Source organism: Wolbachia endosymbiont (group B) of Erebia ligea (assembly GCF_947179575.1).
In the GTDB taxonomy this organism is placed as follows: domain Bacteria; phylum Pseudomonadota; class Alphaproteobacteria; order Rickettsiales; family Anaplasmataceae; genus Wolbachia; species Wolbachia pipientis_C.
In genome coordinates this window covers 1-230,686 of sequence record NZ_CAMXBW010000002.1, presented here as the reverse complement: position 1 = coordinate 230,686, position 230,686 = coordinate 1, and the positions used below count along the sequence as shown (strand labels likewise).

196 protein-coding genes, 4 tRNA genes, 2 rRNA genes, 22 pseudogenes and 1 riboswitch (1 of these 225 cut by a window edge) are annotated in these 230,686 nt (G+C 34.1%); of the genes and pseudogenes, 146 read left to right on the top strand and 78 right to left on the bottom strand.

Annotation, left to right across the window (positions count from 1 at the left end; translation table 11 throughout):
- The 3 genes and pseudogenes from OM962_RS01580 to OM962_RS01570 all read left to right on the top strand — a co-directional run.
- Window positions 1–2,266 (top strand): 23S ribosomal RNA (locus tag OM962_RS01580); it begins 499 nt to the left of the window's first position.
- 67 nt (window positions 2,267–2,333) lie between these two features.
- Window positions 2,334–2,440, top strand: a 5S ribosomal RNA gene (rrf, locus tag OM962_RS01575).
- 192 nt (window positions 2,441–2,632) lie between these two features.
- Window positions 2,633–3,363, top strand: a pseudogene (locus tag OM962_RS01570) (IS66 family transposase); the annotation flags it as partial.
- Window positions 3,364–3,480: 117 nt separating this feature from the next.
- Here the strand turns inward: OM962_RS01570 and OM962_RS01565 are convergent.
- The 3 genes from OM962_RS01565 to rpmH all read right to left on the bottom strand — a co-directional run bounded on the left by OM962_RS01565 (window position 3,481) and on the right by rpmH (window position 4,259).
- Complete coding sequence (locus tag OM962_RS01565) at window positions 3,481–3,690, bottom strand: hypothetical protein (protein WP_006012150.1); 210 nt, start codon at window positions 3,688–3,690, stop codon at window positions 3,481–3,483.
- 73 nt (window positions 3,691–3,763) lie between these two features.
- Window positions 3,764–4,141, bottom strand: coding sequence for a ribonuclease P protein component (gene rnpA / locus OM962_RS01560; RefSeq protein ID WP_080589533.1), 378 nt, complete (start codon window positions 4,139–4,141; stop codon window positions 3,764–3,766).
- Window positions 4,125–4,259 carry a 50S ribosomal protein L34 gene (gene rpmH / locus OM962_RS01555; protein ID WP_015588337.1) on the bottom strand — a complete coding sequence of 45 codons (135 nt, stop codon included), beginning with the start codon at window positions 4,257–4,259 and terminating at the stop codon, window positions 4,125–4,127. Before rpmH ends, rnpA begins: the two co-directional genes overlap by 17 nt.
- Before the next feature lie 107 nt (window positions 4,260–4,366).
- Here rpmH and pstC point away from each other — a divergent pair, with 107 nt between their 5' ends.
- From pstC to OM962_RS01525, 6 genes and pseudogenes are all read left to right on the top strand, one after another.
- Window positions 4,367–5,455, top strand: coding sequence for a phosphate ABC transporter permease subunit PstC (gene pstC / locus OM962_RS01550; RefSeq protein WP_264330586.1), 1,089 nt, complete (start codon window positions 4,367–4,369; stop codon window positions 5,453–5,455).
- A gap of 96 nt (window positions 5,456–5,551) precedes the next feature.
- On the top strand, window positions 5,552–6,988 hold the full coding sequence (atpD, locus tag OM962_RS01545) for a F0F1 ATP synthase subunit beta (RefSeq protein ID WP_264330585.1): 1,437 nt from the start codon (window positions 5,552–5,554) through the stop codon (window positions 6,986–6,988).
- A 5-nt stretch (window positions 6,989–6,993) separates the two neighbouring features.
- A complete protein-coding gene (locus OM962_RS01540; RefSeq protein WP_264330584.1) occupies window positions 6,994–7,335 on the top strand; it encodes a F0F1 ATP synthase subunit epsilon in 342 nt (113 codons plus the stop codon).
- Window positions 7,336–7,620: 285 nt separating this feature from the next.
- Window positions 7,621–7,968 (top strand): annotated as a pseudogene (locus OM962_RS01535) (IS630 transposase-related protein).
- Window positions 7,969–7,978: 10 nt separating this feature from the next.
- Complete coding sequence (locus tag OM962_RS01530) at window positions 7,979–8,479, top strand: IS630 family transposase (RefSeq protein WP_319606738.1); 501 nt, start codon at window positions 7,979–7,981, stop codon at window positions 8,477–8,479.
- 186 nt (window positions 8,480–8,665) lie between these two features.
- Window positions 8,666–9,898, top strand: coding sequence for an IS256 family transposase (locus OM962_RS01525; RefSeq protein WP_264330447.1), 1,233 nt, complete (start codon window positions 8,666–8,668; stop codon window positions 9,896–9,898).
- A gap of 35 nt (window positions 9,899–9,933) precedes the next feature.
- On the opposite strand, the pseudogene OM962_RS01520 reads toward OM962_RS01525, so the two are convergent.
- Together OM962_RS01520 and OM962_RS01515 are read right to left on the bottom strand one after the other, a co-directional pair.
- A pseudogene (locus tag OM962_RS01520) lies at window positions 9,934–10,731 on the bottom strand (IS66 family transposase); the annotation flags it as partial.
- A gap of 49 nt (window positions 10,732–10,780) precedes the next feature.
- The gene (locus OM962_RS01515) at window positions 10,781–13,390 is read right to left on the bottom strand and encodes a hypothetical protein (protein WP_264330583.1); all 2,610 of its coding nucleotides are present in this window, start codon (window positions 13,388–13,390) and stop codon (window positions 10,781–10,783) included.
- 426 nt (window positions 13,391–13,816) lie between these two features.
- On the opposite strand from OM962_RS01515, the gene fsa reads away from it, so the two are divergent.
- Together fsa and tnpC (OM962_RS01505) are read left to right on the top strand one after the other, a co-directional pair.
- A complete protein-coding gene (fsa, locus tag OM962_RS01510) occupies window positions 13,817–14,458 on the top strand; it encodes a fructose-6-phosphate aldolase (protein WP_264330582.1) in 642 nt (213 codons plus the stop codon).
- A gap of 157 nt (window positions 14,459–14,615) precedes the next feature.
- Window positions 14,616–15,968: an IS66 family transposase gene (gene tnpC, locus OM962_RS01505; protein WP_264330459.1), complete on the top strand. Its 1,353-nt coding sequence runs from the start codon at window positions 14,616–14,618 to the stop codon at window positions 15,966–15,968.
- A 507-nt stretch (window positions 15,969–16,475) separates the two neighbouring features.
- Here the strand turns inward: tnpC (OM962_RS01505) and OM962_RS01500 are convergent.
- Complete coding sequence (locus tag OM962_RS01500) at window positions 16,476–16,943, bottom strand: hypothetical protein (protein WP_264330581.1); 468 nt, start codon at window positions 16,941–16,943, stop codon at window positions 16,476–16,478.
- Between the two features lie 149 nt (window positions 16,944–17,092).
- Here OM962_RS01500 and carA point away from each other — a divergent pair, with 149 nt between their 5' ends.
- The 37 genes from carA to tnpC (OM962_RS01315) all read left to right on the top strand — a co-directional run bounded on the left by carA (window position 17,093) and on the right by tnpC (OM962_RS01315) (window position 39,306).
- Entirely contained in the window at window positions 17,093–18,181 is a 1,089-nt protein-coding gene (gene carA / locus OM962_RS01495) for a glutamine-hydrolyzing carbamoyl-phosphate synthase small subunit (protein WP_264330580.1), read from the top strand.
- A gap of 109 nt (window positions 18,182–18,290) precedes the next feature.
- Window positions 18,291–18,372 (top strand) — tRNA-Tyr (locus tag OM962_RS01490).
- 4 nt (window positions 18,373–18,376) lie between these two features.
- A tRNA-Gly gene (locus OM962_RS01485) sits at window positions 18,377–18,447 on the top strand.
- A gap of 78 nt (window positions 18,448–18,525) precedes the next feature.
- A complete protein-coding gene (gene tuf / locus OM962_RS01480) occupies window positions 18,526–19,698 on the top strand; it encodes an elongation factor Tu (RefSeq protein ID WP_007301992.1) in 1,173 nt (390 codons plus the stop codon).
- Between the two features lie 14 nt (window positions 19,699–19,712).
- Complete coding sequence (gene rpsJ / locus OM962_RS01475) at window positions 19,713–20,033, top strand: 30S ribosomal protein S10 (RefSeq protein WP_012482004.1); 321 nt, start codon at window positions 19,713–19,715, stop codon at window positions 20,031–20,033.
- Between the two features lie 9 nt (window positions 20,034–20,042).
- On the top strand, window positions 20,043–20,765 hold the full coding sequence (rplC, locus tag OM962_RS01470) for a 50S ribosomal protein L3 (RefSeq protein WP_012482005.1): 723 nt from the start codon (window positions 20,043–20,045) through the stop codon (window positions 20,763–20,765).
- Between the two features lie 2 nt (window positions 20,766–20,767).
- Window positions 20,768–21,382, top strand: coding sequence for a 50S ribosomal protein L4 (gene rplD, locus OM962_RS01465; RefSeq protein ID WP_006012216.1), 615 nt, complete (start codon window positions 20,768–20,770; stop codon window positions 21,380–21,382).
- On the top strand, window positions 21,379–21,666 hold the full coding sequence (locus OM962_RS01460) for a 50S ribosomal protein L23 (RefSeq protein WP_264330579.1): 288 nt from the start codon (window positions 21,379–21,381) through the stop codon (window positions 21,664–21,666). Before rplD ends, OM962_RS01460 begins: the two co-directional genes overlap by 4 nt.
- Window position 21,667: 1 nt before the next feature.
- Window positions 21,668–22,492 carry a 50S ribosomal protein L2 gene (gene rplB / locus OM962_RS01455; RefSeq protein ID WP_264330578.1) on the top strand — a complete coding sequence of 275 codons (825 nt, stop codon included), beginning with the start codon at window positions 21,668–21,670 and terminating at the stop codon, window positions 22,490–22,492.
- Between the two features lie 3 nt (window positions 22,493–22,495).
- The gene (rpsS, locus tag OM962_RS01450) at window positions 22,496–22,780 is read left to right on the top strand and encodes a 30S ribosomal protein S19 (protein ID WP_017532489.1); all 285 of its coding nucleotides are present in this window, start codon (window positions 22,496–22,498) and stop codon (window positions 22,778–22,780) included.
- Between the two features lie 9 nt (window positions 22,781–22,789).
- Entirely contained in the window at window positions 22,790–23,140 is a 351-nt protein-coding gene (rplV, locus tag OM962_RS01445) for a 50S ribosomal protein L22 (RefSeq protein WP_006012227.1), read from the top strand.
- Between the two features lie 39 nt (window positions 23,141–23,179).
- On the top strand, window positions 23,180–23,800 hold the full coding sequence (gene rpsC / locus OM962_RS01440) for a 30S ribosomal protein S3 (RefSeq protein WP_264330577.1): 621 nt from the start codon (window positions 23,180–23,182) through the stop codon (window positions 23,798–23,800).
- 11 nt (window positions 23,801–23,811) lie between these two features.
- Window positions 23,812–24,225, top strand: a complete 414-nt coding sequence (rplP, locus tag OM962_RS01435; protein WP_006012233.1) for a 50S ribosomal protein L16 — start codon at window positions 23,812–23,814, stop codon at window positions 24,223–24,225.
- Between the two features lie 11 nt (window positions 24,226–24,236).
- The gene (gene rpmC, locus OM962_RS01430; protein WP_007302540.1) at window positions 24,237–24,440 is read left to right on the top strand and encodes a 50S ribosomal protein L29; all 204 of its coding nucleotides are present in this window, start codon (window positions 24,237–24,239) and stop codon (window positions 24,438–24,440) included.
- On the top strand, window positions 24,433–24,663 hold the full coding sequence (gene rpsQ, locus OM962_RS01425; RefSeq protein ID WP_010404696.1) for a 30S ribosomal protein S17: 231 nt from the start codon (window positions 24,433–24,435) through the stop codon (window positions 24,661–24,663). The genes rpmC and rpsQ overlap by 8 nt, the downstream gene beginning before the upstream one ends.
- 18 nt (window positions 24,664–24,681) lie before the next feature.
- A complete protein-coding gene (rplN, locus tag OM962_RS01420; protein ID WP_006012242.1) occupies window positions 24,682–25,041 on the top strand; it encodes a 50S ribosomal protein L14 in 360 nt (119 codons plus the stop codon).
- On the top strand, window positions 25,041–25,358 hold the full coding sequence (gene rplX, locus OM962_RS01415) for a 50S ribosomal protein L24 (protein ID WP_010404700.1): 318 nt from the start codon (window positions 25,041–25,043) through the stop codon (window positions 25,356–25,358). Before rplN ends, rplX begins: the two co-directional genes overlap by 1 nt.
- 6 nt (window positions 25,359–25,364) lie before the next feature.
- Window positions 25,365–25,901 carry a 50S ribosomal protein L5 gene (rplE, locus tag OM962_RS01410; RefSeq protein WP_264330576.1) on the top strand — a complete coding sequence of 179 codons (537 nt, stop codon included), beginning with the start codon at window positions 25,365–25,367 and terminating at the stop codon, window positions 25,899–25,901.
- Window positions 25,902–25,913: 12 nt separating this feature from the next.
- Window positions 25,914–26,222: a 30S ribosomal protein S14 gene (rpsN, locus tag OM962_RS01405; protein ID WP_264330575.1), complete on the top strand. Its 309-nt coding sequence runs from the start codon at window positions 25,914–25,916 to the stop codon at window positions 26,220–26,222.
- A gap of 22 nt (window positions 26,223–26,244) precedes the next feature.
- The gene (gene rpsH / locus OM962_RS01400; protein ID WP_006012252.1) at window positions 26,245–26,640 is read left to right on the top strand and encodes a 30S ribosomal protein S8; all 396 of its coding nucleotides are present in this window, start codon (window positions 26,245–26,247) and stop codon (window positions 26,638–26,640) included.
- Window positions 26,641–26,656: 16 nt separating this feature from the next.
- Entirely contained in the window at window positions 26,657–27,202 is a 546-nt protein-coding gene (rplF, locus tag OM962_RS01395) for a 50S ribosomal protein L6 (protein ID WP_010404706.1), read from the top strand.
- A 5-nt stretch (window positions 27,203–27,207) separates the two neighbouring features.
- The gene (rplR, locus tag OM962_RS01390) at window positions 27,208–27,579 is read left to right on the top strand and encodes a 50S ribosomal protein L18 (protein ID WP_264330574.1); all 372 of its coding nucleotides are present in this window, start codon (window positions 27,208–27,210) and stop codon (window positions 27,577–27,579) included.
- 12 nt (window positions 27,580–27,591) lie between these two features.
- The gene (gene rpsE / locus OM962_RS01385; RefSeq protein ID WP_010404712.1) at window positions 27,592–28,104 is read left to right on the top strand and encodes a 30S ribosomal protein S5; all 513 of its coding nucleotides are present in this window, start codon (window positions 27,592–27,594) and stop codon (window positions 28,102–28,104) included.
- 3 nt (window positions 28,105–28,107) lie between these two features.
- Window positions 28,108–28,578 (top strand): 50S ribosomal protein L15, encoded by a 471-nt coding sequence (rplO, locus tag OM962_RS01380; RefSeq protein WP_006012263.1) that lies wholly within the window; start codon window positions 28,108–28,110, stop codon window positions 28,576–28,578.
- 3 nt (window positions 28,579–28,581) lie between these two features.
- Window positions 28,582–29,910: a preprotein translocase subunit SecY gene (gene secY, locus OM962_RS01375; RefSeq protein WP_264330573.1), complete on the top strand. Its 1,329-nt coding sequence runs from the start codon at window positions 28,582–28,584 to the stop codon at window positions 29,908–29,910.
- Window positions 29,907–30,548, top strand: a complete 642-nt coding sequence (locus tag OM962_RS01370) for an adenylate kinase family protein (RefSeq protein ID WP_264330572.1) — start codon at window positions 29,907–29,909, stop codon at window positions 30,546–30,548. The genes secY and OM962_RS01370 overlap by 4 nt, the downstream gene beginning before the upstream one ends.
- 59 nt (window positions 30,549–30,607) lie before the next feature.
- Window positions 30,608–30,976, top strand: coding sequence for a 30S ribosomal protein S13 (gene rpsM / locus OM962_RS01365; RefSeq protein WP_264330571.1), 369 nt, complete (start codon window positions 30,608–30,610; stop codon window positions 30,974–30,976).
- Between the two features lie 24 nt (window positions 30,977–31,000).
- Entirely contained in the window at window positions 31,001–31,387 is a 387-nt protein-coding gene (gene rpsK / locus OM962_RS01360; RefSeq protein ID WP_006012273.1) for a 30S ribosomal protein S11, read from the top strand.
- A gap of 20 nt (window positions 31,388–31,407) precedes the next feature.
- Complete coding sequence (locus tag OM962_RS01355; RefSeq protein ID WP_264330570.1) at window positions 31,408–32,475, top strand: DNA-directed RNA polymerase subunit alpha; 1,068 nt, start codon at window positions 31,408–31,410, stop codon at window positions 32,473–32,475.
- Between the two features lie 7 nt (window positions 32,476–32,482).
- Window positions 32,483–32,911, top strand: coding sequence for a 50S ribosomal protein L17 (rplQ, locus tag OM962_RS01350; protein ID WP_010404731.1), 429 nt, complete (start codon window positions 32,483–32,485; stop codon window positions 32,909–32,911).
- Between the two features lie 11 nt (window positions 32,912–32,922).
- Window positions 32,923–33,276 carry a YraN family protein gene (locus OM962_RS01345; protein ID WP_264330569.1) on the top strand — a complete coding sequence of 118 codons (354 nt, stop codon included), beginning with the start codon at window positions 32,923–32,925 and terminating at the stop codon, window positions 33,274–33,276.
- A 38-nt stretch (window positions 33,277–33,314) separates the two neighbouring features.
- On the top strand, window positions 33,315–33,866 hold the full coding sequence (atpH, locus tag OM962_RS01340) for an ATP synthase F1 subunit delta (RefSeq protein WP_006012287.1): 552 nt from the start codon (window positions 33,315–33,317) through the stop codon (window positions 33,864–33,866).
- On the top strand, window positions 33,863–35,404 hold the full coding sequence (gene atpA / locus OM962_RS01335) for a F0F1 ATP synthase subunit alpha (protein ID WP_007302558.1): 1,542 nt from the start codon (window positions 33,863–33,865) through the stop codon (window positions 35,402–35,404). The genes atpH and atpA overlap by 4 nt, the downstream gene beginning before the upstream one ends.
- A gap of 9 nt (window positions 35,405–35,413) precedes the next feature.
- Entirely contained in the window at window positions 35,414–35,908 is a 495-nt protein-coding gene (gene greA, locus OM962_RS01330) for a transcription elongation factor GreA (protein WP_006012293.1), read from the top strand.
- 3 nt (window positions 35,909–35,911) lie between these two features.
- On the top strand, window positions 35,912–36,565 hold the full coding sequence (gene ribB, locus OM962_RS01325; RefSeq protein ID WP_264330568.1) for a 3,4-dihydroxy-2-butanone-4-phosphate synthase: 654 nt from the start codon (window positions 35,912–35,914) through the stop codon (window positions 36,563–36,565).
- Window positions 36,566–36,636: 71 nt separating this feature from the next.
- Window positions 36,637–37,887, top strand: coding sequence for a M48 family metalloprotease (locus tag OM962_RS01320; RefSeq protein WP_264330567.1), 1,251 nt, complete (start codon window positions 36,637–36,639; stop codon window positions 37,885–37,887).
- Window positions 37,888–37,953: 66 nt separating this feature from the next.
- The gene (gene tnpC / locus OM962_RS01315) at window positions 37,954–39,306 is read left to right on the top strand and encodes an IS66 family transposase (protein ID WP_264330459.1); all 1,353 of its coding nucleotides are present in this window, start codon (window positions 37,954–37,956) and stop codon (window positions 39,304–39,306) included.
- Window positions 39,307–39,415: 109 nt separating this feature from the next.
- On the opposite strand, the gene OM962_RS01310 is transcribed toward tnpC (OM962_RS01315), so the two are convergent.
- Window positions 39,416–39,754 carry a TrbC/VirB2 family protein gene (locus OM962_RS01310; RefSeq protein ID WP_264330566.1) on the bottom strand — a complete coding sequence of 113 codons (339 nt, stop codon included), beginning with the start codon at window positions 39,752–39,754 and terminating at the stop codon, window positions 39,416–39,418.
- Window positions 39,755–39,849: 95 nt separating this feature from the next.
- Window positions 39,850–40,584: a 3-oxoacyl-[acyl-carrier-protein] reductase gene (gene fabG / locus OM962_RS01305; RefSeq protein WP_264330565.1), complete on the bottom strand. Its 735-nt coding sequence runs from the start codon at window positions 40,582–40,584 to the stop codon at window positions 39,850–39,852.
- A gap of 677 nt (window positions 40,585–41,261) precedes the next feature.
- On the opposite strand from fabG, the gene ppdK reads away from it, so the two are divergent.
- Window positions 41,262–43,931 (top strand): pyruvate, phosphate dikinase, encoded by a 2,670-nt coding sequence (gene ppdK, locus OM962_RS01300; RefSeq protein ID WP_264330564.1) that lies wholly within the window; start codon window positions 41,262–41,264, stop codon window positions 43,929–43,931.
- A gap of 157 nt (window positions 43,932–44,088) precedes the next feature.
- Window positions 44,089–45,357, top strand: a complete 1,269-nt coding sequence (locus tag OM962_RS01295) for a hypothetical protein (protein ID WP_264330563.1) — start codon at window positions 44,089–44,091, stop codon at window positions 45,355–45,357.
- A gap of 334 nt (window positions 45,358–45,691) precedes the next feature.
- On the opposite strand, the gene OM962_RS01290 is transcribed toward OM962_RS01295, so the two are convergent.
- The 3 genes and pseudogenes from OM962_RS01290 to OM962_RS01280 all read right to left on the bottom strand — a co-directional run bounded on the left by OM962_RS01290 (window position 45,692) and on the right by OM962_RS01280 (window position 46,848).
- On the bottom strand, window positions 45,692–45,955 hold the full coding sequence (locus tag OM962_RS01290; protein WP_264330562.1) for a hypothetical protein: 264 nt from the start codon (window positions 45,953–45,955) through the stop codon (window positions 45,692–45,694).
- Window positions 45,956–45,989: 34 nt separating this feature from the next.
- Complete coding sequence (locus tag OM962_RS01285) at window positions 45,990–46,472, bottom strand: IS630 family transposase (RefSeq protein ID WP_264330460.1); 483 nt, start codon at window positions 46,470–46,472, stop codon at window positions 45,990–45,992.
- A 28-nt stretch (window positions 46,473–46,500) separates the two neighbouring features.
- Window positions 46,501–46,848 (bottom strand): annotated as a pseudogene (locus tag OM962_RS01280) (IS630 transposase-related protein).
- 292 nt (window positions 46,849–47,140) lie between these two features.
- On the opposite strand from OM962_RS01280, the gene OM962_RS01275 reads away from it, so the two are divergent.
- Both OM962_RS01275 and OM962_RS01270 read left to right on the top strand, forming a co-directional pair.
- A complete protein-coding gene (locus OM962_RS01275) occupies window positions 47,141–48,175 on the top strand; it encodes an efflux RND transporter periplasmic adaptor subunit (protein ID WP_264330561.1) in 1,035 nt (344 codons plus the stop codon).
- A gap of 148 nt (window positions 48,176–48,323) precedes the next feature.
- A complete protein-coding gene (locus OM962_RS01270) occupies window positions 48,324–49,235 on the top strand; it encodes a hypothetical protein (RefSeq protein WP_264330560.1) in 912 nt (303 codons plus the stop codon).
- Window positions 49,236–49,292: 57 nt separating this feature from the next.
- On the opposite strand, the gene grxD is transcribed toward OM962_RS01270, so the two are convergent.
- The 3 genes from grxD to OM962_RS01255 are packed head-to-tail and all read right to left on the bottom strand — an operon-like array spanning window position 49,293 to window position 51,203.
- On the bottom strand, window positions 49,293–49,610 hold the full coding sequence (gene grxD, locus OM962_RS01265) for a Grx4 family monothiol glutaredoxin (protein ID WP_264330559.1): 318 nt from the start codon (window positions 49,608–49,610) through the stop codon (window positions 49,293–49,295).
- 16 nt (window positions 49,611–49,626) lie between these two features.
- Window positions 49,627–49,845 (bottom strand): BolA/IbaG family iron-sulfur metabolism protein, encoded by a 219-nt coding sequence (locus OM962_RS01260; RefSeq protein WP_006012412.1) that lies wholly within the window; start codon window positions 49,843–49,845, stop codon window positions 49,627–49,629.
- 38 nt (window positions 49,846–49,883) lie between these two features.
- Window positions 49,884–51,203 (bottom strand): malic enzyme-like NAD(P)-binding protein, encoded by a 1,320-nt coding sequence (locus OM962_RS01255; protein ID WP_264330558.1) that lies wholly within the window; start codon window positions 51,201–51,203, stop codon window positions 49,884–49,886.
- A 119-nt stretch (window positions 51,204–51,322) separates the two neighbouring features.
- Between OM962_RS01255 and pgsA the strand changes: the two genes are divergently transcribed.
- The 8 genes from pgsA (at window position 51,323) to OM962_RS01215 (ending at window position 57,433) form a co-directional block, all read left to right on the top strand.
- Complete coding sequence (pgsA, locus tag OM962_RS01250) at window positions 51,323–51,865, top strand: CDP-diacylglycerol--glycerol-3-phosphate 3-phosphatidyltransferase (RefSeq protein WP_264330557.1); 543 nt, start codon at window positions 51,323–51,325, stop codon at window positions 51,863–51,865.
- 100 nt (window positions 51,866–51,965) lie between these two features.
- The gene (locus OM962_RS01245) at window positions 51,966–52,946 is read left to right on the top strand and encodes a hypothetical protein (protein ID WP_264330556.1); all 981 of its coding nucleotides are present in this window, start codon (window positions 51,966–51,968) and stop codon (window positions 52,944–52,946) included.
- Between the two features lie 67 nt (window positions 52,947–53,013).
- A complete protein-coding gene (bamD, locus tag OM962_RS01240) occupies window positions 53,014–53,691 on the top strand; it encodes an outer membrane protein assembly factor BamD (protein WP_264330555.1) in 678 nt (225 codons plus the stop codon).
- A 7-nt stretch (window positions 53,692–53,698) separates the two neighbouring features.
- A complete protein-coding gene (locus OM962_RS01235) occupies window positions 53,699–54,439 on the top strand; it encodes a YebC/PmpR family DNA-binding transcriptional regulator (RefSeq protein ID WP_211907905.1) in 741 nt (246 codons plus the stop codon).
- Window positions 54,436–55,476: a M23 family metallopeptidase gene (locus tag OM962_RS01230; protein ID WP_264330554.1), complete on the top strand. Its 1,041-nt coding sequence runs from the start codon at window positions 54,436–54,438 to the stop codon at window positions 55,474–55,476. The genes OM962_RS01235 and OM962_RS01230 overlap by 4 nt, the downstream gene beginning before the upstream one ends.
- Window positions 55,460–56,329: an SPFH domain-containing protein gene (locus OM962_RS01225; protein ID WP_264330553.1), complete on the top strand. Its 870-nt coding sequence runs from the start codon at window positions 55,460–55,462 to the stop codon at window positions 56,327–56,329. The genes OM962_RS01230 and OM962_RS01225 overlap by 17 nt, the downstream gene beginning before the upstream one ends.
- 76 nt (window positions 56,330–56,405) lie before the next feature.
- Window positions 56,406–56,508: riboswitch (TPP riboswitch) on the top strand.
- Window positions 56,497–56,781, top strand: coding sequence for a SemiSWEET family sugar transporter (locus tag OM962_RS01220; protein ID WP_017532519.1), 285 nt, complete (start codon window positions 56,497–56,499; stop codon window positions 56,779–56,781). It overlaps the preceding riboswitch by 12 nt.
- On the top strand, window positions 56,753–57,433 hold the full coding sequence (locus OM962_RS01215; protein ID WP_319606746.1) for a thiamine diphosphokinase: 681 nt from the start codon (window positions 56,753–56,755) through the stop codon (window positions 57,431–57,433). The genes OM962_RS01220 and OM962_RS01215 overlap by 29 nt, the downstream gene beginning before the upstream one ends.
- Before the next feature lie 724 nt (window positions 57,434–58,157).
- Here the strand turns inward: OM962_RS01215 and OM962_RS01210 are convergent.
- Both OM962_RS01210 and OM962_RS01205 read right to left on the bottom strand, forming a co-directional pair.
- A complete protein-coding gene (locus OM962_RS01210) occupies window positions 58,158–59,603 on the bottom strand; it encodes an ankyrin repeat domain-containing protein (RefSeq protein WP_264330551.1) in 1,446 nt (481 codons plus the stop codon).
- 138 nt (window positions 59,604–59,741) lie between these two features.
- Complete coding sequence (locus OM962_RS01205) at window positions 59,742–60,866, bottom strand: Bcr/CflA family efflux MFS transporter (RefSeq protein WP_458694673.1); 1,125 nt, start codon at window positions 60,864–60,866, stop codon at window positions 59,742–59,744.
- A 176-nt stretch (window positions 60,867–61,042) separates the two neighbouring features.
- Between OM962_RS01205 and ubiE the strand changes: the two genes are divergently transcribed.
- From ubiE to argS, 5 genes are all read left to right on the top strand, one after another.
- Window positions 61,043–61,741, top strand: a complete 699-nt coding sequence (ubiE, locus tag OM962_RS01200) for a bifunctional demethylmenaquinone methyltransferase/2-methoxy-6-polyprenyl-1,4-benzoquinol methylase UbiE (RefSeq protein ID WP_264330550.1) — start codon at window positions 61,043–61,045, stop codon at window positions 61,739–61,741.
- A gap of 167 nt (window positions 61,742–61,908) precedes the next feature.
- Window positions 61,909–63,606: an ABC transporter ATP-binding protein gene (locus OM962_RS01195; RefSeq protein ID WP_264330549.1), complete on the top strand. Its 1,698-nt coding sequence runs from the start codon at window positions 61,909–61,911 to the stop codon at window positions 63,604–63,606.
- Between the two features lie 244 nt (window positions 63,607–63,850).
- Window positions 63,851–64,297 carry a hypothetical protein gene (locus OM962_RS01190; RefSeq protein WP_264330548.1) on the top strand — a complete coding sequence of 149 codons (447 nt, stop codon included), beginning with the start codon at window positions 63,851–63,853 and terminating at the stop codon, window positions 64,295–64,297.
- A 132-nt stretch (window positions 64,298–64,429) separates the two neighbouring features.
- Complete coding sequence (locus tag OM962_RS01185) at window positions 64,430–65,785, top strand: ELKS/Rab6-interacting/CAST family protein (RefSeq protein ID WP_264330547.1); 1,356 nt, start codon at window positions 64,430–64,432, stop codon at window positions 65,783–65,785.
- Between the two features lie 133 nt (window positions 65,786–65,918).
- A complete protein-coding gene (gene argS / locus OM962_RS01180; RefSeq protein WP_264330999.1) occupies window positions 65,919–67,619 on the top strand; it encodes an arginine--tRNA ligase in 1,701 nt (566 codons plus the stop codon).
- 15 nt (window positions 67,620–67,634) lie between these two features.
- Here argS and ccmA read toward each other — a convergent pair whose 3' ends face one another.
- The 3 genes and pseudogenes from ccmA to OM962_RS01165 form a co-directional block, all read right to left on the bottom strand.
- Window positions 67,635–68,258: a heme ABC exporter ATP-binding protein CcmA gene (ccmA, locus tag OM962_RS01175; protein WP_264330546.1), complete on the bottom strand. Its 624-nt coding sequence runs from the start codon at window positions 68,256–68,258 to the stop codon at window positions 67,635–67,637.
- A 347-nt stretch (window positions 68,259–68,605) separates the two neighbouring features.
- On the bottom strand, window positions 68,606–69,037 hold the full coding sequence (locus tag OM962_RS01170; protein ID WP_264330545.1) for a hypothetical protein: 432 nt from the start codon (window positions 69,035–69,037) through the stop codon (window positions 68,606–68,608).
- A 1,266-nt stretch (window positions 69,038–70,303) separates the two neighbouring features.
- Window positions 70,304–70,876: pseudogene (locus tag OM962_RS01165) on the bottom strand (IS66 family transposase); the annotation flags it as partial.
- 72 nt (window positions 70,877–70,948) lie between these two features.
- On the opposite strand from OM962_RS01165, the pseudogene OM962_RS01160 reads away from it, so the two are divergent.
- Window positions 70,949–71,962 (top strand): annotated as a pseudogene (locus tag OM962_RS01160) (IS256 family transposase); the annotation flags it as partial.
- 35 nt (window positions 71,963–71,997) lie between these two features.
- Here the strand turns inward: OM962_RS01160 and OM962_RS01155 are convergent.
- Window positions 71,998–73,230, bottom strand: coding sequence for an IS256 family transposase (locus tag OM962_RS01155; RefSeq protein ID WP_264330447.1), 1,233 nt, complete (start codon window positions 73,228–73,230; stop codon window positions 71,998–72,000).
- A 72-nt stretch (window positions 73,231–73,302) separates the two neighbouring features.
- Here OM962_RS01155 and OM962_RS01150 point away from each other — a divergent pair.
- A pseudogene (locus OM962_RS01150) lies at window positions 73,303–73,527 on the top strand (transposase); the annotation flags it as partial.
- Between the two features lie 35 nt (window positions 73,528–73,562).
- On the opposite strand, the pseudogene OM962_RS01145 reads toward OM962_RS01150, so the two are convergent.
- Window positions 73,563–74,360: pseudogene (locus OM962_RS01145) on the bottom strand (IS66 family transposase); the annotation flags it as partial.
- Window positions 74,361–74,476: 116 nt separating this feature from the next.
- Here OM962_RS01145 and OM962_RS01140 point away from each other — a divergent pair.
- Together OM962_RS01140 and OM962_RS01135 are read left to right on the top strand one after the other, a co-directional pair.
- Window positions 74,477–75,073: a hypothetical protein gene (locus OM962_RS01140; RefSeq protein WP_264330544.1), complete on the top strand. Its 597-nt coding sequence runs from the start codon at window positions 74,477–74,479 to the stop codon at window positions 75,071–75,073.
- 174 nt (window positions 75,074–75,247) lie between these two features.
- A pseudogene (locus OM962_RS01135) lies at window positions 75,248–76,045 on the top strand (IS66 family transposase); the annotation flags it as partial.
- A gap of 35 nt (window positions 76,046–76,080) precedes the next feature.
- On the opposite strand, the gene OM962_RS01130 reads toward OM962_RS01135, so the two are convergent.
- The 6 genes and pseudogenes from OM962_RS01130 to secG all read right to left on the bottom strand — a co-directional run bounded on the left by OM962_RS01130 (window position 76,081) and on the right by secG (window position 80,442).
- Entirely contained in the window at window positions 76,081–77,313 is a 1,233-nt protein-coding gene (locus tag OM962_RS01130; RefSeq protein ID WP_264330447.1) for an IS256 family transposase, read from the bottom strand.
- Between the two features lie 228 nt (window positions 77,314–77,541).
- Window positions 77,542–77,683 (bottom strand): annotated as a pseudogene (locus OM962_RS07820) (IS3 family transposase); the annotation flags it as partial.
- A gap of 73 nt (window positions 77,684–77,756) precedes the next feature.
- Complete coding sequence (locus OM962_RS01125; protein WP_264330543.1) at window positions 77,757–78,164, bottom strand: nucleoside deaminase; 408 nt, start codon at window positions 78,162–78,164, stop codon at window positions 77,757–77,759.
- Between the two features lie 17 nt (window positions 78,165–78,181).
- Complete coding sequence (locus tag OM962_RS01120) at window positions 78,182–78,475, bottom strand: hypothetical protein (RefSeq protein WP_007302591.1); 294 nt, start codon at window positions 78,473–78,475, stop codon at window positions 78,182–78,184.
- A 39-nt stretch (window positions 78,476–78,514) separates the two neighbouring features.
- Window positions 78,515–80,122 (bottom strand): CTP synthase, encoded by a 1,608-nt coding sequence (locus tag OM962_RS01115; RefSeq protein ID WP_264330542.1) that lies wholly within the window; start codon window positions 80,120–80,122, stop codon window positions 78,515–78,517.
- On the bottom strand, window positions 80,122–80,442 hold the full coding sequence (secG, locus tag OM962_RS01110) for a preprotein translocase subunit SecG (RefSeq protein ID WP_007302593.1): 321 nt from the start codon (window positions 80,440–80,442) through the stop codon (window positions 80,122–80,124). The genes OM962_RS01115 and secG overlap by 1 nt, the downstream gene beginning before the upstream one ends.
- A gap of 116 nt (window positions 80,443–80,558) precedes the next feature.
- On the opposite strand from secG, the gene OM962_RS01105 reads away from it, so the two are divergent.
- Window positions 80,559–81,083: a gamma carbonic anhydrase family protein gene (locus OM962_RS01105; RefSeq protein WP_264330541.1), complete on the top strand. Its 525-nt coding sequence runs from the start codon at window positions 80,559–80,561 to the stop codon at window positions 81,081–81,083.
- Here OM962_RS01105 and OM962_RS01100 read toward each other — a convergent pair.
- Together OM962_RS01100 and OM962_RS01095 are read right to left on the bottom strand one after the other, a co-directional pair.
- A complete protein-coding gene (locus OM962_RS01100) occupies window positions 81,073–82,122 on the bottom strand; it encodes a hypothetical protein (protein ID WP_264330540.1) in 1,050 nt (349 codons plus the stop codon). The genes OM962_RS01105 and OM962_RS01100 overlap by 11 nt on opposite strands.
- Window positions 82,123–82,349: 227 nt before the next feature.
- Window positions 82,350–83,096 (bottom strand): hypothetical protein, encoded by a 747-nt coding sequence (locus OM962_RS01095; protein WP_264330539.1) that lies wholly within the window; start codon window positions 83,094–83,096, stop codon window positions 82,350–82,352.
- Between the two features lie 213 nt (window positions 83,097–83,309).
- Here OM962_RS01095 and OM962_RS01090 point away from each other — a divergent pair.
- Window positions 83,310–83,463, top strand: a pseudogene (locus tag OM962_RS01090) (IS481 family transposase); the annotation flags it as partial.
- A 257-nt stretch (window positions 83,464–83,720) separates the two neighbouring features.
- On the opposite strand, the gene glmS reads toward OM962_RS01090, so the two are convergent.
- From glmS to OM962_RS01075, 3 genes are all read right to left on the bottom strand, one after another.
- On the bottom strand, window positions 83,721–85,532 hold the full coding sequence (glmS, locus tag OM962_RS01085; protein WP_264330538.1) for a glutamine--fructose-6-phosphate transaminase (isomerizing): 1,812 nt from the start codon (window positions 85,530–85,532) through the stop codon (window positions 83,721–83,723).
- An 8-nt stretch (window positions 85,533–85,540) separates the two neighbouring features.
- Window positions 85,541–85,954, bottom strand: a complete 414-nt coding sequence (gene yajC, locus OM962_RS01080; RefSeq protein WP_264330537.1) for a preprotein translocase subunit YajC — start codon at window positions 85,952–85,954, stop codon at window positions 85,541–85,543.
- A 130-nt stretch (window positions 85,955–86,084) separates the two neighbouring features.
- Window positions 86,085–86,161: transfer RNA gene (locus OM962_RS01075), tRNA-Asp, on the bottom strand.
- A gap of 181 nt (window positions 86,162–86,342) precedes the next feature.
- Between OM962_RS01075 and rpsB the strand changes: the two genes are divergently transcribed.
- From rpsB to OM962_RS01050, 5 genes are all read left to right on the top strand, one after another.
- On the top strand, window positions 86,343–87,158 hold the full coding sequence (gene rpsB, locus OM962_RS01070; protein WP_264330536.1) for a 30S ribosomal protein S2: 816 nt from the start codon (window positions 86,343–86,345) through the stop codon (window positions 87,156–87,158).
- Window positions 87,155–88,000, top strand: a complete 846-nt coding sequence (gene tsf, locus OM962_RS01065) for a translation elongation factor Ts (protein ID WP_264330535.1) — start codon at window positions 87,155–87,157, stop codon at window positions 87,998–88,000. Before rpsB ends, tsf begins: the two co-directional genes overlap by 4 nt.
- Window positions 87,984–88,727, top strand: coding sequence for a UMP kinase (pyrH, locus tag OM962_RS01060; RefSeq protein WP_264330534.1), 744 nt, complete (start codon window positions 87,984–87,986; stop codon window positions 88,725–88,727). Before tsf ends, pyrH begins: the two co-directional genes overlap by 17 nt.
- Before the next feature lie 7 nt (window positions 88,728–88,734).
- A complete protein-coding gene (gene frr, locus OM962_RS01055) occupies window positions 88,735–89,292 on the top strand; it encodes a ribosome recycling factor (RefSeq protein WP_015588404.1) in 558 nt (185 codons plus the stop codon).
- A 193-nt stretch (window positions 89,293–89,485) separates the two neighbouring features.
- Window positions 89,486–90,502 (top strand): substrate-binding domain-containing protein, encoded by a 1,017-nt coding sequence (locus OM962_RS01050; RefSeq protein ID WP_264330533.1) that lies wholly within the window; start codon window positions 89,486–89,488, stop codon window positions 90,500–90,502.
- A gap of 102 nt (window positions 90,503–90,604) precedes the next feature.
- On the opposite strand, the gene OM962_RS01045 is transcribed toward OM962_RS01050, so the two are convergent.
- On the bottom strand, window positions 90,605–91,573 hold the full coding sequence (locus tag OM962_RS01045; protein WP_264330532.1) for a hypothetical protein: 969 nt from the start codon (window positions 91,571–91,573) through the stop codon (window positions 90,605–90,607).
- Between the two features lie 124 nt (window positions 91,574–91,697).
- On the opposite strand from OM962_RS01045, the gene OM962_RS01040 reads away from it, so the two are divergent.
- Entirely contained in the window at window positions 91,698–93,155 is a 1,458-nt protein-coding gene (locus tag OM962_RS01040; RefSeq protein ID WP_264330531.1) for a TrkH family potassium uptake protein, read from the top strand.
- Window positions 93,156–93,226: 71 nt separating this feature from the next.
- Window positions 93,227–93,784 (top strand): dCTP deaminase, encoded by a 558-nt coding sequence (gene dcd, locus OM962_RS01035; protein ID WP_006012513.1) that lies wholly within the window; start codon window positions 93,227–93,229, stop codon window positions 93,782–93,784.
- Window positions 93,785–93,789: 5 nt separating this feature from the next.
- Here the strand turns inward: dcd and OM962_RS01030 are convergent, their stop codons facing one another.
- The 3 genes and pseudogenes from OM962_RS01030 to OM962_RS01020 form a co-directional block, all read right to left on the bottom strand.
- Entirely contained in the window at window positions 93,790–94,803 is a 1,014-nt protein-coding gene (locus OM962_RS01030; protein ID WP_264330530.1) for a hypothetical protein, read from the bottom strand.
- Between the two features lie 253 nt (window positions 94,804–95,056).
- Window positions 95,057–95,396: pseudogene (locus OM962_RS01025) on the bottom strand (transposase); the annotation flags it as partial.
- Between the two features lie 15 nt (window positions 95,397–95,411).
- Complete coding sequence (locus OM962_RS01020; RefSeq protein WP_264330529.1) at window positions 95,412–96,647, bottom strand: metallophosphoesterase family protein; 1,236 nt, start codon at window positions 96,645–96,647, stop codon at window positions 95,412–95,414.
- A 190-nt stretch (window positions 96,648–96,837) separates the two neighbouring features.
- On the opposite strand from OM962_RS01020, the gene OM962_RS01015 reads away from it, so the two are divergent.
- The 8 genes from OM962_RS01015 to OM962_RS00980 all read left to right on the top strand — a co-directional run bounded on the left by OM962_RS01015 (window position 96,838) and on the right by OM962_RS00980 (window position 105,140).
- A tRNA-Leu gene (locus tag OM962_RS01015) sits at window positions 96,838–96,925 on the top strand.
- Window positions 96,926–96,946: 21 nt separating this feature from the next.
- Window positions 96,947–98,032: a GTP cyclohydrolase II gene (locus OM962_RS01010; RefSeq protein WP_264330528.1), complete on the top strand. Its 1,086-nt coding sequence runs from the start codon at window positions 96,947–96,949 to the stop codon at window positions 98,030–98,032.
- A 72-nt stretch (window positions 98,033–98,104) separates the two neighbouring features.
- On the top strand, window positions 98,105–98,785 hold the full coding sequence (locus OM962_RS01005; RefSeq protein WP_006012531.1) for a VirB8 family type IV secretion system protein: 681 nt from the start codon (window positions 98,105–98,107) through the stop codon (window positions 98,783–98,785).
- On the top strand, window positions 98,772–99,563 hold the full coding sequence (gene virB9, locus OM962_RS01000; RefSeq protein ID WP_019236950.1) for a P-type conjugative transfer protein VirB9: 792 nt from the start codon (window positions 98,772–98,774) through the stop codon (window positions 99,561–99,563). Before OM962_RS01005 ends, virB9 begins: the two co-directional genes overlap by 14 nt.
- 16 nt (window positions 99,564–99,579) lie before the next feature.
- Window positions 99,580–101,088, top strand: coding sequence for a TrbI/VirB10 family protein (locus OM962_RS00995; protein WP_264330527.1), 1,509 nt, complete (start codon window positions 99,580–99,582; stop codon window positions 101,086–101,088).
- A 1-nt stretch (window position 101,089) separates the two neighbouring features.
- Window positions 101,090–102,082 (top strand): P-type DNA transfer ATPase VirB11, encoded by a 993-nt coding sequence (gene virB11, locus OM962_RS00990; RefSeq protein ID WP_264330526.1) that lies wholly within the window; start codon window positions 101,090–101,092, stop codon window positions 102,080–102,082.
- A gap of 30 nt (window positions 102,083–102,112) precedes the next feature.
- Window positions 102,113–104,128: a type IV secretory system conjugative DNA transfer family protein gene (locus tag OM962_RS00985; protein WP_264330525.1), complete on the top strand. Its 2,016-nt coding sequence runs from the start codon at window positions 102,113–102,115 to the stop codon at window positions 104,126–104,128.
- A gap of 100 nt (window positions 104,129–104,228) precedes the next feature.
- On the top strand, window positions 104,229–105,140 hold the full coding sequence (locus OM962_RS00980) for a P44/Msp2 family outer membrane protein (RefSeq protein WP_264330524.1): 912 nt from the start codon (window positions 104,229–104,231) through the stop codon (window positions 105,138–105,140).
- Here the strand turns inward: OM962_RS00980 and OM962_RS00975 are convergent.
- Window positions 105,137–106,369, bottom strand: coding sequence for an IS256 family transposase (locus OM962_RS00975; protein WP_264330447.1), 1,233 nt, complete (start codon window positions 106,367–106,369; stop codon window positions 105,137–105,139). The genes OM962_RS00980 and OM962_RS00975 overlap by 4 nt on opposite strands.
- A gap of 273 nt (window positions 106,370–106,642) precedes the next feature.
- The gene (topA, locus tag OM962_RS00970; RefSeq protein ID WP_264330523.1) at window positions 106,643–109,093 is read right to left on the bottom strand and encodes a type I DNA topoisomerase; all 2,451 of its coding nucleotides are present in this window, start codon (window positions 109,091–109,093) and stop codon (window positions 106,643–106,645) included.
- 997 nt (window positions 109,094–110,090) lie between these two features.
- On the opposite strand from topA, the gene OM962_RS00965 reads away from it, so the two are divergent.
- Both OM962_RS00965 and radA read left to right on the top strand, forming a co-directional pair.
- Entirely contained in the window at window positions 110,091–111,362 is a 1,272-nt protein-coding gene (locus OM962_RS00965) for an MFS transporter (protein WP_264330522.1), read from the top strand.
- Window positions 111,363–111,428: 66 nt separating this feature from the next.
- The gene (radA, locus tag OM962_RS00960) at window positions 111,429–112,772 is read left to right on the top strand and encodes a DNA repair protein RadA (RefSeq protein ID WP_264330521.1); all 1,344 of its coding nucleotides are present in this window, start codon (window positions 111,429–111,431) and stop codon (window positions 112,770–112,772) included.
- Between the two features lie 316 nt (window positions 112,773–113,088).
- On the opposite strand, the gene OM962_RS00955 is transcribed toward radA, so the two are convergent.
- The 5 genes from OM962_RS00955 to ftsY all read right to left on the bottom strand — a co-directional run bounded on the left by OM962_RS00955 (window position 113,089) and on the right by ftsY (window position 115,845).
- Window positions 113,089–113,571 carry an IS630 family transposase gene (locus OM962_RS00955; protein WP_264330460.1) on the bottom strand — a complete coding sequence of 161 codons (483 nt, stop codon included), beginning with the start codon at window positions 113,569–113,571 and terminating at the stop codon, window positions 113,089–113,091.
- Window positions 113,572–113,599: 28 nt separating this feature from the next.
- Window positions 113,600–113,719: a hypothetical protein gene (locus tag OM962_RS00950; protein WP_264330464.1), complete on the bottom strand. Its 120-nt coding sequence runs from the start codon at window positions 113,717–113,719 to the stop codon at window positions 113,600–113,602.
- A gap of 47 nt (window positions 113,720–113,766) precedes the next feature.
- Window positions 113,767–113,946: a transposase gene (locus OM962_RS00945; RefSeq protein ID WP_264330453.1), complete on the bottom strand. Its 180-nt coding sequence runs from the start codon at window positions 113,944–113,946 to the stop codon at window positions 113,767–113,769.
- Between the two features lie 161 nt (window positions 113,947–114,107).
- A complete protein-coding gene (locus OM962_RS00940) occupies window positions 114,108–114,371 on the bottom strand; it encodes a hypothetical protein (RefSeq protein WP_264330520.1) in 264 nt (87 codons plus the stop codon).
- A gap of 562 nt (window positions 114,372–114,933) precedes the next feature.
- The gene (gene ftsY, locus OM962_RS00935; RefSeq protein ID WP_264330519.1) at window positions 114,934–115,845 is read right to left on the bottom strand and encodes a signal recognition particle-docking protein FtsY; all 912 of its coding nucleotides are present in this window, start codon (window positions 115,843–115,845) and stop codon (window positions 114,934–114,936) included.
- 176 nt (window positions 115,846–116,021) lie between these two features.
- Between ftsY and iscU the strand changes: the two genes are divergently transcribed.
- The 5 genes from iscU (at window position 116,022) to tnpC (OM962_RS00910) (ending at window position 120,546) form a co-directional block, all read left to right on the top strand.
- Complete coding sequence (gene iscU, locus OM962_RS00930; RefSeq protein WP_007302620.1) at window positions 116,022–116,405, top strand: Fe-S cluster assembly scaffold IscU; 384 nt, start codon at window positions 116,022–116,024, stop codon at window positions 116,403–116,405.
- Window positions 116,406–116,410: 5 nt separating this feature from the next.
- Complete coding sequence (locus OM962_RS00925) at window positions 116,411–116,797, top strand: HesB/IscA family protein (protein ID WP_006012614.1); 387 nt, start codon at window positions 116,411–116,413, stop codon at window positions 116,795–116,797.
- Window positions 116,790–117,248, top strand: coding sequence for an iron-sulfur cluster co-chaperone HscB C-terminal domain-containing protein (locus tag OM962_RS00920; RefSeq protein ID WP_264330518.1), 459 nt, complete (start codon window positions 116,790–116,792; stop codon window positions 117,246–117,248). The genes OM962_RS00925 and OM962_RS00920 overlap by 8 nt, the downstream gene beginning before the upstream one ends.
- Window positions 117,226–119,127 (top strand): Hsp70 family protein, encoded by a 1,902-nt coding sequence (locus tag OM962_RS00915; protein WP_264330517.1) that lies wholly within the window; start codon window positions 117,226–117,228, stop codon window positions 119,125–119,127. The genes OM962_RS00920 and OM962_RS00915 overlap by 23 nt, the downstream gene beginning before the upstream one ends.
- A 66-nt stretch (window positions 119,128–119,193) precedes the next feature.
- On the top strand, window positions 119,194–120,546 hold the full coding sequence (gene tnpC, locus OM962_RS00910) for an IS66 family transposase (RefSeq protein ID WP_264330459.1): 1,353 nt from the start codon (window positions 119,194–119,196) through the stop codon (window positions 120,544–120,546).
- Window positions 120,547–120,568: 22 nt separating this feature from the next.
- Here the strand turns inward: tnpC (OM962_RS00910) and lepB are convergent.
- Window positions 120,569–121,348 (bottom strand): annotated as a pseudogene (gene lepB / locus OM962_RS00905) (signal peptidase I); the annotation flags it as partial.
- A 199-nt stretch (window positions 121,349–121,547) separates the two neighbouring features.
- Between lepB and OM962_RS00900 the strand changes: the two are divergent.
- Window positions 121,548–121,903 (top strand): annotated as a pseudogene (locus OM962_RS00900) (TrbC/VirB2 family protein).
- 2 nt (window positions 121,904–121,905) lie between these two features.
- Here OM962_RS00900 and OM962_RS00895 read toward each other — a convergent pair.
- Window positions 121,906–122,904 (bottom strand): pyruvate dehydrogenase complex E1 component subunit beta, encoded by a 999-nt coding sequence (locus tag OM962_RS00895; protein WP_264330516.1) that lies wholly within the window; start codon window positions 122,902–122,904, stop codon window positions 121,906–121,908.
- Window positions 122,905–122,964: 60 nt separating this feature from the next.
- Window positions 122,965–124,296, bottom strand: a complete 1,332-nt coding sequence (locus OM962_RS00890) for an ankyrin repeat domain-containing protein (RefSeq protein WP_264330515.1) — start codon at window positions 124,294–124,296, stop codon at window positions 122,965–122,967.
- A 325-nt stretch (window positions 124,297–124,621) separates the two neighbouring features.
- On the opposite strand from OM962_RS00890, the gene uvrA reads away from it, so the two are divergent.
- From uvrA to OM962_RS00865, 5 genes are read left to right on the top strand one after another with little or no spacing between them, the layout of a single operon-like run.
- Window positions 124,622–127,435 (top strand): excinuclease ABC subunit UvrA, encoded by a 2,814-nt coding sequence (gene uvrA / locus OM962_RS00885; RefSeq protein ID WP_264330514.1) that lies wholly within the window; start codon window positions 124,622–124,624, stop codon window positions 127,433–127,435.
- Window positions 127,436–127,486: 51 nt separating this feature from the next.
- Window positions 127,487–128,248 carry a ComF family protein gene (locus OM962_RS00880; RefSeq protein WP_264330513.1) on the top strand — a complete coding sequence of 254 codons (762 nt, stop codon included), beginning with the start codon at window positions 127,487–127,489 and terminating at the stop codon, window positions 128,246–128,248.
- Window positions 128,238–128,417: a transposase gene (locus OM962_RS00875; protein WP_264330453.1), complete on the top strand. Its 180-nt coding sequence runs from the start codon at window positions 128,238–128,240 to the stop codon at window positions 128,415–128,417. The genes OM962_RS00880 and OM962_RS00875 overlap by 11 nt, the downstream gene beginning before the upstream one ends.
- The gene (locus tag OM962_RS00870) at window positions 128,405–128,584 is read left to right on the top strand and encodes an IS630 transposase-related protein (RefSeq protein ID WP_319606739.1); all 180 of its coding nucleotides are present in this window, start codon (window positions 128,405–128,407) and stop codon (window positions 128,582–128,584) included. Before OM962_RS00875 ends, OM962_RS00870 begins: the two co-directional genes overlap by 13 nt.
- Before the next feature lie 10 nt (window positions 128,585–128,594).
- The gene (locus OM962_RS00865; RefSeq protein WP_319606738.1) at window positions 128,595–129,095 is read left to right on the top strand and encodes an IS630 family transposase; all 501 of its coding nucleotides are present in this window, start codon (window positions 128,595–128,597) and stop codon (window positions 129,093–129,095) included.
- A gap of 208 nt (window positions 129,096–129,303) precedes the next feature.
- Here OM962_RS00865 and tnpC (OM962_RS00860) read toward each other — a convergent pair whose 3' ends face one another.
- Window positions 129,304–130,656, bottom strand: coding sequence for an IS66 family transposase (gene tnpC, locus OM962_RS00860; RefSeq protein WP_264330459.1), 1,353 nt, complete (start codon window positions 130,654–130,656; stop codon window positions 129,304–129,306).
- A 106-nt stretch (window positions 130,657–130,762) separates the two neighbouring features.
- On the opposite strand from tnpC (OM962_RS00860), the pseudogene OM962_RS00855 reads away from it, so the two are divergent.
- The 3 genes and pseudogenes from OM962_RS00855 to OM962_RS00845 all read left to right on the top strand — a co-directional run.
- Window positions 130,763–131,329: pseudogene (locus tag OM962_RS00855) on the top strand (DNA-processing protein DprA); the annotation flags it as partial.
- Window positions 131,330–131,594: 265 nt separating this feature from the next.
- Window positions 131,595–131,747, top strand: coding sequence for a DUF4423 domain-containing protein (locus OM962_RS00850; RefSeq protein ID WP_264330511.1), 153 nt, complete (start codon window positions 131,595–131,597; stop codon window positions 131,745–131,747).
- A gap of 594 nt (window positions 131,748–132,341) precedes the next feature.
- Window positions 132,342–132,650: a transposase gene (locus OM962_RS00845; RefSeq protein WP_264330510.1), complete on the top strand. Its 309-nt coding sequence runs from the start codon at window positions 132,342–132,344 to the stop codon at window positions 132,648–132,650.
- A 129-nt stretch (window positions 132,651–132,779) separates the two neighbouring features.
- Here the strand turns inward: OM962_RS00845 and secA are convergent, their stop codons facing one another.
- On the bottom strand, window positions 132,780–135,431 hold the full coding sequence (gene secA / locus OM962_RS00840; RefSeq protein WP_264330509.1) for a preprotein translocase subunit SecA: 2,652 nt from the start codon (window positions 135,429–135,431) through the stop codon (window positions 132,780–132,782).
- 225 nt (window positions 135,432–135,656) lie between these two features.
- Between secA and OM962_RS00835 the strand changes: the two genes are divergently transcribed.
- From OM962_RS00835 to OM962_RS00820, 4 genes are all read left to right on the top strand, one after another.
- Window positions 135,657–136,679: a hypothetical protein gene (locus OM962_RS00835; protein WP_264330508.1), complete on the top strand. Its 1,023-nt coding sequence runs from the start codon at window positions 135,657–135,659 to the stop codon at window positions 136,677–136,679.
- A 172-nt stretch (window positions 136,680–136,851) separates the two neighbouring features.
- Window positions 136,852–137,655, top strand: a complete 804-nt coding sequence (locus OM962_RS00830) for a hypothetical protein (RefSeq protein ID WP_264330507.1) — start codon at window positions 136,852–136,854, stop codon at window positions 137,653–137,655.
- Between the two features lie 100 nt (window positions 137,656–137,755).
- Entirely contained in the window at window positions 137,756–138,916 is a 1,161-nt protein-coding gene (locus OM962_RS00825) for a porin (protein ID WP_264330506.1), read from the top strand.
- Between the two features lie 256 nt (window positions 138,917–139,172).
- Window positions 139,173–140,513, top strand: coding sequence for a DNA recombination protein RmuC (locus OM962_RS00820; RefSeq protein ID WP_264330505.1), 1,341 nt, complete (start codon window positions 139,173–139,175; stop codon window positions 140,511–140,513).
- 32 nt (window positions 140,514–140,545) lie between these two features.
- Here OM962_RS00820 and OM962_RS00815 read toward each other — a convergent pair whose 3' ends face one another.
- Window positions 140,546–141,652 (bottom strand): D-alanyl-D-alanine carboxypeptidase family protein, encoded by a 1,107-nt coding sequence (locus OM962_RS00815; RefSeq protein WP_264330504.1) that lies wholly within the window; start codon window positions 141,650–141,652, stop codon window positions 140,546–140,548.
- An 863-nt stretch (window positions 141,653–142,515) separates the two neighbouring features.
- Between OM962_RS00815 and radC the strand changes: the two genes are divergently transcribed.
- Together radC and OM962_RS00805 are read left to right on the top strand one after the other, a co-directional pair.
- The gene (gene radC, locus OM962_RS00810) at window positions 142,516–143,196 is read left to right on the top strand and encodes a RadC family protein (protein ID WP_264330503.1); all 681 of its coding nucleotides are present in this window, start codon (window positions 142,516–142,518) and stop codon (window positions 143,194–143,196) included.
- Between the two features lie 262 nt (window positions 143,197–143,458).
- The gene (locus tag OM962_RS00805; protein ID WP_264330502.1) at window positions 143,459–144,331 is read left to right on the top strand and encodes an IS982 family transposase; all 873 of its coding nucleotides are present in this window, start codon (window positions 143,459–143,461) and stop codon (window positions 144,329–144,331) included.
- A gap of 55 nt (window positions 144,332–144,386) precedes the next feature.
- Here OM962_RS00805 and OM962_RS00800 read toward each other — a convergent pair whose 3' ends face one another.
- Window positions 144,387–145,628, bottom strand: a complete 1,242-nt coding sequence (locus OM962_RS00800; protein WP_264330501.1) for a hypothetical protein — start codon at window positions 145,626–145,628, stop codon at window positions 144,387–144,389.
- 155 nt (window positions 145,629–145,783) lie between these two features.
- On the opposite strand from OM962_RS00800, the gene OM962_RS00795 reads away from it, so the two are divergent.
- Entirely contained in the window at window positions 145,784–147,865 is a 2,082-nt protein-coding gene (locus OM962_RS00795; protein WP_458694674.1) for a heme lyase CcmF/NrfE family subunit, read from the top strand.
- 50 nt (window positions 147,866–147,915) lie between these two features.
- Here OM962_RS00795 and OM962_RS00790 read toward each other — a convergent pair whose 3' ends face one another.
- Together OM962_RS00790 and OM962_RS00785 are read right to left on the bottom strand one after the other, a co-directional pair.
- Complete coding sequence (locus OM962_RS00790; RefSeq protein ID WP_264330499.1) at window positions 147,916–148,173, bottom strand: hypothetical protein; 258 nt, start codon at window positions 148,171–148,173, stop codon at window positions 147,916–147,918.
- Window positions 148,174–148,188: 15 nt separating this feature from the next.
- Window positions 148,189–150,243: an ankyrin repeat domain-containing protein gene (locus OM962_RS00785; protein WP_264330498.1), complete on the bottom strand. Its 2,055-nt coding sequence runs from the start codon at window positions 150,241–150,243 to the stop codon at window positions 148,189–148,191.
- Between the two features lie 113 nt (window positions 150,244–150,356).
- On the opposite strand from OM962_RS00785, the gene mutS reads away from it, so the two are divergent.
- Window positions 150,357–152,867 (top strand): DNA mismatch repair protein MutS, encoded by a 2,511-nt coding sequence (mutS, locus tag OM962_RS00780; protein ID WP_264330497.1) that lies wholly within the window; start codon window positions 150,357–150,359, stop codon window positions 152,865–152,867.
- A 61-nt stretch (window positions 152,868–152,928) separates the two neighbouring features.
- On the opposite strand, the gene OM962_RS00775 is transcribed toward mutS, so the two are convergent.
- The gene (locus tag OM962_RS00775) at window positions 152,929–154,311 is read right to left on the bottom strand and encodes an ankyrin repeat domain-containing protein (RefSeq protein ID WP_264330496.1); all 1,383 of its coding nucleotides are present in this window, start codon (window positions 154,309–154,311) and stop codon (window positions 152,929–152,931) included.
- Between the two features lie 131 nt (window positions 154,312–154,442).
- Here OM962_RS00775 and aspS point away from each other — a divergent pair, with 131 nt between their 5' ends.
- Window positions 154,443–156,245 carry an aspartate--tRNA ligase gene (gene aspS / locus OM962_RS00770; protein ID WP_264330495.1) on the top strand — a complete coding sequence of 601 codons (1,803 nt, stop codon included), beginning with the start codon at window positions 154,443–154,445 and terminating at the stop codon, window positions 156,243–156,245.
- A 35-nt stretch (window positions 156,246–156,280) separates the two neighbouring features.
- Window positions 156,281–157,543, top strand: a complete 1,263-nt coding sequence (locus tag OM962_RS00765) for an MFS transporter (RefSeq protein WP_264330494.1) — start codon at window positions 156,281–156,283, stop codon at window positions 157,541–157,543.
- Window positions 157,544–157,550: 7 nt separating this feature from the next.
- Here the strand turns inward: OM962_RS00765 and OM962_RS00760 are convergent, their stop codons facing one another.
- The 3 genes from OM962_RS00760 to OM962_RS00750 form a co-directional block, all read right to left on the bottom strand.
- Window positions 157,551–158,474: an RluA family pseudouridine synthase gene (locus OM962_RS00760; RefSeq protein WP_264330998.1), complete on the bottom strand. Its 924-nt coding sequence runs from the start codon at window positions 158,472–158,474 to the stop codon at window positions 157,551–157,553.
- Window positions 158,475–158,582: 108 nt separating this feature from the next.
- Entirely contained in the window at window positions 158,583–160,619 is a 2,037-nt protein-coding gene (locus OM962_RS00755; protein ID WP_264330493.1) for an ankyrin repeat domain-containing protein, read from the bottom strand.
- Window positions 160,620–160,760: 141 nt separating this feature from the next.
- On the bottom strand, window positions 160,761–160,931 hold the full coding sequence (locus OM962_RS00750) for a hypothetical protein (protein ID WP_264330492.1): 171 nt from the start codon (window positions 160,929–160,931) through the stop codon (window positions 160,761–160,763).
- 179 nt (window positions 160,932–161,110) lie between these two features.
- Here OM962_RS00750 and OM962_RS00745 point away from each other — a divergent pair, with 179 nt between their 5' ends.
- A complete protein-coding gene (locus OM962_RS00745) occupies window positions 161,111–162,397 on the top strand; it encodes a Na+/H+ antiporter NhaC family protein (RefSeq protein WP_211908158.1) in 1,287 nt (428 codons plus the stop codon).
- 174 nt (window positions 162,398–162,571) lie between these two features.
- On the opposite strand, the gene prfB is transcribed toward OM962_RS00745, so the two are convergent.
- Window positions 162,572–163,673 (bottom strand): peptide chain release factor 2 gene (gene prfB, locus OM962_RS00740; protein ID WP_264330491.1). Its coding sequence is split into 2 segments (ribosomal slippage): window positions 162,572–163,606 and window positions 163,608–163,673, totalling 1,101 coding nucleotides; the frame shifts between segments, so codons are not numbered across the junction.
- Window positions 163,674–163,828: 155 nt separating this feature from the next.
- Between prfB and mgtE the strand changes: the two genes are divergently transcribed.
- The 3 genes from mgtE (at window position 163,829) to OM962_RS00725 (ending at window position 170,362) form a co-directional block, all read left to right on the top strand.
- A complete protein-coding gene (gene mgtE, locus OM962_RS00735) occupies window positions 163,829–165,199 on the top strand; it encodes a magnesium transporter (RefSeq protein ID WP_264330490.1) in 1,371 nt (456 codons plus the stop codon).
- 485 nt (window positions 165,200–165,684) lie between these two features.
- Window positions 165,685–165,918: an OTU domain-containing protein gene (locus tag OM962_RS00730; protein ID WP_264330489.1), complete on the top strand. Its 234-nt coding sequence runs from the start codon at window positions 165,685–165,687 to the stop codon at window positions 165,916–165,918.
- A 25-nt stretch (window positions 165,919–165,943) separates the two neighbouring features.
- On the top strand, window positions 165,944–170,362 hold the full coding sequence (locus OM962_RS00725) for a hypothetical protein (protein WP_264330488.1): 4,419 nt from the start codon (window positions 165,944–165,946) through the stop codon (window positions 170,360–170,362).
- Here the strand turns inward: OM962_RS00725 and OM962_RS00720 are convergent.
- A pseudogene (locus OM962_RS00720) lies at window positions 170,337–170,486 on the bottom strand (Rpn family recombination-promoting nuclease/putative transposase); the annotation flags it as partial. The gene OM962_RS00725 and the pseudogene OM962_RS00720 sit on opposite strands and share 26 nt — an antisense overlap.
- 106 nt (window positions 170,487–170,592) lie before the next feature.
- On the opposite strand from OM962_RS00720, the gene tnpC (OM962_RS00715) reads away from it, so the two are divergent.
- Window positions 170,593–171,945, top strand: coding sequence for an IS66 family transposase (gene tnpC, locus OM962_RS00715; RefSeq protein ID WP_264330459.1), 1,353 nt, complete (start codon window positions 170,593–170,595; stop codon window positions 171,943–171,945).
- Between the two features lie 200 nt (window positions 171,946–172,145).
- Here the strand turns inward: tnpC (OM962_RS00715) and OM962_RS00710 are convergent, their stop codons facing one another.
- The 4 genes from OM962_RS00710 to OM962_RS00695 form a co-directional block, all read right to left on the bottom strand.
- A complete protein-coding gene (locus tag OM962_RS00710; RefSeq protein ID WP_264330460.1) occupies window positions 172,146–172,628 on the bottom strand; it encodes an IS630 family transposase in 483 nt (160 codons plus the stop codon).
- Window positions 172,629–172,656: 28 nt separating this feature from the next.
- Window positions 172,657–172,776 (bottom strand): hypothetical protein, encoded by a 120-nt coding sequence (locus OM962_RS00705; RefSeq protein WP_264330464.1) that lies wholly within the window; start codon window positions 172,774–172,776, stop codon window positions 172,657–172,659.
- A gap of 47 nt (window positions 172,777–172,823) precedes the next feature.
- Complete coding sequence (locus tag OM962_RS00700) at window positions 172,824–173,003, bottom strand: transposase (protein ID WP_264330453.1); 180 nt, start codon at window positions 173,001–173,003, stop codon at window positions 172,824–172,826.
- A gap of 535 nt (window positions 173,004–173,538) precedes the next feature.
- Entirely contained in the window at window positions 173,539–174,069 is a 531-nt protein-coding gene (locus OM962_RS00695; RefSeq protein ID WP_264330487.1) for a hypothetical protein, read from the bottom strand.
- Window positions 174,070–174,204: 135 nt separating this feature from the next.
- Here OM962_RS00695 and OM962_RS00690 point away from each other — a divergent pair, with 135 nt between their 5' ends.
- Complete coding sequence (locus OM962_RS00690; protein ID WP_264330486.1) at window positions 174,205–174,813, top strand: superoxide dismutase; 609 nt, start codon at window positions 174,205–174,207, stop codon at window positions 174,811–174,813.
- A 1-nt stretch (window position 174,814) separates the two neighbouring features.
- Window positions 174,815–176,089 (top strand): M16 family metallopeptidase, encoded by a 1,275-nt coding sequence (locus OM962_RS00685; RefSeq protein ID WP_264330485.1) that lies wholly within the window; start codon window positions 174,815–174,817, stop codon window positions 176,087–176,089.
- Here the strand turns inward: OM962_RS00685 and OM962_RS00680 are convergent.
- The 3 genes from OM962_RS00680 to nuoE form a co-directional block, all read right to left on the bottom strand.
- Entirely contained in the window at window positions 176,086–176,403 is a 318-nt protein-coding gene (locus OM962_RS00680) for a WD_0736 family protein (RefSeq protein ID WP_264330484.1), read from the bottom strand. The two genes, OM962_RS00685 and OM962_RS00680, sit on opposite strands and share 4 nt — an antisense overlap.
- 103 nt (window positions 176,404–176,506) lie before the next feature.
- Complete coding sequence (tgt, locus tag OM962_RS00675) at window positions 176,507–177,718, bottom strand: tRNA guanosine(34) transglycosylase Tgt (RefSeq protein ID WP_264330483.1); 1,212 nt, start codon at window positions 177,716–177,718, stop codon at window positions 176,507–176,509.
- Window positions 177,719–178,219 (bottom strand): NADH-quinone oxidoreductase subunit NuoE, encoded by a 501-nt coding sequence (gene nuoE, locus OM962_RS00670; RefSeq protein ID WP_264330482.1) that lies wholly within the window; start codon window positions 178,217–178,219, stop codon window positions 177,719–177,721.
- Between the two features lie 257 nt (window positions 178,220–178,476).
- On the opposite strand from nuoE, the gene OM962_RS00665 reads away from it, so the two are divergent.
- The 3 genes from OM962_RS00665 to OM962_RS00655 all read left to right on the top strand — a co-directional run bounded on the left by OM962_RS00665 (window position 178,477) and on the right by OM962_RS00655 (window position 182,185).
- On the top strand, window positions 178,477–179,478 hold the full coding sequence (locus OM962_RS00665) for a hypothetical protein (protein ID WP_264330481.1): 1,002 nt from the start codon (window positions 178,477–178,479) through the stop codon (window positions 179,476–179,478).
- Between the two features lie 77 nt (window positions 179,479–179,555).
- Window positions 179,556–180,923, top strand: coding sequence for an IS66 family transposase (tnpC, locus tag OM962_RS00660; RefSeq protein ID WP_264330997.1), 1,368 nt, complete (start codon window positions 179,556–179,558; stop codon window positions 180,921–180,923).
- Window positions 180,924–180,952: 29 nt separating this feature from the next.
- Window positions 180,953–182,185: an IS256 family transposase gene (locus OM962_RS00655; RefSeq protein WP_264330447.1), complete on the top strand. Its 1,233-nt coding sequence runs from the start codon at window positions 180,953–180,955 to the stop codon at window positions 182,183–182,185.
- Here the strand turns inward: OM962_RS00655 and OM962_RS00650 are convergent.
- From OM962_RS00650 to OM962_RS00640, 3 genes are read right to left on the bottom strand one after another with little or no spacing between them, the layout of a single operon-like run.
- Window positions 182,165–182,473 (bottom strand): transposase, encoded by a 309-nt coding sequence (locus OM962_RS00650; protein WP_264330996.1) that lies wholly within the window; start codon window positions 182,471–182,473, stop codon window positions 182,165–182,167. The genes OM962_RS00655 and OM962_RS00650 overlap by 21 nt on opposite strands.
- Before the next feature lie 52 nt (window positions 182,474–182,525).
- Window positions 182,526–182,645, bottom strand: a complete 120-nt coding sequence (locus tag OM962_RS00645) for a hypothetical protein (protein WP_264330464.1) — start codon at window positions 182,643–182,645, stop codon at window positions 182,526–182,528.
- 47 nt (window positions 182,646–182,692) lie between these two features.
- Window positions 182,693–182,872, bottom strand: a complete 180-nt coding sequence (locus OM962_RS00640; protein WP_264330453.1) for a transposase — start codon at window positions 182,870–182,872, stop codon at window positions 182,693–182,695.
- A 50-nt stretch (window positions 182,873–182,922) separates the two neighbouring features.
- On the opposite strand from OM962_RS00640, the pseudogene OM962_RS00635 reads away from it, so the two are divergent.
- The 5 genes and pseudogenes from OM962_RS00635 to OM962_RS00615 form a co-directional block, all read left to right on the top strand.
- Window positions 182,923–183,708, top strand: a pseudogene (locus tag OM962_RS00635) (phage tail protein); the annotation flags it as partial.
- 159 nt (window positions 183,709–183,867) lie between these two features.
- Window positions 183,868–184,566 (top strand): ankyrin repeat domain-containing protein, encoded by a 699-nt coding sequence (locus OM962_RS00630; RefSeq protein ID WP_264330480.1) that lies wholly within the window; start codon window positions 183,868–183,870, stop codon window positions 184,564–184,566.
- Window positions 184,567–185,136: an ankyrin repeat domain-containing protein gene (locus tag OM962_RS00625; RefSeq protein ID WP_264330479.1), complete on the top strand. Its 570-nt coding sequence runs from the start codon at window positions 184,567–184,569 to the stop codon at window positions 185,134–185,136.
- A gap of 17 nt (window positions 185,137–185,153) precedes the next feature.
- The gene (locus OM962_RS00620; RefSeq protein WP_264330478.1) at window positions 185,154–185,576 is read left to right on the top strand and encodes a DUF2924 domain-containing protein; all 423 of its coding nucleotides are present in this window, start codon (window positions 185,154–185,156) and stop codon (window positions 185,574–185,576) included.
- A gap of 10 nt (window positions 185,577–185,586) precedes the next feature.
- Entirely contained in the window at window positions 185,587–187,071 is a 1,485-nt protein-coding gene (locus OM962_RS00615) for a recombinase family protein (RefSeq protein WP_264330995.1), read from the top strand.
- A gap of 487 nt (window positions 187,072–187,558) precedes the next feature.
- On the opposite strand, the gene OM962_RS00610 is transcribed toward OM962_RS00615, so the two are convergent.
- From OM962_RS00610 to OM962_RS00600, 3 genes are all read right to left on the bottom strand, one after another.
- Window positions 187,559–188,866, bottom strand: a complete 1,308-nt coding sequence (locus tag OM962_RS00610) for a hypothetical protein (RefSeq protein WP_264330477.1) — start codon at window positions 188,864–188,866, stop codon at window positions 187,559–187,561.
- A 161-nt stretch (window positions 188,867–189,027) separates the two neighbouring features.
- Window positions 189,028–191,253, bottom strand: a complete 2,226-nt coding sequence (locus tag OM962_RS00605) for a hypothetical protein (protein ID WP_264330476.1) — start codon at window positions 191,251–191,253, stop codon at window positions 189,028–189,030.
- Window positions 191,254–191,262: 9 nt separating this feature from the next.
- Window positions 191,263–192,630, bottom strand: a complete 1,368-nt coding sequence (locus tag OM962_RS00600; protein WP_264330475.1) for a hypothetical protein — start codon at window positions 192,628–192,630, stop codon at window positions 191,263–191,265.
- Between the two features lie 590 nt (window positions 192,631–193,220).
- Here OM962_RS00600 and OM962_RS00595 point away from each other — a divergent pair.
- Window positions 193,221–194,046, top strand: a pseudogene (locus OM962_RS00595) (transposase).
- A 234-nt stretch (window positions 194,047–194,280) separates the two neighbouring features.
- A pseudogene (locus OM962_RS07720) lies at window positions 194,281–194,535 on the top strand (ankyrin repeat domain-containing protein); the annotation flags it as partial.
- Here OM962_RS07720 and OM962_RS00590 read toward each other — a convergent pair.
- Window positions 194,501–195,124, bottom strand: coding sequence for an IS5 family transposase (locus OM962_RS00590; RefSeq protein ID WP_264330994.1), 624 nt, complete (start codon window positions 195,122–195,124; stop codon window positions 194,501–194,503). The pseudogene OM962_RS07720 and the gene OM962_RS00590 overlap by 35 nt on opposite strands.
- A 443-nt stretch (window positions 195,125–195,567) precedes the next feature.
- Complete coding sequence (locus OM962_RS00585; protein ID WP_264330474.1) at window positions 195,568–196,803, bottom strand: hypothetical protein; 1,236 nt, start codon at window positions 196,801–196,803, stop codon at window positions 195,568–195,570.
- Window positions 196,804–197,169: 366 nt separating this feature from the next.
- Here OM962_RS00585 and OM962_RS07715 point away from each other — a divergent pair.
- From OM962_RS07715 to OM962_RS00565, 5 genes and pseudogenes are all read left to right on the top strand, one after another.
- Window positions 197,170–197,271 (top strand): annotated as a pseudogene (locus OM962_RS07715) (hypothetical protein); the annotation flags it as partial.
- Between the two features lie 155 nt (window positions 197,272–197,426).
- Window positions 197,427–197,974, top strand: a pseudogene (locus OM962_RS00580) (IS630 family transposase); the annotation flags it as partial.
- Between the two features lie 229 nt (window positions 197,975–198,203).
- Window positions 198,204–199,709, top strand: coding sequence for a hypothetical protein (locus OM962_RS00575; RefSeq protein ID WP_264330473.1), 1,506 nt, complete (start codon window positions 198,204–198,206; stop codon window positions 199,707–199,709).
- Between the two features lie 8 nt (window positions 199,710–199,717).
- The gene (locus OM962_RS00570) at window positions 199,718–206,560 is read left to right on the top strand and encodes a latrotoxin-related protein (protein WP_264330472.1); all 6,843 of its coding nucleotides are present in this window, start codon (window positions 199,718–199,720) and stop codon (window positions 206,558–206,560) included.
- A 22-nt stretch (window positions 206,561–206,582) separates the two neighbouring features.
- A complete protein-coding gene (locus OM962_RS00565; protein ID WP_167495309.1) occupies window positions 206,583–206,738 on the top strand; it encodes a hypothetical protein in 156 nt (51 codons plus the stop codon).
- Between the two features lie 181 nt (window positions 206,739–206,919).
- Here OM962_RS00565 and OM962_RS00560 read toward each other — a convergent pair whose 3' ends face one another.
- A complete protein-coding gene (locus OM962_RS00560; RefSeq protein ID WP_264330471.1) occupies window positions 206,920–207,789 on the bottom strand; it encodes an Rpn family recombination-promoting nuclease/putative transposase in 870 nt (289 codons plus the stop codon).
- A gap of 205 nt (window positions 207,790–207,994) precedes the next feature.
- On the opposite strand from OM962_RS00560, the gene mutL reads away from it, so the two are divergent.
- The 7 genes and pseudogenes from mutL (at window position 207,995) to tnpC (OM962_RS00525) (ending at window position 215,859) form a co-directional block, all read left to right on the top strand.
- Window positions 207,995–209,782, top strand: coding sequence for a DNA mismatch repair endonuclease MutL (gene mutL, locus OM962_RS00555; RefSeq protein ID WP_264330470.1), 1,788 nt, complete (start codon window positions 207,995–207,997; stop codon window positions 209,780–209,782).
- A gap of 68 nt (window positions 209,783–209,850) precedes the next feature.
- Window positions 209,851–210,789 carry a WO male-killing family protein Wmk gene (wmk, locus tag OM962_RS00550; protein ID WP_264330469.1) on the top strand — a complete coding sequence of 313 codons (939 nt, stop codon included), beginning with the start codon at window positions 209,851–209,853 and terminating at the stop codon, window positions 210,787–210,789.
- A 171-nt stretch (window positions 210,790–210,960) separates the two neighbouring features.
- Entirely contained in the window at window positions 210,961–211,626 is a 666-nt protein-coding gene (locus tag OM962_RS00545; RefSeq protein ID WP_264330468.1) for a JAB domain-containing protein, read from the top strand.
- 170 nt (window positions 211,627–211,796) lie between these two features.
- Window positions 211,797–212,985, top strand: a pseudogene (locus OM962_RS00540) (hypothetical protein).
- Window positions 212,986–213,071: 86 nt separating this feature from the next.
- Window positions 213,072–213,980, top strand: a complete 909-nt coding sequence (gene wmk, locus OM962_RS00535; RefSeq protein ID WP_264330467.1) for a WO male-killing family protein Wmk — start codon at window positions 213,072–213,074, stop codon at window positions 213,978–213,980.
- An 89-nt stretch (window positions 213,981–214,069) separates the two neighbouring features.
- On the top strand, window positions 214,070–214,429 hold the full coding sequence (locus OM962_RS00530) for a helix-turn-helix domain-containing protein (RefSeq protein ID WP_264330466.1): 360 nt from the start codon (window positions 214,070–214,072) through the stop codon (window positions 214,427–214,429).
- A gap of 77 nt (window positions 214,430–214,506) precedes the next feature.
- Window positions 214,507–215,859 carry an IS66 family transposase gene (tnpC, locus tag OM962_RS00525; protein WP_264330459.1) on the top strand — a complete coding sequence of 451 codons (1,353 nt, stop codon included), beginning with the start codon at window positions 214,507–214,509 and terminating at the stop codon, window positions 215,857–215,859.
- 66 nt (window positions 215,860–215,925) lie between these two features.
- Here the strand turns inward: tnpC (OM962_RS00525) and OM962_RS00520 are convergent, their stop codons facing one another.
- The 4 genes from OM962_RS00520 to OM962_RS00505 form a co-directional block, all read right to left on the bottom strand.
- The gene (locus OM962_RS00520) at window positions 215,926–218,844 is read right to left on the bottom strand and encodes an ankyrin repeat domain-containing protein (protein ID WP_264330405.1); all 2,919 of its coding nucleotides are present in this window, start codon (window positions 218,842–218,844) and stop codon (window positions 215,926–215,928) included.
- Between the two features lie 1,356 nt (window positions 218,845–220,200).
- On the bottom strand, window positions 220,201–223,725 hold the full coding sequence (locus tag OM962_RS00515) for a cytoplasmic incompatibility factor CifB (protein ID WP_019236548.1): 3,525 nt from the start codon (window positions 223,723–223,725) through the stop codon (window positions 220,201–220,203).
- Between the two features lie 53 nt (window positions 223,726–223,778).
- Window positions 223,779–225,254 carry a hypothetical protein gene (locus tag OM962_RS00510; RefSeq protein WP_019236549.1) on the bottom strand — a complete coding sequence of 492 codons (1,476 nt, stop codon included), beginning with the start codon at window positions 225,252–225,254 and terminating at the stop codon, window positions 223,779–223,781.
- 115 nt (window positions 225,255–225,369) lie between these two features.
- Window positions 225,370–226,278, bottom strand: coding sequence for an Rpn family recombination-promoting nuclease/putative transposase (locus OM962_RS00505; RefSeq protein WP_264330404.1), 909 nt, complete (start codon window positions 226,276–226,278; stop codon window positions 225,370–225,372).
- Window positions 226,279–226,398: 120 nt separating this feature from the next.
- On the opposite strand from OM962_RS00505, the gene wmk (OM962_RS00500) reads away from it, so the two are divergent.
- The 5 genes from wmk (OM962_RS00500) to OM962_RS00480 form a co-directional block, all read left to right on the top strand.
- Window positions 226,399–227,310, top strand: coding sequence for a WO male-killing family protein Wmk (wmk, locus tag OM962_RS00500; RefSeq protein ID WP_264330403.1), 912 nt, complete (start codon window positions 226,399–226,401; stop codon window positions 227,308–227,310).
- 170 nt (window positions 227,311–227,480) lie between these two features.
- Window positions 227,481–228,137 (top strand): JAB domain-containing protein, encoded by a 657-nt coding sequence (locus tag OM962_RS00495; RefSeq protein WP_264330402.1) that lies wholly within the window; start codon window positions 227,481–227,483, stop codon window positions 228,135–228,137.
- Between the two features lie 99 nt (window positions 228,138–228,236).
- A complete protein-coding gene (locus tag OM962_RS00490; protein WP_264330458.1) occupies window positions 228,237–229,448 on the top strand; it encodes a hypothetical protein in 1,212 nt (403 codons plus the stop codon).
- 87 nt (window positions 229,449–229,535) lie between these two features.
- Window positions 229,536–230,450, top strand: coding sequence for a WO male-killing family protein Wmk (wmk, locus tag OM962_RS00485; protein WP_264330457.1), 915 nt, complete (start codon window positions 229,536–229,538; stop codon window positions 230,448–230,450).
- 25 nt (window positions 230,451–230,475) lie between these two features.
- On the top strand, window positions 230,476–230,686 hold a 211-nt coding region (locus tag OM962_RS00480), incomplete at its 3' end, for a helix-turn-helix domain-containing protein (RefSeq protein WP_264330465.1).

The following is a 230,686-nucleotide window of genomic DNA, read 5'->3' as shown; positions in this document are numbered from 1 at the left end:
GCTTACAAACAGTTGGAGCTCTATATCAATTTATTGATATTTAGAGTGACAGCGTACCTTTTGCATAATGGGTCAGCGAGTTAATCTATGAAGCAAGCTTAAGCCGTTAGGTGTAGGCGTAGCGAAAGCAAGTCTGAATAGGGCGTTTAGTTTTATGGATTAGACCCGAAACCAAGTGATCTAGTCATGACCAGATTGAAGGTATGGTAAAACATACTGAAGGATCGAACCAGTTAATGTTGCAACATTATTGGATGAGTTGTGATTAGGGGTGAAAGGCCAATCAAACTTGGAAATAGCTGGTTCTCCGCGAAATCTATTTAGGTAGAGCGTTGTATTTATGTTGTTGGGGGTAGAGCACTGGATAGACTAGGGGGATTCATCATCTTACCAAATCTAACCAAACTCCGAATACCAATAGTTAATTATACAGCAGACACACTATGGGTGCTAAGTCCGTGGTGGAAAGGGAAACAGCCCAGATCACTATCTAAGGTCCCAAAATTACAGCTAAGTGGGAAAGGAAGTAGAAAAACCATTACAGCTAGGAGGTTGGCTTGGAAGCAGCCATCCTTTAAAGAAAGCGTAACAGCTCACTTGTCTAAATAAGTTTTTCTGCGCCGAAAATGTACCGGGGCTAAAGCTGTATACCGAAGATGTGGGTGCTTATTGATTTCGATTAATAGGCGCGGTAGCGGAGCGTTCCGTAAGTCTGTGAAGGTGGTTTGTGAAAACTGCTGGAGATATCGGAAGTGAGAATGCTGACATAAGTAGCGTAAAAGAGTGTGAAAAACACTCTCACCAAAAATCTAAGGGTTCCTACGTTAAGTTAATCTGCGTAGGGTTAGTCGGTTCCTAAGGCGAGTCCGTAAAGGAGTAGTCGATGGCAATTAGGTTAATATTCCTAAACCTCTTAAGTGTGACGGGTTTTGTATTTGTATAGGTCTTATTGGATTGATCTATGCTTAAAAGAAGCTCCAGGAAATAGCACTTATATTTATGAGGCCGTACCGTAAACCGACACTGGTGGATGAGTAGAGTATACTAAGGTGTTGAAAGAATGATGTTGAAGGAACTCGGCAAATTATACCTGTAACTTCGGAAGAAGGGTAACCTGCTTTTAGGCAACTATGAGTAGGTGGCACAAAATAGGGAGTAGCGACTGTTTACTAAAAACACAGGACTCTGCAAACACGTAAGTGGAAGTATAGGGTCTGACGCCTGCCCGGTGCTGGAAGGTTAATAGGAGGGGTGCAAGCTCTGAATTGAAGCCCCAGTAAACGGCGGCCGTAACACTGACGGTCCTAAGGTAGCGAAATTCCTTGTCGGGTAAGTTCCGACCCGCACGAATGGCGTAACGATTTCTCCACTGTCTCCAACATCACTTCAGCGAAATTGAATTCCCCGTGCAGATGCGGGGTACCCGCGGTTAGACGAAGAGACCCCGTGCACCTTTACTATAGCTTTACATTGCTATTAAAAGTGTGATGTGCAGGATAGGTGGGAGACTTTGAAGTTATGGCGCTAGCTATAATGGAGTCAACCTTGAGATACCACCCTTTACACTTTTGATATCTAACTATGTTTCATTATCTGGAACTAGGACATTGTATGGTGGGTAGTTTGACTGGGGCGGTCGCCTCCTAAAAAGTAACGGAGGCGTGCGAAGGTAAGCTAGAGCTGGTCGGAAATCAGCTTGATAGTATAATGGCATAAGCTTGCCTGACTGCGAGGTTGACAAACCAAGCAGAGACGAAAGTCGGTCATAGTGATCCGGTAATTCTGTATGGAAGGGTTATCGCTCAACGGATAAAAGGTACGCCGGGGATAACAGGCTGATGGTGTTCGAGAGTTCATATCGACGACACCGTTTGGTACCTCGATGTCGACTCATCACATCCTGGGGCTGGAGAAGGTCCCAAGGGTTCGGCTGTTCGCCGATTAAAGTGTTACGTGAGTTGGGTTTAGAACGTCGTGAGACAGTTCGGTTTCTATCTGCCGTGGGTGAAGGAAATTTGAGAAGATCTGACTCTAGTACGAGAGGACCGAGATGTATATACCTCTGGTGTACCAGCTGTTATGCCAATAGCATCGCTGGGTAGCTATGTATAGATGGGATAATTGCTGAAAGCATATAAGCAAGAAACCCTCTTCAAAAAAATTTCCCAATTAAGGCCGTGGGAGACTACCACGTTGATAGGCTAGGTGTAGAAGCATGGTAACATGTGAAGCTAACTGGTACTAATAGCCTGATTGATTTATTTGCTTTCTATATGTGCATATGCAGTGTTAAATATTAAATTAAAATTTGTTAAGTCAGAAATTTTTGTTGACTTGGTGGCTATAGCAAAAATGAACCACCCGATCTCATTTCGAACTCGGAAGTGAAACTTTTTAGCGCCGATGATACTTAAAAAGGGAAAGTAGGTCGTTGCCAAGTTTATAAAAATTTCTTTTTATTTATATCTGTTCAGTAGAGCGATGAAACAAGGTAAACATAGAGTAGCTGTGAGGTAATATAACTGATCTTTTAGAACTCTGTGAAAACTTTAAAATAAAAGTAGAAAATTTAAAAAGTAGAATTTCTCACCTATTTGCAAATGAGGAGGAGAGATAGCAACATTTAACAAATCATCAAACAATTGATCTTCCGAAAATCAAACTTTATATAATTGAATATTAATTAAGTTGTTGGAGATGAGGAGAAAGAAGAAGTAGCAAACTACCAAGAAGCAGATACATTTGGTCCAAGAGTTAGGTGATAATTGTAGCACTCAGTGGATTCTATAAAAATTCAAAACGTAAGAATTATAAGTGATGTTTTTAATGTGAATTGAAAGCGTATCAAATAGTGAATATAGAGTTCCTTCAAAATGTAAAAAGGTGTATGAGCAAATCGAATAAGAAAACTGAGGTTTTGCGCATCAACGTGTTATAATAAAGGTAAACTTGGTTAGTGCTGAAGCAATACTGCAAGTTTTAAAGGGAAAGAAGATTTAAAAGACAGTGTATGTTGCAATCGTAATAGTCGCTGACAGGTACTTTGAAACATAGCTGGACTATTGAAGTTAAAATTCTGGGCTGTTACTTAAAAAACGATCCACTGAATTATTTGTACTAAAAAAAGCTTTATTAAAAAGTGAAATAGATGTTTTAACAGAAGTGTAAGAAAGTTGCAAAACGTATAAGGTATTACTTGAAGCTACCTATCTGAAGCAATTGGAGCTTCTCAAGTTGCGAAAAATATTTTAAAATCTGAAAGAATGATGTGAAATTTTTTAAGTAAACCAGAAAGTATTTCACTATCACGCTGAACAGCAAATTAGTCATTATATCGTTTACTGTAAAAGCTCATATTTTACGTAATCAGAGCTAGGAACTTGAAAGGATAATTTCATTATACTTAACATGAAAACAAAGAGAACTATACAATTCCCTGCCTATCATTTCTTGAACCACTTCCCTGAACGGGTACTTTTATCAAACTATTCTCTTATTGTAATGAGTTGCTTCTATATTAAAATTTAGCAACTTCCCTCTAGGATTATCTTTATTTTGTTCTAAGTATTGGCTTTGTTCAAATGCCATTTCCCATTGTGTACGATAGCTAGACTTTCTATATTCATAAAAACTCTCTTCAGCATTATTTGTATCGAGCTTTTTATCTTGTTTTTCTATACTCTCTACCATCAAGCACCCACATCTATTAATTTATTTTAAAAACTTTACTTATCTTATCATAAAAAATATAGCTGTAAATACTTTAGTGAAAATTTCTTCTTATTTTATCTTTCTTTAAGCAAATATTGAGGTCTTTTTGTAAATTTTTATAGCCTGCCTGCATAATGTTTTTATGGGTTAGTATTATGTAATAGTATCCTACATTACTTATATTAGAAATGCTAACTTTAGCTAGCATTCGTAATTGCCTTTTTATTTTATTTCTTTTTGCTGCTTTTCCGACTTTTTTACTGATAGCCAGACCTACTCTAATAACATGAATATACTTTTCAGGTTCTCTTTCTTTTATAGCATATAGTGATATATATACCCCTCGATAAAAAAGACTGTCAGGTGCTAATCTGTTTTTAAAAGCAAAGGAAAACTCTTTTTTTTTATGCTTACTATGCGCATAATTTATTACACCCTAATGAACGACGCTTATTAAGAATTTTTCTTCCAGCTTTTGTTGACATACGTGAACGAAATCCATGTCTGTGCTTTCTTTTTAAATTTTTTGGTTGAAATGTTCTTTTCATTGTTTTTATATTAATATGACTATTTATTTTAAATTATTTTGTTCTATTGTCAAATAATGGTCAACTTCTATGGCATTCTTATTGAATAAAATTTGATATATGGAAAAATGAATTTAATTATAGGCATACCTGTTTTACTAATCCTTTTATTTTGTTTGAGTAGGTTTCAAGCAGTAAGTAAAGTTAAGTCTTATATATATTTGAGTTGTATGTGGATGTTAGCTTGTTTGTTAGCACTCTATGGTGGTTATTTTATAACTTCTATTTCTATAGCGTTACTTTTTTTTATGCTGATTTTTATCTTTAAAGATAAAAGAAATAAGATGGTAAAATTTTTGTTATTTATGGCTTTAACCATATCACTTTTTATCACTTTATTTATAATGCTATCTATTTTTATTCAGTCCATTTCTTTTTTTAACAAAGTAGCTATTTCAGAATTCTTATTTTGCTTAAAATGGAAGCATAATGTAGCTATTATCGGCGAAGGAGAGGTGGGATGTTTTGGTATAGCGCCACTTTTAGTGGGGACATTACTTATAACTATTGTAGCAATGTTAGTTGCGGTGCCGCTTGGTTTATTTTCTGCAATATATATTAGTGAGTATGCGAGTGAAAAAGTGCGTTATGTTATTAATACAGCCTTACAGGTTTTGTCTGCTATTCCTACTGTTGTATATGGATACTTCTCAGTTGTATTTTTGTCTTTTTTTATAAAGCAGGTAGCAAGTTTTTTTAATTTAAGTATACACTCAGAAAGTGCTTTGATTGCTGGTTTATCGATCGGGGTAATGATTCTTCCTTTTATTATTTCTTTGCTTGAAGATGCTATAAGATCTGTTCCAAAAAGTTTACGTTATGGTTTTATGGCGCTTGGCGCAACACCAGCGGAAACTATATGGCATATAACAATACCTTATGCAATGCCTACAATTTTAAGTGCAATTTTATTATCAATTTCAAGAGTGATAGGTGAAACAATGATTGTACTAATGGCTGTGGGAATCAATGCAAATTTGACCTTTAATCCTCTCAATTCAGTTACTACTATCACTGTACAAATTGCTACATTACTTACCGGAGATCAGGATTTCAATAGTGTGCAAACTCTTGCTGCTTATGCGCTTAGTTTGGTGCTGTTTGTTATTACTTGGCTATTGAATGCATTTGCACTATTTATAATGAAACGTAACTAGTAAGTGTTTTAATATTGCAAAATTTCTGTTAATAATATAAGATTTATTTTCTTTAGAAGTTCTTTTATAGAATTGTAGTGTTAGGTGATGAAAGAGATGAGTACAGGTAAAGTAGTTAAAATAACTCAAGCAGTTGTTGATTTAAAATTTGAAGGCGAGTTACCTAAGATATTTAATGCTTTAAAAAGCAAACTAAAATATAAGGGCAAGGAGCTAGTTTTAGAGGTTTCACAGCATATAGGTGACAATATAGTTCGTTGCATTGCTATGGATAGCACAGATGGTATGTCAAGAGGTGATGAGTTTGTTGATACAGGTGCACCAATATCAGTTCCGGTTGGACGCTCAACTTTAGGAAGGATTTTTAATGTTGTAGGGGAGCTTATAGATGAGTGTGGTCCGCTAAAAGGAAAGTATGATTTAGAACCTATACATAGATCACCTCCAAGTTTTACTGAGCAGAAGATACAGGAAGAAGTTTTAGTTACAGGAATAAAGGTTATAGATCTTCTTGCTCCTTATCTTAAAGGAGGAAAAATTGGCTTATTTGGTGGAGCTGGTGTTGGTAAAACAGTTCTGATAATGGAGCTGATTAACAACATAGCAAAAGCTCATAAAGGATTTTCTGTGTTTGCTGGAGTAGGAGAGAGGACGCGTGAAGGTAATGATCTTTATAACGAGATGATTACTTCGAATGTAATAGATATAAATGAGCACGAAAAATCTCAAGCCGTTTTGGTTTATGGTCAAATGAATGAACCTCCTGGAGCAAGGTCTAGGGTTGCTTTAACAGCACTAACTATGGCGGAGTATTTTCGTGATCATGAAAATCAAGATGTTCTATTTTTTGTAGATAATATCTTCCGCTTTACTCAAGCTGGCTCTGAAATTTCTGCTTTGCTTGGAAGAATACCGTCGGCTGTTGGTTATCAGCCAACTCTTGCGACTGATATGGGCGCTATGCAAGAGAGAATAGCCTCAACTACTGCTGGTTCTATTACTTCTGTACAGGCTATATATGTTCCTGCAGACGATTTGACCGATCCAGCTCCAGCAACGACATTCTCTCATCTTGATGCAACCACAGTGTTGTCAAGGCAGATAGCTGAAATGGGTATATACCCTGCTGTTGATCCACTTGACTCAACTTCTCAGTCTTTATCTGCTGAAATCATTGGTGAAGAACATTATAATGTGGCTTCTGAGGTGAAACGTATATTGCAAACTTATAAGTCGCTGCAAGATATTATCGCAATACTTGGTATGGATGAACTATCTGATGAAGATAAAATTATTGTTGATAGAGCTCGTAAAATTCAGAAGTTTCTTTCTCAACCTTTTCATGTTGCGGAGGTATTTACTGGCATGTCTGGCAAATTTGTTTCACTTTCTGATACTATTTCTAGTTTTAAAGGAATTATTGAAGGTAAATATGATCATCTGCCAGAAGCTGCTTTTTATATGGTGGGAAGTATAAGTGAAGCAAGAGAAAAGGCTGAATCAATAAAAGCTGAAGTTGGAGCCGGACATTAAAGATTATGAACACTTTTAAGGTGCAATTTTTTTCTCCTGATAATCGAATTTCATTCGATGAAGTAGTTTCTCTTTCAGTGAACGGGCTTAAAGGGGAATTGATGATTTTAGCCTACCATTCCCCTTATTTAATTTATTTATTGCCTAGTATAATTACTGTTCAAATGAGTAACCAGATAAAGGAGAAAGTTGTAATTGACAATGGTGTATTAGAGGTTGTAAATAATGATTGTAGCATTCTAACAAATCAAATTCAGGTTTTTGATCATTTGACTCATGATGAGGAATCATTAAAAAATAAGAGAGTTGGTATATATTTAAGTTATCTTGATGTCAAATCTCTTTAGGGGCTCTTTTTGTGTTCAAGAAATGAGTTTACTCTTGTCATTTCCACGTTTGTTGTTCAGGTAGTTGACACACAACTGTACGAACATTATGGTTCAGGGAAGATGTCATTCCAGTATCTTCTTTCTTGTTATCCCAGTGCGTGACACTGGGATCCAGATATAAAAAGTATTTGCAAATCATGCAGTAAACAATAGTTCTTAAGGACATATGTCAAAAACAATGTCCAAAAACTATAGTATTTCCTAAAGTAAATGATAAAGGTATAATAAAGTATTTGAGTTATAATGGCATATAGTGTGGATTTAAGGGAAAAGGCAGTATTGATGATAGAAAAAGGTAAGACAAAGGTTGAGGTAGCAGAGCTTATGGAGATAGGAATAGCAACTCTTGTACCGTTGGTTAAAAAAGAAAGCTGCTGGTGAAAGCCTCAAGCCATCTAAAACGGTAGCTTTATTCGAAAAATAGACCCCAAAATACTCGAAGAATATGTTACAAAGAATCCAGATCATACTCTGGCAGAGATGAAACAAAATCTTGGATTTGGAATAAACTCAATTTGGTATAGACTAAAACAGCTAAAAATTACTTTAAAAAAAAGTCACACTATATCAAGAGCGCAATCAAGAAGATAGGGAGCAATTTATTGATAAAATCTCAAAAATAGACCATTCCAGCATCTTATATATAGATGAAGCAGGAGTTGATAATAAGTTATACCGAGAATATGGACGCGCTCCAAGAGGAAAGAAAATTTATGCAGATATTCCAGGGAGAACTCGAGAGAGAATCAGTATAGTAGCCGGGTGGATTGGAAAGAGATTTATTGCACCAATGACTTTCAAAGGTGGGTGTGACAAAGAGGTATTCAATACATGGTTGGAGAAGATGTTATTACCTAAATTGCCACTTGGCACAACTATAGTTATGGATAATGCTACATTTCATAAGACCACTAAAACAAAATCATTAATAGAGTCTTTTGGCTGTCATTTGCTGTATCTTCCAACATATTCACCAGATTTGAATCCTATAGAATACTGTTGGCATACCATCAAAAGCCGCCTCAGACCTCTCATGTATAAATATACAGACTTACAGCTTTTGGTTGGTAATACCATAATGGAACTTTATCATCCATTTTAGAAAATACTATAGATCCCAGTGTCTAGGCACTGGCATGACATTATTTATTATGTGCCGTATTGCAATGTTCGTACAGCTATGTGTCACGTACTGGAATGACAAGAGTTGAATGACAGGGAACGTTCAAAAAAGTGTGTCAAACCGAGAAGTAAAGTAATAAATTGATATAAAAAATGGAGGTTTGATATGAGTCAAGCAAATAGAACTAATGGGTTGGTAGATTATAAAGAATTAGAAACAAATATCCTGTCATCTATACGAGAAGGAAAACCATTGACAGGAAAAGATGGAGCATTAACACCGTTTATAAAAAGGTTGCTAGAGGCAAGTCTGGAAGGTGAAATAGAAAACCACATGTCAGCTAAAAGTGAAGAAAATAACCGAAGAAATGGGAGAAACGCAAAAACTTTACGCACGAGTGGAGGCTCATTTGAGCTGCTAACACCAAGAGATAGGGAGGGAAGTTTTGAACCACAAATAGTTAGAAAAAGGCAAACAAGCCTACATCCAGAACTTGAAGCAAAGGTATTAAGTACATACGCCAGTGGCATGGGATACAGAGACATAGCTTCACACGTTGAGGAAATATATGACCACAAAATATCAGCAGCAGAGATATCCAGTATTACTGATAAACTGCTACCAATAATCAATGAATGGCGCAGCCGTCCACTGCAATCAGTATATCCAATAGTGTTCATGGATGGCATGTTTTTTAAGGTTAAGGAGGATGGACATTGTGTAAGCAAGTGTATGTATAACATATTAGGCATAGATCAAAATGGCAGAAAAGAAGTATTAGGTTTTTATTTGGCTGAAAGTGAGGGAGCTAATTTCTGGTTGGGAGTGCTAAATGACCTCAAAGAAAGAGGAGTAGAAGATATTCTAATTGCCTGCATTGATGGGCTAAAAAGCTTTTCTACAGCTATAAATAGTATATTTCCTAAAGCAGAAGTACAACTATGTATAGTGCATCAGATAAGGAATTCACTGAAATATGTATCTAGCAAAGATGTAAAAGTTTTCATGAATGATTTGAAAAAAATATATCGTGCTTCAAGTAAAGAAATTGCCGAAAATTATTTGCTTGAACTGGAGGAAAAATGGGGCGAAAAGTATCCATTAGTCATAAAATCTTGGCAGAATAATTGGGAAAATTTGTCCAGTTATTTTAAGTATTCAGGTCCTGTTAGGAGGCTAATTTATACCACTAATCCTATTGAGGGACTGCACAGACAGATTAGAAAATTTACTAAAACCAAAGGCTCATTTACTAATACAAATGCCTTGTATAAACAGGTATATTGTGCTATAAAAAAAGTAGAGCAAAAATGGGCTATGGCTTTACCTAATTGGGCTTTAACTATATCTCAACTTGATATCTTTTTTCCTGATAGATTAAAAATTGAGTTGAATTAAAAATACGGTTTGACACACTTTTTTGAACGTTCCCCACTATTCTTTAAAAATTTCATTCCTCTTGTATCTGCTAACTTCATAAGACTTGCTTTATTGTTGGCAAACATCCAGCACCATCCCAATTTGCCTTTGTTGTAGTGACTGGTTTCATCAATATGCAAAATTTCGCTTGCTTTTATTTCTTCCTCTATTTGTTCATAGGCTTCTTTACATTTTGACGAAACCCTTGCTTCACTATTGGACACACTACCAACACTTATACTCATGTTAAAGATGTCTTTCATAATATTCGCTATTTCTCGCTTTGAATTCTTATAAAACCCACTTAGTGATGCAACTACTGACTTAACTCTAGGACCAAAGGTATCCGGTGTAACTCCTTCTGGTAATTTGCTACTCCTTCTTTTTCCGCATTTACGACAGCGACCATGTTCTAATTGATACTCAACTACGTAAGGCTTAATTTCTGGTAAATCAACTTTTTGATAGACATATGGTTTTTCCGATATTGCGATTTCTTCACCACACTCGCATCTATTTGGTAACTCTACCTTCACCACCTCATCTGCTTCCATTTTAGCTCGGCAATTCCCCTTATGTCCAACTTGACCACCTATCTTCCTGCCGCCCTCTGACTTATCTTCTGGTGTGTCTTTTTTTATTTTGTACAGCTCTTTTGAACTTGGTAAAGATGAATTCCTTGAGTTTAAGCCGAGTCTCTCTCTTAGTTCAGCATTCTCTATTTCTAAGATTTTATTTTTTTCTTCAAGCTTTGCTACTTTCTGCTCTAAGTTTTTACATAACTCTACAATACTGATCAACAATTGAAGCATCTAGCCTTACTTTACTATCAACATTTTGTGTTATTACTACTTTAATATATTATGTCAATTGTTTTTTATCCTTGCCACACCTCTGAACGGATACGATTAAGTCTAGAAGTGAATTACAGTGATCGCTATGAAATGCGCTATCAAGGCTTAAAGACCTAGGTTTTTTTTCTGAATCATCAATTTCCTCTGTAAGCTGGTAAAACATTTTTGAATTATTATCAAAAACTTCCTTTTTATTAACAAGTACTTTATCAATTACTGGACTTAACAGTTCTACTTCGTTATTTAAGTATTGTACTTTATCGTTTAGCTCTTTTTTTTCTCTTATTAATCTTTCAATCTCATCTTCATATTCTTTAAACTTTAATTCCAGTGATGGACGGTACTTATTAACTATTTCTTCTTCTATCTCCTGCCGTAATTGCCCTCTTATTGTCTCGATCTGCTCATCTTTAAGCTCTAGCTCGTTCTTTAACGTTTCAAAATCCCACGTTAGCTGATCTGCCTCTTGTTCATCAGATTCCAAATGTGCGTTATGCTCATTTTCTAAATTTTGTATTTGAGATTTATAACTCGCTATACACTTATCCCTTGCACTTATCATGTGTTCTGCTTCCTCTATCTCTTCCTCTTTTTTTTCAAACTGGTTCAATTTACCTTGTAGTTTCTCTTGTTCTGCATTAGCAGTTTTTAGCTTTTCCTTCAGTTCTTCTACCTTTTCTTCCAGTTCCTTATTTTTTCCATAAATTTCTTGAATTTTCTGCTCTTGCTCCTTATTGAGCTGGATTATTCGCTCATCTGTTTTACTCATTTCTTTCTCAAGTCTTTGTTCCTTTTCTTTACACTCAACTTGTAAATCATTGCACTGTTCCTCCAATTCCTCAATTTTTTGCTTAGCCTCCACGAGTTCTTGTTCTAATTTTATTTGCTTTACTGCATAATTACTTAATGTTTGATTTGCTTCTTCCAATAATGATAACTCTCCTTTCAAATCTGATATTTGCTGTTCACTGCTTTCTTTTGTACTATTAATATGGAGTTCTAATTGATCAAGTTTGTCTTTAAAACTATACTTTTTCTCTCTTAGTTGATTTAATTCCTCGTGCAATTTTCTTAACTCGCTTATCAACTCTTCTTTTCCTGCATTGGCAATTTCCAACTTTTTCTTCAGGTCTTTCTTTTCTTCATGTGCACCTTTAAGTTCTTGCGCTCTTTCTTGCAGCTCTGTTGATATATTTGCTAGTTTTTCATCTTTTTGTGTCAGTTCAGTTTGTAATTTTGCATTTTTTTGCTTTTCTTCTCCAAGTTTATCCTGTAAATCACTATTGTGCTTTTCTAACTCTTCAAGTTCTTGTTCAGCGTTGTCGAACCTATATTGTAAATTGTTCCTCAGTTCATTTAATTCTCTAATTTCTTGTTCAGCTTTTGTAAGCTTTTGATCTAGTTGTTGTGAGTTAACTTCTGTCTGAGTTTCAGTTTCTTGAGAGCCAATTCCTGTTTGAGTTTCAACGTGCTGCACAGCAACCTCTGTCTGAGTTTCAGTGTGCTGTAAATTAACTTCTATTTGAGTTGCAACCTCTTGTAAGTTCTGAGCTCCAGCCTGTTGAGAGGCAATTTCTGTTTGAGTTTCAATGTGTTGCACAGCAATTTCTGTCTGAATTGTAGCCTCTTGTAAATTAACCTTTGTTTGAGTTTCAGTTTCTTGAGAGCTAATTTCCGCTTGAGTTTCAACGTGCTGCACAGCAACCTCTATCTGAGTTTCAGTGTGCTGTGAATTAACTTCTGTTTGAGTTGCAATTGCCTGAGTTGCAATCTGCTGTGGATTAACCTCTGATACATTGTTGCTAGTGAAAGAAAGAATAGGATTGCTTTTAGCATCATTTTCAAGATCTTTCATCTTTTCATCTTTATTGATTACGATATGTTCATTATTTTGCAGATTAATAACAGCTGGAGCATCTTTATTCTTCTCCAATAATGCTTTGACAGCGTCATGTAGAGAGAGACCTTGAATATATAATTCTTCATTTTGTCTTATTAATTCCAAAAACTCCTTAGATGAAGATTCAAAATCTTTACCATTAAACTTTAGTACTTCAGTTATACCAGCACTACTTACATTCATAACCATAGTACAGGTAAAAGTTTTCCCATCCTTGTCCTGCACAGGCCAAGTGCTTGTCATTTCATAATATGCACCCTCTTTAAATTCATAATGTCTTTCCTTATCTTTTCGATAAGCGTATATGTCATGCTTTTTATTGCAATAAATATTCAATGTGCTAATATCCCTTTCTTGCTGTAAGATATCACTGATTCTTATTGGCTCACTTCTATTGTAATTAATAAGATTAATGTTTAACACTTTATCAGAATTGTTAGTTTCTACATAAAAAGCTCGAAGGTTTATGTCTTTGTCTCTAAAATACTTACTTACAGCTTTTTTTGCCTGATTTGCTAATTCTATAAAGTTTTTTTTAAAGCTCTTGTTGAAAGATAGATCTATATATGCTTGCTTAAAATTTTCATCATTTGTTAAATCCATGAGCAAGTCATAAACCTCCCATTTTTCCTGACAATGTTCTTCTAAAACAGTAATGCTATTTTTTCTTTTCAGCTCTGCTAATATGTTTTTCAATGTCGGGAAATTTGTTGACATAGTATACCCCCTGTTACTATTGTTCTGATAATATATTTACTTTAGGAGTGATTAAGCTATCAAAACTCCTTTTATATTAACCTTTTTAATTGAATTTAATTGCGAGCGTTAAACTCGACCTTAGTCGTTTTGTTTATTGTTCCTCACTACCTATTTATGTTACTATACTAATAGTAGCACTAAGTTTTAGGCTATGCAAGAATTTCTATTGGACGTAAAGCTAGTAAACTTCAGAAATTGGTTATGCTAATTATGTTAATAAAATGCAACCAATTCATGTTTATTACCAGAGGTATACTGTGTCTCAATTCAATATTTTCTTTCCTAACAGACTTAGAATTGAGTTGAGTTAAAAATCCGATTTTATTTAACACTTTCCAAAGATGACAATATTTTGTAAAAATAGGTTTTGAACAGGATAATAATATGGAAATTTTTCTTGATAGTGTTGATTTAAATGAAATTAAGGAGCTAAAAGAGTTCATTGATGGAATAACAACTAATCCTTCTTTAATAGCAAAGTCTGGGCATAAGGACAAATACGAAGATTTAGTAAGTGAAATATGCTCTATTATAAAAGGGCCTGTTAGTGTTGAAGTTGTTGCAGATAGCCATGAAGAGATGATTAAAGAAGGCCTTAAGTTAGCGAAAATTGCTAGTAATATCGTAGTAAAGTTGCCCCTTACACATGAAGGATTAATTTCTTGTAAAAAGTTGTGGACAGAACATAAAATACCTGCTAATATCACATTATGTTTTTCTCCTGGACAAGCACTGTTTGCCGCTAAGGCCGGTGCTTGTTTTATTTCTCCCTTTGTTGGTCGCCTTGATGATATAAGCTATGATGGCTTATCGCTAATAGAAGATATATGCACTATATATTCTAATTATAATTTTAAGACAAAAGTTCTTGTTGCATCAGTAAGAAGTCCAGCGCATGTAATAGAAGCTGCACGACTTGGTGCTCATTCAATTACTGTGCCAGCAAAAATACTTAGACAGTTAATTAATCATCCACTTACTGATCAAGGGCTCGCAATATTTGAAAAAGACTGGGGCGTAAAGTAATACATGATATTGCTATAAAATATAATATAAAAAGGACATAGGTACCATCTGGTATCCGTTCAGAGGTGTGGCAAGGATAAAAAACAATTGACATAATATATTAAAGTAGTAATAACACAAAATGTTGATAGTAAAGTAAGGCTAGATGCTTCAATTGTTGATCAGTATTGTAGAGTTATGTAAAAACTTAGAGCAGAAAGTAGCAAAGATTGAAGAAAAAAATAAAATCTTAGAAATAGAGAATGCTGAACTAAGAGAGAGACTCGGCTTAAACTCAAGGAATTCATCTTTACCAAGTTCAAAAGAGCTGTACAAAATAAAAAAAGACACACCAGAAGATAAGTCAGAGGGCGGCAGGAAGATAGGTGGTCAAGTTGGACATAAGGGGAATTGCCGAGCTAAAATGGAAGCAGATGAGGTGGTGAAGGTAGAGTTACCAAATAGATGCGAGTGTGGTGAAGAAATCGCAATATCGGAAAAACCATATGTCTATCAAAAAGTTGATTTACCAGAAATTAAGCCTTACGTAGTTGAGTATCAATTAGAACATGGTCGCTGTCGTAAATGCGGAAAAAGAAGGAGTAGCAAATTACCAGAAGGAGTTACACCGGATACCTTTGGTCCTAGAGTTAAGTCAGTAGTTGCATCACTAAGTGGGTTTTATAAGAATTCAAAGCGAGAAATAGCGAATATTATGAAAGACATCTTTAACATGAGTATAAGTGTTGGTAGTGTGTCCAATAGTGAAGCAAGGGTTTCGTCAAAATGTAAAGAAGCCTATGAACAAATAGAGGAAGAAATAAAAGCAAGCGAAATTTTGCATATTGATGAAACCAGTCACTACAACAAAGGCAAATTGGGATGGTGCTGGATGTTTGCCAACAATAAAGCAAGTCTTATGAAGTTAGCAGATACAAGAGGAATGAAATTTTTAAAGAATAGTGCATTTTGTGATTACAAAAACCTGGTAATTACTGACAGATATGCAGTTTACAACCACTTCAGTGATGAAAAACGACAAATTTGTTGGGCTCACTTATTGAGAAATTTCGAGAGGTTATCTCATAGTTGGAATAGTGAAGTAATGAGACTTGGCCATTGTTTAAAAGACGCAGCTAATGGATTGTTTGTATTAAAAAACGCTTTGTCAGAAAATGAAATTAGTATTTCAAAGTTCACTAAGCAAGCTAAAGAATTACGAAGATACATACAGTACTGCATGATAAAAATATCTTATATACTTGAAGCAAAAGGAGCTTCACGAACGGTAAAGGGTATTATAAAATCCGAGTCAATGATGTGGACATTTTTGGATGACCCAGAGAATATTCCATTAACGAATAACCATGTTGAGCGACAGATACGGCATTATGTTGTCTATCGTAAGAATTCATATTTTGCACAGTCAGAGCGAGGGAATAGATTTCTTGAGCGGATAATTTCGTTGTATCTGACTTGGAAACAAAAGGAATTAAACCCTTTTCAAAACCTGCTAGCTGTTGTTTCTTAAACCACACCTCTGAACGGATACACCATCTGTCCCTTAAAGACATGCAGGTTAATGATATGCGTAATTCAGAATTTTAAACATAATGATCCTTCTGTTAATAAAAAAAGATTCAGAAAAATGTATACAGCTACGACCGAAGTATAGCTAAAATATATTTTAACTGAAGATTATAGATTAATTGAATTGAAAAGCCTGCAGACGAAGATAGATTCCAAGCTCTAGAACACCTTCATTACGAATAGTAAAAAGACTATCAGAACTTGTCAAGTAATTTTTTATCGTAATTTTATGAACATGACGTACATCTGTATAGAGATTGAATATGTCATTTAGGTAGCCTCTTTGTTGTCATTCCAGTACTGAAATCCAGTTAGATTTGCGAGTATAAAAGTAATACAACATTTTTGATGATGGAAGCCATTACTAGGATGACAAGAAAGGAAGTACTGGTTTCAGTTTTTGTACGTTAGCCATGTATCTCAAATTTAATTATTTATAAATAAAAGATCACACTCCTTGGCTTTGTGATAGAATAAGTTTTTCAATGCTGTCTACACAAAACTCAGCCGTGTTGTTAGCTATTTCATCGAATTTATCATTTATATCCTTACCTATTTTTTCATCTTTAATATATTCATACAGAGCTAAAATAGCTATAGTTGAACATATTGCGATGAAACCAACTTTTGCTGTAATAAGTAATGATATCCCACCTGCAAGTATGGACACTGCTCCAATAGCTAGGTTTATAATTTTATTTTGTGTTGATTGATTCTCTTTATCCTCTAAAACGTTTGATATTGCTTTTGAGGCAATTTTTATTGCTATTGCTGTAGTTGAGATTATAACAAACATCATAGCTATTTTTGCTAAGAGAAAAATTGATGGTAGCATTATTACAAGAAACAGTGAAGCACCTCCTATAAATAACCATTTCTCATTTATTTTTTTAGACTGATCTGTATTATTAGGCATTGCAACCCTCCACTTTCATTAACAGTTTATTCATATAATATGAAACATGCGATAGTCAAGATGTTTTTGTGTGGAGAAGCTTGCGATTGAGTTTTGGCATGTTATTTAAAATTCTTATATAATATTAAATGAGTTTAAGAGAGAGTTAAATGCAGAATGCAGCTTTAGTTTTACAAGATGGCAAGTGCTTTTTGGGAAAATCGATAGGTAAAAAAGGTAAATGTATAGGTGAGGTTTGTTTTACCACTGGTATGACCGGGTATCAACATACTATAACCGATCCTTCTTTTGCTGATCAAATAATAGCGTTCACTTTTCCTCATATTGGTAATGTTGGAATAAATCACAAAGATAATGAAGGAGAAAAAGTTTTTGCAAGTGGTGTGATTATGCGTGAACTTTCTCCTATGTCTCACTCTTCTTCATATATTAGTTTAAATGATTGGTTGGAGAAAAATAATGTAGTTGGGATATCGGGAATTGATACTAGAGCTTTGACGAGATATTTGAGAAAACATGGATCTCAAAATGGAATGATATGTCCGTCAAGTGAGGCACATATATTAGATGAATTGAAGAAATACAAATCTGTAAATGGAATAGAAATAACTAAGAAAGTCAGTTTAAGTAATAACTTTCAAAGCGCTCTTAATGCAAAATATAGGGTTGTAATTGTTGATTTCGGTGTAAAAAATAGTATAATCTCACGCTTAGTAGAACTTGATTGTACGGTTGAATTAGTCAAACCAGATACAGGTTTTGCTCACAAAATATTAAGCATGAATCCAGATGGTATAGTGCTTTCAAATGGCCCTGGTGATCCACAAGAGATAGGAGAGAGTGTAATTTCAGAAATAGAAATTATTGTGAAATCTAAAATACCAGTTTTTGGTATATGCCTGGGCCATCAATTACTTGCAGTTACTTTGGGATCAAAGACTGTCAAGATGGATATTGGTCATCGAGGGAGTAATCATCCAGTTTATGATCTGGAGAGTAAAAAAGTTGAGATAACTAGCCAAAATCATGGTTTTGTTGTTGATTCAGCTTCTCTTCCAAGTAACGTTGAAGTTACTCATATTTCTCTATTTGATAATAGTGTAGAGGGGATAATGATAAAGGATTACCCAGTCTTTTCTACTCAATACCATCCAGAAGAAGCGCCAGGTACACATGATTCACATTATTTATTTGAGCGTTTTATTGACAATATTTTGTTATATAAAAGTAAAATCTAACTGAAATCAGTTAGATTAGCTTTTATTACTTGATCTTTTGGATTTGGATGTTTAATATTAGGAGTAATAAAACTTAAGTTAAGGTAGTGTTCTCTTAACAGATTTTTGTGGAGGAGTGACCGAGTGGTTAAAGGTAACAGACTGTAAATCTGTCCGCATTGCGTACGTAGGTTCGAATCCTACCTCCTCCATTGTGCGGGTATAGCTCAATGGTAGAGCTCTAGCCTTCCAAGCTAGTGACGTGGGTTCGATTCCCACTATCCGCTCTTTTTTTTGTTGTATTTATATAAAATCAACATATTATTTATTGATGTATTTGTATTTTAGGTAGAAGAGTTAAAATTATGACAGCGATAGTAGAAGCATTTGGAAAGCCGCATGTAAACGTGGGAACGATAGGACATGTGGATCATGGGAAGACAACGTTAACAGCGGCGATAACAAAGCATTATGGTAATTTTGTAGCATATGATCAAATAGATAAAGCGCCAGAAGAAAGAAAGAGAGGGATAACAATAGCAACAGCGCATGTTGAATATCAAACAGAAAAGAGACACTATGCACACGTTGATTGCCCTGGACATGCTGATTATGTAAAGAATATGATAGTAGGTGCAGCACAGATGGATGCAGCGATATTGGTAGTGTCAGGGGTTGATGGGCCGATGCCACAAACGAGAGAGCATATATTGCTGGCAAAACAGGTGGGTGTTGGATATATCGTGGTATATATAAATAAAGCTGATGTTGCTGATGCTGATATGATAGATTTGGTAGAAATGGAAGTGAGAGAGCTGCTGAGTAAGTATGGATTTCCAGGTGATGAAGTGCCTATGATAGTTGGGTCTGCGTTAAAAGCATTAGAGGATGATAGTAGTGAGTATGGAAAGAAATCAATAGATAAATTGATGGAGAAGTTAGATGAGTATGTGGCAGTACCTCCAAGGCCTATAGATTTGCCGTTTTTGTTGCCAATAGAAGATGTATTTTCAATATCGGGCCGAGGGACGGTAGTAACAGGAAGAATAGAGAAGGGGGAGATAAAGACAGGGGATGAGATAGAGATAATAGGTCTGAAAGCGACGCAAAAGACGATATGTACTGGTGTTGAGATGTTTAAGAAGTTGCTAGATAAGGGAAGTGCAGGACTCAATGTAGGAATACTACTAAGAGGAACAAAGAGAGAAGAAGTGGAGAGAGGGCAAGTATTGGCAAAACCAGGGACAATAACCCCGCATAAGAAATTTAATGCGGAGGTGTATATATTGAAGAAAGAAGAAGGAGGAAGGCATACACCATTTTTTGGAAATTATCAGCCACAGTTTTATTTAAGGACAACGGATGTAACTGGGAGCATAAAATTGCTAGATGGAAAGGAGATGGTAATGCCAGGGGACAATGTAAGTATAGAAGTGGAGTTGCAAGTACCAATAGCAATGGATAAAGGATTGCGTTTTGCGATAAGAGAAGGTGGTAGAACTGTTGGTTCTGGCGTTGTTTCGGAAATTTTAGAATGAGTATAATAACTAAGATGAAGCAAGATATATATATTAGAATCAAAGCTTTCGATTGTTCTTTATTGGAAAAGTGTATTCGCGAGTTTATTGATCAATTAAAGCAGTTTAATGCAGATTTATCTGGTCCGATTGCGTTGCCAAGAAAAGATTCTAAATTTACTGTTAATAGGTCTCCTCATGTTGATAAAAAATCTCGTGAGCAATTTGAAATGAGAATTTCTAAGCGGTTAATTATTGTGCATAATCCTACTTCTACTATGATGAAGATGCTTGCAGATTTATCTTTTTCTGCTGGTGTAGAAGTGGATTTAAAGGTTAAGGAAGTTAATATTTAGGAAAAGGAAATGAAGAGAATAAATTCGCTTAGGAGAATTGGTTTGTTAATGACGAATGTTGGCCATACTGCTATGTATTTTGATAATAGTCGCATGGCTGTAACCTTATTGCATCTCAGCGAAACTTATATTATCGATATAAAAGGACAAGATAAATGTGGCTACAATTCAGTCATTTTGGGCACAGGAGATTTAAAAAAAATAGCAAAACCTCAGTTGGAATATTTAAAGAAAAAGGGTATAAATAGTAAATGTAAATTATACGAAAGTAGATTAACTGATCTATTCGGAATAGAGTGTGGTAAAAAGGTGGGGGTTAATCATTTTGTAGTTGGTCAATATCTTGACATTACGGGTTATTCTTTAGGCAAAGGGTTTGCTGGTGTGATGAAGCGGCATAACTTCAGTGGGCTTAGGGCATCTCATGGTGTTTCTATTGCTCATAGATCACAAGGTTCTACTGGTCAATGTCAAGATCCTGGTAGAGTATTCAAGGGGAAGAAAATGGCTGGTCATTTAGGTAATAGCAGAGTAACTGTACAGAATATGAAAATATTATCCATTGATTATGAAAATAGCATAATTGCTGTAAAGGGTAATAATGTTCCTGGGTTTAAAAACTCTTATGTTTTTGTGAGAGATGCAGTTAAAAAGCCTTTACATAAAGATGTTCCTTTTCCAGTAGGTCTGCTGTTGAATATGAGTGATGATGCTAATAATTTGGTGAGTTAGTTATGGAATGTGAATTAGTTGATCTATCTAATAATAATGTAGGTAGTGTTGAGCTTAATCCCTTGATATTTTCTGCCAAGCAAAAATTGAGTATTTTGCATGATATAGTGAGATGGCAATTAGCAAAGAGAAGAGTTGGTGCTCATAAAACAAAGGGTATCAGTGATGTTTCTGGTACAACAGCTAAGCCGTATGGTCAAAAACGTACCGGTAGGGCGAGACAGGGGAGCTTGCGATCTCCTCAGTTTAGAGGTGGTGGAATTATTTTTGGTCCTGTTGTGAGGAGTCATGCTTATTCTCTTAATAAAAAGGTACGTAAATTTGGTTTGAAAATTGCTTTATCTCTAAAATATTTAAATAATCAAGTTATTGTTCTTGATAGTTTAAATGTTGATGTGAAGAAAACATCTAAAATGTGTGAATATATTAAAAATTTTAAATTTTCTTCTTTTTTAATAGTTGGTGATTATGGAGATGATTTGTTACGTGCTGCTAAAAATTTGCATTATGTAGATTTAATCAAACCTATTGGGTTAAATGTTTTTGATATATTGAATCATGAATGCGTGATGTTAACAAAAGACACTTTAAAGCATCTTGAAGGTAGATTGTTATGATTAAATATAATAATATAATAAAATCTCCTGTAATCACAGAAAAGGCTTCTCTTTTAAGAGAGAAGTTTAATAAATACTCTTTGTATGTTTTTGTAAATGTAAATAAGCGTCAAATAAAATCGGCAATAGAGTCTTTATTTAATGTCAGAATTTCTTCTATAAATGTTATTAGAGTTAAATCTAAATATAGACGTTTCAGGGGTGTGGTTGGTTGTAAAAAACAGAGAAAAAAGGTTTATTTTTCTTTGGTAGATGGTCAAAAATTAGATATAATGAGCGTTTAATATGGGTATGAAACTTTTTAATCCTGTTACTCCGTCTTCTCGTGGGACTATATTAATAAGTAAAATTGGTTTATCAAAAGATAAGCCGGAGAAGTCTCTTGTATTTGGTAAGAAATCCAGTGGTGGAAGAAATAATCATGGTAGAATTACAACTCGTCACAGGGGTGGTGGTCACAAGAAGAAGTATAGAGTTATAGATTTTAAACGTAATAGAAGTGATCAGGGTATAGTTGAGAAAATAGAGTATGATCCAAATAGAAGTGGGTTTTTAGCATTAGTATCATATAAGGAAGATGATACTAAATCTTATATATTAGCTCCTCAAGGTATGAAGCCTGGTGATGTTGTGACAGCTGGAGATGATGCTGATATTTTACCAGGGAATTGTTTACTACTCAAGCATATACCTGTTGGTTCTTTCGTTCATAATGTTGAGCTGAAGCCAGGTAATGGTGCTGCGATTGCTAGAGCTGCTGGTTGTTATGCACAAATCGTTGGTCGTGATGGTCAATATGTTTTATTACGACTCAGGTCTGGTCAAATTAGGTTGATTTTATCTTCTTGCAAGGCTACTATTGGTGTAGTATCTAACCATGACCATAAGAATAGAAAGTTGGGTAAAGCTGGGAGAAGTAGGTGGCTTGGGATTAGACCTACTGTACGTGGAGTTGCAATGAATCCGGTTGACCATCCTCATGGAGGTGGAGAGGGAAAAACTTCTGGTGGTCGTCATCCTGTTACTCCTTGGGGTGTTGCAACAAAAGGAAAGAAAACTAGGAAAAAAAATAAATCTAGTGATAAGTATATAAAAAAATTGAAAGGTTAATTTATGAGTAGATCTGTATGGAAACCACCTTTTTTACACCCATCTGTACTAAGATTAGTTCAGAGAACTTTAAAAGAGGGTTCTATTAATAAGGTGATAAAAATTCATTCCAGGGCTTCTGTAATTCTTCCTAATTGTTTGGGTTTAAAGTTTGCTGTTTATAATGGTAAAGATTACATTCCTGTTAGTGTTGATAATCAGAATATGATAGGTCATAAATTTGGTGAATTTTCACCTACTCGTAAATTTACTGGGCACGGTGGTGATAAAAAGGCAACAAGAAGATAGGTAATTTATATGAAAAATAGGGATATAATAGTTGAGGCTGGTTCTAGGGTTTTAAGATCGACTCCTCGCAAATTGAATTTGGTTGCTGATTTAGTACGTAATAAAAAAGTTTCTTTTGCTAATGTACAATTAAGATTTTGTGAAAAAAAAGCTGCTGGTTTTATAATGAAAGTGTTGAATTCTGCAATTTCTAATGCTCAAAATAATTATGGATTGAACATTGATAATTTATATATAAAGGAAATTTTAATAGGTAAGTCCCTTACTTTGCGTAGAGTATATCCAAAAGCTATGGGTAGGGCTAATAGAATGAGTAAATTTTATAGTAATATTACTATAAAATTGAAAGAAATTGTATGATTTATAGAAATGGAAAGTTAATAAGGAAAGTGTAAAAATATGGGACAGAAGGTTAATCCTAAAGTATTTAGATTACAAGTAAATAGTAATACCTGGGATTCTGTTTGGTGTGCTACAGACGATTATAAGCAGAGATTGCATCACGATCTATTTATTCGCAGTTATATAAATGAATCCTTTAAGCATGCTGGTATTTCTAAAGTAATTGTAGAGCGTACAGTTAATTTAGTGTCTGTAATAATACATTCTTCTAAGCCTGGAGTGATAATAGGTAAGAAAGGTTTAGATGTTGAGAAGATAAAGCAAAAAATAGCTAAAAAAGTAGAAAGTAGTGTCGAAGTGAATGTAGTAGGAGTTAAAAAGTCTGAAATAGATGCAGTTTTAATATCAAGGAGTATTACACATCAGCTAGAAAAAAGGATTTCATGTAGAAGGGCGATGAAAAAAGCTATTCAAAATTGTTTGAAGATGAGTGCTGAGGGTATTAAAGTAAGTTGCTCTGGGCGTCTTGGCGGAGCTGAAATAGCTCGTACTGAATGGTACAAAGAAGGTCGTTTGCCTTTACACACTTTGCGTGCTAATATAGATTATGCTTTTTGTGAAGCGAAGACTATATGTGGTATTATAGGAGTTAAAGTTTGGGTTTATGTTGGTAGTTAAGGTATATTGAAATGTTTGTTCCCAAAAAGAGTAAATATAAAAAGGTATTTAAGGGGAGAATCAAGGGTAATGCTAAGGGTGGTAGCACGCTGTCTTTTGGAGATTATGGATTAAAAGCTATGGAAGTAGGTAAGGTTCAGTCTAAACATATTGAAACTGCAAGGCGCGTAATATCTAGAACGTTAAAACGCTCTGGTAAAGTGTGGATAAGAATTTTTCCTGATACCCCGGTTAGTAAAAAGCCAGCAGATGTACGTATGGGTAAAGGGAAAGGTAGTGTTGAATTTTGGGTATTTAAAGCTAAGCCCGGTAGGGTTTTGTTTGAAATTAGTAGTGATGTTCCCATGCATTTAGCAAGATTGGCGCTTGAAAAAGCGACTGCTAAGCTTCCTATGAAGTGTAAATTTATATCTAATCATAATTGAATGGAGTTGCAATGGATATAGTTAAATTTGAATCAGAATCTTCACAAGGATTACATGAACTTCTTGTGAATTTGAGGAAAGAATTTGTTAATTTGGCTTTTCAAAAAAAGCTGGGCCAGTGCAACAATTTTTCGCGTTTTAGCTTAATAAGAAAGAGCATAGCTCGTAGTCTAACTGTATTAAATAGAAGAAAGAGAGAGGGAAAAAATGCCTAAGAAGGTTTTTTGTGGTGTCGTAACTAATGCTGAATCTGATAAGACTGTAAAGGTTTCGGTGTTACAAGTGTATAAGGATAGGCTGTATAAAAAAGTTATTAAAAAATACAAGAAGTATACAGCACATGATGAGAATAATAGTTGCAAAAAGGGAGATAGGGTTTTAATACAGGAACATAAGCCTATTTCTGTTACTAAAAAATGGGTTGTTATCAATAGCTAAAAAGGAATAGGTATTTATATGATTCAAAAAAATACATTGTTAGAAGTAGCTGATAATTCTGGTGCGCGTGCAGTCCTTTGTATTGGCTTGTTAGGTGGTAGGAAATCTGCATCTGTAGGTGATACGGTTATTATATCTACTAAGTCTATTAACCCAAAAGGTAAAGTTGAAAAAGGAAAAGTATATAAAGCAGTTGTTGTTAGAGTAAAAAATAGTGTTAAGAAATCTGATGGTTCTGTAATTCGTTTTTCTAGCAATGCTGTGGTTTTAATTAATGATCAAGGTGAACCACTTGGCACTCGGGTGTTTGGTCCAGTAAAAAAGTTATTATCTGGTTCTTTTATGAAAATAATGTCATTAGCTGATGAGGTTTTATAATGAGTGCTAAAATAAAAAGTGGTGATGATATTATAGTTTTAACTGGTAAAGATAAGAGAAAAATTGGTAAGGTAATCAAAGTTATAATACGTGATGCTAAAAAGAAAGTAGTTGTTTCTGGAGTAAATGTGTGTAAGAGACATACTAAACCAAGAGCTGGTAGTGGTGGTGGTATATTGAATAAAGAGTTAGCTATTGATGTATCCAATGTTGCAATATTGGATCCTAAGTGTAAAACTCCAACTAAAGTAGGATTTAAGATTATAGATGGTAGAAAAGTGCGTTTTGCAAAAGTTTCTGGAGAAGTGATAGATTAGGTTGATATGTTTAAACAATTGTATAAAGATAATATAGTAAAATCCTTAAAGGATAAGTTTAATTACGGCAATGTAATGCAAGTGCCTAAACTTGTCAAGGTGTGTATCAATATGGGTGTTGGAGATGCTGCTACGGACAATAAAGCGATAAATGAGCCACTTGATAATCTACATTTGATTGCTGGGCAAAAGCCTGTGTTAACCTTTGCAAAAAAATCTATTTCTGGTTTCAAAATTAGGAAAGGTGCAACTGTAGGTTGTAAAGTGACTTTGCGTAGAAATAAAATGTATGAATTCTTAGAAAGATTAATATATATTGCTTTGCCAAGGGAAAAAGATTTTAGAGGGTTTAGTGTGAAGCAATTTGATGGTCATGGTAATTTTTCCTTTGGTATCAAGGAGCATATATCATTTTTAGAAATAGACTATGATAAAATAAGTAAAATTAGAGGTATGGATATTAATATTATAACAAGTGCAGTTAGTGATAAGGAAGCAAAGGAATTATTACTGGCTCTTAAATTCCCTTTTTTTGATAATTGAGAGAAAATATATATGGCAAAAAAATCCATGATACAGAAGAATCTTCGTAGAATAAAGTTATGCGATCAGTATAGGGAGAGAAGGGAAGAATTAAAATCTATAATGAATAATAAGGATTTATCTATTGTAAAAAGATTTGCAGCTCAAAGTAAGCTGATTAAAAAATTGCCTAGAGATTCTTCTAAAATCAGAATTAGGAATAGATGCGCTTTAACTGGTAGGCCGAGAGGGGTATATAGAAAATTTGGTTTATGTAGGATTGTTTTACGTGATTTGTGTTCTTTTGGACAAGTTCCAGGGGTTACAAAATCTAGTTGGTAAATGTGATATAAGGAGTGTAATAGTGTCGTTATCTGATAGTATTGGTGATTTTTTAACAAGAATACGTAATGCTCAATTGGCAATGCATAGGGAAACAAGAGTCCTATTCTCGAAAGTGAATTCTTCTATATTGAAGATCTTAAAAGAGGAAGGGTATATTCTTAATTATAAAAAGCAAGAGAGTGATAGTGTCCCTTCGCTTGTTGTGCAGTTGAAGTATTATGATAAATCACCTGTGATTAATGATATAGCTAGGGTATCAAAGCCCGGTTGTCGTTATTATTCTAAGTGTAAGGACATTTCTAAAGCATATAATGGTCTTGGAATTTTTATTATATCTACGCCGAAAGGAGTGATGACCGATTATAATGCACGTAGATTAAAAGTTGGTGGAGAAGTTTTGTGTCGTGTATTTTAAATGATAGGAGAAATGTATGTCTCGTATAGGTGCTGCACCTATCAATATTCCTGCTGATCTTTCAGTTGAATATAATGATGGTAGGGTATTAATAAGAAGTGTTAGGGCAGAAAAAGAGCTGAACTTGTGTAGTGGCATTCTGTGTCAGATAGTTGATAATCAATTGTTACTTTCTGTTGATCAAGGCAGGGATGATTATGATAAAATAAAATCTATATGGGGCACTTATAGAAGTAATATTAATAACATGATTAACGGTATGGTTAATGATTTTTCTGTTGATCTTGAGATTAATGGTGTAGGGTATAAAGCAGAATGTGATGATAAGTATTTGACTTTATATCTTGGTTATAGTCATAATATTAAGTATAAAGTGCCTAAAGACGTTGAGATTAAGTGTATAAAGCCAACTCATTTAGTGATTCGCGGTATGGATAAGCAAAAAGTCTATATGGTGGCTTCTGATATATGCAAAATTAGAAAATATGATCCTTATAAAGGTAAGGGTATTGTAATAAAAGGCAAATTTATGCTGCGTAAGGTTGTAAATAAAAAGAAGTAATTAAAATGAAAAGATTGTATAATTTTTTAAGTAGCTATGAAAAAAGGAAACTTCGTAATAGAGCGAAGCTCGATAAGAGCGCTGGGCGTTTACGTATATCCATATTTAAGTCTAATAAACATTTTTACGTTCAGTTGATTAACGATGCAAAAGGAACAACCCTAGCTTCTGCTTCTACTTTGGATGATAAAATTAGGAATGTATGTAAAGGTAGGGTCAATGCTGAAACTATAAAACAGGTTTCTTCTTTAGTGATTGAGCGTCTGCCTAGTACAAAATTGGAGCAGCGGTTCGTCTTTGATCGGGGGGCATATAAGTATACAGGATTGATTTCTCAATTTGCTGAAGCTTTAAGAAGCTCTGGATTTGAATTTTAGAAGGTTTGAAGTATGGCTGTAAAGAATTTACAAAATAATAATGATTTATCAGAACTTTTGGTTTCAGTCCGAAGGGTAACAACGGTTACTAAAGGTGGTAGAAGATTTTCATTTTCAACTTTGGTTGTTGTTGGTGATGGTAAGGGTAGGGTAGGATGTGGAATAGGTAAACACGCAGAGGTTGCTGAAGCAAGAGTGAAAGCTGTAAATGCTGCAAAGAAGTCGATGATTAGGGTGTACTTACGTGAAGGTAGAACTTTACATCATGATATTAAAGCTAAATTTTGTTCTGGTGAGATAGTTTTAAGAGCTGCAAGAACTGGAACAGGTATTATTGCTGGTGGAGCAATGAGGTCGGTTTTTGAGGTATTAGGTATAAAGGATGTGGTAGCTAAGTCTACTAGATCAAATGATCCTCATAATATTATATGTGCAGTATTTAAGGCTTTTGATGTTATGTTATCTCCTCGCCAAGTGGCAGGTAAGAGGGGTAAAAAGATTAGTGAGATAGTTGGAAATAGGTAAAGTATGAATGATGCTGTAAAATTAAATTCTGTATTTACCAAATTATCTAAGAAAAAGAAGCCTAAATTATTAGGTAGAGGTATTGGTTGTGGTAAAGGTAAAACATCCGGTAGGGGGCATAAAGGGCAGAAAGCGAGAAGTGGCGTTTCTATAAATGGTTTTGAAGGTGGACAGCAGTCTATATATACTCGTTTACCTAAAAGAGGTTTTAAGCCTATACGCAAAAACTTATACTCTATATTTAATGTTGGTGATGTACAGTGCTTAATGGAAGCTAAAAAAATAGTCAAGGATTCTATAATAGATAAGGAGCTACTGCATAAATTAGGTTTTATCAGATCTGTAAAAAGTAAAATCAAACTTCTTAATAAGGGTAAATTAAGCGAGAAATTTGTGTTTCATGTTGATTTTGCATCAGAAGCTGCAAAAAGATCTGTAGCTTCAGTTGGTGGTAGTGTAGAAATACTATCATGAATTATGAACAGTAAATTTGCATTTGATAGTTTGGGTTCTACGTTATTATATAAAACTGATTTACTAAAGCGCATATTTTTTACGCTGATGGCTTTAGTTTGTTATCGTTTAGGCACTTATGTTCCTATTCCTGGAATTAATCTTGATATAATCAATGATATATTTCCAAAAGAGAGTTCTGGTATTTTTGGAGTATTTAATTTATTTTCTGGTGGCGCTTTAGCTAGAATGACGATCTTGGCGTTAAACGTTATGCCATACATAGTTGCATCCATAGTTATGCAATTATTGTCTTCTGCCGTTAAAGGAATCAATGAAATTAAAAATGACGGAGAGTTAGGACGTCGAAAGATGAACTCTTATATACGCTATATGACTATAATGTTTTGTATCTTTCAATCAATTACGATCTTAATAGGGTTAGAAAGAATGAATAGAGAAGGGGTATTAGTTGTAGTTGAACCTGGTATTATGTTTCGTACTATAGGTGTCTTTAGCCTTTTAGGTGGAACTATATTTTTAATATGGCTTGGTGAGCGGATCAGTGTGAGCGGTATAGGCAATGGTATCTCATTAATCATTTTTACTGGCATAACATCTGAATTACATAATGCTTTATCATCTCTGCTAACATTAAATAAAAATGGTAGTATGTCGTTTTTCATTACCCTTTTTGTTATAGCATTGTTTTTTTTACTGCTCCTTTTAGTCATTTTTACAGAATCTTCTTATAGAAAGGTAATTGTTCAATATCCCAAAAAACAGTTTAAAAAATTACATAATGATGATTTTACTTACATTCCATTGAAGATCAATTTATCTGGTGTAATACCAACTATTTTTGCTAACGCAATTTTATTAACGCCTATTTCAATTGCAAATTTCTATAAAGGTCATGCCATTGCTGATTTTATTTTAAACTACTTTATGGCAAATAAAGTGATGTACATTATAACTTACTTAATACTCATAGTACTTTTTAATTTTTTCTATACCAATTTTATATTTAATCCAGAGGAAAATGCTGATTTTCTTAGGAAAAATGGTGGTTTTATTCCTGGTAGAGGGCCTGGAAAACATACTTCTGATTATCTTCAAGATATAGTTTTTAAATTAACATTTATTGGGTCTGCGTATTTGGTGGTAATATGTACTATACCTGAAATTATGAGGTATCATTATGATATACCATTTATTTTTGGTGGGACGAGCTTGCTGATTATAGTTAACGTTATTACTGATACTATTATGCAAGTACAATCTTATGTTTTTTCAAATAGGTACGATAGTTGGATAAAGAAATATGAGTCTAAAACAAGGAGACTAAAGTGATTATTACAATTTTTGGTCCTCCTGGCTCTGGTAAGGGTACTCAGTCCAGTTTGTTAATAGCAAAGTATAATTTTAAATTAGTTTCAGTAGGAGATTTATTAAGGAATATTATATCTAGTGGGAGTAAATTAGGTAAAGAAATAAAGGATACTGTTGAATCTGGTAATTTAATTCAAGATGAAGTTATATGTAAATTATTGTGTGACCAGCTTGCATTAATAGATGGTGATTTTTTGTTAGATGGTTTTCCAAGAAATTTAAATCAAGCTCATTTTTTAACTCAAGTTTTGCAAAAAAGATGCAATAGGGATGTTGATCTTGTAATTGAGTTGCAGCTTGACGATAATATTGCAATTGATAGATTAAAAGATCGTCTTACTTGTTTGGATTGTAAAAGTATATATAGTATATCTTCTTTTAAAAATACTACTTGTGCTAAATGTAAAAGTACGAGATTGGAGAAGAGAATTGATGATGCTAATATGCTTGCAATTAATAAGAGGATAAGAGAATATCATTTTCAGATGAAGGGTTTGCGCGAGTATTATAAGGGCAAGTTGTTAACAATTAACGCTAATTTGAGTGTTGATAGAGTAATGCAAGAGATTGAAAGTAAAATTTCTTGTAATTTGATTTGACTATAAGTTGTTTTATGGTATAAATTAAGAGTTATTATTAATAAAGTATCGAGGTATCAGTGGCACGTATTGCAGGCATAAATGTTCCAGTGAAGAAGTGTATTTCTTTTGCATTAACTTATATACATGGTATAGGTATTACTACTGCGAATATAATTTGTCGTAGCTGTAAAATTGATGAGCGTAAGCGTGTTTCAGAATTACAAGATGAAGATATAGAGAAAATTAGTAGTTTTATTAGGCAAAGATATGTCATAGAGGGTGAGCTCAGAAAAAAAGTGGCTATGGATATAAAATCTTTAATGGAAATCGGTTGCTATAGAGGATTAAGGCATAGAAAAGGTTTGCCTGTGAGGGGACAAAGAACCCATACTAATGCTAAAACTCGTAAAGGCAGATCTAAATTGCCTGTTGCTGGGAAAAAATAAAATTTGTTATTATCGTGAGTTTTTATGAAAAAAGTTAAAACGGTTGGTAAGAATACAAAAAGGTTTATTACTGGTATTGTCCATATTCGTGCAACTTTTAATAATACTTTTGTAAATGTGACTGATGTTTGTGGTAATACGCTTTACCAGACTTCTGTTGGTGCATGTGGTTTTTCTGGTTCGAGAAAATCCACACCTTATGCTGCAGGTAAGGTTGCCGATTCTGCTGCGAAGAAAGTAATAGAGAGATTTGGTATGAAGGTTGTTTCTGTAATAATTCGTGGTCCTGGTTTTGGTGCAGAAGCTGCAGTTAAAGCACTTCGGAATTGTGGATTGACTGTCACTTCAATTGCAGATAAAACGGCGATACCTCATAATGGGTGTAGATTAAGGAAAAAAAGAAGAGTATAGGATATTTGGAAGGTTTTTGTATGTATTATAGTGATAGTGTTTCTTTCTGTGGAAATTTAGATAGATTAACTAAGCCTAATGCGATTAAGGTAATATCAGGTGATTCAAGTAAAAAAAGTGATATAGTTCTAGAACCTTTGGAAAGTGGTTTTGCTTTAACGTTGGGTCATGCATTAAGGCGTGTAATGTTGTCTTCTCTTTGCGGTAGTGCTGTTTATGGAATAAAAATTGAAGGCGTGAATCATGAATTTACTTCGATCCAAGGAGTTAGGGAAGACATAACTGATATAGCATTAAATATGGGCATGTTGAGATGTAAGCTAAATAACACGTCTAATAAGTGCTTAAATTTGAGCGCTAAAGGGCCTTGTCAAGTATTAGCTGGAATGATAGAAACTGATGACCAATGCTCTATTGTTAATAAAGATTTGGTGATATGTACACTAGGTCAAGATGTGGAGCTTAACATTACTATATATGTTGCTAGTGGAAAAGGTTATCTTTCTGTAAATAAATATAAAGAAAATGAATTTTTAAAGTCTATGAATGAACAAGATTTAATTGGTTTTATTCCAGTTAATGCTTTATATAGTCCTGTTGAGAGGGTTTCGTATAGAGTAGAGAATAGTCGTGTTGGTCAAGTTACTGATAAAGATAAGCTGATATTGTCAATTGAAACTGATGGTACAATCTCTCCAAGTCAAGCTGTTGACTATGCTGCAAGAATATTACAGGAGCAACTTCAGCCTTTTATTAGTTCTGATATTAGTTATAAGAAATCGCAGGTTTCTTTGTCTAGTGGTGCTAAAGATTTGGGCTATGATCCTGTTCTATTGCGTAAAGTAGATGAAATGGAATTATCTGTTAGATCTCATAACTGTCTGAAAAATGAAAATATCACTTATATAGGTGATCTTGTGCAAAAGACGGAAGTTGAAATGTTAAGAACTGCTAATTTTGGCCGAAAGTCTTTGAATGAAATCAAGGCAATTTTAAATAATTCAGGTTTGTCTTTGGGTATGAATATACCAAATTGGCCGCCTAAGGATATAGATGAACTGGCTAAACAACATACTGATGAGGATTAGGTAGTATATGAAACATGGAATAAAGAAAAATAAACTGTCTCGTTGTACCGAGCATAGGTTATCAATGTTAAAGAATCTATCTATCTCGTTAATTAATCATGAGCAGATTGTAACTACTTTACCAAAGGCTAAAGCACTTCGTCCATATGTGGAAAAGTTTATTACAATTGCTAAGAATAACGATTCTTTACATGGTAGAAGGCTTTTGCTTTCACGTCTTCATAATAGTAAGTTAGTAGTTGATAAATTATTAAGCGTTCTAGCTAATCGTTATCAAGACCGTAAAGGTGGATATTCTAGAATAATAAAATTTGGTACTCGAAAGGGTGATTGCGCTCCAATGGCAGTGATAGAGCTAGTTGATAGAGATATTTCAGCAAAAGGTGAGATTTATAGTAAAAATAAAAAAGGAAGCAAAGTAGTTACACAAAGCTAATTATTCTTTTTATGGTAAGTAGGTTACGCTATTTTGTAGGTTACTTTGGAGAATTGTTAGTTTCGATATATTTAAAGCTGAAATTCTATAATGTTATAAAACGTCGCTTCCGTTGTAAGTTGGGTGAAATTGACTTAATTGTATCTAAAAAAAAGGAGCTGATTTTTATAGAAGTTAAAACAAGTTTATTTGGAAAAGAAGTACCGATATCTCATTTTCAGTGTCAGTCTATTATAAATTCTTCTAAATATTTCTTAAGTAAAAATCTTGATTTTTTAGATTATTCAGTCAGATATGATTTATGTTTTCTTTCCTTAAGGAGAAGACCTATTTATATAAAAAATGCTTGGATTGAGGAATGGTAGCTTAAATAACTTAGATTTACTAGAATAGGTAATTTAATATGAAAAACAATAATTTAGTTTCATCTTATGCTAGAGCACTGTTTCATGTCTCAGGAAGCAGATTAGGTATTATAAGAAAAGAAGTAGAATTTTTGTTAGCTTTTTTTAAAGATCAAAGTGATGTTTTTGTGTATCTATCTCATCCTATGGTTTCTCTTTTGCACAAAAAAGAAGCGATACTTTCTATAAATAAGAACTTGAGTGAAAACTTAGTCAAATTTATTATGGTTACACTTGCAAACAAGCGCTCCCGTTTATTAATCCTTATATTAGAAAAATTCTTAAATCTTGTAAGGGAAAGTGAAAACGAATTGGAAATTACTATAAAATCAGCAGAGGTTTTAAAGAAACCTGATATAAAAATAATTACTGAATCTTTGAACTTTCTTGGTAAAATAATAAAAGTCAGTAATGTGGTTGATCCTTCTATACTAGGTGGCTTCGTAGTTAGGTATGGTTTTAACTTGATTGATGCTTCGCTTAAGAGTTATTTGGATAGATTGGTTGATTTGAGTAAAATGGAAATGTTGAAAATAAGGAATTGTATATGAAGAATAGCATAAATGCCTCTGAAGTAGTAAACATAATAAAAGAGAAGGTTGAGACATTTGATAATCCTATAAAACGAGAAAATATAGGTGAAGTAATTTCAGTAACGGATGGTATCACATTGGTCTATGGGCTGGAAAAAGCAAAGTTTGGTGAAAAGGTATCTTTTGCAAGCGGTGTAGAAGGAATAGTTCTTGATTTAGATCATGATACAGCTGGAATAGTTGTGCTTGGCAATGACCGTGATGTAAAAGAAGGGGACGTTGTAAAATGTAGTGGCGACGTTGTACAGGTGCCTGTAGGTCATGAATTATTAGGGAGAGTTGTAAATGCATTAGGCGATCCTATAGACGATGGCGGAGAAATTAGAGCCAAGAACAAAATGTATATAGAATCTAAAGCGCCAGGTATTATTGACCGTAAATCTGTGCATGAACCTCTGCAGACAGGAATTAAAATTATAGATTTGTTGATTCCTATAGGTAGAGGGCAACGTGAATTAATTATTGGCGATAGACAAATTGGTAAAACCACTATTGCGATTGATACTATTATCAATCAGAAGAAGATTAATGATGAGGTAAACGAAAATCAAAAAATTTACTGTGTTTATGTTGCTATTGGACAAAAAATTTCGACGGTAGCAAAAGTGGTGAATAAGCTAAAAGAAAGTGGAGCATTAGAGTATACAACCGTAGTTGTGGCTAGCGCATCTGACTGCGCGCCTATGCAATTTTTAGCACCTTATACCGGTTGCACTATTGGAGAATTTTTCCGTGATAATGGAATGCATTGCTTGGTGGTATATGATGATTTATCTAAGCATGCTGTGGCATATAGGCAGATGTCCTTATTGCTCAGACGTCCTCCTGGTCGTGAAGCTTATCCTGGAGATATATTCTATGTACACTCTCGCTTGCTTGAAAGAGCTGCTAAAATGTCTGATGAAAAAGGACAGGGATCTTTGACTGCTTTGCCGATTATTGAGACTCAGGCTGGTGATGTATCTGCATATGTTCCAACTAATGTGATTTCAATTACCGATGGACAAATTTTTCTTGAGTCTGAATTGTTTCACAAAGGATTTCGCCCTGCAGTGAATATAGGTTTATCGGTTTCTCGGGTTGGCTCTGCTGCACAATTGAAATCTGTGAAAAAAGTTGCTGGTTCTATAAAGCTGAGTTTGGCCCAATATAGAGAACTGGAAGACTTTGCTAAATTTGGTTCTGATCTTGATGCTACTGTTCAATTGTCCTTAAACAAAGGTAAATACCTTATTGAATTATTAAAGCAAAAACAGTATTCACCTATGCAAATAGAAGAGCAAGTATTGCTTATGTATATCTTTTCTAATCTGTATGGTCAATTAAATAAGGTACAGGTGAGCAACATCAATAGGTTCGAGTGTGATCTTATCAATTATTTTCAAACTGTTCACCCTGGAGTTTTAAAAAAGTTGTCGGGTGACATGAATGATGATATAAAAGATGATATTCTTGGTATTGTGAGTGATTTTGTCACTCAATTTAATTGCGTTTAGGCGGTGATTATGACTTCATCCATTGTTAACAAGTTTCCTATTACAAGGGAAGGTTTTGAGAGTATGCAAGTCGAACTTGAGAAATTAAAGGAAGAAAAGCCTTCTATCATACAGGCTATTTCTGATGCTCGTGATCAAGGCGATTTATCCGAAAATGCAGAATATCATGCAGCACGGGAGAGATTAAGTTTTATTGAAGGCCGTATAATTGAGGTAGAAAGTAAACTTTCACATGCAGAAGTGATAGAAGTAAAAAATTTGTCTGGTGATACAGTAATGTTTGGTGCAACTGTTACGGTAAGCATGTTAAATGATGATAACAGTGAAATTGAATATGTTTATAAGATTGTAGGTGGATATGAAGCTGATGCTTCAAAGCAGTTGATCTCTACGGATTCACCACTCGGTAGTGCTTTAATTGGCAAAAAAGTTGGTGAGTATGTGGAAGTGATAGTGCCAAATGGAGAGAAATTGTATAAAATAGTTAAGATTGAGTTTAAGTAAATCATGGTACAAGTAACTTATCCTTCAATTAGTCTACCCGGTATTTCTTCTGTGGAAGATGTATTGAGGGATGCTAGTTCTGGTAAATTATTCATTTTAGTTGACGATGAAAACAGAGAGAATGAAGGTGATTTGGTTATTTTAGCTGAAAAGGTGAAACCAGAACATATTGCTTTTATGGTTAGGTATGGCACTGGTATTGTGTTTTTAGCTATGACAAAGTTTTACATGAATAAACTTAACCTTGAATTTATGAAGAGAAGTAATGTAGATGAAGCACTTATTCCTCACACTGCATTTACTACGTCAATCGATGCTCGTTATGGTATTACAACGGGTGTTTCTGCTCATGATAGAACGCATACGATACTTACCGCTATTGATGGAAAAAGTACTAAGGATGATATTATTACCCCTGGTCATGTTTTTCCTATTATTGCAAGTGAGGGCGGGGTTTTAGCACGCAACGGTCATACTGAGGCAAGTGTTGAGATAGCAAAATTGGTTGGATCTAGTCATGCGGCTGTAGGGTGTGAATTAGTGAATGATGATGGCTCTATGATGCGCTTACCCCAGTTGCTTGAATTTGCTGAACAACACAAAATTAAGTTAACTACCATCGATAAACTTATCAGTTACGTTCAAAATTTAAACTAGCGTTTATAAATTCGTATAGTTTAAATGTTAAAATGTAAAATTCCTAAAAGTTATACAAACAAGGAACTTCCATGTCTAGGCTTTTTGTTTTACTATTTTTCTTCGTATACTGTAATAGCGCTTACTCTGTTAGTATTATTAGAGATAGTGAAGTGGAAGCGGTAGTGAAGGATCTAGCGCAACCTTTATTTTCTGCTGCGGGTATTGATAATGATAAAATAAAAGTTTTTATAGTTGATGATAGATCGATTAATGCTTTTGTAATTAACAATAATAGCATTTTCATTCATTTAGGGCTTTTACAATATTCGACTGAACCTTATGTTTTACTTGGTATATTAGCACATGAAATTGCTCATATATCTGCTGGTCATGTATTACAAATGAGTAGTGCTGTAGGTTATTTTCAATCAATAGCAATGATTAGTTATATGGTAGGATTAGTTTCTAGTATTGTTATTAACCCTCAGGTTGCGAGTGCAATCTTGCTTAGTGGTGTAACGCTTAGTTCGAGGTTGTTTTTTAACTCTTCTCAAGAGCAAGAGAGTGTAGCAGATAGCTATGCTTTAAGATACCTTGATGAATCTGGCTATGATAATTCGGGTATGAAAGAGATTTTTGACTATTTTAAGAGTATTGAGCATGAAAACACTGAAGAGTATTTCCGCACTCACCCACTTAGTGATAAACGTATATTTGCTGTACAGAATTATAAGGTTAAAAATAATATAAAACCAATCCTTGCAGATAAGTTGTTGAAGTTTGAGCGTATGGTTGCAAAGTTAGACTCTTTTTTTACCCCTATTTATGTATTATCTAATAAATATGAAGATAATTCTAAGTATGTAAATGCTGTAATTCATTATAGGCAAGGAAAGATAGAAAAGGCTATTGCTAAAGTTGATTTATTGATTCAAGAGTCACGCAATGATCCTTATTTATATGAATTAAAAGCGGAGATGTTATACAAAGCTGGAAATTTAAGTGAAGCAATAAAAATGTATGAAGAATCACTTAGATATTTATCTGAGAAGAATAACTATTTAGTGAAACTTGCGTTATCTCATACTTTATTATTACACGGTGAAATAGAGAAGGCAATTTTTTACCTAGAGCAGGTTGCAAGCGTAGAAACAAATAACGCCTTTGTCTGGAAGTATTTAAGTATTGCATATAAACGTAGCGCTGATATGGCAATGTATTATTTTGCTTTGACGAAAAAGGCTTGTATTGAAGGTAATTTAGAGAAATTTATGAAGTACGCTGAGTTAGCTATTAAAACGTATCCGTTCAGAGGTGTGGCAAGGATAAAAAACAATTGACATAATATATTAAAGTAGTAATAACACAAAATGTTGATAGTAAAGTAAGGCTAGATGCTTCAATTGTTGATCAGTATTGTAGAGTTATGTAAAAACTTAGAGCAGAAAGTAGCAAAGATTGAAGAAAAAAATAAAATCTTAGAAATAGAGAATGCTGAACTAAGAGAGAGACTCGGCTTAAACTCAAGGAATTCATCTTTACCAAGTTCAAAAGAGCTGTACAAAATAAAAAAAGACACACCAGAAGATAAGTCAGAGGGCGGCAGGAAGATAGGTGGTCAAGTTGGACATAAGGGGAATTGCCGAGCTAAAATGGAAGCAGATGAGGTGGTGAAGGTAGAGTTACCAAATAGATGCGAGTGTGGTGAAGAAATCGCAATATCGGAAAAACCATATGTCTATCAAAAAGTTGATTTACCAGAAATTAAGCCTTACGTAGTTGAGTATCAATTAGAACATGGTCGCTGTCGTAAATGCGGAAAAAGAAGGAGTAGCAAATTACCAGAAGGAGTTACACCGGATACCTTTGGTCCTAGAGTTAAGTCAGTAGTTGCATCACTAAGTGGGTTTTATAAGAATTCAAAGCGAGAAATAGCGAATATTATGAAAGACATCTTTAACATGAGTATAAGTGTTGGTAGTGTGTCCAATAGTGAAGCAAGGGTTTCGTCAAAATGTAAAGAAGCCTATGAACAAATAGAGGAAGAAATAAAAGCAAGCGAAATTTTGCATATTGATGAAACCAGTCACTACAACAAAGGCAAATTGGGATGGTGCTGGATGTTTGCCAACAATAAAGCAAGTCTTATGAAGTTAGCAGATACAAGAGGAATGAAATTTTTAAAGAATAGTGCATTTTGTGATTACAAAAACCTGGTAATTACTGACAGATATGCAGTTTACAACCACTTCAGTGATGAAAAACGACAAATTTGTTGGGCTCACTTATTGAGAAATTTCGAGAGGTTATCTCATAGTTGGAATAGTGAAGTAATGAGACTTGGCCATTGTTTAAAAGACGCAGCTAATGGATTGTTTGTATTAAAAAACGCTTTGTCAGAAAATGAAATTAGTATTTCAAAGTTCACTAAGCAAGCTAAAGAATTACGAAGATACATACAGTACTGCATGATAAAAATATCTTATATACTTGAAGCAAAAGGAGCTTCACGAACGGTAAAGGGTATTATAAAATCCGAGTCAATGATGTGGACATTTTTGGATGACCCAGAGAATATTCCATTAACGAATAACCATGTTGAGCGACAGATACGGCATTATGTTGTCTATCGTAAGAATTCATATTTTGCACAGTCAGAGCGAGGGAATAGATTTCTTGAGCGGATAATTTCGTTGTATCTGACTTGGAAACAAAAGGAATTAAACCCTTTTCAAAACCTGCTAGCTGTTGTTTCTTAAACCACACCTCTGAACGGATACATTAAAACTTTACCGAAAGATAGCTCTTGCTTGCTGCAAATTGAGGATATGAAGGAACAATACACACAAAAACACACTTATTTTTAGATTATCTTTCCCCACACTTATTCAACGTCTCTCTTACTTCATCGCTTATATTGGGTATAATTTTCGTTATAATCGTTTTGGCACCAAAAAATACACCACAAAACATACCTAAGGCAAAGAGAGCTGGCCATGGCATTCTACCAAATATTGCAAGCAAAGCTGCACCTATTATGACTACAGTCATAAGTGGCCCACCTATTCCCCAAATATAACCAATAATATTGCATATTACTTGGGCAGTTGTATCATCTATATCATTAGCAGCATTTGCGTAATCTGAAAAAGAGAGAAACAGCACTATATATAAAGCATTAAAAAGTTTTTTTATTATATAGCTCATTCTTTTGCCTCCAAATAATAAACTAGTGTGAATCTAAATTTATATATATATTTATTTTAAGGTAAAACTTATAATTTGTCCATAAATAAGTGTTGCTACATAAATAGCCCACCATTGATGTTAAGCACATGCCCCGTTATATATTTTGCTTCGTCGCTTGCTAAAAACAATACCCCTGCTGCTATTTCTTCTCCTGTTCCCGTTCTTTTCATTGGAATATTATCTAATATTTTTTCTTTTTGTTTTTCATTTAAAACTTCAGTCATCTTAGTATCTATAAACCCAGGAGCAATGCAATTTACTGTTACACCACGACTTGCAACTTCTTTTGCTATAGATTTGCTCATAGCTATTATTCCAGCTTTTGATGCTGCATAATTTACTTGCCCGGCATTTCCTGTCAATCCTACTATTGAGGAAATATTTATGATTCTTCCCCAATTATTTTTAATGAATTTCTTGCATGCTTCTCTATTTAGCTTAAATGTGGAGGTCAAATTAATGTCAATCACCTTTTGCCATGCTTCATCTGTCATTCTCAACAATAAGCTGTCTTGTGTAATTCCTGCATTGCATATGAGTCCATCAAAGCCTTTCATCAACTCACTTGCTTTATTTATTAGTTGATTTACCTCTTCAGGATTTGATAAGTTGCAAGGAAGTACGTGAATGTTTTTTTCATATTTTTTAGCAACTTCTTCGAGTATTTCTTTTTTTGTACTAGAAATACATAAAGTTGCTCTGGCCTTATGCATAATTTCTACAATTGCCTGGCCTATTCCGCCTGATGCACCAGTAATCAGAAATTTCTTATTCTCTAATCCAAACATAATAATTTTTATTTGTTCCAGCTCTTAACAGAATATTAAAAGACTTGCAATAGATTTTTTTCATAACTTTCATTTAATAGAAGCTTCTTGACAAATCTTGTATTTATTGGCGAAATTATGGCGGCTGCATGCCTTTTTTATTTTTTCTACATTCGGCCAGATCGCGCTTATTTAAAGCGTTAGCACATTATCAATTACAGTAATAAAATTAGCACCATGTGGATTCTTTTGCCTTTTTTTGATTGGTAAATTTCTTAACACTTATAGCTAAAGTAATTTAAGAGAGCCAGCGCGTGACTAGTTCTTATTACTTGATCAGTCTTCTGGATCCCAGTGTCTGGGCACTGGGATGACAGGAGTGTGAGATAAGGCTACATTCATACTCCAACAGGTATGACGGTGTCATTCCAGCACTTGATGCTGGAATCCAGAAGTCTTTACTACAAATAAGCATATTGAGCACAAAATTATGCTAAAACACAACGTTTTTGGTGAGATTATGGACAAACTGGATTCCAGCCTCATGCGCTGGAATGACATCATAGAGGTCATTGAGATGACAGGAAAGAATACTTGAATGACAATAGGGACACTAGAATGAAAGGGAAAGAGGCTATTTAATTGTGCTGAATTTTACAAAATTTATTACTCCTGCCTGACAAATTTATTAGAATAGTATGTATATTAGTGAAAATCCGAAAAAAATGCAAGAAAAGTTAATATATTACTTTAGCCAAAGCAACTGTGAAGGCAATGCAGCAATGAGAAATCTACTAGGAGGGAAGGGAGCAAATCTGGCAGAGATGTGTAACATTGGCATTCCTGTTCCACCTGGTTTTACAATTTCCACTGCTGTTTGTCAGGCCTATTGTCAAGATAATGAATTGTCTTGTGATCTACGTAACGAGATAAAAAACTACATGGCGATGCTCGAAAGTGACATCGGTTGTAAATTCGGGGATTCAAATAATCCTTTATTAGTTTCCATACGCTCTGGTAGTGTGAATTCAATGCCGGGCATGCTTGATACTATTTTAAATGTTGGTCTAAATGATGAAACCGTTGTTGGTCTTGCAAAAAAAAGTGGCGAACGTTTTGCTTACGATAGCTACTGCCGTTTCATCATGATGTACTCGAATGTTGTACTACAGCTTGACCACAACCTATTTCAAGACATTATTGATAGTGAACAGCAAAAAAGTGGAGCAAAAAGCTTAGCTGATCTTAATGTTGATGTTTTAAAGGGGATTGTTAATGATTTCAAAGATGTAGTATATGAGAAAATAGGAAAAAATTTCCCGCAGAACGTTGAAGAACAGTTACTCAATTCAGTAAATGCAGTGTTTTCTTCTTGGCAAAATGATAGAGCTTTTTCCTATAGAAAAATAAATAATATTCCTGAAAACCTTGGAACTGCAGTTAATGTACAAGCAATGGTTTTTGGTAATCTGAATGATAATTCAGCAACTGGTGTGATATTTACAAGGAATCCTTCAACTGGAGAAAAAAAGCTTTTTGGTGAGTTTTTAGTTAATGCTCAGGGTGAGGATGTGGTTTCTGGTGTTTATACTCCTATGCCAATTGACGGGGAGCAAGAAAGTACCATGGAGAAGTTGCTACCAAGTGTCTACCGAGAATTATGCGCGGTATGTGAAAAACTTGAAAGGCATAATAAGGACATGCAGGATATCGAATTTACTGTACAGGACGGTAAGTTATGGATTTTGCAGACTAGGTCTGGCAAGCGCACAGCCGAAGCTGCTATTCGCATAATAGTTGATATGGTAGAAGAAGGAGCGATTACAAAAGAGGAAGGAATATTGAGAATTGATCCAAAAACTTTTGACAATTTATTGCATCCAGTTCTTGATGTTAAAATCGATCAAGAAGTAATAGGCAAAGGACTGCCAGCTTCTCCAGGTGTTGCTTCTGGATATGTAGTATTCAGTGCAAGTGATGCTGAAAAAGCTGCAGAGCAGGGTAAAAAAGTAATTTTGGTAAGATCAGAGACGAGCCCTGAAGATATTAATGGAATGAATGCTGCAAGTGGAATAGTAACAGCGAGGGGAGGTATGACCTCCCATGCCGCTGTTGTAACTCGTGGAATGGGTAAACCATGTATTTGTAGTCTAAGTGGACTTTATATTGATAAAGATGAAAAATTTCTTTCTATGGGGGATATAAAAGTAAATAAAGGTGAACCAATCACCATCGACGGAGGAACAGGAGAGGTTATGCTTGGTATTCTTCCGACAGTTTTGCCTGAATTATCTCAAGAGTTCAAAACGATAATTAACTGGGTAGATAAAATCAAAACAGTGAAGGTGAGAGCGAATGCTGATACTCCAAAAGATGCAAAAATTGCGAAAGAATTCGGTGCAGAAGGTATAGGATTATGTCGCACAGAACATATGTTTTTTGCTAGTGATAGAATCGAATTCATTCAAAAATTGATAATAGCTGATGATGAAAATGAAAGGTCAAATGCATTAAATAAACTCGAAGAAATGCAAAAGTCTGATTTCAAAGAAATGTTTTCTATTATGGAGGGCAAGGAAGTCACTATAAGATTACTTGATCCACCTCTACATGAGTTTTTACCTCATGATCAATCCATTATAGAAAAAATCGCCAGATCACTGAATAAGTCAGTTGAATCGGTAAAAAATAAAATAGTACAGTTATCAGAAAAAAATCCAATGCTTGGCCATCGAGGGTGTAGGCTTGCTATTTCTCATCCTGAAATATATAAAATGCAGATTAGGGCAATACTCAGTGCTGCAAGTGAATTAAGGAAAGAAAAGAAGATAGAAGTGAAACCTGAAATCATGATTCCTTTTATCATGAGCGAGAAAGAGTTTGTTCTGATATGCGAGTTAGTAAAGAAAGAAGCTAAAAATTTCGATGTGAATTATTCAATCGGAACGATGATAGAACTGCCAAGAGCAGCACTTATTGCTGACAAACTCGCAAAACACGCAGAATTTTTTAGTTTTGGCACTAATGATTTAACACAAACAACTATGGGACTTTCACGAGATGATTCAGTTAATTTCCTCGATTCTTATAAGGAAAGCAACATATTCAAAAACGATCCCTTTGAGGTGCTAGATGTCGAAGGGGTAGGGGAATTAATCAGAATAGCTATCGAAAGGGGCAAAAAAACCAGAAAAGAAATTAAACTTGGTATATGTGGAGAGCATGGAGCGAATCCACAGTCCATAGAGTTTTTCATCAAATCAGGGGTTGATTATGTGTCATGCTCGCCCTATAGAGTACCGGTTGCAAAATTAGTGGCAGCACAGCTTAGCATAAGTTTGTTGGGCAGCACAACTGTACGAACATAGATTTCGCTAATAAGTAGCGGAATGATGATTTTTCAAATTGTCGATAAATCTAAGTCAGTTTAGCTATTTTGCTGCTACTTTTTTTCTGAATGTCTTAAGAAAGATTGACTTTTTGTCTAAAATAATATAGGATAAAATAATAGTAAGTGAGGTAAAAATGTCAATATCAAAAGAACGTAAGGAATATTTACTAGAAAAGTTTAAATATGCTGCCAAAGAATTTGGCAAATCTGGTACAAAGTCCAATCATCTAGCAGTACCAAAGGAACAGCAACTCTCTATTGATTTAGGTAATAGAAAGGTTTTTGGTATCATAAATAAGATTCTGTATTGGATAGAGAATAATTTTACTTATTTTTTTCCACGATATAATTTGTTTCCAGAAGTTGGAGTTGAAGGAAGAAAAATTCCTGGAACTAATACAAGGGTTAAGTATTTTACTCCAGATGACCAAGCAGAATATACCAAAATTCCTTATAAAGGAAAATTATACGTTGACTTAATGCCAGAAAACAAGTTAAAAGGCTTTAAAGGCAAACTATATGATACAACTGATAAAATTAGTAAGGATAAAAAAGGTTGTGTAGCTTATGTGATCACGCTTGACGGAAAGCTAGTAACTCATGAACATATTAATGTTAACGAAAGCGAATGGGCTTATCGTCATTCAACTCTTGCAGGTGGTAAGCCAGTTTTATGTTCTGGTTTAATGAAAGTGGTAAATGGTGAAATAACTTATATAGACAATAATAGTGGGCATTATAAACCAGAACCAGCAAACTTATACAATGCAGTGAAAAAATTAGAAGGTCTATTTTCGAAAGGTGCAAAAGTTGTTTGCCTACCATATTGGATTAGCTTGAAAAAACAAATTCCGCTTATACGCAAAATTACTCTAGCCAAACGAGAGCCAGTAGAGGAATTCTTGAAAAGGATGGAGAAAAAAGGGAAAGATGGATTGACTCAATATGAAAGACATTTTGAAAAGATAAAGGAATTTAATGAAAAATACTCAGATAAATTAGAAAGCCAGTCGGTTTATGCTAAAGTAGCTGCTCATGATTATAAATCAGTGCCTGTTTCAGACTGCAGTAATCCTAAAATAATAAAAATGGCAGTAGAACACTCAATAAGAAGGATTATTGGAGCAAACTATGGCCATAAACCAAAAATTGATATTAAATATGATAAAGAAGAAGCTGTGGGTGTTAACGTAATTTTTCACTATAAAGATGATAGAAGCAGATTTGTTGAAATTTTAGACTTACATAAATGTAGCTATTCATCGCGTATTCAAAAAAATAAATATATAATTACGATGAGCATAGAAAAGGCTAACAAGTTTATAAAGGACACTTTACAAATTAAAATTGATAGTGTTGAGCAATTGGGTACCCATTTAGTGATGGGCTATTACCCTATTTAAATATATGCTAATATATCTATTCAGCAGGGTGGCAAAATAAGGTGGATGAGAAAAGACAACCATATAAACAAATGGGTGTCATGAAAGTAGCTCCTTTGTTGTCATGCCAGTGCTCAGACACTGGCATCCAGTTAAATTTACGGAGTATAATGGATTCGAGTGTCTGCTACTTGAATGACAAGCAAAGGCTACTCGGATGACAAGAAAGGAAGCACCGAAAATAAATAGGTGTCATCCCAGTGCTTGACACTGGGATGACACCTATTTGTTCCTATAGTTGTCTTTTCCCATCTACCTTATTTTACCACTCTGCTGAATAGATACCTTTATTTTACTATAGAACAGACACTGAATCTGCAAGATCATAGAATTTATTTCCAATCTCTCTGAATGTACTACTTATATCAATAGGTGTCGACTCTTCTTGTGAATCAGATTTAAATAAGCCATGAGTATCTTTCAGACGACAGTACCACTTGCAATTATTTCGCTCTGTTGTTACCCACCAACTATTACCTGGGGACTTTTCTTCACATTCTCTATAGCAATCATGAAGTGCCTTCCATTGAAATGGAGGGTTTAGTATAGGATTTGTCATAATGTACTCCTTAATTATAAAACTATAGTATTTTCTAAAATGGATGATAAAGTTCCATTATGGTATTACCAACCAAAAGCTGTAAGTCTGTATATTTATACATGAGAGGTCTGAGGCGGCTTTTGATGGTATGCCAACAGTATTCTATAGGATTCAAATCTGGTGAATATGTTGGAAGATACAGCAAATGACAGCCAAAAGACTCTATTAATGATTTTGTTTTAGTGGTCTTATGAAATGTAGCATTATCCATAACTATAGTTGTGCCAAGTGGCAATTTAGGTAATAACATCTTCTCCAACCATGTATTGAATACCTCTTTGTCACACCCACCTTTGAAAGTCATTGGTGCAATAAATCTCTTTCCAATCCACCCGGCTACTATACTGATTCTCTCTCGAGTTCTCCCTGGAATATCTGCATAAATTTTCTTTCCTCTTGGAGCGCGTCCATATTCTCGGTATAACTTATTATCAACTCCTGCTTCATCTATATATAAGATGCTGGAATGGTCTATTTTTGAGATTTTATCAATAAATTGCTCCCTATCTTCTTGATTGCGCTCTTGATATAGTGTGACTTTTTTTTAAAGTAATTTTTAGCTGTTTTAGTCTATACCAAATTGAGTTTATTCCAAATCCAAGATTTTGTTTCATCTCTGCCAGAGTATGATCTGGATTCTTTGTAACATATTCTTCGAGTATTTTGGGGTCTATTTTTCGAATAAAGCTACCGTTTTAGATGGCTTGAGGCTTTCACCAGCAGCTTTCTTTTTTAACCAACGGTACAAGAGTTGCTATTCCTATCTCCATAAGCTCTGCTACCTCAACCTTTGTCTTACCTTTTTCTATCATCAATACTGCCTTTTCCCTTAAATCCACACTATATGCCATTATAACTCAAATACTTTATTATACCTTTATCATTTACTTTAGGAAATACTATAACACCACGTTAGTACTTATATGATAATATAATGTTAATTCTTATATTGACATAATAACTTTTTGGATAAGGTTTCTTGATTTAAAATTGCGTTTTAGCAAACTTACTTAATTTTAGAAAAATTTGCTCACATAAAACTGTTTATAGAGTGACAATAGATGTATTATACTTACACTTCTGATTCGAAAATTTATGCAGTTATTTCTAACAAGATTGTTCAATAAATTTTACTGTTTAAGGATGAGAAACAAAGTAATCATCGTTTCCAGTATTGCTCTTATTCTACTGTTTTTTATCAACAGTACATTTTTAAAAAAAGATCAGGCGGTTCATAGTGATAATCCAATTAGTAGTTTTTCAGTAAAAACTCAGGATTATACTCCACAAAATCGCACTGTATATTTAAATTTTTCTGGTACAGTAAATCCCTTGCATAGGGCAAGCCTTGTCTCAAGAACAAGTGGTCAAGTTATTGCTATTTATTTGTCTGATGGTGAAAAAGTAAAAAGAGGCGATGTAATTTTAAAGATAGAAGATTATGACAGAGTTGCACAAGTTGAGAAAGCCAAAGCTTTATTAAATCAGCGTGAAATTGAGTATCATTCCTCTAAAAAATTGAATACAAAAGGGTATGGAGCACAAATAAAAGTGGAAGCAGCTTTTACTGCATTGCAGAGTGCAAAAGCTGACCTAAAAAGGCTAGAGTTGGATTTAGAAAACACTGCGATTAAATCTCCTATTGATGGTTATATAGATAAGATCAACGTAAATGAAGGGGATTTTGTTAATCTTGGACATAAGATAACTGACATAGTTAATTTTGATCAGGTTCTTGTAGTGTTGTATGTTTCAGAAAATGAAGTAAATAAAATAAAACTGGGTAGTGCAGCGCAAATTAATTTGCTAGACGGAAGGGAATTAGTAGGTGAAGTGAGTTTTATTAGTAAAATTGCTGAGCCTAAAACTGGATCTTATAGAGTGGAGGTAAAGGTAACTGATAATGAGATTATATCCTTGCAAGGACTGACTGCTAGTGTAAGCCTCCCTTCAGGTGAAAGATTTGCATATAAAATTCCTTCTTCGGCCTTAAGCTTAAGTGATGATGGCGTTCTTGGAATAAAGATTGTTGATGACAATAATTATGTAGTATTTACAGCAATAGAAATTGTTGATCATGAAGATGATGGTGTTTGGTTGGTAGTAAATAACGAAGATAAGCCTATAAAGTTAATAACATTGGGCCATCTCTTTGTTAAGCCTGGTGATAAGGTTTAGCTTGTATATACACTTTTAGTAAAAATCAGATAAAATTCCGTGTTAGCAATAATTATAAAAATACTTACTAATATACTTATCTAAGTATTGACAATTGTTAACAAGCAAGCTAATTGTATAAATATTTTATAAAAAGAGAGTGTATTATATGCCACGTATTAGTGAAGAAAAGTATAAGCGTTATCGTGAGTTGAATAACCTTGACTTAAATAAAAAGTTAAAAGAAGCTATAAATGAGCAGGATTATAATAAGATAAGGAGTATTATTTTTGACAATGAATTGGAGTCAATTGACGATGGAATATATGGTGCATTATTTTTGAATAAATATCCTAGATTTCCCGAATTTTTACTTATGCTAGGAGACAGTAGTTCAAGTGATGTAGTTAACTTTTTTATACAACATGTTTCAAGTAAATTTTTGTGTGGAGAAGGCCCTAGAAATAGTTTGGGTAATATTCCATGCATAGAATTTATCTTTAGTTACAGACAAGACGCAATACCTACTCTATTAGAGGCTGTTTCAAAATCAGACAGAGACGATACTATCGTATTTGGAAAAGGTTTAGTTTCTAGTGTAAAGAAGAGAATAGAAAACATTGAGAGTAATGGGAGTCCTTATTATAGAAATGAATCTTGTGCAGCATATTCTTGTTCTGATAATCCACAAGATTACTACGATGCAAAAGAGGCTATTGAAGAATATTGCACACAAAATGTTAATGGTGATTACGAAATCGTTCCAGACTATCTTTTTACTATAAAAGATCAACCTCGAGAGCTAAAGCGATTGTTTATAGATATTGCTGCTGCCATAAGAAGTGATAGCCTTGATAAAGTGCAAAGTGGTCTGAAAGCAATTGAAGCAAGTGTTCCTAAAGCTGATCTGCGCATTATTGATAAAATCAGTACGTCATTAAGTTCTCTAATAAAAAAGGCTAAACAAAATGTAAATATGGCACGCGCTATTAGTGATGTACAGGCAAATATTACTTGGCCTGGTACATTTCTTAAAGAGAATGTCTTATGTACAAATAGTGTACAAAAGTCAAAAAACTAAAGTTTTTAATCAGGCTAGGTGTGAGGCACGCCTATTTTTTTCTTGCTTATTTCCTTACTAAACAATCTGTTTTTCTTTCAATAAACTCTGTAATTCACCTTTTTCATACATCTCGCGGATTATGTCACAGCCACCAATAAACTCTCTCTTTATATATATTTGTGGAATTGTTGGCCAATCAGAAAAACTTTTTATGGACTGACGTATTTCATCATTCTCAAGTACGTTGATGCATTTAAACTTTACATTCAAATTTTTGAGAATTGATACGACAAGCCCAGAGAATCCACATTGAGGAAAGTCATAGGTGCCTTTCATATACAGCACTACATCGTTTTCTGCTATGTCTTTTTTTATTTGTTCAAAGTTGTTCATAAATATCACCTTAATTTTAAGCTCCAGTTTCTAGTTGCAATGCATGTATAGACTGACCTTCAAGAGCCTTGTATACCATTCTGTGTTGTTCTATTTTTGTCTTTCCAGAGAAACACTTGGAAGTTATTTTTAAATGGTAGTGATCATCATCTCCAGCAAGGTCTTTAATTTTTATATCAGCATCAGGAAATGATTGTTTGATAATTTTCTCTAACTCGTGAATTGTAATAGTCATCAGTTTATTTTAATTATAAGTCTAAAATATGCAATTGATTATTGTGAAGACAATAGATTCAGCGTGCTGAGAGCACTAGCAAGACGAGATTTTAATTGACTTGCATACTCATTCCAGTCCTTTATTTCCTTTCTTGCTACACCTGAGGTAACTGCAGCTTTTGCAACAGCAGGAGATACTATAGAAATTAATCTTGGGTCAAATGGAGTAGGTATTATATATTCACGTCCATAGCTCATTTTACGACCACCATAGGCTGCAGATATCTCGTGCGGCACTGGCTCGCGAGCAAGCTTTGCTATTGCATCTGCAGCAGCAATTTTCATTTCATCATTTATTGTCGTTGCATATACATCAAGTGCCCCTCTGAATATGTAAGGAAATCCCATTACATTATTGACTTGGTTGTTATAATCTGACCTACCAGTTGCAATTATTGCATCTGGCCTTACAGATTTTGCAAATTCAGGCCTTACTTCTGGATCAGGGTTAGCAAGAGCAAAAATGATTGGGTCTTTACCCATGCTTTTTAACATTCCTTCACTGAGCACATCCTTTGCAGAGAGTCCGATGAATACATCAGCATCTTTTATGGCATCGAGTAGAGAACGTTCTTTAGTGTCAATTGCATATTTTTCTTTCCACTCATTCATATCCTCTTTTCTGTCTTTGTGTATTACTCCTTGTTTATCGCATAGTACTATGTTCTTAGCACCCATAGACTTCAGTATTTCCAAACACGCAATACCAGCTGCTCCAGCACCATTCATGATGATCTTTACATTTCCTAATTTCTTTCCAACAATATCGAGGGCATTTTCTATACCAGCTGCAACAACTACTGCAGTGCCATGTTGATCATCGTGGAACACCGGAATATCCATCAACTCATTTAGACGTTTCTCTATTATAAAACAATCAGGAGATCTTATATCTTCTAGATTTATTCCCCCCCAACTTGGACCAAGATACCTTACTGCATTGATGAAATCTTCTATGTTTTCTGTGTCAACTTCTATATCAATTGCATCAATGTCAGCAAAACGCTTAAATAAAACAGCTTTGCCTTCCATGACGGGTTTTGAAGCAAGAGGACCGATATTGCCAAGTCCCAGGACTGCGGTGCCATTTGAAATGACAGCCACATAATTGCTTTTTGCCGTGTAATCATAAACAGCTTTAGGATTTTTAGCTATTGCAAGGCATGGGGCTGCAACACCAGGGGAATAAGCAAGTGATAGGTCATGCTGTGTGGATAAGGGTTTTGTTGGTATAACCGATACCTTACCAGGTTTACCACTTTTATTATGGTACTTAAGTGCTTCTTGTTTTGTGGTGTTATCTAAATCATTATTCATGCTTTGAGCTTATTGTTAGTAATTTTTTAAGTATATGGGGTTTTTATGAATGTTCAACTATTAGCTTGTGAATTCTGTTGTACTTCTGTATAAGTTTATCTACCAATAGTGTGACTTACATGCTTAAGAAAAACGTGCCTAATTTGCTAACAATTTCTCGTGCGCTCGCGATACCGGCAATAATATCAAGCTTTTATATAGAAAGTAAATATGCAAGTCTAATAACAATATTGATCTTTATGTTTGCGTGCATTACAGATTTTTTTGATGGTTATTTAGCACGTGCATGGAAAGTCCAATCGAATTTTGGCAAATTATTTGACCCAATTGCTGATAAGTTAGTAGTAGTTTCAACAATAATCATGCTAGTTTATAAGCAAAAAATAGATGATGTTACAATCATACCGTCAGTTATAATTGTTTGTAGAGAGATATTAGTTTCGGGTTTACGAGAGTTTTTGATAGCTACAAACGTTAGTCTACCTGTGAGCAAAGCTGGGAAAATTAAAACATTTTTTCAGATGGTTGCTATAGTGGCGTTAATAATGAGTGATTATGAAACAACTAAATACATAGGTGTGATTTGTTTGTGGGCTGCAGCTGTTATGACTATGTGGTCAGGCTATAATTACGTTCTAGCTGGCATCAAACAGATTGACTAAATTGCTTAAGAGTATACAAAGAAAGTTAATAATTTCACAATATTGACTGATTAGTTAAAATCCTGTATAATGTATTAGTTTATAAATTAGTCAAGTTTGTATGACTGGTATTATTATAGATAGCTTTAATACTGAGTCTTCCTTTAAGAGATCAAGTTCTGAGAAAGATACTAAAATAGAGGATTTTTTTCGAGATTTCTGGTCAACAGTTGATGAAGAAGAAAAAAAGAGAAAAAAACTTGAGCAAGAATTATTAATACTTGAAGAAGGAAAAAAAAAGCAGAAGCTGGAACAGGAGTTATTAACTTTAAAAAAAAGAGAGCTAAATAGAAAATGTGTATCATTGGCAACAATGGTTCCATTTGCATTGCTGATGGCAATTGAGCTCGAAAAAACATGTAGCGATCAGGTATTACTTGGCCTTATAAGCGGTGCATTAGGCCATATTATATTACCTTTCACAGTCTTATCTCTTATTTGCACGCTATATTTAATTTATAATAATAGAAAAATAGCAGAAAAAGAACGAGAGTTGGAGAATATTGAAGATGGAGAAAAAGAAAAGAGAGACATTCCTTATACAGTTGATGATTACTGTAACTATGCTGATGCTGCTTTAGTTACATTAGTTATTGTGGCTAGCATAGTAAGCGAAGCATTGGCACAAGGAATAATAGAAGACGTAGCTTTTTCAATTTCTAGTATATTCTACTTTGTAGCGAGTGCTACTTTTTGCTATTGTGAGTACAAGAAAAATAAAAATTCTGAATTAGAAAAAGAGCAAGGCTTTGATGAGAAATTTGAAAAAAAGACAAGCAATATGTCTACAGCTAAGTTAATGATTGCTGGTTCTTCTTTATTACTAATTAGGAGGATAATGTTGATTTCTGAAGTAGCATTAGCATCATCTGCTGTTGGGCCTGCTTTAGGTCTGGTAGGTATTACTCTTTTGATGGTCGGAAGTGGATTGATCATACATTCTTATATTAGAAAGCTAGAGAACGTAGAAGTGAGTGGAAAAGGTGTTCCAACAGGTGCTGGTATAGGTAATATAGGGAAAGGGCAGGTTTTTGCTCGATGATAATGCCAAAAATTTGTTTATTTAGGTAATATTTAGTCTATACTTTATTTTGATCAAAAAAAATCTTATGTATAAGACTTTAATCATATGCTTTTTTCTCCTTATTTGCTCCTTTGTGCAGTCGTATGGGAATGATCTGGAACACACTGAAACTGAACTATATGAGGAGGCAGTTAAGCTTTATGATCAGAAAAAATATAAGCAAGCTATTAGAGCATTTCAAAAGATAGAGGATTTGTATCCTTTATCTTATTGGGCAATGAAAGCAAAATTATTATCTGGAGTTTCTTACTATAATATGGGTAACTACAGCAGTGCTGCAAGTGATATGGATGATTATATATACGTTTATCCAAATGGTGAAGATTTGCCATATGTATATTACTTAAGAGTATTATCTTATTACATGCAAATTAATAAAGTGCAGCTTGGGCAACAAATTGCATATAAAACTTTAGAGCTAGCTACTGAATATATTAATCTTTTTCCGAATAGCGAATATATAGAAGAGATCAAAGAAAAAGAAAAATTAATCACAGAACATATATCAAAAAAAGAGTATTCTATTGGTGAATTTTACCTAAAGCGTGGTGAATATTTAGCAGCAATTAAGCGTTTTCAAAATATGATAAGCGATAAATATTCTTCTAGAGTTATTAGTTATTTAATAACAGCTCACTTAGCTCTTGGCCTTGACTTAGAAGCTGAGCAGTATGAAAATATGTTAGCAGAAGGGGTGAATTAGTTTTCTTATGGCTGGTCATTCACAGTTTTCAAATATAAAACATCGAAAAGGTGCTCAGGATGCAAAGCGCTCGCAAAAATTTACGAAGCTCATTAGGGAAATAACAGTTGCTGCAAAACAAGGGCTGCCTGATCCCGAACTCAATCCACGTCTTCGCTCTGCTATCTTTGCTGCGCGAAAGGAAAATCTACCAAAAGATAAAATAGAAACAGCAATAAAAAATGCAGCTGGTAACGTTGCTGGAGAAAGTTATGAAGAAATACAATATGAAGGCTGCGGACCTTCTGGTGCTGCACTTATTGTCCATGCTCTGACAAATAATCGCAACCGAACTGCTTCTGAGATACGTTATATCTTTTCTCGCAAAGGCGGTAATTTGGGAGAAACAGGATGTGTGAGTTACCTTTTCGATCATGTAGGCTTAATTGTCTATAAAGCAGAGGGTATAAATTTTGAAGATTTATTTAACTATGGAATTGAATTAGAAGTATTGAATGTTGAGGAAAATAACAAAGAAGAATTATATGTTATAACTTGTGAAGTAAAAGACTTTGGTAAAGTACGTGACGCTTTCTATACAAAATTTGGAGAACCAGAACTTGCTCGTCTTTCATGGCAACCAAAGGACCTGATTGAAGTTAGCGACAAAGAATTAATTGATAAATTATCTATATTAGTTGAAGAGCTAGAAGATAATGATGATGTGCAGTATGTTGAAGGTAATTTTATTTTTGCTGATAAACTATGAGGCTGGTAATACTTCCACTGCTTTGTATTTTACCATCATATTCAACTGAAACATTTGCGCAGAAAGACTATTGTCATTCCAGTGCCCAGACACTGGAATCCAGCAAAATTGATTGTAAACAGCACGCTATACAACATTTTCGATTAAAAATTTGGTCAAGCACTGAAATGACACTAACCCACTCTCCAGTGTTATTCCAAGACGGGATCAGAAAAAAAAAAGCTGCTTTGGTGACAGAAAGTGATAGAAAGTTGTTATTCATATCCAGTGACATAAAATCCTCTTTTTTTGATGCAGAAGGTTTGGCGCCAGATACAATAATGAGATTAATCAGCATATATAAAGATTATGGTGTAGATTTTAAAAAAGACATTGTGCCCAAAAGCAAGTTGGAAGTTCTGTGTGAGAGTGATCAGAAGGCTGAAGAAAAAATTTTATATACTTCACTCACAACAAGCAATAAAGCTATAAGTTTATATTATTATGAGTCACAAAACGGCAAAGAAGAGTATTTTAATAAAGAGGGGATAAGCTTAAAGAGTTTCGTAAGTCCTTTGAACGGAGATTTTCGTATATCCTCGAATTTTGGTAATAGAAAGCATCCCATTCATGGTAAAATTGCTTTTCATAAAGGAGTAGATTATGCAGCTAAACTTGGCACTCCTATACACGCCACTGCAGAAGGTGTAATAGAATATATAGGAAAGAATGGTGGCTATGGGAATTACATCAAAATAAAGCACAACAATAAATATTCAACTTGTTACGCACATATAAGCAAATTTAGTAGCGATATAAAGTTAGGCTCTAAAGTAAAGCAGGGACAAATCATTGCTTATGTTGGCAGCACTGGTGTTGCAACAGGACCTCATTTACATTATGAAGTTATATATAATGGTAAACATATTGATCCGCTTACGATAGCTCATGGCAATGAGATAAAGTTGCCTGATCGTGAATTAAGAGAGTTTAAATTATTTGTAAGTAAGGTAGATGAAATAATCAGCAGAGAGGGTGCAAGTGAAAAAGCAATCTGATGAAGACAGTACAGATAAAAATACAATAAATGATAGAAATCTAAGTAAAATTCGGGCTTTTCCTGTACTAATAGCGCTAGGGTTAATTTTATTGGTACTTTTTGTGTATGACAGCACAATTGCACTTGGAGTTGCTGCTGTTTCAATATTGACTTTTTCTCAAGGATTTTTCGTTAATGATCCTAATGAAGCAAGAGTGATAGAGTTTTTTGGTCATTATATTGGAACTTATTTTAAGTCTGGAATATGCGTAACGCTTCCGTTTTCGAGTAAATATAGAGTTTCTTTGAAATTTCAGAATATCAATACAGAAAAAATTAAAGTTAATGATGCTAATGGAAATCCGATAGAGATTTCAGTAGTAATTGTTTGGAGAGTGAGCAGTCCTGCGAAGGCATATTATAATGTTAATAATTATCATGATTTTGTTTTTGTGCAAAGTGACTCGGTAATTAGAGAACTGGCAAGTAATTATCCGTATGATAGCGAAAACGATGAAGAATCTTTGCGTAAAAACTCTGACAAAATTTCAAATGAATTGCGGTCAATGCTACAACAAAGATTGAATATTGCTGGAATTGAAATTACAGAAGCGAGAATATCGCATTTGGCGTATTCATCTGAGATTGCACAGGCAATGCTGAGGCGTCAACAAGCACATGCCATCACCTCTGCAAGAAAGCATATAGTGCAAAATGCAATAGGAATTATCGAAGAAGTAATAGCCCATTTTGAAAAAAATAAAAGCTTACAATTGGATGGAAAACAAAAGGTTCAATTGATAAACAATTTGCTAGTTGCTCTGATCTCTGAGCAGGATGCACAGCCGACTATTAGTTTGGATAATAATTAGCATAGAAGCCGATTGGGTTTCATGAATGCAAGTCACTGTTAATTTCTTGATTAATAGACTAAATGATGTTATAAATTACACGCATTAGGGGTGCTCTAAAAAAGCTGAGAGTACATAAAGTACAACCCTTTGAACCTGATCTTGTTAAAACAAACGTAGGAAAATGTATGTATATAAATATTGAAGAATGCTTTGGCTTCATCGCGTTCATTACATCTCTTATTGGGTTATTGCCTCAAGTATATAGAGCATATATCACAAAACTTACTCGTGACGTATCGATGCTAATGTTGGTGAATTATCTTATTTGTTCATCATCTTGGCTTATTTACGGTATTTGTCAGGGTTTAACTTTTGTGATACTCAGTAATATTGCTGGATTAGTGATCAGTATAATATCAATTGTTCAAAAATGTTACTACGATGCAAAAACTGCACGAAGCGTTTTATAACCATATGCTACATTGTAGCGTGGAGCAAGAATATCGTTCTATTGTAGTATTAAATGGAGAAATACCTGATTCATCGTTTTTTAAACAAGATATACCTGTTATTGCTGTAGATGGAGGAGCAAATAAGCTTCTATCAATTGGCGTAAAACCTGATCTTGTAATAGGAGATTTGGATAGTATAAATCCGAATTTACGTGCTAATTTAAATACAGTATATCTACCTGATCAAGATTATTGCGACTTTTCTAAAGCAATGGCTCACTTAAAAACAGTAAAGTTATTGCCATCAATAGTAACGGGTATTACTGGAGGAGCAATTGATCATATACTACAAAATATTAACTTTTTTTTAAGTACAGATAGTATCTTTTATATGCCTTCGCCTCCCATGGTGGGGTACGCATTACAAAAAGGTATTAGCTATTTTTCCTCTTTGCTAAAAAATACTAAAATATCCTTACTTGGTATACCGAAAGCTCAAATATCAACTAAAGGATTACAATGGGAACTGTACCTTAGTAACCTTGCTTTTCCAGGAAAGAATTCTTGCTTTAATCGAAGTTTAGGCAATGAGTTATCTATAGAAATACACAGCGGCGTGTGTTTAGCAATGATATATTTAGAAGCAGTAAATGATGATGGTGTGTATTGAGTTAAAACATTAAGAAAAAAAAAGTAGAAAAACCGTGTTAACACTAATTCTAAAAACTACAGGCGCCTGTTATTAGCTAAAGTAAAGGTCAAATATCTGGAATTCTGGACATAAAATCCTCCTGTATAAAAAAGATTCAGAATGTACACACAACAGATGTGGCTGAATTTTTATTGAAAAATTGGTTAAAAGGTCTGCAGACCGAGATAGATTTTGAGCTCTCTAAATATCTCTACTATCATTATAATGGCATCTTGAGTATGCGGAAGCAATTTTTTCATTAAAATAAAAAATTTTATTCTACAGCTCAAAAAGGAGTTTGCTAATTTTCACACTGAATCGGATTCCACCACTCAAACCTAGAAACTTTAATGTATCAAGGTATCTGTTCAGGGGAATGTGCAAGCCAATGCTCCCTTTTTTGTCATTCAAGTAGTCTTTTCTTGTCATTCAGGTAGCTCCTTATTGTCATCCCAGTGCTTGACACTGGGATCCACTCTTTCGTAATTTCATCAATAAAAACTTAGGATTACTTTTGTACCCAAAATTTCTGGATCCCAGTGTCAAGCACTGGGATGACATTGTCTTGAATGGGAATCGTTTCGTAATACACCAAAGGTTGTGAACCAAAAGAGCGTCATTCCAGTCTGGAATCCATTATACTCCGTAAATTTAATTGGTTTCATGACATCAACTTTTGCATTCCAGTTATGCAAGAAATCTATTATATAATATTATTATCACCCTCTTGATAGTTTGTTAGCTCCTCTCCTCCTGAGTTACTTGGTGCAATTATTTGATCAGATTCAGTTGATGGTTCATCAGATCCAAACAACCATGAAAAAAATCCACCCAAAAATGATCCTATTAAAGAAAAAGGTTTAATCAGTATACCAAACAAACTACTAAAAAAAGAGCTTGGCTGTTCTTCATTTGTTGATGATTCACTTTGTGGACTAACACCATTTTGTGTAAGTGTTATGTCAATAGAATGTCCATTATCAGCAGCTTCAATTTTTACATCACTTTCTTCTTCTGCACTGATCTCCTGTTGTTCTTCCTTTGGGTCTTGCTCTTGTGTAACTGGTTGGACATTACCTTCTTGTCCAGCATCTTCCTCTTGATCTCCTTCACTATCTGTCGATACTGAACTGTCATCAGTTTTTTCTGCGGCTTTTTTTAATAGAGCTTTTATTTCTTCTGTTTTAGCTAAATCAAAAGGAGTTTTTTCATCCTTGTCTTTTACATTGATAGCGATTCCGTCTACTGCTAATAGAATTTTTACTATGTCTATATGACCATTTTTAGCAGCATAATGTAAAGGGGTCTTTTCACTTTCATCTATTGCATTAACATCTGCCCCCTTATCTAGATCATCTTCTAGCTGCTGAGAAAAACTGTCCCCAAGCTTAGCAAATAAGTGTAAGGGAGTCGCTTTATATAATTCTAGTTTAATTTCATTAACACCATTGGGTTTGTTAAAATATATTACAGAACTAAATCTTGTTTTATTATTTATATCGGTACCAATCTTTATGAAGTCTAAATCATTTTTAACAAAATCTTTTCCTGATGATTGGTAATGGTCAATGACTTGCTTTTTTATTGACTTATGAGATCTTTTAATATTTTCTATAATTTTATTTACTTCTTCTTGTGAAAAGCTGAAAGCTAAAGGTTCATAATCTTTATAATCATCAGAAATTGTCGCTTTGAAAAGGGTATAAACTTTATTGATTTGTCTTGAAGATATTTCTTTTTGTGAAAAGTTGAAAGCTGGAGGATACACACTGTAATTAAAACCTTCATATTTAAACTCAAGTGGCCCAGTTCCAATAAATTTTAGATTATGATCCTTTGTTAGTTGTGATAAAAAATTTTTCCATTTACTTTCATCAAACTCGTTGTAACGAGGCCATGAGTAAATTAATACTTTATCTCCAACATCTCCAAATTGTACATGAATACTGTTTGGTTGTTTGAATATATCATTATATTCTTTTCCAAAATCATAGGTGTTAAGAACCTCAACTGACATATTATGAACATCATTGCTGATATATTTTAAGAAGATTTCCCTAACTTTGTGAGTCTTTTCAGCTAATCGAACTTTCTCACCCTGATTTAGAGAGCTGTTAAAATGTGTATAATCAATAAAATTGCCACTCATCTGCACTTTTCTATAGAAATTGTATTATCATGGTACAGTTGCTAATAATCAATGAACTCTGCAGATAAAGTTCTCTGGATGCCAGCACCACATACCGAAATTACACCTTCATAAGGTTATATAAGAAATCTATTGTAATCAGCCTTCTCTGTGTTTTTCAGTATATTTAAGTAAACTATATATAAGAATTGCAATTATAGAACATGCAACTGTTAACAGTAAATTTGGTAAAATACTATAGTGAAAAAATTTTCCTACTATATATATTCCAATAGCTCCAAACATCATATTGCAGAATGAGAGGACTGCACTACCAAGCCCTATACCCTTGATTGTTTCTAAAGCAGAAGTTACGTTATTGCTGATTACGAGTGCAAGCCCGATATTGCTCGGAATCCAAAGAACTTGAAGAATAAGTACACTTAACTTGTTTGTGAGATAAAAATATACCAATAAACCATCCGATATCATCGGTAATACCAAACCTATTATTAACATCTTGCTCACTCCTATTTTTGGTACGTACCTTCTATTAATTAAAGTTCCAATTATGTAAAATATAACTATGATTGATATGAGATAGCCAAAATATTGTACTTCAACGCCCATTGATTCAAATATGAACGGGTAGTTAGCAATGTATGCCCAAAGCCACATGAAAGTTAATCCATGAATGGCTGAAAACCCAAGGAAACGATAATTCTTAAATATTAATATATACTGCTTGAAGATATTAATACTGGCTTTACTTTTATTTACGGTCAGCGTTTCTTGTAGCTTCAAGTAAATAAAAATGAGCATAATAATTGCGGCAAGTGATATGATAAAAAACAAAAACTTCCAACTATAACCATGTGAAATTATATAACTGCCTACCACTGGAGCTATTCCAGGTGAAAGTGCTACTATCATATTTAACTTTGAGATTACTCTTGAGTATTCACTACCTGAGTACATATCCCTGATTGCTGCATATCCGACAACGCCTGCAACACCAGCTCCAGCTCCTTGTATAAACCGGATTAATATTAAAAGTATAATATTATCAGCTATACAACATACAATACTTGCCAAAGTAAAAATTGTCATACCAATCAGCATTATTAGGCGCCTGCCATAATAGTCTGACAATGGGCCATAAATTAATCCAGATATTGCAATTCCTACTAAATTTAAACTGATCGTAAGCTGCGCTATATTACCTTTCACCTTAAAATAGTTGGCAATACTTGGCAATGCAACTGAGTATAAGTCTGTTGCCATGTCAACAACTGCTACAGATAATATCATAATAAGGGAGATGATATTTTGTGAAAAAGCTGTCGACACTAATGATTTACTGGATTAAATATGTTTAATTGTAGTATATTTTTCTCATTAGTATATTAATTTAACTGCTAAAGTTTAAAATAATTATGTAAGCAATCTCTATATAAAATATGGATAAATCACAACTAGTTAAAGAGGTTTTCGATTCTGTAGCAAATTGCTACGACATCATGAATGATATAATGAGCCTTGGAATGCACAGGCTATGGAAAGAGAAGATGGTAAGTAGTGTGAATTTTAAAAAGCACTCCAAGGTTTTGGATATTGCTGGAGGAACCGGAGATATAGCTATAAGAATAGCAAGAGGGGAGCCAAGTGCTCAAGTTACAGTATGTGATATAAATCAAAACATGCTGGACAAAGGGCGTGATAAAGCTATAAATTCAAATCAGCTAAATTTCAATTGGGTATGTGCAAATGCAGAGAGTTTACCATTTGAAGATTCCGAATTTGATTATTATACAGTAGCTTTTGGTATTCGAAACTTTTCCGACCGTAAGAGGGCTTTAAGTGAAGCATATAGGGTACTAAAGCCAAATGGACAATTTGTCTGCTTGGAATTTGCTCCTATGCATTATCAAAATGAGATATTCACCAAATTTTATGACTTATACTCATTTAAAGTAATTCCTAAAATTGGTAGCATAGTTGCTAAAGATAAGGGTTCTTATGAATACCTAGTAAGAAGCATAAGAGAATTTCCAACTCAAACTAATTTTAAAATGGAAATTGAAGAGGTAGGCTTTAAGAATGTTGAGTTCTATAATATGAGCTATGGAATAGTGGCGTTACACATTGGAACAAAATAAACTCTGGTCTATTCAGTAGTTTTTTTGCTAACTTTCTGTAATTTCGCAGCGTTTTTCCTTGAGTAGAAATCAAGCTAAAGTTTCTTGAACGTATTGCTCTAACGAAGTACACTGTAAACTAATATTGTAACTTTTTCCTGAAGCTAAATACTTAACTTTAAAATAAAATGCGATCTAACATTAAGCAGCTATTTTACTATATAAAACCTAGTCTACATTATTTTACCGTAGCTTTTATTGCAGTTCTATTTTCAGCTTTAACGATTCTTCTTTTTGGTAGGGGCTTAAGCAACATAATTGATTCTGGCGCAGAGCATAACTTTACTACCAAGCTCGTAGTTGCAATACTGATAGTTTTAGGCATTTCTTTCACTGCATTTATTCGGTTATATTTCATTGGCATTGGCAGCGAAAAAGTTGTCGCAAGAATCAGATATGACTTATATAGCAGTATTACTGATTTACAACCAAGTTTCTTTGAGAATACAGGTGTGCAAGATGTTATCTCAGCACTCATTACTGATACCTCTGCATTGCAATCGATAATAAACAGCAGCTTATTGACAATATTGAGGAATGCAGTGGTACTAACTGGTAGTGTTGCAATGCTGTTATACACAAATCTACATTTAACCGCATATGCAGCTGCAATAATACCCATACTGCTCATTATCATGACTTCACTTGGAAAAAAAGTTCGCAATTATGCACGCTTTGCTCAGGATAAATTAAGTGAGCTTGCATCATTTAGTGAGGAAAATTTTAGATCTATAGTAACCATTAAATCATTTGTACTAGAAGAAAATGAAAAAATTCGTTTTCAGAAACATCTAAACTCAGTATCAAAATCATACGTAAAATTAGTACTCTTGCGTGCTATTTTAGTAACTCTAGTTATCACGTGTGTGATAGGTTCGCTAGTTATTTTGCTTTTTTTTGGAATAAAAGAAGTCTTAAGTAATAATATGACCATTGGAGAACTCTCCTCATTTGTGTTTTATTCAGCGCTTGCGGCAGGAGCTATAAATAATTTGAGCGATAATATCAGTGATTTACAACGAGGTCTTGGAATAGTAGAGCGTTTATTTGAATTTAAAAATATGAAAAGCTCTATATTAGATAGTGATAATCCTATAAGGATCAATAGTGTTCAAAAAGGAATTTCGTTTAATGATGTAACATTTTTTTATGCTGATAAGCCAGCATTAAATAACGTATCATTTTCTATAGAGGCAGGCCAATCAGTATCAATTGTTGGACCATCTGGCAGTGGCAAGAGCACCATTTTAAAGCTTTTGCTCCGTTTTCACGATCCAAGTGAAGGCAGTATTACTATCGATGGACAGAATATTAAGACAATTGCGCTAAATGACCTAAGATCGCTGTTTGGCTTAGTACCACAAGATCACATGATATTTTCTTGCTCAATAATGGAAAATATACTATACGGCAAACCGGGTGCTGAATATGAGGAAGTCAGGCAAGCAGCTATTAGCGCTTATGCGATGGAATTTATTGATAAACTGCCGGATAAATTTGATACATTTGTAGGAAAAAGAGGACTGAAGCTTTCTGAAGGACAAAAACAACGCATCATAATAGCAAGAGCAATACTAAAAAATCCTCAGGTTTTAATACTTGATGAAGCAACTTCCGCCCTTGATTATAAAAGTGAGAACCTAGTTCAAAAAGCACTGAGTAAATTAATGCAAAACAGAACAACAATTATAATTACACACAGACTATCAACCGCACTCAAAACTGACAAGATTATAGTGATTAATTGCGGGAAAGTGGAAGAAGTCGGTACTCATGATTCTCTAATGAGTAAAGATGGGCTGTATGCAAAATTGGCGAAGATATAGTAAAAACTGAAGGAAAATTTGAGTCATACTTGTTGGTTGTTATGCTGAATTTGGCAATCTGGTTATTAAATCTTTAATTATTTTGACCTATAATAGTTCTATAATATTTTTAGAGAGAGTTTTTATGACTTACAATTCTTTTTTACCTACAGGCGTTCCTTCCAATACAGTATGCGTAACTAACTATGGTTGATCATGTAATGATCAGGTTAATAAAGAAACTTTAGGTAAAATAAGGGAGGAAATGCAAAAGGAACTAAAGGAGTATCTAGAACTTCAAATTGGTAATCAGAATAAAGAAAATGAAGAAAAAGTTTATCAAAAAGTTCTAGACAAAATAAAACTTGAATTAGCGAAGATTACTGAAGGTAAAGATATGAAGGAAGTTCTTTCAGAGCTTGCAATAACAGTCAATCTAGAAACCGGTGAAATTCTTAATATCACTAACGGAAAATCAACAGGTAAGACCTACTTAGAGTGCGTAGAAAATTTTGCGGGCCTAGGAGATGATGTCATTATGATTGATTCAAAAGGTAAGCTTAATGCTGACTGTAAAGACAATGTTTTATGCAAGGAGTGTGTAGAAGCAATAAACTCTTCTATAGTTGTTGGGAAAAGTTTTTCTACTGTGCAAGAAGAAACTCTTCTTGATGGGATATTAGTATTACCAGAAATAGTTAATCTTATATAAGAGTGCTGAGAGATGTACGTTTTTAGGTTATATACCTAACTCTGAATATATCTTTATAGATATTTGAAAGTATCATATAGATAGAGTACCTATATTTGCTAATTAATTTTTATTTAACAGGAGAAAAATATTATGTCAAAAAATAATTCTTTTTACCAAAATCAACAAAGCAAAAGTTATTCAACTTCCCGACCATTATCATTTAAAATTTTCAAAAAAGAAGATCCTAACCGTGAGATTGATGAGAAGACTATAAATGAATTAAAAGAAAAGATTAAGGATAAACTAGAGAAAGATCTTAACCGTGAGATTGATGATAAGGCTATAAATGAATTAAAAGAAAAGATTAATGATGAGCTAGGGAAAGATCTTAACCGTGAGATTAATGATAAGACCAAGAATGAATTGAAGGAAAATATTAAGAATGAACTGAAGAAAGATCTTAAGTGCGAAACTTGTGAAATTGATGATAAGACCAAGAATGAATTGAAGGAGAATATTAAGAATGAACTGAAGAAAGACCTTAAGTATGAAATTGATGATAAGACTAAGGAGGAAATAAAAAATAAAATAAAAGATGAGATAGATTGTAAGTGTGATCAGAATAAGACTTCTAATGAGGAAAAAGATAAAGGGAAAGGTGAAACTGTCGATAATGGAAGTAAAGGAGCCATAGAAAGTATGCTGATAACTGAAAAACATGCTACTGATAAGGATAACTGTTTAGGTTATGCAGGATATTATAAATCACGCGGTGAGGTCGGTCAGCCTGGTTGGGTTACAAAAGATCTTTTGAAGCAATTTCTCCCTGACTTAATGAGCAATAAAGAGATTGTGGATCATTTTTACACGAAAAATGCTAAACAGTATTATGCAGACAATTTTGCTATCACTTTTGAAAGCAAAGAAAATACCAAGTGCGGAAGCAACATAAACTACACATGGGCTGCGCCAAGCAATATGTGGTGTAATAAAGGAGGTAAAACAGGGGATGCTGGGTTAAGATGTCCAAAGGAGTTTCAGAGTGATAAAACGAGTGTTTGTTGCCCTTCCACTGCACCTTATGCGGATTATATATACAGTAAAAATTTCTTTCTCAATGATAGGTGTCCTAATTTAGTATTAAACCTTAAGGGAAAGGAATTAGAAGAATGTGCAGGTAAAACTATAGTTGCAAAATTAAAATCACCATTGATAATTCTTGATTATTCTAAGAAAATAATAGACAAAGATGGTAACAACACTGGAATATGCTACTCTCAATTAAAACCTCACTTAAATCCTGATGGTACAATGAAAGACTGTGGAAGTAATGCAAAATGTCAGGAATACGCTAAAATCATAGATAAAATTCTATGGACTTCTGACAAGGAAGTAACGTTGAAAATTCCTGATAATTCTGTAGAAAAAAGGTCTTATTCCCCTAGTGTTGGTAACAATCAAGATGAGACTTTCTCTTACCATGATTCCGACAATATCTTAATATAAACTATAACTTTTCTGGGTCTTTCAACCCAGAAAAGGTCGCCTTACACCAAATAAAAAGTAGAGATAAGATAAACCTTCAACTAGCCCCACTTATTCGCTATACTGCTATAGGTTTTCATAGTTTTTCTAGTTGATGAACATTTTCAAACAGGTTTCCTCTCTAATTTCCAGCAAATTAAATGAGTTGAAGCAAAGGGGTGTCATAAATACAAGTGCGGCAAATTTTATTGTAGAGCCTCCAAGCAATAGAGCACATGGTGATATCTATACAAATGTTGCTATGGTGCTTGCAAAACATGAAAAGAAGAATCCCATTGAAATTGCAGAGGTTTTAGCTAAAGAGTTTGAACTTTTTGATGAAGTTGAAAAAGTGGAAATAGCAGGCCCTGGTTTCATCAACATGCACTTAAAAATAGAAGTGTGGCATGGAATTTTAAAACAAATAAATGAGCTAAAAACAGAGTTTGGCACCCTAGATATAGGGAACAATCAGGCCATTAATGTTGAATTTGTATCTACAAATCCAACAGGTCCACTGCATATTGGTCATGCAAGAGGGGCAGTGTTTGGTGATGTTTTAGCAAATTTACTAAAGAAAGTTGGCTATAATGTTACTAAGGAGTACTATATCAATGATGCTGGAGCGCAGATAGATACGCTAATTCGGTCAGTATATTTGCGGTATAAGGAAGCTCTGGGAGAAAAAATCAGCATCGAAAAAGGTTTATACCCAGGTGAATATTTAAAACCAATAGGGGCTGGGCTGGCCAAAAAATATGGCAAGGAGCTTAGAGAAGAGGAGGATAATCAAATAATTAGAGAGTATACTTTAAGTTCCATTTTAGAGATAATAAAGGAAGACATGAACTTACTTGGAGTAAGTCATGATGTCTTTACTTCAGAGTATGAGCTACGTGGTAAAATCGAAGAGAGTATAAAAATATTGTCTGATAAGGGTTTAGTGTATGAAGGGTACCTGGAGAAACCAAAAGGCAAAGAAAATGAAAATTGGACTTCCAGAAAAGAAATATTATTTCGCTCTACAGAGTTTGGTGATGACGTTGACCGCGCACTAAAAAAAGAGGATGATAGCTGGACTTATTTTGCATCGGATATTGCTTATCATTTCGATAAGATATCACGTGGTTTTAACAATATGATCGTAGAGCTTGGTAGTGACCACGGTGGTTATGTCAAAAGGCTCAAAGCAGTCGTCTCTGCGCTCAGTGACAATCAAGCAAAAATAGAGGTAAAACTGCATAATATTGTGAATTTTTTCGAGAACGGCAAACCTGTTAAGATGTCCAAAAGATCAGGAAACTTCCTAACAGCAAGAGATGTAGTGGAAGAAGTTGGCAAGGACATAACTCGTTTTATAATGTTAACACGCAAGAATGATATGGTCTTGGACTTTGATTTTGTTAAAGTAAAAGAACAATCAAGAGACAACCCTATTTTTTACGTGCAATATGCCCATGCTCGTGCTCACTCATTAATGCGTAATGTTCCAAAGGAGCTTCCAACAGCAGATCCTTCACTTTTAAAGACTGATGGGGAGCTCTTCCTCATAAAAACCTTAGCAAAGTGGCCAGATGTGGTAGAAATATCTGCAAGGCTTTGTGAGCCACATAGAATTACTTTCTACTTACTTGAAGTTGCAGAAGCGTTTCACGTTTTATGGGGGTATGGCAAAAGTGATTTAAACATGCGGTTCATACTAGAAGATAACTTGAACCTCACCGCTGCAAGAATGTTTCTCGTCCAAGCCTTAGCGCACGTAATCGCTTCTGGGCTTTCTATTTTTAATATAGAGCCTTTGAAAGAGATGAGTTAATTTTAAGGCCAAAAATTATACAAGAGGTCTGTTAAAATCACGTATATCGATTGTCTTGAAGTCACACAGTTGTTCTGTAGAGCTATGTCCTGTAATAATTACTATACCGTTTTGCTCAGAGCGTATTGAGATTAGATTTAATATTAATTCACACGTTGCACTGTCGAGATTACAAAATGGTTCGTCTATCAGCCAAACGTTTGCATTAGAAATTAAGAGGCGAGCAAGCGCAACTCTTCTTTTCCAACCTGCAGAAAGTTCACTATATTTGATATTAAGTACAGGTTGCAACTGTAAGCAACAAACGGCTGCCATAATTAATTCTCTAGTATTCCGTATTCTTGCCCAGAATTGTATGTTTTCACCAACTGTTGAGCTATCTTTACAGGCATTTTTATGGCCTATATAGACCATGGAAGGTATATAGGATTTTAGGTCATCATATATATCTTTTCCACAGTACATTATATTACCTGACACTGGCGGCAAAAGTCCAGATAAACTTCTGATTAAGCTGGTTTTGCCGCTACCATTTGGACCAGTGATTAAGATTTTTGATTTTGGTTCAGCTTTAAAATTGAGGTTTTTAAATAATACTTTGTTATTACGAGCACAGGATAGATTTTTACATTCAAGCATCTATTGGACCTTTAAAGAGAACTTGGAGCCTAAACACTTCAGTGTATGAACATTGGATAGCTTGCACAACAAACAGTCAGTGTTTGACATACAACTGTACGAACATTGGGTTTGTAGGTAGCAGATGGTGTCATCCCAGTGCTTGACACTGGGATCCAGGAATTTTAAGTAAGCACGCTGAGCTGGTTGGCATAAAAGTAGTTGCTTTATGTTAAAATTAATATTTTTAACTAGATTACATGAAGAGCTGGATCCCAGTGTCAAGCACTGGGATGACACCCTTATACTTGACTGACTATAACACTTAAGAAGTTTAATGCCAGAAAGCAGGTTATACAACGGATACGTCATCTGCCTTTTCCTTTATGCTTACCCTTAGTTGAAGACTGAGCTTTTATAAACAGCTCCCAAAATCCTTTTTTATCACCTTCTCTGTGTATCAATTGTGCAAAATGTTTCATTAAACTATTACCCATCATAACCATCTTTGTCCATTTACCTAACGGTTTTGCTATATCAACTATTTCTAGATCTTCTTTGTAAACTTGCATATTCTTTTGTTTCTCCCTTAGCATTTCCTGTTGTTTCATCAACTCTTTTTGCTTATTTTTTTGATACAATTCATTAAATCTTCTATTTTCTTCCCACTCTTCTTTGAGAACTTTTAGAGGAAATATAATTTTTCTAATATGATTTTTGTATATTTTTCTCAAAAAGAGAAATACTGCAATTACAGCAAGTAATATTGTACTATATGTAATGATTTGTCCGAACGGCATTTTTATACTCAGCTTATTGGCAAGCGGTATTTACAATTATACCATAACTATAGAAATTTTACAATTTTTTTCTGGATAAAGATAGTAGACTAAAAATTTCTAAAGAACAAAAGCAACGTATTTACGTACAGGCTATCAACTACTACACTCAAAACTGACAAGTGATTAATCATTGGAGAAGGAATCACGGCTCTCTAATGAATAAAGATGGACTGTGTCAAGCTGGTGAGTAAGGTGGAAATTGAATAATTGTTGGTTATCATGCTAGATCTAAAATATAAGTTATAAAATTTTTAATCATTTTGGCTTATAATAATTTCTGAGTTAACCTGAGATTTCCTGAACTGTGGTTTCTTTTACCCATGTTGAATTCTCAGCTTTTATACTCTAATTTAATTCCAGTTTTGACTGTATAGGAGGTCACAATGTCAAACAATATCTATAGCGATCAAGTTAATAATAGTAATTTATATGCCAACAAACTTTTTTATGGTGAAGAGGGTGAGCAAGTCGAAAATCTAGGAGATCAGGTTGCGGGAGAAGAGGATGATAAATCAGAAGAAGATTTACTTCGTGACTGTAGAGATGAAATTAAGAAGGCAAAAGATAAGTTAATACAGTGTAAAAAAGATGCTGTGGAATCACAAAGAGAAATTACACGATTAGAAGCAGAAACTAGTGAATTAAAGTCACAGGTTCAAGAAGAAAGAGAGAAGGTAGAACAAACTAAGAATGAAGCAAAAGCAGAAGTTGATAAGTTAAAATTACAGGTTCAAGAAGAAAGAGAGAAGGTAGAACAAACTAAGAATGAAGCTGAGGCAGCAAAAGAGGAAGTTTTGAGGTACAAAATTGAACAGGAGAAAGAAGAAGTGATGCAGAGTAAGATTGAAGGAGTAAAAGAAGAACTTTTAAAGTGTAAAATTAACATGGCAAAAGCAGAGACTGAGTGGTATAAAAAAGCAGCTGAAGAATGTAAAAATGAGAAAAGAATCGGTACAGATAAACCTAGTATTAAGGTAGGGAATGAAAATGATAGAGGCAAACATGTTACCAATGAAGGAGGGAATGAAAATGATAGGGGCAAACATGTTACCAATGAAGGAGGGAATGAAAGTGGAGAAATTACATCTCGAGAAATAACACCAGATCTTAGCCTGCCAGGAATTTGTGGGCCTAAGGCTACTTTGTATAAATCGAATAATAAGATAGGTTGTCAAGGTTTTAATACATCTGATTTATTAAAAGGTATCCGTTCAGAGGTGTGGTTTAAGAAACAACAGCTAGCAGGTTTTGAAAAGGGTTTAATTCCTTTTGTTTCCAAGTCAGATACAACGAAATTATCCGCTCAAGAAATCTATTCCCTCGCTCTGACTGTGCAAAATATGAATTCTTACGATAGACAACATAATGCCGTATCTGTCGCTCAACATGGTTATTCGTTAATGGAATATTCTCTGGGTCATCCAAAAATGTCCACATCATTGACTCGGATTTTATAATACCCTTTACCGTTCGTGAAGCTCCTTTTGCTTCAAGTATATAAGATATTTTTATCATGCAGTACTGTATGTATCTTCGTAATTCTTTAGCTTGCTTAGTGAACTTTGAAATACTAATTTCATTTTCTGACAAAGCGTTTTTTAATACAAACAATCCATTAGCTGCGTCTTTTAAACAATGGCCAAGTCTCATTACTTCACTATTCCAACTATGAGATAACCTCTCGAAATTTCTCAATAAGTGAGCCCAACAAATTTGTCGTTTTTCATCACTGAAGTGGTTGTAAACTGCATATCTGTCAGTAATTACCAGGTTTTTGTAATCACAAAATGCACTATTCGGGAACGTTCAAAAAAGTGTGTCAAACCGAGAAGTAAAGTAATAAATTGATATAAAAAATGGAGGTTTGATATGAGTCAAGCAAATAGAACTAATGGGTTGGTAGATTATAAAGAATTAGAAACAAATATCCTGTCATCTATACGAGAAGGAAAACCATTGACAGGAAAAGATGGAGCATTAACACCGTTTATAAAAAGGTTGCTAGAGGCAAGTCTGGAAGGTGAAATAGAAAACCACATGTCAGCTAAAAGTGAAGAAAATAACCGAAGAAATGGGAGAAACGCAAAAACTTTACGCACGAGTGGAGGCTCATTTGAGCTGCTAACACCAAGAGATAGGGAGGGAAGTTTTGAACCACAAATAGTTAGAAAAAGGCAAACAAGCCTACATCCAGAACTTGAAGCAAAGGTATTAAGTACATACGCCAGTGGCATGGGATACAGAGACATAGCTTCACACGTTGAGGAAATATATGACCACAAAATATCAGCAGCAGAGATATCCAGTATTACTGATAAACTGCTACCAATAATCAATGAATGGCGCAGCCGTCCACTGCAATCAGTATATCCAATAGTGTTCATGGATGGCATGTTTTTTAAGGTTAAGGAGGATGGACATTGTGTAAGCAAGTGTATGTATAACATATTAGGCATAGATCAAAATGGCAGAAAAGAAGTATTAGGTTTTTATTTGGCTGAAAGTGAGGGAGCTAATTTCTGGTTGGGAGTGCTAAATGACCTCAAAGAAAGAGGAGTAGAAGATATTCTAATTGCCTGCATTGATGGGCTAAAAAGCTTTTCTACAGCTATAAATAGTATATTTCCTAAAGCAGAAGTACAACTATGTATAGTGCATCAGATAAGGAATTCACTGAAATATGTATCTAGCAAAGATGTAAAAGTTTTCATGAATGATTTGAAAAAAATATATCGTGCTTCAAGTAAAGAAATTGCCGAAAATTATTTGCTTGAACTGGAGGAAAAATGGGGCGAAAAGTATCCATTAGTCATAAAATCTTGGCAGAATAATTGGGAAAATTTGTCCAGTTATTTTAAGTATTCAGGTCCTGTTAGGAGGCTAAGGGAACGTTCAAAAAAGTGTGTCAAACCGTATTTTTAATTCAACTCAATTTTTAATCTATCAGGAAAAAAGATATCAAGTTGAGATATAGTTAAAGCCCAATTAGGTAAAGCCATAGCCCATTTTTGCTCTACTTTTTTTATAGCACAATATACCTGTTTATACAAGGCATTTGTATTAGTAAATGAGCCTTTGGTTTTAGTAAATTTTCTAATCTGTCTGTGCAGTCCCTCAATAGGATTAGTGGTATAAATTAGCCTCCTAACAGGACCTGAATACTTAAAATAACTGGACAAATTTTCCCAATTATTCTGCCAAGATTTTATGACTAATGGATACTTTTCGCCCCATTTTTCCTCCAGTTCAAGCAAATAATTTTCGGCAATTTCTTTACTTGAAGCACGATATATTTTTTTCAAATCATTCATGAAAACTTTTACATCTTTGCTAGATACATATTTCAGTGAATTCCTTATCTGATGCACTATACATAGTTGTACTTCTGCTTTAGGAAATATACTATTTATAGCTGTAGAAAAGCTTTTTAGCCCATCAATGCAGGCAATTAGAATATCTTCTACTCCTCTTTCTTTGAGGTCATTTAGCACTCCCAACCAGAAATTAGCTCCCTCACTTTCAGCCAAATAAAAACCTAATACTTCTTTTCTGCCATTTTGATCTATGCCTAATATGTTATACATACACTTGCTTACACAATGTCCATCCTCCTTAACCTTAAAAAACATGCCATCCATGAACACTATTGGATATACTGATTGCAGTGGACGGCTGCGCCATTCATTGATTATTGGTAGCAGTTTATCAGTAATACTGGATATCTCTGCTGCTGATATTTTGTGGTCATATATTTCCTCAACGTGTGAAGCTATGTCTCTGTATCCCATGCCACTGGCGTATGTACTTAATACCTTTGCTTCAAGTTCTGGATGTAGGCTTGTTTGCCTTTTTCTAACTATTTGTGGTTCAAAACTTCCCTCCCTATCTCTTGGTGTTAGCAGCTCAAATGAGCCTCCACTCGTGCGTAAAGTTTTTGCGTTTCTCCCATTTCTTCGGTTATTTTCTTCACTTTTAGCTGACATGTGGTTTTCTATTTCACCTTCCAGACTTGCCTCTAGCAACCTTTTTATAAACGGTGTTAATGCTCCATCTTTTCCTGTCAATGGTTTTCCTTCTCGTATAGATGACAGGATATTTGTTTCTAATTCTTTATAATCTACCAACCCATTAGTTCTATTTGCTTGACTCATATCAAACCTCCATTTTTTATATCAATTTATTACTTTACTTCTCGGTTTGACACACTTTTTTGAACGTTCCCGAGGCTAATTTATACCACTAATCCTATTGAGGGACTGCACAGACAGATTAGAAAATTTACTAAAACCAAAGGCTCATTTACTAATACAAATGCCTTGTATAAACAGGTATATTGTGCTATAAAAAAAGTAGAGCAAAAATGGGCTATGGCTTTACCTAATTGGGCTTTAACTATATCTCAACTTGATATCTTTTTTCCTGATAGATTAAAAATTGAGTTGAATTAAAAATACGGTTTGACACACTTTTTTGAACGTTCCCCACTATTCTTTAAAAATTTCATTCCTCTTGTATCTGCTAACTTCATAAGACTTGCTTTATTGTTGGCAAACATCCAGCACCATCCCAATTTGCCTTTGTTGTAGTGACTGGTTTCATCAATATGCAAAATTTCGCTTGCTTTTATTTCTTCCTCTATTTGTTCATAGGCTTCTTTACATTTTGACGAAACCCTTGCTTCACTATTGGACACACTACCAACACTTATACTCATGTTAAAGATGTCTTTCATAATATTCGCTATTTCTCGCTTTGAATTCTTATAAAACCCACTTAGTGATGCAACTACTGACTTAACTCTAGGACCAAAGGTATCCGGTGTAACTCCTTCTGGTAATTTGCTACTCCTTCTTTTTCCGCATTTACGACAGCGACCATGTTCTAATTGATACTCAACTACGTAAGGCTTAATTTCTGGTAAATCAACTTTTTGATAGACATATGGTTTTTCCGATATTGCGATTTCTTCACCACACTCGCATCTATTTGGTAACTCTACCTTCACCACCTCATCTGCTTCCATTTTAGCTCGGCAATTCCCCTTATGTCCAACTTGACCACCTATCTTCCTGCCGCCCTCTGACTTATCTTCTGGTGTGTCTTTTTTTATTTTGTACAGCTCTTTTGAACTTGGTAAAGATGAATTCCTTGAGTTTAAGCCGAGTCTCTCTCTTAGTTCAGCATTCTCTATTTCTAAGATTTTATTTTTTTCTTCAATCTTTGCTACTTTCTGCTCTAAGTTTTTACATAACTCTACAATACTGATCAACAATTGAAGCATCTAGCCTTACTTTACTATCAACATTTTGTGTTATTACTACTTTAATATATTATGTCAATTGTTTTTTATCCTTGCCACACCTCTGAACGGATACATTAAAAGAACTCTATCCTGAGATGTATAGTAATTCTAAAATTTTGCCATATATAGAAAAGGGATCAGAGGGTATTTATAGTGCAGTAAATTTTAAATTTGCCTTTACTGATACTATTAGTTCAGCAGCCAACTTTGGTAATACGAAATGTCTTAAATGTATTGATAGTCCACAAGAGTTAGCTTGTCAGGACGAGAAGGTTAAGAGTTTCTGCCAATCTGGCAATGATTATGCTAATAAAGAATTAAACAAGAATTTTTTTTCTAGAGAATCATGTCCTGATCTCATCAAAGACCCCGGTGGAGCAAGTATTGTGAAAGCGAAACAAGTTGCACCATTGATAATTGTTAATAACGCAGGGAATATGATAGATAAAGAGGGCAATAATACTCAAGTACACTATAATTCATTAAAGCCTTATCTAAAGCTTAATGGTAAAATCAGGGACTGTGGAAATGATCAAAAGTGTAAAGATTATAATGCAATTATGGAGAAAGTTGCATGGGATAGTGATAAGGAAGTACTATTAAAAGCTGTCTTTGATAATGTGCAAAGAACAACTCCTTACTCTTATGATAATGAGGTTAGTTCTTTTCCCATTGATAATGAGTTGATATAAGAGAGAATGTTCTCTGGATTTTTTAGTTCAGAGAACACTTTTGTAGAAAAATAGAGTTGGTGACCTTACTCAAAAAAAATGTATCCGTTCAGAGGTGTGGCAAGGATAAAAAACAATTGACATAATATATTAAAGTAGTAATAACACAAAATGTTGATAGTAAAGTAAGGCTAGATGCTTCAATTGTTGATCAGTATTGTAGAGTTATGTAAAAACTTAGAGCAGAAAGTAGCAAAGATTGAAGAAAAAAATAAAATCTTAGAAATAGAGAATGCTGAACTAAGAGAGAGACTCGGCTTAAACTCAAGGAATTCATCTTTACCAAGTTCAAAAGAGCTGTACAAAATAAAAAAAGACACACCAGAAGATAAGTCAGAGGGCGGCAGGAAGATAGGTGGTCAAGTTGGACATAAGGGGAATTGCCGAGCTAAAATGGAAGCAGATGAGGTGGTGAAGGTAGAGTTACCAAATAGATGCGAGTGTGGTGAAGAAATCGCAATATCGGAAAAACCATATGTCTATCAAAAAGTTGATTTACCAGAAATTAAGCCTTACGTAGTTGAGTATCAATTAGAACATGGTCGCTGTCGTAAATGCGGAAAAAGAAGGAGTAGCAAATTACCAGAAGGAGTTACACCGGATACCTTTGGTCCTAGAGTTAAGTCAGTAGTTGCATCACTAAGTGGGTTTTATAAGAATTCAAAGCGAGAAATAGCGAATATTATGAAAGACATCTTTAACATGAGTATAAGTGTTGGTAGTGTGTCCAATAGTGAAGCAAGGGTTTCGTCAAAATGTAAAGAAGCCTATGAACAAATAGAGGAAGAAATAAAAGCAAGCGAAATTTTGCATATTGATGAAACCAGTCACTACAACAAAGGCAAATTGGGATGGTGCTGGATGTTTGCCAACAATAAAGCAAGTCTTATGAAGTTAGCAGATACAAGAGGAATGAAATTTTTAAAGAATAGTGGGGAACGTTCAAAAAAGTGTGTCAAACCGTATTTTTAATTCAACTCAATTTTTAATCTATCAGGAAAAAAGATATCAAGTTGAGATATAGTTAAAGCCCAATTAGGTAAAGCCATAGCCCATTTTTGCTCTACTTTTTTTATAGCACAATATACCTGTTTATACAAGGCATTTGTATTAGTAAATGAGCCTTTGGTTTTAGTAAATTTTCTAATCTGTCTGTGCAGTCCCTCAATAGGATTAGTGGTATAAATTAGCCTCCTAACAGGACCTGAATACTTAAAATAACTGGACAAATTTTCCCAATTATTCTGCCAAGATTTTATGACTAATGGATACTTTTCGCCCCATTTTTCCTCCAGTTCAAGCAAATAATTTTCGGCAATTTCTTTACTTGAAGCACGATATATTTTTTTCAAATCATTCATGAAAACTTTTACATCTTTGCTAGATACATATTTCAGTGAATTCCTTATCTGATGCACTATACATAGTTGTACTTCTGCTTTAGGAAATATACTATTTATAGCTGTAGAAAAGCTTTTTAGCCCATCAATGCAGGCAATTAGAATATCTTCTACTCCTCTTTCTTTGAGGTCATTTAGCACTCCCAACCAGAAATTAGCTCCCTCACTTTCAGCCAAATAAAAACCTAATACTTCTTTTCTGCCATTTTGATCTATGCCTAATATGTTATACATACACTTGCTTACACAATGTCCATCCTCCTTAACCTTAAAAAACATGCCATCCATGAACACTATTGGATATACTGATTGCAGTGGACGGCTGCGCCATTCATTGATTATTGGTAGCAGTTTATCAGTAATACTGGATATCTCTGCTGCTGATATTTTGTGGTCATATATTTCCTCAACGTGTGAAGCTATGTCTCTGTATCCCATGCCACTGGCGTATGTACTTAATACCTTTGCTTCAAGTTCTGGATGTAGGCTTGTTTGCCTTTTTCTAACTATTTGTGGTTCAAAACTTCCCTCCCTATCTCTTGGTGTTAGCAGCTCAAATGAGCCTCCACTCGTGCGTAAAGTTTTTGCGTTTCTCCCATTTCTTCGGTTATTTTCTTCACTTTTAGCTGACATGTGGTTTTCTATTTCACCTTCCAGACTTGCCTCTAGCAACCTTTTTATAAACGGTGTTAATGCTCCATCTTTTCCTGTCAATGGTTTTCCTTCTCGTATAGATGACAGGATATTTGTTTCTAATTCTTTATAATCTACCAACCCATTAGTTCTATTTGCTTGACTCATATCAAACCTCCATTTTTTATATCAATTTATTACTTTACTTCTCGGTTTGACACACTTTTTTGAACGTTCCCGAGAATAAATTTAGCAGAGTTTATAATATAATATTTAAGTTATTTATGATAAAAAATAGATTTTTTGCATAACCAGCCAGTCTGGGATTTAGCAAGAAAATCTAGATTCCAGCGTTACGCGCTGAAACTCTTTAAATTCCAGTAGTGCAAGAAATCTAATTTCTACGTATTCAAATATGGAAGTTCTAGTTTGCTGAACAGAACGTTGAGAAGTATCAATAAGAAGCTCCCTTTTGAGTAAACTTTTCTGCAACGGAGTTATCGTAATAACATCCCTTATGTACGTTGCATGAGCAGATTGGTCAAATATACGAAAGAGTTATAATACAGATTTTACTCAAAAAATATTGAAACAATCTCACACATCTTAAACTAAGTTCTCAATTTCTCAAAGAAATCTTTTAATAAAAGAGAACATTTTGTTTCTAATATTCCACCATAAACTTCAGGTATGTGGTTACAGAATTGAAATATTCTAGTGCCGTTTTCAACTCCTCCACCTTTGGGATTGTAAGCCCCGAAGTACAGACGTTTAATTTTTGCAAAAGAGATAGCTTGAGCGCACATCGGGCACGGCTCTAACGTTACGTACATTTCAGCTTCATAAAGCGTGGAAGTTGAAAATGCTTGTTTAATTGTTAACATTTCTGCATGTGCAGTTGGATCATTAGATATATTGTGTGCAGAGGAGATGATATTGTTTCCATTAACTATTACAGCACCTATTGGCACTTCGCCATCTTTCTGAGCAAGTTTTGCTTGCTCTATGGCAAGTTCCATGTATTGGTACTTAAACATTAGGTGCTTGGGTAAATATAATTTTCTTTTCTTGGCTTTTCTATTTTTTCTAGGTTATAGAATTCACTAAGGACTATTGTCCTTTTTACAAGGCTATCTATTTCTCGCTTTAAATATTTTTTTATTTCTTCTACCGATTTTAGTTCGTTTATAGCTACAACTACTTCTTCCATTATATCCTCTATAATTTGATCCTCCTCTAATTTATATATTATTTGTTCTACATGCCTATTCAATTCCTCGAAGGTCGCAGATCCATATGTAATGCTATCTTTACTATTTCTTAGTAACATTTTTTACCTCTCTATTAGAATATAGTTTATTCAGTTCTATTAAACTCTATTGTCAATAGCTGCCTTAATAAATGATGTAAAGAGAGGATGAGGAGACAATGGTCTTGATTGAAATTCTGGATGAAATTGCACACCAATAAACCATGAGTGATTTTTTAGCTCCACTGCCTCTATGCATGTTTTATCTTCTGATATACCACTGCATATCATTCCATTCTCTTCTAAGTTATTTTTATAATCTAAATTGACTATATATCTGTGTCTGTGTCTTTCTGAAATAGTGACACTACTATACACATTTGCCATTTTTGAATTTGGACTTATATTACACTTGTATGTTCCAAGTCTCATGGTTCCACCAAGATCAACGTTCTTACCATCAGCGAGCTTGATGATTGGGTGTTTGCAAGTATAAAATTCTTCAGAGTGTACATCTTCAAGCTTAATAACGTTACGAGCAAATTCAATCACTGCAAGCTGCATACCAAGACATATTCCTAAAAAAGGAATGTTATTTACACGGGCATAGTTTATTGCTAATATTTTACCTTCTATTCCATTATCACCAAATCCTCCTGGAACAAGGACTGAATTAGAGCTTTGTAATTTTTCTCTGATAAACTTTGCATCTATAGATTTTCCATTCTCTTCTCTTGAGTTGACCCAATTTATCTTCACTCTAGCTTTATTACTAATTGCACCATGGTTTAATGCTTCAATCAGTGATTTATATGCGTCAGGAAATTCAGTATATTTTCCTACTATGGAAACGATAACTTCTTGTGTTGGATGTCTCATAGAGTGTACTATTTGGTCCCATTCAGGTAAGCTTGGTTTTGGCTTACTTAAGTGAAAGTGATCCAAAATTTGTGTCCCGAGCCCACATTGATTATACAAGGACGGTAACTCGTATATATGGTTTACATCAGGAGCAGGTATTACGTTAGATAAAGAAACATTGCAAAGATTGGCTATCTTTTCTTTTTGATTATCGGAAATTTCTTTTTCACTGCGACATAATATAATATCTGGTTGTAACCCCGCAGAGTTTAACTCTCGAACTGAATGCTGTGTCGGTTTTGTCTTTAATTCTTGTGCTGCAGTGAGGTATGGTATTAAAGTTAAGTGAATAAGGATAACTTTTTGCTTTCCTAGTTTATAATTAACTTGGCGTATAGCTTCCAAAAACGGTTGGCTTTCAATATCACCTACGGTTCCGCCTATTTCGCATATTACAAAATCTAAATCTTCTGTACCATTAAAAATGAAAGATTTGATTAAATCTGTCACATGAGGAATGATTTGCACAGTTTTGCCTAGATAATCACCACACCTTTCCTTCTTTAATAATTTATTATATACTTTACCAGTTGTTATATTGTCGTCCTTGGTTGCTTTAATTTTAGTAAAACGCTCGTAATGTCCAAGGTCTAAATCAGTTTCAGCACCATCCTCAGTAACAAATACTTCCCCGTGCTGAGCTGGGCTCATTGTTCCAGGATCAATGTTGAGATATGGGTCAAGCTTTCTGATGCGAACATTGAATCCATGAGCTTGAAGAAGTGCTCCCACACTTGAAGCAACTAAACCCTTACCAAGTGATGAAACAACTCCACCTGTAACAAAGATAAACTTGGTTTCTTTCATTAATTTTCAAATGGAACAGAAGTTGATTGGCCTTCTTGCTTCTTTTCTGATATAATCTTCTCTGCAATTGATTTTTTATGTACATCTTTTGAACATAATCCTGATAGTAACAGTGTATTTATAATGAACAGCCCAGCAACTATAGAAGTTATTCTACTGAGTGGATTTTCAGAAGACTTTACCGGAATTATTGAATTCATTCCCTGTTGTGAATTACTAAAGCCACTTAATGAACTACTTCCAGGTGGCTGCAGGAGCACTAAAATTACCAATACAACAACTAATATTATTTGAAGTACACTAAGTACTGTTACTGACATTATGAATAGAGCTAAAAATAAAGATTTTAGGAGCATAAGGATCATAAGTCAAGAATATCTTTACCCGAGTAACTTGACTACTGGAATCCAAGTATGTATTAAACCTTATTTAAATTATGAGCTATCACATTTTAAAATACAAAGATTATGAACCAAAAATGGATGAAAGTTCTTTTATCGCAGATGGTGTGCGTATCATAGGTAACGTTGAAATAGGAAGGAATGCGAGTATCTGGTTTAATTGTGTGATCAGAGGAGATGTTGGATCAATCAAAATAGGTGATGAAACGAATATTCAAGATGGCACCGTAATTCATGTAGATAGAAATCCAGGCGGTGATACGATTATTGGTAGTATGGTGACGGTTGGACATTTTTGTGTGTTACATGCATGCACGATACATGATAAAGCATTTATTGGTATGGGCTCTGTTATAATGTATCATGCGATTGTGGAGTCTGAAGCTATGGTAGCTGCTGGCTCACTGGTAACGCATGGGAAAGTGATAAAAAGTGGTGAAGTATGGGCTGGCAGGCCAGCACAATTCTTCAAAAAAATGTCAGATGAGGAAATTAAACATATTACACAATCTGCACAAAATTATATCATGCTGATGAAAGAATATAAGGCTATATGCTAGGTTGAGAAATCTTCAGCTCTGATGCACATTCTACGTTAACTACTTCAAAAGCTTCTTCAACTATAGAATGCTTATCAATATAAGGCTCAATCACTTTTTCAACTCTAGTTTGCTTATCAATATGCTGATTAATAAAACTACCTCTGACTAGAATATCCTTTATTGGCCAGTTTGTTTCTGTTGGAGTACCTGATAATTTAGCTGCAAATTTTATCGGTGCTGACGTTAGAAAAAGAGATATAGTATTATTTGAATTAAGATAGAAGTTTACATGATCTTTACAATCTTTTAGATTTATATCTCCCGGAAAATCTGGTATTTGAGATTGTATATTTGCTTTTATGAAGTTCATCCGGCCGAATTTTTCAGTAAGTATCCCTACCTCTTTTGGAACTTCTAATGGGATGATAATATCATTGCTAATTCCATTTTCTTCTTGAGAAAAAAGTTCAGTGTATGCTCCTTTTTTTCTGTGTTTCTCAAAATACTTAGGAAAATACATATTAAGGTATTCAGAGTGTAGCTCTATACGATTTTTCTGGTCATCCTCTAGAGTAAATGTGTATTTACCACGATTTTGCTTAAGCTCGCACAATTTAAATTTACTAAGGTCAGAGTCTGGAAATGGCTTTTCAATTTCAAAAGCAAGTGTAAGAGTGTGCGTTGTGTGATCAAATTCATTTTTTTCTTGTAGACCATCTTGTAAACTATAGTACTTATTTTTTTCATATTCCTTTTTTTCTCTATTAGCATTAACTTCCTGTTCATTAAAACTTTCAACAGCATAAAAAAATTCTTCTTCATCTAGCTCTTCTCCTGTTAGAGCATCCTCAAACACATCCTGTTCATCCTCTAAATCAATCTCATTACCTTTCGTTTCTATTTTATTCTCTATACTTATTTTTTTTGTATGGTCATTTCCATTGCTAGCAGTTGTTTGATGATGTGTATCGTTAGTTTGAAAAAAGCTCTTTACTTTTGATATTAAGCTAATCCATGAAAGTCTGACTTGATTAAGTAGCCATTTAAAACTCTTCATTGTTTTACCTCAACCTAATTACTAAAAATTGTAACAGAATAAATTAAATATGTCAATAAGATACACAAATTGTACTAACTGGGAATTAGTGGCAGCACTTAACATCTGTGTAAATTTTGACATAGGCGTTTTCTGCATTTTAACCAAATCAGTAAAGAGAACACCATTGATATTCTCCTTTTAGAAGCAACTTGAATAAAACTGATAAAGTTTGAATTAAAGTGTGATTAGGAAAGTGAGTGATGAGAACTCTTTATTTGGACTTCTTTTGATTCATCTATTTTAGTATTAGGTCTTAGTGTTGTGTGTGTAGCACCACCAGCTACGAGTGCAGATGCTGTAGCTATGATAATTATTGCTAACATACTTAGTCTAGTTGTGTGCTGAAGTATAGTATTTGCTATCAGTCCAACAGCAAGACCAACACCAATAACAGCAGTGTACAACATTATCGAATTTGAATCAGATACGTAATTTGTGAGCTCTTTGGAACACTCTTTTGCTAATCCTTTTACTGCTCTCTTGAGTTTGTTTTGATCTTCTTCTGTTCCAGTACCTGATTTTAGTCTCTTACATAACTCTTGTATTTTTTCACCTTGTACTTCTGCCAGCTTTTTTAGCTCCGTAGACAATTTCTCTATTTTTGTTCCTTTCAATTCTACTATTATTTTCTTGAAACATGGCATCATTATTTGCTCTGTTTCTTCTTCTACTTGATTTTTTAATGCTATTATTTTATTCAATTGTTCTTCTGATATTTCAGTGTCTTTTTTTAGTTCCACTGTAACCTTTGTTTCTTCTAGCTCCGATATTACGTTCATTAATGCGTGAAATGCACTCCATAGCTTTTCACCAGAATTCTGACTCCGTTTTGGTGACATAGACTGACTGCCTTTGAACTTTTTTGGTGATATGGGCTGATTTTTACCATCTTTAAGCTTTTTTGAGTTTTCACCAGCACTTACTTTAACCATAATAAACCTCGCATATTAAATAATGCTATTACATAATATCTTTAAAGCTCAAGGTCAAATAGTATCTTTACATAATATAACTCATAAACAGAAAATTTTAGTATAAATTGCCATATTTACTTTGTGCTATGGTTTGAGATAGAATAACAACTTGCTTCAAATATGGAAAGGCAGTACAACTCTATAATCAAGTTACTGAACTCTCATTTACTCCTCTTTTTTTGTAAAACAATCTACAATTCATTAGAAGATCTTCAGATAGACGTTGATCATTGGTTGCGTTTTTACAGTGAGACAAGACCTCATTCTAGTAAATATTGTTATGGCGATGTAGACTTTTCTGAATAGAAAACATATTGCTTTTTAGAAAAATATTGGTAGCATTACATTAAGAGACTGATATTAGTTTTCAATTTTTCTGTTAGTTAATTCTTGCTTGCTAGGTTAAGTTGTGTCTGGTAACCATAATGGCAAATCTTGTTAACTTGAGGCGTGAATTTTAGCCTCTTTCATCCTTACATTAGTTACATATTCTTTCGCAGAGGGCTAATGAATTTATTAGTAAAATTCAGTAATTTATAACTGACAATTAGAGCTGTTAATTAGCAACTCACTTTAAATAAGTTACTCAACTGTGACAGATTTAGCTAAATTTCTCGGACAATCTACATCTAACCCTTTTTTTTCTGCAATAGAATAAGCAAGAAATTGCATAGCAACACTGTAGATAATTGGAGAAACAAAATTGTCAACTTCTGGAAGTTGCACCACATCTATGCAAATTCCCTTTAAGAGCGGTGCTCCTTGCTTATCACTAAAGGCAATTACTTTACCTTTTCTTGCAATAATCTCTTGTATATTGGATAGCGTTTTAAAGAATAAATTATCGTAAGGAATAATTGCGATAACAAGTACAGTAGAGTCTATCAAGGCGATAGAACCGTGCTTCATTTCTCCCGCTGCAATACCAATTGTGTTGATATATGAAAGCTCTTTTATCTTCAATGCACCTTCCATTGCAACTCCATATGAGCTTCCTCTCCCAATTATAATTATATTATTGTGCTCTAATATACTGCCTGATATATGTTGTATTTCCATCACATTCAAAACATGCTCAACATGTTCGGGAATAGAATTAATAGCATCGCTTAGTTCCTTTATCCTCTCTCTACCTAGTATACCTTTTATTTTTCCAAGCTCTACAGCAAAGCATGCTAAAATTGCAAGCTGCGTAGAAAAGGTTTTTGTCGAAGCAACACCAATCTCAGGTCCAGCAAGAGTATGCAATACAATATCTGAGGCTTTTTCTATGCTGCTATTAAATGTATTAATTATGCTAATGATCATTTGTTTCTGCAATCTCGCATAACGTAGTGCTTCCATAGTATCTGCAGTTTCACCAGATTGAGAAATGAATAAGCCAATACTACCTTCTTCGAGCTTGACGCTGCTATACCTAAATTCTGACGAGATTTCTAGATATACCCGAATTTGAGCAATACTTTCCAGCCAACACTTTGCTATTAGTCCAGCAAAATAGGATGAACCGCATCCAACTATAGTAATGTAACCTAGTTCAGAAAATAATTCTTTGTTGATTTCTTTATATTGTTTATAAAATTGATTTATTGTTTTGTTTAATGCATACGGTTGCTCAAAAATTTCTTTTAGCATAAAGCTAGGGTAACCATTTTTACTAATTAGAAAATTTCTTGGACTGCTATTTTCTGTTCTGCGTTTAACTTGTATACCATTATTATATACACTGAATTCGTTAGATTTTATTACTGCAATATCATTATCTTCTAAATGCAATATTTTTTCTACAAATGAATTCAAAGTATTAGTATCAGAAGCAGCAAACACTTTATTACAGTTATATCCTATTGCTAAAGGCAAATTTCTTTTTGCAACAAATAAAGTATCTGGATATTCTGCAAATAATAAAGCCAAAGCAAGTGAACCTTGTAAATTGTTTAGACACTGTAATATAGAATCAACTGGTGACAATCCTTCATTAAGATATGCAGTTAATATGTTTGGTATTACTTCTGTATCAGTGTCGGTATGAAAAGATACTCCCTTTTCCTCCAGATCCTTTTTTAATATATTGTAATTTTCAATTATGCCATTATGAGCAACAACAACATTATTTATATAAATGGGATGAGCATTTTTAAGATTTGGAACTCCATGTGTAGCCCAACGAGTATGTGCTATACCAACTTTGCTACTAGATATCTTGCTCTCATGAACAACTTCACATAATCTTTCAACTTTACCTTCTGATTTTTTGACTTCTATCTTACCTCTATTATTTATAATTGCTATACCTGAAGAGTCATACCCTCTGTATTCCAATTTTTGCAACGCGGTTAGTAAAGTTGGTATTACTGAATCACCGCTACTTACTATACCTAATATTCCACACACTTCGTAAATTATGAAGCATTTTTGTCTTTTTTACTTTCCTCTAGTTTATTTTTCTTGCCATTCTTTTCAACTTTGCTTTTTTCAATAGATTTAGCTACTGGCTTTTGAATTTCTTTATTTAAGATTTCAGATATAGCAGACTTTAGGATTTTTATTTCAATTTTTGGTGCTATTTCTAGTATTAGTTGTGAATTTACTTCGTCAACTTTGTTTACTTCACCTATTATTCCACTAGAAGTAATAACCGTATCACCACGTTTTATTTGATCTATCATCCTTCTATGTTCTTTTAGTTTTTTGTGATTTGGGCGAATAATGAGAAAATAAAATACTACAAATATTAAAATGAGTGGAATAAAGCTAGCAACAGATGCTGATACATTGTTAGTCGCATCTGCCGCAAAAACCTCAGAAATGAACATATTTAATCCCAATTATTAACGATAAAATTAAATAGATTAAGCAGCAATTACAATATCATGTCAAGTCTCTGAAAGAAATTAATTCAAATTAATAAGAAACTTAAAGAATTTTAAGGTGTTTCTGCTGTAATGGCGGGAGTGATGAGACTTGAACTCACGACCTCATGCGTGACAGGCATGCGCTCTAACCAACTGAGCTACACCCCCCATTGCTTTTTAACGTTTGCAACTTTAAAGCTAATCAACGTGTTGCCACTTGTCAATATTTTTTGTTTGCGCTTTTTTGTCTTTTTTATTACTATGTAAATAACTTAATTTCACACATGGCTTATGCAAGTAGTCCCGTTAGGGTTATGCCATGGAGGATAAACTATTTGGAGGAGTAAATATGACAAATTTGCCTAAAGTCACTATACGTGATTTAGCTGAATCTGGTGTGCATTTTGGCCATAAAGTTAGTCGCTGGAATGCGAAAATGGCCCCATATATATATGGTATACATCAACAGAATCGTATACACATAATAGACTTACGAAAAACATTACCATTGTTAGAGGCGGCGATGAAAGCTTTATACGATGTTGCATCTCAAGATGGTCGCATTTTATTTGTTGGTACGAAATTTCAAGCTTTAGATATTGTTGCAAGTGAAGCAGTTCGTTGTGGTCAGTATTATGTAAATGATCGATGGCTTGGTGGTATGCTTACTAATTGGAACACTGTTTCTTCTTCGATAAAAACTTTGATACAATATGAGAAAATATCCAATGATGAAGATAGCATCTTAACAAAAAAAGAATTAGGAAACATTGAAAAGAAAAGAAAAAAGCTTGATAAAGAATTGGGTGGAATTAGAGAAATGGGAGCAGTTCCTGATATTTTATTTATTATTGATACTAACAAAGAGCATATAGCGGTTAAAGAGGCTAAAAAACTGGGTATTCCTGTAGTTGGAGTACTTGATACCAATTCTGACCCAAATGGTATTGCCTATCCTATACCAGGAAATGATGATTCAAGAAAATCAATAGAGCTCTATTGTAAATTAGTTGCTGATTCTATATTAGCTGGAATAGAGTCTAGTTTGACAAGGTCTAGAGTTAAGGATGATGAGCTTATTCAAGAAAAAGAAGAGGATATTGTGCAAACTAAAAAGAAGCGTATTAAGGTTGAAACAGAAAGGGAGGTAATAGTAAGTAAATGAAGATGGATTCAAGTAGTATAAGGGAATTACGCGATAGAACAGGGCTTGGCTTAAGCGATTGTAAGAAAGCGTTAGAAGAGTGTGATGGTGATATTAAGAAAGCCGTTGATAGGTTACGTACAATAGGATTTGCTAAAGCTGACAAAAAGTCTGATAGAGTAGCTTCCGATGGGCTTATTGCTATGTGCTTGGCTAGAAATTATGGTGTATTGGTTAAAGTCAATTGTGAAACTGATTTTGTTGCTAGAAATGAGAAGTTCATAGCATTAGTTTCAAATTTAGCATCAATTGCTTGTCAAGAACGTTGTACTAGTCTTGATGAGTTAAAAAATGCCAAATATGAAGATGTTGGTACAGTACAGGAAGCTATTATGAGTGGTACATCGGTTCTTGGTGAGAAGTTAGAGTTAAGCAATCTTTGCTACCTAGAGACTAAGGATGGGATTATTGCTGGCTATGTACATGGTGATATGCATGGCTTAGGTAAGATTGGTGCTTTAGTAGCATTGCAATCATCTGGTGATAAACAAGAGATTGGAAAGCAAATAGCTATGCATGTAGTTGCTATGAAACCTGAAGCTTTATCTATAGATGATTTAGATCAAGAAAAATTAAACAATGAGCGTTCTATAATTGAGGAGCAAGTAAAGAGCTTAAATAAACCTGAAGAGGTAGCGAAAAAAATAGTAGATGGACGAATGGCTAAATACTATGAAGAAGTTGTTCTGCTAGAGCAGAAATTTATAAAAGATGATAAAATGAAGATTGCTGATTTTATAGAATCAAGTGCTGTTAAATTAGCTAATTATAAGTTACTTACTTTGGATGGTGAAAATAAGTAACAAAACTTCAGAAGTAAAATACCCCAGAGTGTTATTCAAAATCTCTGGGGAGGCTTTGATGGGATCAAAGCTGTTTGGCCATGATATGGAAGTGATAGATAAACTATCCAAAGACATAGTTGAAGTTTGTAATCTCGGAGTTCAAGTTTGTATTGTTGTTGGTGGTGGGAATATTTTTCGTGGTGCATCAGCATCTTTAAGTGGCTGTGAAAGAGCAAGCAGTGATTATATTGGAATGCTTGGCACTGTCATTAATGCTTTAATTTTGCAAAATTTTTTAGAAAAAAGCTCTATAGTCTCTAGGGTGTTGTCTGCTATACCTATGACTACCATATGTGAGCCTTACATAAGAAGGAAGGCTATTCATCATTTAGAAAAAGGTAGAGTTGTCATTTTTGCAGCAGGTACAGGTAACCCATTTTTTACCACAGATACAGCTGCAGCTTTACGTGCTGTTGAAATGAATTGTGATGTTATTCTAAAAGGTACGCAAGTAAGAGGTGTATATTCTGCTGATCCAAAAAAAAATGAGGATGCTGTGATGTATGATAGGCTTTCTTATACAGATTTGCTAACTCGTGATTTAAAAGTTATGGATGCATCAGCAATTTCACTTGCTCGTGAGAATTCTATCCCGGTTATAGTTTTTTCTTTAAAAAGAGAAAAAATGGTCGATATTATTAAGGGTCAAGGTACTTATACTATAGTCTCAGGTTATAAACATTAGGTAATTTATGTTAAACGAAATAAAAGCTAAAACAAAAGAAAGAATGCTAAAAACTATTCAGTCTTTTCATGATGATATGAAAGGTGTACGTACTGGTAGAGCTAACTCATCATTACTTGATGGTATAGTTGTAAATATCTATGGTGGACATCAAAAACTGAACCAAGTTGCAGGCGTTTCAGCTATAGATAACAAAACTCTATCAGTTAAAGTTTGGGATGCTACTGTTATCGGTGAAGTGAAAAATGCGATAATCAATGCTAACCTAAATTTAAATCCTGTTGTTGAAGGAAATACTATACGTATAGTTCTTCCAGACTTAACACAAGAAACTCGTGAAAAATTAGTGAAATTATTGCATCAATTTTCTGAAAATGCACGAGTTGCAATTAGAAATATACGCAGAGATGTTATGGAAGAAATAGAGGAAATGAAGAAAAATAAGGAAATCTCAGAAGATGATTTTCATGTTGCCAAAAAGGAAATACAAAACATTACTGATGATAATGTAAAAAAAGTCGATGATGACTTATCTATTAAAGAAAAGGATATATTGCATCATTAAGTTAATATGAAAGAATTTTTCAGTATTGAAAAACATAAGAGGATTCGATATAGATACAGTTGTATGAATGCTGTGATTCAGATCTCATCATTACGCACACATTTGATCGTTATACCTTTTGAAATCTAGAAAAAAAGCTTTTCAGTTTGATTTTTTATTACGATAATTAAGTTTACACTCTTGAGCGAAAACGATGTTGAAACGCCTTTTCCTTATTTTTGCATTTGTATTACTCATCCCACTGTCAAATGTTGATGCCAGAAGATATATCAGAATTGTTGGATCTTCAACTGTTTTTCCTTTTATCTCATTTATATCTGAAGAATTCAGCCGTATATTTTCCTTTAAAACTCCAGTTGTAGAATCGATAGGAAGTGGATCAGGGTTCAAAATGTTTTGTTCAGGAATAGGGGAAGGCACACCAGATATCACTACTTCATCTCGCCCTATGAAGGAAGTAGAGAGAGAATTATGTAAAAGAAATAAAGTGAATGAAGTAATAGAGATCATAATTGGCTATGATGGAATTGTTATTGCAAATTCAAATCAAAGCCATAGATTTGATTTTACAAAAAATGACCTGTTTGAAACTTTATCTTCATATTCTAAAGACAATGATAGATTAGTAAAGAATAACAAGAAATTTTGGTCTGATGTAAATCAAGCTCTACCAAAAACAGAAATTAAAATCTATGGCCCACATCAAAATACAGGTACACATGAAACTTTGATTAATTTTATTATGCTTGATCAATATTCATGTATGAACTCAAGGATTTTCAAAGAGAATTATCAAGACCAAGAAAAAAGAAAGAAAGCATGTAGTAATATCAGAGATGATGGAAGATATATAGAAGTTGGAATTAATGAAAACATAATAATACAAAAATTGAAGAGCAATAAAAATGCTTTAGGAATATTTAGCTTCAGCTTTTTAGCGAAAAACCAAGATGAGATTCAAGGAAGCACAATCGCAGGAATTGAGCCAACTTATAAAAATATATCATCGGGGGAGTATATGTTAGCAAGGCCTTTATATCTTTATATAAAGAAAGAACACTTAGATACTGTTGATGGATTAAGGGAATTCATTAGAGAAGTTGTAGACTCTATTAGTACTGAAGGTGGATATTTATCTAGGCTTGGCTTAATTCCACTTTCAAGCGAAAATATGAAAAAAGTCTTGGAAAAGGTTCGTGATATAATATGATGACTTTGATATTTTTTTATTCTGGATACTAGGTTAAAAATAGAACGTTTAAATTTCTTGTTTTTATTGTTATCATGCTTAGATTCCCTAAGAACTTATTTACTACAAAATACAACAAGTTCTATTTATTTGAGAAAGTTGTGCGTCTTGTAGAACAGATTTTGTTGTAGGTTTCTCTGTAGCTATTTCAAGGTTTTCTTCTATGCTTTTTTGTTCTGTGTAATCTTTAACTTCTTGAATGAAATCTTCAAGCCACTTCTCACTACCTATCTTGGCATGTCGTTGTTGCTCACCTTTAAGAAGTTTTATTACAGCTGCATCTTGATTTTCAGGCACTCTTTGATATTTAAGCCACAAGTCACGAATATCAGGAGGAGCTTTTTTCAAATGAGCTTCAAAGGTTGCTTTTGTGTCTTTTGTACTTTCTTCTTGTTGATCTTGATGGAATTTAAACCAGAAATCGCGAATATCAGGAGAAGCTTTATCCCAAAGAAGTTTAGTAATTTCTTTTATATTTCTCAGATCTTCTTGTTTTAATCTTTTACCATCACCTATATATCGTTTATTAAGACCAACTTGCAGAGGATAAAGTAAAAGGGTAGTTTTGCTCTGTGAATGTATAGGTCTATTTAAAATCATTGCTAGATTTGTATCACAATCTTCTAATACTGCTTTAACTTTTTTAACATCTAAATAATCTATTGCTTGACGTAATTTGTGGTGAAGATCACTTGTTCTCTTTAAGTTTTTCACTTTTTGCATATGCGAATCATCACTTCCTTCCTCTTCTTGCATAGCTATATCACACGAAATACTCTCAATTTTTTGCTCCATTTTCTGTATACATTGATTAATTTCCTTTTGATTTTTTTTGAATATAATCAACTGTGAAATGGTACAAGAATTAGGTAGATCGTCTTTAAACTCTTTTTGTATATTACTAGGTAATTCGCTTTTCAAAACTTCTTGTATATCGCTATCGTAATTATTTTTTATACTCTCAAAGTTGCTTTGTATAGCTTCACTAATTAATGAATCTCGAATGTTTTTTTGTCTTTCAGTTAATAACATACCTTACCTCTACCTCTTATGGCAAATTTAGCGCTATAATTATACGTATTTATAATCAAGTCAAGAGAAAAAATTAGCAAAGCGGTTGAAGTTTTAATAACATATAGCTTTCAAGTTACTATCTATGGAAAATCTGCAAGTTTTACGTTCAATTGCGTTTATTGTGGGAATTTTTCTATTGTTGTTTGGCGTAGCAATGCTTATTCCTGCTATTACTAATAATTATCTAGGTTACGAATGGAAAAATTTTCTGGTTGGATTTATAGTTACCTGCACATTTAGTGCAATTTTTATTTTATTGGGTAAACTAAGTAAGTTACATGGAATGCCGGCAATTTTTGCGATTACTAGCTGTACCTGGATTGTATTATCTCTATTTGCAGCTATTCCATTCTATCTTGATAGTCTAAGCTACGTTGATGCACTATTTGAAGCAGTATCTGGGATTACAACCACAGGGGCAACTGTGCTCAGCGAAATTGAACAACAATCTCCAGGGATACTACTGTGGAGAGCAATGCTGCATGGTATAGGAGGATTTGGAATAATTACAGTAGGAATTGCAATTTTTCCCATATTTAAGGTTTTGAGCTTAAATAATTTACTCTATTCTGAGTACTCAGATGCTCTTAAAAGAAAGTTACCACATACGCGAAGCGTAGTAATACATATTGCAGAAATATATTACTGCCTAATTTTATTGTGCATATTTTCCTACTATCTAGCTGGCATGCCATTATTTGACGCAGTATGTCACGGAATGTCCGCTGTATCAACTGGTGGATTTGCTAACTATAACGATTCTATAGGCTACTACAATAACCCTATATTGGAGGTCATAACAATTATCTTTATGATTTTAGGCTCTTTACCTTTTCTGAGCTATTTAAAAATTATAAGACGATTAGACGTTTGTTATGATGAACAGGTCTCTTACTTTATTAAGATAGTTGTTATCTCATCTTTGCTTGCTTGTTTTTGGTTATATAAAAATTTTGACTTAGGAGTATTTTTATCATTTAGGTACAGCACATTCACCATTACCTCCTTTATCACATCAACTGGCTATGTAATGTGCAACTACTTGAATTGGAGCTTTATTTCAGTCTTAGCTTTCTTTTTAGCCTTTATTGGTGGATGTGGTGGTTCTGCTAGTGGTGGAATCAAAATCTTCCGTTTAGTCATTTTTCTAAAGTCTATAAGGAATTACTTTAGCTCTTTATTAGATCCAAGTGAAAGCGATAGAGTAAAACTCAATGGTAAAATACTGGAAAATGATGAAGTTCAATCCGTCTTTACGTTTTTTGCGATTTACATGTTAACGTTCACTATATCATCAATAGTGATGTCTTACTTGAGCAATGCGGACTTTATAGCTAGCATCAGCTCTGTTTCTGCAATGCTTACAAATTCTGGCCCAGGATTTAGTAACCTAATAGGTCCTTCAGGTAATTATTCCTCCTTTAGTGGTGGAGTAAAGCTATTTCTATCGTTTTTGATGCTGCTTGGCAGGCTTGAAATATTGCCAATTTATTTTTGTATAGGTAGTTTATACTGGAAACTTTGCCATTCCAGAGTGTAACGCTAATTCAGGTTTACATTTAAATTCTATTACATATTATTATAAGTATTACAAAACTTTAAAGGACAATTATGGCAGTTATGCCAGATAAATGGATAAGGGAAAAGGCTGAAAACTCTAGAATGATAGAGCCTTTTGTGAATCATAAAAGCAGTAAGGGTGTTGTATCTTTCGGATTATCATCTTATGGCTATGATGCAAGAGTTAGTAATAAGTTTAAGATTTTTACTAATGTTAATTCAGCTATTGTAGACCCCAAGAATTTTTCTGAGAATAGTTTCATAGATAAGGAAACAGATGTATGTATAATCCCACCAAATAGTTTTGTACTTGCCAGCACGGTGGAATATTTTCGTATACCAAGGAATGTACTGGTAATTTGTGTTGGTAAATCAACTTATGCAAGATGTGGTATTATAGTAAACGTTACACCTTTAGAGCCTGGATGGGAAGGTCACGTCACACTTGAATTCTCTAACACTACTCCACTTCCTGCAAAAATTTACGCTAATGAAGGAGCATGCCAATTTGTGTTTTTAAGCGGCGAAAGTGAGTGTGAGAAGTCATATGATGATATGAAAGGAAAATATATGAATCAACATGGTATCACTTTGCCGTTAGTTAAGTGATTACTTTAGATAAAGCTAGATATTGATTTTTTGTATTGAAGATTAGCAAAATTTTCTTTTATTAGTTCATCACATTTTTTATCACCTAAAACTGCACGTGCAGAGTGATCTTTAAATGATTCTATAAAGCTAATAAAGAAATTTGTAGAAGGATTACTTAAAGCTTTTGCAACTTCTTTTTTTTCTTCATCATTGGCAAGCTGATTAAATAATTCTTCACCTTTTTTTTGTAGCTCATTTTGAAATTCTTGTTTTACAGTAGCCTTATCCGCTCTTTGCAAGAAGAAAAACTCTTCAAAAGTGTACAAGGAAGAGACAATACTGTTAAAGGTACCAGTAAAACATGCACTGCCAACAAGTACTCCATATTCTGTTTGCGATTCTACTAAATGTTTAACCAGTTGATATTTTCTCTGTGATATGCGGGTATTAATATCTATATTATTATCAGTACTTTTTTTATTTTTATCCTTACAAGCTTTCCAAACCAAACTTAAAACTTGCTTCAATCTTAATCCACTTCCACTATGTGAATTAGGGTCATTTTTTATACGCTTTAGGCACTCAAGTGCATGTTTTTTCTCATCTGATGTGAGTTGATCTTTATCTACAGCTTTTTGTATGCCATTTGCTATGCACTCTAACTGATCAATAAATCCTTCTATTTCCTTTATAAACTTATCATCAACATCAGGCTCGCCATAGTTTTCTTTTAGCTTTTGAACGTTAATATTAATTGCATCATTTACATTAGTATCATGCGTTGTTTGTGGGATACGCGCTGCCTCCATAAATGCTTCAGTTCTTTGCTCTAACCATTCTGGTAATTTGCCTCCTGCAAAAAGATATAGCTTACTCAATGCTTGAGCGACTAGAGTTAATGCTAGAACAAGAACAATAGATGCTATTAGTAATACTACAGCTAAACCAATGACTAGCCACCTCACAGGGGCTAGTAAAATATCTCTTAATTTTGACGTTCTTTGTATGTTACCTGGTGTATTTACTACTACTGGCATAATTAATTTTAAATAGTCTCACTATCGTCAATATATTATATTTCTCTTATTTTTTCAACTCACATTTCTACTTCTGTACTTTTTCATTCTTTCTTCTAATTATTATAGATGCATTTCTTTATTAATTGATATCCTCTCAAGCAGCTAACACTGATTGCATTCGCCTAGTTACAAAATAATGTCTGTGCTAAAACATGCTCATATATAGCTCTTTTTCTAATAGTTCGAACAGGTGGATATTCTTTCTGGCTCAATTTTTTATAACAGACCAATGGTTTGATTAAAATCAGGAGAATATGGAGGCAGATATATAACTTCAGCACTAACACTTTTAACAAATTCACTTATTTTCTATGAAAAGTTGCATTATCCAAAATCACCCAGCAAAAAGCTTGAACCAGCTATTAAAAACGTCTGTATCGCAGTAGCTTTTAAAAATCATAGGCGCCATAATTTTTCCCTTATTCAAAGCTGCAATCATACAATACGCTGACTTTTGTGTTATCAATTCCAGATTAGTCGATATATACAAGAATTTCAGTGTTTTTTGTTGCTATGAGTTTTTTAAGCTCATCACGTTTTTTCTGCGTCCTTAAATAGTCCTAATTTTAATTTGTTTTAAGTTTAAAGTCTTTCGTTAGGTTTGCAGAATACATTTCCTTATTATCTTGGTTATAGAAAGTAAATTTGTGATCGTTTAAACCTAATATTGCAAAGCCAAAGCCGAAAAAGTTTCTAACTTCGTGTGCTAAGTAATTTCTACTATTTGGATAGTTAAATTCTACGTTTTGATAAACAGGTTCTTGATCTTGAGCGTGTAATAATGCACCGCCGTTTCCAACTATAATCTGATCTGGAACATTATCCATTAATAAAATCTGGGCTATATGAATGTGGCCAGAAACTATGGTAGTAACATTGCTTGGAAATTTATCTCCAAAAGCTTCAATTTGTGTAAGATTACCATGGCTTTTTAATGTCAAAAATTCTTTTTTTGGAGATCTCCAAAGCGGTTTATGAGTCAAAAACCACGTGGGCTTATCTTGTATCAATTTATCAAACTGCCTCTCAAAAGCATCAACTGTGCTTTGGGTTGTAAAAATTTCCTCACCGGATGAAGAGTCGAAGATAAAAAACTTCATCGGCCCAGCATCTAAGAACCAACTGGAAATAAGATCTTCACATTTTTGAGGGAAAAAGGGGTATGAATCTAAATATCTGAACCATCCTTCATAAGCTCTATTACAACTCTCATGATTTCCACGAACAAAAAGAAAAGGAGATTGTGTTAAAATATCTTTTGCAGGCTCAAACCAATCAGCGTACCAAGCTTCTTTGCTATATCCATAAATATCGCCGCACTTTTTTGTGTTTCTACATTTTGTTTGTCTATAATGATAATCACCAACATGGATAATTAAATCTGGTTTATGAAAAGCGATTGAATCTAAATTTTTTTTCAAAGGCCAGTTATCTACAGAATTACATTCTTGCTGAAATAACATATTTATTCTACATCCTGTATCGCCAATGAAGGCAATTTTGCTGATCTTTTCCGCTAATACGGGAACTTTTATATTGTCAATACTAATGTTTTGAGCATTTGTTTCTACTATCAGTTCACAAACTGTTTCGGTATTGTTAATTGAGCTGCGACTTAGCATTTCTACTGCCTTATTATCGACGTAAGCAATGGGACACATGTTATTGTCTATAATCGCACGTATGCTTAATTTATTTTCTGGAATGATTTGAGACCATGTGTACAATATTTGTGCATGAGTGGGGTAAAAGCTAATTGTAAGAGATAGAATTAAAAAAATGAAGATATTAGCTATTTTCATTTGTATAAAGACCTAAATTAAGAATTAGTAGTAAGATTATCTTAAATGATTAAAGTTTGTAACCATAAAATTCATAGTTAAATTATACAGGCATTTCCTAAATTATCCTAGTATCAGATTGACACTTTAGATGAAAAATCCTAAAATGATTAAGTAATTTAAAGTAATTATATAGAAACTAGAATAAAGTGCGGTCGTGGTGGAATTGGTAGACACGCAGCGTTGAGGTCGCTGTGGCTCACAAAGCCTTGGAAGTTCAAGTCTTCTCGACCGCACCAAGTTGTTTTGGTGTAGGTGAAATGTTTATAGGAAATCAAAGTAGAAATAAAGTAGAAAGGGCCATCAGTGAAGTCAGGCGTGGTCTTCCAATTTTAATATATGATGATGAAAATAACTATCTATTGCTTGCTGCTGCTGAAACTTTAGAAAAAAATTTATTTAGTCAATATAAGCTTATATCAGGTAATGTGTATGTTACTTTGACTGCAAGTAAGGTAAAATACATATGTCAGAGTAAAGAACATAGTAGCAAACGTCTATTGATAAGCAATTTTGATGAACTGCTCCATTTAATAAACTGTTCAAAGGAAGATAGCATAAAAGAGTTGCAATGCTCAAAGACAATAGATGCGTATGCTGTTGCCTTGCTTAAGTTCTCAGAATTATTGCCATACGCGTTAGTGGCTGATATGACTTTTGAGAATAAACATGAAATGCGAAATTGGTGTGAAGAAAATGACATTATTGCACTAAATACATTACTTGTGAATGATTTTCAACAAAATCATAGTGTGTATGAAGTGTGCAAAACATCATTATTTTTAAAACAGACTCAAGAAGTAGATATCATATCTTATAGAACCAAAAGTGGCGGAAGAGAACATTATGCAATTATCATTGGCAATTCAGATAAAGATAATGAGCCATTAGTGAGAATTCATTCTTCATGCTATACAGGAGACTTATTAGACAGCTTATCATGTGATTGCAGAAGCCAGTTACATCAAGCGATTCAAATAATGACCGACTTTGGGAATGGCATTATATTATACTTGATGCAAGATGGGAGAGGCATTGGTTTAACTAATAAGTTAAGAGCATACAGTATGCAAAGAAAATATAATCTTGATACTGTTGATGCAAATAGAGTATTGGGTTTTGAAGATGATGAAAGGAGCTTTGCTGTTGCAGCTAAAATACTTAAGAAATTGAACATTAACAAAATACAATTACTTACAAACAATGGTAGAAAGTTATCAGAGTTGAAAAATAACGGTATAGAAGTTACAAAGTGTATACCACTTATTATGGAACGCAATGAATATAATGATTCATATATGGAAACAAAATTTGGCAAGTTAGGCCATGGATTAAGGGTTTATTAGCTTTTTTGTTATAACTACTTTGTTAGCTTGCTATGTTAATTAATATAAGTTAAGATTTTTAAGAATATTGAGATGCTGAAATTTTTAAAACAAGAAAAAAGTAATGAGTCATTGGATAAGGATATAAATTGGAATTCAAGTCGCTATAGCACAGTTGTTGCTCAGAGAAATACTTTACTTTTATTTACATTAATATTACTAGTTGCAATTTCTGTAAGCATATTGGCTATATTTAAAATTAGCACAAGTAGCACTATTGAGCCATTCGTTATAGAAATTGACAAAAAGTCAGGAATAGTGCAATTGGTTGATCCTGTTACAGTAAAACAATATTCTGCAAATGAAACGCTGAACGATTATTTTATTTCAGAGTATATAAAAGCAAGGGAGGTTTTTGACCCATATAATTATAATTATAATTATTATACAAAAGTAAGGTTGTTTTCTTCGCCTAGTGTATATAGTGAATTTAGCAATTATATAAAATCGCAGAATATGAATGACCTTTTTAATTTATATTCAGATGCTAAAGGTGAGTTGAAAATTCGTTCAATTCAAAAATTAGGTAACGATGCTCTTCAAGTGAGATTTTCTATAGAATTTACACGAAAAGATGGAAATTCCTCAAGGAAAAATAAGATAGTTGTGATGTCGTATAAATATGCATCGCTTGAAATGAATGATCAGCAAAGATATATTAACCCGTTAGGGTTTCAAGTTATTTCATATAGAGTAGATGATGAATATGTGTAGGATATTGTTAGTTTTAGCTTTACTAATAAGTGGCAACTTAAATGCATCTATTAATAATAAACCTATTTCTGTAGATAGTAGAATAAAGACTTTTGTATATAGCCCTAATGAGGTGTTTACAGTAATTTTTAGTCAAGGTTACTATTCTTATATTGAGTTTGCAGAAGGGGAAAAAGTCAAAAATATTGCTGTTGGTGATGCATCAAGTTGGAAAATTAATCCTTATGATAATAAACTGCTTGTCATGCCATTTGAAGTCAGTAGTCGCACTAACATGATTATTACGACAACTAAAAAGAGAAATTACATTTTTGATCTAATTTCAAGACCAAATTACGATAAATACCCAGATACTGATGCTAAAAAAGTGGATCATGATTATTCCGTTGAAAAGGATATATCTTACGTAATACGTTTTTATTATCCTCAAGAAGAAGATGAATTTGATGTTGATTTAGATGAGGTTTCTTTACCTACTCAAATGCAATACATTACAGAAAAGCCAGAAAAAATAATACAAGAAAATAATACGAGGTACAACTATACATATATTGATGAAGGTGGTAACGTAGATATAGTTCCAATTGAGTTATTCGATGATGGTTATTTAACCTATTTAAAGTTTAGAAATAGTAATAAAATTCCTCAGATTTTTATAGAAGGCGAATCCTGTAAAAGGCTGTTATTTGATGATTATGTTGTAATAAAAGGAGTACATAAAAAGCTATTAATGCGTTATGAAGGTAGTGAAGTTGAAGTTATAAATAGGTCACTTTAGTTGTGGTACATATAATATGAGTAAAGAAAGGCATAATAGTGTAGAAGATGAATCAGAGATAGAAAGCAAGGTAGTAACAGTTGGCTCTAATCAAGGTTATAAGGCATTGATGATAGTTATGGTAGCGCTCTTAGTTGGTGGAGTGTACTATCTTTATTTTAGTCCTTCTAATAAAGAGGGTCCAGAGATTGTTAAAAAAGAGGAAACAAAGCAAAACATTCAAGAATTGAGAGGAAAGTTAGAACAAGTTCCAGATAATGCAATAGTTTCCGAAAGAGTAGTAACTGATCTCTTGCCACCCTTACCTCCTCTTCCTATTCCACAAGTCATACCAGAAGTAAAACAAATCAAAAAAGAGGAAGTGACAAAAAAAGAAGAGCAACTAAAAGAAATTCCCTTGTCAAATATACCTGTTTTACCAAAGCAAAATTTTCCTTCTGGTAATGTTATTAGCAATTTGCCTATTTCATTTCCTACAATAGGGGGTGGCGGTTATCCTAGAGACAGACGTAGTGCACAAATGTTAGCAATTTCAGGTGGTAGTAGGGAAGGTAAAGCTACAGATGCTGTTTTATCCAATACCTCAGCACAATCGAGCAAAGCTACCAAAGCTGGAAAGCTTGGTTTAATGATTATTCAAGGTAAAGTTATTGACGCTATTCTTGAAACTGCAATAAGTTCTGACTTACAAGGAATGCTCCGTGCTGTTGTTAGTAGAGACGTTTATGCAGAAACTGGTGATACAATTTTAATACCAAAAGGTTCAAGGTTAATAGGTGGTTATTCATTCGACTCAAATGTTGCAAAAGCCCGCGTGAACATAAATTGGAATAGGATCATTCTTCCTCATGGTATAGATGTTGCTATTTCATCATCTGGTACCGATGAGCTTGGAAGGGCAGGGATAGCTGGAATAGTTGATAATAAAATAGAAGGTGCATTATTCTCTTCAGTCGCACTTGCTGGTGTTTCGATTGGTTCAGCTATTATAGGACAAAAGGCTTCTAATATTGTCGATGTGTTAACTGTTATGGACGCAGCAAAATCTATCATTGGCACTGAAATAGACATTTTCTCTTTCAAAGAAGTGATTGTAAGTGGATTGGGGGAAGGTGATATTAAAACAGCAATTAAAGCCGTTAAAAAAGAAGAATGGAAATTAGGTCCTAGAGCTATTAGTAGAATTCAAGATGCTTCTAGCGAGCAAAATTTATTTGAGATCATGAAAGAAGAGATCGCGAAGGTTCTAAGCACAGCACTTGCAGGTCAAAAAGTTACTGAAGAGGATATCCCTATTACTTTAGAAGATGTGAAGGCATTATTAAAGCAAATTCAGAAAAAAAGTAAGTCAGTTTATGAAAGTGCAATTGAAAAATCAATTAATGATTTTTCCAAAGACATGCGAGATATAGTTGATAGGAGTGTAGATAAAAAACCAACTATTTATGTTAATCAAGGAACTGCATTGAAAGTATTTGTTAACCAAGATATAGTATTTCCTCCACAGTCAATATTAAATAACTGAAATGAACTATGCTGCACTTGATACATACTTGGAGCCATTACAAGGGATATTTCAAGAGGAAGGTGTAAATGAAATATCAATAAATAAACCGAAGGAAGTATGGATTGAAAATCGCGGTGAAATAAGATGCGAAAAGTTAGAAATATTTGATCTTAATCATTTAAAATCTCTTAGCAGGTTGATTGCTCAAGCTACAGAACAAAAACTGAGCGAAGAGACACCGCTGCTTTCAGCTACATTACCAAATGGTTATCGTATACAGATAGTGTTTCCTCCAGCATGTGAGCCTGATAAAGTAGTCATTTCAATTCGTAAACCTTCTTCTATGCAATTGGCATTGGATGATTATGAAAAAATGGGGGCTTTTTCTGAAACTGTTATAGGAGTGACCGATAATCCAGTAGATCGTCACCTAGATTTGCTACTGAAACAAAAAAAAATAAAAGAGTTTTTAGAATATGCTGTAATAAGTAAGAAAAATATCATAATTAGTGGTGGAACTTCCACTGGTAAAACCACTTTTACTAATGCTACTTTGCGCGCTATTCCATCTGAAGAAAGAATTATTACTGTTGAAGATGCAAGAGAGATAGTTTTGAATGATCATCCCAATAAAGTCCATTTAATTTCTTCTAAAGGAGGGCAAGGCAGGGCAAAAGTGACCACTCAAGATTTGATAGAGGCATGTTTACGTTTAAGACCAGATAGAATAATAGTTGGTGAGCTGCGTGGAGCAGAAGCTTTTAGTTTTCTTAGAGCAATAAACACTGGCCACCCAGGGTCAATATCAACTCTTCATGCGGATAGTCCGGCAATGGCTCTTGAGCAAATAAAACTTATGGTTATGCAAGCAAATCTTGGAATTCCCCCAGATCAGATCATACCATACATTAGAAATGTAATTGACATTGTTATTCAACTCAAAAGGACCAGTGGTGGAAAAAGAAGCATTTCTGAAATATTATTTACTAGATCTTCAAATGAAAATACTTAAATTTATACGTAAGTTAAGAAAAAGTAGTTTATGAGTAATGGAAATCACCTACGCAATATTCTCATAGGAGGTGTAGTATCTTTTAGCATACTTGAATTTTGCTTCTATTTGTCTGGTATATTATTCTACCTATTTGTTGACGGTCCAGATGGTGTAGATTTTAGAGCAATTAATCCTAGCTTGACACCTTTTCCTCAAGCTCTCTGGCCGACAATTTTTGATCATATACAATATTGTTGGCATCATCCAGAGCTATATAGCTTTGAGCTCAAAATTAAATTAGTTGTATCTTCTCTACTGCCTCAAATTGTTTTGATGATTATTTTGTGGAATGTGAGAGAAAGACTAATTGAGTGGCGGCCATTTAAAAAGAAAGAATCACTTCATGGAGATTCACAGTGGGCATCAGAGAAAGACATACGAAAAGCGGGATTAAGAAGCAAAAAAGGTCTATTGCTTGGTAAAGATAAGAGAGGATATTTTATTGCTGATGGGTTTCAGCATGCATTGCTCTTTGCACCTACAGGCTCTGGTAAAGGTGTTGGTTTTGTAATTCCTAATTTGTTATTTTGGAATGATTCGGTAATTGTGCATGATATAAAATTAGAAAACTATGAAATAACAAGTGGTTGGCGAGAGCGACAAGGACAAAAAGTATATGTATGGAACCCAGCGCAGCCAGATGGGGTAAGCCATTGTTATAATCCACTGGAATGGATTAGTGAAAAACCTGGACAGATGGTTGACGATGTGCAAAAAATAGCTAACCTAATCATGCCTGAACAAGATTTTTGGCAAAATGAAGCAAGAAGCTTATTTGTTGGGGTGGTACTATATTTACTTGCTGCACCAGAGAAAGTTAAATCTTTTGGTGAGGTTGTGCGTACGATGCGTAGCGATGACGTAGTTTACAATCTTGCTGTAGTTTTGGACACAATGGGTAAAATAATACATCCGGTAGCGTATATGAACATTGCAGCTTTTTTGCAAAAGGCTGACAAAGAAAGATCAGGTGTTGTGTCAACTATGAACTCGTCGCTTGAATTGTGGGCAAACCCATTGATCGATACTGCAACTGCATCAAGTGATTTTAATATTTTGGATTTTAAAAAGAAGAAAACTACAGTTTATGTTGGTTTAACTCCTGATAACTTAACTAGGCTCAGGCCTTTAATGCAGGTTTTTTACCAACAGGCAACTGAGTTTTTATGTAGAAAATTGCCATCGGATGACGAGCCTTACGGCGTATTATTTTTAATGGATGAGTTTCCAACACTTGGAAAAATGGAGCAATTTCAAACGGGCATCGCATACTTTCGTGGCTATCGAGTAAGGTTATTTTTAATTGTTCAAGATACTGAACAGCTTAAAGGAATATATGAAGAAGCAGGAATGAACTCCTTTTTATCAAACTCAACCTATAGAATAACTTTTGCAGCCAATAATATTGAAACGGCTAATTTGATATCTCAGCTTATAGGAAACAAAACTGTACAACAAGAATCATTAAACAAACCTAAATTTTTAGACTTGAATCCTGCATCAAGATCATTGCATATCTCTGAAACACAGAGAGCATTGCTCTTACCTCAAGAAATTATTATGCTGCCACGTGATGATCAAATAATTTTGATAGAGTCGACTTATCCAATTAAGTCAAAGAAAATTTTGTACTATAGTGATAGCACATTCACAAGGAGGCTGATTAAACCAACACGTGTGCCTACACAAGAGCCATATGATCCAAACAAGGTCTTTTCTGCTGCTAACAAAGATAAGATTAGTAATGAAGAAGAGAGTAATGCTATTGAAGCTGCTGATTATCCTGTTGAAGCTAAAACTGAAGATGCAATATACGATGAGCCAGAGATTGAAGATGGGTTTGAAGACGAGGATATTGATGATAAGTTTGAAGGTGGTGATGGGTTTGATGATGAGGAAGACGATGATGGGTTTGATGATGAAGACGGTAAGGATGAATTTGACGATGATGAATTTGAAGATGAGGACAAACTAGACGGCAATAAAATCGAGGATAGAGGTTAATTTTACCTATTTTTTAGCTTAGAAAATAATTAGTTTTTTCATATTAAATCATTTTTAATTAATTAGTACTAGATTAGCTATTTTAACTAGAGGAATAGTCATGATGAGTAAAAAAACATTAGCAGTTACGGCACTTGCTTTATTGTTGTCACAACAATCTTTTGCAAGTGAAACAGAAGGATTTTACTTTGGTGGTGGATATTACGGTCAATATTTGAACTTGGGTAAGTTGAAAGCAAAAATTGGAGGCAAAGATGCTACAGATGATAACCGTGTATCTATAAATGACATAGACGCTCAGAGAACAGAAGGTCAGTTAATAAGTAAGTATAAAGGAGATTATAATCCACCTTTTGCTGCAAATGTAACGTTTGGTTACACAGGAGAACTAGGCAATAATAGCTATAGAGCTGAATTGGAAGGGATGTACTCTTCTGTAAAAGTAGATAATGTTGGTTTATCAAGTAATCAAGTAACTGTTTCGTATCTAAAAGACGTTGATGAGAGTGCTAATAAAAAAACTTATATGTATAAAACTGTAATTAATCATGACCAAGTAGAAAACGCATCTGTAATGGCAAATGTTTATCATTATTGGAAAAGTGATAGTTTCTCTTTTTCTCCTTATGTTGGGGTTGGAGTCGGTGCAACAAGAATGACAATGTTTGAAAAATCGTCAATAAGACCTGCAGGTCAATTGAAAGCTGGCTTTGATTATCGTATAAACGAAGATGTAAATATGCACATCGGATATAGAGGTTTTGGTGTTCTTGGTAGTAATGTTGATTTTGAAGCAGAGGTGTTAGGAGAAATGAAAGCAAAGCAACAGGAAAACCCAGATGGAAAAAAGATATTAGAATTGAAGAAAGGTCAAAAACCATCGGACCAGAAGTTACACAAAGAAAGTATCAGTATAGGCAATCAAGTGTTTCACACACACGGTATAGAAGCTGGTCTTACTTTTCATTTTGCCAGGGAACGTTCAAAAAAGTGTGTCAAACCGTATTTTTAATTCAACTCAATTTTTAATCTATCAGGAAAAAAGATATCAAGTTGAGATATAGTTAAAGCCCAATTAGGTAAAGCCATAGCCCATTTTTGCTCTACTTTTTTTATAGCACAATATACCTGTTTATACAAGGCATTTGTATTAGTAAATGAGCCTTTGGTTTTAGTAAATTTTCTAATCTGTCTGTGCAGTCCCTCAATAGGATTAGTGGTATAAATTAGCCTCCTAACAGGACCTGAATACTTAAAATAACTGGACAAATTTTCCCAATTATTCTGCCAAGATTTTATGACTAATGGATACTTTTCGCCCCATTTTTCCTCCAGTTCAAGCAAATAATTTTCGGCAATTTCTTTACTTGAAGCACGATATATTTTTTTCAAATCATTCATGAAAACTTTTACATCTTTGCTAGATACATATTTCAGTGAATTCCTTATCTGATGCACTATACATAGTTGTACTTCTGCTTTAGGAAATATACTATTTATAGCTGTAGAAAAGCTTTTTAGCCCATCAATGCAGGCAATTAGAATATCTTCTACTCCTCTTTCTTTGAGGTCATTTAGCACTCCCAACCAGAAATTAGCTCCCTCACTTTCAGCCAAATAAAAACCTAATACTTCTTTTCTGCCATTTTGATCTATGCCTAATATGTTATACATACACTTGCTTACACAATGTCCATCCTCCTTAACCTTAAAAAACATGCCATCCATGAACACTATTGGATATACTGATTGCAGTGGACGGCTGCGCCATTCATTGATTATTGGTAGCAGTTTATCAGTAATACTGGATATCTCTGCTGCTGATATTTTGTGGTCATATATTTCCTCAACGTGTGAAGCTATGTCTCTGTATCCCATGCCACTGGCGTATGTACTTAATACCTTTGCTTCAAGTTCTGGATGTAGGCTTGTTTGCCTTTTTCTAACTATTTGTGGTTCAAAACTTCCCTCCCTATCTCTTGGTGTTAGCAGCTCAAATGAGCCTCCACTCGTGCGTAAAGTTTTTGCGTTTCTCCCATTTCTTCGGTTATTTTCTTCACTTTTAGCTGACATGTGGTTTTCTATTTCACCTTCCAGACTTGCCTCTAGCAACCTTTTTATAAACGGTGTTAATGCTCCATCTTTTCCTGTCAATGGTTTTCCTTCTCGTATAGATGACAGGATATTTGTTTCTAATTCTTTATAATCTACCAACCCATTAGTTCTATTTGCTTGACTCATATCAAACCTCCATTTTTTATATCAATTTATTACTTTACTTCTCGGTTTGACACACTTTTTTGAACGTTCCCTTTTGCCAGCAAAGCTTAACTCTGATAGAGACATTTTCCTGGTAGCACGTCTGCGTCACACGACTGTAGCTGCTAACCAGGTGACAACTTTCTCGTTATCTGAATATTTTCTTTCTTGTAATTCAGGCTCTTTTTTCTCAGTTCCAGCGTGTAGGGCTGGAACAACAATAAAGAACATATAAAGAATGGTTATGCAAGAAGTCTACTTTTTATTCTTAATTAACTCTAAAGCCTTCTTCAGATCTATACTTTCAATATCTGCATTCTTGCCCAACGCAACGTTTGTTTTACCGCATTTTATATAGAATCCGTACCTACCGTTGCAGATAAAAACTTCTTTTCCCTTTTCATTAAAACCAAGAGATTTTAGCTCTTTGCGTGGGCTGCTCTCAATAATTTGTATAGCTTCGTTTAATTGTGTGTCTAATACCTCCTTAGAGCTTTTTTTAAGAGAAAAGTATCGACCATCATAGAAAATATAGTACCCAAATCGTCCAAGACCTATTTTTACTTCCTTTCCAGTTTCTGGGTGTTCTCCGATTATTTTCGGCAGGGAAAGTAATCGAGTGGCGGTATTTAGATCAATATCATTAACATTTATATCTTTTGGTACAGAAATCTTTTTTTTCTTTTCTGACTCACTATTAAACTCCAGATAAAGTCCAAAAGGACCTTTTTTGATCATTACCTCTTGGCCTGTCACATCATCTATACCCAAACTTTTTGGATATTCTGAATTGTCATTACTGCCCGTAATTTCTTTTGTATGGTTGCATTCAGGATAGTTAGAACATCCAAGAAACACCCCGGCTTTTCCAAAGTTCAATTTCAATATGCCACCAGAGCAATTAGGACATTTTTTACCTATTTCTTCCTTTCCTTCCTCTGAACAAAACCAATCGACTACCAAATTGTGAATGCCACTGAAAATTTCATCATGTGTCATTTGCTTGACAGAGTTTACATGACCAAAAAATGGCACCCAAAAATGGCTCAATTCTTTTTTCCAATCTGCATGTCCATTTGAGATTGAATCAAGCCTTTCTTCCATTTGTGCTGTAAAGTCATACTCTACACAACGCTGAAAAAAAGTTTCCAAAAATATAGTTACGATCTTACCGCGGCTGCTTGGAATAAATCTTTTGTTATCCAATGAAACGTACTCACGATCTTGTAATACCGAAATAATTGTTGCATAAGTTGATGGGCGACCTATACCGACTTCTTCCATTTTTTTTACTATACTCGCTTCACTATAACGAGGTGGCGGTTGAGTAAAGTGCTGTTTCGGATCAACAGAAATCAACTTGCACGTTTCCTCTTCCTTCATGGCAGGCAGCAAGCCTTCATTTTCGGCTTCTATGTTATCTTGGTAGACTCTATAAAAACCATCAAAGAATATACTTGATCCACTTGCTCGCAGAATTACTTTCTGGTCAGTAGAACTAATTTCAACTACCACTTGATCAAGGATCGCCGATTCCATTTGACTTGCAATGGTTCTTTTCCAGATTAAATCATACAATTTAAATTGCTCTGGCGTTAAGTAATCCTTAATACTACCCGGCGTTCTGTTGATATCAGTTGGACGAATTGCTTCATGTGCTTCTTGAGCATTTTTGACCTTTTTTACATATTTACGAGGAGACTGCGGTAAATATTTATCACCATATAATGACTTAATTGATCCCCTGATTGAGTTTATAGCCTCATCTGCAATATGAAAACCATCTGTACGCATGTAAGTTATCAACCCTACGGTTTCACCATCAATATTGATACCTTCATATAAATTTTGCGCTACTCGCATAACATTTTTCACATTAAAATACAGTTTATTCACTGCATCTTGCTGAAGACTTGAGGTGATAAATGGAGGAAGCGGGTTTCTCTTAACTTGCTTGCGTTCTACTGTGCTTACAGCATACTGCCTTGACTCGATCTCCCTGACTAAGTTCTTTGCCTCTTCTTCATTCTTAATATCAAATTTTTCTAGCTTTTTATTGTCATAGTGGCTTAGCATAGCAAAAAAAGCCTCATCTTTGCTATTTTGCATTTCTGCCTTTATGCTCCAATACTCCTGTGTTATAAACTTACTGATTTCATCCTCTCGTTCGCATATAAGCTTTAATGCAACAGACTGCACTCGCCCTGCAGATTTGCTTCCCGACAATTTTGTCCACAGCAGCGGTGACAAGCTAAATCCAACTAGATAATCCAAAGCTCTGCGTGCTTGCTGTGCACGCACTAAGTCCATATTAATTTCACGTGGATTTTTTATAGCTTCTTGCACTGCTCTTTTTGTTATTTCGTTAAAGACTACTCTATGAATGTTGCTTTCATCATTGATTGCTTTTCTTTCCTTTAGTGCCTCTATCACATTCCAAGCTATTGCTTCCCCTTCTCTGTCTGGATCTGTTGCAAGGTATATATCTGATGTTTTACTAGCTTCCTTGACTAACTCTTTTACATACTTTTCTGCTTTTTCAATAATCTCATACTTCATGGCAAAGTCATTATCAGGATCAACAGAACCATTCTTCGCTGGCAGATCTCTGACGTGGCCAAAGGATGCAGCCACTTTGAATTCTTTACTCAAATATTTACCTATCGTCTTTGCCTTTGCCGGCGACTCAACTATTAATAATGCCATAATTATTAGTACTTAAAGGTAATATGTTGAAATATATAGAATAAAAAGTAAAAAAATATTTTAATGGTCTTTCCAATTTTTCTAAGTAATTGTTTGATGTTCGCAAAAAAACTCATGAAAGAACCTGCTTTATAAATTTTTTCAACTCCCTTACCATAAGGATAACGCTATACTATTTATCTTCGTCTGTGCAGATTAAACGACAAAAGCATAACACAGTTGTCGTCTTATTTTTAATTTTTTGCACTATGTGCATCTTATTTCTTTACAAAACTTCCAGTTTTTTAACCATATAAGCTGAAACGGTCTGTTTAAGACAGGCCAATTTTCAGGAGTCACAACTAGCTAATAGGGGATTTCTTTTGTCTTTTTTCTGCTTAGTAAATTTCTTGATATTTGTAGCTAAAGTAATTTAAGAGAGGTGTCATCCCAGTCCGACACTGGGATCCAGTTAAATTTACGAGTATAAAAGTAATCAACGTTTCTGATGATGGAAAAATGGATCCCAGTGTCGGAGCACTGGGATGACAAGAAAAGGAGTACTGGAATGACAAGAAGGACATTCCACCATGTCATTCCAGCGCATGACGCTGGAATCCAGAAAAAAGAACAATGGATCCCAGTGTCAGCTACTTGGATGACAACATCATAAAGAAACCAGTGTCAGCTACTTGAATGAAAAATAAAGGTACTGGGATGATAAGAGCGTTAGATGATAACAATTGGATAATAGCCATATTCCAGCAGGTATGAAGATGTCATTCCAGCACTTGATGCTGGAATCCAGAAAAAAGAACAATGGATCCCAGTGTCAGCTACTTGGATGACATTATAATAAAGATCAGCTACTCGGATGACAAGAAAGGACTACTTGCATGATATCTGGTTATGCAAGTTCCAATTTTAATAATATTTACATATAAGCCATACGCTTGAGTTGCAAAGTTCTAAAAAGCAGCCAAAATAAAAATAAGTAGACATTTATAAATTAAACTAAGTGTACAATCAACAAACAAGAGTATTGATTGCAACAATACTCTGTAGAATCGCAATATGGTATGACCATATGCTCTTTATTGATCTGGTTAATATAATTAGTAGAGAATTTTGTTATGCAAAAGATATCTACTACAGCATATTGCAATTGTTTGGAATTGCAGGAATGGGTGCAATGGTAAGACCACTTGGTGCATCTGTATTTGGTCACATTGGTGATAGGTATGGAAGGAGAATGGCGTTAACGATTGCTATCTTGCTAATATCGATTCCTTCTAGTCTCGTTGCGTTTATTCCAAGTTATAGTAAAATAGGAATAACCTCTACTACATTGCTTCTTTCAATCCATCTGATACAAGGGGTTGCACTTGGCGCTGAGCAAGGAGGTAGCTCTGTTTATCTCATAGAGCATTTACCTAATAAGAAAAAACTAGGAATGTTTTTTGGAATAATAAGTTTTGGTCGCTCCATTGGCATATTGCTCTCTGTGGTTGCAGTGATCATCTGTAAAAAAACCACTGATTTTAACGCTTGGGGTTGGAGGCTGCCGTTTATTTTTTCAGCCATTTTAGGATTAATAAGCGCATATAGTATATATACACTAGGAGAAACTCCAGCGTATGAAAAAAATCGAGAACAAAGAAATTTACCTAATTTACCAATAATAGAGCTTACAAAACGCTATAAAAGAGCCCTGATACTTGCTATTTTAATATCTGTACCTGTTAATGTTGCTGTTGGATTTACCATATTTCTTAGAACAATTGCAAAAGAAATAGTGTCTGTTGAAACTTATGTAACAACGTATGTCAACGAAGTTGTACTCATTATAACCAGCATATTAATGCCGATATCTTCAATAGTGCTTGGAATTTTAGCTGATAAAGTAGGAAGAGAACGCACTGCAATCTTATTTATAGTGATAACAATGGTATTATGTTGTCCTATGTTATCTATTGCATATTACTATAAAAGCTATCTTATAATCATGTTAAGTGTTATGGCTCTTTCTATAATCGAGAGGGGTATTAATCCTATAGGGATAGTTACTGCTGAGCTTTTTCCTACTAATGTTAGATTTAGTGGTGTTAGCTTATCACGCAACATCTCTTTTGCCTTGCATGGAGGATTTACTCCTATGATATGCACTTGGTTTACTATAATGTTTCCTAAAATAGACTTTGCTGCTGGGCTTTATGTAATTTTTTGCTTATTAGTCAGCTTAGTAGCAATATTGCAAATAAAACCACAAGATAAAAAGTGTGATTGGTAATTTTCTCTATTTAAATTTATTTCACTTATTTAGCTAATTTTTATTACAATTATAATTTTGGCTTTTATGAAAACTGCATACGTATGTCAATTCTGCGGTCATAGCACTGGAAGGTGGGTAGGAAGGTGTATTGCATGTGACAGTTGGGATACGGTTGTCGAAGAAATAGTACTAAAAACAGAAACGAGAAGTACATCTGCACCAATTTCAATAAAAGCGTTATCAGATAGTGAAATTATTACCCCCGATCGTTTTTTAACAGGAATAGAAGAGTTAGATAGAGTTTTTGGTGGAGGTATCGTTCAAGGTGCTAGCATTTTAATTGGTGGTGAACCTGGAATTGGAAAATCTACTCTTTTGCTTAGGATTGCAGCTAATGTTGTACAACTTTCCTCTTTTGAATGTCTTTATGCATCTGGCGAGGAATCTTTAGAGCAAGTGAGCCTCAGAGCAAAGCGTCTTAAGATAAATGAACCTAAAATTAAGCTTTTATCTACAGTATCTTTAACTGATGTAGTAGCAACAATAAGGAAAAATAAAAGTATTAAGTTCTTGATAATTGATTCTATACAAACTATGTATGATAGCAAAGTCACATCAGCACCAGGAACTGTAACTCAAGTCCGTACCTGCGCTCATGAATTGACTGTTCTTGCAAAGCAATATGGTGTTTCTCTCTTAATAGTTGGCCATATAACGAAAGATGGACAAATAGCGGGGCCTAAAACCCTGGAGCATATGGTAGATACAGTACTATATTTTGAGGGTGAAAATAGTAATCAATATCGCATTTTACGTACTATTAAAAATAGATTTGGCCCTGCAAATGAAATTGGTGTTTTTGAGATGTCTGAAGCAGGACTCATGCCTGTTGATAATCCATCATCATTATTCTTGACCGTACATGATAGAGAAGTAGTTGGCAGCGCCGTATTTGCAGGAGTTGAAGGCTCAAGACCAATCTTAATGGAAGTGCAAGCATTAATAGCAAGGACTAATATGGCAACTCCAAGAAGGGCAGTAGTTGGTTGGGATATTAATAGATTAGCTATGATCATCGCGGTGCTAAGTGCTCGTTGTAAAATGTTTTTGCATGATAAAGAAGTATACCTAAACATTGCAGGAGGACTCAAAATACAGGAACCATCAGCTGATCTTGCTGTTGCTGCTTCCCTTATTTCAAGTTTAGTAAATTTACCGCTACTAACTTCTTCAATAATCTGCGGTGAAGTTGCACTTTCAGGAGAAATTAGGAATGTTTCGCATGCTGATCTCAGACTAAGGGAAGCACAAAAATTAGGGTTTAAAAAAGCGATTATGCCTAAAAATGGCAATTATTCTTCTCATGATATTGAGATAATTAAGCTTGGTCATATAAAAGAGTTAAAAGAGGTCTTCAATCACAGTTAAATATTATCTGCATGAACATTTTGCTTGTGAGAAGGATGTCATCCCAGCTTCCATAATGTCATCTGAGTAGGTGACATAGGCTTCTTTTTTTCTGGATTCCAGTGTTAAGCACTGGAATGACACCATCATACCTGTTGGAGTATGTATGTAGCCTTATCTCACACTCCTGTCATGCCAGTGCCCAGACACTGGCTTCGTCATCAAAAACATTGTAAAGTGTTTAGCTGGATTCCAGTGTCACGCACTGACCATTTGCTATTTTTACTCATAACTACCTTGCCTGAACGAATACGAAAACAAGTAGCTATAGTATTTTCTAAAATGGATGATAAAGTTCCATTATGGTATTACCAACCAAAAGCTGTAAGTCTGTATATTTATACATGAGAGGTCTGAGGCGGCTTTTGATGGTATGCCAACAGTATTCTATAGGATTCAAATCTGGTGAATATGTTGGAAGATACAGCAAATGACAGCCAAAAGACTCTATTAATGATTTTGTTTTAGTGGTCTTATGAAATGTAGCATTATCCATAACTATAGTTGTGCCAAGTGGCAATTTAGGTAATAACATCTTCTCCAACCATGTATTGAATACCTCTTTGTCACACCCACCTTTGAAAGTCATTGGTGCAATAAATCTCTTTCCAATCCACCCGGCTACTATACTGATTCTCTCTCGAGTTCTCCCTGGAATATCTGCATAAATTTTCTTTCCTCTTGGAGCGCGTCCATATTCTCGGTATAACTTATTATCAACTCCTGCTTCATCTATATATAAGATGCTGGAATGGTCTATTTTTGAGATTTTATCAATAAATTGCTCCCTATCTTCTTGATTGCGCTCTTGATATAGTGTGACTTTTTTTTAAAGTAATTTTTAGCTGTTTTAGTCTATACCAAATTGAGTTTATTCCAAATCCAAGATTTTGTTTCATCTCTGCCAGAGTATGATCTGGATTCTTTGTAACATATTCTTCGAGTATTTTGGGGTCTATTTTTCGAATAAAGCTACCGTTTTAGATGGCTTGAGGCTTTCACCAGCAGCTTTCTTTTTTAACCAACGGTACAGAGTTGCTATTCCTATCTCCATAAGCTCTGCTACCTCAACCTTTGTCTTACCTTTTTCTATCATCAATACTGCCTTTTCCCTTAAATCCACACTATATGCCATTATAACTCAAATACTTTATTATACCTTTATCATTTACTTTAGGAAATACTATATATGCCATTATAACTCAAATACTTTATTATACCTTTATCATTTACTTTAGGAAATACTATAGTTATCGCATAAAAAAAAGAAGATATAGAATATCCTCTTTTTTGTTATTAAAGATACATTAAATCTTGATTGTGTATTTCCTCTGCTATAAGCAATAATTTTTCGCTCTCATCATAAAGATTTTTTGCACTATCTGCTAATTTCTCACTAACTTGTAATTTAGGTTGAGAACCGTAAGGATTAGTAATTGCACATCCGGCCTCGCATGCTGCCCGTGCAAGATATATGGGTATTGTTTCGCATATTTTTTTGCAATCAGCGAATGTATGTAGTATTGGTGGCTCATTTTTGCTGTCTATGGAATTTCGCATGTTAGTCATAGTATACTCCTTAATTTAAATATGTTAATATTAGCATGTAAGTATAAATATTACATTAATATAATTACTTTTTAGGCATGAGTGACAAGCTGAAGTGGTTTTTGGTTGCCTACAAAACATATTAGATCCTTATTTCATATTCTTTAAAATATTTTTTTTCTTATACTTTCTTTATAAAAACCATGGGCGCCCATTGATTTTTATTGGCTAAAGTAAAGGTCAAGTATCTGGAATTCTAGACATAAAATCCTCCTGTGTAAAAAAGAGTTAGAAAAAAAATGCAGTGCACATACGACAGATATACACTGAAGAATACATTTTTTAATAAGTTTGATTAAAAAGTCTGCAGACTAAAGATAGATTTTGAGCTCTTAAAATATCTCTATTTGTAATTATAATGAGATTGAAAATATGCGGAAGTAATTTTTATACGTTAACGGCTCACCCAACCCAATAATCACTTGCAACCAGCGTCACATGCTGGAATGAGACCATCTAAAAACGGCTTCTCATGATAATTAAGCTTGGTCATATGAGAAAATTAAAGAGATCTTCAATCACATTTAAACAGCGCTTCAGCAAACTCTTTGCCAGTAAATTCCCTCAGGTCTTCTATACTTTCACCAATTCCTATAGCGTGTAATTTCACCTTATAAGCTTCTGCAAGCCCAATCACTACTCCACCTTTGGCAGTACCATCTAGCTTTGTTACAATTAACCCGGTAACACCAACCATTTTACTAAAGGCCTCTAATTGGCTATAAGCATTTTGGCCAGTAGTTGCATCAAGAACCAAAATAACATCATGAGGAGCAGTATCATCCAATTTCTTTATCGTTCTATGTATTTTTGACAGCTCTTGCATGAGATTTACATTGTTTTGTAGCCTTCCTGCTGTATCAATTAAAACAACATCAACGCTATCTTTTATCGCTTGATTTACAGCTCTATATGCCACACTTGCAGAATCGCTACCGTGCTCTCCAGTAACAATAGAGCAATCAGAACGTTCTGCCCAAATATTTAATTGCTCACTCGCAGCAGCTCTGAATGTGTCGCACGCAACAAGCATAACGGATTTTCCTTTTTCTTTATATTTATAGGCAAGTTTACCTATAGTTGTAGTTTTTCCATTACCATTCACTCCGCATATCATTATTATGTGTGGTTTTTTATTCAAAATGAGCGGCTCCACAACAGGGTTTAATATTGTTTCTATTTCGCTCATTAACTGCTGTGTGATAATATTATGTTCAACTTCTGATTCAAATTTGATACTTGCGAGCTTATCAATAAGCAATCTAGAAGTTTTATGACCTATATCCATGCTAATCAGCAGCTCTTCCAGATCATCTAAAAGCGACTGATCTAATTTTTTTTTGCCAGAAAAAATATTTTTTACTCCATCACTAAAACGGGAGGAGGTTTTTAATAGTCCTTGATAAAGATTACTGAATAAACTCAAGAAATACTCCTTCTAAAATTACCATATAAAGAATGACATGCACTATATGTATTTGTAAAGTAAATACACTCGTAACCTATATATTTTGTGAGTAAAATGTACCGCTTGCTAGTGTATTTTACTTTAGTTTTTAACCTAAATATGTTATAATGTAAGTAATGGTTTACGGGTAATCTATGAGTTATAATGAGAAAATTTTAGATCATTATGAAAATCCAAGGAATGTTGGTTCTCTGGATAAAAATGATCCAAATGTTGGTACTGGTTTAGTTGGTGCACCATCATGCGGAGATGTAATGAAACTACAAATAAAGGTCAACGATAAAGGTGTTATTGAAGACGCAAAATTTAAAACTTTTGGTTGTGGTTCTGCTATAGCTTCAAGTTCTTTGCTTACAGAAATGATCAAAGGAAAAACTATTGAGAATGTAACAAAGATAAAGAATACTCAAATAGTGGAAGAATTGTCTTTGCCGCCAGTAAAGATACACTGTTCAGTACTTGCTGAGGATGCTATAAAAGCTGCTATTCATGATTATCAAAATAAACAAAAACATTGAGGAATATGAGTGAATTTCAAGGAGTAAATTCTGTTAAAAAACCTATCACTCTAACTGCAAATGCAGTAGAGAGGGTAAGGTTTTTATTGGACAAAAAGAAGCATGCTAACCTTGAAGAAGCAATAGGAATAAGAGTTCTAATTAAGCAAAAAGGATGCTCTGGTTTAAAATATGATATTGAATATGCATATGATGTTCGTCCTTTGGAGTCGGTAATTGAAGAAAGCTGCAGTGATGATCAAAAAGTCAAGGTGCTGATCGATCCAAAATCTATCATGTTTATCCTTGGCTCTGAAATGGATTATGTAGAGGAAAAATTCTCATCAGGTTTTATTTTCAAAAATCCTAATGAGAAAGGAAAATGTGGTTGTGGAGAGAGTTTTCATGTCTAGCAACCATTTCACATTATTTGGAATTGAACCGGCTTTTAACATCAGCTTTGATGAGCTGGAGAAAAAATATATTGAGCTAAGCAAAACTGATATAAATGAAAGAGAGTCCAAAAATATGGAAAATATCAACAAAGCTTATCAGGTACTGAAGTCACCGCTAAAGCGTGCCGAACATTTGTTGGATCTTTTTGACGTAAAAAGCAAAAAAGAGCATCTTGATCCTGAAATATTAAATGAATCAATGGAAATAAGAGAATACTTTCTAGACTGCGATGATTTACAATTTGCAAGTAGGATGATTGATGAAAAGGTAAAAGATTGTACTAAAAACCTAATTAATGCTTTTGCTACAAAAAATTTTGATGAAGCTGCTACGCAAGTTTTTAGATTGAGATATTTATATAAGTCATTTGAGGAGATGAAGGAAAATGCGGCCAGTTCAAATTTCTGAACCAAGTTCAAATGAGGTAGTTTTTGGTATAGATCTTGGAACTACTAACTCTTTAATTGCCATGGTAAATAAAGCTGGCAACGTAGAAATATTTAAAGATGAGCAAGGTCGTGAACTATTACCTTCTGTCATTTCATATGAAAAGGATGTACTAAAAGTAGGCTACGATGTTGGCGAAAACGCTATCTGCTCTATAAAACGCTTAATGGGTAAAAGTGTTAAAGATTTGCATAAAGAAGGTATCAATTGTGAAATAGATAACGAAAGTGAAAAAGTTATTAGGGTAAAATGCTCAGAAGAAAAGTATCTCACTCCTATTGAGATCTCTGCTGAGATACTAAAAACTCTATGCAAGAGGGTAAAAAAATTCACAGGGATGAAAGTTAACAAAGCAGTGATTACTGTACCAGCTTATTTTGATGATTCAGCACGTAACGCAACCAAATATGCAGCAAAATTAGCTGGCATAGATGTTCTTCGCCTCATTAATGAACCAACCGCTGCAGCACTTTCTTACTCCATTGAAAAGAACAATAACAGTGGCATATATGCAGTTTATGACCTCGGTGGTGGAACATTTGACATTTCAATATTAAAATTACATCAAGGAGTGTTTCAAGTTCTTGCAGTTGGTGGTGATACTAAACTTGGTGGTGATGATTTTGATCATCTACTTAGTTTAATCGTGCTTGAAAAGTATAGAGAACAGGTAGGTTTAAATAAAAAATGCTCTAGTGTCATCCCAGTGCTTCGACACTGGGATCCAGAAAGTTTGATTGCAAGTGAACACACCAGAAAGTTATATAATAAGAACTGGATTCCAGTGTCAAGCACTGCACCATCTGATACAACTACCTACAAATTACAACATTCATACACTAAAACTGGTATCTGCAATATACGTGCTATAAAAGAGTACCTAAGTGAAGATACCTCTGGCACTTTTGAATTCAATATTAATGGTGAATTATTTGAATGTGAAATTACCAAAGAAGAATTCGAGCAAGCAATCAGTCCTTTGGTTAATAAGACTATAAATATAGTTACTCGTACTATAAGCAACATAGATCTTAAAATCGATAATATAAAAGGGGTAATTTTAGTTGGTGGCGCAACTAGAGTGCCATTAGTGCAAAATTCACTAATCAAACTCTTTGGCAATAAAGTGCTGAATGATGTGGATCCGGACAAAGCAGTTGCCAATGGGGCAGCTTTGCAGGCTCATTATTTAACTTCAAACTCAAAAGATAGGAATATTCTCCTTGATGTGCTGCCTTTATCACTTGGCATAGAAACTATGGGGGGAATAGTTGAAAAAATTATACCAAGAAATACACCACTACCAGTTTCAGAAATAAAAGAGTTTACAACTTACGCTAACGGGCAAACAGCAATGAAAATTCACGTTTGTCAAGGAGAACGTGAAATGATAAAAGATAATAAATCTCTAGCACGATTTGAACTCAAAGGTATACCACAATTGCCTGCAGGTTCTGCAAAAGTTGAAATAGGATTTACAGTTAGCATTGATGGAATATTGACTGTCACTGCAAGAGAAAAAACTACTGGAGTCGAACAGACAGTTGAAATAAATTCAAGCTCTGGCTTAAATGAAGAAGATATTCAAGATATGGTCAATCAGTCAGTAAGTAACTTTGATGAAGACATGAAGGCTCGTTCCCTTGCAGAGGCTAAAATTAACGGTAACAAGCTCATACATCTAGTTGAAAATGTTTCCACTGAGCAAAAGTTAAAAATTTTACTACAGAACGCAAAAGACGCTTTACAGGAAAATGACTTAGACAACATTAATAATGCTATCGCTGAGTTAGAAAATTCGTATCCGTTCAGAGGTGTGGCAAGGATAAAAAACAATTGACATAATATATTAAAGTAGTAATAACACAAAATGTTGATAGTAAAGTAAGGCTAGATGCTTCAATTGTTGATCAGTATTGTAGAGTTATGTAAAAACTTAGAGCAGAAAGTAGCAAAGATTGAAGAAAAAAATAAAATCTTAGAAATAGAGAATGCTGAACTAAGAGAGAGACTCGGCTTAAACTCAAGGAATTCATCTTTACCAAGTTCAAAAGAGCTGTACAAAATAAAAAAAGACACACCAGAAGATAAGTCAGAGGGCGGCAGGAAGATAGGTGGTCAAGTTGGACATAAGGGGAATTGCCGAGCTAAAATGGAAGCAGATGAGGTGGTGAAGGTAGAGTTACCAAATAGATGCGAGTGTGGTGAAGAAATCGCAATATCGGAAAAACCATATGTCTATCAAAAAGTTGATTTACCAGAAATTAAGCCTTACGTAGTTGAGTATCAATTAGAACATGGTCGCTGTCGTAAATGCGGAAAAAGAAGGAGTAGCAAATTACCAGAAGGAGTTACACCGGATACCTTTGGTCCTAGAGTTAAGTCAGTAGTTGCATCACTAAGTGGGTTTTATAAGAATTCAAAGCGAGAAATAGCGAATATTATGAAAGACATCTTTAACATGAGTATAAGTGTTGGTAGTGTGTCCAATAGTGAAGCAAGGGTTTCGTCAAAATGTAAAGAAGCCTATGAACAAATAGAGGAAGAAATAAAAGCAAGCGAAATTTTGCATATTGATGAAACCAGTCACTACAACAAAGGCAAATTGGGATGGTGCTGGATGTTTGCCAACAATAAAGCAAGTCTTATGAAGTTAGCAGATACAAGAGGAATGAAATTTTTAAAGAATAGTGCATTTTGTGATTACAAAAACCTGGTAATTACTGACAGATATGCAGTTTACAACCACTTCAGTGATGAAAAACGACAAATTTGTTGGGCTCACTTATTGAGAAATTTCGAGAGGTTATCTCATAGTTGGAATAGTGAAGTAATGAGACTTGGCCATTGTTTAAAAGACGCAGCTAATGGATTGTTTGTATTAAAAAACGCTTTGTCAGAAAATGAAATTAGTATTTCAAAGTTCACTAAGCAAGCTAAAGAATTACGAAGATACATACAGTACTGCATGATAAAAATATCTTATATACTTGAAGCAAAAGGAGCTTCACGAACGGTAAAGGGTATTATAAAATCCGAGTCAATGATGTGGACATTTTTGGATGACCCAGAGAATATTCCATTAACGAATAACCATGTTGAGCGACAGATACGGCATTATGTTGTCTATCGTAAGAATTCATATTTTGCACAGTCAGAGCGAGGGAATAGATTTCTTGAGCGGATAATTTCGTTGTATCTGACTTGGAAACAAAAGGAATTAAACCCTTTTCAAAACCTGCTAGCTGTTGTTTCTTAAACCACACCTCTGAACGGATACACACAACTTTGTGCAGTATCCTGTCAAATCTCAGGGCAACAGGTAATCTAAAGTTAAATGGTAACCAATCAACTTTGCCTAATTTAAACGATAAACCAACCATGCTTACGCGTCCAACTATATTTTCCGCTGGTATGAAACCAACATCTGAAAATCTGCTATCGCGAGAATTATTTCTGTTATCTCCCATAACAAAAAAGTGACCATCAGGCACATAATAAACTGGAGTGTTATGTGATAGCTTATTGGATGCATTGTCTATTAAAATCTCATGTTCCTTACCGCTCGGAAGTGTTTCTATGTATCTTGTTATATCACGCTTTGATTCATAATCAAAAAAACTTTCAATTTGCTGCCACTCTACTTTTTGATCATTTAGGTACAATTCTCCCTCTATCATTTGCACTTTATCGCCAGGTATTCCTATTACCCGCTTAACAAATCTAATGCTATCATTTCTTGTAGGTTTGAAAACTATTACATCACCACGCTCTGGAGGGGTATAAAAAATTCTTCCGCTAAAGATGTTTGGAGAAAACGGGAAAGAGTGTTTACTGTAACCATATGAATATTTACTAGTAAAAATGTAGTCCCCCTCAAGTAGAGTGCTTTTCATTGAACCAGAAGGAATATGAAATGGCTCAAATAAAAGACTGCGTATTGATAGAGCAATCAGCAGCAAAAAAAACAGTGAAGATAAAAACTTCCTCGTTCTTGTTATCCTACTTTCTCTCAACTTTTTCAATTTTATTTTTTTATAAACAGCTCTATTATAACACATAAAAGTAGTGATGTCAAATTTTACTCATAGGTGTTATTGCTCTTTTTCAAAAGTCGAAATAAGCTCTCAAGTAATTGGCAATGATTGACAACCAATAGACATCGTTTGCTATGTAATATTGTATAAATCACAATGCTAGTTTTACTGAAAATTATACTATTTTAGATATAATCATAATATTTAAACTTAAGGTATAGGGATGAACCCTACAATTAGAAAGGTTTTTTGTATTCTACTTATAGTATTATTTATTTCTTTTTCTCATGTTGGAAGTGCTGCTAACTCTAATGACGATACAACTGCTCAAGTAATTGTAATATTATTGGCTACGTTTGGGGAATAGGTGGACCGCTTATGACTGTAGTGATAATAGGAGCAGCTTTACTTGCAATATTTGGTAGAATGCCGTGGCCTGCTCTTTTCGCCCTCGGTGTATTTTGCGCTGTGTTTTTTGGCGCTAAAACTATTATCATAAAAGTAATGGGTGGTATAAACTCTACAAATGCCTCTTTTATGGAAGAATGTGGAACGGGAGATAAAAAAAAGAGTCAATAGGACTATTTCTTTCTAAAGCAGACTTGGTGCACAGCTTCAACTATATCTTCCACTTGTGGTAATGCTTTCTTTTCTAGGTTTGCAGCATAAGGTAAGGGGACATCCTTGCCGGTTACCCGTACAACCGGAGCGTCAAGGTAGTCAAATCCTTGTTCCATAACCATGGCTGAGAGTTCTGCTCCTATTCCTGCAAATGGCCAACCCTCTTCTATGCTTATTAATCTATTGGTCTTCTTAATAGAGTTAATAACTGTTTCAGTGTCAAGTGGTCTTAAGGTTCTGAGGTCGATAACTTCAGCTTCTATTCCTTCACTAGAGAGTAAATCTGCTGCATTTAACGCATCCATTAGTTTCAATGAAAAAGCAGTGATAGTTACATCCTTTCCTTCCCGTATAACAGCAGCTTTGCCTATCTCAAGTAGATAATCTTTATTTGATAGCTCAGAATCAGGAATCTCATGTTCATGCCCATAAGCGATCTCGTTTTCTAGAAATATTACTGGATTAGGATCACGAATTGCAGCTTTAAGCAGACCTCTGCAATCAGAGGCAAAGTAAGGTGCTATTACTTTCAAACCTGGAACATGCGAATACCAAGATGCAAAGCACTGAGAATGTTGTGCGGCAACTCTTGCTGCAGCTCCATTTGGTCCACGAAACACTATAGGGCATCCAAGTTGTCCACCTGACATATAATTTGTTTTTGTTGCAGAATTCACAATTTGGTCAATAGCTTGCATAGAAAAATTAAAAGTCATAAACTCAACAATAGGTTTGAGCCCAGCAAACGCTGCTCCAACAGCAAGACCAGCAAATCCATGTTCGGTAATAGGTGTATCAACTACCCTATTTTCTCCGAACTCTTTCAGTAATCCTTTTGTTACTTTATAAGCACCATCATACTCTGCAACTTCTTCACCCATGATAAATACATCAGGGTCATTTTGCATTTCTTCTCTGATTGCCGTGCATAACGCTTCTCTTACACTTAAGCTTGCCATTTGTAAATCTGTAAATTTCAACTGAAATAACTATATCAAAATTACCAGGAAGCGCACAAGTTAAGTTTTACAAGCATCATGTTGCATTGAGCATTGAATACTTACTTCTTTTAATTCAGTAGGTTGCGGTGATAGTGCATATGTAACTCCACCGACTATCAATGAAGACATCACAGAAATTGCAATCATTGATAGAATTGGTAATTGGAAAGCTACACTAAAGATAACACCTACTGTCAACATGGTTACAAGATTTACAGAAGCAATTTTTAAGAAAGACAGTTGTCCTTTTTCTGTTTTTTCTAGTAATACTTTATTTGCTTTGGTTTTGCTTAATTCACTATTAAGTGTTGTATTTTTACTTTTTAGATCTTGTATTTGTTGTTTTAGTGATTGATTCTCTTCACTGAGTTTATCAAGTATTTCTAACCGAGTCTCATGTCCAGCTAAGTCACTCTTTAATTTTTCTAGTTCTTTCTCAACATGTTTTAATTCTTTACCTGGCTTTTCTAACTTCCGAATTTGTCTATCTTGCAACTGAATTTGAGGTTGCAGACTTTCTAAAATTTGGTCATTAACTTCATTAGCTGTCCCGTCGTGATTTATTTCGGAGCAGAAAGAAGTATCAAATGTAGCCTCAGACTCTAGACCGCTGTCGTCACTACTAACGCTTTCACCAATAGGAGTCTGTTTACCACTACATGTAACACTTCCTCTTTGCGGTGACTCAAATTTTTCTACAATATTCTTAACACCAGCATGTAAGTATTGCTCACTTACTATATTGTCACTACTTCCACACGTAATGGGAGCCTGTTCACTACTACGTATGGTATTGTATTGTTTCACAGAATTTATAACATCTGCTGATATATCAGTTTTTTTCTTATGCTTTGCATAAAAATTTTCTTCTGCTTCCTCTAACATTTGTAATATCGCTTCCTTATTTTCTGTATTGCCTACCACCTCTCTTGGAGTCTTATTTTTGCTTTTTAATGAAGGATCAACTCGATTATCGTTTAGTAACCGTTTTACCATGTCTTTATGTCCACAAGAAGCAGCAATATGCAAAGCAGTTAGTCCATCATTTTTAGAACCATCTTTTACTCGAGCGCTAACACTTGCTTTCTTTTTTAGTAGAAGTTCCACTATTAACATAGTGTTGCATGCTGTAGCAAGATGTAACAACGTCCAATCTTCCGCAGCTTCTTCTGAAATTTTTATACTAAATTGATGTTCTTTACTAAAATTTTTACTAAACTTGTTGTACTCTCCTTCATCTTTTCCTTTTAACTCATTCTTTATTCTTTCAAGTAAATTATCTTCATCCAAACCTCCACTTTCACCTACCTCATTTATTATTTCAAAAAACTTCTGCTTCTCTATTGCCATAACCTTTCCCTCTAAATTTATTTTTATCCCTGCATAATCTCACAAAAAAGTTAAATTTATCAAAATTCTATATTTTATATAAAATAAAATTTGCTGTTTCCAAAAATTGGTAAGCATGTTTTTGATGAGATTGTAGAAAACATACTTTTATGACACCATTTGTTGTACGAACTAACTTGGCGAAAACAGATGTTTATATAGTTGTGTGGCAAAATGTTTTGCACTAGTTGTGCTATCTCGTTTTCCGTAATAGTTAAAAAAATTAGTAGCAAGTTGTTGTAAGTTTATGTATTTTTAGGCTGTAATGGTCAAAGGTACATGAAGTATGATCAGAGTTAAAGGTGCAAGAGAGCATAATTTGCAGGGTATTGATGTCAATATACCAAAAAATAAGTTAGTTATTATAACTGGACTAAGTGGTTCTGGTAAGTCTAGCCTCGCATTCGATACGATTTATGCAGAAGGCCAACGCCGATACGTCGAAAGTCTATCGGCTTATGCACGTCAATTTCTTAATATTCAAGATAAACCAGATGTTGAGTCAATCACAGGCCTCTCTCCTGCAATATCAATTAACCAAAAATCGATCTCAAAAAATCCAAGATCAACCGTTGGAACTGTTACTGAAATTTATGACTATCTACGCTTAATATATGCACGAGTGGGAATACCTTATTCGCCTGTAACTGGGTTGCCAATAACGAAACAGGCTGTATCTCAAATTGTAGATACTATTATAGCATTACCTTTAGAAACTAAAATATATATACTTGCTCCTATTGTGCGTGGCAGAAAAGGAGAGCACTTCAAAGAGATATTGGAAATTAAAAAGCAGGGTTACGTGAGACTAAAAATAGATGGTGAAACATACAATATAGATGACTTGCCTAAACTCGATAAAAACAAGAAACATGATATTTTTGTTATTGCAGATAGAATCTCCATATCAGATGATATAGGAAATCGACTACCAAGCAGTGTAGAATCAGCATTGAGGCTGGGCCATGGCTTAATGTATGCAGAAATAGTGAACTTACCTGATAACCACAATTCCGAGTATAAAAATGGTCAAACTTTAACTTTCTCAGAGAATTTTGCATGTCCTGAGTCTGGCTTTACTCTTGAAGAAATAGAGCCAAGATTGTTTTCTTTTAACAGCCCCTACGGTGCATGCAGTTCATGCAATGGGCTCGGTAAAAAACTAAGTGTTGATGCAAAGCTAATAGTGCCAGATGAAACGCTCTCGATATCTGAAGGTGCTTTAAAGCCAATTGGATCAATATTCCGTCAAGTGCATACAAACTATGGATTGCTAAAAAATGCAATTCTATCACTGGCTGAAAATTGCAAATTTAGCCTTGATGTTCCGTGGAAGAATATAGACCAAAAAGTGAAGGATTTAATACTTTTTGGCTCTAGAGAAATGAAATTTCAAGGTTTGGTCAGTATCCTAGAACGCCAGATGGATTACGATGCATCACTTATTGATAGGTATTGTTCTGTTACTGACTGCAAAGAATGTGCTGACTATAGATTGAGAAAAGAAGCACTTACAGTGAAAATTGACGAAAAACATATAGGTGAAATATCAAGGCTCAGCATCGATGAATCCCTTAAGTGGTTTGGAAATTTATCAGACAGACTTACAGAACAACAAAGGCAAATTTCAAATAAAATATTAAACGAAATAATCAAAAGGCTGACATTTTTAAAGAATGTAGGGCTAAATTACCTTACACTTGACCGTGAATCTAGCACTCTCTCTGGTGGTGAAAGCCAGAGGATCAGGCTTGCTTCGCAAATTGGCTCTGGTTTAACAGGAGTGCTATACGTGCTTGACGAACCCTCAATTGGCCTTCATCAATGTGATAATGATCGATTAATTGCCACACTTAAAAATCTGAGAGACATGGGTAATACTGTGATTGTTGTTGAACATGATGAAGACACAATAATGGCTGCTGATTATGTGATTGATATTGGTCCTGGAGCTGGCGTGAATGGAGGAAAAATCGTTGCAGAAGGAACACCAGATCAGGTACAAAAAAATTTAGAGAGCATAACAGGACAGTATTTAAGTGGAAAGAAGGAAATTTCAATTTCAAAAAGAAGAAAGCAAACAACTCAGTTCATAAAGGTAGTTAACGCATGTGAGAATAACTTAAAAAATATAAATGTTGAATTTCCTATAGGGAATTTTATTTGTGTTACTGGAATATCAGGAGGAGGAAAATCAAGTTTAGTAATAGAGACACTATATAAATACTCAGCACAGAAGATAAATCATTCATCTGCAAAGCATGGTAAATGCGATAAAATAGAAGGCCTTGAGTATATAGATAAAATTATAGAAGTTGATCAGTCACCAATTGGTAGGACTCCAGCATCAAATCCAGCAACATATGTTGGTATGTTTACTCACATCAGAAATTGGTTTGCAGGTCTCCCAGAGTCGAAGGCACGAGGTTACAATATAGGCCGATTTTCATTTAATACCAAGGGAGGAAGATGTGAAGCTTGTAAAGGTGATGGGCATTTAAAGATCGAGATGCATTTCCTACCGGACGTTTATGTGAAATGTGAGCAATGTAGAGGACAGAGGTATAACCGAGAAACATTGGAAGTTACTTACAAGGGAAAATCAATTTCTGATGTGCTTGATATGACAATAGATCAAGCATGTGACTTTTTTGAAAATCTTCCAATGATAAGGGAAAAGTTGATTTCTTTACAGGAAGTAGGGCTTGGCTATATAACGCTTGGACAGTCGTCAACAACGTTGTCCGGGGGTGAAGCACAACGAATAAAGCTGTCTAAGGAACTATCAAAGCGATTTACCGGGAAAACATTGTATATTCTCGATGAGCCAACAACTGGGTTACATTTTGAAGATGTAAATAATTTACTGAAAATACTCCATAGGCTAGTTGATTTAGGAAATACTGTTATAGTTATTGAGCACAATTTACATGTTATAAAAACTGCTGATTACATAATAGATATTGGTCCAGAGGGTGGAGTAAAAGGTGGCGAAGTGGTTGCTGTAGGAACTCCAGAAAAAGTTGCACAGACTCCAAAAAGCGTTACAGGCAAGTATCTTAAAACATATTTATTGGATCAAGTATCGACTATTTCTTAATAATTAGGTTATGAGGAGAATTTTAAAAGGTATACCTAACATATTTAATTCATGAATCTTCTCTTATTAAAAAAAGCTACAGATCTCATATTTCCAAACGTATGCGTAAGTTGTGAACGTATAATTGATAAAAGTTATGATTTATGTAGTGAATGCAATAAAAAAATCAATTTTTTAACTAAGCATTACTGTAATGTTTGTGGTGTAGTAATTCCAGATAACATTGATACATGTGGTAGATGCATCAGTAACCCTTCACCATTTAAAGTATTAAGATCAGTTTTTGCCTACGATGAACATAGCAAAAATATGATTATAAATTTTAAATTTTTTGATAACTTAAACTACATGAAAGTCTACGCAAAGTGGATGTACAAAGCTAACAAAGACATGTTTCAAAATGCAGAGGTCATAATTCCCATACCGCTACATAAAATACGCTTATTTAAACGTAAATATAATCAAGCAGCATTGCTCGCGAAGGAATTAAGTAAGTTATCTCATTTATCTTATACACCATTTGCAATAAAACGTATTCGTCACACTGTACCTCAAGCTGGTCTTTCACTTAAAAGGCGTGAAAAAAATTTGAGAAAGGCTTTTAAAATAAGCAACAGCGAAATTATCAAAAACAAAATCGTGATATTGGTTGATGATGTAGTAACAACTGGTGCAACTGCAAGGTCTTGCTCTCAGGAAATTTTAAACTCTGGTGCAAGAGAAGTGAGAGTGTTATCGCTTGCAAGAACTATAGTATTTCCTAAAGTAAATGATAAAGGTATAATAAAGTATTTGAGTTATAATGGCATATAGTGTGGATTTAAGGGAAAAGGCAGTATTGATGATAGAAAAAGGTAAGACAAAGGTTGAGGTAGCAGAGCTTATGGAGATAGGAATAGCAACTCTGTACCGTTGGTTAAAAAAGAAAGCTGCTGGTGAAAGCCTCAAGCCATCTAAAACGGTAGCTTTATTCGAAAAATAGACCCCAAAATACTCGAAGAATATGTTACAAAGAATCCAGATCATACTCTGGCAGAGATGAAACAAAATCTTGGATTTGGAATAAACTCAATTTGGTATAGACTAAAACAGCTAAAAATTACTTTAAAAAAAAGTCACACTATATCAAGAGCGCAATCAAGAAGATAGGGAGCAATTTATTGATAAAATCTCAAAAATAGACCATTCCAGCATCTTATATATAGATGAAGCAGGAGTTGATAATAAGTTATACCGAGAATATGGACGCGCTCCAAGAGGAAAGAAAATTTATGCAGATATTCCAGGGAGAACTCGAGAGAGAATCAGTATAGTAGCCGGGTGGATTGGAAAGAGATTTATTGCACCAATGACTTTCAAAGGTGGGTGTGACAAAGAGGTATTCAATACATGGTTGGAGAAGATGTTATTACCTAAATTGCCACTTGGCACAACTATAGTTATGGATAATGCTACATTTCATAAGACCACTAAAACAAAATCATTAATAGAGTCTTTTGGCTGTCATTTGCTGTATCTTCCAACATATTCACCAGATTTGAATCCTATAGAATACTGTTGGCATACCATCAAAAGCCGCCTCAGACCTCTCATGTATAAATATACAGACTTACAGCTTTTGGTTGGTAATACCATAATGGAACTTTATCATCCATTTTAGAAAATACTATATATGAAAATCAGTTTTAAGGTATAATTTTCATTTTTGAAAACTGTTTAGTGTCTTAGTACTAACTTCTGTATCATTCCTCTTAAAAAAAGTCTAGTTATAGTGTATACGGAGTCTATAATTATAGCTCTTTTTCTAATAGTTCGAACAGGTGGATATTCTTTTTGGCTCAATTTTTGTATCCGTTCAGAGGTGTGGTTTAAGAAACAACAGCTAGCAGGTTTTGAAAAGGGTTTAATTCCTTTTGTTTCCAAGTCAGATACAACGAAATTATCCGCTCAAGAAATCTATTCCCTCGCTCTGACTGTGCAAAATATGAATTCTTACGATAGACAACATAATGCCGTATCTGTCGCTCAACATGGTTATTCGTTAATGGAATATTCTCTGGGTCATCCAAAAATGTCCACATCATTGACTCGGATTTTATAATACCCTTTACCGTTCGTGAAGCTCCTTTTGCTTCAAGTATATAAGATATTTTTATCATGCAGTACTGTATGTATCTTCGTAATTCTTTAGCTTGCTTAGTGAACTTTGAAATACTAATTTCATTTTCTGACAAAGCGTTTTTTAATACAAACAATCCATTAGCTGCGTCTTTTAAACAATGGCCAAGTCTCATTACTTCACTATTCCAACTATGAGATAACCTCTCGAAATTTCTCAATAAGTGAGCCCAACAAATTTGTCGTTTTTCATCACTGAAGTGGTTGTAAACTGCATATCTGTCAGTAATTACCAGGTTTTTGTAATCACAAAATGCACTATTCTTTAAAAATTTCATTCCTCTTGTATCTGCTAACTTCATAAGACTTGCTTTATTGTTGGCAAACATCCAGCACCATCCCAATTTGCCTTTGTTGTAGTGACTGGTTTCATCAATATGCAAAATTTCGCTTGCTTTTATTTCTTCCTCTATTTGTTCATAGGCTTCTTTACATTTTGACGAAACCCTTGCTTCACTATTGGACACACTACCAACACTTATACTCATGTTAAAGATGTCTTTCATAATATTCGCTATTTCTCGCTTTGAATTCTTATAAAACCCACTTAGTGATGCAACTACTGACTTAACTCTAGGACCAAAGGTATCCGGTGTAACTCCTTCTGGTAATTTGCTACTCCTTCTTTTTCCGCATTTACGACAGCGACCATGTTCTAATTGATACTCAACTACGTAAGGCTTAATTTCTGGTAAATCAACTTTTTGATAGACATATGGTTTTTCCGATATTGCGATTTCTTCACCACACTCGCATCTATTTGGTAACTCTACCTTCACCACCTCATCTGCTTCCATTTTAGCTCGGCAATTCCCCTTATGTCCAACTTGACCACCTATCTTCCTGCCGCCCTCTGACTTATCTTCTGGTGTGTCTTTTTTTATTTTGTACAGCTCTTTTGAACTTGGTAAAGATGAATTCCTTGAGTTTAAGCCGAGTCTCTCTCTTAGTTCAGCATTCTCTATTTCTAAGATTTTATTTTTTTCTTCAATCTTTGCTACTTTCTGCTCTAAGTTTTTACATAACTCTACAATACTGATCAACAATTGAAGCATCTAGCCTTACTTTACTATCAACATTTTGTGTTATTACTACTTTAATATATTATGTCAATTGTTTTTTATCCTTGCCACACCTCTGAACGGATACAATTTTGATCTATACAAAAAAATTACTGAAAATGGCGGATTAGTAATTACTGAGCTTCCATTTGCTACTAAACCAAAACCTCAGTATTTTCCTCAAAGGAATCGAATTATATCTGGTCTATCGCTGGGTGTTGTAGTGATTGAAGCATCGAAACGTTCTGGCTCTCTAATAACAGCAGATTTTGCTTTAAATCAAGGGAGAGAGGTATTTGCAGTTTCTGGTTTCCCTCTAGATTCACGCTGTAGTGGTAGTAATTATTTAATTAAAAACGGTGCTAAGCTTATCGAATCCGCTGATGACATAATAGAGAGTATTAGGTTTAGTTTACCTCCGCAGCAAAAAAACCTATTTAATGTTGAGCACTATGCTGTTAACCAAAAACAAGAAAAATTGCAACAGGCAAAATATGTTATAGTTGATCATATTAACTCTGTACCTGTTGATATAGATGAACTTATATTAGCAAGCGGACTTTCTGCCAACATAGCTCTAATGGCTCTTTTAGAACTAGAGTTGGAAAACAAAATAGAGCGTTCTCCGGGGAATAAAATATCATTAATTTTCTAGATTGCTTTAGTTATAAGTCCACAACCGTACAAACATTATGATTTGAGTCCACCAAGAAAGATGTCATTCCAGCGTGTGACGCTGGCTTTCCGTAATCTCACTAAAAACGTTGTATTTTTACATAACTTTTATACTTACTAACTTAATATATAATCAGAATTCCTAGATTCCAGACTCATGCATCAATAGACCTGCTGCAAAAGGTAATGATAAAATGATGGGAGAGAGGTAGAAGAGGAATAAGCAGATAGAGTAAGGTAAAAAAATGAGCTTTAGTTACTACAATATAAAGAAACACCCAAGAAATTTTCGTAATATAACAGGCTTAACTGTAGAAGAATTTGAAAAGTTGATAGAAAAAGTGGGGAACTTCAAAAAAGTGTGTCAAGCCGAAAAGAAAAGTAATAAATTGATATAAAAAATGGAGGTTTGAAATGAGTCAAGCAAATAGAACTACCGGATTAGTAGACTATAAAGAACTAGAATCAAATATTTTATCATCTATAGCTAACCCAAGAAAGGTTTAGCTATATGGCAAAATTGGTTATAATGGTATAATAAGTAATGAGAAAGAAGAAGATGCCAAGTCCATATAGTGAGGATCTGAAAGAACGTGTTTTCAAAGTAGTCGATAAAAAAACAATGACGATAAAGAAATCAGTCAAATATTCAAAGTGAGCATAAAAACAATATATTTGTGGAGGAAAAGGAAAAAAGAAACCATCTTCAGGCTATCACAAAGGATATGGCCATAAGATTAAAGATATGGATAGATTTATCAAATTTCTGGATGGATATTAGAATTGAAAAGATAATTGAAGAATTTGGTAATATGTGTAGAAACACAGTATATAACTACCTTAGCAAAGTAAACTATACATATAAAAAAAACTTTTCTTTATCGAGAAAGAGAAACGCAAAGAGTTCATAAAAAAGTAGAAGAAATAAATAAAGAAAACTTGATATACATAGATGAGTCTGGAATAGAGGACAATGAATTTTATGAATATGGGTGTTCTCAAAGAGGCAAGAGGTTATTTGCCCAGGGTTTAAAAGAAAGAGGGTAAGCATAATTGGAGCACTGAATGAAGGAAAAGTTAAAGCACCATGGATAATTGATGGCTACTGCAATAGTGAGATTTTTGATGCTTATGTAGAAAATGTACTTGTTCCTGTATTTAAACCTGGACAGACTATTGTTCTCGACAATGCGAGCTTTTATAAATCTGCAAGGACAAAAAATTTGATAGAAAATATTGGGTGTAAAATTTTGTTCTTGCCTCCATACTCGCCAGATTTAAATCCGATTGAGAAGTTCTGATCAAGCACGCCATAAGAAAGGCTCTACAAACCTTTTGGCCCAATATTAATTCGGCTATTGATTTTGTTTTTAGTGCTCAGGCAAATCTTACTTCGGTTAGCTATAGCAGCTATAATGTGCTTGCAACAACTAATTCACTACGGCAACTGCACCGTGACAGTGTTTGTATTTTTTTCCAGAGTTACAAGGGCACTTGTCATTTCTTGAAACTTTTGGAAGTCTGCTATTTTTAGTAGAGCGTGACCTATTGCCTATTTCTTGATTGTCTAGCAACTTAAAGTGCGCTAGGCGGTGAATGGTAAGCTCCCTCCACTTTTCAAGCATCGACTCAAACATTAAGAAAGCTTCGCGTTTAAATTCATTCAGTGGGTCTTTTTGCCCCATGGCACGCAAATTTATGCTTTGTCTTAGGCTCTCTAAGACCGAAAGGTGCTCCCTCCATAAATGATCAAGTGTCATGATCATCACTTGTTTCACTATCGTATTCCACAAATCTGTAGTTTGTTGACTATTGAAATATTTTTCTTTCTCAGTAAAAAATTCTTGTATCTTGTCATTTATATAATCCAAGGCTTCTTGTTTATTCAAAAACTCTGCTAGATTAAGCGTTATCCCGTATCTTATGTGGAATTCTTTTGCAATATCTTCAACATAATCTTCGTAATAACCACTTTGTACTATACCTTCTATTATATCCTCATTTACTTCACTATATACTTCAACTAAATCATTGATTTCATTGTTTAAAATATGATTTCTCTGCTTAAAAATAACTTTACGTTGATTGTTGATTACATCATCAAACTTTAGCAAAGACTTCCGCACATCATAATTTCTAACTTCAACTTTCTTCTGTGCTTTTTCAAGTGCTTTATTAATCCATGGATGATGAATAGCCTCGTTGTTCTTTAGTCCCACTCTTTGCAAAAAATTCCTCATTCTATCAGAACCAAATATCCTCATTAAATCATCTTCAAGTGATAGAAAGAACTTAGAAAGTCCAGGGTCACCTTGGCGGCCAGAACGTCCACGTAATTGATCATCTATTCTCCTGCTTTCATGCCTTTCGGTTCCAATAACACATAAGCCACCAGCTTTTATAGCAATTTCCTTATCTTTTTTTACTCTTTCGACTATTTCTTGATATTTTTTTTCTCTTTCATCAGCATTTTTTATTTTCTCGAGCTCTATTTTTGCAATCATTTCAACATTTCCACCAAGCTGAATATCAGTTCCACGTCCTGCCATGTTTGTTGCTATAGTAATGCTGCCTGGTATTCCAGCTTGCGCTATTATATACGCTTCTTGTTCATGATAACGAGCATTCAATACTGAATGCTTAAGGGAATGGCTTTTCAAAAGATCGGAAAGTTTTTCAGAATTTTCAATACTCACAGTGCCAACAAGCACTGGTTGAAGACGTGTGTGACATTCCGCTATAAACTTCAATACAGCACTAAATTTTTCTTTTTCTGTGCCATAAATTTCATCATCAACATCTATTCTTTTAACAGGCACATTAGTTGGAATTTTTACTACATTTAATCTATATATATCACGAAATTCTTCTGCCTCTGTTGCTGCTGTTCCTGTCATACCAGAAAGTTTGTTGTACATACGAAAGTAGTTCTGAAATGTGACTGATGCTAAAGTTTGACTTTCATGCTGAATTTCAAGATTCTCCTTTGCCTCCAGTGCCTGGTGAAGACCATCAGAATATCTCCTACCTTCCATCATGCGCCCAGTAAACTCATCAATAATTACCACCTTACCGTTTTTCACTATATAATCTTTATCAGCAGTAAACAGCTTATGTGCACGAAGTGCTTGATCTATATAATGAGTCAGTATAATATTGCTAGTATCATAGAGCGAGGAATTTCCAGGAATGAGGTTATACGATTTTAGTAATTCCTCCACTCGTGAAATGCCATTTTCAGTGAGGAACACTGCTCTACTCTTTTCATCGACTTCATAGTCAGAATCAACTAATTTGATTACTATTTTATTGATATGCTTATATATCTGATTATTTTCCTCAAGTGGGCCAGAAATAATGAGCGGAGTACGCGCTTCATCAATCAGTATAGAGTCTACTTCGTCTACTATCGCATAATTGAAGCCTCTCTGAACCATATCTTCTTGAGAAAATTTCATATTATCTCGTAGATAATCAAAGGCAAGTTCATTATTTGTTGAGTATACGATATCTGCGCTATAAGCCTTTTTTCTCTCGTCGTCTGTCAAATTATTTGTAATAAATGCAACAGAAACTCCAAGAGAATTATATAATTTACTCATCCACTCTGTATCTCGTTTTGCAAGATAGTCGTTAACAGTTACGACGTGCACACCTTTTCCTTCTAAAGAATTTAGATATGCAGCTAAAGTTGCGACGAGTGTCTTTCCTTCTCCTGTTTTCATTTCTGATATCATGCCATTATGGAGAACCATGCCACCAATTAGCTGAACGTCGAAATGCCTCATGTTAAGGAATCTTCGTGATGCTTCTCGTACAACCGCAAATGCAGGTACGAGAAGGTCATTTAGTGTTTTTCCATTTTTCAGTTCTTGTTTTAATTCCGCAGTTTTACTAGCAAGATCCTCATCAGATAAGCTCTGCATTTCTTGCTCTAGCGCATTAATCTGCTGAGCAATTTTTCTGAAGGATTTTATTATCTTCTTGTTCGTTGATCCAAATATCCTTTTTATAAAAAAAAGTGACAACGTAAAGATGAAGAATATAAGAATAGTTGTTAAAACTAACGTAGAGTCTGGCATAAACTTAGGTAAAGTTTTATTTAATATGAGATTATATTACTAAACGTAACCTGCGGCAATTAGATTCAGAAAATCTTTATTTACAAACTAAGGAAAAGATTCTTGCAGATGAAATGTAAAAGAGTCTATTTATTTTATTAAATATTATAATTAATAATTAAACTTTCTTAATAAATTATTAAAATAGTGTTAAGCTACATGTATAAAACGGTTAGTGGAGTTACAATGTTAAGCAATATTATAAAAGTAAAATTAGAGAAAAATAGTTGTCCTTTTGAAGAATTAGAAGAATTTTTTGCTTCATTAAAATTTGGTACAAAAGGGTTTAAAGATTCTTCAATAAAATTAGTTTGCCAAGTATTGGAAGATTTCACCTTAATTCTACCAAGAGAGGCAGTACCTAATTCTTTCGCTTTGAAGCTTTTATCTTTGCTTAGTAAGGGAAATGAGCTGGCTTTACCTATTATATTAAAATACCTTTCTTGCAGAACTGTATTTAAAGATTTTGGTCAAAAACTACAGGCTAAAATGGATCAAGATATAAAAGAACAAAACGATTCTAAAATTTCTCAGGAGATTGAGTTATGCAAAAAAGACATTTTAAATCTTCTAAATGGTGGTAAATCAGTATTAGATGTTCAATTGAAGCAGCGGTATAAAAAATACTATTCGTCAATAGATAACGAGATTGAAGAGTTAAAGACTAAAATTTTAAAAGAACTAGAAGATTATATTAGCAATACTAACGTTAATAAAATGTATCGAAGCCTTAATAATAAAAAGAAAAGCGAAGAATCATTAAAAGAAGTAGCGTTAGGATCTTGTTCATTGGGTGGAATTTGCGTGTTAATATTTTTTTCACTTGGTTTTTTTATTTTTTTGGCAACAACCATTGACCCACCTGCTCATATGAGTATGTATAAAGTAAAGGTTTTTAGGTGTATAGGAGCTTCACCTTTAGTTTTTGTAGCATTAGCACTAACAGTAGCAGGTGTAGCTTACTTAACAAGTTGTTATCTAAATCATAGTTTTACAAAAGAAATACAAGACTATATAGAGCAACCAATAAAATGTATGGATAAGGCAACTAATAATAAAGAATTAGACAATTTTCCTTCTGACAATTATGAAAAAGTACAACCTTCAGCACCGCTTGAGGAACTACTACCTTCATACGAAGAATCGTGTTACAGTAGTTTAGGTTATATTCAACCATCTAATCCAATACAGCAAAATAAGTTGTTGTAGTGAAGGTATAAAGAGAATAAGCAAAATTATATTTGTAATTTTGCTTCCTTTATCATGACTTAGAACATGCAGCAACATGAAGATTTGTCTATACTTTATCAAGTATATTAATGGGTAAATGAATTTTAATACAATCTTATTATACTTATAAATACGTTATATGTGAGAAGATATGGAAGATTTTATAACTGAAAGAAGGAAAGATGATGCTGTGATATCTGTTTGTCAGGATAATGAGAAAAAGAACGTATTAATCTTGGGACTCAATCAAGCTGCAAGGAATTTATTAAAATGTGAGGAAGAGAATTTACTTAATAAGCCGTTAATCAATATTTTAAGTAAAAGAGCAGCTGAAGATATGAAAAGCTATTTGGAGTATACTGAAGATGGGCGCGATTTGCCCGATATATTGCCAAAAGTGATAGGCTTTTCTTTAATCGACGCTAAAGGAGAAGATATAAAAACAAAGGTAAAAGTTTTTCGCACAACGCAATTTACTAATAGCAAGATTAATTATGAGCTATTGATACGTGACATTAGCCTGTTTCATAAGCTAGTAATGTTTAGGGATAAATATCTGATGGGTAAGAAATATAAAAAACACAACTTGTTTGATATACCAGACAATGATTCAACGATTTTGGAGTTATATGTCATATTGAATTTTGCCTTTGAATATCAAATTAATGCAGTTATAGGAATAATAGGCTTCAATAATAAATTTAATGAGATAAACGATGCATTGAGTATGATCACAGAGCATTTTTATAAAAATTGCCGTAGTGATGATTTTCTAGGATTTATTGATGAGAATAAGGTGCTTTTTATTTTGATTAACTGTGATGCAAAGAACACATCTAAAATAATTAGTCGTATATATTCTACCATTAATAAGCAGTTACTAAAGCGAAAGTTACCAAGTATATCAATTATTTATGGAAATATAATTCAAAAACATAGTGTGAAGAATGCTTAAACGCTTTTGTCATTAATTGGTTTGTAGTATCTAAGTTCTACACAATATAAGAATTGTTTTTTATTTCTATTAAGCTTATATTAAAAATTTAAGCTTAACTATGAGGTTACTGATCAAACTATTTTCATTATTATTCGTGGTAGGGAGTGTCAATGCTAGGGTAATTCTGGATAAGGAGATGTTTTATGCAGAACTAGATGGAAAAATAGATTTAAGATTTGGCTACGCTTTCAACAGAGATTCTTTTAGCTCTACAAAAGACAAGACCTCAAGTTATTCAGACCTGCGCTTTCTTTATTTGCAGCAAGTTTATCCCAATACGCAAATGGGGTTTAATGTTAAGGCAGGAGTTTCTGCTATTGCAAACCTAAAAGCATTAGACATAGAAAAATTAGAAATGGAGAAGTGCTATTTTATCATAAAGAACCAGGAGTTTGGATCAGTTGAATATGGTAAAGGAAGTTTAGTTAGTCAGAGTATGTTAATTAACACTTCAAAAATTTACACAGCTGCTGGAGGAATAAATGGTCATTGGACAGATTATGCAAATTTGTGCGGTAATAAAAAAAAAGATGATGGTTCTGGGTATGATAAGGATAAGGTATTTTGGGTCAAGCCTAATATTTATAGCGACTATAATAGACTAGAACTAAAGTTAAAACAACCAACGTTAAACTATATCTCTCCTAAAATCTATAACTTTCAACTTGGATTTAGTTATGTTCCAGGTAAAAATAATTTACAATATAACAATCTAATAGCCGCTGGTCTTTCGTATGAAAATGGCCTATCAGATGATATAAGTTTTACTACTGCCTTGGCTGGTGAGTTTGCAAGGGAAAATTTAACTGACTGCTCGGATGGTACTTCTCAAAATTATGAATGCCGTAATCAATTACTACACTGGAATTTTGGATTGAAGCTAAAACTTTTTGAACTTGATTGCATTTTTTCGTACGGTAATGGCGGTAAATCTGGTGAGAAGCGTAGTCCTGAAACAAATAATATGCATTATGTAAATGCAGGTGTTGCTTATCATTCTGATTCTCGTAAAGTGAGCTTAACATATTTTAATAGTGTTAGGTATATTGCAGGTAAAGGTACAAACGAATTCACATCACAGGCTTTCAGTCTTGAATATCCATTAGCTCTTGGCACTTCATACTACTTCGATATTGTAAAATTTAGTACTCAGGAACCTGTAGTAAAAGATAACAACTACGGGTATGTGCTTTTGGCCGGATTGAAGCTAAGTTTTTAGTGAAGTAACTGGTATGTAAGTATTGTAGTAATGAGAGTAAAATTGAGTTGTTAATATATTTGATATTATAAAAATAACTATTACATAAGATTTTCAATAAAAAGACATTCTGTTACTAATCCAAGTGTAGGAGAAAACGGTTATTAATTAGCAAACCAAGCCCTTCAGTAAGCGCATCTCTTCAGGTGCTCTTTTTTTCTTTTTTATATATAAAAAAATTAGATAGTATTGTGAGTGCGGTTTTTTCTGTGTTCTGATGCTTTTCAATTCTATAGCTTTTGTATTGAATTTCCTTTTTTTACTACTATTTCTCTATATTGTTGTAAGAAAGAACAGAAAATTTAGTGAGAATCTTGAGAAGAATTTACTTAAAGTAGAACATGAACTTCAAGAGGCAAAACAGGCTTTAGTAGATAAAAATAAGGAAATAGTTGATTTGAAAGTGAGGAACGCAGAACTTCAAGTAATTCTTCAGAAAGAGCGTGAAGAAAAGAAAAAGGAAATAGAATTACTAACAAAAGCAGAGGAGAGGCTTACGAACACTTTTAAAGCACTTTCTCTTGATGCTCTTCAGGTAAACAATAATAATTTTCTGAACTTAGCAAAAGAAGTGATCGATAATAAGCTAAAAGAAACAGAAAGTGACTTCAAAAAAAGGCAAGCAACGATCAACGAAGTTATCACTCCAATAAAAGAAAAATTAGAAAAATTCGACAGTGAAATACGTGAGCTAGAGAAAGAGAGGGTAGGGGCCTACGAAGGTTTAAGGGAGCAAATTGGAGCATTAATGAACCAAACTTCTAGCCTTGCTAACGCCTTGAGGAAACCTCACATTAGAGGTAAGTGGGGTGAAATGCAGCTCAAAAGAGTGATAGAGATGGCGGGAATGATTGAATATTGCGATTTTTTTACTCAAGCCTCAGTGATTGATAAAAACGAGGACAATTTGTTGCGTCCTGATTTAATAGTAAAAATGCCATCAGGAAAGCAAATAATAATAGATGCTAAAGTACCACTTGATTCTTACATGGATGCTATGTCGCAAAATGATTTACAGATACAAAAGGAAAAATTGAAGAATCATTCTCTGGCAATAAAAAAACATATAAATGATCTAGGCAGAAAGGAATATTGGAACCAATTTGAAAATACGCCAGAGTTTGTGGTGCTTTTTTTAACAGGAGAAGGGGTTTTCAGCGCAGCACTAGAATGTGAACCAGCTTTGATAGAAATTGGAATAGAAAAAAAAGTAATTATTGCAACACCAATCACTTTAATTGCGCTACTTAGGGCAGTAGCCTATGGATGGAAGCAAGAGATGATAGCTGAAAATGCAAAGAAAATAAGTGAACTAGGCCATATTTTATATGAGCGAATCTGCACAATGGGCGAAAATTTTGATAATTTACGCAGAAGCTTAAAAAGTGCTGTTGATCATTACAATAAAACTGCTGGTTCGCTTGAGGTAAGAGTGTTTCCTGCTGCCCGAGAATTCAATAAGCTTGGTATACATGCAAAAAATAAAGAACTCACTGCTGCAAAAGAGTTGGAATCTTTACCACGCAGTTTACATGCTGAGAGGTTGAAAGTAGATTAGTATTTCAGGTCTCCTTAACTTACATTTGCTGATTAAAACAACTTTCTAAAAATTTTTTTTATATAGCTCAATTCCTGCACATCATTTGCTGCATAAACAGGTATAGTTTTTTGCTCAGTACCAGGTATTTCTACAAAAATTTTGCCCACTTCTTGACCTTTTTTAATTGGTGCGGGTACCATATCTTTATACTCAATACGCACTTTAATTTTATCATGTAATCTGCGGTTATAAGTTATGGTAACATCGTTTGCAACTGTAACGGGCACCTTTTTATCTTTTCCATAAACAATATTTATTTCTTCAACTACGCTATCCTTAGCAAATATTTTCTTGGTATTAAAATGATTTAAGGAATATTGTATTAGTCTTTTTGCTTCCTCTATTCGTTCTTTCTCGGTGTCCAAACCATTCACAACAGCAAAAATTCTCCTATCGTTCCGTTTTGCAGATACTATAATTCCATAACCACCAGCACTCGTATGACCTGTCTTTAGACCATCAACTCCAATATCATGGAAAAGTAAAAGATTTTTATTTTTTTGTACAATATCGTTATATGTCAAATATTGTTCAGAGAATAGATCATAGTATTCAGGAAAATCGGTGAAAATTCTTTTTGCCAGTGTTACCAAGTCTTTTGCGCTCATAAAATGGTTTTCATCTGGCCATCCACTTGAGTTAACAAAATGACTATCATTAAGATTCAAATCTTGTGCAACTTCATTCATTTCAGCAACAAAATTCTCTTCTGATCCTGCGATACCCTCGGCTAGCACTATGCATGCATCATTACCTGAGGCAATTGTAATTCCTTCAAGCAGTTCTTTTACAGTAACAAATTGACCTTCTTTCAAAAACATAGAAGAGCCTTTCCTTTCCCATGCTTTTCTACTTACTCGAAATTTATCTTCCATTTTTATTATTCCAGCTTTTAGATAATCGAAGGCCACATATAAAGTCATTAACTTGCTCATTGAAGATGGGGCCATTTTTTCACTGGAATTATGGTCAAAAATGAAAGAGTCTGAAGCTAAATCTAAAACAACTGCTTGCTTTGCTTTAGTTCTAAACTGATATGAGTACGAATTAAAAGGGAGTATAAAAATTAATAGCAAAGTTACTAATTTGCTTAACATATTTATAATTTTAAATTTATAATGTGCTAAATTAATAGTATGATTTTGCACGAGCATTTCAATAGATCTCTTGCATAAAACTTCCTTGACAAACTGCGCCAGCCCCCTTATTATGACAATAAGAGTATTTATCCTTGTTTTCGATCCGCGCGGGTTCAACAACAAAAATTCAGTAAAAAACTCAGATATTTATTGGCAAATTACATAAAAATTATAGCGGCTGCATGTCTTTTTTATTTTTTCTACATTCAGCCAAAACGCGCTTATTTTAAGCGTTAGCACATTATTACAGCGCCAATTTACATTATTATAGGGTCAAAACTCGTTACACGGGGATTTTTTTGCCTTTTTTATAACTAGTAAATTTATTAATATTTGAGGTGTCATCCCAGTGCTTGACACTGGGATCCAGTTGAGCTATTTCAACAAAAATACTGCATTTGAGATGAACATTTGTTCTTACCAGAGTTATTTACAAGTATAACAATTAAAGTCTGGATTCCAGTGTCAAGCACTGGAATGACATCAAAGGGGCTATTTGCATGACATTCTACTATGTCATTCCAGTGCTTGATGCTGGAATCCATAAATTTTTTGAGCACAAAAGTTATGCTAGGTTTTTGTTGGTAAGAAACCAGTGTCAGCTACTCGGATGACATAGAAGGAGCACTGGGATGATATATAGAAGGGACACTGGGATAGAGGCTACTTGAATGACAAGAAGGAGGGAGCAGGAGATGACAAGAGAGGGGCTACTTTCATTTGCTGTCTTCAAAAATTTACAATTATGCTTCATGTATTTTATTAAATATTTTACTTAAAAATTCAATTTCTTATTATAAGAGATAAGCAATTCATGAATAATGAAAGATTACAAAAAAGGTCATAGAAAGCGCCTAAGAGAGAGAATTATTTTAGATAACGGACAATCATTACTTGATTATGAGATTTTAGAACACATTTTATATTCAGCATATAGTAGAATCGATGTAAAGCCAGTAGCAAAGAGTTTGATAGAAAATTTTGGTAGTTTAAATAAGGTTTTTAATGCCGATTTAGAAGCACTGCAAAATATTAAAGGAGTTAATAATGCAGCCATATCTGCTATCTTTTGTGTGAAACAGGCTTTTGTTCGTTCTGTACGAGAAGAAGTAAAGGACCTACCTATAATCAATAACTGGGAAAATTTGCTTGATTATTTAAAAGTAAGTATAGGAAGCCTTAATAAAGAAAATTTTCGCGTCATCTATATGAATAAAAGATATCGTCTAATAGCGGAAGATCTGCAGAACTTTGGTACAGTAGATCAAACTCCTATTTACGTTAGAGAGATCATAAGGCGCGCTCTTTTGATTGGCTCAACATCCATTGTAATATCCCACAATCACCCAAGTGGAGATATACAGCCTTCAAGCAGCGATATGTTTCTCACTAGACAGCTTAAAGAAGCTTGCAAAAGCGTAGGGATAGAATTAATAGATCACATTATTATCACATTTAGTAGCTATTTTAGTTTCAAGGAAAATAGGCTTTTATTAGAGTAGATCTAAAATTGCTTTTGCCATTTTTCTTATTATGGAAGTAAAGCTATACATGAGGTGGTTGCCAGTGGAACAAAAATTTTCCTTCTGGAAGACAATGTGTGATTTAGGTGGCGTAATAGTGGCAAATTGAAAGAAATACATGGTATTTGCCACTATTAGAAATCTCCTGTTTTGATAAGACTTATGACGCTAACTATGGATTAGAAGAGAAGAAGAAAAGAAGGTAAACTCCAGTATTTTAGAGATAATAGGAGGTTACCCAGTGAATAAGAATGTAACAGAATTATTCTGTTTTGTAGATGATTATTGTAAAATAATAGACAAAAATTTTGCAGGTAGATTATTATCCAATGGTAAAAAACCTACAAGAGTGCCAGAAATAACGCATTCCGAAATTATAACAATAATTCTGTTATATCAGCAATCTAGATATGAAAACTTTAAATCATTTTACATATGTTACTTACAGTTGCTGCATAAGTCAGACTTTTCCAGACTACCTTCTTATGATAGATTTATTGCGCTAAAACCTCGAGTTTTATGGTATTTAGCAATGTTGCTACAGTGGTTATGTGAGCAGGCAAAAAATACAGGTATTTCCTACATTGATTCAACTCCTATCACGGTCTGTCATGCAAAAAGAATATCTAAAAATAAAGTTTTTACTGGAATTGCAAAATTAAGCAAAAGCACTTATGGCTGGTTTTTTGGTTTTAAATTACATGTAGTAATCAATGAAATAGGCGAAATTCAAGGTGTTACGCTAACCAGAGGTAACATTGACGATAGAAAGCCAGTTTTAGATCTGACTAAAAAACTAACGGGTTTATTATTTGGAGATAAAGGTTATATCCAAAAAGGTCTATTTCTACAATTACTTGATAGAAATTTAAAGCTTGTTACCAAGATAAAAAAAGGGATGAAAAACGCATTAATCTCTCTAAATGAGAAGATTTTTTTAAGGAAAAGATCTATTATTGAAACAGTTTTTGGTTACCTAAAAAATAGATTAGAAATTGAGCACACTCGCCACCGATCTCCTTTTAACTTTCTGGTTCATATTTTTTCTACACTCATTTCATACTCTTTACAACGTAAAAAACCTTCCATTTCCAATTCTTTTTTTGTTCGCTAATCCATAGTTAGCGTTTATGAGGTCTTTGTTGGTTTTTTGAATTTTGTTGAAGCACTCACATGCTTACTCTAATATTTTGTTCACAGAGCCTAGTTAGCTCAATTTCAAAGTTAATTTGTGAAGCTCTGAGTTCTGTTAGGGGATTTTCTGGTTGAATATCTAGCTTATTCTGTATGTTCGGTAAACAAATTAAAGCCGAATCAAAAATTTCATCATACTGCTCTGCTTCATGTGCGCAATTGATTATTTCTTCGAATTCTTCCACATCTTGCGGCGTATCTTTTAATATTGCTCTTATTTGGTTTAGGTTTTGACGAATTTTTTCCTGATATCCAGCAATTCTCTCTTGATATATATCAATCATTTTTTGACATGAGGTGCCTCTAAATGGGTGTTCTGCTTTTTCCTTTATGTAGGAGCTCTGAAAATTTTTGCAATTAAGGACTGCTTCTCTACATTTTTTTATGTCACTAATTATACTGGTTATTGACTTACTTGCTTTCTCCTGCTCTTCTTTTTTGATTATACATTCATTCTTTGTTTGGCTCATTTTATCATACAGATTTCTGCATTCTTTATATGATACCAGCGGTTGTAGTATTCCTTCCTCTACACCTTTATTATAAAAATTCTTCAACTCATCGCTTGATAGTATTCGTATAGCATCTTTCCTTTTACCTTGTAATTTAGGATACTTTTTGTTCAGTGAACTAATATAATTTAATAGGAAACTCTTAGTTAAATCTTCCTTTTTAACTTCTGATAATTTTTCTAGTGTTTCTATATATTTCAAAGTTTCCGCAAAAAGCTGCGCACCAGATGGAGCAAATCCTGGCAGTGGTTTGCTCTGCGCCTTATAAAAATCGGTTTGTAAAAAATCTTCGGCTTGTTTTTTTATTACTGAAAGTTCATTGAAGGCTTTTTCTGGATTGATTTTTTTTAAAATACTAGTAGCTTTTTTAATCGCTCTTTCTCTCTTTTTATTATCTTGTTTTTCGTTTAAGATTAAGCTTTCAGCTTCAGTAAAAGCATTCCCTTGGGCACTTTTGGCAATATTACAAACAACGTTTTTTACAACTTGCTTAGTTGCTACATAATCTATTTCCTTTGTAAAGCAATCAATAAATAGCTGCCAAATTTTTTTGTTAACGGACTTACTTGTCTTATGTTCTAAATCTTCTACATCTTTGAATCCTAAAATAGTATAGAGATTTTTTTCAATTATTGGTTCAGCATGTTGTTTTGCCACTTTACCTTTTATATTGAATAGAAATCCACTAATCTTAGTTGTGCCCATAATATTACCTCACAATATTAATGTTATATAATATAAAGTATAAAAGCTTAATGCTTAATTTTTACTTACTATTAATATAATTGAAGATTAACTTTGTTCCTATATTAAAACTTTAACTCCCAATTTATTATTAGTAATATCATTATATGAATCTTATGCCTGAATTTGGGAATATATCGCTACTCATAGCCTGCTTATTGTCTTTAACGTATTTGTTTTTACCGTTTAGTTCTTGTCGGTTTATTACCACTGCCATATTTTTTTGTGTATCAACATCAATGGCTATTTTGATCTACTGCCACATTAAAAATGATTTCTCACTTGAAAACGTATATTACCACTCACACACAACAAAACCTTTGATCTATAAGATTTGTGGTGTTTGGGGAAATAAAGAAGGGTCTATGTTGCTTTGGACCTTAGTGCTTGTCATGTATTTATTACTAATGGATATTTATATACCTTCTGTCATCCCAGTGCCCAGACACTGGGATCCAGACAATTTAATTGCAAATGAGTACATCAAATGGCAGTGTAATAAAAACTGGATTCCAGTGTCAAGCACTGGAATGACACCAGAACGAACTAATGGTAGTAAATTAAAAAAAATATCTCTTATCACTCATGGACTGATTTGCTTTTGTTTTTTACTGTTCACTTTACTTGAATCAAATCCCTTCACTAAAATGCCAGGCATCGAAACAGATGGTCTTGGTTTTAATCCGATATTGCAGGATATAGGCCTTGCTATTCATCCACCGATATTATATTTGGGGTACCTTGGATTTAGCGTTCCTTTTTCGCTCTCTATAGCTGGATTAATTGCAAATACTGAAGGAAATGTTTGGGCTAAAATTGTCAGGCCTTGGGTACTGATTTCTTGGTCGCTGCTCACTTTGGGCATCAGCTTGGGTAGCTGGTGGGCATATCGTGAACTCGGTTGGGGTGGATTTTGGTTCTGGGATCCAGTGGAAAACGTTTCTTTGATGCCGTGGCTAATTGCAGTGGCGCTGACACATTTGTTGCTCGTTGTACGAAATTTCAATACTTTAAGGAACTTTACTATTTTACTTACGCTCACAACTTTTATATTGAGTGTGACTGGAACATTTCTAGTCCGCTCAGGAATACTTACCTCAGTGCACACGTTTGCAGATGACCCAAGATATGGACTGTATATATTAGCTCTACTTGGTGTAATTACAGTCAGTAGCTTAGTAATATTTGTAGTGTTTACGAGAAAGAATCACACATCTTTCCAGTATTCGATATTGGAATCTGAAAAGAAATCTGCTACTCAAGTGACAGAAGGTAGAAGATTCTTTTCACGCCTTACGATGATGCTGATGAACAATTTATTATTCATCACTGCCTTTTTCATCGTGTTCGTTGGCACTTTATACCCTACAGTGCTTGAGTATTTAACCGGTGAATTAATTTCAGTTGGAGCACCATATTACAATTCTTTATTTAACTCTATTGCACTAGCTATTCTAGTGCTCACCATGATAGGGCAATACTGCAGTTGGCAGGGAAATAGTCTATTGCCAATATTCCGTGAATATAGATTTTCATTTTGTAGTGCTGCAGCTATTTTGCCGTTTATCTTTTACATGGAGCTAATGATTGTGCTATCAATTACCATCTCCATAGCATTATTAATCTTTGTTTTAGAAGCATATAGTAAAAGAATTTGTTTGTTTAAGGTAGCGTTTGGTGAATCAATTTTACTCGCAAGAAGAGTTTCTAAGTCCTACTATGCAATGATGCTTGCTCATGCTGGAGTGGCAATTCTAGTGCTTGGTATATCTTATTCAGTTGGTTGGCAGGAGAAAAAAGAAAACTACTTGGGAATAGGAGACAGCATAACAGTCAATAAATTTAAAGTTACTTTACGAAATATTGAGCTAATAAAAGAAAAAAATTTCCATGCAGTGAGGGGTACAATGGATATCAGGAATTTGCTTAATAGTAAGGTAATAGGTGATGTAACTCCTGAATATAGATTTTACCTTGCGGAAGGTCAGAAAAATGTTGAAAGCAGTATCTACCACAATTTATTTTCTGATATTTATGTTGTAATTGGAGAGATTGATAAGAGTAAGAGCAAAATCGCAGCTAAAGTGCACTATAAACCTGGAATGTCTATAATCTGGCTTGGATCCTTTCTTATTGCTTTTGGTTCGCTCCTTGCTGCTTTGCCTTCTAGCAAAAAAGTAGTTCCTTCAGTATCATAAAGTTTGCATTTTTTGGCAATTTAAACTTAAGCTAAGCAACACTAACCTTGCTAGCGAATTTTCTCTATGTTCTGTTGTACAATAGGCAATAAAGATATATTTTCTAATGAAGAGCTTACATGATATATGGAATCTACTTCCTCAGGCCTTTTAAAATATCCCTGCTTAATAGCGTCGTAGACAGAAGAACCACCAAGCAAGCAGTTCTCACCTAACTCTTCTTTATAATTTTTAAACTTTTCCAATATTTCCTCCTTGTTACTCACTTCTACTATAATTTTTCCTTCATCTTGCACATCAGAATACAATCTAGCATCTACTTTTCACAAATCAGTATGAAAAGTCAGTACTATATTACCTATAAGGTCAGTATAATTTCTTACCCCACCTTCCGTTAAAATTTCTATCTCGCTTTCACCTATTGCTATCACGTCTCTTCGAAATTCTGTGCTTTCATCTGTTCCATTTATGATTTTTGCAACCTCGACTATACTATTCTTTGAATATTTCAAGTAGAAAGTGAAGTTGTCCATTTTTGCCTCTTTTACCTTACCAGTAGTTGCGTTTTTTGCAGCTTCCAAAAACCTTAGAGAATAATGTATATAGCTTTTACGTGCTTCTTTCAGATTAGCTTTGTGGTCTTTAAACTTCTCTAGTTTATCAATTACAATTATACTACTTAAAGTTTCAAATACTGCACCTCTTTTTACCAAATTACATACTATGTGACTAGCAACTTCTATGTCCCTTTCAACTTGAAAAATCTTTAATTCACTAATTCTTCTTATTACATAATCTGTAAAATTATACTTATTCTCATAAGTATTTTCATATATATTTCCCTCACAAGTAAGATTGAACCTTACCCTAGATTTTATAGCTTCATTTACAACCTGTTCTAGCTGATTTATGTCTTGAACTTCATCTAATTTACAAAAATATTTATCTGGATCTTGCTCATCTAGTAGAAAATCTTCCCCCCATAGATTTACACTTTTGCACAAATACTTTTTTCCATTATAGTCAGCTTGTGTTTTTTTACGAAAAGTTCCATAAATAACATCATCAGTTAAAAAGCACTCTTTAATATTAAGGTGGGGGTTATTAACTGCAAATTCTATTGGGGTTTTACCTTTTTTATCCTTTATATCAAGATTAGCTCCTTTCCTTAGAAGCAATTTGATAATTGTATCACAATGACCAGAACGAGTAGCATAATGCAAAGGCGTCCTTCCTGTGTCGTCCTTTTCATTAGGATCAGCACCTGAATTCAACAGTAAATCTATGCATTCTTCTGAATTGCTACATTCCATACTTGATAGAATATGCAGTATTGTCAGTTTAGATTCTCCTCTTTTAAGGTTGAGAATGGTTTTTAGATCTTGATTACTTTTATGATCTAGTAAAAATTTTTTAATTTTTTCAACATCGTTCTTATAATCCTTATAAGTAACATGTGGAAAGTCTTTAAAAGTACTTAAGAATTTTTTATTCAATTCCTTCTGACTCTCTGTTAAGTTGGACATGTCAACAAGCCACGTAGATATCAGCTTGCCAAATGCACTTCTTTCGACAACATCCGTTAAGGAGCAGTCATTGCGAAGTAGCAACGAGTATTTAATCAATTCATATTCATCATCTTCTTGTTGCTGTGTTTCTTCTGCTTTCTTAGAGTGCTTAAAATCATTTTTTATTAATTCAATCAAAAGCTTTAATGTGTTAAAACTTTTATGTCCCAATAAAGGATCTGCTTTGTTTTCAAGTAGAATTCTTGCTATTTCTGAATAGCCATTTCTAATAGCCCAGCATAACGGAGTACGCCCGTATTCATCCGCTACGTCAACATTAGCCCTTTTCTCTAATAGGAGTTCTACTATTTCTTCATGTCCATTGATAGTAGCACAATGCAAAGGAGTACACCCATTTTGATTTACTGCATCAACATTAGCCCCCTTGTCTAATATGAGTTCTACTATCTCTTTATTTTCATTGTGAGCAGCACAATGCAAAGGAGTAAACCCATTTTGATCTGCTACATTAACATTAACCCCTTTTGCTATGAGAATCTCTACCACTCCTATACTGCTACTTGCAGCAGCAAAGTGTAAAGTATTCCATCCATCTTGATCTGCTGTATTAACATTACCCCCTTTTTTTATTAAAAGCTCTGCTATCTTTACAAGATCATTTCTAGCAGCTATATGTAACAATGTACTTTGATCATCGAATGTATAATTTATGTTAAATCCATTATCTTGCCACTTTTTATACGTGTCTGGATCTTCTTTTTCCAATTCCTCTTTTACCCTTTCGATTATATTGTTCTCATTTAAGTCACTTATTGTCCTTAATATTTTTAACAACCGTTCATATTCCATAATTCTACCTCAAACTATTTGTTTTTGTACTATAGCTAAAAAAAATTATTGATCCATAATAAAATAACCAACACCAGAGTAAGTGGTTTGCTGCTAACATATTTAAAAATGTTATGAACTTAATAAGAGAAAAAAATACCCCTGTAATGGAGCAATATTTAAATTTGAAAGCTCAATACACGGATCATCTATTGTTTTATAGACTGGGCGATTTTTATGAATTGTTTTTCGATGATGCTATTAAAGCTGCGAAATTGCTGAATATAGTGCTAACCAAGAGGGGCAATTCAAATGGGCAAGAAATACCAATGTGTGGAGTGCCAGCACACAGTAGTGAATCTTACCTACACAAGCTAATAGATTTAGGATTCAAAGTAGCAATCTGTGACCAATTAGAAACTGCTGATGAAGCAAAAAAGAGGGGCTATAAATCCATAGTAAAGCGTGATGTAGTGCGAGTTGTAACTCCAGGTACAATTATAGAAGATTCACTACTGGAGGATAAAAGCAATAATTATCTCGCATCCATAGTTGAACAAAATGACGAATATGCTATTAGTTGGCTTGAATTATCGACGGGAAAATTTTTTCACACTTTAACGAGTTTGAAAGCTCTAGATAGTGATTTATTGCGTATATCACCAAGAGAATTATTAATTTCTGAAAAATTCACTGAGGATGAAAAAATTAGATCGATTTTAAAAAATTATAAAATATCAATTACGCAACACGCACAGAGCTTTTTTGAGTATAGTAAATCTCACAGAACATTATGCGAGTTTTATAAAATCAGGGAACTTGGGAGTATAGGAAATTTCAGCAAAGTAGAAATCATGGCGTGTGGTGCACTGCTTGAATATGTCAGAGTAACGCAAAGGGGCTCCATTCCAAGGCTTGAATTCCCAAAAACCTATAAGCAACAAAATTTCATGCTTATTGATGCTTCAGCAAGGAGAAATCTTGAGTTGTTTTCAACTCAATTTGGTGAAAAGAAAGGTTCACTAATTTCAGTTATTGATCATACAGTTACAGCTTCTGGTGGACGCCTGCTCAAACAAATGCTCGCTTCACCCCTTGCTTGCTCTAAGGCAATTAATTTGAGGCTTAGCACCGCTCAATTTTTTGTAAATAATCATGATTCACGCAGAAAAATACGAGAGATATTATCTAACATTCCGGATATTGAAAGGTCTTTATCGCGCTTAATACTAGGGCGTGGTTCACCAAAGGATATGAACCTATTGAAAATAGGCCTAGGAAAGACTTTAGAATTGTCTGAGTTTCTGTCTACCTTGCATAATTATTGTTTAAGTGAAAAATCAGAAATTAACTCTCAGATGTCATTCCAGTGCTTGACCAGAGAAAAGGAACCAGTGTCTACTACTCAGGTGATAAGTAGTGACGAAAGTGAACTAAGCACAATACATAAAAGCCTTGGCAATCATAAAGACCTATTTGAACTGTTAAATAGTGCTATACTTGATAATAACCTCAGTTCCATGAAAGAAGGAGGATTTATTCACTCAAAATACAACTCAGAATTATCTGAGTTATCCTACATATTAAATAATAGTAATAAACTAATAACCAAACTCCGTGAATCTTATCGCGACCTAACTGGCATTGCCGCACTCAAAATATTACACAACAACATACTTGGTTATTACGTTGAAGTGTCGGCAAATCACAAAATAACTTCGGATATATTTATTCATAGGCAAAGCTTAGCAAATAGCATGCGCTACACTACTAATGAATTGAAAGAACTAGAAAATAAAATTCTTACGGCACGTGATGCTGCAATCGGCTTAGAAATGAAAATTTTTAGTGAACTGTGTAGTGAAGTCGCTAAAGAATCTGAAAAAATTGCTCTTGCTGCAAATGCTTTGGCAAAACTTGATATTAGAACCGCATTTGCAGAGCTTGCAGTGCAAAATAATTACGTAAAACCCATTATTGATGACAGCAAAGAGTTCAATATCTGTAGCGGAAGACACCCAGTGGTTGAAGTTAACGATAAATTCATTGCAAATAGCATCAATTTAGCTGGTATACATCTAATTACTGGTCCTAATATGGCTGGAAAAAGCACTTTCTTGAGGCAAAACGCTCTCATTGCAGTTTTAGCTCACATGGGGTCATTTGTGCCAGCAGAGAATGCACATATAGGAGTGATTGACAAGATATTTAGCAGGGTTGGTGCAACAGATAATATAACAGCTGGTTATTCTACCTTCATGGTAGAGATGATCGAAACAGCAACGATAGTAAATCAGGCAACAGATCGTTCCTTGGTGATACTTGATGAAATTGGTAGGGGCACAGGGGTATATGATGGATTATCTATTGCACAGGCGGTGATTGAACACATTCACAACATAAATAAGTGCCGCGCCATTTTTGCAACTCATTATCATGAATTGACTAAAGTAGGTGAATACTTAGAAAATGTGAAATGTTTTTGTATGAAAATAAAAGAATGGAAAGGAGAAGTCATCTTTTTACATGAAGTAATTGAAGGCATTGCAGATGAGTCATATGGAATACATGTAGCAAAACTTGCTGGTTTTCCTGATTCTGTTTTAAACAGAGCAAGAGAAGTATTTGAGGAGCTAAAGGCTTGAGGAAAGTAACATTATATTACTCCACAATTATGGAGTTTTAGTAATCTATGGCGCTTTAATTTTAGTCAGCTTTCTGAGCAGCTAAATTAACGTAGCATTGATCTATTGCCACATTGGTCAAGATTCCAATTCCACCACCTACAACTGCACCTACAGCTCCTAATGCTAGTTGGGTACCAATTCCAGCAGAAGACCCAATGATTAATGGAGCAAGAAAATATAATGCTAAAGCGCAAGGTACTGCAGCTACAGCTACAACAGCAAGTTTTCTTGGACAAAAATTTTCTGATTCATTAGAACTAGGAGTAGGTATTAGTGATGCTTTTACTAGATTTTGTCTACTGTTGTGATCTAAAAGGCCACTCACTGTTCTCATTATAGGACGGGTAGAGCGGTCACCAGTCAAGTAAATTCTATCTCCCACTATATCATGAAGCTCTTTAACTTGAGCTTTATATTCATCCCAATAGTTTGATAACTCTTGTTGGTCATTGAGAAGATCTGGTTTATTTGAAGTTGTTAACCAGTGTGAGTCATGTTCCAAAATATATCGAATTGTAGCTCTCCCTATATCTATATGCCCTTCAGTAATTGCATACTTTAAAACACCTTCTGCTTTTTCCCTTCCAACATTAAGATCAGCACCAGCTTTTATCAATAATTCTACTATCTTTGGAGAATTATGAAATATAGCAATATCTAAAGGGACCATCTCATTACAATCTTTGATATTTAAGTTTGCTTTGTGTTCTATTAAATAACTTATAAATTTTAAGGTTTTATCAGATTTTTGATCGTCTATGTCTTTATGTCTGTAATATATTCTAATTGCAAAATTCAACGCAGTTTGACCCTTTAACGCACTACCACCAATAATTAAGTTCTGATAGCTTTTTACCTCTTGATTTATTAAGTTAACATCCGCACCGTTTTCTATTAAAGCCTTAGCTCCTTCGAAATTGCCTTGTGCAGTTTGCAGATGAAGTAAGTAACGACCAAGATGATCAGTTGCATTAGGATTTGCACCTTGTTCAATCAAATACCTTGCAATTTTATCATTAAATTTGTGATCATAAGTTGCAGATTCTAGTGGCTCAGGATTTTGCGATAACTCATCTTTAGCTATTAAGCTGTTAATCTGACAGATTGATTTTACTGACTCTAAATCTCTTCTTTTAACTGCCTTTGTGACTGCAGCGCTAAAGCTTATACCCTTTTCTATTAGATATTCGGCCATTTTGTTATTAGTAGAACACTTTAATAAATTTGTACCGCTTTGGGAATTAACCTCAGTGACAACATCTCGAATAATGGAACTATTTTCCTCAAAAATTGACTTTACTTTTTCTAAATCATTTTTGGTAACAGTATCAACAAGATCTTTTATTACAGCATTCACCCTCTCTTTTTTAGCTAAAATTTCTTTTAATTCTTCAGGGTTCATAAATACACCTCAACACACATAATAAAAAAGTATATCTAAATCAGAATTGCTTGTAAAGGATCTTTAGATATTATCTTGCCCAAAGGTTAATTTATTTTATAATCTTTCTGTATTCTAGAAATTTCAATTAAATGAACTGTTATAAAACTCACGAGTGTAATGAATTAAGGAAGAATGATGTAGAAAAGGAAGTTATTCTCTCTGGTTGGCTGTATCGCAAACGTGACCATGGTAACCTAATCTTTGTTGATTTAAGAGATTTTCATGGGATTACTCAGTTGGTATTCAATAACGATAAAGATTTTTTTGATGAAATTTCGAATTTAAAATCAGAAAGTGTGATTACTGTCACAGGAATAGTCAAAGCTAGAACTGAAGATACGGTAAATAGCTCTATTTCCACAGGAGAAATTGAAGTTATAGTTAGTAATTTACAAGTTGAATCTGAAGTTGAGTTCCACTGTGATGAAGAAATAGCAAAAGAAGAAAGGAGTATATTAGCAAGTATCGCCGGTGAGCAAGAATACCCAGAAAACATGAGATTTAAATATCGTTTTCTTGATTTAAGACGTGAAAAGGTTCGTAATAACATTATTCTACGTTCACAGATCATTTCAGAGCTCAGGAGGCTCATGATAGAGCAAGGATTCTTAGATATTCAAACTCCCATACTTACTGCCTCTTCTCCTGAAGGAGCACGTGATTATTTAGTGCCAAGCAGACTAAATCCTGGTAAATTCTATGCATTACCACAAGCTCCACAGATTTTTAAGCAGTTGCTTATGGTTTCAGGGTTTGATAAATATTTTCAAATTGCACCTTGTTTTCGTGATGAGGACGCAAGGGCTGACCGTTCTCCTGGGGAGTTTTATCAGCTAGATCTTGAAATGTCTTTTGTAACTCAAGAAGATATATTTCAGGTTATTGAATCTACCTTATATAAAGTGTTTGCCAAATTTTCTCGCAAATCAGTTGATAAAGATTTTCCACGTATTACATACAAAGACGCAATGCTCAAATACGGTTCTGATAAACCAGATCTGCGCAATCCACTATTGATCAGCGATGTAACAGAAATTTTCCGTAATTCAGAGTTCAATATTTTCAAAAGCAATATTGAGCGAGGTATGGTAGTCAGAGCCATTCCTGCTCCCAAAACAGCGGAGGAACCACGCAGCTTTTTTGATAAAAAAATAGAACATGCGCAAAAAGAATTAGGTGCTAAAGGTCTTGGGTATATAACATTTGATAAGGACGGCATTGCAAAAGGACCAATTGCTAAATTTCTTGATGACAATAGGTTAAATTCTATAAAAGAAATAACAAATGTAAAGCCTGGAGATAGTGTATTTTTTGCTTCTGATAAGGAAAATGAAGCAGCAATAATTGCAGGGAAAGTTCGCTCTCTCTTAGGATCACAACTAGGTCTTATAGATGACAATATCTTTAAGTTTTGCTGGGTCATCGATTTTCCATATTTTGTATATGATGATAAAAGCAAAAAAATAGATTTCTTTCATAACCCATTTTCCATGCCACATGGTGGCTTGAAGGATTTAGAAGACAAAGATCCACTAGATATCCTTGCTTATCAATATGATCTCGTTTGCAATGGAATAGAGCTTTCAAGTGGGGCGATTCGTAATAACAAACTAGATATTATGTACAGAGCTTTTGCCATTGCAGGCTACAGTAAAGAGGAAGTTGATACAAAATTTGGCGCGCTTGTGCGTGCATTCAGGTTTGGAGCGCCACCTCATGGTGGAATAGCGCCAGGGGTTGATAGAATGGTTATGCTACTTGCAGATGAGCCGAATATTCGTGAAGTAATCTGTTTTCCTATGAATCAGCAAGGAGAAGATGTTCTAATGGGCGCTCCTTCTAAAGTAGATGATAAGCATTTACGTGAATTATCCTTGAAGGTTATTGAATAAAAATTTTTATAGCGGAGTGTGGTAAACTGGAAGTTATGAACGATATTCAAAAAGCAATACTATCAAGTATAATCTGCAATATGATTATATGGTATGAAATAACTCTGTTTGGAGTTTTGACGCATATAATAAGTGACGTTTTTTTTTCATCAGAAAGCGACTACATAAAAAAAATCAAATTCCTTGGCAGTTTTGCAATTGGCTTTGGATTTAGACCACTTGGTGCGTTTATTTTTGGTTACATTGGAGATAAGTATGGCAGGAGGAAAATTTTACTGACTTCCGTAATATTAGCTTCGATATCGTCTACTGCAATTGCGGTTATACCAAGCTTTAGAGAAATAGGAATATTTTCTCCTATACTGCTTCTGTTTTGTAGGATAGTACAAGGAATGGCAGCTGGTGGAGAAACAAGTGTTAACTCTGCTTTTTTAATAGAGCATTCAAGCGATAAAAAAAATCTAGGATTCTTAGGGAGCATGAAAGCGTTTAGTGGTGCTCTCGGTTCTATCACATGCTTTGTAATGATAGCTATTTGCAAAAAGTTTACAGGTGAAAATTATGAAATTTGGGGCTGGAGGTTGCCCTTCTATTTCTGCTTCATTATGGGCATAATAGGCTTTTTAACAAGATATATAATGGAAGAGAGCTTAGCATATAAAATTCATGATCAAAATAGAAGCTTATCTGATTCTCCATTTTTAGAATTAATCAAAACCTACAAAAAAGCATTTATATTAGCAATTGGGCTTGGTATCGCTCAAAATGCAATCGTTTATTCGGTAATAATGTTTTATAACATATCTGTAAAAGCGCTTACTCTGTCAGGTATTGATATTAAAAATGTAGTAAGGATTATAGTTGAAATTACATTTGGAACGTCCGCAGTGCTATTTGCAATACTGTCTGATAAAGTTGGAAGAAAAAATGTAATGATTCCTACATTAGTAGCTCTAGCTTGCGCTGGTTTGCCGGTACTTTCGCTATTATCAAATGATAACCACTATATTGTCACGCTCTCTTTTCTGTTGATAAGTGTGCCGATAGGTGCATCTTTTGGAATATATAATTCTCTTGCCTGCGAGTTATTTCCAACAAAAGTTAGGTGCACCGGCTTTAGCCTCGCACATAACATATCTGCAGGTATTTTTGGCGGCCTTTCTCCATCGGTATGCATGTGGCTTATAGAAAAAACCGAAACAAAACTTGCTGCAGGGATTTACCTTACTGTTTGTGCATTGATTAGCCTAATATCTGTACTTCAAATTAAAGCCAAAGACAAAAAAATTGATTGGTGAAATCGCTTTAGTCAAAAGATAGCGCTTCAATAGATTTTTCGATATGTTTAGGGACAGGAGCAGTAATAGTGACTTCTTTATTATTTGGCAATTTTAAAGACAAAGAATATGAATGTAGGTGAATCTGATTTGCTACTCCATCAATAAAAGCTTTTTTACCGCCATATTTACCGTCACCAAGAATAGGACAATTTATATGAGCTAAATGTGCACGTAATTGATGAGTTCTGCCAGTAATTGGTTGTAATTTTAAATAAGCAACATTATGTTTTAACCTTGCTATAATTGAAAAATGCGTAGTGGCATTTTGAGGTGAATCTTCATCAACGACTACTTTTTCTTGCCCTGAAATATATTTTTTCACCAACGGATAGTCTATTGTTCCATTATCTTTGCTCGGTATACCAAAAGTTAATGCTAGGTAAGTTTTTTTTATCCTCCGTCCTTTAAATTCTTCCATAAGGTATTTGGCAACGCTGGCATTGCGTGCGAATATTATTACTCCGCTTGTATCCCTATCCAGCCTGTGAACAATTTTAAATATTTCTCTCTCTCTTATTTGGTCAAGTAAATCACTAATGCTAATTTTTACCTTTATGCCGCCTTGAACAATGACCCCTGCGGGTTTGTTTATAGCTAGTATATATTCGTCTTCATATAATATGTTCTCTCTTAGTAGATTCACTAACTTTTCATTATATTTGCAGTCAGAATTAGTGTTCTCAATATAGTCTAAGTATCTTATCATTATAGTTTGCCCAGAGCTTACCCTATCGCTGGATTTTGCCGTGCAATTATCAACCTTGATTAATCCTTTCCTTAAAGACTTCTCAATTGCAGATTGTTTCAAATTGGGAAAAATTCTTCTAATGTACCTATCGAGCCTAACGTTATTGTCTTCTACTAATATGGTTTTGATACCTTCTGACATCTTACTTATAAAAATTTTATTGTGTAAACTAAAATCTAACATACCTAATGTACTTCTCAGTTTCAGCTACTTGCATCGAGTGCTACGTGCTGGAATTTAGAGGATTATTTAACTATTTATAACGGCTTCATATTTTCCTACAGCTGAGTAAAGTGGTAACAATGATAGTTTCTCGATCATAGAGAGGTGAGTATTAGGCTCTTTAGTACTAGGGCCTGGACACGCTTCAGTGTTAGGCCCTAACTTCATACACTCAATGCCGTTAGCTAAAGATGTTACTCTTCTTACATTAACATTTTTAGTGCGATATGACCACCTGCAAGGACTATGTAATATTTGTTCTTTTACTCCATCCATTTCAGCTGAACACGCTTTAGTGTTAGTCTCTAACTGCACACATTTAATGTGGTCAGTTATAAATGCTACTCTTTTTTCATTAAGTTTATCGTTATACTGTAATTGTTCAATTTGATTAGCTTGATCTCTTATCATAAATTCAAAGCTGATAGATGGATGTAATTCTATTTCTCTCAACATATATGATGCTATGTGTTGCACTTTCATTAATGCTTTGTTTCTGAGTATACTTGATTCTAAGTTAAGCCGCGTAAGTATATCTAGTGCTCTTTGTTCTGCTTCCACTAGAAGATTACTTATGCCTTGATGTTCAGCTAAATCTCTTACAGTTTCACCGCAGTGATCAGGCAATAAAGTACTTGCGCCATAACATAGTAAAGTCATTACTACTATCCAGTGTCTATGTTCGAAAGCATAAGCTAAAGGAGATTGCCCTGAGCTATCCTGTGCATTAACATTTGCTCCATATAAAATTAAGGTCCTTACTACTTCCGCATGGCCACCTTTGGCAGCTTTATGTAAAGCAGTTGATTCTAAATCGTCACGTGCATTAGCATTTATTCCAGATTCTAATAGAGCATGTACCATTAGTGTATCACCATGTCCGGCAGCACAACGTAAAAACTCAGCTACCATCAATTTCATCACATCCTTCCATATTCCAAGTTGTATTATAGTAGTTACTGCTTCTAGATAATTATATGGACAAATAGAAAGTAATATTTTCTGTGGATCATTTGTCTCAATACTTGCTCCATGGGCTATTAGATAATTCATTACTTTTCTATTGCCTTTTGCGGCAGCACAATTAAAAGGAGTCCATCCCCATGCATCCTTATGGTTAACATTTGCTTCATAGTTTATTAAGAGCTCTACTGCTTCCACATTATCATTCGTAGCAGCAATATGTAAGGGAGATCGCCCAATTAACTTATCCTCTATATCAACACTTGCTCTACATCGTGATGTGGCCTGTAATAGGATCTCTAATATTAATGTATCATTCTTTGCAGCAGCCCAATATAAAGGACTCCATCCAAATACATCTACTATCTCAATATTTTCAACAATATTCTTATCATTTTTTATTATACAATTCACCATTGCTTCATCAACATTTGCAACAGCAATATGTAAAGGAGTAAGTTTAAGCGCTCCATTCTTCTTAACATCTGCTCCATTCTCCATTAAGTACTTTGCTACTTCTTCATGGCCATTAGCGGCAGCCTTATATAAAGCAGTCAATCTCGCTAGATCCTCTGCATTAACATCTGCATTATTTTTTACTAAGATTTTTGTTATTTCTATATCGCCATTTACAGCTGGCTGATATAAAGTAGTTCGTTGAGATGAATCCAACTGATTAACATTTGCCCCTTTTTCTATTAGCTTGCGTGCTACTTCTGTGTTCCTATCTTCAACAGCCCAATGTAAAGCATTCCATTCGGAAAACGGACTTGGTGCATTAATATCGATTCCTTTTACTTTAAGCATAGCATTTATTAAATTGTTCAGCTTAAAATCAATAGCTAAATACAATAACGTGTATGAAAAGCGTTCATGCAAACAATCTACTTTAAACCAATGATTTACATCAAACTTATTTTTCTCCCACTCTCTATACACATTTTTACTTGCTCTCTTTAGTGCCTTTAGTGTCTCTAATATCTTTCCTACATCTAGCATCACTGGTACCTTTTCTGAGATCTTTCGTGCATTTAGCACATCCTCTAGCGCCACTGCTTTTGATTCTTCTAATGTCTCTTGTACACCTAACCTTTTTAGCATTCTTTTTACCATCTGTTGCGCATTTGATACCCTTGACTCCTTTAGTATCTTTTTTGCTTCTTCTTTTGTCTGCGGTACATTTACTACCTTTAGTCTCTTTTTTAATGGCTCTTGTGTCTCTTGTACTCTTGGAATCTTGCTTTATACTTCTAATCCATGCGATATCTCTTCTAACATTCTTGATGTTTCTGCTTGCCCTAGTATCTTTACTTCCTTTAATAGCTCTTTTATTCTTTCAATTACATTGTCTTTACTTAAATTTATCTCTTGATCAATTACACCTAATATTATGTTCCACTGTTCATATGTCATTACCATAGCTTTACCTCATACTATAGAGTATTTTTTGATGCTATATATTATGGTAGAATAGTCAACGCATTTTCCATAGCGTAACTTGAGAGTCTAAAAGGACTGTTATTAACTTACAGAAAACCAAGCTTGCCTGAAACCACTTAATTGATTATAATCATAGGTTTTAAGGCAGTAAAATGACAGCTTTTTTTCCTTTGGTTATTTTTTTAATCTTATACCTTGGAAGTGGTGTCTATTTTTCCTTTATTGGAATTGATAATCCGCTTCGCCAAGTTTCACCGGTAATTTGCCTACTACCGGCGCTATTTTTTGCTGTTGCATGCAGTGCAGGTAAAATTCAACGTAACATCGATACTGTCATCGAGGGTATGGGAGATAAAAACACCCTTACTATGTGTTTAACTTTTCTATTTTCTGGAGCATTTTCTGTGGTGACTCAATCAATTGGTAGTGCAGATACTGTTGCTGATTTAATTCTCAATTTCCTTCCAGCAAGATTACTACTGCCTGGAGTATTTTTGGCTTCCGCTTTTATATCAACTGCAATTGGTACGTCTATGGGAGTTGTTGTATTAATGGTACCAATAGCTGTTAACTTAGCAAAAAGTGGGGCTTTTGGTCTTGAAATAGGAACTGCAACTGTAGTTGGAGGTGCCGTATTTGGTGATAATCTTTCAATGATATCTGACACTACTATTGCATCTGTTTCTTCACAGGGGGCCACGATAAAGGATAAACTTAAAGTGAATTCTAAAGTAGCATTTGTTGCCAGCATTATAACGCTTGTCTATCTGGCAATTATGGCAGATAGTACAAAAATTATTCCTACATCAAATTTAGATTATTTATCAGTAATAAAGATTATTCCTTATATTTCTTTAATAATCATGGGGTTATTTGAAGTTACTACTTTAGTAACAATAACTATAAATATAATTGTTGCTAGTGTATTAGGGATGACTTTTTTTGACTATACTATCATTCAACTCTCTCATGACATATATGACGGTTTCAAAAAAGTAAACGAGATAGTAATATTTGCTCTATTTATTGGCGGATTGAGTCATATAATGTACAAGCAGGGTCAAAAGGCATTACACAAACTTATCGATGAAAGCAATATCACAAAAACTAAAGCTGAATTTGTAATAGCGGGCATAGCATCTATGTTTACTGTTTTAGTTGCTAATAATACCATTGCTATTTTATTAAGTGGCGATATTGCAAAAAGGCTCGCGCAAAAGCATAATATTCCGTCATACCGTAGTGCATACTTGTTAGACATTTTTGCTTGCGTTACAAAAGGCATTTTGCCTTATGGTTCCCAGCTGCTGCTAGCAGGTAGCATTGCTTCTGTCTCACCTATTTCTTTGTTAACACAAGTTTATTACTGCTTTATTTTAGCAGCAGTTACAGTAGGTGAAATAATCATCAATGGCAGACGTTGCGCGGCTACAACTTAATGTACGAAGATTTCTCTTCATATTACATTTTTGTGCCCATAAGAAACGAGTTGCCATTTTCATCAGCTACTTGGATAATAGATATATTCACAAAATTGTTCCATTTTTCTCAATAGGTTTTGGTTTTCTTTTCCCCTTATTAGCAGAGCATAAAACTTAGCTTTTTAATAAATCTCATTTTAACTCCAATACACTAACTATGAAACAATCTATATTGCCATCAAAAACGGAATTTATATTGCCAACTTCATGTCCAGTCCTTAAATCCTTTACCATTTGATATGGATGCATAACATACGATCTGATCTGACTGCCCCAACCTATATCGCATTTCTTGCCATATTCTTCGGCCATTTTCTGTTCTTTTTTTTCCAATTCAATTTGATATAAACGTCCTTTAAGTAGTTTAAGTGCTTCATCTTTATTTTTATGTTGAGAACGACCATTTTGGCATTGAGCTACAACGCCTGTTGGAATATGCGTAATACGTACCGCGCTTTCAGTCTTATTTACATGCTGACCACCTGCTCCAGAAGCACGGTAAGTGTCGATCTTTAAATCCTTTTCATCCACAACAATATCTATTGAATCTTCAATCACTGGAGTTACTCCTACACTTGCAAAACTGGTATGACGTTTACCATTTGCATCAAATGGTGATATTCTAACCAATCTATGAACTCCACTTTCGCTTTTTGCCCACCCGTAAGCTTTTTCTCCGATGATCTTTATTGTTGTAGATTTTATACCAACTGCATCACCATCTAATTTTTCTACAACTTCAACTTTAAAATTGTGATAAATTTCTGCCCATCTTGTATACATGCGCATGAGCATCTCAGCCCAATCATTGCTCTCTGTTCCACCAGCTCCTGAGTGGATTTCTAAAAAGCAGTTATTGTTATCTGCTTCACCAGTAAATAAAGATTCTGTCTCTTTAAGTTTGATTAATTTCTCTAGCTTTACTAACTCACCTTTAACTTCAGAAAAAAATTCTTCATCATTCTCATCAATAGCAGATTTCATCAAGCTGATAGCATCGTTGTAATCGCTTTCTAGCTTTGAAAACGATTCTATGTCATGCTTAATTTTAGAGCGTTCTTTTAAAATTTCTTGTGCTTTTTGATTGTCTTGCCACAGATTATCATTCGACGCTTGAGAATCCAGCTCTTCAAGACGCAACTTCAATTTTTCTATGTCAAAGACACCTCCTGATAAGAGAAATACTTTTATTTAAGCCTTGAAAGTATTCAAGGATTTCTGGATGGGTTTTCATTATACTTTAGACTTTAATATATTTATTATCACTAACAATAACAGCAAACAAAATAGAAATTTAACCATATAATAGTTAATTCAAAATAATTTTATTATACTTGAATGTTCAATAAAATCAAGTGTGTATATTTATTAAAAAAATAAGGTAAAGTAATGAATATTAAAACAAGTTCTCATTATGGTTTAGACAAAAAGGCTATTGATGATTTAATAGAGTCTCTCGATAATCAAGAATTAGAAAGTGTTCATAATATTGTCAAAACGATAGATAGCGTTCAGTTAGCTTATTTTTTATCTACTTCGATCAGTGATCACAGGGAGAAATTAGTTAATATCCTCGATCAACATTTGTTAAGTGATGCCTTAGTACATGTAGTACCAGATTTACAAGTAGAGATCATAGAAATATTGGGAATAGAAAATACAGCAAAGTTACTAATGCTTCTTGATATAGAAGACATAGTAGCCATAGTGAAAGATTTGGATAGAAAGTCTATAGAAAACATACTTAACTACTTACCCAATGCAACTCAAAAATTAGTAGAGGAATTGTTATCATACCCAGAAGAAAGTGCAGGAAGGTTGATACATAAAAATATGGTTATAGCTCCATATTATTGGACGATAAATCAGCTAATGGAATTCTTGCGCAATTATAAAAAAATACCAGAAACATTTTACCAAATCTTCATCATTAACTCGAAATTAGAACCTATAGGTAGTTTCAACTTAAATAAGGTAATATCTCACTCAGGAGAAACAATAATAAAAGAGATAATGAGTCAAGATATAAAAATAATTAAAACTGGAATGGACCAAGAAGAAGTAGCAAGAATATTTAAAGATTACTCTCTATTATCAGCTCCAGTAGTAAATAAGAGTGGTAAAATTATCGGTGTAATCCTTATTGAAGATGTAATCAAAATTGTTCAGCAAGAAGCAGAAGAGGATGTACTTAAAATAAGCGGTGTATCATCTAAATCTGATATAAATGCTCCTATACATAAAACTATAATTAAAAGGCTACCTTGGTTATTATTTAACCTCTTAGCTGCAACAATATGTTCTATAGTAGTTGGCTTTTTCGATAACGTAATAGAAAGTTTTATAGTACTACCAATAATTATGCCAATAATTGCATCAATGAGCGGAAATGCAGGATCCCAAACAGTAACACTAACTATCCGGGCAATCGCAACAAAATATCTAACTGAGCAAAATGCAAAAAGAATACTGATGAAAGAATTTTTAATAGGTCTTATAAATGGAGTGATTTTATCTACAATTTCGCTCGTAGTATTAGCAATAAGGTTCCATAGTTTAAAAGTAGAGATCATTTTCGTAGTTTCCATGATTGCAATGTCGATTATTGCAACATTTATCGGCACTTTCATTCCTATAATGCTTCATCGTTTAAGATCCGATCCTGCTGTTTCGTCTTCAATCTTAACATCAGCAACAACTGATATTCTCTCAGCTCTTATATTTTTTGGTCTAGCCACGATCTTTTTATTAAATAGCTGAATCTTGCTATATAAAAAAATTGCTTTACAAGCTTTACCAGCAACGTTATCATTACTCACAGATACATTGAAGAAGAAAAATAACAGTTGATAAAGAAATAAAAGTACATGAAACTGAGCTGCTTTAGTTTTAAAATAAAAACTAAAATGCTAGAGTATGCAAAAAAGTCTTTGCTCTGTTAGGTCTTTTTAGCTATAGTACAATTTAATGTAATCAATATGTGGGGTATGGTGTTAGATGAACTGTATTATGTATGTCATTCGGAAAGTAATCCTAGCTTTTTTAAGAATATATCTAGTTTAGTCAGAAATCAAAAGAAAAACACACTGTTACTCAGCAATTAAAGTTACTTAGGGTTACTATAAAGTTTCTACAGTAAATTGCTTTGGTACAACTGCATAAGAATCAAATGTTGAAACCAATCTTCAGAAAAGAGGTTTACGACAAAACAATCAAAATATGAATATTAAAATATAGGGGGCTTTATGTTAGGTAAAGAAAATATAGGAGAACAAGTAATAGATAATCAATCTAGGTTAATAAGAATGCAAAAAGAAGACACACTACTATCTAGCAGTCAGCAAATATTAAAGTTGCCAGAAGGTTTTACAATAGGGAAAGCAATTGGAAGAGGGGATTGTTTCTTTGATGCAGTTGCACAAGGACTTAAGCAATTAAATCCTGGAACAAACTTTACTGTGAAATCTTTTGCAAAGTAATGCAAATATTTATGAAGATAGTGTAATGAGGCAGTTGGTAACGAAGACATTTCGTAGTGAAGTTGCTGATGCAGTATGTTTCAGCCAAAGAAGATTTGAAAATAAGGTTGAGATTATGGATCTTTTTGAGAGTCAAAGTGGAAGTTATTTTACAGGAGGTACCTTTAAAAGAGAATTTAAAGATGAATTCGGTGCTGAAAAAATTAAGCAGTGTAATATTGATATTAGTAAACTCCAACCCAATTCTTTTGATAAAAGTGCAGTAAAGGAAATTTGTACTGAACTTAACAAGATAAAAAACCGAAATGAAGTTCAGGAATTTATATTTGACACATACTTAAAGTGTATGGAAATGCCTAAAGCTTGGGGTGGAAAGCATGAAATAAATGCAATGTCTGATCTACTAAATACAGCGATAATAGTGTCTGAGAAAGGTTCAAAAGATCATATATACAATGAAGAGGAAAAATATTTTAATAAAATATGCTTATCCTACAAAGGAGGTAATCATTATCAATTTTATCAAGTAGAGTATTCAAATTTGATGAAATTTGTTATGAGTTTCATTCAATCATTTGAAATGAGGATTATTATATATGATGTACTTGCAAGTACACTGAGAGAAGGGAACAGAATATTTTTTGATGGAATGAATATTAATGGATTTGTGCGAAGTATTTTTGGATGTTCAATGCATACAGATGACTTGGCAATGTTTGGTATGAGGGCATCTTTGAGAACAGGTAATGTAATAAAAGCGACAAAAAGTTTTATTAATCTATCAGACTTAATAGAAACATTTAATGAATATAAACTGGGCTTTAGAAAAATATTAGTAGATGCTGGATGCAATATTTTTCAAAGTTTTGAAATGCAGTTTGAGAAAATAGGCTTTGATCATGTTTCAAAGATAGCAGATGACATTGTAGATAAGATAATCGAATATTATATTCAGAAAGAATATAAGAAAGATTTGAGCAAGCTAGGGATAGCTGAAACCCTTGTTCTAAATACATGTTTACAAGAGGCATCTGCGCAGTATGGAGAAATAAGTTATAACCTTAAAGATTTATATGAAAATATCGGAGTTGCAGAAGGAAGTGAAGGCTCTTTTATCTATTATAGAAAGAGAAGTGAGGATAAATCTAGTCAGTATGGTTATCGCCGTTCCCTTATGGGTGAAAAGTCGAAAAGAATATATGATACAAGATATGTTAGAGTAGAAGCTACAAACGTAGAACTTGAAAATTATGTGTATACTTTAGATGCCTTAAATATACAAGAGTTTAAGGCTAAAGTGGATCAGGTATTTTATATTGTCAATAAAGAAATCCAAATGCCAAGCAAAAAGGTAATTGAGGATCTTATAGTAAAAATTAAATCTCATATTGAACAAGAGGTAAGCGTTTTAAGCGAGTATATCTTACTTTTCTGTCAAGGATGCAAACAAAGTTTAGATATGAATATGAGATACTTAGTTAAAGGAGAAGGAATAAGGAAAGGCAAAAAGATAATAGAAAGGGCTGGAAAAAATAGTGATGTTATATATTCGATGGAAAACAATTTAAAAACAATTCCAAATTTATCTTATTATCTAAAAGTAAAAGAAGCATTTGTAAAGCATGCTGAAACAGTCGCTCAAGACTATAGCAACCTACTTGAATCAGAGCATGATAATGCAGCAAGATCTAGGAGTTTTCGGTCTAGTATAAAAAGATTATCAAATGTAAAAAAATTAGGATTTCTATTTGGTAAAATGAATTTTCAGGATGTATGTGATCCAGTAGAAGAATTCACTGGAAGGCAAGAACAAATAGATGAGATATATACAAAATTGCAGGGGGGAGCGGTAGTAATAGTAGGTCCATCTGGTATTGGTAAAACTCAATTAGCTAGAAAGTTTGTTGAAGAAAACAAAGGAGCTTATCTTCATGCCTATGAGGTGAGTACTCAAGATATATTATCCATAGAAAGTTCTTTTGCTTCCTTTACCCGAGATAGGTTAGCCATGTTTATGGAAGGAGGAGTAGGAAATAAAGAAAAGAAAAAATGCCTATTCCTTTTTCAGGGAGTTAAAAAAGAAGATCTAGAGAGGATTTTAAAGATCAGAGGTCAAAGAGGTGGTTTTGATTGCCTGTTTACTTCTTCTGATCAAGATTATCAAGATATAGCAGAAGTATCTTTAGATAGTCTTGAAGAAAAAGAAGCTGTACAACTTGTCAAAATAATTTTAGAGATGGCAGATAGATCGCAAGATGAACAAATAAAAGCGCTCATAAGAAAACTAAAATGTTTTCCATTGGCTATAAATCTAGCAGCAGCATGTATTAAAAACAAAGGATCAAGCTCTTTGAGCGAAGCATTTGGAATTTTTGAATATTTAATAGAATACGAAAGGTTTAATCAGAAATTTCCACGAAACACTGGACAAAATGAATACGATAGAATATTGCAAATAACATTACTAATCTCGATGGAAACAATAGAAAAGATGAGTTCTGGAGAGAAAATTCTAAAAATTTTAAGTATTATGGCTTATTTTGATCATAGTGCAATTGATCCCAGTTTATTTCTTACCTGGATTAGATATGAGGATGGACTATACTCCATTTTCGAATTGCTAGAGCAGTATTCCATAATTTATGTAGAAGGATCAGATAAATACAAGGTTTACATTATGCATGAATCGGTCAAAAAAGTAGTGCGTTCATGGCTTAGCATAGATGAGGAAAAACACATATTAAGTTGTGTCATAGAACTGGTATCTGAAGCTGAAGGAGGATTTTTAGATGTAGTTCATCTCTTATCCTTGTTTGATCATAGTCAAAAATATGACTATCTAATAGAAGAAAATAAGAATTTTCCTTGTTTAGTTTTGAGTAGCTTAAATGAGTTACATGAGTATAAAAAAGTTATCAATCTCACGTCACAATTATATCAATTACTTGCTGTAGATGATAGATATTCAAGATTAATTAAATATGAGTTTGCCTGCGCGCAAGCTGGTTTGGGACTATATGATAGAGCGTTAAAAATCTTTCTGGATTTAAAAAAACTCGAGAAGGTAAATGATACATTTCCTTCTCTTACTTTGGATAAAAAAATACTTTCTACTTATCTCAAACAAAAAAATTATAAAGAAGCATTGTCATACGTTAAATACAATAACTTTATAGTCAATAGTTTATATCGAGAAGACATCATGGAACTTATGGAAGAACATCTAGATATAGCAGTTATTATAGCTGAAGTATTTGTGATGCAAAAAAGATATACTGATGCATTTACAACTTTGTACTATGTAAGACGACTGAGAGATGAAATTTTCCTTAAACTAGGTGATTTTGACTCCGATGATGATCCTTATCTTTATCCTTCCGAGATGTATGAACTTTATAATTTAGATACAAAATATATCTATGCCCTAGCATATTTCTTTATGGTTCAAGAAAGAAAAAAAGTAACTATAAATGAAGGAGAGTTATCACATAAAGAGGATTTACCTCGTGAATTGAGTATACAAGCTTTATTTAGGAATCTACAAGATGTTCTAATAAATCAAGAAGGTAGTCAGTACTTACAACCTGCTCCTTATTTTGTTGAAATAGAAGTAGAAAAAGTCATTCAGAGGGAATTAAGAGAAAAAACATTGCGATATTTTGAGGAAGTACTGAAGCTACAAAAAAATTATGGATTTTTAGATAATCATCCTAACGTACTATCTGTGAAGTTTTATATAGCTGTTTTACATAGCTGCTTAGAGGATAAGGAAAAAGTATTACAAGAACTCCAACAATTGCAAGAATTACAGGAGAAAGTGATAGGAGTAAATCATCCTGACACTTTAGGAACTGTAAATGCTATACAAGAATTATTTACTGAAGGTGAAGACAAGTTAACATATTTAAGAAATGAGATAGAAAAAAGAGAATCGCTCTTACAATTTGAAAAATCTGATTTGAATGCTAAGGGTGTCTCAATCTTAAAAGAGCTTTATGTAGAAAAAAATAGCGAAAGTTCTTCTTCAGTATCAAGTGAAGAGTTACTGCTAGAAAACAAAAGTTTTCTAGACACAGAGAGTACAAAAACTAAAAGGAGAAAAATGGATAATCAGCAGCAAGTCTCAGAGTTGCAAGATTGTACTTTACCAGGCTCAGTGAAGGGTCAGTGTATATCACCTAAAAGAAGAAATTTGGAAAATATGAGAGTGACATCTCTAGGTGGTCAGAAGACTGTAAATCTATCACTAGACAGAGAAGGATCACTCATTGAGCTGAAATATAAATTGAATCATTATGACGATCAAATACAAAGATTTATACAATGGGAAAATAGCAATTTGAAAAAGTCACAGCAGCCAATATCTTCACTTAACAGCATTACTGTAGAACCTACGGATAATAAGAGCCTGAGAGGAGTTACTTCTGCTGGTCAAGTTGCTTAATTTTATCTGAGGAAAGGCCAGTGATTTCAGCGATAACATCAATAGATACACCGGCCTTGAGTGTTTTGGCCACAGCTATTTTAGCCTGTTGTTCACCCTCTGCTATACCCTCTTCCTTACCTTCGTATCCGTTCAGAGGTGTGGCAAGGATAAAAAACAATTGACATAATATATTAAAGTAGTAATAACACAAAATGTTGATAGTAAAGTAAGGCTAGATGCTTCAATTGTTGATCAGTATTGTAGAGTTATGTAAAAACTTAGAGCAGAAAGTAGCAAAGATTGAAGAAAAAAATAAAATCTTAGAAATAGAGAATGCTGAACTAAGAGAGAGACTCGGCTTAAACTCAAGGAATTCATCTTTACCAAGTTCAAAAGAGCTGTACAAAATAAAAAAAGACACACCAGAAGATAAGTCAGAGGGCGGCAGGAAGATAGGTGGTCAAGTTGGACATAAGGGGAATTGCCGAGCTAAAATGGAAGCAGATGAGGTGGTGAAGGTAGAGTTACCAAATAGATGCGAGTGTGGTGAAGAAATCGCAATATCGGAAAAACCATATGTCTATCAAAAAGTTGATTTACCAGAAATTAAGCCTTACGTAGTTGAGTATCAATTAGAACATGGTCGCTGTCGTAAATGCGGAAAAAGAAGGAGTAGCAAATTACCAGAAGGAGTTACACCGGATACCTTTGGTCCTAGAGTTAAGTCAGTAGTTGCATCACTAAGTGGGTTTTATAAGAATTCAAAGCGAGAAATAGCGAATATTATGAAAGACATCTTTAACATGAGTATAAGTGTTGGTAGTGTGTCCAATAGTGAAGCAAGGGTTTCGTCAAAATGTAAAGAAGCCTATGAACAAATAGAGGAAGAAATAAAAGCAAGCGAAATTTTGCATATTGATGAAACCAGTCACTACAACAAAGGCAAATTGGGATGGTGCTGGATGTTTGCCAACAATAAAGCAAGTCTTATGAAGTTAGCAGATACAAGAGGAATGAAATTTTTAAAGAATAGTGCATTTTGTGATTACAAAAACCTGGTAATTACTGACAGATATGCAGTTTACAACCACTTCAGTGATGAAAAACGACAAATTTGTTGGGCTCACTTATTGAGAAATTTCGAGAGGTTATCTCATAGTTGGAATAGTGAAGTAATGAGACTTGGCCATTGTTTAAAAGACGCAGCTAATGGATTGTTTGTATTAAAAAACGCTTTGTCAGAAAATGAAATTAGTATTTCAAAGTTCACTAAGCAAGCTAAAGAATTACGAAGATACATACAGTACTGCATGATAAAAATATCTTATATACTTGAAGCAAAAGGAGCTTCACGAACGGTAAAGGGTATTATAAAATCCGAGTCAATGATGTGGACATTTTTGGATGACCCAGAGAATATTCCATTAACGAATAACCATGTTGAGCGACAGATACGGCATTATGTTGTCTATCGTAAGAATTCATATTTTGCACAGTCAGAGCGAGGGAATAGATTTCTTGAGCGGATAATTTCGTTGTATCTGACTTGGAAACAAAAGGAATTAAACCCTTTTCAAAACCTGCTAGCTGTTGTTTCTTAAACCACACCTCTGAACGGATACCTAATATTAGTATATAAATATGAATATTATATTAATATAATTACTTTTCAAATATAAATGGCAAGTTAAAGTGGTTTTTTGTTACTCAAAAAACAGAAATGTTTCTATTTCCTACACTTTCTTTATAAAAATCATAGGCGCCCATTATTAGCTAAAGTAAAAGTCAAGTATAGTATTTTCTAAAATGGATGATAAAGTTCCATTATGGTATTACCAACCAAAAGCTGTAAGTCTGTATATTTATACATGAGAGGTCTGAGGCGGCTTTTGATGGTATGCCAACAGTATTCTATAGGATTCAAATCTGGTGAATATGTTGGAAGATACAGCAAATGACAGCCAAAAGACTCTATTAATGATTTTGTTTTAGTGGTCTTATGAAATGTAGCATTATCCATAACTATAGTTGTGCCAAGTGGCAATTTAGGTAATAACATCTTCTCCAACCATGTATTGAATACCTCTTTGTCACACCCACCTTTGAAAGTCATTGGTGCAATAAATCTCTTTCCAATCCACCCGGCTACTATACTGATTCTCTCTCGAGTTCTCCCTGGAATATCTGCATAAATTTTCTTTCCTCTTGGAGCGCGTCCATATTCTCGGTATAACTTATTATCAACTCCTGCTTCATCTATATATAAGATGCTGGAATGGTCTATTTTTGAGATTTTATCAATAAATTGCTCCCTATCTTCTTGATTGCGCTCTTGATATAGTGTGACTTTTTTTTAAAGTAATTTTTAGCTGTTTTAGTCTATACCAAATTGAGTTTATTCCAAATCCAAGATTTTGTTTCATCTCTGCCAGAGTATGATCTGGATTCTTTGTAACATATTCTTCGAGTATTTTGGGGTCTATTTTTCGAATAAAGCTACCGTTTTAGATGGCTTGAGGCTTTCACCAGCAGCTTTCTTTTTTAACCAACGGTACAGAGTTGCTATTCCTATCTCCATAAGCTCTGCTACCTCAACCTTTGTCTTACCTTTTTCTATCATCAATACTGCCTTTTCCCTTAAATCCACACTATATGCCATTATAACTCAAATACTTTATTATACCTTTATCATTTACTTTAGGAAATACTATATATGCCATTATAACTCAAATACTTTATTATACCTTTATCATTTACTTTAGGAAATACTATATCTGGAATTCTGGACATAAAATCCTCCTGTATAAAAAGATTAGAAAAAAATGCAGCGCACATATGACAGACGTGTATATACGCTGAAAAAGATACGCTACGTTTTTTATTGAAAAGTTAGTTGAAGTCTGCAGACAAAGATAGATTTTGAGCTCTTAAAATATCTCTAATTGTCATTATAATCAGATTCAAAATATGCGGAAGTAATTTTTTTTGACAATAGATTTCTTGCATAACCAAGTGTCATCCCAGCTGGGATTCAACTAAGTTGGTAAACACCTTACAACGTTTTTTGCGCGAAAAAGCTGGATGCCAGTGTCACGCACTGGCATGACATCCTCTTGCTTCTATAGTTGTCTTTATCTCGTCTACTTTATTTTGCCACACAGATACAATGGTTTCACATGTACTTGGTAGGCTATCTATTTTGAAAAAGAAGGACTACCAACACCTTCACTTTTTGCATCACTAAATTTACTTGCCACTTTATCAATAGCCCAAGTCAGAGGTGTAACAACGAGCGCAGCAGCCCAGATAACAGCACTAACAACATAACTCAAAACTGTGTTAACAAATTTAGATAATGCACTACTATGGTCCCATGTCTTACGTGACAACATGGATGAATAATCTATGAACGATTTTGTGTTACGCTTAAGATCAAAACTATCTATTGCTTTCGCTAATCCTTTTGCTGGCCAGTATGACAAATACGCCAATGCTAGATATAAAGGTTGCAGAATTACACTAGCTAACGCAAAAGTAGTAGTCTGAATCATAGAAGGATTTTGGTAACTACCAAGAGCTACATTTTTCACTGGCCCAACAACACTGTTGATAAGGTAAACGGATTTATAGAAACTATTTTGTGGAATTTTGTTACATCCAACACTTTTGGTAGGAACATCTCCGAACTTAGCATATCTACTAAAATTCTTGAATAAACTTGACATATTACCCCTCTAAAATAAAAACATAATTATCTTACTAATATCGCTTGTTTTAGAATAAATGCAATCACTACCTAACTAAATTATCTGTTGCGCAAAAGCACATATTACCATACCATCGAAAATAAAGAGGTCAGCATGAGTTTTACTTTACCTGAGTTGCCATATGATAAAGCAGCTTTAGAGCCTTATATATCTGTAAAGACATTAGATTTTCATTATGATAAGCACCATAAGGGATATTTAAATAAACTCAACGAACTGGTTGAAAACACAGATTATCAACATATGGAAATTGAGGAATTAGTAACGAAAGTTCATGGAAATAATAATACAGTTCCTATTTTTAACAATGCAGCACAAGTTTGGAATCACACTTTTTATTGGAATTCAATGAAAAAGAATGGTGGTGGTAAGCCTCAAGATGATGGTCTTCTAGCAAAAAAAATTCAAGATGATATTGGTGGCTTTGACAAATTTTGTGAAGAATTTTCAAATTATGGAGTAAGCCAATTTGGTAGTGGATGGGTGTGGTTAGTGCTTGAAAAAGGAAAACTCAAAATCACTAAAACTCCAAATGCGGATCTACCGCTAATTTATGGCCAAGTGCCACTACTTACTATGGATGTATGGGAGCATGCATACTATTTGGATTGCCAAAATCGCAGAATTGACTACATAAAAGTTTTTCTTGATTATTTGATCAATTGGGATTTTGTAGAAGAGAATTTAAAGAAGAATATATAAGATGAATATACCACAAGTAACAAAACTAGATAATGGTCTGCGCATAATAACTGAGCGAGTGCATGAAGTTGATTCCGTAGCTTTAAATATACGAGTTGGTGTTGGCAGTAGAGCTGAAAGTGCAAGTCAAAATGGAATATCTCATTTCCTAGAGCACATGGCTTTCAAAGGAACGAAAACGAGGACTGCATTTGAAATTGCAAAAGCTTTTGATGATATAGGTGGAGCCTTCAATGCCTGCACCGGTAGAGAAAGCACCAGTTATTACGCAAAGGTTCTTAAAAAAGATATAAAGACCGGCATTGATATATTAATAGATATATTAATGAATTCTATATTTCCAGAGGATGAATTGGAACGCGAAAAGGGTGTTGTAATACAAGAGATTTTTCAAACTAATGATTCACCGAGCGATATCATTTTTGATAAGTATTTTGAAGCAGCTTATAAAGATCAACCATTTGGTAGATCAATCCTGGGCACGCAAGATACTGTCAAATCTTTTACTCGAGCTAATCTAGATAACTACATAAATGAGCATTACTTTGGCGAGAACATTATATTTGCTGTTGCAGGAAATGTTGAACATGAGGAAGTTGTTCAATTAATCAAAGACTTTCTCTCAAAGATTCATTCAAAAGAGCTGAAAAAAAGCGAGAATGCAAGTTATACCAGTGGTGAGTATTTAGAACATCGTAAATTAGATCAAGTACATTTATTAATTGGTCTACCTAGTGTTTCTCGTGATGATAATAGATATCACACATTCAAGGTGCTTGATTCTATACTGGGAAGTGGAATGTCATCACGCCTGTTTCAGGAAGTAAGAGAAAAGCAGGGGCTTGCTTACTCCATTTACTCATTCAACTCTAGCTATGCTGATACAGGAATGCTTTCGATTTTTGCTGGTACAGATAGCAGTAATCTAGATAAGCTTTTGAAAGCTATAACGACAGAGTTGAAGAAATTGTCTACAGATGATTTAAAGGAAGAAGAAGTAAATAGAATAAAAGAGCGAGTAAAATCCCAAATTTTAATGTCACGCGAAAGTGTTAGCTCGCGTGCTGAAACGTTAGGACACTACTACGGCAACTATAATAAATACATCAGTAAAAACGAATTAATAGAAAAAATTAGTGCTGTTACTATTTACGATATAAAAAAAGCAGCAGAAGAATTGCTATCTCAGCATGAAAAAATTACTTTAGCTGCGATTGGAGAAATTAAGTCACTGCCAAGTTACGATAAAGTTGTTTCTATGCTTAGTGTACTTTAGTTATGTTGCTTATGCTCACTAAAAAGTTCAATGAATGGTTGCAAAATCCTTTCTATAAAAAGTTTGCTTTCTGGTTCATCGCATATACCACTAATCATTTTATTGAAAGCTTTTTCGCTGTTTTGTAAAAATAAATAGCTTTCTACTGATTGCACAATAGACAAGGCAGTTAGAATTCCTCCTTTCACTAAACAAGAAGCTATAGCAGGTACAGTACCCACTGCAATTCCAGTTGCGATCAATGATAAACCAGCTAAGAGTGTAAAGGCTGAAACGCAAAACGCTATTTGATGTTTTTCTTTATTTTTAACCATAAATGCCTCACAAAATTGCATTTCTAGTATGCCCGTATATATACGGTACTGTCAAGTTTTTAAAGAAGATTAAAAAATGCAACGCACATGTGCAAAATATGAACTAGGTATATAATTCACAATGCAGCGGTATTTCACTAATCCAATTATTTTTTTCCTGATCTAGCCTATCATTCAATATTGCTTGTCTTATTGATTCCATCAACTTATTCATGAAGAAAACATTGTGAATGGTAACGAGTGTGTAAGCCAGCAATTCCTTCGCTTTTAGTAAATGGTGTATATAGGCTCTTGAATGTTTTCTGCAAGTAAAGCACAAACAGTCATTTTCAATTGGGTTATCATCTAGTTCGAATCGTTGATTTTGCAAATTAATATGCTCTTTACACTTTGAAGAAATAGAATCTCTGTTTTTTACTTTAACAAGTGCACCACCATGTCTTGCGAGGCGAGTTGGATGCACGCAATCAAATGTATCAACTCCAAGCTCTACTCCACGAAAAATGTCTACAATTCCACCAATACCAAGCAAATGAGTAGGCCTATCTTTTTTTAAATGTTCCATAGTAAAGGAAACTACATCATACATCTGCTCTTTACTCTGACCAAGCGATCCACCTATTGCTTGACCAAAAAATGGCAAATTGTTGATAAAATTACAACTTTCTCTACGTAAATCTTGATACACTCCACCTTGGCTAATTCCATACAGCGCCTGTTTGCCATCATTATTTTTTTCAAACTCATTTAAAGAACGTTCAGCCCATCTATGGCTCATGAGCATCGATTTCCTTGTGTACTCCTTGCTGACGTGAAATGGAGTGCATTCATCCAAAACTAGGATTAAATCTGCGCCTAATTTTTGTTGAATTTGTATAGATTTTTCAGGAGTTAAGCAATAAATTTTACCATTTATGTAAGAACGAAAAATTGCCCCATCTTCATTAATTTTGATCAGAGTTTTTTGTTTCTGTCTTATTCCCTTTATTTCTTCTGAAACTGATCCGTGTCCTAAACTAAATATCTGGTATCCACCAGAATCAGTTAGCATTGGTCCATTCCATCCCATCATCTTGTGCAAGCCACCAAGTTTTGCCACAGTATCCTCTCCAGGTTGAAGCATTAGGTGATAAGTGTTAGAAAGTATTATCTGAGTACCTGCTTCTCTGATTCTTTCGATATCTGCAGCTTTAATGGCAGCTTTGGTTGCACAAAATATAAATGCTGGCGTTTCTATGTTTCCATTTGGAGTTTTAATTATGCCAACTCTTGCAGAACCTGATTGCTTGGTTATCCTAAACGAAAACTTTTCCATCTATTTGCTTGAAAGCTCTGCTATGATATTTTCCACTTTTTCAGGAGTGAGATTTTCATAAAAGTCATTATTGATCTGCACCACAGGGGCATTAACGCATGCACCAAGACATTCAACTTCCTTTAAAGTAAATAGATTATCTTTAGTGGTTTCACCGATATTGATTCCAAGCTTCTTTTTAAAGGTACTTAAAACTTCCTCGCTATTGCATAACCAGCAAGGAGTTGTCCTACAAATTTGTATCAAATATTTACCCACTGGCTTTAAATTATACATGGTATAAAAATTTGCCACTTCATACACGCGAATATGTGGAATATGAAGCATGTCAGCAACGCAGCGCATGGCAGATTCAGGAACCCATCCGCATTGTTCTTGAACCAGGTATAGTAAAGGCATGACGGCACTACCTTCTCTACCTTTAGGATACATCTCTATAGACTTTTTTGCTTTTCTGAGGTTGTCTGATGTAAAACTAAACTGCTCTTCTTTCTCTTTCATCTAATAAGGTTCGTGTAAATCTCAACAAATTATACTTGAAGAGTTAACAATTGCAATTGTTGGTTTTTTGAGCTCTACAATATTATATCTGTAGAGTGGGTGCACTCAATTTGTGAATTCTTTACTGCTACTCATTTTCCATATCTCGCTTTGCAGATTATAAAGGTATTAATTTATTAATTTTAGTTAAAATTTTCATTGACATTAACACGCAGAAATAATCATAATAGCGTTTTATTAAAATTTTAAATATAATTATGTCTATATTAAGTAGATTATTTGGAGTTAATACAACTATACTGAAAGTTAAAGAAGCGATAGGTTTTAATCCAAAAAACGTAGGGTTGATTGAAGGAAATGGAGTTACTTATGGACTCAGCTATCAAGATAACGGTAATGGAAGCAGTAGAGTAAAGTTACTTATTAGCCTACTATATCAATCAAAAACATACGAGTGTGATACAGGTGTCAACGTAGCAAATGAATTTAAGGGCCAATTATCTCCCGCACTAATAGAAAATTCAGCTGAAGTAGATAAAGTTGGAGTTATCTTTCCTACAGAAGAAACTAACAAAGAAAGAAAGTGCATCAAAGGCTTAACATTCAACACTTACGAAATCAAGCATTCAACGAATGCTCCCTTAGTTGAGCATTCAGGAAAAGTAAAATTACAAAAAAACATTAATAACCATAATGATGCAAATAAAGGCAATAGCTACTTTCAACCAAAAGCAGTGAAAGTTGGTAATGGTAATGTTGTTGTAGTTGCTCATAATTTAAAGGATCAAGCTTTAGTTTCTTGGTATTTACAATCAGACACGAATGGAAAATTTAAAGCTTTATCTGGAGCAAACGGCATCATAGAAAGAAAATTATTCAAGTTTAATAATCCAGGGCAATTAGTACTAGATGAAAATACGATGCTTTATTCGCAAGTGGGAAAAAATAGTATTGAAAATCAAGAGGTAAGAACAAATATTTTTAAGTTCGATATGGCCAAAGTGGTTGAGGATCTAAAAAGTGGAAAGAAAGATGAATGTTTGCTTAGTAAGAGATGTCAGATAGATAATAAAGCACTATCTCTTTCCAGAGAATATGAAATAAGCTTTTTACAGTATGTGAAACAAATTGAAGGCGATGATCAGGTTGCTTTTCTTGCAAAAAAACAATCTTCTAATACGCAAGAATTGCATTTAGTAAGCCTTGCTAAGAAAGGACCAAAATCAAATTGTATCCGTTCAGAGGTGTGGCAAGGATAAAAAACAATTGACATAATATATTAAAGTAGTAATAACACAAAATGTTGATAGTAAAGTAAGGCTAGATGCTTCAATTGTTGATCAGTATTGTAGAGTTATGTAAAAACTTAGAGCAGAAAGTAGCAAAGCTTGAAGAAAAAAATAAAATCTTAGAAATAGAGAATGCTGAACTAAGAGAGAGACTCGGCTTAAACTCAAGGAATTCATCTTTACCAAGTTCAAAAGAGCTGTACAAAATAAAAAAAGACACACCAGAAGATAAGTCAGAGGGCGGCAGGAAGATAGGTGGTCAAGTTGGACATAAGGGGAATTGCCGAGCTAAAATGGAAGCAGATGAGGTGGTGAAGGTAGAGTTACCAAATAGATGCGAGTGTGGTGAAGAAATCGCAATATCGGAAAAACCATATGTCTATCAAAAAGTTGATTTACCAGAAATTAAGCCTTACGTAGTTGAGTATCAATTAGAACATGGTCGCTGTCGTAAATGCGGAAAAAGAAGGAGTAGCAAATTACCAGAAGGAGTTACACCGGATACCTTTGGTCCTAGAGTTAAGTCAGTAGTTGCATCACTAAGTGGGTTTTATAAGAATTCAAAGCGAGAAATAGCGAATATTATGAAAGACATCTTTAACATGAGTATAAGTGTTGGTAGTGTGTCCAATAGTGAAGCAAGGGTTTCGTCAAAATGTAAAGAAGCCTATGAACAAATAGAGGAAGAAATAAAAGCAAGCGAAATTTTGCATATTGATGAAACCAGTCACTACAACAAAGGCAAATTGGGATGGTGCTGGATGTTTGCCAACAATAAAGCAAGTCTTATGAAGTTAGCAGATACAAGAGGAATGAAATTTTTAAAGAATAGTGCATTTTGTGATTACAAAAACCTGGTAATTACTGACAGATATGCAGTTTACAACCACTTCAGTGATGAAAAACGACAAATTTGTTGGGCTCACTTATTGAGAAATTTCGAGAGGTTATCTCATAGTTGGAATAGTGAAGTAATGAGACTTGGCCATTGTTTAAAAGACGCAGCTAATGGATTGTTTGTATTAAAAAACGCTTTGTCAGAAAATGAAATTAGTATTTCAAAGTTCACTAAGCAAGCTAAAGAATTACGAAGATACATACAGTACTGCATGATAAAAATATCTTATATACTTGAAGCAAAAGGAGCTTCACGAACGGTAAAGGGTATTATAAAATCCGAGTCAATGATGTGGACATTTTTGGATGACCCAGAGAATATTCCATTAACGAATAACCATGTTGAGCGACAGATACGGCATTATGTTGTCTATCGTAAGAATTCATATTTTGCACAGTCAGAGCGAGGGAATAGATTTCTTGAGCGGATAATTTCGTTGTATCTGACTTGGAAACAAAAGGAATTAAACCCTTTTGGGAACGTTCAAAAAAGTGTGTCAAACCGAGAAGTAAAGTAATAAATTGATATAAAAAATGGAGGTTTGATATGAGTCAAGCAAATAGAACTAATGGGTTGGTAGATTATAAAGAATTAGAAACAAATATCCTGTCATCTATACGAGAAGGAAAACCATTGACAGGAAAAGATGGAGCATTAACACCGTTTATAAAAAGGTTGCTAGAGGCAAGTCTGGAAGGTGAAATAGAAAACCACATGTCAGCTAAAAGTGAAGAAAATAACCGAAGAAATGGGAGAAACGCAAAAACTTTACGCACGAGTGGAGGCTCATTTGAGCTGCTAACACCAAGAGATAGGGAGGGAAGTTTTGAACCACAAATAGTTAGAAAAAGGCAAACAAGCCTACATCCAGAACTTGAAGCAAAGGTATTAAGTACATACGCCAGTGGCATGGGATACAGAGACATAGCTTCACACGTTGAGGAAATATATGACCACAAAATATCAGCAGCAGAGATATCCAGTATTACTGATAAACTGCTACCAATAATCAATGAATGGCGCAGCCGTCCACTGCAATCAGTATATCCAATAGTGTTCATGGATGGCATGTTTTTTAAGGTTAAGGAGGATGGACATTGTGTAAGCAAGTGTATGTATAACATATTAGGCATAGATCAAAATGGCAGAAAAGAAGTATTAGGTTTTTATTTGGCTGAAAGTGAGGGAGCTAATTTCTGGTTGGGAGTGCTAAATGACCTCAAAGAAAGAGGAGTAGAAGATATTCTAATTGCCTGCATTGATGGGCTAAAAAGCTTTTCTACAGCTATAAATAGTATATTTCCTAAAGCAGAAGTACAACTATGTATAGTGCATCAGATAAGGAATTCACTGAAATATGTATCTAGCAAAGATGTAAAAGTTTTCATGAATGATTTGAAAAAAATATATCGTGCTTCAAGTAAAGAAATTGCCGAAAATTATTTGCTTGAACTGGAGGAAAAATGGGGCGAAAAGTATCCATTAGTCATAAAATCTTGGCAGAATAATTGGGAAAATTTGTCCAGTTATTTTAAGTATTCAGGTCCTGTTAGGAGGCTAATTTATACCACTAATCCTATTGAGGGACTGCACAGACAGATTAGAAAATTTACTAAAACCAAAGGCTCATTTACTAATACAAATGCCTTGTATAAACAGGTATATTGTGCTATAAAAAAAGTAGAGCAAAAATGGGCTATGGCTTTACCTAATTGGGCTTTAACTATATCTCAACTTGATATCTTTTTTCCTGATAGATTAAAAATTGAGTTGAATTAAAAATACGGTTTGACACACTTTTTTGAACGTTCCCGTAGCATTATCCATAACTATAGTTGTGCCAAGTGGCAATTTAGGTAATAACATCTTCTCCAACCATGTATTGAATACCTCTTTGTCACACCCACCTTTGAAAGTCATTGGTGCAATAAATCTCTTTCCAATCCACCCGGCTACTATACTGATTCTCTCTCGAGTTCTCCCTGGAATATCTGCATAAATTTTCTTTCCTCTTGGAGCGCGTCCATATTCTCGGTATAACTTATTATCAACTCCTGCTTCATCTATATATAAGATGCTGGAATGGTCTATTTTTGAGATTTTATCAATAAATTGCTCCCTATCTTCTTGATTGCGCTCTTGATATAGTGTGACTTTTTTTTAAAGTAATTTTTAGCTGTTTTAGTCTATACCAAATTGAGTTTATTCCAAATCCAAGATTTTGTTTCATCTCTGCCAGAGTATGATCTGGATTCTTTGTAACATATTCTTCGAGTATTTTGGGGTCTATTTTTCGAATAAAGCTACCGTTTTAGATGGCTTGAGGCTTTCACCAGCAGCTTTCTTTTTTAACCAACGGTACAGAGTTGCTATTCCTATCTCCATAAGCTCTGCTACCTCAACCTTTGTCTTACCTTTTTCTATCATCAATACTGCCTTTTCCCTTAAATCCACACTATATGCCATTATAACTCAAATACTTTATTATACCTTTATCATTTACTTTAGGAAATACTATATCACTGCCTGTAAGATCCAGATTGATGAGGATTTTTAACGATTATTATAATGTGCAGAGATTTATATTGGATGAGAGTTTATTTGGAGATCTTCTTTCTGATTATTCAGGGGTAAAAATAGAAAAAGATGGACTAGTGTTATCATTTGGAAGAGTAAATTTTTTCAGGTCTAGTGGTCCAGTTATTAGGATTATAGAAAACTATCTACGCGATCATTATGAACGAGCTTTAAGCAATGATATATATCGCCTAGATGTAGCAATCCTTGGAGAAACCGAGCCTCACACAAGGGATTATAAAGGCATCTATGAAAGAAATCATCAGTGGTATAACTTAAAAGCACTACATCCACTACCACAGAGCTTATTGCCAGAAATAAAGTTTACAAAAGCACAGATAGTATTATCAGACAGTTGGAGGTTAGGAGAAATAAACGCATGTTTTCCAGTTAATAGTGTAGAGGAAAGAGGGAATAAATTTGTATTGGGAAACGATAAACTTTCAGGGCAATATTGGAATTTAAAACACAAGCCAATTTTAGAAAGATTTAGCGTTACTCACAACTATAAAGTAGAAAATTATACAGATCAGAAGGTCAGAAAATATGTTTTAGCAGAACACAACGTTTACTATAAAAATGATTTGGATTCAGAGCAAAAAGACTCAATACACGAATTAGAAAAGCACATTTTAGTATTTTACCCGGGAGTACTAACGTGGTACGAACATCGACATTTGCACAGAAGTTGGAAAGATAGTCGAATAATATCTCTAATAAGTTAAGTACTTATATTTAGATACTCATATATTATATTAATAATAGGTAAAAGTGTATGAAATAAAAAGAAAAAGACTTGCTTTCTTATGCTAAAACGGACATGACTTGAATAGCGGCAGGTAAATATAAGAAATTTGTCTGACGCTAGGTTTGTGAGGTATGAAATGAGTTTTAGCAAGAGTAAGTTTTTTAAAGAAGTATCAAGTAAAGATATTAATAAAAGAAATGAAGAAGGAGAGACGATATTGCACCAAGCAGTAGAAATCTCCGATTACACAACAGTGAGGTTGTTAATAAAAAAAGGGGCAGAGGTTAATGCAAGAGATAAAAATGGTTATACACCACTACACTGTGCAGTATTTGCGAAAAGCTTAGAAAATGTAAAAGTGCTGCTAAGGTCGGGAGCAGAAGTAAATGCCACTCAATATGTCACTGGATGTACGCCACTGCACTCTGCGTGCAAAATAGGAGGAGCAGGAGTTGAAATAATAAAAGAGCTAGTAAAAGCAGGAGCTGAGGTTAATCAACTGAATAAATATGGTGCAACGCCAATGTATTACATCTGGGAAAGTGAAAAGTATTGTCTATGTGATAGCAAAGAGAGTGAAAAGACAAGTAAATTTTTAAGAGAAAAAGGTGGAATAACAAAAAGTAGAGAACTGACGTGCTATGGAATAGAGGGGCTAGTGGGAGAAATAGCAGACATGTTGAATGGAAGCTACATGCCGGAGCTAAAAATAATAGAGATAGGAGAAATAAGGAAGAGAGACAAATCACTAATAAAGGAAGAATGTCAAAATTTAGCAAGCAAGATAATCAGCAAAGTGAACGAAATGATTAATGAGACAGACTTAAGGTGGTAAATGGGTGGGGTAACTAAGATGTTCAATTTAAATAAGAGATTGGAAAAATTAAAGAAGAATTCATTTTATGGAATAAATGAAAAAGACGAAGGTGGTGATACAGTATTGCATCTAGCAGCACAATTCTCTGATGAAAAAGTAGTCAAGTTACTGATAGAAAGGGGAGCAGAAATAAATATAGAAAATAATAGCGGAGATACACCGTTACAGCTAGCAGCATTTCTGGGAAAGGTAGAAAATATTAAGGCACTGATAAAAGGAGGAGGAGAAGTAAATGCTAAAAATGATGGAGGATATACGGCATTACATTGTGCAAGCATGATGAGCTGTGAAAAAACGGTAAGGGAGCTAATAAAAGCAGGATCAGATGTAAGTACTAGAAATTATATAGGAAGGACGCCACTACACGGAGCAGTATTTATGAGGGAGATAAAGAACGTAAGAGCAATATTAGAAGCCAGGGGAGATGTAAATGAGAAAGATGATAAAGGATATACACCGATAGATTTGGCATATATGGGAAATAGCGAAGAGATCATGATAGAATTAGTAGAAGGTTATGGAAGTTGATTGAGAAAAGGAAGAAAATGGTAGAAAAGGAAGTGTTGTCATTAGAGAGAAAATCGTTGGCAGAACTGAGAAAAATATGGAAGAAGGTACATGGAGAGGAAGCACCTAGATACTCAAAGAAATATCTGATACCAAGATTAGCTTATAGAATGCAGGAGGAAGCGTATGGAGAAATGTCAAGAAAGGGGAGAAAAAGACTAGAGTATCTGGCAGATCGACTAGAGAAGGGAAAAAGAATAAGTAGTGACAAACTTCCAGTAGCAGGAACAGAGCTAATATTAGAGAGAGGGGAAGAGACGCATGCGGTAATAGTAACAGATAAGGGTTTAATCTACAGAGAAGAATTTTATACGTCATTGTCAGCAGTAGCCGGAAAAATAATGGGAATGAGCTATAATGGACCTTTATTATTCGGGATGCGTGATAAAAATGAAAATTGAAGAGAATAAAATGCTAAAAGAAGTAAGGTGTGCGATATATACGAGAAAATCAAATGAGGATGGACTAGAACAAAAGTTTAACAGTCTTGATGCTCAGCGAGTAGCATGTGAAAAATACATAAAGAGCAGAGAAGGCTGGGTAGCATTGGCCAAAAGGTACGACGATGGAGGTTTCTCAGGAAAGAATTTAGAAAGACCAGCGATAAAGGAATTATTTGAAGATGTTAAAGGAGGAGAGATAGACTGTGTAGTAGTATATACGCTCGATAGGCTCTCAAGAGAAACAAAAGACAGCATCGAAGTAACGTCATTTTTTAGAAGGCACCGAGTAAATTTTGTAGCAGTAACGCAAATATTTGACAATAATACGCCAATGGGAAAGTTTGTACAAACAGTGTTATCAGGAGCAGCACAACTAGAAAGAGAGATGATTGTAGAGAGAGTAAAAAATAAAATAGCAACATCAAAAGAGCAAGGTTTATGGATGGGTGGAACTTTGCCATTTGGGTATGATGTAAAAGATAAGGAATTAATAATAAATGAAAAAGAAGCAAAAATAGTAAGGCATATATTTGAAAGATATTTGGAACTGAAATCAATGGCAGAGTTGGCAAGGGAGTTAAATAGTCAAGGATACCGGACAAAATCAGATATCTTTAAAAAAGCAACGGTAAGGAGAATAATAACAAATCCAATATATATGGGAAAAATCAAACATTATGAAAAAGAGTATGAAGGAAAGCACGATGCAATAATAGAAGAAGAAAAATGGCAAAAAGCACAAGAATTAATAAAGAATCAGCCATATAGAAAAGCAAAATATGAGGAAGCACTGCTAAAGGGAATAATTAGGTGCAAGAGCTGCGGTGTAAATATGACACTGACATATGCAAAAAAAGAGAATAAGAGATATCGATACTACGTATGTAATAACCACTTAAGGGGAAAGAATTGTGAATCAGTGAATCGAACAATAGTAGCAGGAGAAATAGAAAAAGAAGCAATGAATAAAGCAGGAGATTTATATGAAAATTGGGGAGAAAAAGCGGAAGAATGGAAAAAGTTAAGTTTTGGAAAGCAAAAAGAAGTAGTGAAAAAGTTAATAAAGAAAGTAATGGTAAAAGGGGATGGAATAGAGGTGCATTTTGAGTCAGAGGAAAAATTGATTCCAATAAAGAAGAAAGGAAACAAATGCACAGTAGTAGAACCAGAAGGTAAAACAAACAATGCGCTACTCAGAGCAGTGGTAAGAGCTCACCTATGGAAACGGCAACTAGAAGAGGGTAAATATGGAAGTATGAAGGAACTGAGTGCCAAAATTAATATAGGTACAAGACGAATACAACAAATTTTGAGGTTGAATTATTTAGCTCCAAAAATAAAGGAAGACATAGTAAATGGGAGGCAGACAAGGGGTTTGAAGTTAGCTGACTTGAGGGAAATACCGATGCTGTGGAGTGAGCAATTAGAGAAGTTTTACGGCTTAGAATCTTAATTTACAAAAGCAATAGGCAATGGAAAAGACTATGTGCCAGAAAACCAATACTTTAAAACAAAGAATAGGAGGTAAACTAATGTTACAGGAACTGACACTTAATTATGTAATAAAAATAGTGATAATCTTAAACATATGTATGAAACGATTCCAGAACTCCCAAAGTTATTGCGTAAGAGCTAAATGTCCCTGACCGCTCTTCTCCCGCTGAATCATGTGTTGGGTCTGATAAAGGAAATTCTGTAGGTATCAAAAAAGTCAATTCAATCAAACACAAAAGGCTATACCTATAAAAGAATAAGGATCAAGAAAGAAAAATAATTTCTTTAGAAGAATCTCTAAATTATTAAGTCAACACTTATCTCCCTACTATTTCTTCTCACCTTGAGAGTATGGCTTATACTTCAAAAAATCTTACTTTGAAGATACATCAATTTTTTTACCCCTCCAAGACCTTTCTTTTGTTTACTAATTTTAGTTGACTTCATTAACACACTACTATTTCTTTCGAAGCTCCCATCTTTTGCAGCTGGTCTAAACTATCGATTGGCTTCATAAGAGTAGATGGAACACCTGATTCTTTCACTACAAAATTTGATTGTTTAATAGTTTCAGCTGACTCTATAAGTATTCTACCGTTTCTTTCAAAACCTTTATCGTTAACAGCTTGTAGAACACTTTTTCCTCCTAAAAAGCAGCTTTCCCCTAAACTTGATTGATCTTTTAATTTGTCAAACTTCTCCTGGTTCTCTCCATCAAGCTTTACTTTTATTATATTACTATCACCAGGACACAGATGAATACTAATCTCTCCTACTTCAGTGATAAAGGACATTTCAATGCCACCCCCTAAGACATCTGTATAATTTCTTTTTCTTCCTATGCTTTCAACTCTTATTATACTTTCTCCGATCTGTAAGATGCTACTTTCTATACTGAAATTTTCATTCACCTTACTATTCATAACCTTTGCAACTTCAACGATACTGTTTTGTGGCCACCTGAAAAGAGCAAGATTGTTATCTACTTCTACTTTCAGATCATCATCTTGAATCTGTTCATTCTTGTTTACTAAACCCTTATATGCGATACTTTTTAGTTTGTCCTTAATTTTTTTACACTCTGTAAAAATAGGCTCATCACTTCCCCACATAACTTCACCTATCATCCTATCATTGTAAAAATCAGACTCTATTTTTGCACCTGCTGATAATAGCTTATTGACAATATTGAATAAAGGTTCTAAAGCCTCTTCCCATTCATCTATTGCCTCTTCTCCATCATCTTTATACCGTGATCTAGTAGTAGGCGTTATACGCATAACACTGCTAGCATTAGCAATATCAATTATTTTTTTGAATACAAAATTTGACACAGTGCATTCATATTGATCACAGCGTAAATTTAGCTTTATTTTTCTTTTCAAATATTCATCTATTAAACGTTCCATCTTTTCTAGAGTGACCTTTGCAGAATTTTCATATCTATTTTCATGAAACTCTTTCATTATACTTTCCATCTTGTCATGAAATTCATCAATCGAAGCTTTTTCGCTCTCAGTTAACAGATTTGCTAAATTCATTAAAATTGAGTTCTCTGGAATAAAAGAACTTTCAACAACAGTATTGTTGTCTTCAACAACGGACTCATTCCAGTCATCATTTTGTTCTTGGCTTAACGATGATGTGCTTTCTTCAAGAGTGTGCTGACCAAAACGCTCCGTATGCTGTTCTTCAGTAGCTAACCTACCATTTGCACAAACCTGCTCATTCCTTAAAATATATTCTAACACCATACTCCCTCCTTAATCTATAAATACATTATGTACAATAATTAGCATGAATAAAAGCCAATGCAAGTATAATTTTTCTAATTTTCATATTGCAAACTGCCATATAAATTTGGCCAGTATAATCTATTGTACACCTAATTTGATATGTAAATTCTCAATAACCCTCATCTGCCAGGAAGATCATCTGCAGAACTGTGTCCTAGGTTGTCCTTTATACGAAGAACATCCTTAACTGATATAAGAGTATCTGGCCTCTGCGCACGATCATTCCATATAGCGTACGATAAAACTACTGTGTCTCCATCGGTAATACGCTTATAACCTCTACAATGCATATAATCATCTAGTTGGTTATTTGCTTCACGCTTTTTACTCTGTAATTCACCAGTACCAGCAAACTTCAACTCTATTCCTATCGGGTGAACACCATCTCTACTATCTGGAGACCGTAATAATACCAGATCTAATCTCTCTCCTCCTCCCAGTTGAAATTCAATAATTACCCTAGCTGGATTATCACAGGCATAAAATAACCCATGCAGTATGGAATGAAATCCAGCCTCTCTAGCGTTATCCCTATTTACTATCCACCTTAACGGAAATAGCACATGAGAAATTGCTTGAAATATTTGTGCATGACGATTTTGTACTTGCCAACCAGTATTCATCATTATATCTGCAGTGCTGTGTACGTTACTGACACCACCTATCTGTGAAAATTCACCTAGAAAAGATCCACCTACTTTACTTTGTAAATAGAGGGCAGGTGAGTCAAATGGTGTTACACCAACAGTTAAACCAAGATCATCCTCGGCTCTTCTTGTTGGGTCCAATCCACATACTACCTCATACACTCTAGCGTTTGGCCAACGTGATAGATCTAGGCCTCGTTCTGGAAATTGGTGAGTTGCTAGTACATGACGTATATTAAGTATAATAACCCTTTCCTCTCTTCCTAATAATGCATGTAAAATCATGGTCAAGGCACGATTTCCAACATTTATCTGTGTAACCCCTCCTTGCAGGTCTAGCATTTTATCGTCATTGTGATAATGGAATAAGTGTTTGGTTACATCTACCCAAATTCCTCTTGTTAACATAATTCTTTTCTTTGCAAATGTAGCATTCCCAAAGGTAAAGCCGGTTGTATAGAGAAATATTCTCCTATCCCTAGCACTAACACCATCCCTATTTCTAATGCCTGGTACAGCAGGTACACCAAACGCTGGGTATAGTAAATAATCTCTAACGCTCTCTTCAATTTCGGCTATTGGTCCATTAAATAGCCTTTTCAATAAAGAAGATTCTCTTTCCAAAAAGCTTTGAGTACTAAGCTGTAAACGTTCATTGTTATCTAAATCAAAATTTAATCCTACACAAACAGCATCCTCCGACGAGGTGTGTATGGATATGGAAGAAACGGGACATCTTGTAACGTAATTTTCAGCTTGCGCCAATGCTCGATCAGCATATCTATCCCTTGCTTGTCCTGCCTTGAGTTCAATTATAATAGGAACAGAATCCATCAATCGTTGTACACCACGTACAAGAAAAGTAATATCTGTATATCCACCCCCCACAAATAACTCAAGGTAAATACCAGCTGTATGACGATACCTAAAATTCATCAAAAACCCTGACAAAAAACCATGATAGTCCGACTCCTTGCTATTGAAGTTCAGTTGCTGATTATACCTATTGTAGAGATTAATTATGTACTGCAAAACATCATCAATAGTATCAACAACATCATCTGCATTATTACTTGCCAAGTCTCCTAATAAACCTGACAGAAAACCTTGTTGTATACCAAAGTTCCTGGTGATCTCTTCAAAGCCATTACATAGAGATGCTGAATTTCCAGTAAATGCGTTTCTTTCACGAATTTTTACACATTTTATTGCTTCCTCTTCTTCGTCTTCTCCCAGATTTTCTGCCCATGCAAATGTTTTATACTCTTCCCATGCAAACCGCCCAGCCCGTGATGCAACATTCTGCTGTTGTAAATTATTCTCTATCCACAATTTCTCTTGCTGACTAAATCTTGAACCAAAACTATTTTGTCTATCGGCAATAGTAAAACATCTTACAATTCCGTAGCCTCTTCTATCTCTGTCATTAGTTAATACAGCAACCTTTAAGTTTCCTTTTCTAGGTTCATTCGGATTGTTGTCAAAACGAAAATAAATTTTTTCATTATCTGCAACATCAGAATCAAACGCAGTAGCAAACATACCAAAAAAGAATGCAGGAAAAAAGCGATCCTTACCCACCGAGTGCAAAAAAGATGGACACTGATCCAAGAAAGATTCAAACCTTTCTACAAACTCTTGGCAATTTCCGTTTAACAAACTTCTAATCAGTCCAATATTTTCACCATTGTTATGCATAAAACACCTCTATTTACTACGACCAGATAAACCGCTAACGCCAGGAGATCCTAACATAGACTGCGGGTCACCAGAGCCACCAAAGTCACCGCCACCTCTATGAGGAATAGGTAACTTATCTAGCTCAGAAAACAACTCCTCTGCCAGCTTGCCATAATCAACACCACTCTTCATACCAGGTCTACCAACCATTTTTAGGTTGCTAATTAAATAATTTTTAAAATTCACAAAATCCTCCTGTGTACAATACTCTTTTGCAAACTGTAAAATCTCTAACAGCTCGTCTTTCTTTCCAGTATCACCTTCACCTAAAGCACAACCGCGCTCCCAATCTACAATTAATCCAGCAAGCATGCGTTTGATAGGGACTCTACCATTTGAAAAAACAGCAGCCTTTTTATTCTCATTAAAGCGATTGCACCTCCAAATATCCATAGTAATTGATCTAGCTTGAACACCTGACTCAGGACTTTCTAGCATTACATTTGAAAGTGAGGAAAGAAGGAGTGTATAATCATGATGTGAAAGTATTTTGTCTGCAGGTACTGAAACTTCTTCATAGCACCAGCTCTTCACCATATCTCGAACTGTACCAAGAAAACTCCAACGTATCAAACCATTAAGAAGTGAATATACTCCTTGATTTTTTTCTAACAACTTAAGCAATAGCTCATGTTTTGCTGGATCATCCATTTTATACAGGCAAAAATCTAAAACGGTAGCACGATTGTAGTTACATTGAATAGTGGACAAGGTAGTAACTGCACTAATAGCTTCCTCCTCTCTTTCTTGCCGGCTTAAAAGGTTATAGAAATATTCTACCCCCTCGCTCCATTTAAGATCTACAGCTTCTCGGAAGCCATCTACGTTATTATATTCCTTTAATGTTCCAGATTCTCTATTAATCCAAAAGCTAAATACAGGATCATAACTTCCCATAGACTCAAGCAAATTACTTCTTATATATTTGTCATCTACAGGATTACCATCCATGTCTACTGCACCGGGAGAGACTCTACCTTTGTAAGACTCAAATTGCTCTTGAAACAACGGATAAATTTTATCTACCACACAATACCTACAAGCCATGTTATACCTACAAAATGGATTCTCTATTTCATCTATTTTTTTCTCAGTTAGCTTCTGTCCTAGGATGTGATTATTTAATTTTGTATCCGACCAGCAACTTTCATCGCGAAATATGTTGTATAAGAATTGCAACTCACTATCTTCTAAATACTCTATTTGTTCAATGTAGGTTTTCACCCATCTTTCAATCGCTAAATGCCTTTCAGCAGCAATTTTAGAATCTGTATGTTCAATAACACTTTGTAACTTATTAAGTACTGTAACATGACGTTCTGTTTTTCTTGGCATTTGATCTCCTAAAAAAATACTTATGGCATTATGTGAAAGTTAGAATTAAATAGCAACCTAAAATTACTAGGGATAAAAAAACTTCATGAAAAACATTTTCTATATTGAACGGATACAAAAATTCTATTGGAATTTACAGACAATACCTTAATTTCTCAGCGTCATAAAAATTTTAAATGTTTACTTTGTTTAAAAAGAAAAAAGATCTTATATTTGTGAGAACAAGCAGCGTAAAAATAAGGTTATAAAAATAGAAGATTTAAATTATTTTAATAAGCTTAGGTAAAACAGTTCGTATGTAGATATGGATCAAATGGGCTAATATGGCTAGTTTTACCGTATAGTAAAATTATTATAAATAAAAGTTCGTATGTATCACATGGTAGACCAATTGATTCCAAGAAAAACACTTCTCACCACCATTAGTTTTGAACACTGGAAATGGTCATATTGTTTAGGTTCTTAATAATACTTAATATTAAATTAACAGTAATCCATTTGAGAATAGCAAAAGACCTGCTGCAAAAGGTAATTGAAAAAGTGATGCGAGAGAGGTAGAAGAAGAATAAGCAGATCGAGTAAGGTAAAAAATGAGCTTTAGTTACTATAAAATGAAGAAGCACCCAAGAAACTTTCGTAATATAACAGGTTTAACTATAGAGGAGTTTGAAAAGGTGGTGGAAAAAGTGAGGTCTGAGTGGAAAAAACTTGAAAAACAGAAAAAGTGCCATGGTAGAAGATCACAACTACCAACTCTGGAAGATAAGTTATTTTGCGTAATTTTGTACTATCGCACTTACATAACACATAGATTTTTAGGGTGCCTGTTCAATATGCACAACGCAAATGTATGTAGGTTACTGAAGAAAATAGAGCCATTACTTGCCAAGAAAGTTACTATAACAAAAGATAGAAGTATGACATCAGAAAAAATACTAAAGATTCTGGCTGATGTTACAGAACAGCAAATACAGAGGCCAGAAGATAGTAAAAAACGGAAGAAGTCATATTCAGGAAAAAAAAGAACCAACACTATGAAAACTGAGATTGTTATCGAAGAAGATGGAAGAATTTTATCAGTGTCAAAGTCATATCGTGGTAGAATTAGTGATTTTCGCATAAGGAAACAAGGAAAATATCTACCACTCGATAGCATAAAATATGCCGATTCTGGATATCAAGGTTGGCAAAAATTGCAAAGTAATGTCATATAAAAAGTACCGTAAAAAGCCATTAACTTCAGAGCAGAAAGAGCATAATAGACGATTAGCATCATTTAGAATGAGAGTAGAAAATAAGATCCGTGAGGTAAAGATATTTAAGATTATGTCCCATGTTTACCGCAATTTTCAGAAAAAATATAACCTGAGGTTCAATATTATTGCTGGTATTGTGAATCTTAAGCACTCCTTTTAGTTAACCTTGATTTTAGTCACCCTCCTTCCCTTTTTTTATCGCTTGATTCGCAGCAGGTCTTATGCTATAGATACTCAAATTTATATAATTTAGTAACAGCTTTATAGTGTAAAGAAAGGTTAATATCATTGGGGGGTTTATGCAAATATCTGAGCTTACTACAGAAACTTCAACAACTATAACAGAGGTTTCTATTGAGAACCCAAACAGCGAATTATTTGATGCTGTAAAAAAGGTAACCTTGATAGAGTTAAGGAGCTTATAGAAAGAGGAGCCAGCATTAACACTAAAGGTAGTGATGGCAATACTCCTTTACACTTAGCTGCTAAAGTTGGTAATTTGAGTGTAGTAACCTATCTTGTGGGTGAAGAAAGAGCTGATATTTATGCAAAAAATCAATACGGACAAACACCTATATCTCTTGCTGCTAAAAATAATCACTTAGAGCATGTCTTCAAACCAAAAAATGAGCTAATTTGTGAAGTATAATAGTGATCATATTAAAGAAGATATTAGTTTTTGAAGTGAGGGGAGAATGCTCATAATCCTTGTTCATACGTCTAAAATTGGAAAGCCAGGCAAATGTCCGTTCTACGATCCAACGTTTAGGAATAATCTGAAATCCTGTATCAACCAATTTCTTGGCAATTGTTAGCAAACATCCAGTTTCCAATAAACATCGATTTTGTAATTTACCTGTGTACCCTTGATCGGCAAAAAACTTTCGTAAGGTTGGGGCTTTGCATTTAGCCTGAGCAAAAAGATCTAGAGCACTATCGCGATCTTGAATACTTGCACTGTGTACTTCAGCAGCAATTACAAGACCCACAGTATCTACAATGATATGGCGTTTTCTGCCCTTTATTTTCTTTCCAGCATCGTATCCCTCTCGATCCCCTTTTTGAGTCGTTTTTACTGACTGGCTGTCTATTATTCCCACTGATGGAGTTTCATTCTTACCGATTATCTCTCTTACTTTTTTAACTAGAAAATCATGAATTTCTTGCCATATTCCACTTTTTTTTAAGCGCGAATCACAACTATACACGGTTTTCCATGGTGGAAAATCTTTAGGCAGTTGTCTTCATTGACATCCTGTTCTCATCATATAGCGGATTGCGTTAACAATTGTTCTAATACTATGTTTTCTTGCTCTGCCGGTCTTTTAAGGTTCAAAATATGGCTCTATTATCTTCCATTCTTTGTCACTTATGTCGCTTGGTACATCTTAAAATATATCTTATACCATACTTCTTAACTTCTTTCTACTCAGTTTCAAGACGGGCTCTAACAACCCCAACTTTGATTTTAGTATTTTTTCTTGTGTTGTACTCATATCTGACACTCCTTTAAAATTTGTTTATATTTTTATCTTACTTTATTACCCTGTCAGATTAAGTCTAAACTATTACATCTGCAATCTCTCCTATTTGACCTACCAACAATGAGTATTGGTATTAGCAATGGGATAAAAAACAAATAGCAAACACTGAAATTAAATAAGTACATAAGCAAAGTGCTCTAGTTCGTTTGTGTATCCCTATAACTATCAAGGGCTCTCTCTGCTTTTACATTATTTTGAATATTAGAGCTAGGTTTATCTCCTTTTTCTTTCTCATATAATGACCACCCACATAGTCCAATTACTGCAGGTACAATAAGTGCTGCTAAAAATATATATGTTTGTGTCACAAATGCTAATGCTATAATCAAAGCTGAAAGAGATGCTGATAAAGTGAAATACACAGTTGACCTGTGACGTTGAATGTTTTGTGTCTTATTTTGTACTCTGTCAGATTTCACATTTTCTCCCCTGTAACAATTTTTATCTAGCACCTTTTCATTAAATGCTCCACTAAACATTAACACAGTTTCTCCTAACGTTCTTCTAGTAAGATTTTCCTCCACTGCAATATTACCTCGTGCGGATAATGCACCATTACCAACGTATCCAACTCCCTCACCCATTATAGATTCTGCAAACTTTCCTTCTTTTGATACCCTACTTGGCGCGCTAAGATCACCATAATTAATAGCAATGCTTTTGATGCCACTGTCGCTTATCAGCTTATTTAAATCTTGAGTATTTCCAGTATTGACAAATATCCCACAAAATCCTGAGTATTTTCCACTATCTTGCTCTATTTCCTTAGCAGCTTCTATTGCTGCATTGACAAAAGCTATTTTTGCTTCTTTTTGCTCATCATTACTCAAACCACTCAAAAAAGCATTAGGTACCACAATGCTTAATCCTTCTTTATGTTTGGCAGCCATTAAGGCATTCAGTTTTACTACGTTTTTAAACTTATCTTGTAGCTCAGATTTTCTGCTACCTATTAACTCTCGACTTCTAGCAAAATACTTGTAGTCTAAGGTATTTCCTTTTAACTTAGGAAAAGTAGTATAATGAACAACGCTTTCTATAGGATCATTCAGCAGCTTTCCTGAATGATCTAAATGTTGTGTTACTTCAGCCCTTATAACTATATAAGAAGATTTTTTCTGTAGCTCTCTCCTATAATCTTCAAAACTTTTATATTTAGATGGTATTGTTACTCTTTTACCAGCCTTAAGAAGCTGAATATCATGCACTTCTTTTGCGCCAATACGATCCTTATCATATATTAAATCTATTTTTTGTTGTTTATTTTTAATCTCTTTTGCATATACTGTTTTAGTTGTGTTATCTATTACTATATCCGCATCCACTCCTTGTGTAAGCTGCACAATAGGGGCTAATTTATTATCAGTTATCATGCACTTCCCAGTGTACGGATTAGAACAACAGCCTTTTTTAGACCCTAGCCCAAACATTTCCATTAGTGGCCTTCGAATTTCATAATGCAATGAATAAGGAGTTGTGCAAAATGGAATTTCTTTTGTTTCTTCCTGAATTAGTCTAAGATTCATAACCTCCTCACTTTACACATTGTAGTATCATTAATGATAGCATTTTATAAATCAGGAGTCAAGCATTCCAAACAAATATAAGCTACATATACAAAGCACAAAGATTTTTGAAAATAGCTCTAAATAGAACTCTTGTATTGTGAATCAGATAGCTAAAATGCTGCTAGATAATGGAGAAAATGCTAACTTGAAAATCAGGATTGTGTACCATTACACCTTGCAGCTCAAAAAGGTTACAGAGAAATTGTCGAAATTCTGTTAAACAATAATGCAGATCCTGAATGGCTTTGTTGCATAGCTGTCAATAAGATGTAGAGATGGAAGGAATTTACAAGGCAAATTCGAAAAGAGGCATACCGATATCAGTAAATTTATTAAGTAATACCAATTCCCATTCCCACTATACAAAGAACGGATAGACAATAATGGAAAAAAAGCCATACTAAAGTAAGTGAAGTAGCGAGGTTTAAATGGCATTAAGATCAAAATTATTGGATGAAAAAGTGAGCAAAAGAAATGCTGAAGAAAGTAAGGAACAATGCATATGTTTCAAAAAAACTAAATGCTGTAATTGCGGCAAAAAAGCATAGTATAACGGCTGTAGCAAAAATATATTGCATTTCAAGAAGCGCACTAACTTCGTGGATAAAATTCTTAAAATTTGGCAGAGAAGAAAAACTGTTTGCTCCTCCACAACGCCGTAAAAGAACTAAATTAAATCAGGCTCAACTACAGCAAGTTGAAGCATGGATAGAAGAAAATCCTAATATTACCATTAAAGAAATGAGAATAAGAATCCAGGAAAAGTTCGGATTAAATATCAGCAAATCTACAGTACACCGCCATATACAAAAGATGAAATTTTCATATATTACACCAAGACCAGTACACAACGTACAAGATAAAAGTAAACAAGAGGAATTCAAAAAAAAATCTCAATGAAGTTATTGGCAAGTATCCAGAAAAAGAGCTATTTTTCTTTGATGAATCAAGGTTTGGCACACATTCGAAAGTTGGGCTCTGTAATATCTTTCTTCATAGGTAATCTCCTAAATTGAAAGAATTACTTGGAGTTTACCCACTTTCCAGCCTTTTTTCACTTCTTTCTAACCCATAGTTGGGGTTAATAGAATTTTTTTTGTGCCGTTAAACTTTACACAATTTTTTAGCTGTGTTTTATCTTGAACCGATAGAAAATCATAGTATATTGAGTATTTTAATCGGGTTAGGTAATGAATTACACTCTAATGCCATCACTTAAGCATAAAGCTCTTGTGGAAATAGCTATTACGTTATGGAATCAAGATGATGCCTGGGATTTAGCGTCAAAGTTTTACTTCTCATCACCAATCCTAAATGTCAGTGAAAGAAAAAGAGAATGGCAAAAGGTAGAGGATGAAGTGATAAAAAAGGTACTAAAACTTCCGCTGCCAGAATTGTTAAAAAAGGAACTATCAAGTTTTGTTGAAGCAATAGGTTGGCAGATACTCATATGGAAACAATATCATAAAAATCTTTTAGGTGGCAAAGATGCTAGAGCAAGCTTAAGCAAGCTTTGTTGGACACCACAAGGCACTATTGATAAAGAGAAAACAGCAAAGATATTAGTGCAAGATGAAAATTTAGATATTGCTAAGCGCTATAGATTAGCATGCACTTATTGTTTAGAAGATAATATTCTCACCCTATGGAAACAAATCAGTGGTAGGAAACTCTATGGAAAAGATCTTAGGAAAATAAGAATAAATGAATCACCTCTAGTATCGTTCTGGTCCCATCATATAGAAGAAGAAACAGCTCAGTTAGGCGATATAATAAGAAGATATTGTCAAGATGATAGTGTTACTCATTATGAGTATGCATTTCGACGTTCAGCAGTTAGTGGCAATGAAGCAGCAACCAGATATTTCCTACAAAAGTTAACTCCTGAAGAAAAAGATAAGGTCTTAGTAAGAACTGCAGAATATGTGGCAAAAAGACGTTGTGACTGTGTTAGTGAGTTTACAGATTTTTCCAGGGAGAATTATATTGATGTTTTGTGCTTTTTACTTTCAGAAATGGATAGAGAACAACAAATGGAAGTGTTCAAGAGCTGCTCTTATGAAGTGCTAAAGTGCTTTTTGGATTGGCCATGGCAGAGTTTTTTTATGGAAACAGCGCAGCATATGTGGGCTTTCCTTTCTGAAGAAGGTTATGATTGTTTATTGAGAGTAATCGTTAATAAGATGATAGATGGTAATAAAGATTACAATTATCAAAAGCTCTTTGGAATATTTTGGCAGCAAGGTCCTAGTACTCACACAAAACATGTAATAGATAAATGCGGATCAGGTGGGTTATTATTACTAGACTTATTTAAGGTTGAAGATGTGGAAAATATCAAACTGATCTTTCAAGATGCAACTCCCAAAGAGAAAGAAAGGCTTATTTTTTGTAGTAGGGGGCAAGATATTTGCCAAGATTTGATTTATGGTGATAGGGGGGGATTTATTGAGTTCTTCATTCGAGAATGTATATCATCAAAAAATGAAATGGTAAAATTTAGGGAGGAATTTAAAGAACGTATAACATGGTGTTGTTCAAGAGAGGAATTTACAAAGAGGAAAGATAAATGGGATAAGTTTTTTCAATTACTGGATAATCTTATTCAAGAAAATGACAAAAAGAGAGGAATAGAAGGAGAAGAAAGTAGTCCAGCAAAGAAACTTCGTAGTATAGAACTTGAGGAAGTGACACACAGTATGAAGAAATAGATAAGAAAATGCCAAGAGCAACAGCTGAAGCGAAACATATTGAACACAAGCTTGAGTTAATAGAATTATTACTCACTGAACCAATTAATCCAGGTAACAGTAAGGGTAACCCTGTTCTCTCAGTAAATTTCGATGCACCTAAGGGATTTGCTGAAAAGTTTAGTTTATTTCTTCGTGAAACTCCAAATATTGGTTCAACATCTAGTCCTGAGTTTTTTATTCATAGCATATTAGGATCGATTTTAACCCTTCCTAATAGTGGTCTAGTAGAAAAGCTTGGCATCAATAAGGTGTATATTAAGCGTACTAATTTGAAAGTAGAGGGATTGAAAAATGAGATTAGCATTGTAAAACTATGCTTTTTTCTTGAAAAAAGTGGAAGAAAACAAGTGGTTCTTAGAGCTTTTACAAATGATCAAATTACAGGTTATGGGGATTTAAAACGGAAATATTGTTATAATGATGATGAACTTAAAGAGATAGCAAAAACACTAGAGATCTCTGACATAGATAACACAGATATAAATGAGTATTCGTTTCATATGCGTACTGAAGAAGATTTAGGCAACCTGTCATTCGAACTATATAGAGAACAAAGAGATAGAGTAAAAGAAAAATTTAAGGATTTGGTGTCTTCTCCATCTCAAACTAGTGAATTTGAGGAGATCAATATAGGTCGGTCTACAAGTCTTGAAGGTGCATTTAAACAGCTTTCTGATAAGAGTATAGATCAAGTAATAGTTGGTATTAGAGAAATTTTTCTTGAACTGGCCGAAATATACAAAAGTAATCAGGGAAAGTTTTCACTGGGCAACTCAGAAGCAGCATATCATGGGTTTGTTTATGGAGCTTTAGCATTAAATTTTAAATATCGTTATGGTCTTAATTGTTATGTTGAACGTGCTGCAGGTAACGGACGTGCAGATTTAATACTTATGTCACGTACAAAAGATGCAAATGGTAGGATAAATCCTAAACCTGTTCCAGTAGTTGTTGAGTTTAAAGGAGAAGGTCATACTGCTGATGAAGCTATAACACAGATCAAGAACAAAGGTTATTTGTATAACCTCAGCATTAGAACTAAAGCAGAAGAGGCGGTTATAGTGGGAATTAGTTATGCTGAAGTAAAGACAGAACAAGCTAAGATTTTTCAATCCCAAGGTTTTGTGCATCAATTATTAGAAGGTGCTAAAGATTTTGATGGCAATGAAGCAAAGGAAAATTTAAAGGCAGAACTAAAGAACTTATATCACTTGATACCAAGTAAGGATAAAAACTATTTAAGCAAACTAGTGTTCGGACAGATTTTAGCTATGGATAGTATAGATAAAAATATTTTCACTTATCAGAATGAAGATAGAAGTATAGGAAGAGAGGCTACTACATTTCTACTATTCAATCAAGGGGAAGATAGAGCAGTAATATTAAATATTATAGAACGTAGTGGTGAATTAAGAGAACTTAGAAGGCAAAAGAGATTTGACAGTAATAAAATTCCTCCAATTGATGAACTGGATATTGATTCTGCAGTTAAAATCGACCTGATAATAAACACAGGAGTAAAGAATAACCTAGGTGGGTTTGAAGTAGGAGAAAGAAAAGATAAGTCTTATTTTCAGGATATAAATATAAAAGAAGTCTCTCATAACTCTAAAAATAGATACAAGGGTAAATTTGAAAGAATAGGGAATGTTGACGTAAATAGCTTAATTGAACAATTACGTGGAATTGATGTTGTAGACTTGCTTAAGGAAAGTAAAGATGAAGAGATGATGGGAAATAAGTTAAAAGAGTCACTATCTCCTTTAGTAGAAGCTTTATTGCCTTTTAAGGAATTAATAAAAAGAGAAGTGGACTTTCAAGCAATAATGCAAGGGTTATTGATAAATGGAAAAACGCAAGATGGTAAAGAGATTAAAGTGTATGTGGAATCTAATATATCTTCATTAGGGAAAATGGACCTGGCGCTATCTTTTACATATTTGCAAGGAGATGAATCTACTATTGAGGAAGATGAACCAATTATCATAGAATTAAAATGTGCTAATAGTAGTGTAAAGAAAAAATTAGGACATGCAGAAAAACAGATGAGTGACAAATATAAAATTCTTAGATCTTTTACTGATAAGAGAACAGCCAAGTTTTTAGCCATGGTTTTTAATCAATCTAGTAGGTCCGATAAAGATTTAATTACAGCAAGCATAAAAAGTATTGAAGTCTATCATACCACATCTCAAGGTGAGATTAGCTCTCCCGAAAGAGGTGGTGCAAGAAAAAGGCTAAGGCTTGAAACTGGGCCTCAAATGGAATGTTTAGAAGCTAAAAGAAGAAAAATAAGAAATATAGGCATGTACTGCATAGACTCACGTGATGAAGAAAATATTACAGAGGAAGAAAAAGAGCAACGTATTAAAGAGTTGTTTAATGCTAACAAGGTAGCGGAAAGAGTAAAGAATATTGAGTTTTATGATCAGCTTTTCAAAGTTTCTGAACGAATCTCTAGAGGTGAAGCTACAGACCAAAATGTTGAAGAAGCATTTATTGCAAAGGTTAAAAATGTAGATCTAAATTCAATAGACCCAGAGATCAAGGATATTGTAAAGGAGATGAAAGAAAATAAAGAAGAAATCAAAAATATTCTCAGAGGATATGGGGTAGCAGAAAAAATAGGGAAAGTAGCAGAAAGTGCAGGTTTTGCCTTTACAGTATTTTTAGTTGGTAAACATATAGCAAATGGAGATGTAGAAGGCCTAGGTTATGATACATTAAATCTCTGGGTAATGCCAAAGATTGGTGAGAAAATCTCTGGAAAAATATTAGGATTAGGAGAAAAACTTGATTCTCAAATGCTAAAGGGGTTTGCCCCAGTTATGGGACCTGCTATAGGTAACTTTGCAGCATTTTTAGGGTTAGCAGAGTCGATAAAAGCTCGGGAAAGTGCAACGAATCCTGTAGATATAAAGATTGCTGACCTAAACATCGCAACTAACTCCATTTTTATAGCTGCAGATGTACCTGCGATTGTTACTGAGACAATGTCAGCCGTAGGAATAGAAGCTGGAGTAATGGGAGAATTTGCTGGTCCAGTTGGTACTGCTATTTCAGTTGCTGTTATTATTATATCGCAATTTGTAGAAGCAGAGCTTGAGGTAGAGAAATTGGAAGAGCACATAAATCTTACAGATCAGGAGAAGCATGATTTGTATTGGGATTTCTTTCTTGGTAAAAAAGTACCAGATTATATAGAAAATGATATAGAGGCAGAAAGTATATATAAACAATATGTATTAAAGCTTATAAGCCAATATAAAGGTAATTATGATAAAATAGTTATGTCGCTGCCTTATATATTGGTTACAAAGGAAAAGCGTGTTTATGGGGAAATACAACTCCTCAGAGTTTATTGTCGTACTAACACAAAAATAGTTGATACTAAGTTTGATTTTGGATTCAATACGAATGTTACATATCCATTTCATATCAGTGATATTAATTCTAGAGTGATTCCTACGAACATTGAAAGTTATAGTGTCGTTTGCGGACCACACGATAGCGATATTAAAGTACAAATTGATAATCCTCCCTGTACTGACTGTGTTGTAAATGGAATTGGCTCAGGATGTGATAACTTATATGATCATAGTAATGTATTACTAAATAGAACATTTGAAAAGTGGTTTTTACAAGAATACCCTAGCGACTGTTATAATGCGGTTATATACAGAAATAAGAATTTCCGTGGGTATGGAAGCGTATACTATATAACAGCTCAAAATGCTAATATTAATGTTGTTTTTCAAGAAAAGGATATTTTAAATGGTGATCGAGGTAGAAGAGGTAAGGTAGAAAATAGGTACTATTTTGAAAAGTCATTAGATAGTTGCAAGGTGTATAACTCAGGTAGAAATTTCTTTTACATAGCAGGGAAGTTCTCTTGTGATTTAGGAGCAGATAGACAAAAGAATATAGTTATAACACAAGGTAATCTTACTACAGATTCAATAAACATACATTCTATTATCGGCAGTAATAGAACTAATTATATAAAGTTCTCTAATGCAGATTATGTAGATGGTAAGGGTGGAAATGATATAATAACAGCAAAAAACTTTGCTACAATAAAAGGTTATTTTGGTGATTCTATTCACGGAAGTGGCTTAGTATTATTGCCGATAAATTTTAGTGATATAGATAAAATAACTCATGTTAACGACAGAACAAATATTTATAATAAAAGTGGAGATTCTATAAGTGTAGATAAACAGACATTAATAAAAACAGCAGATGGTTTGTTTGTAACTCCAACGAAAGTAGAGAGTAATACTGGAACAGTAGCAAGTCTACAAATAACAAAAAGCGTTGGTAGTGATGTTATATTAGATGATGAGTTAGATAAGTTGCAAACAATAGATAATCGGAACTTTAATATTACAAAGCAATTATCAAGTACTAATTATCGTAGTACTATAGGTAGTTTTAGTAATCATATTTTTTATCCTGATAAAGAGCACCATAATTTTTACTGGGAAGCTCCAAGTAATATAAACCATCTTTATCTTTTCGATGAAAAAAGTGCTAATATTACGATTGCTCAAGCAAATGGTATATTAGACTTTAGTCAATTAAATAGCACATTAAATGATATACAATTTGCAGAGAATAATGAAGGAGAAATAAAGATTAACAAAAGTAGACTAAATGTAACCCTGCTACCAGATTATAAAGATGTTACGGTAACATTTGATAGGGAAAAATATTATAAACTTCAGAATGGTGAACTAGAGCGTGATTATTGTTCTCATAGCTTAAAAATAGATGGAAGATTTAGCGTTAATGGTACTGATCTGTTAAATCATTATAATTGTTTCACATTTGATTCAGATAAGGTGCTTTTTTTAAAACTCAATAATGATTTGCTATTGTTATCAGATAAAGGAGCATATATCACAGATTACTATTCTTTTGTTCATAGAAACTGGGATTTATCTATAGAACTAAACAATAGAATTATAGAACCAGAAGAATTTGGAGAAAGAGCTGATGATTTTAGTTCTTTCAGGTATTATAAACCAGATGAACAAGGGTTACAGATTTATCATAATCAGCCTATTAATAAGAATGATATTGGTTTAGTTGATTTGAAAGGTAAGTCTATATTAGATTTCGATATGAAAGTTATGAATGATACCTTATTGCTATCACATAAAAATAACACTCTTGTAAAAGTAGAGAACTGGAATACTTATCAACCAGCAAGAGAAATGATGTTTGCTTTTAATGATACAATAGTTTCTAACTCAAAATGTATAGCTTCTACTTGCAATCCACAAGATGTTATAATGGACTTTAATAAAGAAAAACAGAAACAGTATTCTCAGCTAATAAAAACCTCAGGGCCTGAAGAAGCAAAGTCACTTATAAGAAAAGCTATCCAGGAGAATAAGTCGAACTTGCTTGAAGCTCTTCTTGATGGTATGAGAAACAGGGATGATAGATATACTCTTATCAATGCTAAAAACGATTTCGGCGAGACATTTCTGCACCTTGCTATCTCTCAGTGTTTTGTTGATAACGGCGTTAATAACCTAAAAGATACTAAGTTAAAGATTGTAGAGCTGCTGCTTAACAGTGGTATTGATGTTAATGCTCAGGATACCCAGGGCAAGACGTCTTTGCACCGCGTTGTCCTTCTAATGGGTTATTTAGTTCAAAATAATCATGATTTTAGTTTGTTACAACTTCTGATTTTTAAAAATGCTGATGTTAATATTCGTGACAATAATAGTAAGAAGCCTTTAGATATTGCAAGAGATAAAGGTTTCACAAACATAATTTCCTTTTTAGAGAAGGCAGAAAGAAGAAATGAATACGTTGCACCAAAGCATATACGTCATCATAAAAGACATGCTTATCATAGAGGGAACCGTCATCGTTATTCACCTATTGAAAAGACAACAAAAGCTAGAATAGAAGGAAAAGCTATAGTAGGTAAAATTGAGTCTATGATAGATGAAAAAAGTCCTACAGTAGGATATGATGATGTAGAGGTTATGGTAGTAGGTGGCATAGAGATTGCTGCAATAAATAGAAAAAAAATCAAAGTGAATAAGGCAGAAGAGGTGCGCTATAAGAAAGCTATAAGCAGAGCAAGTGCACTATCTTCATGGATAAACAGTTTGTTCGGTTCAGTAAAAACCTCAATAGGTCGGTTATTAGATTCTAAACCTACATTGTCTGACGGAGTATCAAGTACTACAAGTCCAATCTCACAAGTTGATTCACCAGTAGATATAAACGGCACAATCATGTTACTTGATGTGCTTATTAGAAAAGTTACAGGTCAAAAATACATTTCTACAGCAGATCAGCACGTATCATTACTGGAAGCGCAGGGCTATGCATTAAATATTACAGAGGAATTTGAGAAAGTAGTAGAACAAGCTGCATTAAAAAGTGGCATATCAATGCATCGGTTAAATATTGATTTTGTTGAAATACAGAAAGAAGTTACAGGAAAAATCATGAGTGGTAAATTTGATGAGATTTCGGGGATTTTCAACTCATATGTAGAGAAAGCATGTTCTGGTAAAGAAGCTGGTAAATTAAGTCCGAAGAAATTTGAAAAGTTTATAGCTCAATTTAATAAGGGTCTGCTAAATCAATCAATAGAGCAGATATTACACAACAGAGATGGTAGATTAGAAGTTGATGGTACAAAAAAACAGCAGATAAGTTTAGAGCCTCAAAGTTATTTAAGTAATGCTTCAGTTCACAGCCATTCAAAGGACAAAGTATCAACTTGTCTTTCTGATGTAGGAGTAACCAAGCTTGGAAATACTTTGAGTAAGTAGATGAGAATATGGAAGGTATAATATGCCAAATAGTGAAAAGCTTATAATAGAATTTAAAGTGGAGGTGGTAGATCCCCTTAGCAAGTTTGATGGTTCTAATACTAACATGGATGAAGTAGGAATGAGAAGTACAAGACTAGAATTGGGAAATAAATGGTTAATGTACTATCAATATTAAACTTACGGTATATATCTTTAATATGTAAGGCTGAATAAGAGGGTAACGTTATGATAGTAATTTATATAATTCTATGTGCAATCTTTATAGCCATTTTAGACAGTTCACTAGATTCTTAATTAGGGGACATGTCTAACTTAGAAAAGGTTTTTATAAGTGTTAAAGTGAATAAGTAGGAATATTATGTTTTTTCTTTGAGTTGTGAAATTTCAGAATGAGAGAGACCGGTAATTTGAGCTATAACATCAATAGAGACACCGGCCTTGAGTGAGTTTTTTGCAACTTCGATTTTTTCTTCTTGTCTACCTTCTTGTTTAGCATCATCGAGTTTTTGAGCGAGGACAGCCTGTTCATCACGAATACGCTTGATCTCCTGTTCATAGGCGATAAATTCTTTTTCTGACCAGTTGAATCTATTTAGTTCTTCATATGCTCTTTTAATTATTAGATCACTTCCTATTATTCTCTCTAGTTCTTCTTCACTAGTTTCGTCTGCATATCTGAAAAAGTATACCCATTTTTCAACTATACTTGAAAGCTGATCTTCTTTGGTTTTTGGAAATTTAGGCAACTCAATAAATATAAAGTAAAAATCTTTTAGATCATGTTCATTAGTATCTTCATCGCGAATAGTATGCTTTGATTTATACTCAGACTTATCAGGAAATAAAATACAATCTGCTATAGCAATAAAGATAATTTCTTTAAGGTCATGGTATTGATCACCTTTATCTACTTGTCTTGAATAGGCTTTAGCAGCATAGTATTGAGCACGTTTTTCAAAGCCCTTAGTTTTAGCGACCTGCATTTCGACTATGACTTGTAGCCCATTTTCATCCCTACAAAGAACATCAACAATGCTTTGTTTTTTAGAAGCAATATCAGGGTCTTGAATAGTACTTAAGAACTCTATATCCTGTATTGTACTTTTGCCAGTGAAGCCAAGGATATCATTAAGGAAGTGAATAAGAATGTCCTTATTTTTTTCAGTGCCAAAGATGCGCTTGAACGATATATCATTCTTTGGATCGAGAAACTTCGAAAGAGCCATGATAAGTTAACCTAGAAAGCATTAATAATTATACACAATTGTGAAGAAATATTCAACTAAAATTAAACTACAGGAGAGCTTGCCATAAAATTTTGGCCTGGGTTTTTTACAATTATTTCTGTTTTGAAATTAGTGAAGATGCCTAATAGAGATTGATTTTTATTAACATTAAAGCTATATCTTCATCAGACTGAGAGTTGAAAATATGGCAATAATTCTTTTAGACACAAAAACTATAAATCGTATAGCAGCGGGAGAGGTAATAGAAAGGCCAGCGAGTGTAGTAAAGGAATTAGTAGAAAATGCAATAGATGCTGGAAGTTCAGAGATAGAGATCAAAATAGAAAGTGGTGGACGTAACCTTATAACTGTGACAGATGATGGAAATGGAATAGAAAAGGACGACTTAGAACTAGCATTTATGAGGCATGCCACTTCAAAATTAAGCGATAGTGAGTTAATAGAAATCAAGCACCTTGGGTTTAGGGGAGAAGCTTTACCTTCAATTGCAGCAGTAAGCAGAATGAAATTATCGTCTAAGGCAAGTGGAGCAAAGGAAGCATGGTCTATAAGGTATGAGGGAGGAGAAAAAATAAGAGAGATTACCCCTTGTTCTTTGTTGCAAGGTACATATATTGAAGTTCGTGACTTATTTTTTGCTACACCAAATAGACTAAAGTTTCTAAAAACCGAAAGGGCAGAAACACAAAGTATTGTTGATATTGTGAATAACTTAGCGATGATTAATTATAGTATTGGGTTTACTCTCACTTCTGGTAATAAAAAGCTCTTAAAATATGTTAAGCAAACTTCGCTGTTCAACAGATTATGTGAAATAGAAGAAGAATTTCAAAGCAATTCACTGGAAGTTAAAGAGGAAGAAGAAGGCATCAAACTTAAGGGACACATCTGTAAACCTAATGTCAATCGTGGCAACTCAACTCAGATTTATACGTTTGTTAATGGAAGGCCAATAAAAGACAATCTACTTGTTGGTGCAATTAGATACGCGTATCAGGACTTTATTCCAAGTGGGAGGTATCCTTTTGCAGTGCTGCACTTAGAGATACCATACGATCAAGTAGATGTAAATGTGCATCCAAATAAATCGGAAGTAAGATTTCAGAATAAAAGGCTAATATATGAAATAGTGAGAAGAGGGATAATAAAAACACTATCAACGAGATTTGCAGCGGGTGATCAAGGTATTGAAGAGGAGCTAATTTTTAATGATAGTAAAAGCCAAGAGCAGGTTGATAGTCAAGAGAAAAAAGATCAAAAAGAGTTTTATGAAAAGAGACCAAGTCTTTTAGAAAATCGTCTAATGAAAGAATTCAATGCACCAGATGAAAGAAGGCAAAGCTTACCAGAAACTTTTAAGTATGGAGAATCCCCACCCCAAAAGGGAACGATGGTTTTAGAAAGGAAGCAAATTGATTTGGTAGAGGATCATCCCCTAGGATATGCACGTTGTCAGGTCCACAATACTTACATTATTGCTGAGGCTGGAGATAGGCTGATTATAGTAGATCAACATGCAGCCTATGAGAGGTTGATATACGAGTGCTTAACAAGCATAAAAAGACAAAAACTTCTTCCTGAAACAGTTGAAATTAAAAACCAAGCTGGAATGGGGATGGTTAAAACTTATAAAGATGAGCTTTTTGAAATGGGTTTTGATATTGAAATACAATCAGAAGATAAAGTAACGATAAAAGAAATACCTGCAATTTTAGGAACAATAAATGTGAAAGAGATGGTGATGAATATAGTTGATAGATTAATGGAGATAGGAGATGCTCTACCTATAGAAGAAAAAGTGTTAGCTACCATTGCGTACCATGGAGCTGGAAGGGAAATGAAGTTGGAGGAGATGAATGAGTTGATGAGACAAATGGAGGAAACACCTTATGCTGGGCAATGCAATCACGGAAGACCAACGTATATAGAAATGAAACTAAGTGATATAGAAAAATTGTTTGAAAGGAGATGAGTTCAGTTTGTCAAAAAGGTTGCCAATTAAGTATACGTAACAGCTCTTCTGATTATGGAGTATAAAATTTGAAAAAAGAGAATAAATGCTCTAATTTTTTAGATTACAAAGTGATAGGACAGGAAGTAAGAAATCGTAGATTAGCAAAGGGATATAGTCAAAAAGATTTAGCAAAAAAAATCGATACAACATATCAGGTCATACTACAATATGAAAAAGGAACACGCAGAATTTCAATTAACAAATTATATGAGTTAGCAGAAGCATTATCAACAACTGCTAGAGATCTAGCTTACGGACAAGAAGTATCAAATGAGGAAAGGTATGAGGGTGAAGAGATATTAAATCTAGTAAGAAGACATAAAGAGATTAAGGATCAAGAATTACGAGAAACGTTTTACTTATTAACCAGATTCATCCGTATTAGTGAGGAAAGAAGCGGAAAAGCGGTGAAAATAGAAGTAGCAAGGGGTTTAGTTAAGGAAGGAGTTTCTGCTCATGTTATCTCTCGAACAACCAATTTATCTGTTGATGAATATGATAATGATGAGAAAAAAATTTCTATTCCGTATAAAGTAGGTCAAAGAATAAAAGAATGGAGGTTGAGAAGAGGATACACTCAAGAAGATTTAGCAAGTAAAGTGGGCATAATAAATCAAAGAATATATGAATATGAACAAGGACGAGCTGCTGTTTCACTTGAAATGTTAGATGAAATAGCAAAGGTACTATTAATTAATATTACAGATCTGCTTCCAGAAACAAGAGAAAATGAGAATAGTGAAGCAGAGCTATCAAGGTTAATAGAAGAATATAAAAAGATTAAAAGCCAAGAGCTACGTAATGTACTAATAAAATCTCTGTTTGAAAGCATGCAAGTTTGCAAAGAGAAAGTGAAGAGAGTAGAAAGGATGAAAATTACAAGGAATTTAGTTAAGGAAGGAATTTCTATCAATATTATCTTAAAAACAGTAGGCCTCTCCTTGAACGAAATTCAACAAGTTTAAAATAAAGAAATCGCCATATATTAATATCTTTACCTATTCATAAAAAAATAAGCAAAAAAGATTTAAAAATTGATTTGACTTCACTCAAAAGCTATGGCCTTATGCCAATGCTGACAAAAAAACAGCAGTAAATATATAAAAACATTTTGTTATTAGTGAAGGGTAATTTTTATGAATAATAAGAAAGATCGTAGAGAAGAAATAGAGTTCAGAGCATTAGAAAGCAACGGTAAAGCTCTACTTGATCGTGAAGTAATAGAAACGTTTCTAAGTGCAGTACATGATAGGGAAGAAGCTCGAATTATTGCTAGAAAGCTAATAGATAGTTTTGGAATAGGAGGAGTTTTAGGCCAGGAAATAGATGATTTGAAAACTGTAGAAGGGATAACTGACTCTACAGTAGCAGTAATTTTATGCCTAAAGGAAGCTGCAAAAAGAGTACCAAGAGAAGAGTTAAAGAAAGGACCTGTAATGGATAACTTGGAAACCATCGTAAAATATTTAAGGGTGAGTATTGGTTATTCAGAGGAGGAAAAGATGAAAATAATATATTTTGATCAAAAGTGCCGTTTAAAGGGGGAAGAAGTGTTTACTGGTACAGTGGATAAGGTACCTTTTTACATAAGAGAAGTAACAAGAAAAGCATTAATAAGAAAAGCGACGTCAATAATAATATCGCATAACCACCCAGAAGGAAGGTTAAAGCCATCTGATGAGGATGAAGCTGTAACTAAAGACTTGGCTAAAGCTTGTCAGACTATAGGGATTAGGTTGCTGGATCACATTATCATCACAAGTGTTGGGTATTTTAGCTTTAAAGAGCAAGGACTGTTATAAAGCAGATGTTTGAAGATTTTCATGAGTTGTTTAACTACTTGAATGAAGAAAGTATTTGCAAATGCATTAATACTTACTTATAATTAATGAGAAAGTATATATTGAATTAATAATAAAGTAATAAAATCGGTTATAGACTTAGTTAAATATATTTAATAGCGGAGGCTAATATGAGTAATAAAATAATTGTACCTTTTGATGATCAAGAAGGAGGTACTTACGAGTTAAACATTGATCTTATCAAAAGGTGAGATGTTAAATGCTATTGTAGGAATAGGTCGTACTAAGGAGCAATCCACCTTTGTAAGCAAAATTAATAAGGCTAAAAAGCCTGAGGAAATAGCACCTTTCCCTGGTAGAGAAGTTCGCGAAAACAAAATCAACTGTGGGAAAGGATTTGACTATGTTTATGGCACAAAACCTGCAAGTGATCAAGAAGATAAAAATCCATTTACCTCCGCCTTGCAAAAAATAAAGCCAAGTATAAGCGAAAGTGAAAAGTTGAGCTGGTTTAAGAGTGGAGTGGTAAAAGCAAAAACCCCAAAAGAGATGAACAAAGTTATAGATGAAGTAATAGGTGATGGAACAAGGCTAAATGCATGTAATGATGGGGAATGGAGTTTCTCAGAGTATGTAGTATTAGGTACACATTTTCATAAATTTGATAAGGTTGATCGTAAAAAGGTAATACGTAAATTAATGTTAAGCGGTGCAGAGTTTCATGATACTCTACTACAGAATAAACTGATAGATGAAATCTATAATGAGCTACAGCCAGAAGTTCAGCCACAGATAGATGAGAGACTAGAAGAACTAGAGAAAGCTGGCGAAAGTGCTGTGCAAGAAGGAGAATTAATAGATATCGAGATAGACAATACAACATCGTATATAGAATTTTCCGAAGATAGCAAAATAGAAGTAGCCAAAATACTGAGAGAGTTAGGAAGTAATATTTTAAAAATTGGCAATGATGCAGTTGAGGTTAAAAGTGAGAAGGGAGGTATAAGAAACTATATCGATATGTCAGATGGAAGTTCTGTTGTATTAGAATTTCCTACAAGCATTGGTGAGCTAAATATTATATTGTACCAGGACGTAAAAAATTGCAATCAAGTACAAATAAAAGTAGCGGATAAGGAACTATGGGCTGAATTACAACAAAGAGGGGAAGAAATTGGAAAAAATTGTCTTTTTGCTGGAGTAAAACTTAAAGAAGCAGTAGAAAAGGGAAGTTTTATAAGATGTGGAATATGGAATAGCAAGCAGCTTATGAAGGAGGTTGATAGCCCAAGTGAAAAATTGTCTTTATGGGTAGATAAAGTACGTGAAAATAGTAAAGAAACTTTTAGGGGGCTTTAATTCATTTATTTTAAGGTTCCAGAGTTTACCATTATATCTGGAGCCTTTGAGCTATAGTAGAAAATATTATATGTATGGTTCTTTGTATGAAAAAAAGTCTAGATTGTGAGGTAGGGCAAAAAGTAAAAAATTGGAGGTTAGAGCGAGGGTATACTCAGAAGGATTTAGCTGAGAAAATTGGTGTAAAGTACTGGGTAATACTGCAATATGAGAAAGGGAACCGTAAAATTCCAATTAAGAAGTTATATGACATAGCAGAAGCACTATCAGTGAATGTGAAAGGTCTAGTTTGTAGAGAAACACTACCAGATGAAAAAAGATATTTTGAAGATGAAGAAATATTAAATTTAGTAAAGGGTTATAAAGATAAAGAATTAAGCGAGGTATTTTATTTATTAACCAAATTTATTCGTTTGAGTGAGGAAAAAAGCAGAAAAGCGGTAAAAATAGAAGTAGCAAGGGGTTTGATGAAAGTAGGAGTTTCTGCTCATGTTATCTCTCGAACAACTAACTTATCTATTGGTGAGTATGAGGAGAACAAAATTCCGGTTCCATACAAAGTAGGGCAAAGGATAAAAGAGTGGAGATTGATACGAGGATATACACAAAAAGATTTAGCGAATAAAGTTGGCATAACAAATCAAGGAATATACGAGTATGAACAAGGGCGAGCTGCTGTCTCACTTGAAATGTTAGATGAAATAGCAAAGGTATTATCAATCAGTATCATAGATCTACTTCCCGAATCAGATGAGGATAGTGAAGCGGAAGAAAAGCTATCAAACTTGATAGAAGAATACAAAAAGATTGAGAGTCGGGAATTACGCGATATGCTAATCAAGTCTTTATTTAAAGGTATACATGTTTGTAGAGAAAAGGTCAGAGAGGAAAAGAAGATTGAAGTTGCAAGGAATTTAGTGAAAGAAGGAATTTCTGTTGATATTATCTTGCAAACGACAGGCTTATCAAATTATATGATTGAGAAATTTTTGTGATTTCATAAAAACTTAGCCAATAGTGGATTTTTTTGTGATAGAATATATGTTTGCTTCTGTAGGAAAAACAGCTTTTAGAGGACTTATCTATGATAATTCAGAGCATATTGAGCTACGAGCTAGGGAAAAAAATAGAAGGTTGTAGGATAGTACAAGGGTATACTCAGGCAAAATTAGCAAGCAAAATTGGTTTAACACATAAGGAAATACATAACTTTGAACTAGGGTGCAAGGCTATTACAATCAAAGAATCGTATATAATAGCAAGAGCATTGTCAGTCAATGTTGTAGATCTACTTCCAGGACCAACAGTACTAAGAGAAAACGGTTGGTACGAAGATGAGGATAAAGAAATAGTCTATCTAACAAAAATACATAGAGAAATTAAGGATCAGGAATTACGCAAGAAGCTGTATCCATGTATCCGTTCAGAGGTGTGGCAAGGATAAAAAACAATTGACATAATATATTAAAGTAGTAATAACACAAAATGTTGATAGTAAAGTAAGGCTAGATGCTTCAATTGTTGATCAGTATTGTAGAGTTATGTAAAAACTTAGAGCAGAAAGTAGCAAAGATTGAAGAAAAAAATAAAATCTTAGAAATAGAGAATGCTGAACTAAGAGAGAGACTCGGCTTAAACTCAAGGAATTCATCTTTACCAAGTTCAAAAGAGCTGTACAAAATAAAAAAAGACACACCAGAAGATAAGTCAGAGGGCGGCAGGAAGATAGGTGGTCAAGTTGGACATAAGGGGAATTGCCGAGCTAAAATGGAAGCAGATGAGGTGGTGAAGGTAGAGTTACCAAATAGATGCGAGTGTGGTGAAGAAATCGCAATATCGGAAAAACCATATGTCTATCAAAAAGTTGATTTACCAGAAATTAAGCCTTACGTAGTTGAGTATCAATTAGAACATGGTCGCTGTCGTAAATGCGGAAAAAGAAGGAGTAGCAAATTACCAGAAGGAGTTACACCGGATACCTTTGGTCCTAGAGTTAAGTCAGTAGTTGCATCACTAAGTGGGTTTTATAAGAATTCAAAGCGAGAAATAGCGAATATTATGAAAGACATCTTTAACATGAGTATAAGTGTTGGTAGTGTGTCCAATAGTGAAGCAAGGGTTTCGTCAAAATGTAAAGAAGCCTATGAACAAATAGAGGAAGAAATAAAAGCAAGCGAAATTTTGCATATTGATGAAACCAGTCACTACAACAAAGGCAAATTGGGATGGTGCTGGATGTTTGCCAACAATAAAGCAAGTCTTATGAAGTTAGCAGATACAAGAGGAATGAAATTTTTAAAGAATAGTGCATTTTGTGATTACAAAAACCTGGTAATTACTGACAGATATGCAGTTTACAACCACTTCAGTGATGAAAAACGACAAATTTGTTGGGCTCACTTATTGAGAAATTTCGAGAGGTTATCTCATAGTTGGAATAGTGAAGTAATGAGACTTGGCCATTGTTTAAAAGACGCAGCTAATGGATTGTTTGTATTAAAAAACGCTTTGTCAGAAAATGAAATTAGTATTTCAAAGTTCACTAAGCAAGCTAAAGAATTACGAAGATACATACAGTACTGCATGATAAAAATATCTTATATACTTGAAGCAAAAGGAGCTTCACGAACGGTAAAGGGTATTATAAAATCCGAGTCAATGATGTGGACATTTTTGGATGACCCAGAGAATATTCCATTAACGAATAACCATGTTGAGCGACAGATACGGCATTATGTTGTCTATCGTAAGAATTCATATTTTGCACAGTCAGAGCGAGGGAATAGATTTCTTGAGCGGATAATTTCGTTGTATCTGACTTGGAAACAAAAGGAATTAAACCCTTTTCAAAACCTGCTAGCTGTTGTTTCTTAAACCACACCTCTGAACGGATACAATAAACTTCTCCCATCATTGCTGTGTAACAAATCATATACAAAGCTATGGTCTACTTACAAGCAGTGCCTTCTGTTGATGAGATGCTTTTTTTTCTATCTTTAACTCATCCATACTACAGCTTGGCAAGCTTGAATAGCATAAGGAATCTTTTTGTTCTTGCGTTTGTTTTGCCAAGGCCTTATTTCTATAAAGTAGGGGTTGAAAATGATCATGGCCTCCATTTACCATATGTAAGACACTATTGTGACTATAATCTATCTTACCTGCTTTTGATCCTGAGCTATCTATTAACTGATGCAAGAACGGATCTTGTTGCTTATCAATAGTGTGCAATGGGTTACTTTCTGCAACATGCAATTTCACACCATACTTATCACAAAGTACTCTGCCCTCGATATCGGAACGTCCCCAAAATTCATTCTTTCCAATGCTATTGATATATTGGTTACACGTAATTCCACGATTTACGAACTCACCTTCAACCTCATCAAAGTCATTGCCAATTTTACTTATAAACCACTCTGGAGGATTGTCTTGCGCAAATCTCTTACACTCATTCCTTAACTGCTCTACAGTAACTTTGATTCCCTTCTGTTGTTCCAGACTTTGCCTGAATGAATCAAAAAAACAGCTTCCATTATTGATTGCGTGCCCTAAATAGAAGTCATCAGGTATGTTTGATTTTTGCTCTTTATCACCTTGTTTTTCTGCCTTTTCAATAATTTCTTCCTCTAAACCAAAAATCTTACTCCAGTTGTATTTACCTTCTAACCCCAATTTTTTACTTTCCTTTTCTGCTGCTTTAGCTAAGTCTGTTTTAGAAATATCCCCTTTTTCTTCATAGAACCTAGATAAAATTTTAAAGATATCTATCAGGTAAGTTTTTACGTCAAAATTCTTCTCCTTTTTCACAATATTAGACTCAATATTGCGTAAATCTTGTAATAACTTATGCCTTCTAGCAACTTCCTCCATAGAATCCTTTCTTAACTCTTCACGTTCTGTCCATTTGTTGTTAGACTCGCTTATTACTTCAGTATGCATTAATTTTCCAGACCTTTCAAAATATCCCTGTTCAATAGCATCGTAGACCCAGTAGTTACCAAGCTCGCAATCATTGCCTAACTCTTCTTCGCGACCTTTGAATTTTTCTAATATTTCCTCTCTATTACTCACTTCTACTATAATTTTGCTTTTATTCTGTATGTCAGGATACAGCCTAACGTCTACATTTCCCAAACTAGTATAGAAAGTTAATACTACATCGCTGCCTTCTGTAAGATCTGTGTAATTCCTTATGCCATCTTGGGTTATAATTTCCACCTCACTTTTGCCAATTTTTATTACACTCCTTCCATATCCTTTTTCTCCTTGAGGTATTCCTAAATTCCTTGTTCTATCTGTGATTTTTGCAACATCTATTATACTATCCTCTGAGTATTCTAAGTAAGATACACTGTTATCGATTTTTCCATCACACAGTTGACCACTGGTAGCATCCTTTGCAACTCTAAAAAATTCTTCAGCATAATTAATGTACTCTACATGAGCCTTGATTACATTAGCTTTATGATCTTTAAACTCTCGTTCTATTGTATCAATGACTTTTAAACTATCTGAGTTTTTTAACTTTGCTCCTCTCGATATTAATGCACACACTATATCACTGGCAATTCCATAGCTTCCTTCTAGCTGAGCAATTTTTTCTAGTACGTGATCTGCAAAGTAATAATCTTTGTCTTTAGCAAAATTTAATCTCATTCCAGAAGCTATAATCTCATTTACAACTTCCTGTAGTTCAATCATGCTTTTAGCTTTTACTACCTTACTCAAAAACTTATTTAGCTTAGCAAGTTGATTTGTTTGATACATCTCTGATAAGAGACTATCACATTTTTCACAATTATCTTGCTTATTACCTACAAAGTCAGTTGCTCCTGCTTTTAAGAGTAAAGCTTTTACATCAGGAAATTGACAAAACGGCCAAATTGAACTATCACCCTTAACATTTAAAACTATCTTTAAATCTTGGTTATTTTTATGTTTATCTAAAAATTTTTTCAGATCTTCAACACCTGGACCATAAGGATTATCCCAATCTTCATCAGAATCTGTAGCTTTAACCATTTTACGTAGTTGGTCTCTTAACTTTTTTTGGTTGTCAGTTAAAAAACACTCTATAATATTGTTGCTATCAATTGCAATTTGCAGTGGGGTTTTTCCATTGTTATTTTTTATGTTTAAATCAGCTCCTTTGCTTATGAGTAAATCCATAACCTTTCTGCTATAATCATTACAATTAGCAGCATAATAGTGTAAAGGTGTATTACCTTTTTTATCTTGTATATTTGGATCAGTTTTTGCATCTAAGAGATACTTTAGACCTTCATACTCACTGGAATAAATAGCAGTATCATGCAAAAGTGTTTTACCTTTATTATCCTTCATATTTAGATCAGCACCAGCTTTGAGAAGAGGATGAATGGCTTCATCGTGTGCGACAAACACATTCAATACTGTTGTTCCTAGATGCCCTCTTTTTAGATTAAGAACGTACTTCAGGTCTTTATTTTTCTCGTTACTTTCTAAAAACTGCTTAAGATTTGAAAATGAGTCATAATTCCCCATATTAAAATCTTTTATAATACTATTGAGTAATTTTTGATTTAACTTTTTTTGACTCTTTTCCAGTTTTAAGTTAGGTGCATGAATAAGCCACTCATCTATTAAATCCTCTAAGTATTTTTTATCATCTATCAAACTTCTATCAGCCCAAAATAAATCTCGCTTAATGAATTCATAATAACTATCTACTGGTAATTCAGTTGCTTCTGTTTTTGGGCTACCTATTTCTGAACACTCTTGTCCAGCACTTAGGTCACACTTCAGTTTTTGCTCATCAGTGTGTTTGCTTTGTTCACTGATAGGTCCTGCAATATATTTTACTGACCCTGTACCCATATTACCTGCTAGCTCTAGATATAGAATATATTATATAGAATGTGTAGTATGTGTCAAGCTAATTTCAACATAATCTTTTTACTACTCATATTTTTGTTAAGTTTTTATGGTGAGTACTGCTAGGTTAAAAGTTGTTTATTACTGGAAGTTTTAGCCAATTTTACTATAGATCAACAAAATTGAGAACACCAGCTATATTTAATATATAGGAATATGATGCTTTAAAGGAGTACGGAAACTGCTGAAGTTTTTACAGCAAACCTGTATGGAGCAACTTCAGCAGAATAAACAAATACATGCCAATATTAGTAGAGAATGATTTATAAGTCAACTAACTTTTTCAAAAAATACTTTAGTAAAAGTACCATGCTAGCTAGTGTTATAAAGAATTGAATTATTGACTCTTCATAAGATTGCAAAAAAGGTCGTATATTTGTGAGAACAAGCCGCGTAAAAATAAGGTTATAAAAATAGAGGATTTAAATTATTTTCATAAGCTTGGGCAAAACAGTTCGTATGTAGATATCGATGAAATCCGCTAATATAGCTAGTTTTAGCGTATAGCAAAATCACTATATTAAAAAGTTCGTATGTATCGTTTGGTAGTCCAATCCATACCAAAAAAACTTGTTCTCACCGCACTTGGTTTTGAGCGCTGAAAATGGTTGATTTACTTGAGATATTAATAATATAGTTTACTGAATTAATAGTAATTCATTTGAGAATAAAAAGAAAAATTTATGATAATTTTACATTTCAAATCGATATTGTTCTTTTTATAAAAAATATTCCTATACTGCGCAAGGTCAAGTTTTAACCACATCAATTTTTCTTTCAAATTAAATCTTATCTTTTACAATGGGTCTTACGTTTAAATTATTTGATACCCAAAATTAAGGAAGCCATTTTAAACGGCACACAACCTCAGCATCTAAAACTAGCTGATTTGAAGGAAATATCACTCTCATGAGAGGAGCAAATGAAGGTGCTTTACGGACAAGAGTCTTAATAATAGTCTTCTATATTATTGTTAATAAACACCACCATAAAATATCTTACTATTACCCACAAATAAAAACATAGTATTGTATTTACTCAAATAATTTAATTTTATTAACCTGAAAACTTATTGGATTAAAATTATTAAACTAAGAGTTATAATTTTAGCAACTAAAAGCTGTAAATTGCACCATATAAACAGTTATTTCAAGCAAAAGTTATGCCATTAAGAGCTACGCAACAAACATTTATATTTGTGGGTAATAGTAAGATAAAATATGCAGAAACAACCTAGAAGACCGATTACAACCAATGCGTAAATATAGAGTAAAGAAAACTTCATCCACCTATTAACTTCTACCTACTACCTCTACTATTGCTATGGTTATAAACTCTACTCACTCCATCAATTTTATCTAATGCAGACTGCGGGTTACCAAAATCAATTGATATCACTCTTTCTCCGCCTAATTGTAATGCTCCTCCACCTCCACGCTGTGGGTATTGGAGTCCTAAAAATTGTAATAGTAATGGATCAATTTCATGTTGAATTCCTGGATGATCTTGAATCAGTCTACCCCTAGGAGAAGATAGAGGATCATTTTGGAATAATTGTGAAATATTTCTTCTCCGATTTTTAAAGTATTGTTCATTTCTTTGAGATTGTCTAGTGTCATTTCCAATGCCTACACTAAGAAGACCACGTATATAACCTATAATACCCTCACCTTTCTCTCCAAAGTTATTATTTCCCTGTAAAGCTTGATCAATAGCTTGGTTAATATCCCTAGCATTTTCGTATACCCATATGCCACAATTATGGCCATCTGTTTGCTGATGAACGGAAACATTATGGACATTATCATCGTTAATATCACATTCTCTTAAAGCTCCTCGAATATTATTGTCAATACCACTATCTGGACCAAGTGAATCAGCATAATACCCATAATAATTTCCATTTTGGTGTACAATAACTAATGTAACCCAATGACGATTACCTACATTAATAATAGCAATTAATCTATCTTTTTCACCCGAATCTACTTTTTGTTTAAAGTTAGCTATGTGACTACTTAATAAGCCCCTACCTGTTGGATCATTTTGATTTCCATCGACTCCTACTGAAGTTATTGTAAAATCATGACGATTATTAGTTGGATTAGATCGATCATCATAGAAAGTATATTGTTGTGCAGCGAAAAACATGTCATGAGTTTGTAGCCAATAACGATAATTTTGATTATCTGTTGCAAAGTCTAGTGCAAGTAGATCATGCACATCTTCTATCTCACGAGCGTTGTTTCTACGAAGGATAGCATTTATTTGTTGTAATATTCCTTGTGCTGTAGGAGTACCACCTCCCCTTATTCTTGACTTTAATGTTTCTATTACCTGTGCTCTAGTACCTTGCAAGTAACTAAACGGAACATGTAGATTGTCGCCTATATCAAGCAAAAAAATCGAATTTTGTCCTGGTGCTTTTTCTTCGTAAAAACGCCTAAAGTTTTCACGAGTCTGATCTGATAATAGACCTTCTGGTGGATTCTCATCAATAACACTTTCAGGTCCCACTAATCCTCCTGGTCTTGAACCGCGAACATGACGATCAAGCTTGTGTACATACTCTTCTCTTCCTATCCCTTCTGGGAAAAGTATAAGATTACCTGCTTCGCGTGCATCTCTATTAAACACAATAGGAAACAAAACCACCTCATTTCCAGAAGTAATAGGTATAAATCCTCTGTGTTGTTTCTTAAGTCTTCCGATTTCTTGTCTCGCATCATTTTGCTGTTGTCCTACTTCTTCTGCATTATTAGCAAGTCTTAACACATATCCAATTGGGTGAGTATCTAGGTCATTCTCTCTAGGTTGTCTTAATAATAAAAGATCTAATCTCTGTTCTGTAATTCTTGTGAGTATTACCCTTTCTCCTTCTTCTTCCTGCCCCCTTTTTAAACTATATGTTTGACCAACTTTATACATAGCAAGCACTTTATAAGGATTATCACTAGCATAAAATGTACCATGTAGTATAGAACGGAACTTATCCTCACTATTAACATTTATTGTATCCACAAGTGGCATCAATGCTCCAGAGATCTCTTGAAATAATCCTCTATGCTGAGCTATATTTTTCCAGCCATCATTCACAACTTGATTTAAAGTATTATGTACATTTTCAGTATTGGGCACTTGTACAAGATCACCAGCAAGAAAATTATTTGCATTATTATTTTGGTAATCGTGATATAAACCAAGGTCATTTGGTAGATCAATATCTAGTTCAAGTTGATTATTAAGTGTGCATGAAACTTCCCACACATGAACATCATTTCCATTAACATTAAGAGTCTGTAAATTGATGGCTCCTTGTTGTTGCGCATCGTGAGCTCTAATATGAAGTATAACTATATCAGAACCTTCAGCATGAAAGACCATAGTTAAACATCTTAAACCCTCATCACCATGTCTAAATATGTACTTTGTTATAGGTGCTTCGTCTTCCTCTTCTAGTTCTAAAGGGTGCCTATCAAAAGCACTACTTCCAAAAGCAAAGCCAGTTATGCAATCAAATATTCTATTATAATTCTCTGCATTTCTTGGTATTTCAGCAGGAAGATGGTGAAGCAAGAAATCTCTAACATTTTCTCTAATGCCTTCATTCTCCAAACACTCAAATAATCTTTGTACTAAAGGAAATCTATCCTGTTGAAGTTCTACTGTATCAACACTAAAAGGATCTAGATCTAAATTAAAATTTAATCCAACACAGACAGTATTTCTTGATTCAGTATGGATAGGTATAAATGAAGAAGTGTGTAACCTTCCAGCGTAGCCTATGGCACAGTTTAATGTAACATCTGACGGTGTGTCAAATATAGCAAGATTAATAACAATAGGAATATTTTCTCTTTCTGCTTGATGACGTACAAGAAATGCAACATGTGTGTTTCTAGGAGATAAATCAAGATCGATGCCTATTGTGTAGCGATGACTAAAATTTGCTAAGAAACCTAATAAAAACCCGTGACCCTCAAATCTTTGATTGCGATTTTCAATATTATTTTCCAGTACTTGTCTGTAATTATTATAGATGTCAGTTATGTATGGCAAAATTTCTCTGCGTATTCTATCTCTTACATCTTGTCTTCTATCACTCGCTAGCATTTCCATAAAATTATCAATTCCTTGTTGACCCTGTGCTACTTGCGCAAAATTGACCAACCTACCAAGTTGTCTACGCTGATTTTGATTGAGTTGTCTTCCTTCTATTTCCTTAATTGTTAGTCTGTGATCTCCTAAGAGCCGTCTAATAAGATTGATTTCAGATGCTGAATATTTGGCAAATTTATCCCTACCTTGACGATCTTTTTCACGAATTACCTCGAATACCGTTGCAATTGCCTCTCCCTGACTCTTGCCCTTTCCGTGCATGCATACTTTGTATTGCTCAAAATTTAGGTCTTCTTCCCTTAAATTTGGATTTTGCCGTCTAATCTCTTGTACTAGAGCATTTCTCTCCCTTGTACTGAACCTCAACCCATCACTATTAGGACGATCAGAAATACTGTAGCATCTGACAACTTGCTGTCCGTCACGATAAACAGCAACTTTTAGGTTTGCCGTATTTCGATTTTCACCATTACGTGGATTAACACCATGGTTATCAAAACGAAAATAGACTCTCTCATTTGCATTTAAGATATTAGCATCATGTGCAGTAGAAAACATACTAAAAAAGAATACAGGAAGGAAACGACCTGCACTTACATGATACAAGAAAGATGGACATTGATCTAAAAAAGATTCAAATCCTTGTCTGAATCCTTCAAGATCTCCATCCACCAAACTCCTAATAAGTCCATCACCATTACTCATACAAAATACCCCTTATTTACTACGACCAGAAACACCAAGAGTTCATAAGTGGATTACTTATTACCACTAAGCGTAAAGACGCTTTTTTTCTTATAAGAAGAAACACCACTTACACTAGGAGTTCCAAGCTCAGACTGCGGACTATCATCAACTGGCAAAGTTGTTTTCTTACTACCATGAGCTTTAGATCGTGATCGCAAATTACTGCAAGGACCATCACCTACAGGACCAGGTGGTAAAATTGTTTTCTCTAACTCAGAGAATAATTCTTCTGCAAACAGACCGTAATCTACATTTACTCTTTTACCTTCCCTACCGCATAATCTAAGGTCTCTTATTATTAGTTTTTTAAAGAGCTCAAACTTTTCAGGAAAGCAATCTTTGGCAAATGACATCATATCTAATATTTCTTTTTTCTCTATTTCTTTTTCTTCATCAGTCTTATAAATGTCTTCTCGTCTCCAATTGACTATTAACTCTGCAAATACACCACTTGTAGGAACTGTATAATTAGAAGTATTAACAGCAGCTTTTCTGTATTGATACAAGCTACCACATTCCCAAAATTCCATAATAAGAGATCTAGCTTGAACATTTGATTCAGGATTTTTCAACATCACATCTGAAAGAGAGGAAAGAAAAAGCTCATAGTCTCGCTGTGAGAATATTTTGTCCGAACAGTCTCCTCTTGCTGAAACTTCTTTATAACACCAGCACTGTACCAAATCATGAACCGTATCAAAAAAACATGACTCTATTAATTCAGCAAAAAGGGAATATACTCCTTTATCTTTCTGTGATAATTTCTGTAAAAGAGTATCTTTATCGACTATCTTATTTACACAAAAATCTAAAATAGGGGCGTCTTTCTCAACAGATTGAACGCGAGAAAGAGCAAGAATAGCTTCTGTGAGCTTCTTTTCCTTATCTTCTTCTTTTAAATGATTATAAAAATACTCTACCCCTTCACTCCACTTAAGTTTTACAGCACTGTCAAAACCTTCTACTGCATCATACTTCTTTAATTCCCCAGATTCTCTATCGATCCAGAAATCAAATACAGGACCTTTCCTCTTTATGCTATCTAGTAACGAGTTTCGTACGTATTTGCCAAATTCAGTTTCAGTTTTACCATCAAATGCACCAGGAGGAAACTTGTTCCTATAAGATTCAAATCTTTTTTGAAAGAGAGGATGAATTTTATCCACTACACAGTAACTACAAGCCATCTCATATTTGCGAAGTGGATTATCTATTCCACCTATTTTTTCTTCAGTAAACCTTTGACCTAAAGCAGCATTATCCAACCTTACACCTGACCAGCAACCTTCATCTTGAAATACATTGTGCAAAAACTTCAACTTATCACCCTTAAAGTATTTTATGTGCTCCATAAAGTTATCTTGAAGGACTCCCACCCATCTCTTGATAGCTGACTTCCTCCCGGCAACAACTGCTGGATCTGGATGTTTAATAGCTTCCTGTAATTTTTTGGACATCGTAGCCCGAAGCTCTTTCTGTGTTGGCATTATCCCCCCTATTAAGTATTAACAGTGTCATGTAAAAAAGGCATTATACAGAAATTAGAATGGATTGCAATATTAAAATTACCAGAATAGAGGGTTTAATAAAAAAACGTTATGGCTAAAACTTCTTTTCTTGAATTTTCTCAATATAATCAACAGAAAGACCAGTAGTTTGAGTTATAATGTCAATAGAAACTCCTGCTTTAAGTAGATTCTTTGCAACCTCAATTTTCTCTGCTTTTCTGCCTTTTTCATGGCCGATTTGGATGCCTTCTTGTCTACCTTTTTGAGTGGCATCATCGAGTTTTTGAGCGAGGACAGCCTGTTCATCACGAATACGCTTTATCTCTTGTTCATAGGCTATAAATTCTTTTTCTGACCAGTTGAACCTATTTAATTCTTCATACGCTCTTTTAATTATTAGATCACTTCCTATTATTCTCTCTAGCTCTTCTTCACTAGTTTCATCTGCATATCTAAAGAAGTAGACCCATTTTTCAACTATACTTGAAAGCTGATCTTCTTTTGTTTTTGGAAATTTAGGCAACTCAATAAATATAAAGTAAAAATCTTTTAGATCACGTTCATTAGTATCTTCATCGCGAATAGTATGCTTTGATTTGTACTCAGACTTATCAGGAAATAAAATACAATCTGCTATAGCAATAAAGATAATTTCCTTAAGGTCCTGGTATTGATCACCTTTATCGGCTTGTCTTGAATAGGCTTTAGCAGCATAGTATTGGGCACGTTTCTCGAAGCCTTTGGTTTTAGCGACCTGCATTTCAATAATCCATTGCATCCCCGTGGAATCTCTACATAATACATCAACAATGCTTTGCTTTTTAGAGGCAATATCAGGGTCTTGAATAGTACTTAAAAACTCTATATCCTTTATTTCATTTTTGCCAGTAAAACCCAGAATATCATTGAGAAAGTGAATGAGGATGTCTTTATTCTTTTCAGTGCCAAAGATACGGCGAAATGCGACATCATTCTTGGGATCCAGAAACTTCGAGAGAGCCATAGCAAGAGTACCTAAAAAGCATTAATAATTATACACAATTCTGAAGAAATATTCAACTAAAATGCAAACATAGAAGTTTTTGTATATCTTTGTTTGGTAGTATTAACATGTATAATATTTATGGCAAACATCTCAATAAGGTATCAGATAGCACAAAAAGTAAGGAACTGGAGGTTAAAGCGAGGATATACTCAAAAAGATTTAGCGAAGAAAGTCAGTGTAACGTATCAAGTAGTACTACAATATGAAAAAGGAACACGTAAAATTTCGATTGAAAAGTTGTATGCTATAGCAGAGATATTGTCGATTGGTATTGTAGACCTAATTCCTGTATCAAATGAAAAAATCTGTCTTGAAGATGAGGGAGAAGAAATACTAAATCTAGTAAGAGAATATAAAAAGATTAATGATCAGGAATTACGTAGAATGTTTTGTTTACTAACCAAATTTGTTCAAGTTAGTGAGAAAAATAGTAAAAAAACGGAGAGAATAAAAATTGCAAAAGGTCTTATTAAAGCAGGAGTTTCTGTTGATACTGTTTCAAAAACAATTGGTCTGTCTGCTGATGAATGTGTTGAAGAAAAAACGGGTTCTATCTACTACCAAATAGGAAAAAAGATAAAGGAGTGGAGGGCAGTACGGGAGTATACTCAAAAGGATTTGGCTGAGAAAATGGATACAACACGTGATGAAATAAGCAACTATGAGCAAGGACGTGTGGCCATTCCACTGGAAAAATTATATGCAATAGCAGAAACATTATCAATTAGCATTACAGATCTGCTCATAGAGGAAGATGAGATAGTAGAAAGTGAGCTACCTGATTTAATAAAAGAATACAAAAAAATTGAGAGTCAAGAATTACGCTATGCGCTAATAAAATCTCTGTTTGAAAGCATACAAATTTGTGAGGAGAAAATTAGAGAAGAAGAAAGAATCAAAATTGCAAAAGATTTAGTAAAAGAAGGAATTTCTGTTGATATTATTTTGCAAGCGGTAGGCATCTCTTTGAACGAAATTCAACAAATTTAAAATAAAAAATCATTATATATTAATATTTTTACTTCTTAATGAAAAAATAAGTAAAAAAGATTGAAAAATTGATTTGACTTCACTCGAAAGCTATGGCTCTATGCCAATGCTGATAAAAAAACAGCAGTAAATATTTAAAAAAAGTTTGTTGTTAGTGAAGGGTAAATTATATGAATAAAAGTAAAGAAGAAATCGAATTCAGAATATTAGAAAGCAAAGGCAAAGCACTACTTGATCGTGAAATAATGGAAACGTTTTTAAGTGCAGTACATGAAAGACCACAAGCTCAAGAAATTGCTAAAAATCTGGTGAACACTTATACGGGAGTAGGAAGGATTTTAGGCCGAGAAATGGATGACCTGAAAGTTATAGAAGGAGTAACTGATTCTGCAGTAGCAATGATTATGTGTGTTAAGGAAACACTAGAAAGGGTACTGAAAGAAAAGCTTAAGAGTGAGCCAATAATGGACTTACAAGGGCTAGTAGAGTACTTAAACGTAAGTATAGGTCATGCAGAGAGGGAATGTGTAAAAATACTGTACTTGAATAAAAGGCGTCAACTAATTGGAGAAGAATCCTATATTGGTGAAATGGAAAAAGCACCAGTATACATAAAGGAAATTATAAGAAAAGCATTAATAAAGAATGCAACATTAGTAATAATGTCACACAACCATCCTGGGGGACGCTTAGAACCATCAGAAGAAGATCAAGAAGTAACGAAGAGCTTAGCAGCAGCATGTAGTACTGTAAGCGTTAGGTTATTTGATCACATTATCATCACAAGTGGTGGCTATTTTAGCTTTAGAGAAAACGGATTGTTATAGCAGAAAGTATTTGCAAATCTACTCACTATAATTTATAATAAGTAATACAGTGTATAATAACTATACACTTAGAAAGTATATTTAATAGCGGAGGCTAATATGAATAATAAAATAATTGTACCTTTTAGTGATAAAGAGGGGGGTGTTTACGAGTTAAACGTTGATCTTGATAGATTATCAAAAGGTGAGATGTTAAATGCTATTGTAGGAATTGGTCGTACTAAGGAGCAATCCACCTTTGTAAGCAAAATTAATAATGCTAAAAAGCTTGGAGATAAAGAAGTAGTACCTTTCCCTTGTAGAGAAGTTCGCGAAAACCAAATCAACTATGGGAAAGGATTTGACTATATTTATGGCACAAAACCTTTGAGTAATCAAGCAGATTATCCAGAAGGGTTAAATCCATTTGCTTCAGCTTTGCAAAAAATAAAGCCAAGTATAAGCGAAAGCGAAAAGTTGAGCTGGTTTAAAAGTGAAGTGGTAGAGGCAAAAAACGTAAATGAATTGCACAAAACTATAGACCAAGTACTAGCCTCTGGAGCAAGAATAAATGCATATAACGATGGGGAATGGAGCATTGCAGAGTATGTAGTATTGGGTACACATTTTCATAAATTTGATAAGACTGATCGAAAAAAGATAATGCGTAAATTAATGCTAAGTGGTGCAGATTTTCATGATACTTTATTGCAGAATAAACTAATAGGTGAAATCTATAATGAGCTACAGCCAGAAGTTCAGCCACAGATAGATGAGAGACTAGAAGAACTAGAGAAAGCTGGCGAAAATGCTATGCAAGAAGGAGAATTAATAGATGTTGAGATAGATAATACAACATCGTATATAGAATTTTCTGGGGATAGCAAGGTAGAGGTAGCCAAAATACTGAGAGAGTTAGGAATTAATATTTTAAAAATTGGCAATGATGCAGTTGAGGTTAAAAGTGAGAAGGGAGGTATAAGAAACTATATCGATATGTCAGATGAAAGCTCTATTATATTAGAGTTTCCTACAAGCATTGGTAAGCTAAATATTATATTGTACCACGATGTAAAAAAATATGATCAAGTACAAGTCAGAGTAGAAAACAAGGAAATGTGGGCTGAGTTACAAAAAAGAGGCGAAGAAATTGGAAAAAATTGCCTCTTTGGGGGAGTGAAGCTTAAGGAAGTGGTAGAAAGAGGTAATTTCACTAGATGTGGCATATGGAATGAAAAGTATGCTATAAAAGAGATTAGCAATGATGAAGTATTGTCTTCATGGGTAAATAGGGTATGTGGAGGTAGTAAAGAAACCTTTAGGGAACTTTAATGCGTCTACAGCAAACTTTAAGGTTCCAGAGGTTTTTTCTACCGTTATATCTGGAGCCTTTGAGCTATAGTAGAAAATATTATATGTATGGTTCTTTGCGTGGAAAAAATTCTAGACTATGAAGTAGGGGAAAAAGTGAAAAGTTGGAGGTTAGAGAGGGGGTATACTCAGAAAGATTTAGCTGAGAAAATTGGTGTAAAATACTGGGTAATACTGCAATATGAGAAAGGGAATCGTAGAATTTCAATTGAAAGGTTATATGCTATAGCTGAGGCACTATCAATCAGTATTACCGATCTTATTCCTGTATCAAATGAAAAAATCTGTCTTGAAGATGAGGAAGAAGAAATATTAAATCTAGTAAGAGAATATAAAAAGATTAATGATCAGGAGTTACGTAAGATGTTTTGTTTATTAACCCAATTTGTCCAAGTTAGTGAAAAAAGTAGTAGGAAAGCAGAGAAAGTAAAAATTGCAAAGGGTTTGGTTGAAGCAGGAGTTTCTGTTGATGTTATTGCAAAAACAATCAGTCTCTCTGCTGATGAATGTGTTGAAGAAAAAGTTGGTTCTATTTACTGCCAAATAGGAAGGAAGATAAAAGAATGGAGGCTAGTAAAAGAGTATACTCAAAAAGATTTAGGAAAGAAAATGAATACAACCCGTCACGAAATAAGCAACTATGAACAAGGACGTGTAGCTACTCCACTGGGAAAATTATATGTAATAGCAGAAACATTATCGATTAATATTACAGATCTGCTAATAGAGGAAGGTAGTAAAGTAGAAAATGAACTACCGAATTTAATTGAAGAATACAAAAAGATTGAAAGTCAAGAACTACGTAATGCACTAATAAAATCTTTGTTTGAAGGCATACGGATTTGTGAAGAAAAAGTAAGAAAAGCGGAAAGGATCAAAGTTGCAAAGGATTTAGTAAAAGGGGGAATTTCTATTGATATTATTTTGCAAATAGTTGGTTTATCCGCTGATCAAATTGCATGAAAATTTATTTCTAAGTAAGGTATATATGTTTGTTTCTGTAAGAGATGTTAGTTCTATACACTACAAAATAGGGCAAAAAATAGAAGATTGTAGATTAATGCAAAGGTGTACTCAAGCAGAGTTAGCAAGTAAAATCGGATTAGCATATAAAGAAGTAACCAATTATGAAAATGGGTATATTCCTATTCCGATTGAAGTACTATATGTAATAGCAAGAGTACTGTCAGTTAATGTTG

What these genes read in the sequence shown, in the direction of transcription:
- OM962_RS01565 (WP_006012150.1), bottom strand. Translation starts at nt 3,690, where the DNA reads ATGGTAGAGAGTATAGAAAAACAAGATAAAAAGCTCGATACAAATAAT.
- rpmH (WP_015588337.1), bottom strand. Translation starts at nt 4,259, where the DNA reads ATGAAAAGAACATTTCAACCAAAAAATTTAAAAAGAAAGCACAGACAT.
- pstC (WP_264330586.1), top strand. Translation starts at nt 4,367, where the DNA reads ATGAATTTAATTATAGGCATACCTGTTTTACTAATCCTTTTATTTTGT.
- atpD (WP_264330585.1), top strand. Translation starts at nt 5,552, where the DNA reads ATGAGTACAGGTAAAGTAGTTAAAATAACTCAAGCAGTTGTTGATTTA.
- OM962_RS01540 (WP_264330584.1), top strand. Translation starts at nt 6,994, where the DNA reads ATGAACACTTTTAAGGTGCAATTTTTTTCTCCTGATAATCGAATTTCA.
- OM962_RS01525 (WP_264330447.1), top strand. Translation starts at nt 8,666, where the DNA reads ATGAGTCAAGCAAATAGAACTAATGGGTTGGTAGATTATAAAGAATTA.
- OM962_RS01515 (WP_264330583.1), bottom strand. Translation starts at nt 13,390, where the DNA reads ATGTCAACAAATTTCCCGACATTGAAAAACATATTAGCAGAGCTGAAA.
- fsa (WP_264330582.1), top strand. Translation starts at nt 13,817, where the DNA reads ATGGAAATTTTTCTTGATAGTGTTGATTTAAATGAAATTAAGGAGCTA.
- OM962_RS01500 (WP_264330581.1), bottom strand. Translation starts at nt 16,943, where the DNA reads ATGCCTAATAATACAGATCAGTCTAAAAAAATAAATGAGAAATGGTTA.
- carA (WP_264330580.1), top strand. Translation starts at nt 17,093, where the DNA reads ATGCAGAATGCAGCTTTAGTTTTACAAGATGGCAAGTGCTTTTTGGGA.
- tuf (WP_007301992.1), top strand. Translation starts at nt 18,526, where the DNA reads ATGACAGCGATAGTAGAAGCATTTGGAAAGCCGCATGTAAACGTGGGA.
- rpsJ (WP_012482004.1), top strand. Translation starts at nt 19,713, where the DNA reads ATGAAGCAAGATATATATATTAGAATCAAAGCTTTCGATTGTTCTTTA.
- rplC (WP_012482005.1), top strand. Translation starts at nt 20,043, where the DNA reads ATGAAGAGAATAAATTCGCTTAGGAGAATTGGTTTGTTAATGACGAAT.
- rplD (WP_006012216.1), top strand. Translation starts at nt 20,768, where the DNA reads ATGGAATGTGAATTAGTTGATCTATCTAATAATAATGTAGGTAGTGTT.
- OM962_RS01460 (WP_264330579.1), top strand. Translation starts at nt 21,379, where the DNA reads ATGATTAAATATAATAATATAATAAAATCTCCTGTAATCACAGAAAAG.
- rplB (WP_264330578.1), top strand. Translation starts at nt 21,668, where the DNA reads ATGGGTATGAAACTTTTTAATCCTGTTACTCCGTCTTCTCGTGGGACT.
- rpsS (WP_017532489.1), top strand. Translation starts at nt 22,496, where the DNA reads ATGAGTAGATCTGTATGGAAACCACCTTTTTTACACCCATCTGTACTA.
- rplV (WP_006012227.1), top strand. Translation starts at nt 22,790, where the DNA reads ATGAAAAATAGGGATATAATAGTTGAGGCTGGTTCTAGGGTTTTAAGA.
- rpsC (WP_264330577.1), top strand. Translation starts at nt 23,180, where the DNA reads ATGGGACAGAAGGTTAATCCTAAAGTATTTAGATTACAAGTAAATAGT.
- rplP (WP_006012233.1), top strand. Translation starts at nt 23,812, where the DNA reads ATGTTTGTTCCCAAAAAGAGTAAATATAAAAAGGTATTTAAGGGGAGA.
- rpmC (WP_007302540.1), top strand. Translation starts at nt 24,237, where the DNA reads ATGGATATAGTTAAATTTGAATCAGAATCTTCACAAGGATTACATGAA.
- rpsQ (WP_010404696.1), top strand. Translation starts at nt 24,433, where the DNA reads ATGCCTAAGAAGGTTTTTTGTGGTGTCGTAACTAATGCTGAATCTGAT.
- rplN (WP_006012242.1), top strand. Translation starts at nt 24,682, where the DNA reads ATGATTCAAAAAAATACATTGTTAGAAGTAGCTGATAATTCTGGTGCG.
- rplX (WP_010404700.1), top strand. Translation starts at nt 25,041, where the DNA reads ATGAGTGCTAAAATAAAAAGTGGTGATGATATTATAGTTTTAACTGGT.
- rplE (WP_264330576.1), top strand. Translation starts at nt 25,365, where the DNA reads ATGTTTAAACAATTGTATAAAGATAATATAGTAAAATCCTTAAAGGAT.
- rpsN (WP_264330575.1), top strand. Translation starts at nt 25,914, where the DNA reads ATGGCAAAAAAATCCATGATACAGAAGAATCTTCGTAGAATAAAGTTA.
- rplF (WP_010404706.1), top strand. Translation starts at nt 26,657, where the DNA reads ATGTCTCGTATAGGTGCTGCACCTATCAATATTCCTGCTGATCTTTCA.
- rplR (WP_264330574.1), top strand. Translation starts at nt 27,208, where the DNA reads ATGAAAAGATTGTATAATTTTTTAAGTAGCTATGAAAAAAGGAAACTT.
- rpsE (WP_010404712.1), top strand. Translation starts at nt 27,592, where the DNA reads ATGGCTGTAAAGAATTTACAAAATAATAATGATTTATCAGAACTTTTG.
- rplO (WP_006012263.1), top strand. Translation starts at nt 28,108, where the DNA reads ATGAATGATGCTGTAAAATTAAATTCTGTATTTACCAAATTATCTAAG.
- secY (WP_264330573.1), top strand. Translation starts at nt 28,582, where the DNA reads ATGAACAGTAAATTTGCATTTGATAGTTTGGGTTCTACGTTATTATAT.
- rpsK (WP_006012273.1), top strand. Translation starts at nt 31,001, where the DNA reads ATGAAAAAAGTTAAAACGGTTGGTAAGAATACAAAAAGGTTTATTACT.
- OM962_RS01355 (WP_264330570.1), top strand. Translation starts at nt 31,408, where the DNA reads ATGTATTATAGTGATAGTGTTTCTTTCTGTGGAAATTTAGATAGATTA.
- rplQ (WP_010404731.1), top strand. Translation starts at nt 32,483, where the DNA reads ATGAAACATGGAATAAAGAAAAATAAACTGTCTCGTTGTACCGAGCAT.
- OM962_RS01345 (WP_264330569.1), top strand. Translation starts at nt 32,923, where the DNA reads ATGGTAAGTAGGTTACGCTATTTTGTAGGTTACTTTGGAGAATTGTTA.
- atpH (WP_006012287.1), top strand. Translation starts at nt 33,315, where the DNA reads ATGAAAAACAATAATTTAGTTTCATCTTATGCTAGAGCACTGTTTCAT.
- atpA (WP_007302558.1), top strand. Translation starts at nt 33,863, where the DNA reads ATGAAGAATAGCATAAATGCCTCTGAAGTAGTAAACATAATAAAAGAG.
- greA (WP_006012293.1), top strand. Translation starts at nt 35,414, where the DNA reads ATGACTTCATCCATTGTTAACAAGTTTCCTATTACAAGGGAAGGTTTT.
- ribB (WP_264330568.1), top strand. Translation starts at nt 35,912, where the DNA reads ATGGTACAAGTAACTTATCCTTCAATTAGTCTACCCGGTATTTCTTCT.
- OM962_RS01320 (WP_264330567.1), top strand. Translation starts at nt 36,637, where the DNA reads ATGTCTAGGCTTTTTGTTTTACTATTTTTCTTCGTATACTGTAATAGC.
- OM962_RS01310 (WP_264330566.1), bottom strand. Translation starts at nt 39,754, where the DNA reads ATGAGCTATATAATAAAAAAACTTTTTAATGCTTTATATATAGTGCTG.
- fabG (WP_264330565.1), bottom strand. Translation starts at nt 40,584, where the DNA reads ATGTTTGGATTAGAGAATAAGAAATTTCTGATTACTGGTGCATCAGGC.
- ppdK (WP_264330564.1), top strand. Translation starts at nt 41,262, where the DNA reads ATGTATATTAGTGAAAATCCGAAAAAAATGCAAGAAAAGTTAATATAT.
- OM962_RS01295 (WP_264330563.1), top strand. Translation starts at nt 44,089, where the DNA reads ATGTCAATATCAAAAGAACGTAAGGAATATTTACTAGAAAAGTTTAAA.
- OM962_RS01290 (WP_264330562.1), bottom strand. Translation starts at nt 45,955, where the DNA reads ATGACAAATCCTATACTAAACCCTCCATTTCAATGGAAGGCACTTCAT.
- OM962_RS01275 (WP_264330561.1), top strand. Translation starts at nt 47,141, where the DNA reads ATGAGAAACAAAGTAATCATCGTTTCCAGTATTGCTCTTATTCTACTG.
- OM962_RS01270 (WP_264330560.1), top strand. Translation starts at nt 48,324, where the DNA reads ATGCCACGTATTAGTGAAGAAAAGTATAAGCGTTATCGTGAGTTGAAT.
- grxD (WP_264330559.1), bottom strand. Translation starts at nt 49,610, where the DNA reads ATGAACAACTTTGAACAAATAAAAAAAGACATAGCAGAAAACGATGTA.
- OM962_RS01260 (WP_006012412.1), bottom strand. Translation starts at nt 49,845, where the DNA reads ATGACTATTACAATTCACGAGTTAGAGAAAATTATCAAACAATCATTT.
- OM962_RS01255 (WP_264330558.1), bottom strand. Translation starts at nt 51,203, where the DNA reads ATGAATAATGATTTAGATAACACCACAAAACAAGAAGCACTTAAGTAC.
- pgsA (WP_264330557.1), top strand. Translation starts at nt 51,323, where the DNA reads ATGCTTAAGAAAAACGTGCCTAATTTGCTAACAATTTCTCGTGCGCTC.
- OM962_RS01245 (WP_264330556.1), top strand. Translation starts at nt 51,966, where the DNA reads ATGACTGGTATTATTATAGATAGCTTTAATACTGAGTCTTCCTTTAAG.
- bamD (WP_264330555.1), top strand. Translation starts at nt 53,014, where the DNA reads ATGTATAAGACTTTAATCATATGCTTTTTTCTCCTTATTTGCTCCTTT.
- OM962_RS01235 (WP_211907905.1), top strand. Translation starts at nt 53,699, where the DNA reads ATGGCTGGTCATTCACAGTTTTCAAATATAAAACATCGAAAAGGTGCT.
- OM962_RS01230 (WP_264330554.1), top strand. Translation starts at nt 54,436, where the DNA reads ATGAGGCTGGTAATACTTCCACTGCTTTGTATTTTACCATCATATTCA.
- OM962_RS01220 (WP_017532519.1), top strand. Translation starts at nt 56,497, where the DNA reads ATGTATATAAATATTGAAGAATGCTTTGGCTTCATCGCGTTCATTACA.
- OM962_RS01215 (WP_319606746.1), top strand. Translation starts at nt 56,753, where the DNA reads ATGCAAAAACTGCACGAAGCGTTTTATAACCATATGCTACATTGTAGC.
- OM962_RS01210 (WP_264330551.1), bottom strand. Translation starts at nt 59,603, where the DNA reads ATGAGTGGCAATTTTATTGATTATACACATTTTAACAGCTCTCTAAAT.
- OM962_RS01205 (WP_458694673.1), bottom strand. Translation starts at nt 60,866, where the DNA reads ATGGCAACAGACTTATACTCAGTTGCATTGCCAAGTATTGCCAACTAT.
- ubiE (WP_264330550.1), top strand. Translation starts at nt 61,043, where the DNA reads ATGGATAAATCACAACTAGTTAAAGAGGTTTTCGATTCTGTAGCAAAT.
- OM962_RS01195 (WP_264330549.1), top strand. Translation starts at nt 61,909, where the DNA reads ATGCGATCTAACATTAAGCAGCTATTTTACTATATAAAACCTAGTCTA.
- OM962_RS01190 (WP_264330548.1), top strand. Translation starts at nt 63,851, where the DNA reads ATGCAAAAGGAACTAAAGGAGTATCTAGAACTTCAAATTGGTAATCAG.
- OM962_RS01185 (WP_264330547.1), top strand. Translation starts at nt 64,430, where the DNA reads ATGTCAAAAAATAATTCTTTTTACCAAAATCAACAAAGCAAAAGTTAT.
- argS (WP_264330999.1), top strand. Translation starts at nt 65,919, where the DNA reads ATGAACATTTTCAAACAGGTTTCCTCTCTAATTTCCAGCAAATTAAAT.
- ccmA (WP_264330546.1), bottom strand. Translation starts at nt 68,258, where the DNA reads ATGCTTGAATGTAAAAATCTATCCTGTGCTCGTAATAACAAAGTATTA.
- OM962_RS01170 (WP_264330545.1), bottom strand. Translation starts at nt 69,037, where the DNA reads ATGCCGTTCGGACAAATCATTACATATAGTACAATATTACTTGCTGTA.
- OM962_RS01155 (WP_264330447.1), bottom strand. Translation starts at nt 73,230, where the DNA reads ATGAGTCAAGCAAATAGAACTAATGGGTTGGTAGATTATAAAGAATTA.
- OM962_RS01140 (WP_264330544.1), top strand. Translation starts at nt 74,477, where the DNA reads ATGTATAGTAATTCTAAAATTTTGCCATATATAGAAAAGGGATCAGAG.
- OM962_RS01130 (WP_264330447.1), bottom strand. Translation starts at nt 77,313, where the DNA reads ATGAGTCAAGCAAATAGAACTAATGGGTTGGTAGATTATAAAGAATTA.
- OM962_RS01125 (WP_264330543.1), bottom strand. Translation starts at nt 78,164, where the DNA reads ATGGAACTTGCCATAGAGCAAGCAAAACTTGCTCAGAAAGATGGCGAA.
- OM962_RS01120 (WP_007302591.1), bottom strand. Translation starts at nt 78,475, where the DNA reads ATGTTACTAAGAAATAGTAAAGATAGCATTACATATGGATCTGCGACC.
- OM962_RS01115 (WP_264330542.1), bottom strand. Translation starts at nt 80,122, where the DNA reads ATGAAAGAAACCAAGTTTATCTTTGTTACAGGTGGAGTTGTTTCATCA.
- secG (WP_007302593.1), bottom strand. Translation starts at nt 80,442, where the DNA reads ATGTCAGTAACAGTACTTAGTGTACTTCAAATAATATTAGTTGTTGTA.
- OM962_RS01105 (WP_264330541.1), top strand. Translation starts at nt 80,559, where the DNA reads ATGAGCTATCACATTTTAAAATACAAAGATTATGAACCAAAAATGGAT.
- OM962_RS01100 (WP_264330540.1), bottom strand. Translation starts at nt 82,122, where the DNA reads ATGAAGAGTTTTAAATGGCTACTTAATCAAGTCAGACTTTCATGGATT.
- OM962_RS01095 (WP_264330539.1), bottom strand. Translation starts at nt 83,096, where the DNA reads ATGGTTAAAGTAAGTGCTGGTGAAAACTCAAAAAAGCTTAAAGATGGT.
- yajC (WP_264330537.1), bottom strand. Translation starts at nt 85,954, where the DNA reads ATGTTCATTTCTGAGGTTTTTGCGGCAGATGCGACTAACAATGTATCA.
- rpsB (WP_264330536.1), top strand. Translation starts at nt 86,343, where the DNA reads ATGACAAATTTGCCTAAAGTCACTATACGTGATTTAGCTGAATCTGGT.
- tsf (WP_264330535.1), top strand. Translation starts at nt 87,155, where the DNA reads ATGAAGATGGATTCAAGTAGTATAAGGGAATTACGCGATAGAACAGGG.
- pyrH (WP_264330534.1), top strand. Translation starts at nt 87,984, where the DNA reads ATGGTGAAAATAAGTAACAAAACTTCAGAAGTAAAATACCCCAGAGTG.
- frr (WP_015588404.1), top strand. Translation starts at nt 88,735, where the DNA reads ATGTTAAACGAAATAAAAGCTAAAACAAAAGAAAGAATGCTAAAAACT.
- OM962_RS01050 (WP_264330533.1), top strand. Translation starts at nt 89,486, where the DNA reads ATGTTGAAACGCCTTTTCCTTATTTTTGCATTTGTATTACTCATCCCA.
- OM962_RS01045 (WP_264330532.1), bottom strand. Translation starts at nt 91,573, where the DNA reads ATGTTATTAACTGAAAGACAAAAAAACATTCGAGATTCATTAATTAGT.
- OM962_RS01040 (WP_264330531.1), top strand. Translation starts at nt 91,698, where the DNA reads ATGGAAAATCTGCAAGTTTTACGTTCAATTGCGTTTATTGTGGGAATT.
- dcd (WP_006012513.1), top strand. Translation starts at nt 93,227, where the DNA reads ATGGCAGTTATGCCAGATAAATGGATAAGGGAAAAGGCTGAAAACTCT.
- OM962_RS01030 (WP_264330530.1), bottom strand. Translation starts at nt 94,803, where the DNA reads ATGCCAGTAGTAGTAAATACACCAGGTAACATACAAAGAACGTCAAAA.
- OM962_RS01020 (WP_264330529.1), bottom strand. Translation starts at nt 96,647, where the DNA reads ATGAAAATAGCTAATATCTTCATTTTTTTAATTCTATCTCTTACAATT.
- OM962_RS01010 (WP_264330528.1), top strand. Translation starts at nt 96,947, where the DNA reads ATGTTTATAGGAAATCAAAGTAGAAATAAAGTAGAAAGGGCCATCAGT.
- OM962_RS01005 (WP_006012531.1), top strand. Translation starts at nt 98,105, where the DNA reads ATGCTGAAATTTTTAAAACAAGAAAAAAGTAATGAGTCATTGGATAAG.
- virB9 (WP_019236950.1), top strand. Translation starts at nt 98,772, where the DNA reads ATGAATATGTGTAGGATATTGTTAGTTTTAGCTTTACTAATAAGTGGC.
- OM962_RS00995 (WP_264330527.1), top strand. Translation starts at nt 99,580, where the DNA reads ATGAGTAAAGAAAGGCATAATAGTGTAGAAGATGAATCAGAGATAGAA.
- virB11 (WP_264330526.1), top strand. Translation starts at nt 101,090, where the DNA reads ATGAACTATGCTGCACTTGATACATACTTGGAGCCATTACAAGGGATA.
- OM962_RS00985 (WP_264330525.1), top strand. Translation starts at nt 102,113, where the DNA reads ATGAGTAATGGAAATCACCTACGCAATATTCTCATAGGAGGTGTAGTA.
- OM962_RS00980 (WP_264330524.1), top strand. Translation starts at nt 104,229, where the DNA reads ATGATGAGTAAAAAAACATTAGCAGTTACGGCACTTGCTTTATTGTTG.
- OM962_RS00975 (WP_264330447.1), bottom strand. Translation starts at nt 106,369, where the DNA reads ATGAGTCAAGCAAATAGAACTAATGGGTTGGTAGATTATAAAGAATTA.
- topA (WP_264330523.1), bottom strand. Translation starts at nt 109,093, where the DNA reads ATGGCATTATTAATAGTTGAGTCGCCGGCAAAGGCAAAGACGATAGGT.
- radA (WP_264330521.1), top strand. Translation starts at nt 111,429, where the DNA reads ATGAAAACTGCATACGTATGTCAATTCTGCGGTCATAGCACTGGAAGG.
- OM962_RS00945 (WP_264330453.1), bottom strand. Translation starts at nt 113,946, where the DNA reads ATGGCATATAGTGTGGATTTAAGGGAAAAGGCAGTATTGATGATAGAA.
- OM962_RS00940 (WP_264330520.1), bottom strand. Translation starts at nt 114,371, where the DNA reads ATGCGAAATTCCATAGACAGCAAAAATGAGCCACCAATACTACATACA.
- iscU (WP_007302620.1), top strand. Translation starts at nt 116,022, where the DNA reads ATGAGTTATAATGAGAAAATTTTAGATCATTATGAAAATCCAAGGAAT.
- OM962_RS00925 (WP_006012614.1), top strand. Translation starts at nt 116,411, where the DNA reads ATGAGTGAATTTCAAGGAGTAAATTCTGTTAAAAAACCTATCACTCTA.
- OM962_RS00920 (WP_264330518.1), top strand. Translation starts at nt 116,790, where the DNA reads ATGTCTAGCAACCATTTCACATTATTTGGAATTGAACCGGCTTTTAAC.
- OM962_RS00915 (WP_264330517.1), top strand. Translation starts at nt 117,226, where the DNA reads ATGCGGCCAGTTCAAATTTCTGAACCAAGTTCAAATGAGGTAGTTTTT.
- OM962_RS00895 (WP_264330516.1), bottom strand. Translation starts at nt 122,904, where the DNA reads ATGGCAAGCTTAAGTGTAAGAGAAGCGTTATGCACGGCAATCAGAGAA.
- OM962_RS00890 (WP_264330515.1), bottom strand. Translation starts at nt 124,296, where the DNA reads ATGGCAATAGAGAAGCAGAAGTTTTTTGAAATAATAAATGAGGTAGGT.
- uvrA (WP_264330514.1), top strand. Translation starts at nt 124,622, where the DNA reads ATGATCAGAGTTAAAGGTGCAAGAGAGCATAATTTGCAGGGTATTGAT.
- OM962_RS00880 (WP_264330513.1), top strand. Translation starts at nt 127,487, where the DNA reads ATGAATCTTCTCTTATTAAAAAAAGCTACAGATCTCATATTTCCAAAC.
- OM962_RS00875 (WP_264330453.1), top strand. Translation starts at nt 128,238, where the DNA reads ATGGCATATAGTGTGGATTTAAGGGAAAAGGCAGTATTGATGATAGAA.
- OM962_RS00850 (WP_264330511.1), top strand. Translation starts at nt 131,595, where the DNA reads ATGAGCTTTAGTTACTACAATATAAAGAAACACCCAAGAAATTTTCGT.
- secA (WP_264330509.1), bottom strand. Translation starts at nt 135,431, where the DNA reads ATGCCAGACTCTACGTTAGTTTTAACAACTATTCTTATATTCTTCATC.
- OM962_RS00835 (WP_264330508.1), top strand. Translation starts at nt 135,657, where the DNA reads ATGTTAAGCAATATTATAAAAGTAAAATTAGAGAAAAATAGTTGTCCT.
- OM962_RS00830 (WP_264330507.1), top strand. Translation starts at nt 136,852, where the DNA reads ATGGAAGATTTTATAACTGAAAGAAGGAAAGATGATGCTGTGATATCT.
- OM962_RS00825 (WP_264330506.1), top strand. Translation starts at nt 137,756, where the DNA reads ATGAGGTTACTGATCAAACTATTTTCATTATTATTCGTGGTAGGGAGT.
- OM962_RS00820 (WP_264330505.1), top strand. Translation starts at nt 139,173, where the DNA reads ATGCTTTTCAATTCTATAGCTTTTGTATTGAATTTCCTTTTTTTACTA.
- OM962_RS00815 (WP_264330504.1), bottom strand. Translation starts at nt 141,652, where the DNA reads ATGTTAAGCAAATTAGTAACTTTGCTATTAATTTTTATACTCCCTTTT.
- radC (WP_264330503.1), top strand. Translation starts at nt 142,516, where the DNA reads ATGAAAGATTACAAAAAAGGTCATAGAAAGCGCCTAAGAGAGAGAATT.
- OM962_RS00800 (WP_264330501.1), bottom strand. Translation starts at nt 145,628, where the DNA reads ATGGGCACAACTAAGATTAGTGGATTTCTATTCAATATAAAAGGTAAA.
- OM962_RS00795 (WP_458694674.1), top strand. Translation starts at nt 145,784, where the DNA reads ATGCCTGAATTTGGGAATATATCGCTACTCATAGCCTGCTTATTGTCT.
- OM962_RS00785 (WP_264330498.1), bottom strand. Translation starts at nt 150,243, where the DNA reads ATGGAATATGAACGGTTGTTAAAAATATTAAGGACAATAAGTGACTTA.
- mutS (WP_264330497.1), top strand. Translation starts at nt 150,357, where the DNA reads ATGAACTTAATAAGAGAAAAAAATACCCCTGTAATGGAGCAATATTTA.
- OM962_RS00775 (WP_264330496.1), bottom strand. Translation starts at nt 154,311, where the DNA reads ATGAACCCTGAAGAATTAAAAGAAATTTTAGCTAAAAAAGAGAGGGTG.
- aspS (WP_264330495.1), top strand. Translation starts at nt 154,443, where the DNA reads ATGAACTGTTATAAAACTCACGAGTGTAATGAATTAAGGAAGAATGAT.
- OM962_RS00765 (WP_264330494.1), top strand. Translation starts at nt 156,281, where the DNA reads ATGAACGATATTCAAAAAGCAATACTATCAAGTATAATCTGCAATATG.
- OM962_RS00760 (WP_264330998.1), bottom strand. Translation starts at nt 158,474, where the DNA reads ATGTCAGAAGGTATCAAAACCATATTAGTAGAAGACAATAACGTTAGG.
- OM962_RS00755 (WP_264330493.1), bottom strand. Translation starts at nt 160,619, where the DNA reads ATGCTAAAAAGGTTAGGTGTACAAGAGACATTAGAAGAATCAAAAGCA.
- OM962_RS00750 (WP_264330492.1), bottom strand. Translation starts at nt 160,931, where the DNA reads ATGACATATGAACAGTGGAACATAATATTAGGTGTAATTGATCAAGAG.
- OM962_RS00745 (WP_211908158.1), top strand. Translation starts at nt 161,111, where the DNA reads ATGACAGCTTTTTTTCCTTTGGTTATTTTTTTAATCTTATACCTTGGA.
- mgtE (WP_264330490.1), top strand. Translation starts at nt 163,829, where the DNA reads ATGAATATTAAAACAAGTTCTCATTATGGTTTAGACAAAAAGGCTATT.
- OM962_RS00730 (WP_264330489.1), top strand. Translation starts at nt 165,685, where the DNA reads ATGTTAGGTAAAGAAAATATAGGAGAACAAGTAATAGATAATCAATCT.
- OM962_RS00725 (WP_264330488.1), top strand. Translation starts at nt 165,944, where the DNA reads ATGAGGCAGTTGGTAACGAAGACATTTCGTAGTGAAGTTGCTGATGCA.
- OM962_RS00700 (WP_264330453.1), bottom strand. Translation starts at nt 173,003, where the DNA reads ATGGCATATAGTGTGGATTTAAGGGAAAAGGCAGTATTGATGATAGAA.
- OM962_RS00695 (WP_264330487.1), bottom strand. Translation starts at nt 174,069, where the DNA reads ATGTCAAGTTTATTCAAGAATTTTAGTAGATATGCTAAGTTCGGAGAT.
- OM962_RS00690 (WP_264330486.1), top strand. Translation starts at nt 174,205, where the DNA reads ATGAGTTTTACTTTACCTGAGTTGCCATATGATAAAGCAGCTTTAGAG.
- OM962_RS00685 (WP_264330485.1), top strand. Translation starts at nt 174,815, where the DNA reads ATGAATATACCACAAGTAACAAAACTAGATAATGGTCTGCGCATAATA.
- OM962_RS00680 (WP_264330484.1), bottom strand. Translation starts at nt 176,403, where the DNA reads ATGGTTAAAAATAAAGAAAAACATCAAATAGCGTTTTGCGTTTCAGCC.
- tgt (WP_264330483.1), bottom strand. Translation starts at nt 177,718, where the DNA reads ATGGAAAAGTTTTCGTTTAGGATAACCAAGCAATCAGGTTCTGCAAGA.
- nuoE (WP_264330482.1), bottom strand. Translation starts at nt 178,219, where the DNA reads ATGAAAGAGAAAGAAGAGCAGTTTAGTTTTACATCAGACAACCTCAGA.
- OM962_RS00665 (WP_264330481.1), top strand. Translation starts at nt 178,477, where the DNA reads ATGTCTATATTAAGTAGATTATTTGGAGTTAATACAACTATACTGAAA.
- OM962_RS00655 (WP_264330447.1), top strand. Translation starts at nt 180,953, where the DNA reads ATGAGTCAAGCAAATAGAACTAATGGGTTGGTAGATTATAAAGAATTA.
- OM962_RS00640 (WP_264330453.1), bottom strand. Translation starts at nt 182,872, where the DNA reads ATGGCATATAGTGTGGATTTAAGGGAAAAGGCAGTATTGATGATAGAA.
- OM962_RS00630 (WP_264330480.1), top strand. Translation starts at nt 183,868, where the DNA reads ATGAGTTTTAGCAAGAGTAAGTTTTTTAAAGAAGTATCAAGTAAAGAT.
- OM962_RS00625 (WP_264330479.1), top strand. Translation starts at nt 184,567, where the DNA reads ATGGGTGGGGTAACTAAGATGTTCAATTTAAATAAGAGATTGGAAAAA.
- OM962_RS00620 (WP_264330478.1), top strand. Translation starts at nt 185,154, where the DNA reads ATGGTAGAAAAGGAAGTGTTGTCATTAGAGAGAAAATCGTTGGCAGAA.
- OM962_RS00615 (WP_264330995.1), top strand. Translation starts at nt 185,587, where the DNA reads ATGCTAAAAGAAGTAAGGTGTGCGATATATACGAGAAAATCAAATGAG.
- OM962_RS00610 (WP_264330477.1), bottom strand. Translation starts at nt 188,866, where the DNA reads ATGGTGTTAGAATATATTTTAAGGAATGAGCAGGTTTGTGCAAATGGT.
- OM962_RS00605 (WP_264330476.1), bottom strand. Translation starts at nt 191,253, where the DNA reads ATGCATAACAATGGTGAAAATATTGGACTGATTAGAAGTTTGTTAAAC.
- OM962_RS00600 (WP_264330475.1), bottom strand. Translation starts at nt 192,630, where the DNA reads ATGCCAAGAAAAACAGAACGTCATGTTACAGTACTTAATAAGTTACAA.
- OM962_RS00585 (WP_264330474.1), bottom strand. Translation starts at nt 196,803, where the DNA reads ATGATAACTGATAATAAATTAGCCCCTATTGTGCAGCTTACACAAGGA.
- OM962_RS00575 (WP_264330473.1), top strand. Translation starts at nt 198,204, where the DNA reads ATGCCATCACTTAAGCATAAAGCTCTTGTGGAAATAGCTATTACGTTA.
- OM962_RS00570 (WP_264330472.1), top strand. Translation starts at nt 199,718, where the DNA reads ATGCCAAGAGCAACAGCTGAAGCGAAACATATTGAACACAAGCTTGAG.
- OM962_RS00565 (WP_167495309.1), top strand. Translation starts at nt 206,583, where the DNA reads ATGCCAAATAGTGAAAAGCTTATAATAGAATTTAAAGTGGAGGTGGTA.
- OM962_RS00560 (WP_264330471.1), bottom strand. Translation starts at nt 207,789, where the DNA reads ATGGCTCTTTCGAAGTTTCTCGATCCAAAGAATGATATATCGTTCAAG.
- mutL (WP_264330470.1), top strand. Translation starts at nt 207,995, where the DNA reads ATGGCAATAATTCTTTTAGACACAAAAACTATAAATCGTATAGCAGCG.
- OM962_RS00545 (WP_264330468.1), top strand. Translation starts at nt 210,961, where the DNA reads ATGAATAATAAGAAAGATCGTAGAGAAGAAATAGAGTTCAGAGCATTA.
- wmk (WP_264330467.1), top strand. Translation starts at nt 213,072, where the DNA reads ATGAAAAAAAGTCTAGATTGTGAGGTAGGGCAAAAAGTAAAAAATTGG.
- OM962_RS00530 (WP_264330466.1), top strand. Translation starts at nt 214,070, where the DNA reads ATGATAATTCAGAGCATATTGAGCTACGAGCTAGGGAAAAAAATAGAA.
- OM962_RS00520 (WP_264330405.1), bottom strand. Translation starts at nt 218,844, where the DNA reads ATGGGTACAGGGTCAGTAAAATATATTGCAGGACCTATCAGTGAACAA.
- OM962_RS00515 (WP_019236548.1), bottom strand. Translation starts at nt 223,725, where the DNA reads ATGAGTAATGGTGATGGACTTATTAGGAGTTTGGTGGATGGAGATCTT.
- OM962_RS00510 (WP_019236549.1), bottom strand. Translation starts at nt 225,254, where the DNA reads ATGCCAACACAGAAAGAGCTTCGGGCTACGATGTCCAAAAAATTACAG.
- OM962_RS00505 (WP_264330404.1), bottom strand. Translation starts at nt 226,278, where the DNA reads ATGGCTCTCTCGAAGTTTCTGGATCCCAAGAATGATGTCGCATTTCGC.
- wmk (WP_264330403.1), top strand. Translation starts at nt 226,399, where the DNA reads ATGGCAAACATCTCAATAAGGTATCAGATAGCACAAAAAGTAAGGAAC.
- OM962_RS00495 (WP_264330402.1), top strand. Translation starts at nt 227,481, where the DNA reads ATGAATAAAAGTAAAGAAGAAATCGAATTCAGAATATTAGAAAGCAAA.
- OM962_RS00490 (WP_264330458.1), top strand. Translation starts at nt 228,237, where the DNA reads ATGAATAATAAAATAATTGTACCTTTTAGTGATAAAGAGGGGGGTGTT.
- wmk (WP_264330457.1), top strand. Translation starts at nt 229,536, where the DNA reads ATGGTTCTTTGCGTGGAAAAAATTCTAGACTATGAAGTAGGGGAAAAA.